Source organism: Fodinicola acaciae, from assembly GCF_010993745.1.
GTDB classification, from domain to species: domain Bacteria; phylum Actinomycetota; class Actinomycetes; order Mycobacteriales; family HKI-0501; genus Fodinicola; species Fodinicola acaciae.
In genome coordinates this window covers 2,185,358-2,416,043 of the sequence record NZ_WOTN01000001.1, presented here as the reverse complement: position 1 = coordinate 2,416,043, position 230,686 = coordinate 2,185,358, and the positions used below count along the sequence as shown (strand labels likewise).

206 protein-coding genes, 4 tRNA genes, 1 other RNA gene, 2 pseudogenes and 1 riboswitch (2 of these 214 cut by a window edge) are annotated in these 230,686 nt (G+C 69.1%); of the genes and pseudogenes, 141 read left to right on the top strand and 72 right to left on the bottom strand.

Annotation, left to right across the window (positions count from 1 at the left end):
- The 8 genes in view from GNX95_RS11210 to asnB are tightly spaced (at most 15 nt apart) and all read left to right on the top strand, a layout consistent with a single transcriptional unit that may run on beyond the window.
- Positions 1-90 carry the end of an acyl carrier protein gene (locus GNX95_RS11210; RefSeq protein ID WP_163507022.1) on the top strand. 168 nt of this gene lie to the left of the window's left edge, so only the last 90 of its 258 coding nucleotides appear in the window; its start codon lies beyond the left edge, outside the window; it ends in the stop codon at positions 88-90.
- Between the two features lies 1 nt (position 91).
- Positions 92-553 carry an SRPBCC family protein gene (locus GNX95_RS11205; RefSeq protein WP_163507021.1) on the top strand — a complete coding sequence of 154 codons (462 nt, stop codon included), beginning with the start codon at positions 92-94 and terminating at the stop codon, positions 551-553.
- Positions 550-1,011 (top strand): anthrone oxygenase family protein, encoded by a 462-nt coding sequence (locus tag GNX95_RS11200; RefSeq protein ID WP_163507020.1) that lies wholly within the window; start codon positions 550-552, stop codon positions 1,009-1,011. Before GNX95_RS11205 ends, GNX95_RS11200 begins: the two co-directional genes overlap by 4 nt.
- Before the next feature lie 15 nt (positions 1,012-1,026).
- A complete protein-coding gene (locus tag GNX95_RS11195; RefSeq protein ID WP_163507019.1) occupies positions 1,027-1,764 on the top strand; it encodes an SDR family NAD(P)-dependent oxidoreductase in 738 nt (245 codons plus the stop codon).
- A complete protein-coding gene (locus tag GNX95_RS11190) occupies positions 1,764-2,066 on the top strand; it encodes an antibiotic biosynthesis monooxygenase family protein (protein WP_163507018.1) in 303 nt (100 codons plus the stop codon). The genes GNX95_RS11195 and GNX95_RS11190 overlap by 1 nt, the downstream gene beginning before the upstream one ends.
- Entirely contained in the window at positions 2,063-2,365 is a 303-nt protein-coding gene (locus tag GNX95_RS11185; RefSeq protein WP_187369622.1) for an antibiotic biosynthesis monooxygenase family protein, read from the top strand. The genes GNX95_RS11190 and GNX95_RS11185 overlap by 4 nt, the downstream gene beginning before the upstream one ends.
- Positions 2,362-2,532, top strand: a complete 171-nt coding sequence (locus tag GNX95_RS11180) for a hypothetical protein (protein ID WP_163507017.1) — start codon at positions 2,362-2,364, stop codon at positions 2,530-2,532. Before GNX95_RS11185 ends, GNX95_RS11180 begins: the two co-directional genes overlap by 4 nt.
- Positions 2,495-4,351 (top strand): asparagine synthase (glutamine-hydrolyzing), encoded by a 1,857-nt coding sequence (gene asnB, locus GNX95_RS11175; RefSeq protein WP_163507016.1) that lies wholly within the window; start codon positions 2,495-2,497, stop codon positions 4,349-4,351. The genes GNX95_RS11180 and asnB overlap by 38 nt, the downstream gene beginning before the upstream one ends.
- On the opposite strand, the gene GNX95_RS11170 is transcribed toward asnB, so the two are convergent.
- Positions 4,327-5,547 carry an MFS transporter gene (locus GNX95_RS11170; RefSeq protein WP_163507015.1) on the bottom strand — a complete coding sequence of 407 codons (1,221 nt, stop codon included), beginning with the start codon at positions 5,545-5,547 and terminating at the stop codon, positions 4,327-4,329. The genes asnB and GNX95_RS11170 overlap by 25 nt on opposite strands.
- 100 nt (positions 5,548-5,647) lie before the next feature.
- Between GNX95_RS11170 and GNX95_RS11165 the strand changes: the two genes are divergently transcribed.
- The 3 genes from GNX95_RS11165 to GNX95_RS11155 all read left to right on the top strand — a co-directional run bounded on the left by GNX95_RS11165 (position 5,648) and on the right by GNX95_RS11155 (position 8,027).
- Positions 5,648-6,538 carry a LysR family transcriptional regulator gene (locus GNX95_RS11165; RefSeq protein WP_163507014.1) on the top strand — a complete coding sequence of 297 codons (891 nt, stop codon included), beginning with the start codon at positions 5,648-5,650 and terminating at the stop codon, positions 6,536-6,538.
- A gap of 126 nt (positions 6,539-6,664) precedes the next feature.
- Positions 6,665-7,543: a GNAT family N-acetyltransferase gene (locus GNX95_RS11160; RefSeq protein WP_222853510.1), complete on the top strand. Its 879-nt coding sequence runs from the start codon at positions 6,665-6,667 to the stop codon at positions 7,541-7,543.
- 82 nt (positions 7,544-7,625) lie between these two features.
- Positions 7,626-8,027 (top strand): type 1 periplasmic-binding domain-containing protein, encoded by a 402-nt coding sequence (locus GNX95_RS11155; protein WP_222853509.1) that lies wholly within the window; start codon positions 7,626-7,628, stop codon positions 8,025-8,027.
- On the opposite strand, the gene GNX95_RS11150 is transcribed toward GNX95_RS11155, so the two are convergent.
- Genes GNX95_RS11150 through GNX95_RS11135 form a run of 4 tightly spaced genes read right to left on the bottom strand, consistent with a single transcriptional unit; the run spans position 8,024 to position 11,931 of the window.
- Positions 8,024-9,331, bottom strand: coding sequence for a glycosyltransferase (locus GNX95_RS11150; protein WP_163507012.1), 1,308 nt, complete (start codon positions 9,329-9,331; stop codon positions 8,024-8,026). The two genes, GNX95_RS11155 and GNX95_RS11150, sit on opposite strands and share 4 nt — an antisense overlap.
- 7 nt (positions 9,332-9,338) lie before the next feature.
- Positions 9,339-10,208: an NAD-dependent epimerase/dehydratase family protein gene (locus tag GNX95_RS11145; RefSeq protein ID WP_163507011.1), complete on the bottom strand. Its 870-nt coding sequence runs from the start codon at positions 10,206-10,208 to the stop codon at positions 9,339-9,341.
- On the bottom strand, positions 10,205-10,981 hold the full coding sequence (locus GNX95_RS11140; protein ID WP_163507010.1) for an ABC transporter permease: 777 nt from the start codon (positions 10,979-10,981) through the stop codon (positions 10,205-10,207). Before GNX95_RS11140 ends, GNX95_RS11145 begins: the two co-directional genes overlap by 4 nt.
- A complete protein-coding gene (locus tag GNX95_RS11135; RefSeq protein WP_163507009.1) occupies positions 10,978-11,931 on the bottom strand; it encodes an ABC transporter ATP-binding protein in 954 nt (317 codons plus the stop codon). Before GNX95_RS11135 ends, GNX95_RS11140 begins: the two co-directional genes overlap by 4 nt.
- Before the next feature lie 168 nt (positions 11,932-12,099).
- Between GNX95_RS11135 and GNX95_RS11130 the strand changes: the two genes are divergently transcribed.
- Genes GNX95_RS11130 through GNX95_RS11105 form a run of 6 tightly spaced genes read left to right on the top strand, consistent with a single transcriptional unit; the run spans position 12,100 to position 18,469 of the window.
- Positions 12,100-13,113, top strand: a complete 1,014-nt coding sequence (locus GNX95_RS11130) for a methyltransferase (RefSeq protein ID WP_163507008.1) — start codon at positions 12,100-12,102, stop codon at positions 13,111-13,113.
- A 9-nt stretch (positions 13,114-13,122) separates the two neighbouring features.
- Complete coding sequence (locus GNX95_RS11125) at positions 13,123-13,611, top strand: GtrA family protein (protein ID WP_163507007.1); 489 nt, start codon at positions 13,123-13,125, stop codon at positions 13,609-13,611.
- Positions 13,608-15,467, top strand: a complete 1,860-nt coding sequence (locus GNX95_RS11120; protein WP_163507006.1) for a glycosyltransferase family 39 protein — start codon at positions 13,608-13,610, stop codon at positions 15,465-15,467. The genes GNX95_RS11125 and GNX95_RS11120 overlap by 4 nt, the downstream gene beginning before the upstream one ends.
- Positions 15,468-15,477: 10 nt before the next feature.
- Complete coding sequence (locus tag GNX95_RS11115) at positions 15,478-16,695, top strand: nucleotide sugar dehydrogenase (RefSeq protein WP_163507005.1); 1,218 nt, start codon at positions 15,478-15,480, stop codon at positions 16,693-16,695.
- Complete coding sequence (locus GNX95_RS11110) at positions 16,692-17,444, top strand: glycosyltransferase family 2 protein (protein WP_163507004.1); 753 nt, start codon at positions 16,692-16,694, stop codon at positions 17,442-17,444. Before GNX95_RS11115 ends, GNX95_RS11110 begins: the two co-directional genes overlap by 4 nt.
- Complete coding sequence (locus GNX95_RS11105) at positions 17,441-18,469, top strand: NAD-dependent epimerase/dehydratase family protein (protein ID WP_246281571.1); 1,029 nt, start codon at positions 17,441-17,443, stop codon at positions 18,467-18,469. Before GNX95_RS11110 ends, GNX95_RS11105 begins: the two co-directional genes overlap by 4 nt.
- A 54-nt stretch (positions 18,470-18,523) precedes the next feature.
- On the opposite strand, the gene rffA is transcribed toward GNX95_RS11105, so the two are convergent.
- On the bottom strand, positions 18,524-19,669 hold the full coding sequence (rffA, locus tag GNX95_RS11100; protein ID WP_163507003.1) for a dTDP-4-amino-4,6-dideoxygalactose transaminase: 1,146 nt from the start codon (positions 19,667-19,669) through the stop codon (positions 18,524-18,526).
- On the bottom strand, positions 19,669-20,670 hold the full coding sequence (locus GNX95_RS11095) for an LLM class flavin-dependent oxidoreductase (protein ID WP_163507002.1): 1,002 nt from the start codon (positions 20,668-20,670) through the stop codon (positions 19,669-19,671). The genes rffA and GNX95_RS11095 overlap by 1 nt, the downstream gene beginning before the upstream one ends.
- A gap of 172 nt (positions 20,671-20,842) precedes the next feature.
- Between GNX95_RS11095 and GNX95_RS11090 the strand changes: the two genes are divergently transcribed.
- Genes GNX95_RS11090 through GNX95_RS11060 form a run of 7 tightly spaced genes read left to right on the top strand, consistent with a single transcriptional unit; the run spans position 20,843 to position 29,151 of the window.
- Positions 20,843-22,039, top strand: a complete 1,197-nt coding sequence (locus GNX95_RS11090; RefSeq protein WP_163507001.1) for a cytochrome P450 — start codon at positions 20,843-20,845, stop codon at positions 22,037-22,039.
- A 23-nt stretch (positions 22,040-22,062) separates the two neighbouring features.
- Positions 22,063-23,136: a glucose-1-phosphate thymidylyltransferase gene (locus GNX95_RS11085; protein WP_163507000.1), complete on the top strand. Its 1,074-nt coding sequence runs from the start codon at positions 22,063-22,065 to the stop codon at positions 23,134-23,136.
- Positions 23,133-24,125, top strand: coding sequence for a dTDP-glucose 4,6-dehydratase (rfbB, locus tag GNX95_RS11080; RefSeq protein ID WP_163506999.1), 993 nt, complete (start codon positions 23,133-23,135; stop codon positions 24,123-24,125). The genes GNX95_RS11085 and rfbB overlap by 4 nt, the downstream gene beginning before the upstream one ends.
- A 2-nt stretch (positions 24,126-24,127) precedes the next feature.
- Complete coding sequence (accA, locus tag GNX95_RS11075) at positions 24,128-25,813, top strand: acetyl-CoA carboxylase carboxyl transferase subunit alpha (protein WP_163506998.1); 1,686 nt, start codon at positions 24,128-24,130, stop codon at positions 25,811-25,813.
- Positions 25,810-26,268: an acetyl-CoA carboxylase biotin carboxyl carrier protein gene (locus GNX95_RS11070; RefSeq protein WP_163506997.1), complete on the top strand. Its 459-nt coding sequence runs from the start codon at positions 25,810-25,812 to the stop codon at positions 26,266-26,268. The genes accA and GNX95_RS11070 overlap by 4 nt, the downstream gene beginning before the upstream one ends.
- A 17-nt stretch (positions 26,269-26,285) precedes the next feature.
- Positions 26,286-27,638, top strand: coding sequence for an acetyl-CoA carboxylase biotin carboxylase subunit (locus GNX95_RS11065; protein ID WP_163506996.1), 1,353 nt, complete (start codon positions 26,286-26,288; stop codon positions 27,636-27,638).
- On the top strand, positions 27,619-29,151 hold the full coding sequence (locus GNX95_RS11060) for a peptide MFS transporter (protein ID WP_163506995.1): 1,533 nt from the start codon (positions 27,619-27,621) through the stop codon (positions 29,149-29,151). Before GNX95_RS11065 ends, GNX95_RS11060 begins: the two co-directional genes overlap by 20 nt.
- On the opposite strand, the gene GNX95_RS11055 is transcribed toward GNX95_RS11060, so the two are convergent.
- Both GNX95_RS11055 and GNX95_RS11050 read right to left on the bottom strand, forming a co-directional pair.
- On the bottom strand, positions 29,105-29,917 hold the full coding sequence (locus tag GNX95_RS11055; RefSeq protein ID WP_163506994.1) for an FkbM family methyltransferase: 813 nt from the start codon (positions 29,915-29,917) through the stop codon (positions 29,105-29,107). The two genes, GNX95_RS11060 and GNX95_RS11055, sit on opposite strands and share 47 nt — an antisense overlap.
- A 265-nt stretch (positions 29,918-30,182) precedes the next feature.
- Complete coding sequence (locus tag GNX95_RS11050; protein ID WP_163506993.1) at positions 30,183-32,351, bottom strand: transglycosylase domain-containing protein; 2,169 nt, start codon at positions 32,349-32,351, stop codon at positions 30,183-30,185.
- Positions 32,352-32,863: 512 nt separating this feature from the next.
- Here GNX95_RS11050 and GNX95_RS11045 point away from each other — a divergent pair.
- From GNX95_RS11045 to GNX95_RS11030, 4 genes are all read left to right on the top strand, one after another.
- Positions 32,864-36,016, top strand: coding sequence for an AfsR/SARP family transcriptional regulator (locus GNX95_RS11045; RefSeq protein WP_163506992.1), 3,153 nt, complete (start codon positions 32,864-32,866; stop codon positions 36,014-36,016).
- 38 nt (positions 36,017-36,054) lie between these two features.
- Positions 36,055-36,966, top strand: a complete 912-nt coding sequence (locus tag GNX95_RS11040; RefSeq protein ID WP_163506991.1) for a Nif3-like dinuclear metal center hexameric protein — start codon at positions 36,055-36,057, stop codon at positions 36,964-36,966.
- Positions 36,967-36,980: 14 nt separating this feature from the next.
- Positions 36,981-37,718 (top strand): zinc ribbon domain-containing protein, encoded by a 738-nt coding sequence (locus GNX95_RS11035; RefSeq protein ID WP_163506990.1) that lies wholly within the window; start codon positions 36,981-36,983, stop codon positions 37,716-37,718.
- A gap of 523 nt (positions 37,719-38,241) precedes the next feature.
- Positions 38,242-38,775, top strand: a complete 534-nt coding sequence (locus tag GNX95_RS11030; RefSeq protein WP_163506989.1) for a GNAT family N-acetyltransferase — start codon at positions 38,242-38,244, stop codon at positions 38,773-38,775.
- A 16-nt stretch (positions 38,776-38,791) separates the two neighbouring features.
- Here the strand turns inward: GNX95_RS11030 and GNX95_RS11025 are convergent, their stop codons facing one another.
- The gene (locus GNX95_RS11025; protein WP_246281570.1) at positions 38,792-40,069 is read right to left on the bottom strand and encodes an SLC13 family permease; all 1,278 of its coding nucleotides are present in this window, start codon (positions 40,067-40,069) and stop codon (positions 38,792-38,794) included.
- A 136-nt stretch (positions 40,070-40,205) separates the two neighbouring features.
- Between GNX95_RS11025 and GNX95_RS11020 the strand changes: the two genes are divergently transcribed.
- From GNX95_RS11020 to GNX95_RS44255, 4 genes are all read left to right on the top strand, one after another.
- Complete coding sequence (locus GNX95_RS11020; protein ID WP_222853508.1) at positions 40,206-40,460, top strand: DUF3311 domain-containing protein; 255 nt, start codon at positions 40,206-40,208, stop codon at positions 40,458-40,460.
- Position 40,461: 1 nt separating this feature from the next.
- On the top strand, positions 40,462-42,102 hold the full coding sequence (gene mctP, locus GNX95_RS11015; RefSeq protein ID WP_163506988.1) for a monocarboxylate uptake permease MctP: 1,641 nt from the start codon (positions 40,462-40,464) through the stop codon (positions 42,100-42,102).
- 73 nt (positions 42,103-42,175) lie between these two features.
- An RNA gene (rnpB, locus tag GNX95_RS11010) (RNase P RNA component class A) lies at positions 42,176-42,621 on the top strand.
- Positions 42,622-42,836: 215 nt separating this feature from the next.
- Complete coding sequence (locus GNX95_RS44255; protein ID WP_163507988.1) at positions 42,837-43,103, top strand: S1 RNA-binding domain-containing protein; 267 nt, start codon at positions 42,837-42,839, stop codon at positions 43,101-43,103.
- Between the two features lie 58 nt (positions 43,104-43,161).
- Here GNX95_RS44255 and GNX95_RS11000 read toward each other — a convergent pair whose 3' ends face one another.
- Entirely contained in the window at positions 43,162-45,801 is a 2,640-nt protein-coding gene (locus tag GNX95_RS11000) for a GH92 family glycosyl hydrolase (RefSeq protein ID WP_163506987.1), read from the bottom strand.
- A gap of 237 nt (positions 45,802-46,038) precedes the next feature.
- On the opposite strand from GNX95_RS11000, the gene GNX95_RS10995 reads away from it, so the two are divergent.
- Positions 46,039-47,766, top strand: a complete 1,728-nt coding sequence (locus GNX95_RS10995) for an HNH endonuclease signature motif containing protein (RefSeq protein ID WP_163506986.1) — start codon at positions 46,039-46,041, stop codon at positions 47,764-47,766.
- 175 nt (positions 47,767-47,941) lie between these two features.
- On the opposite strand, the gene GNX95_RS10990 is transcribed toward GNX95_RS10995, so the two are convergent.
- The 3 genes and pseudogenes from GNX95_RS10990 to GNX95_RS10980 all read right to left on the bottom strand — a co-directional run bounded on the left by GNX95_RS10990 (position 47,942) and on the right by GNX95_RS10980 (position 51,853).
- Positions 47,942-48,643: a hypothetical protein gene (locus GNX95_RS10990; protein WP_163506985.1), complete on the bottom strand. Its 702-nt coding sequence runs from the start codon at positions 48,641-48,643 to the stop codon at positions 47,942-47,944.
- A gap of 302 nt (positions 48,644-48,945) precedes the next feature.
- Positions 48,946-49,920, bottom strand: a pseudogene (locus GNX95_RS44250) (P1 family peptidase); the annotation flags it as partial.
- A gap of 379 nt (positions 49,921-50,299) precedes the next feature.
- A complete protein-coding gene (locus GNX95_RS10980; protein WP_163506983.1) occupies positions 50,300-51,853 on the bottom strand; it encodes an FAD-dependent monooxygenase in 1,554 nt (517 codons plus the stop codon).
- Positions 51,854-51,962: 109 nt separating this feature from the next.
- On the opposite strand from GNX95_RS10980, the gene GNX95_RS10975 reads away from it, so the two are divergent.
- The 4 genes from GNX95_RS10975 (at position 51,963) to fgd (ending at position 56,867) form a co-directional block, all read left to right on the top strand.
- The gene (locus GNX95_RS10975) at positions 51,963-52,541 is read left to right on the top strand and encodes a TetR/AcrR family transcriptional regulator (protein WP_163506982.1); all 579 of its coding nucleotides are present in this window, start codon (positions 51,963-51,965) and stop codon (positions 52,539-52,541) included.
- Between the two features lie 4 nt (positions 52,542-52,545).
- Positions 52,546-53,346 (top strand): helical backbone metal receptor, encoded by an 801-nt coding sequence (locus GNX95_RS10970; protein WP_163506981.1) that lies wholly within the window; start codon positions 52,546-52,548, stop codon positions 53,344-53,346.
- 10 nt (positions 53,347-53,356) lie between these two features.
- The gene (locus GNX95_RS10965) at positions 53,357-55,771 is read left to right on the top strand and encodes a xanthine dehydrogenase family protein molybdopterin-binding subunit (protein WP_163506980.1); all 2,415 of its coding nucleotides are present in this window, start codon (positions 53,357-53,359) and stop codon (positions 55,769-55,771) included.
- A gap of 91 nt (positions 55,772-55,862) precedes the next feature.
- Positions 55,863-56,867: a glucose-6-phosphate dehydrogenase (coenzyme-F420) gene (gene fgd / locus GNX95_RS10960; protein WP_163506979.1), complete on the top strand. Its 1,005-nt coding sequence runs from the start codon at positions 55,863-55,865 to the stop codon at positions 56,865-56,867.
- A 51-nt stretch (positions 56,868-56,918) separates the two neighbouring features.
- On the opposite strand, the gene panB is transcribed toward fgd, so the two are convergent.
- From panB to GNX95_RS10945, 3 genes are all read right to left on the bottom strand, one after another.
- Positions 56,919-57,773: a 3-methyl-2-oxobutanoate hydroxymethyltransferase gene (gene panB / locus GNX95_RS10955; RefSeq protein ID WP_163506978.1), complete on the bottom strand. Its 855-nt coding sequence runs from the start codon at positions 57,771-57,773 to the stop codon at positions 56,919-56,921.
- A 130-nt stretch (positions 57,774-57,903) separates the two neighbouring features.
- Entirely contained in the window at positions 57,904-59,160 is a 1,257-nt protein-coding gene (locus tag GNX95_RS10950; RefSeq protein ID WP_246281569.1) for an MFS transporter, read from the bottom strand.
- Positions 59,161-59,389: 229 nt separating this feature from the next.
- Positions 59,390-61,156, bottom strand: a complete 1,767-nt coding sequence (locus GNX95_RS10945) for an NAD+ synthase (RefSeq protein WP_163506976.1) — start codon at positions 61,154-61,156, stop codon at positions 59,390-59,392.
- A 237-nt stretch (positions 61,157-61,393) separates the two neighbouring features.
- On the opposite strand from GNX95_RS10945, the gene GNX95_RS10940 reads away from it, so the two are divergent.
- From GNX95_RS10940 to GNX95_RS10930, 3 genes are all read left to right on the top strand, one after another.
- Positions 61,394-62,746 carry a glutamine synthetase family protein gene (locus GNX95_RS10940; protein ID WP_163507987.1) on the top strand — a complete coding sequence of 451 codons (1,353 nt, stop codon included), beginning with the start codon at positions 61,394-61,396 and terminating at the stop codon, positions 62,744-62,746.
- 101 nt (positions 62,747-62,847) lie between these two features.
- Positions 62,848-63,624, top strand: coding sequence for a type 1 glutamine amidotransferase (locus tag GNX95_RS10935; protein ID WP_163506975.1), 777 nt, complete (start codon positions 62,848-62,850; stop codon positions 63,622-63,624).
- Between the two features lie 9 nt (positions 63,625-63,633).
- Positions 63,634-66,657: a bifunctional [glutamine synthetase] adenylyltransferase/[glutamine synthetase]-adenylyl-L-tyrosine phosphorylase gene (locus GNX95_RS10930; protein ID WP_163506974.1), complete on the top strand. Its 3,024-nt coding sequence runs from the start codon at positions 63,634-63,636 to the stop codon at positions 66,655-66,657.
- Between the two features lie 44 nt (positions 66,658-66,701).
- Here GNX95_RS10930 and GNX95_RS10925 read toward each other — a convergent pair whose 3' ends face one another.
- From GNX95_RS10925 to GNX95_RS10890, 8 genes are all read right to left on the bottom strand, one after another.
- Positions 66,702-67,916, bottom strand: coding sequence for an NAD(P)/FAD-dependent oxidoreductase (locus tag GNX95_RS10925; protein WP_163506973.1), 1,215 nt, complete (start codon positions 67,914-67,916; stop codon positions 66,702-66,704).
- A 3-nt stretch (positions 67,917-67,919) separates the two neighbouring features.
- Positions 67,920-70,385 carry a GcvT family protein gene (locus GNX95_RS10920; protein ID WP_163506972.1) on the bottom strand — a complete coding sequence of 822 codons (2,466 nt, stop codon included), beginning with the start codon at positions 70,383-70,385 and terminating at the stop codon, positions 67,920-67,922.
- Between the two features lie 22 nt (positions 70,386-70,407).
- Complete coding sequence (locus GNX95_RS10915) at positions 70,408-71,928, bottom strand: amino acid permease (protein ID WP_163506971.1); 1,521 nt, start codon at positions 71,926-71,928, stop codon at positions 70,408-70,410.
- A gap of 16 nt (positions 71,929-71,944) precedes the next feature.
- Positions 71,945-72,919, bottom strand: coding sequence for a choline kinase family protein (locus GNX95_RS10910; RefSeq protein WP_163506970.1), 975 nt, complete (start codon positions 72,917-72,919; stop codon positions 71,945-71,947).
- A 188-nt stretch (positions 72,920-73,107) separates the two neighbouring features.
- A tRNA-Val gene (locus GNX95_RS10905) sits at positions 73,108-73,182 on the bottom strand.
- An 11-nt stretch (positions 73,183-73,193) separates the two neighbouring features.
- Positions 73,194-73,264, bottom strand: a tRNA-Cys gene (locus GNX95_RS10900).
- A gap of 29 nt (positions 73,265-73,293) precedes the next feature.
- Positions 73,294-73,366, bottom strand: a tRNA-Gly gene (locus GNX95_RS10895).
- A gap of 286 nt (positions 73,367-73,652) precedes the next feature.
- Entirely contained in the window at positions 73,653-74,021 is a 369-nt protein-coding gene (locus GNX95_RS10890; protein WP_246281568.1) for an SsgA family sporulation/cell division regulator, read from the bottom strand.
- Between the two features lie 299 nt (positions 74,022-74,320).
- On the opposite strand from GNX95_RS10890, the gene GNX95_RS10885 reads away from it, so the two are divergent.
- A tRNA-Val gene (locus GNX95_RS10885) sits at positions 74,321-74,395 on the top strand.
- Positions 74,396-74,507: 112 nt separating this feature from the next.
- Here GNX95_RS10885 and GNX95_RS10880 read toward each other — a convergent pair.
- A complete protein-coding gene (locus GNX95_RS10880; protein ID WP_343034816.1) occupies positions 74,508-75,377 on the bottom strand; it encodes a helix-turn-helix domain-containing protein in 870 nt (289 codons plus the stop codon).
- 79 nt (positions 75,378-75,456) lie between these two features.
- Here GNX95_RS10880 and GNX95_RS10875 point away from each other — a divergent pair.
- The 3 genes and pseudogenes from GNX95_RS10875 to GNX95_RS10865 form a co-directional block, all read left to right on the top strand.
- Positions 75,457-75,903: pseudogene (locus tag GNX95_RS10875) on the top strand (cyclase family protein); the annotation flags it as partial.
- Positions 75,900-77,558, top strand: coding sequence for a class I adenylate-forming enzyme family protein (locus GNX95_RS10870; protein ID WP_163506967.1), 1,659 nt, complete (start codon positions 75,900-75,902; stop codon positions 77,556-77,558). The pseudogene GNX95_RS10875 and the gene GNX95_RS10870, both read left to right, overlap by 4 nt.
- A gap of 195 nt (positions 77,559-77,753) precedes the next feature.
- Entirely contained in the window at positions 77,754-79,907 is a 2,154-nt protein-coding gene (locus tag GNX95_RS10865; RefSeq protein WP_163506966.1) for a S9 family peptidase, read from the top strand.
- A 3-nt stretch (positions 79,908-79,910) separates the two neighbouring features.
- On the opposite strand, the gene GNX95_RS10860 is transcribed toward GNX95_RS10865, so the two are convergent.
- A complete protein-coding gene (locus GNX95_RS10860) occupies positions 79,911-80,588 on the bottom strand; it encodes a GntR family transcriptional regulator (protein WP_163506965.1) in 678 nt (225 codons plus the stop codon).
- A 50-nt stretch (positions 80,589-80,638) separates the two neighbouring features.
- On the opposite strand from GNX95_RS10860, the gene GNX95_RS10855 reads away from it, so the two are divergent.
- The gene (locus GNX95_RS10855; RefSeq protein ID WP_163506964.1) at positions 80,639-81,070 is read left to right on the top strand and encodes a VOC family protein; all 432 of its coding nucleotides are present in this window, start codon (positions 80,639-80,641) and stop codon (positions 81,068-81,070) included.
- Here GNX95_RS10855 and GNX95_RS10850 read toward each other — a convergent pair.
- Entirely contained in the window at positions 81,067-81,669 is a 603-nt protein-coding gene (locus tag GNX95_RS10850; protein ID WP_222853505.1) for a TetR/AcrR family transcriptional regulator, read from the bottom strand. The genes GNX95_RS10855 and GNX95_RS10850 overlap by 4 nt on opposite strands.
- A 75-nt stretch (positions 81,670-81,744) precedes the next feature.
- On the opposite strand from GNX95_RS10850, the gene GNX95_RS10845 reads away from it, so the two are divergent.
- The 3 genes from GNX95_RS10845 to GNX95_RS10835 all read left to right on the top strand — a co-directional run bounded on the left by GNX95_RS10845 (position 81,745) and on the right by GNX95_RS10835 (position 83,876).
- A complete protein-coding gene (locus tag GNX95_RS10845) occupies positions 81,745-82,203 on the top strand; it encodes an SRPBCC family protein (RefSeq protein ID WP_163506962.1) in 459 nt (152 codons plus the stop codon).
- A gap of 129 nt (positions 82,204-82,332) precedes the next feature.
- Positions 82,333-83,049, top strand: a complete 717-nt coding sequence (locus tag GNX95_RS10840) for a VIT1/CCC1 transporter family protein (RefSeq protein WP_163506961.1) — start codon at positions 82,333-82,335, stop codon at positions 83,047-83,049.
- A gap of 182 nt (positions 83,050-83,231) precedes the next feature.
- Positions 83,232-83,876: a TetR/AcrR family transcriptional regulator gene (locus GNX95_RS10835; protein WP_163506960.1), complete on the top strand. Its 645-nt coding sequence runs from the start codon at positions 83,232-83,234 to the stop codon at positions 83,874-83,876.
- A gap of 1 nt (position 83,877) precedes the next feature.
- On the opposite strand, the gene GNX95_RS10830 is transcribed toward GNX95_RS10835, so the two are convergent.
- Genes GNX95_RS10830 through GNX95_RS10790 form a run of 9 tightly spaced genes read right to left on the bottom strand, consistent with a single transcriptional unit; the run spans position 83,878 to position 92,633 of the window.
- Positions 83,878-84,489, bottom strand: coding sequence for a VirB8/TrbF family protein (locus GNX95_RS10830; protein WP_163506959.1), 612 nt, complete (start codon positions 84,487-84,489; stop codon positions 83,878-83,880).
- Positions 84,490-84,501: 12 nt separating this feature from the next.
- Positions 84,502-85,731, bottom strand: a complete 1,230-nt coding sequence (locus tag GNX95_RS10825) for an MlaD family protein (RefSeq protein ID WP_163506958.1) — start codon at positions 85,729-85,731, stop codon at positions 84,502-84,504.
- The gene (locus tag GNX95_RS10820; RefSeq protein ID WP_163506957.1) at positions 85,728-86,774 is read right to left on the bottom strand and encodes an MCE family protein; all 1,047 of its coding nucleotides are present in this window, start codon (positions 86,772-86,774) and stop codon (positions 85,728-85,730) included. The genes GNX95_RS10825 and GNX95_RS10820 overlap by 4 nt, the downstream gene beginning before the upstream one ends.
- Entirely contained in the window at positions 86,771-87,841 is a 1,071-nt protein-coding gene (locus GNX95_RS10815) for an MCE family protein (RefSeq protein ID WP_163506956.1), read from the bottom strand. Before GNX95_RS10815 ends, GNX95_RS10820 begins: the two co-directional genes overlap by 4 nt.
- Positions 87,838-88,830 (bottom strand): MCE family protein, encoded by a 993-nt coding sequence (locus GNX95_RS10810; protein ID WP_163506955.1) that lies wholly within the window; start codon positions 88,828-88,830, stop codon positions 87,838-87,840. Before GNX95_RS10810 ends, GNX95_RS10815 begins: the two co-directional genes overlap by 4 nt.
- Positions 88,827-89,843: an MCE family protein gene (locus GNX95_RS10805; protein ID WP_163506954.1), complete on the bottom strand. Its 1,017-nt coding sequence runs from the start codon at positions 89,841-89,843 to the stop codon at positions 88,827-88,829. Before GNX95_RS10805 ends, GNX95_RS10810 begins: the two co-directional genes overlap by 4 nt.
- The gene (locus tag GNX95_RS10800; protein WP_163506953.1) at positions 89,840-91,060 is read right to left on the bottom strand and encodes an MCE family protein; all 1,221 of its coding nucleotides are present in this window, start codon (positions 91,058-91,060) and stop codon (positions 89,840-89,842) included. The genes GNX95_RS10805 and GNX95_RS10800 overlap by 4 nt, the downstream gene beginning before the upstream one ends.
- Positions 91,057-91,914: an MlaE family ABC transporter permease gene (locus tag GNX95_RS10795; protein ID WP_163506952.1), complete on the bottom strand. Its 858-nt coding sequence runs from the start codon at positions 91,912-91,914 to the stop codon at positions 91,057-91,059. Before GNX95_RS10795 ends, GNX95_RS10800 begins: the two co-directional genes overlap by 4 nt.
- Positions 91,914-92,633: an MlaE family ABC transporter permease gene (locus GNX95_RS10790; RefSeq protein ID WP_163507986.1), complete on the bottom strand. Its 720-nt coding sequence runs from the start codon at positions 92,631-92,633 to the stop codon at positions 91,914-91,916. Before GNX95_RS10790 ends, GNX95_RS10795 begins: the two co-directional genes overlap by 1 nt.
- Positions 92,634-92,953: 320 nt before the next feature.
- Between GNX95_RS10790 and GNX95_RS10785 the strand changes: the two genes are divergently transcribed.
- The 4 genes from GNX95_RS10785 (at position 92,954) to GNX95_RS10770 (ending at position 97,561) form a co-directional block, all read left to right on the top strand.
- Positions 92,954-93,841: a metal-dependent hydrolase gene (locus GNX95_RS10785; protein WP_246281567.1), complete on the top strand. Its 888-nt coding sequence runs from the start codon at positions 92,954-92,956 to the stop codon at positions 93,839-93,841.
- Positions 93,842-93,904: 63 nt separating this feature from the next.
- Positions 93,905-94,939: a PDR/VanB family oxidoreductase gene (locus tag GNX95_RS10780; protein WP_163506950.1), complete on the top strand. Its 1,035-nt coding sequence runs from the start codon at positions 93,905-93,907 to the stop codon at positions 94,937-94,939.
- Positions 94,940-94,949: 10 nt separating this feature from the next.
- On the top strand, positions 94,950-95,804 hold the full coding sequence (locus GNX95_RS10775; protein WP_163506949.1) for a M24 family metallopeptidase: 855 nt from the start codon (positions 94,950-94,952) through the stop codon (positions 95,802-95,804).
- Positions 95,801-97,561 (top strand): SDR family oxidoreductase, encoded by a 1,761-nt coding sequence (locus GNX95_RS10770; protein WP_163506948.1) that lies wholly within the window; start codon positions 95,801-95,803, stop codon positions 97,559-97,561. The genes GNX95_RS10775 and GNX95_RS10770 overlap by 4 nt, the downstream gene beginning before the upstream one ends.
- A 3-nt stretch (positions 97,562-97,564) precedes the next feature.
- On the opposite strand, the gene GNX95_RS10765 is transcribed toward GNX95_RS10770, so the two are convergent.
- The 4 genes from GNX95_RS10765 to GNX95_RS10750 are packed head-to-tail and all read right to left on the bottom strand — an operon-like array spanning position 97,565 to position 101,289.
- Positions 97,565-98,419 carry a dimethylarginine dimethylaminohydrolase family protein gene (locus GNX95_RS10765; RefSeq protein WP_163506947.1) on the bottom strand — a complete coding sequence of 285 codons (855 nt, stop codon included), beginning with the start codon at positions 98,417-98,419 and terminating at the stop codon, positions 97,565-97,567.
- 4 nt (positions 98,420-98,423) lie between these two features.
- A complete protein-coding gene (locus tag GNX95_RS10760; RefSeq protein WP_163506946.1) occupies positions 98,424-98,933 on the bottom strand; it encodes a GNAT family N-acetyltransferase in 510 nt (169 codons plus the stop codon).
- A gap of 47 nt (positions 98,934-98,980) precedes the next feature.
- Positions 98,981-99,907, bottom strand: coding sequence for a universal stress protein (locus tag GNX95_RS10755; RefSeq protein WP_163506945.1), 927 nt, complete (start codon positions 99,905-99,907; stop codon positions 98,981-98,983).
- Entirely contained in the window at positions 99,904-101,289 is a 1,386-nt protein-coding gene (locus GNX95_RS10750) for an amino acid permease (protein WP_163507985.1), read from the bottom strand. The genes GNX95_RS10755 and GNX95_RS10750 overlap by 4 nt, the downstream gene beginning before the upstream one ends.
- Positions 101,290-101,510: 221 nt before the next feature.
- Here GNX95_RS10750 and GNX95_RS10745 point away from each other — a divergent pair, with 221 nt between their 5' ends.
- The 3 genes from GNX95_RS10745 (at position 101,511) to thrS (ending at position 105,076) form a co-directional block, all read left to right on the top strand.
- Entirely contained in the window at positions 101,511-102,641 is a 1,131-nt protein-coding gene (locus tag GNX95_RS10745; RefSeq protein ID WP_163506944.1) for a Gfo/Idh/MocA family protein, read from the top strand.
- Positions 102,634-102,993, top strand: coding sequence for a cupin domain-containing protein (locus tag GNX95_RS10740; RefSeq protein ID WP_163506943.1), 360 nt, complete (start codon positions 102,634-102,636; stop codon positions 102,991-102,993). Before GNX95_RS10745 ends, GNX95_RS10740 begins: the two co-directional genes overlap by 8 nt.
- Positions 102,994-103,090: 97 nt before the next feature.
- Positions 103,091-105,076, top strand: a complete 1,986-nt coding sequence (gene thrS, locus GNX95_RS10735; protein ID WP_222853654.1) for a threonine--tRNA ligase — start codon at positions 103,091-103,093, stop codon at positions 105,074-105,076.
- 97 nt (positions 105,077-105,173) lie between these two features.
- Here thrS and GNX95_RS10730 read toward each other — a convergent pair whose 3' ends face one another.
- Positions 105,174-106,406, bottom strand: coding sequence for a hypothetical protein (locus GNX95_RS10730; RefSeq protein WP_163506942.1), 1,233 nt, complete (start codon positions 106,404-106,406; stop codon positions 105,174-105,176).
- A gap of 42 nt (positions 106,407-106,448) precedes the next feature.
- A complete protein-coding gene (locus GNX95_RS10725; protein WP_163506941.1) occupies positions 106,449-107,525 on the bottom strand; it encodes a helix-turn-helix domain-containing protein in 1,077 nt (358 codons plus the stop codon).
- Between the two features lie 288 nt (positions 107,526-107,813).
- On the opposite strand from GNX95_RS10725, the gene GNX95_RS10720 reads away from it, so the two are divergent.
- The 4 genes from GNX95_RS10720 to GNX95_RS10705 all read left to right on the top strand — a co-directional run bounded on the left by GNX95_RS10720 (position 107,814) and on the right by GNX95_RS10705 (position 112,647).
- The gene (locus GNX95_RS10720; protein ID WP_163506940.1) at positions 107,814-108,074 is read left to right on the top strand and encodes a hypothetical protein; all 261 of its coding nucleotides are present in this window, start codon (positions 107,814-107,816) and stop codon (positions 108,072-108,074) included.
- A 123-nt stretch (positions 108,075-108,197) separates the two neighbouring features.
- The gene (locus tag GNX95_RS10715; protein WP_163506939.1) at positions 108,198-108,665 is read left to right on the top strand and encodes a GNAT family N-acetyltransferase; all 468 of its coding nucleotides are present in this window, start codon (positions 108,198-108,200) and stop codon (positions 108,663-108,665) included.
- 87 nt (positions 108,666-108,752) lie between these two features.
- Positions 108,753-109,292 carry an HIT family protein gene (locus tag GNX95_RS10710; RefSeq protein ID WP_163506938.1) on the top strand — a complete coding sequence of 180 codons (540 nt, stop codon included), beginning with the start codon at positions 108,753-108,755 and terminating at the stop codon, positions 109,290-109,292.
- Positions 109,293-109,308: 16 nt separating this feature from the next.
- The gene (locus tag GNX95_RS10705; RefSeq protein ID WP_163506937.1) at positions 109,309-112,647 is read left to right on the top strand and encodes a hypothetical protein; all 3,339 of its coding nucleotides are present in this window, start codon (positions 109,309-109,311) and stop codon (positions 112,645-112,647) included.
- 3 nt (positions 112,648-112,650) lie between these two features.
- Here the strand turns inward: GNX95_RS10705 and GNX95_RS10700 are convergent, their stop codons facing one another.
- From GNX95_RS10700 to GNX95_RS10690, 3 genes are all read right to left on the bottom strand, one after another.
- On the bottom strand, positions 112,651-113,508 hold the full coding sequence (locus GNX95_RS10700) for a polysaccharide deacetylase family protein (RefSeq protein WP_222853503.1): 858 nt from the start codon (positions 113,506-113,508) through the stop codon (positions 112,651-112,653).
- A gap of 87 nt (positions 113,509-113,595) precedes the next feature.
- Positions 113,596-115,119 (bottom strand): CehA/McbA family metallohydrolase, encoded by a 1,524-nt coding sequence (locus GNX95_RS10695; protein ID WP_163506936.1) that lies wholly within the window; start codon positions 115,117-115,119, stop codon positions 113,596-113,598.
- A gap of 187 nt (positions 115,120-115,306) precedes the next feature.
- Positions 115,307-117,460, bottom strand: a complete 2,154-nt coding sequence (locus GNX95_RS10690) for an elongation factor G-like protein EF-G2 (protein ID WP_246281566.1) — start codon at positions 117,458-117,460, stop codon at positions 115,307-115,309.
- Between the two features lie 263 nt (positions 117,461-117,723).
- Between GNX95_RS10690 and pgsA the strand changes: the two genes are divergently transcribed.
- The 7 genes from pgsA to GNX95_RS10655 are packed head-to-tail and all read left to right on the top strand — an operon-like array spanning position 117,724 to position 123,379.
- Positions 117,724-118,320, top strand: a complete 597-nt coding sequence (gene pgsA / locus GNX95_RS10685) for a phosphatidylinositol phosphate synthase (protein WP_163506934.1) — start codon at positions 117,724-117,726, stop codon at positions 118,318-118,320.
- Positions 118,317-119,252, top strand: a complete 936-nt coding sequence (locus GNX95_RS10680) for a phosphatidylinositol mannoside acyltransferase (protein ID WP_163506933.1) — start codon at positions 118,317-118,319, stop codon at positions 119,250-119,252. Before pgsA ends, GNX95_RS10680 begins: the two co-directional genes overlap by 4 nt.
- Positions 119,253-119,256: 4 nt before the next feature.
- Positions 119,257-120,453: a glycosyltransferase family 4 protein gene (locus GNX95_RS10675; RefSeq protein ID WP_163506932.1), complete on the top strand. Its 1,197-nt coding sequence runs from the start codon at positions 119,257-119,259 to the stop codon at positions 120,451-120,453.
- Complete coding sequence (locus GNX95_RS10670; RefSeq protein ID WP_187369619.1) at positions 120,453-121,031, top strand: hypothetical protein; 579 nt, start codon at positions 120,453-120,455, stop codon at positions 121,029-121,031. The genes GNX95_RS10675 and GNX95_RS10670 overlap by 1 nt, the downstream gene beginning before the upstream one ends.
- Positions 121,032-121,087: 56 nt before the next feature.
- On the top strand, positions 121,088-122,011 hold the full coding sequence (gene pdxS / locus GNX95_RS10665) for a pyridoxal 5'-phosphate synthase lyase subunit PdxS (protein ID WP_163506931.1): 924 nt from the start codon (positions 121,088-121,090) through the stop codon (positions 122,009-122,011).
- The gene (pdxT, locus tag GNX95_RS10660; RefSeq protein ID WP_222853502.1) at positions 122,008-122,616 is read left to right on the top strand and encodes a pyridoxal 5'-phosphate synthase glutaminase subunit PdxT; all 609 of its coding nucleotides are present in this window, start codon (positions 122,008-122,010) and stop codon (positions 122,614-122,616) included. The genes pdxS and pdxT overlap by 4 nt, the downstream gene beginning before the upstream one ends.
- A gap of 13 nt (positions 122,617-122,629) precedes the next feature.
- Entirely contained in the window at positions 122,630-123,379 is a 750-nt protein-coding gene (locus GNX95_RS10655) for a YebC/PmpR family DNA-binding transcriptional regulator (protein ID WP_163506930.1), read from the top strand.
- A gap of 172 nt (positions 123,380-123,551) precedes the next feature.
- On the opposite strand, the gene GNX95_RS10650 is transcribed toward GNX95_RS10655, so the two are convergent.
- Together GNX95_RS10650 and GNX95_RS10645 are read right to left on the bottom strand one after the other, a co-directional pair.
- Positions 123,552-125,138: a N,N-dimethylformamidase beta subunit family domain-containing protein gene (locus GNX95_RS10650; RefSeq protein ID WP_163506929.1), complete on the bottom strand. Its 1,587-nt coding sequence runs from the start codon at positions 125,136-125,138 to the stop codon at positions 123,552-123,554.
- 10 nt (positions 125,139-125,148) lie between these two features.
- Entirely contained in the window at positions 125,149-126,453 is a 1,305-nt protein-coding gene (locus GNX95_RS10645) for an MFS transporter (protein WP_163506928.1), read from the bottom strand.
- Positions 126,454-126,629: 176 nt separating this feature from the next.
- On the opposite strand from GNX95_RS10645, the gene GNX95_RS10640 reads away from it, so the two are divergent.
- Positions 126,630-126,941 carry a hypothetical protein gene (locus tag GNX95_RS10640; RefSeq protein WP_163506927.1) on the top strand — a complete coding sequence of 104 codons (312 nt, stop codon included), beginning with the start codon at positions 126,630-126,632 and terminating at the stop codon, positions 126,939-126,941.
- Positions 126,942-126,966: 25 nt separating this feature from the next.
- Positions 126,967-128,940 carry a S9 family peptidase gene (locus GNX95_RS10635; RefSeq protein WP_163506926.1) on the top strand — a complete coding sequence of 658 codons (1,974 nt, stop codon included), beginning with the start codon at positions 126,967-126,969 and terminating at the stop codon, positions 128,938-128,940.
- Here the strand turns inward: GNX95_RS10635 and GNX95_RS10630 are convergent.
- Positions 128,927-130,261, bottom strand: coding sequence for an MFS transporter (locus tag GNX95_RS10630; RefSeq protein WP_163506925.1), 1,335 nt, complete (start codon positions 130,259-130,261; stop codon positions 128,927-128,929). The genes GNX95_RS10635 and GNX95_RS10630 overlap by 14 nt on opposite strands.
- Positions 130,262-130,499: 238 nt before the next feature.
- Between GNX95_RS10630 and ruvC the strand changes: the two genes are divergently transcribed.
- From ruvC to GNX95_RS10590, 8 genes are all read left to right on the top strand, one after another.
- Positions 130,500-131,024: a crossover junction endodeoxyribonuclease RuvC gene (ruvC, locus tag GNX95_RS10625; protein WP_163506924.1), complete on the top strand. Its 525-nt coding sequence runs from the start codon at positions 130,500-130,502 to the stop codon at positions 131,022-131,024.
- Positions 131,021-131,629 carry a Holliday junction branch migration protein RuvA gene (ruvA, locus tag GNX95_RS10620; protein ID WP_163506923.1) on the top strand — a complete coding sequence of 203 codons (609 nt, stop codon included), beginning with the start codon at positions 131,021-131,023 and terminating at the stop codon, positions 131,627-131,629. Before ruvC ends, ruvA begins: the two co-directional genes overlap by 4 nt.
- 115 nt (positions 131,630-131,744) lie before the next feature.
- Entirely contained in the window at positions 131,745-132,767 is a 1,023-nt protein-coding gene (ruvB, locus tag GNX95_RS10615; RefSeq protein ID WP_163507981.1) for a Holliday junction branch migration DNA helicase RuvB, read from the top strand.
- A 144-nt stretch (positions 132,768-132,911) separates the two neighbouring features.
- Positions 132,912-133,385 carry a preprotein translocase subunit YajC gene (yajC, locus tag GNX95_RS10610; RefSeq protein WP_281356891.1) on the top strand — a complete coding sequence of 158 codons (474 nt, stop codon included), beginning with the start codon at positions 132,912-132,914 and terminating at the stop codon, positions 133,383-133,385.
- Positions 133,386-133,476: 91 nt separating this feature from the next.
- Positions 133,477-135,447 carry a protein translocase subunit SecD gene (gene secD, locus GNX95_RS10605; RefSeq protein ID WP_222853500.1) on the top strand — a complete coding sequence of 657 codons (1,971 nt, stop codon included), beginning with the start codon at positions 133,477-133,479 and terminating at the stop codon, positions 135,445-135,447.
- Position 135,448: 1 nt separating this feature from the next.
- Entirely contained in the window at positions 135,449-136,672 is a 1,224-nt protein-coding gene (secF, locus tag GNX95_RS10600) for a protein translocase subunit SecF (protein WP_163506922.1), read from the top strand.
- Complete coding sequence (locus GNX95_RS10595; RefSeq protein ID WP_163506921.1) at positions 136,669-137,235, top strand: adenine phosphoribosyltransferase; 567 nt, start codon at positions 136,669-136,671, stop codon at positions 137,233-137,235. Before secF ends, GNX95_RS10595 begins: the two co-directional genes overlap by 4 nt.
- Positions 137,236-137,423: 188 nt before the next feature.
- Entirely contained in the window at positions 137,424-139,790 is a 2,367-nt protein-coding gene (locus GNX95_RS10590; protein WP_163506920.1) for a RelA/SpoT family protein, read from the top strand.
- A 73-nt stretch (positions 139,791-139,863) separates the two neighbouring features.
- On the opposite strand, the gene GNX95_RS10585 is transcribed toward GNX95_RS10590, so the two are convergent.
- Entirely contained in the window at positions 139,864-140,316 is a 453-nt protein-coding gene (locus GNX95_RS10585; RefSeq protein ID WP_163506919.1) for a hypothetical protein, read from the bottom strand.
- Positions 140,317-140,570: 254 nt separating this feature from the next.
- Entirely contained in the window at positions 140,571-141,407 is an 837-nt protein-coding gene (locus GNX95_RS10580; protein ID WP_163506918.1) for a peptidylprolyl isomerase, read from the bottom strand.
- Between the two features lie 91 nt (positions 141,408-141,498).
- Here GNX95_RS10580 and GNX95_RS10575 point away from each other — a divergent pair, with 91 nt between their 5' ends.
- The 22 genes from GNX95_RS10575 to GNX95_RS10470 all read left to right on the top strand — a co-directional run bounded on the left by GNX95_RS10575 (position 141,499) and on the right by GNX95_RS10470 (position 167,001).
- The gene (locus GNX95_RS10575) at positions 141,499-142,194 is read left to right on the top strand and encodes an MBL fold metallo-hydrolase (protein ID WP_163506917.1); all 696 of its coding nucleotides are present in this window, start codon (positions 141,499-141,501) and stop codon (positions 142,192-142,194) included.
- Between the two features lie 52 nt (positions 142,195-142,246).
- Positions 142,247-143,578 (top strand): histidine--tRNA ligase, encoded by a 1,332-nt coding sequence (gene hisS, locus GNX95_RS10570; RefSeq protein WP_163506916.1) that lies wholly within the window; start codon positions 142,247-142,249, stop codon positions 143,576-143,578.
- Between the two features lie 372 nt (positions 143,579-143,950).
- On the top strand, positions 143,951-144,469 hold the full coding sequence (locus tag GNX95_RS10565) for an RNA polymerase sigma factor (protein ID WP_222853499.1): 519 nt from the start codon (positions 143,951-143,953) through the stop codon (positions 144,467-144,469).
- Positions 144,469-145,746 carry a sialidase family protein gene (locus GNX95_RS10560; protein WP_246281639.1) on the top strand — a complete coding sequence of 426 codons (1,278 nt, stop codon included), beginning with the start codon at positions 144,469-144,471 and terminating at the stop codon, positions 145,744-145,746. The genes GNX95_RS10565 and GNX95_RS10560 overlap by 1 nt, the downstream gene beginning before the upstream one ends.
- 77 nt (positions 145,747-145,823) lie before the next feature.
- Positions 145,824-146,375 carry an RNA polymerase sigma factor gene (locus GNX95_RS10555; protein ID WP_222853498.1) on the top strand — a complete coding sequence of 184 codons (552 nt, stop codon included), beginning with the start codon at positions 145,824-145,826 and terminating at the stop codon, positions 146,373-146,375.
- Entirely contained in the window at positions 146,372-147,676 is a 1,305-nt protein-coding gene (locus GNX95_RS10550) for a sialidase family protein (RefSeq protein ID WP_163506914.1), read from the top strand. The genes GNX95_RS10555 and GNX95_RS10550 overlap by 4 nt, the downstream gene beginning before the upstream one ends.
- A 112-nt stretch (positions 147,677-147,788) precedes the next feature.
- Positions 147,789-148,394: an RNA polymerase sigma factor gene (locus GNX95_RS10545; protein ID WP_163506913.1), complete on the top strand. Its 606-nt coding sequence runs from the start codon at positions 147,789-147,791 to the stop codon at positions 148,392-148,394.
- Positions 148,391-149,686, top strand: coding sequence for a WD40/YVTN/BNR-like repeat-containing protein (locus tag GNX95_RS10540; RefSeq protein WP_163506912.1), 1,296 nt, complete (start codon positions 148,391-148,393; stop codon positions 149,684-149,686). Before GNX95_RS10545 ends, GNX95_RS10540 begins: the two co-directional genes overlap by 4 nt.
- A 73-nt stretch (positions 149,687-149,759) precedes the next feature.
- Complete coding sequence (locus GNX95_RS10535; protein ID WP_163506911.1) at positions 149,760-150,299, top strand: RNA polymerase sigma factor; 540 nt, start codon at positions 149,760-149,762, stop codon at positions 150,297-150,299.
- Entirely contained in the window at positions 150,296-151,633 is a 1,338-nt protein-coding gene (locus GNX95_RS10530) for a sialidase family protein (RefSeq protein ID WP_163506910.1), read from the top strand. Before GNX95_RS10535 ends, GNX95_RS10530 begins: the two co-directional genes overlap by 4 nt.
- 148 nt (positions 151,634-151,781) lie before the next feature.
- Positions 151,782-153,539 (top strand): aspartate--tRNA ligase, encoded by a 1,758-nt coding sequence (aspS, locus tag GNX95_RS10525; RefSeq protein WP_163506909.1) that lies wholly within the window; start codon positions 151,782-151,784, stop codon positions 153,537-153,539.
- Between the two features lie 104 nt (positions 153,540-153,643).
- Positions 153,644-154,627, top strand: coding sequence for an iron-siderophore ABC transporter substrate-binding protein (locus GNX95_RS10520; RefSeq protein WP_163506908.1), 984 nt, complete (start codon positions 153,644-153,646; stop codon positions 154,625-154,627).
- Positions 154,628-154,748: 121 nt separating this feature from the next.
- The gene (locus GNX95_RS10515; protein ID WP_163506907.1) at positions 154,749-156,662 is read left to right on the top strand and encodes an N-acetylmuramoyl-L-alanine amidase; all 1,914 of its coding nucleotides are present in this window, start codon (positions 154,749-154,751) and stop codon (positions 156,660-156,662) included.
- 44 nt (positions 156,663-156,706) lie between these two features.
- Positions 156,707-158,038, top strand: coding sequence for a replication-associated recombination protein A (locus tag GNX95_RS10510; protein WP_246281565.1), 1,332 nt, complete (start codon positions 156,707-156,709; stop codon positions 158,036-158,038).
- 705 nt (positions 158,039-158,743) lie between these two features.
- Positions 158,744-160,306, top strand: coding sequence for a hypothetical protein (locus tag GNX95_RS10505; protein WP_163506906.1), 1,563 nt, complete (start codon positions 158,744-158,746; stop codon positions 160,304-160,306).
- A 69-nt stretch (positions 160,307-160,375) separates the two neighbouring features.
- On the top strand, positions 160,376-160,828 hold the full coding sequence (locus GNX95_RS10500) for a DUF948 domain-containing protein (protein WP_222853497.1): 453 nt from the start codon (positions 160,376-160,378) through the stop codon (positions 160,826-160,828).
- Between the two features lie 34 nt (positions 160,829-160,862).
- The gene (locus GNX95_RS10495; RefSeq protein ID WP_187369618.1) at positions 160,863-161,189 is read left to right on the top strand and encodes a hypothetical protein; all 327 of its coding nucleotides are present in this window, start codon (positions 160,863-160,865) and stop codon (positions 161,187-161,189) included.
- Positions 161,189-163,861 (top strand): alanine--tRNA ligase, encoded by a 2,673-nt coding sequence (gene alaS, locus GNX95_RS10490; RefSeq protein WP_163506905.1) that lies wholly within the window; start codon positions 161,189-161,191, stop codon positions 163,859-163,861. Before GNX95_RS10495 ends, alaS begins: the two co-directional genes overlap by 1 nt.
- A 2-nt stretch (positions 163,862-163,863) precedes the next feature.
- The gene (gene ruvX, locus GNX95_RS10485) at positions 163,864-164,376 is read left to right on the top strand and encodes a Holliday junction resolvase RuvX (RefSeq protein ID WP_163506904.1); all 513 of its coding nucleotides are present in this window, start codon (positions 163,864-163,866) and stop codon (positions 164,374-164,376) included.
- The gene (mltG, locus tag GNX95_RS10480; RefSeq protein ID WP_163506903.1) at positions 164,369-165,550 is read left to right on the top strand and encodes an endolytic transglycosylase MltG; all 1,182 of its coding nucleotides are present in this window, start codon (positions 164,369-164,371) and stop codon (positions 165,548-165,550) included. Before ruvX ends, mltG begins: the two co-directional genes overlap by 8 nt.
- A complete protein-coding gene (locus GNX95_RS10475) occupies positions 165,550-166,353 on the top strand; it encodes a shikimate dehydrogenase (protein WP_163506902.1) in 804 nt (267 codons plus the stop codon). Before mltG ends, GNX95_RS10475 begins: the two co-directional genes overlap by 1 nt.
- Before the next feature lie 9 nt (positions 166,354-166,362).
- Complete coding sequence (locus GNX95_RS10470) at positions 166,363-167,001, top strand: prepilin peptidase (protein WP_163506901.1); 639 nt, start codon at positions 166,363-166,365, stop codon at positions 166,999-167,001.
- Here GNX95_RS10470 and GNX95_RS10465 read toward each other — a convergent pair.
- From GNX95_RS10465 to GNX95_RS10440, 6 genes are all read right to left on the bottom strand, one after another.
- Entirely contained in the window at positions 166,962-167,675 is a 714-nt protein-coding gene (locus tag GNX95_RS10465; RefSeq protein ID WP_163506900.1) for a DUF2306 domain-containing protein, read from the bottom strand. The two genes, GNX95_RS10470 and GNX95_RS10465, sit on opposite strands and share 40 nt — an antisense overlap.
- Before the next feature lie 106 nt (positions 167,676-167,781).
- Entirely contained in the window at positions 167,782-169,095 is a 1,314-nt protein-coding gene (locus GNX95_RS10460) for an MFS transporter (protein ID WP_163506899.1), read from the bottom strand.
- A gap of 172 nt (positions 169,096-169,267) precedes the next feature.
- Positions 169,268-170,602, bottom strand: a complete 1,335-nt coding sequence (locus tag GNX95_RS10455) for a type I glutamate--ammonia ligase (RefSeq protein WP_163506898.1) — start codon at positions 170,600-170,602, stop codon at positions 169,268-169,270.
- A complete protein-coding gene (locus GNX95_RS10450) occupies positions 170,599-171,759 on the bottom strand; it encodes a M20 metallopeptidase family protein (protein ID WP_163506897.1) in 1,161 nt (386 codons plus the stop codon). The genes GNX95_RS10455 and GNX95_RS10450 overlap by 4 nt, the downstream gene beginning before the upstream one ends.
- Positions 171,756-172,880 (bottom strand): amidohydrolase family protein, encoded by a 1,125-nt coding sequence (locus tag GNX95_RS10445; RefSeq protein ID WP_222853496.1) that lies wholly within the window; start codon positions 172,878-172,880, stop codon positions 171,756-171,758. Before GNX95_RS10445 ends, GNX95_RS10450 begins: the two co-directional genes overlap by 4 nt.
- A gap of 671 nt (positions 172,881-173,551) precedes the next feature.
- Positions 173,552-174,391 (bottom strand): phosphoribosylaminoimidazolesuccinocarboxamide synthase, encoded by an 840-nt coding sequence (locus GNX95_RS10440; protein WP_163506896.1) that lies wholly within the window; start codon positions 174,389-174,391, stop codon positions 173,552-173,554.
- Between the two features lie 59 nt (positions 174,392-174,450).
- On the opposite strand from GNX95_RS10440, the gene aroC reads away from it, so the two are divergent.
- From aroC to GNX95_RS10420, 4 genes are read left to right on the top strand one after another with little or no spacing between them, the layout of a single operon-like run.
- On the top strand, positions 174,451-175,629 hold the full coding sequence (gene aroC / locus GNX95_RS10435; protein WP_163506895.1) for a chorismate synthase: 1,179 nt from the start codon (positions 174,451-174,453) through the stop codon (positions 175,627-175,629).
- Entirely contained in the window at positions 175,629-177,185 is a 1,557-nt protein-coding gene (aroB, locus tag GNX95_RS10430) for a 3-dehydroquinate synthase (protein ID WP_163506894.1), read from the top strand. The genes aroC and aroB overlap by 1 nt, the downstream gene beginning before the upstream one ends.
- 22 nt (positions 177,186-177,207) lie before the next feature.
- The gene (locus tag GNX95_RS10425; protein WP_187369617.1) at positions 177,208-178,095 is read left to right on the top strand and encodes a proline iminopeptidase-family hydrolase; all 888 of its coding nucleotides are present in this window, start codon (positions 177,208-177,210) and stop codon (positions 178,093-178,095) included.
- Complete coding sequence (locus tag GNX95_RS10420) at positions 178,095-179,477, top strand: APC family permease (RefSeq protein ID WP_163506893.1); 1,383 nt, start codon at positions 178,095-178,097, stop codon at positions 179,475-179,477. Before GNX95_RS10425 ends, GNX95_RS10420 begins: the two co-directional genes overlap by 1 nt.
- A gap of 57 nt (positions 179,478-179,534) precedes the next feature.
- Here the strand turns inward: GNX95_RS10420 and GNX95_RS10415 are convergent, their stop codons facing one another.
- Positions 179,535-180,062, bottom strand: coding sequence for a hypothetical protein (locus GNX95_RS10415; protein ID WP_163506892.1), 528 nt, complete (start codon positions 180,060-180,062; stop codon positions 179,535-179,537).
- A gap of 223 nt (positions 180,063-180,285) precedes the next feature.
- On the opposite strand from GNX95_RS10415, the gene GNX95_RS10410 reads away from it, so the two are divergent.
- From GNX95_RS10410 to GNX95_RS10400, 3 genes are read left to right on the top strand one after another with little or no spacing between them, the layout of a single operon-like run.
- The gene (locus tag GNX95_RS10410) at positions 180,286-180,855 is read left to right on the top strand and encodes a serine hydrolase domain-containing protein (RefSeq protein WP_281356916.1); all 570 of its coding nucleotides are present in this window, start codon (positions 180,286-180,288) and stop codon (positions 180,853-180,855) included.
- A complete protein-coding gene (locus GNX95_RS10405; RefSeq protein ID WP_163506890.1) occupies positions 180,843-181,274 on the top strand; it encodes a serine hydrolase domain-containing protein in 432 nt (143 codons plus the stop codon). The genes GNX95_RS10410 and GNX95_RS10405 overlap by 13 nt, the downstream gene beginning before the upstream one ends.
- Entirely contained in the window at positions 181,267-181,950 is a 684-nt protein-coding gene (locus GNX95_RS10400; RefSeq protein WP_222853495.1) for an MFS transporter, read from the top strand. The genes GNX95_RS10405 and GNX95_RS10400 overlap by 8 nt, the downstream gene beginning before the upstream one ends.
- A gap of 9 nt (positions 181,951-181,959) precedes the next feature.
- On the opposite strand, the gene glnA is transcribed toward GNX95_RS10400, so the two are convergent.
- The gene (gene glnA / locus GNX95_RS10395) at positions 181,960-183,384 is read right to left on the bottom strand and encodes a type I glutamate--ammonia ligase (RefSeq protein WP_163506889.1); all 1,425 of its coding nucleotides are present in this window, start codon (positions 183,382-183,384) and stop codon (positions 181,960-181,962) included.
- 145 nt (positions 183,385-183,529) lie between these two features.
- Between glnA and GNX95_RS10390 the strand changes: the two genes are divergently transcribed.
- On the top strand, positions 183,530-183,952 hold the full coding sequence (locus GNX95_RS10390) for an RDD family protein (protein ID WP_163506888.1): 423 nt from the start codon (positions 183,530-183,532) through the stop codon (positions 183,950-183,952).
- A gap of 4 nt (positions 183,953-183,956) precedes the next feature.
- Here GNX95_RS10390 and GNX95_RS10385 read toward each other — a convergent pair whose 3' ends face one another.
- The 4 genes from GNX95_RS10385 to GNX95_RS10370 all read right to left on the bottom strand — a co-directional run bounded on the left by GNX95_RS10385 (position 183,957) and on the right by GNX95_RS10370 (position 186,523).
- Positions 183,957-184,673 carry a DUF4191 domain-containing protein gene (locus tag GNX95_RS10385; protein ID WP_163506887.1) on the bottom strand — a complete coding sequence of 239 codons (717 nt, stop codon included), beginning with the start codon at positions 184,671-184,673 and terminating at the stop codon, positions 183,957-183,959.
- A gap of 50 nt (positions 184,674-184,723) precedes the next feature.
- Entirely contained in the window at positions 184,724-185,497 is a 774-nt protein-coding gene (locus GNX95_RS10380; protein ID WP_163506886.1) for a lysophospholipid acyltransferase family protein, read from the bottom strand.
- A 9-nt stretch (positions 185,498-185,506) separates the two neighbouring features.
- Positions 185,507-185,695, bottom strand: coding sequence for a hypothetical protein (locus tag GNX95_RS10375; RefSeq protein ID WP_163506885.1), 189 nt, complete (start codon positions 185,693-185,695; stop codon positions 185,507-185,509).
- Positions 185,696-185,833: 138 nt separating this feature from the next.
- Entirely contained in the window at positions 185,834-186,523 is a 690-nt protein-coding gene (locus GNX95_RS10370) for a TetR/AcrR family transcriptional regulator (RefSeq protein WP_163506884.1), read from the bottom strand.
- Between the two features lie 71 nt (positions 186,524-186,594).
- Between GNX95_RS10370 and GNX95_RS10365 the strand changes: the two genes are divergently transcribed.
- Entirely contained in the window at positions 186,595-188,058 is a 1,464-nt protein-coding gene (locus GNX95_RS10365) for an FAD-dependent monooxygenase (RefSeq protein ID WP_163506883.1), read from the top strand.
- Positions 188,059-188,700: 642 nt separating this feature from the next.
- Here the strand turns inward: GNX95_RS10365 and GNX95_RS10360 are convergent.
- Positions 188,701-189,330 (bottom strand): LysE family translocator, encoded by a 630-nt coding sequence (locus GNX95_RS10360; RefSeq protein ID WP_163506882.1) that lies wholly within the window; start codon positions 189,328-189,330, stop codon positions 188,701-188,703.
- A gap of 64 nt (positions 189,331-189,394) precedes the next feature.
- Between GNX95_RS10360 and GNX95_RS10355 the strand changes: the two genes are divergently transcribed.
- Positions 189,395-190,069: a TetR/AcrR family transcriptional regulator gene (locus GNX95_RS10355; RefSeq protein ID WP_163506881.1), complete on the top strand. Its 675-nt coding sequence runs from the start codon at positions 189,395-189,397 to the stop codon at positions 190,067-190,069.
- Here GNX95_RS10355 and GNX95_RS10350 read toward each other — a convergent pair.
- Positions 190,026-190,568, bottom strand: a complete 543-nt coding sequence (locus GNX95_RS10350; RefSeq protein ID WP_163506880.1) for a hypothetical protein — start codon at positions 190,566-190,568, stop codon at positions 190,026-190,028. The genes GNX95_RS10355 and GNX95_RS10350 overlap by 44 nt on opposite strands.
- A 156-nt stretch (positions 190,569-190,724) precedes the next feature.
- Here GNX95_RS10350 and GNX95_RS10345 point away from each other — a divergent pair, with 156 nt between their 5' ends.
- From GNX95_RS10345 to GNX95_RS10300, 10 genes are all read left to right on the top strand, one after another.
- Positions 190,725-191,192, top strand: coding sequence for a GbsR/MarR family transcriptional regulator (locus GNX95_RS10345; RefSeq protein ID WP_246281564.1), 468 nt, complete (start codon positions 190,725-190,727; stop codon positions 191,190-191,192).
- Positions 191,193-191,969 carry an alpha/beta fold hydrolase gene (locus GNX95_RS10340; protein ID WP_163506878.1) on the top strand — a complete coding sequence of 259 codons (777 nt, stop codon included), beginning with the start codon at positions 191,193-191,195 and terminating at the stop codon, positions 191,967-191,969.
- Positions 191,970-192,103: 134 nt separating this feature from the next.
- Positions 192,104-192,248, top strand: a riboswitch (FMN riboswitch).
- A gap of 82 nt (positions 192,249-192,330) precedes the next feature.
- The gene (locus tag GNX95_RS10335; protein WP_163506877.1) at positions 192,331-192,921 is read left to right on the top strand and encodes a riboflavin synthase; all 591 of its coding nucleotides are present in this window, start codon (positions 192,331-192,333) and stop codon (positions 192,919-192,921) included.
- A complete protein-coding gene (locus GNX95_RS10330; RefSeq protein WP_163506876.1) occupies positions 192,918-194,144 on the top strand; it encodes a bifunctional 3,4-dihydroxy-2-butanone-4-phosphate synthase/GTP cyclohydrolase II in 1,227 nt (408 codons plus the stop codon). The genes GNX95_RS10335 and GNX95_RS10330 overlap by 4 nt, the downstream gene beginning before the upstream one ends.
- On the top strand, positions 194,141-194,638 hold the full coding sequence (gene ribH, locus GNX95_RS10325) for a 6,7-dimethyl-8-ribityllumazine synthase (RefSeq protein ID WP_163506875.1): 498 nt from the start codon (positions 194,141-194,143) through the stop codon (positions 194,636-194,638). The genes GNX95_RS10330 and ribH overlap by 4 nt, the downstream gene beginning before the upstream one ends.
- 103 nt (positions 194,639-194,741) lie before the next feature.
- Positions 194,742-195,245 (top strand): toxin-antitoxin system HicB family antitoxin, encoded by a 504-nt coding sequence (locus GNX95_RS10320; RefSeq protein ID WP_163506874.1) that lies wholly within the window; start codon positions 194,742-194,744, stop codon positions 195,243-195,245.
- Between the two features lie 27 nt (positions 195,246-195,272).
- Positions 195,273-196,112 carry a DUF4097 family beta strand repeat-containing protein gene (locus GNX95_RS10315; protein ID WP_163506873.1) on the top strand — a complete coding sequence of 280 codons (840 nt, stop codon included), beginning with the start codon at positions 195,273-195,275 and terminating at the stop codon, positions 196,110-196,112.
- The gene (locus GNX95_RS10310) at positions 196,112-196,942 is read left to right on the top strand and encodes an ABC transporter permease (RefSeq protein WP_163507971.1); all 831 of its coding nucleotides are present in this window, start codon (positions 196,112-196,114) and stop codon (positions 196,940-196,942) included. The genes GNX95_RS10315 and GNX95_RS10310 overlap by 1 nt, the downstream gene beginning before the upstream one ends.
- 15 nt (positions 196,943-196,957) lie before the next feature.
- A complete protein-coding gene (locus GNX95_RS10305; RefSeq protein WP_163506872.1) occupies positions 196,958-198,124 on the top strand; it encodes a cytochrome P450 in 1,167 nt (388 codons plus the stop codon).
- 104 nt (positions 198,125-198,228) lie between these two features.
- Complete coding sequence (locus GNX95_RS10300) at positions 198,229-198,489, top strand: hypothetical protein (RefSeq protein WP_163506871.1); 261 nt, start codon at positions 198,229-198,231, stop codon at positions 198,487-198,489.
- Here the strand turns inward: GNX95_RS10300 and GNX95_RS10295 are convergent.
- A complete protein-coding gene (locus tag GNX95_RS10295; RefSeq protein WP_163506870.1) occupies positions 198,471-199,205 on the bottom strand; it encodes a hypothetical protein in 735 nt (244 codons plus the stop codon). The genes GNX95_RS10300 and GNX95_RS10295 overlap by 19 nt on opposite strands.
- Positions 199,206-199,214: 9 nt before the next feature.
- Positions 199,215-199,442 carry a hypothetical protein gene (locus tag GNX95_RS10290; protein WP_163506869.1) on the bottom strand — a complete coding sequence of 76 codons (228 nt, stop codon included), beginning with the start codon at positions 199,440-199,442 and terminating at the stop codon, positions 199,215-199,217.
- Between the two features lie 120 nt (positions 199,443-199,562).
- Between GNX95_RS10290 and GNX95_RS10285 the strand changes: the two genes are divergently transcribed.
- Positions 199,563-199,826, top strand: a complete 264-nt coding sequence (locus tag GNX95_RS10285) for a phosphoribosyl-ATP diphosphatase (protein ID WP_163506868.1) — start codon at positions 199,563-199,565, stop codon at positions 199,824-199,826.
- A 7-nt stretch (positions 199,827-199,833) separates the two neighbouring features.
- Positions 199,834-200,703: an ATP phosphoribosyltransferase gene (gene hisG / locus GNX95_RS10280; protein WP_163506867.1), complete on the top strand. Its 870-nt coding sequence runs from the start codon at positions 199,834-199,836 to the stop codon at positions 200,701-200,703.
- Between the two features lie 77 nt (positions 200,704-200,780).
- Here hisG and GNX95_RS10275 read toward each other — a convergent pair whose 3' ends face one another.
- Entirely contained in the window at positions 200,781-201,683 is a 903-nt protein-coding gene (locus tag GNX95_RS10275) for a phytanoyl-CoA dioxygenase family protein (RefSeq protein ID WP_163506866.1), read from the bottom strand.
- Positions 201,684-201,776: 93 nt separating this feature from the next.
- A complete protein-coding gene (locus GNX95_RS10270) occupies positions 201,777-202,709 on the bottom strand; it encodes a hypothetical protein (protein WP_163506865.1) in 933 nt (310 codons plus the stop codon).
- Between the two features lie 65 nt (positions 202,710-202,774).
- Here GNX95_RS10270 and GNX95_RS10265 point away from each other — a divergent pair, with 65 nt between their 5' ends.
- The 10 genes from GNX95_RS10265 to GNX95_RS10220 all read left to right on the top strand — a co-directional run bounded on the left by GNX95_RS10265 (position 202,775) and on the right by GNX95_RS10220 (position 211,436).
- A complete protein-coding gene (locus tag GNX95_RS10265; RefSeq protein ID WP_163506864.1) occupies positions 202,775-203,566 on the top strand; it encodes a class I SAM-dependent methyltransferase in 792 nt (263 codons plus the stop codon).
- A 31-nt stretch (positions 203,567-203,597) separates the two neighbouring features.
- Positions 203,598-203,906, top strand: a complete 309-nt coding sequence (locus GNX95_RS10260; RefSeq protein WP_163506863.1) for a hypothetical protein — start codon at positions 203,598-203,600, stop codon at positions 203,904-203,906.
- Positions 203,907-204,120: 214 nt separating this feature from the next.
- Positions 204,121-207,213: an AAA family ATPase gene (locus tag GNX95_RS10255; protein ID WP_163506862.1), complete on the top strand. Its 3,093-nt coding sequence runs from the start codon at positions 204,121-204,123 to the stop codon at positions 207,211-207,213.
- Between the two features lie 7 nt (positions 207,214-207,220).
- Positions 207,221-207,556: a hypothetical protein gene (locus tag GNX95_RS10250; RefSeq protein WP_163506861.1), complete on the top strand. Its 336-nt coding sequence runs from the start codon at positions 207,221-207,223 to the stop codon at positions 207,554-207,556.
- A 21-nt stretch (positions 207,557-207,577) separates the two neighbouring features.
- Positions 207,578-208,045 (top strand): PH domain-containing protein, encoded by a 468-nt coding sequence (locus GNX95_RS10245; protein ID WP_163506860.1) that lies wholly within the window; start codon positions 207,578-207,580, stop codon positions 208,043-208,045.
- A gap of 299 nt (positions 208,046-208,344) precedes the next feature.
- Positions 208,345-208,854, top strand: a complete 510-nt coding sequence (infC, locus tag GNX95_RS10240) for a translation initiation factor IF-3 (RefSeq protein WP_163506859.1) — start codon at positions 208,345-208,347, stop codon at positions 208,852-208,854.
- 74 nt (positions 208,855-208,928) lie between these two features.
- The gene (gene rpmI, locus GNX95_RS10235; protein WP_163507970.1) at positions 208,929-209,123 is read left to right on the top strand and encodes a 50S ribosomal protein L35; all 195 of its coding nucleotides are present in this window, start codon (positions 208,929-208,931) and stop codon (positions 209,121-209,123) included.
- A 78-nt stretch (positions 209,124-209,201) separates the two neighbouring features.
- Positions 209,202-209,582, top strand: coding sequence for a 50S ribosomal protein L20 (gene rplT / locus GNX95_RS10230; RefSeq protein ID WP_163506858.1), 381 nt, complete (start codon positions 209,202-209,204; stop codon positions 209,580-209,582).
- A gap of 16 nt (positions 209,583-209,598) precedes the next feature.
- Positions 209,599-210,384 carry a TrmH family RNA methyltransferase gene (locus tag GNX95_RS10225; RefSeq protein ID WP_163506857.1) on the top strand — a complete coding sequence of 262 codons (786 nt, stop codon included), beginning with the start codon at positions 209,599-209,601 and terminating at the stop codon, positions 210,382-210,384.
- Between the two features lie 185 nt (positions 210,385-210,569).
- The gene (locus tag GNX95_RS10220) at positions 210,570-211,436 is read left to right on the top strand and encodes a CPBP family intramembrane glutamic endopeptidase (protein WP_163506856.1); all 867 of its coding nucleotides are present in this window, start codon (positions 210,570-210,572) and stop codon (positions 211,434-211,436) included.
- Positions 211,437-211,759: 323 nt separating this feature from the next.
- On the opposite strand, the gene dacB is transcribed toward GNX95_RS10220, so the two are convergent.
- A complete protein-coding gene (dacB, locus tag GNX95_RS10215) occupies positions 211,760-213,337 on the bottom strand; it encodes a D-alanyl-D-alanine carboxypeptidase/D-alanyl-D-alanine endopeptidase (protein WP_163506855.1) in 1,578 nt (525 codons plus the stop codon).
- A gap of 152 nt (positions 213,338-213,489) precedes the next feature.
- The gene (locus tag GNX95_RS10210) at positions 213,490-214,974 is read right to left on the bottom strand and encodes a serine hydrolase (RefSeq protein ID WP_163506854.1); all 1,485 of its coding nucleotides are present in this window, start codon (positions 214,972-214,974) and stop codon (positions 213,490-213,492) included.
- Positions 214,975-215,303: 329 nt separating this feature from the next.
- On the opposite strand from GNX95_RS10210, the gene pheS reads away from it, so the two are divergent.
- Together pheS and pheT are read left to right on the top strand one after the other, a co-directional pair.
- Entirely contained in the window at positions 215,304-216,371 is a 1,068-nt protein-coding gene (pheS, locus tag GNX95_RS10205; RefSeq protein ID WP_163506853.1) for a phenylalanine--tRNA ligase subunit alpha, read from the top strand.
- Positions 216,372-216,375: 4 nt separating this feature from the next.
- The gene (gene pheT, locus GNX95_RS10200; protein WP_163506852.1) at positions 216,376-218,856 is read left to right on the top strand and encodes a phenylalanine--tRNA ligase subunit beta; all 2,481 of its coding nucleotides are present in this window, start codon (positions 216,376-216,378) and stop codon (positions 218,854-218,856) included.
- A gap of 363 nt (positions 218,857-219,219) precedes the next feature.
- On the opposite strand, the gene GNX95_RS10195 is transcribed toward pheT, so the two are convergent.
- Positions 219,220-219,996 (bottom strand): class I SAM-dependent DNA methyltransferase, encoded by a 777-nt coding sequence (locus GNX95_RS10195; RefSeq protein ID WP_163506851.1) that lies wholly within the window; start codon positions 219,994-219,996, stop codon positions 219,220-219,222.
- Between the two features lie 304 nt (positions 219,997-220,300).
- Between GNX95_RS10195 and GNX95_RS10190 the strand changes: the two genes are divergently transcribed.
- From GNX95_RS10190 to argH, 9 genes are all read left to right on the top strand, one after another.
- Complete coding sequence (locus GNX95_RS10190; protein ID WP_163506850.1) at positions 220,301-221,533, top strand: Nramp family divalent metal transporter; 1,233 nt, start codon at positions 220,301-220,303, stop codon at positions 221,531-221,533.
- Between the two features lie 538 nt (positions 221,534-222,071).
- Positions 222,072-223,646: an AfsR/SARP family transcriptional regulator gene (locus GNX95_RS10185; protein ID WP_163506849.1), complete on the top strand. Its 1,575-nt coding sequence runs from the start codon at positions 222,072-222,074 to the stop codon at positions 223,644-223,646.
- A gap of 258 nt (positions 223,647-223,904) precedes the next feature.
- A complete protein-coding gene (gene argC / locus GNX95_RS10180) occupies positions 223,905-224,918 on the top strand; it encodes an N-acetyl-gamma-glutamyl-phosphate reductase (RefSeq protein ID WP_163506848.1) in 1,014 nt (337 codons plus the stop codon).
- Positions 224,915-226,066, top strand: a complete 1,152-nt coding sequence (gene argJ, locus GNX95_RS10175) for a bifunctional glutamate N-acetyltransferase/amino-acid acetyltransferase ArgJ (RefSeq protein ID WP_163506847.1) — start codon at positions 224,915-224,917, stop codon at positions 226,064-226,066. Before argC ends, argJ begins: the two co-directional genes overlap by 4 nt.
- Positions 226,063-226,956: an acetylglutamate kinase gene (gene argB, locus GNX95_RS10170; RefSeq protein WP_163506846.1), complete on the top strand. Its 894-nt coding sequence runs from the start codon at positions 226,063-226,065 to the stop codon at positions 226,954-226,956. Before argJ ends, argB begins: the two co-directional genes overlap by 4 nt.
- Positions 226,953-228,119: an acetylornithine transaminase gene (locus GNX95_RS10165; protein ID WP_163506845.1), complete on the top strand. Its 1,167-nt coding sequence runs from the start codon at positions 226,953-226,955 to the stop codon at positions 228,117-228,119. The genes argB and GNX95_RS10165 overlap by 4 nt, the downstream gene beginning before the upstream one ends.
- Positions 228,116-229,039 carry an ornithine carbamoyltransferase gene (gene argF, locus GNX95_RS10160; protein WP_163506844.1) on the top strand — a complete coding sequence of 308 codons (924 nt, stop codon included), beginning with the start codon at positions 228,116-228,118 and terminating at the stop codon, positions 229,037-229,039. The genes GNX95_RS10165 and argF overlap by 4 nt, the downstream gene beginning before the upstream one ends.
- The gene (locus GNX95_RS10155; protein ID WP_163506843.1) at positions 229,036-229,533 is read left to right on the top strand and encodes an arginine repressor; all 498 of its coding nucleotides are present in this window, start codon (positions 229,036-229,038) and stop codon (positions 229,531-229,533) included. The genes argF and GNX95_RS10155 overlap by 4 nt, the downstream gene beginning before the upstream one ends.
- Positions 229,534-229,541: 8 nt before the next feature.
- Positions 229,542-230,686 carry the 5' portion of an argininosuccinate lyase gene (gene argH / locus GNX95_RS10150; RefSeq protein WP_163506842.1) on the top strand. Its footprint extends 310 nt past the window's final position, so 1,145 of the gene's 1,455 nt are visible here — the first part of the coding sequence; its start codon is at positions 229,542-229,544; the stop codon falls past the right edge of the window.

Sequence of the window (230,686 nt, the reverse complement as noted above, 5' to 3'; positions counted from 1 at the left end):
GGTGTGCCGGTGTCCGACACCGTCGCCAACGGGCTGAAGACCCCGCGCATGGTGCTGGATTTTGTCAACGACCGGACGGCGGTGCGTTGACATGACGACGAAACCGGGCCACACCGAGGCATCGGTCGTCATCAACGCGCCGATGGATCTGGTCTGGGACATGACGAACGACGTGGCGTCATGGCCCGACCTGTTCACCGAGTACGCGGCCGCCGAGGTGCTGGAGCAGGACGAGAACACCGTTCGCTTCCGGTTGACGATGCATCCGGATCCACAGGGAAACACGTGGAGCTGGGTCTCCGAGCGGGTCGTGGACCGGCAGGCGCGTACGGTTGTCGCGCGGCGGATCGAAAAAGGCTGGTTTGAGGAAATGGACATCCGCTGGACCTACCACGACGTGGACGGCGGCGTACGGATGGACTGGGTCCAGGACTTCCGGATGCGGCCGGACTCGCCGGTCAGCCTGGCACAGATGACCCAGCGGATCAGCACCAACTCGCCGGTGCAGATGGCCGCCATCAAAGAGAAAATCGAGAAGGCCGCGGTGGGATGACGGGGATCGCGCTGCCGGTCGCGCTGCTGGCGATCGGACTGTCGGCCGGCGTACTGGTCGGCACGAGCATCGGCGTCGTGCCGTTCTACAAGACGCTGCCGGCCGACGAGTACGTGCGTGCGCATGCCTTCGCGGCTGGGCGCTATGACCCCTTCCAACCGGCCTGCCTGGTGGTGACGGTGATCGCCGACGTGCTCGTCGCGGTCGCCGCGCCGACCGTCGGCGGTCGGGTGCTGGCCGGAGTTTCGGCTCTGCTGGCCGCATCCGTGGTCACCGTGTCGGTGACGCGCAACGTACCGGTCAACCGGTGGCTGCGCTCGCTCGACCCCGACCGCCTGCCGGCCGACTTCGCCGAGCGCGACCCGCGCCGCTACTGGACGAAATGGAACCAGGTGCGTACGGCGCTGGCGGTGTTGGCATTGCTGGGAAACGTCGTGACCACCGGCGTACTTCTCTGACGAAAGGCGGAGCTGATGGACCTGAGACTGGACGGCAAGAACGCGCTCGTGACCGGCGGTACGCGTGGCATCGGCCGCGCGGTGAGCCTGGAGCTGGCACGCGCCGGCTGCAACGTCGTCGCCTGTTATCGCGGCAACCAGGAGGCGGCGGCGCGGCTGGAAACGGATCTCGCCGAGACGCCCGGAAAACACAGCGTCATCCAGGCCGACGTGGCCGATCCGGCGGCGGTCGAGCGGCTGGTCGACGAGTGCCGCGGCCGGCTCGGCTCGCTGGACGTGCTCGTCCACAACGCCGGCTCCATCAGCCACGTGCCGGTCGGCAAGCTCGGCCTCGACCAGTGGCGCGCGGTCGTCGACAGCAACCTGACCGCCTTTTACCTGCTGGTCAACAAATCTCTCGACCTGTTTGGTGAATGCGCGTCGGTGGTCGGCGTCGGATCGAAGGTGGCGCTGGTCGGCGTGCCGCTGCGTTCGCATTACACCGCCGCGAAAGCCGGCATGATCGGCCTGACCCGGTCGCTGTGCAAGGAGTTGGGGCCCAGAGGCGTACGCGTCAACCTGGTGGCGCCGGGGATCATCGACACCGACCAGGCCGCCGGACTTTCCCCGCAGATGCGGGAGAAATACCGCTCGATGACCGCGGTCGGCCGGCTCGGCGAGGCCGGCGACGTGGCCGGCGCGGTGCTGTTCCTGGCCAGCGACCTGTCCCGGTTCGTGACCGGCGAGACGATCAACGTCGACGGAGGCATGTGATGAGTTTTCGGGTGATGCTGCGGATGCGGATCAAGCCGGGGATGGGGCCCGAATTCGAGAAGACCTGGCATTCGGTCGGTGACACCGTTTCCGGCCATCCGGCCAACCGCGGCCAGTGGCTTTTACGCAGTGGCGACGAGGAAAACCTCTACTACATCATGAGCGACTGGGTGACCGAGGCGGAGTTCCGTACGTTCGAACGCAGTCCGCAGCACCTGGAGCACCGGCAGAAACTGCATCCGTATCGCGAGCAGGGCTCGATGGCCACGATGCACGTCGTCTTCGACATGGCCGCGCGATGATCGGACGCGTACGCGTGATCGTCTACTACACCACCGGCGATCGCGAGATCGTGCTCGACGCGTACGAGCGGGTCAACAAGGAGCTGGCCGGCACCGCCGGGTTGCTCGGTGCGGAGCTGCTGGAGTCCACATTGGACAGTGGCAGCTTCGCGGTGCTGAGCGAGTGGACCGATCTGCCGTCCTTCCAGGCATGGGAGGAGGGGACCCGGCACAAAAACCAGACGTCCCAGCTGCGGCCGTACGAGGATGCCACGCGCGGCCGGCCCTACGGCATCTATCAGGTGGTCGGTGAGCTGTGACCGCCGGCCGGCTGGTGGCGACGGTCGGCCGGTGGGTCTTCCGCGGCCTGCAGGATCTTGGCCGCTGCCACCTGCTGGCCGACTGGACCGTCTTCGTGGAAGAACCGGTGGAGCGAAAGGAGAACGCGGATGTCCGGCATAGCGGGCTGGGTGGATTTCGAGCGTGACCTGGGCCGGGACGCGGCCACCGTACGCGCGATGGCGGCGACGCTGGCCGGCCGCGGGCCGGACGCCGAAGAGCTGTGGGTCAGCGGGCGCGCGGTGCTCGGCCACCGGCGGCTGGCGGTCGTCGACCGCGACGGCGGCCGGCAGCCGATGCTGGTCGAGGAGGACGGCAGGCCGCTCGCCGTCGTCGTCTTCAATGGCGAGATCTTCAATGCCGCCGAGCTGCGTGCGCAACTTTCCGCGCACGGCCACACGTTCCGGACGCGCGGCGACACCGAGGTGGTGCTGCGGGCGTATCTGCAATGGGGTGCCGACTGCCCGCGGCGGTTCAACGGCATGTTCGCCTTCGGCATCTGGGACGTACGCAAGGAGGAGCTGCTGCTCGCGCGCGACCACGTCGGTGCGAAGCCGCTGATCTACTGTCCGACGCCGACCGGTGTGCTGTTCGGCTCGGAGCCGAAGGCGATCCTCGCGCATCCGATGGTGCCGGCGGTGGTGGACGTCGACGGCTTCCGCGAGGTGCTGTCGCAGTCCGGTACGCCGGGCAAGGTCGTTTTCCGCGGCCTGCACGAGGTGCGCGCCGGTCATCTCGTACGCGTGCGCCGGCAGGGCCTGACGGTCGCGAAGTTCTGGGGCCTGGAAGCGTACGAGCACAACGACGATCTGAAGACGACGATCGGCACCGTGCGCGAGCTGCTGGAGGACGCGGCCGCGCTCAACCTGATGTCCGAGGTGCCGATCTGCTCGCTGATTTCCGGCGGCCTGGACTCCAGCGGCCTGACCGCGCTGGTCGCGAAGGTGCTGAAGGCGCGCGGCGAGGGGCCGGTGCGTACGTTCACCGTCGACTATCGCGGACTCGCCGAGAACTTCCAGCCCGACGAGGTGCGTACGTCGCTGGACGCGCCGTACGTGGCCGACCTGGTGAAGCACATCGGCGCCGACCACACGACGGTGATGGTGAGCACGGAGGATCTGCTCGACCCGGTGATGCGCGCCGCGACGCTGCGCGCCCGGGACGTGCCGAGTCCGCTCGGTGACATGCAGACCGGCCTCTACCTGCTCTATCGCGAGGCGGCCAACCACTCGCGGGTGGCGCTGACCGGCCAGCTGGCCGACTCGCTCTTCGGCGGCCTGAAGTGGCTGCAGGATCCACAGTTTGCCAACGCCGACACGTTTCCGTGGGTCGCGCTGGCGCAGAAGCGCGCGTGTCCGGACGGCATCGGCAACGGCCTGATCGAGCCGCGGCTGCTGCGCCGCCTGGACATCCCCGCGTACTGCACCGAGCGGTTTCACGAGGCGTTGGCCGAGGTGCCCGGCATTCCCGGCGAGGACCGGCTCAACCGACGGATGCGCGAGATGACCTACATGCAGCTGACCCGCTATCCGGAGACGCTGATCAAGAACGACGAGCGGCTGAGCGGCCAGGTCGGTCTGGAGGCGCGCTTTCCCTACTGCGACCCGCGGCTGCTGACGTACGCCTTCAACACTCCGTGGGACATGCAGGTCTTCGACGGCCGCGAGAAGAGTGTGCTGCGCGCCGCGGTGGCCGACCTGCTGCCGAAGTCGGTGCTGGAGCGGCCGAAGAGCCCCTTCCCGGTCAGCGTCGACCCTGCCTACGCGAAGGTGCTGCGGACCGAGCTGACCGAGCTGCTGGAGGATCCCGGCGCGCCGGCGGCGGCGCTGATCGACCGTCCCGGCGCGCGCGCCGTACTCGACGATCCGGACAGCCTGGCCAACGGCTGGCGCAGCCGCGCCAACGTCGAGATGCTGCTGCAGGTCAACAGCTGGCTGCGCGACTACGGCATCCGGCTGGAGCTCTGAACGCGGACGATCACGGCCATGGCCACCAGCACGACGACCGCCACGATCGCGGCGAACAGCGTCGTGGCGTCGTACAAGGTCATGGTCGTCGTCGCGGTGCCGACGAGCACGACCGGCACGGAGATGCCGACGTACGCCGTGACGGTCAGCGCCGACACGGTCTCCGCGCGACGTTCGGCCGGGCTGTGCTGCGTGACCGTGGCCATCGCCGACCGGAAGCACAGGCCCTGGCCGAGGCCGGCGAGGACCGTACCGGCCGCCAGCAGGACCACCGAGCCGGCCGGCATCGCCGCGCCGATGGCGACCGCACCGAGCACGAGGAGCAGGCAGCCGGCCGGCAGCGCGCGCCGCGGCGGCCACCGCAACGAGCCGAGCTGCGCGACGCTCGACGCGGCGAACATGGCGAAGATCAGCACGCCGACGACCACGTGCGCCGGTTGGTGGAGCAGGCCGGCCAGCAGGCCGGCGCCGGTGGCGGTCAGCAGGCCGAAGACCGCGAACGCGGCGAAGACCGCGACGGCCGCCGGCACGAACACCGCGCGTACGCTGCGCGGCACCGCCGGCAGCTGCGGTCGTACGGCGTTGCCGAGCCGTGGCCGCTCGGCGCCGCGTACGGTCTCCGGCATCCGCCAGGCGAGGACCGCCGCGATCCCGAGGAGCGCGAGATGCACGCCGAAGGGCAGTCGAAGCGGCGCCGGAGCAAGATCCGCGAGAACGCCGGCGAGGAGCGGTCCGCAGCCGAGGCCGAGCATGTTGACCGCGGTCGCGGCCATCGTCGCGAGCCTACGGTGACGGGCCGGCGCCAGCTCGATGATCGACACCGTGGCGGCCGCGGTGATCAGGCCGATCGACAGGCCGGACACCACGCGGCCGGCGAACAGCGCGGGCAGGCCGAGGTCGGTGAGGAAGATCAGGTCGCTCAGCGCCGACACCACGACGGCGGTGACGATGACCGGCCGGCGGCCGAGCAGGTCCGAGGCGCGGCCGAAGGCGAGCAGCCCGGCCAGCACGCCGGCCGCGTAGACGGCGAAGACCAGTGTCGTGACCAGGCTGCCAAACTGCCATTCGCGCTGGTAGAGCGGATACAGCGGGGTCGGCAGCGTGGAGCCGGTCAGCACCGTGCCGAAGACGTACGCCACCGCCACGGCCTGACCTGACGTCGACAACGCGCGAGGTGCGGTGTCCGTACGTGCCATGGCTGCCTCCGTGATCCGTGCCTGCCAGGACAGTCTGCGCGATCTCCACTCATCGGCGCCAACACGTAATTCCTGATGCACTTATCGATACGATCACTGAATGGAGATGCGCCAGCTCAGCCATTTCGTGGCCGTCGCCGAGCTCCGCCACTTCAGCCGCGCCGCTCGCCAGCTGCACCTGACCCAGTCGAGCCTGTCCGCGTCCATCCGCGCGTTGGAGCGTGAGCTCGGTGGCGCGCTGTTCTATCGCAGCACACGCCGCGTCGACCTCAGCGAGGCCGGCCGCGCGTTGCTGCCGGCGGCGCGACGTGCGCTCGCCGCCGCCGAGGAGGGGAAGGACGCGGTCGCCGGTGTGCACGGCCTGCTCCGCGGCCAGCTCACCATCGGCGCCATCCAGACACTCGGCCGGATCGACCTCGGCCGCGTGCTCGTACGCTTTCATCGGCGGCATCCCGGCGTCACGCTCCGGCTGCACCACGCCGGCGTCGCGACGCTCGTCGATGAGACCGTGGCTGGCTCGGTGGACGTCGCCTTCGTCGACCGCCCGCTCGGCGATCGCGGTGACCAGGTCGACGAGCATCCGCTCGGCTCGGAGGTGTTGGTGCTCGCGGTGCCGTCGAATGATCCGCTGGCGGCACTGCGGCAGGTGCGGCTGACCGATCTCGCCGACCGAGAGTTCGTGGAATATCGCGCCGATTCGGCGTTGCGCGCGCGGATCGACGCCATCTGCCGCGACATCGGCCTGCGTCGCCGCGTCTGCTGCGAGACCGACGTGATGACCGACCTGGTCGACCTGGTCGCGACCGGCATGGGGATCTCGCTCATCCCGCAGCACGCCGTACGGTCCGCGGCCGACCGGGTCACCGCCATCCGGACCGACCCGTCGATCCCACGTGAGCTGCTCGCGGTCACCGCCGCCGATCGCCGGCCGACACCGGCCGCGGCCGCGCTGCTGGCGCTGGTCGGTGAGTCCGTAAACGCCTTGCCGTGATCACCGCCGACCGCTACGTTCTCCAGGTCGAGCTGAGGAGGTGTGCGCGGATGACCACGACTGTGCGAGAGCCGGAAACCAGAGTGTCCATTTCGGCTTTCTTCAGGAGACAACTTGACTGTCCCATTGACTGGCCCACGCATCACCTCATGGACCGAGGCTGACCAGGCGCCATCCGGCTATCGGCTGGCCTGGCTCGCGGCCGACTCCGACGACTCTCCATGTGCGGCGTCGGTCCTGCGCGTCTTCACCGACCCCAGCCGCGAGCACCTGGCTGAGCTGGACGTACGCGTCCACCCCGCCAACCGGCGGACCGGCATCGGCTCGGCGCTGCTCGACCGCGCGCTCAGCAGGGGCCGCGAGCTCGGCCGCCGTACGGTCATCGCGGAGGCACGCGACCAGACTCCCGGCGCCAGCTTCCTGGCCGCTCGCGGGTTCCGGCCGGCGCTGACGCTGTTGTACGCACGTCTGGCGCTCGACTCCGTGGATCTCCCGGAGATCCGGGCGCTCGTCGAGCGTCCGCATGACGGCTACGGGCTGCGTGCCTGGACCGGCGCCGTGCCGGCCGAGCTCGAGGAGTCCTTCGCACACGCGCGCCGCGCGATGGACGACATGCCGACCGGCGACATGGACTTCGGCCATGTCAGCTGGGACGTGGAGCGCGTACGCGCCGCGGCCAAGGCGGTCGCCGAGCGCGGTGACGTCCTGCACACGGTGGCCGCGATGGTCGACGGATCCATAGCTGGGTTCACCGAGGTCGTGGTGCCGGGCAGCGGCGAAGGCGACGCGCAGAACTACGGCACCGGCGTATTGCCGGAGCACCGCGGCCACGGCCTCGGCCGGTGGATGAAGGCGGCGTCGATCCTGCGCGTACGCGATCGGCATCCGCGCCTCGCCGGCATGCTCACGGACGTGGCCGAACAGAACACGCCGATGCTGGCGATCGTCGAGGCACTCGGCTATCGGCAGACGCACGTCGAGCGGAAATACCGCCTGGATCTCTGACGACCTCGGTGTCCGATGGCCGCCAGCGTGCGACCGCCGGCGCGGCGACCATCGGACCATGGTCTCTCCGACAGAGTTAATAATGCGGCTGCTCGCGGCGCAGCGGGCGCGCTTGGTGACCGTCGGCCACGGCCGCGACGAACGCTCCACGGCGACGGCCGAGGCGTTCGTCGCGGCCTGGACCGACGCCGGCGGCACGATCGCCGCGGTCGTCGACTGGCCGGAGACCGCCGCGTCGTGGCTGCGCCAGGCACGGCGGTTCGTACGCGACGCGCCGGACGCGTGGGTCGTCGCCAGCGGCCCCACCGGATTCGGCCAGCTGGCGCGCCGGCTGCGCGCCGAGCCCGGCTGGGATCCGGATCGGACGTACGGTTTCGCCGCGCTCGCCAGCCACCAGCTGCTCGACGTGGCCGAGGGTGTCCGCGGAGCCACCGCCACCGGCGAGACCTGGCGGATCCACCGTGGCTGGATCAGCATTCGCTAGACGACCGGCGCCTGGCTCGCGGCCAGCCGTTCCAGTAGGTCGGCCGCCTCGGCCGGCGCATCGTGCCGCGCGAAGTCGGCCCGTACGCGCGAGGCGGCGCGCTGATATGCCGGATCGCCGATCACACGGCGTACGGCGTCACCGATCTGCGCCACCGACGGCGTGCCGGTCTTGAGGTCGATCCCGACGCCGGTGTGAGCGATCCGCGCGCAGATCGCCGGCTTGTCCTCCGTACGTCCACCGCCGACCAGCGGGATGCCGTGCGCGAGCGCGGCCAGGATCCCGCCGATGCCGCCGTTGGTCACCATCACGTCGACATGCGGCAGCAGCAGCGGATACGGGATAGACCGCGCGATCCGTACGTTCGCCGGCAGCGGACCGGTCTCGCAGGCCTCGCCGCCGGTCGCGACGACCAGCAGGTCCTCGTCGGCCAGCGCCTCGATGGTCGGCCGCAGCAGGCTCGACGGGTCCACCGCGACCGTGCCCTGCGTGACGTGGATGACCGGCCGGTCCGCCGCGACCACGTCCTCCCACCACGGCGGCAGCTCGAAGACGCCGGGGTCCGGCGGCAGCAGCGGACCGACGTGGTGCACCTGCGGCGGCAGCTCCGGCCGCGGATAGTCGAAGGCCGGCGTGCCGGTCTGCACCTGCAGAAACGGCGAGATCGTCGCGGCGAAGCCGGTCTCGCCGGCTGGCTGCGGCCCCAGCCCGACGCTGTCCCGAAGCTCGTTCAACGCCTCGGTCAGCGGCGCCATGTGGACGTTGGCGGCCTCCCAGTTCAACCGCCGATAACGCTCCTGCGTCGCCGGATCCTCCGAGTACGGCAGCACACGCGGCGGGTCGGCGAAGACCGACGGCGACACCAGCGGCGGGATCACCGAGGTCGGCAGGCTGGGCAGCGGCGTCACGCCGAGCCGGGCCCACGGCGGTCCGCCGAGCTCGTACAGCAGCCGCGGACCGAGCCCCGCGGTCGACTCGTTCAGCACGACGTCCGCGGCGAAGTCGGACAGGATGTCCTGGTAGTCCATCAGCTGCCCGCGCGCCGGCTCGACGAACAGCCGGGTCAGCGCACCGGCCACGGCCGGCCAGCCGCGGCCCTGCTTCGGCCGCCTGCTGAGGTCCTGGAACCGCGGCGCGTGCCGCATCGGCAGGTACGCCGCGCCGGTCCGCCGGATCCGCTCGGCGAAGTCCGCACCGGTGTGCCAGCGCACGTCGTGCCCGCGCTGGACGAGCGCCGCGGCGATCGGAAGCGCCGGATAGACGTGTCCGGTCTCCGGCATGGTGCTGATCAGGAAGTTGGCCATCTGGTCCTCACCGATTGACTGCCGAGTACGTGTCCAACAGGGCCCGCCAGGTCTGCGCGATGCCGGCCTCCAGCGGCGTACGGGCCCACCAGTCCAGCGCCGACCGGGCCAGTCGCACGTCCAGCCACACCGCCGGCCGGTCCCGGCCGCGCGACGGCAGCCGCTCCACCTCCGGCCGGGTGCCGGTCACCGCGCGTACGACCTCGAACAGGTCCGCGAGCGACACCGGCCGGCCCGACCCGAGGTTGAGCACCGACGGCAGCGGGGCGGCCCGCCGTACGGCAAGCATCGCGTCGACCACGTCGCCGACGAAGACGTGGTCGCGGACGGTCCGCGGGTCACCGAAGAGCCGCACCGGCCGGCCCTCGGCGATCGCCCGCAACCAGTGCGCCACAACGCCAAAGCCGCCGGTGCCGTCCGGCCGCGGCCCGTACACGTTGGCCAGCCGCAGCACCACCGGTCGCAGCTGGCCGGCGCGCGCCAGCAGCTCGTCCTCCATCCGGACCTTCGCGCGGCCGTACGGATCGGCCGGCGCGACCGGCGAGTCCTCTGCGTATGGCGGGGAAGCGGTCGGGTCGTACGCGGTGCCGCCGGAGCTGCCGAGCACGACCGTCGGTCGCCGTCCGGCGGCGGTGAGTCCGTCGAGCAGCCGCACGAAATCGGTGTGGTCGGCGGCCGCTCCGTCCACATTGGACGGTGAGATGGTGGACGCCAGGTAGTAGACCGTACGCGCCGAGATCAGGGCCGGATGTGGCCGGCCGTCGACGATCGCCGGCGACTGCCGGGTGAAGCCGGTGACCGCGACGCCGGAGCGCCGCAACACCGACTGGAGCGCGCCGCCGATCAGGCCACCGGCGCCGATGACGACGACGGTCATAGCGACCGCTGATAGGCGCGAAACGACCGGACCGTGACGGCGGCGCATACCGCGGCGAGTAGGAAGAGCCAGCCGAGCCGGGTGAACACCAGACCCCAGTCGGGAGCCGCCGACAGCGCGCTGCGGCCAGCCTGGACGGCCCAGTCGATCGGGTTGAACCGGGCGACGAACGCGATCCACGGCGCCGCCAGCCGCTGTTCGATGAACGCCGAGCTGAGGAAGACCAGCGGCAGCAGGACAAACTGGATGGTCGCGGTCAGCGTCTGCGGCTTGCGGATGACCAGCGAGAACGCCATCGACAGCGAGCCGACCGCGAGCACCACCAGGGTCGCGGCGGCCAGCATCGCCAGCATGCCGGGCAGGCCACCGGGCAGCCGGGCGCCGGCCAGCGCGGCGAGCAGCAGGACGACCAGCGACTGCGCCATCACCGCGATCGCCTGGTGACAGAGGTGGCCGCCGATCAGCGCGGCGCGCGACACCGGCGAGATCAGGAACCGGTCGAGCACGCCGTGGTCCAGCTCGACCAGCAGGTCGCCGCCGCTCCACGCGCCACGGGTCAGCGCCATCATCACCAGCACGCCGGGAGTGAGGTAGTCCAGGTACGACCGCGTGCCGAAGCCGCCGAGCTCGGTCACCCGGCCGAACAGCTGGCCGAAGATCAGCAGCCAGACCACCGGCTGCACCAGTCCGATGGCAAGGAACAGCGGCTGCCGTACGGTGCCGCGCAGCAGGCGGGTGGTCATGAACCACGACTGGGTGAGCGTGGCGGTCATCGGCTGGCCTCCGAGCGGCTCGCGTGGTGGAGATAGACGTCGTGCAGTGACGGCCGCGCGATCGTCACCGACGCGGCGCGTACGCCGTCGGCGTTCAACGCGGCCAGAACCAGCGGCACGGCCGCGGCGGCGTCGTCGACACGTGCGCGTACGGCGCAACCTTCGACGACGACCTCGCGGATCAGCGCGAGGCCGGACAGCGCGCGGTGTGCGGCCGGCACGGCACGCGGCTCGATCAGGTCCACCCGCACGGCGTCGCCGCGCAGTTCGTCCTTCAGCTGGCTCGGGCTGCCTTCGGCGACGACCTTGCCGTGGTCGAGGATCACCACCCGGTCGGCGAGCCGGTCGGCCTCCTCCAGATAGTGCGTCGTGAGCAGGACGGTCAGCTGGTCGCGCTCGGACAGCGCGGCGATCTGCTGCCAGATCTCCGCGCGGATCTCCGGGTCCAGGCCGGTCGTCGGCTCGTCCAGGAAAAGCACCCGCGGCCGGTGGATCAGGCTCATCGCGATGTCGAGTTTTCGTTTCGTACCACCGGAGTAGGTCTCGGCCAGCCGCCGCGCCGCTGCCGTCAGGTCGACCCGTTCGATCAGCTCGTCGACGCGAGCCGCGAGCGTACGACCGGACAGGCCGTGCAGTCTTCCCTGCAGCGTCAGGTTTTCCCGGCCGGTCGCCGCGCCGTCCACTCCGGACTGTTGGGTGACGCAGCCGATGATCCGCCGTACGGCCTGCGGGTCGCGCGCGACGTCGATGCCGCCGATCGCCGCCGAGCCGCTGTCCGGCCTGGCCAGTGTCGTCAGGATTTTCATCGCGGTGGACTTTCCCGCGCCGTTGGGGCCGAGCACGCTGAACACACTGCCGGCCGGCACGTGGAAACTGATTCCGTCGAGCGCGCGTACTCCGCCGGGATAACCCTTCGCGAGGTCGCGTGCCTCAATAGTGGCTGGACGCAACGGGACATCCTCTCAGGCACCGGACGGGACTCCGGACAGCGTTGCGGAAATCGGTGGAGACACCCTCAAGACGGGCTGGAGAGCCGGTCCTCAAGCGCCGGACCAGTCGCCTGCGAGCGGCCGATCCGACGATGTCGCGGAAGCGTCGGTGCGACCGAGAGGTGTTCGATGACAACCACAATCCCCGGAAAGACCGAGCTGATCCGGCTCGGCCTGGACCACTGCCGCTCCAAGGTCCTGCTGACCGCGGTCGAGCTCGGGATTTTCACGCACCTCGCGGCGGCGCCGGCCACCGAGACCGAGCTGCGCGCCGCGCTCGACCTGCATCCGCGCGCCACTCGCGATTTCCTCGACGCGCTGGTGGCGATGGACCTGCTCGACCGAGAACAGGGTTTCTATCGCAACACAGCGGTTTCCGATGCGTACCTGGACGCGCGCAAGCCTGGATACGTCGGTGGCTTTCTCATCATGCACAACCTGCAGTACGGCAAATGGGCCCGGCTCGCCGAGCTCCTGCAGATCGGCTCGGTCACCGAAGACGTGGAAAACGAACAGAAGATGCACGACGACATGCAGGCCGACCCGAAGCGTATCCGCCGGTTCATGGCCGCGATGGACGGCATCAACCAGCTGGTCGGTCCGGCCCTGGCCGACAAGTACGACTGGCGCGCGCACCGGTCGTTCGCCGACCTCGGCGGCGCGCGCGGCAACCTGTCGGCCGAGCTGGTGAAGGCGCATCCGCACCTGAACGCCACCGTCTTCGACCTGCCGGCGGTGCGCGAGGTTTTCGACGAACACATGGAAAAGCTCGGCATGGCCGGCCGGATCGCCTTCCATCCCGGCGACTTCTTCACCGAGCCGGTGCCCTCGGCGGACGTATTGATCTTCGGTCACGTCCTGCACGACTGGAATCCGGGCCTGCGCAAGGAACTCGTCCGCAAGGCGTACGACGCGCTGCCGTCCGGCGGTGTGCTGCTGGTCTACGACCCCATGATCGACGACGAGCGCCGTACCAACGACCACAGCCTGATCACCAGCCTGCACATGATGCTGATCAGTCCCGGCGGCAGCGAGTACACCGCGGCCGACTGCCGCGCGATGATGGTCGAGGCCGGCTTCACCGAGACCGACACGACCCAGCTGACCGACGTCGACACGCTGGTTATCGGCCGCAAAAAGTGAGCTGACGCCATGACCGGAACACCGGTTGTCCGCGACCGCCAGGAAAATCCGCGTCTGCTGGATCGGCTGCCGGCCGGCATGGCGCGCCAGCTGCCGGCGTTCGTCGTCATCGGCGCGCTGAGCACCGCCGCGCATCTGGCTTTTTACGCGCTGCTGCGTACGTTCCTGCCGCCACTGGTCGCCAACGTGCCGGCCGTGTTGCTGGTGATGGTGGCCAACACGGCGGCCAACCGGCGGCTCGCGTTCGGTTTTCGCGGCTCACGCCGAGCACTGCGCCACCACGTCGAAGGCGGCGTGACCTTCCTGCTCGGGCCGGTCGTCAGCAGCGGCGGGTTGGGGCTGCTGCAGCTCGCCGCTGCGCATGCCGGCCGGATCGCCGAGCTGGTCACCCTGGCGGCCTGCACGGCACTGTCCACCATCCTGCGCTTCGCGTTGTTGCGTGGCTGGGTTTTTCATCCGCGCCGCAACCAAGACCCCTTACGGGAGCACGTCCGATGACCACGCATCTGTCTCCGCCGGCCGCCACCGAGGAACACGTTGAGAACATCGTTCGCAGCGGCAGCGCGCGATGGGCTCGTCCCGCACTGCTCGCGATTCTGGTCCTCGCCGCCGCTCTCTACACCTGGGGTCTGGGCGCGAGCGGCAACGCCTACCAGTACTACTCGGCCGCCGTCCTGTCCGGCACCAAGAGCTGGCACGCGTTCTTCTTCGCGTCGCTGGATCCGGCATCCTTCATCACCGTCGACAAACCGCCGCTGGCGCTCTGGATCGTTGGCCTGACCGCGCGGGTTTTCGGCTTCAACACCTGGACATTGTTGCTGCCGCAGGCAATCGAGGCGGTCGCGGCAGTCGCCGTTCTCTATGTGGCCGTACGCCGTACGGCCGGCGTGCGCGCCGGTCTCGTCGCCGCTCTGGTGTTGACGCTGACACCTATCACGGTCGCCATCAGTCGCGACAACACACCTGACCCGCTGCTCGTGCTGCTGCTCGTGCTGGCCGGCTGGGCAGGTCTGGAGGCGACCCGCTCAGGCAGCGTACGACTGCTGGTGGTGGCCGCTGTCCTGGTCGGTTTTGCCTTCAACACGAAGATGTTGCAGGCCTATCTGGTGGTGCCGGCGCTGGTTCTCACGTACGTCGTCGCGGCGCCGGGACCGACGCTCCGGCGGCTCGGGCACCTGGTCGCCGCCGGCGCGGCGCTGGCGGTCAGCAGCCTGTGGTGGCTGGTGATCGTCGACGCGACGCCGGCCGGCTCCAGGCCCTACATCGGTGGCAGCTCCAACAACACGTTCCTGGACAGCGTGATCGGCGCCAACGGCATCGGCCGGCTCGGGAAGTCCGGCTCCGGTGACGAGTGGATGGGCGACCCCGGCGTCGGCCGGATGGTCAACGACTTCCTCGGCGCGCAGATCTCCTGGCTGATTCCACTGGCGATCGTGGCGTTGGTCGTCGGACTCGTGCTGCGTGGGCGCCGTGCGCGTACGGACTTTCCTCGCGCTGTCCTCATCCTGTGGGGGACCTGGCTGCTGACACACCTCGCCGTGCTGAGCTTCACCAGCGGCGGCCCGCATCCCTATTACACCGCGCCGATGGCGCCGGCACTCGCCGCGCTGGCGGCGACGATCTTCGTACTGCCAAAGGAATCCCGGCGCTGGAGCCTGCCGCTCGCCGTCTGCGCCAGCGGCCTGCTGGCCTTCGTGCTTCTGTCGCGTACGCCAACTTTCGTGCCCTGGTTGGGATGGCTGGTCCTGATCGCGACCATCGTCGCGATCGCCATCCTGCCTGCCGGCCGCTGGACCGGCCCGGCGGTGGCGATCTCGCTGGTCGCCGTACTCGCTGGCCCTACCGCTTTCGCTGTCGTGACACCGTTCCAGCGCATCATCTTCACCAATCCGCTGGCCGGTCCTGCTGACACCTGGAAAGGCGGGCCAGGCGGCAAAGGTGGTTTCGGTGGCGACCCGAACGGACCGTTCCAGGACCTCGACAGCTCGACCGGTGACGCCGCCGGCTATCGGAAGATGCTGGCATATCTGGACAACCGGCGGGGTGAGGCGACCTGGCTCGCCGGCGTACCGAGCTCACAGTATGCGGCACCGATGATTTTGCGCACCGGCAAGCCTTTCATGGCGATGGGCGGCTTCCTCGGCAGCGACCACGCGCTCACCGTCGCGCAGCTGCGGCAGTATGTCCAGCAGGGTCGCGTGCGGTATTTCCTGCTCTATCCGGGAAAAGTGCCGCCGCGGTTCGCCGACCCGGTCATCGCCGGCTGGATCGGCCAGCACTGCGCGCGGATCGACCCGTCCACGTACGGCGCGTCCTTCTCTCCGGACGCACTCGTCCTGCACCACTGCCAGTGAGAGAGCGACAATGACGACTTCCTTGGAAAACCAGACCGGATTCGCACGTGACGTGGTCGTGATCGGCGGCTGCGGTCACGTCGGACTGCCACTGGCGATCGCGCTCGCCGACCGCGGCGCACGCGTCGGGATCTATGACGTCAACGCCGATTCGGTACGCGCGGTCAACGCCGGCCGGATGCCGTTCGACGAGGCCGGCGCGCCCGAAGTGCTGACCAGAGCGCTGGAATCGGGACGGTTGAAGGCATCCGTCGACCCCTCAGTGATCTCGACCGCGGAAAACGTGGTGGTGGTGATCGGTACGCCGGTCGACCGGCACCTCAACCCCGACCAGGCCGCGATCAGCGAGGCGCTGGCCGCCTGCGGCGACCACTTCCGCGACGGCCAGCTGATCGTCCTGCGCAGCACCGTCTATCCCGGTGTCACCGCCAGTGTCGAGAAAATGGTCGCCGGCCTCGGCGTCGAGCTGGACGTGGCCTTCTGCCCGGAGCGGATCGCCGAAGGCCGCGCGATGACCGAGCTTTTCGACCTGCCGCAGATCGTCTCCAGCCGTACGCCCGAAGGCCTCCGCCGCGCCGGAAAGCTTTTCTCGTTGCTGACCGGCAAAGTCGTGGAGATGGCACCGGAGGAAGCGGAGCTGGCCAAGCTCTTCACCAACGTGTGGCGATATGTCAAGTTTGCGACCGCCAACCAGCTCTACATGATGGCCAACGACCGCGGCCTGGACTTCGAGCGGATCCGCGCCGGCCTGACCGCCGACTATCCGCGCGCGGCCGACATGCCTGGCCCGGGTTTCGCGGCGGGGCCGTGCCTTTTCAAGGACACGATGCAGCTCGCGGCCTACAACAACAACAATTTCGCGCTCGGCCACACCGCGATGGCGATCAACGAAGGCCTGCCGCTCTATCTCGTCGACCGGGTCGAGCGGCGCTTCGACCTGTCCGGCCTGACCGTCGGCATCCTCGGCATGGCCTTCAAAGGCGAGTCCGACGACATCCGGTCAAGTTTGTCGTACAAACTCAAGCGAATCCTCAAGTTCAAGGCGGCGCGCGTGCTGTGCACCGACCCGTACGTCACGGTCGACCCGCAGCTGCGGCCGCTGGACGAGGTGGTCGACGCGTCCGACCTGCTTTTCGTGGCCGCACCGCACGAAACCTACCGCGGCCTGACGACCGACAAGCCGGTGGTCGACGTGTGGAACATTCTCGGTGCCGGGGTGCGGGTGTGACCCTCGTGCCGCGACCGCGCGTGTCCGTCGTCATCCCGGCGTACAACGAAGGCAAGGACATCGTTCCGGTGCTCGACCGGCTCTTCGAGGCCGTCACGCTGCCATGCGAGGTGCTGGTCGTCGTCGACCTGCCGGACGACACGACCGTCGATGTGATCGAGGAATACCGCCGAAACCATCCGGGTCTGCGGTGCGTGGTCAACACGTACGGCCGGGGACCGGCGAACGCCATTCGCTTCGGCATCGACGCCGCGGTCGCCCCGGTCACCGTCGTCACGATGGCGGACGGTTGCGACGATCCGCGCCAGATCGACGACCTGACGCGGCTGGTCGAACGCGGTGTCGCGGTGGCCGCGGCGTCTCGCTACATGCCCGGCGGTCAGCAGGTCGGCGGTCCGCGGCTGAAGGCGCTGATCTCCAAGCTCGCCGGACTTTCGCTGTGGATGCTGGCACATCTGGGCACGCGTGATGCGACGAACTCGTACAAGGCATACGCCACCGACTTCGTCCGGTCGGTGGGGATCCACAGCCGCGACGGTTTCGAGATCGGCATCGAGCTGATCGCCAAGGCCAAACGGCTGCGCCGGCCGGTCGCCGAGCTGCCGACCATCTGGCTCGACCGCCAGGCCGGGGTGTCCAACTTCCGGATCGCGCGGTGGATGCCGAAATACTTCCGCTGGTGGCGGTTCGCCTTCGGGCCGCGGCTGACGGTGGCCCAGATCCGCGCTCGTGCGACGAAAGGTCAATGATGCAGAAGGTCCTGGTCAGTGGTTCGGCCGGTTTCATCGGCGGTTACGTCGTCGAGGAGCTGCTGCGACGTGGCTACGAGGTGGTCGGCGTCGACAACTTTTCCAAGTACGGCAAGGTGGTCAAGTCATACGACGACCATCCGCGTTATCGCCTGGTGGAGGGCGACGCGACCGACACCGGCCTGATGACCGAGCTGCTGGCCGACTGCGACCACTTCATCGCCGGTGCCGCGATGATCGGCGGCATCTCGTATTTCCACACATACGCGTACGACCTGCTGGCGACCAACGAGCGGATCATCGCCGCCTCCTGCGACGCCGCGATCGCCGCGCACCGCAACGGAAAACTGTCGAAGGTGACCTACCTGTCGTCCTCGATGGTCTTCGAGAGCACCACCGACTGGCCGTCGTACGAAGGCCAGGAGCGCGAGGTGCCGCCGCCGCTTTCCTCGTACGGCTTCCAAAAACTCGCGGTCGAGTATTTCGCGCGCGCGGCCTGGGATCAGTACGGCCTGCCATACACGATCGTCCGGCCGTTCAACTGCGTGGGCATCGGCGAAAGTCGCGCTCTCGGCGATCAGCAGATCTTGTCCGGCAACGTGACACTGGCGATGAGCCACGTCGTGCCGGACCTGGTGCAGAAGGTCCTCAAAGGCCAGGACCCGTTGCATGTTCTCGGTGATGGCCAACAGATCCGGCATTACACATACGGTGGCGATCTGGCTCGCGGCATCGTCACCGCGATGTCGCATCCGGCCGCCCACAACGAGGATTTCAACCTGTCGACCGCGCAGTCGACCACCGTACGCGAGCTCGCCGAGACGATCTGGTGGAAGGCCAAAGGGCCAGATGTGCCGCTGCGGCTGGTCCACGACAAGCCGTTCGAACACGACGTACAACGCCGGATTCCGGCCACCGAAAAGGCAAAACGGATCCTCGACTTCGAGGCCACCACGTCGTTGGACAGCATGCTCGACGAGGTCATCCCGTGGATCGCGCAGGCGATCGACGCGGGGACCATCTAGGCATGTGATGCATAGGCCCAGCCTCGTTTCCCGGCGAGGCTGGGCTTGCGGCTGTCAGGTCGTGACGACCGCCGGTGCGTACGAGATCGCCGACACCACGACGTGTTCGAGCTCGGCAGCGGTCATGCCGGCGAACAGCGGCAGCCGGACCAACCGGTCGGCGATGTCCTCGGTGACCGGGCATCCGGCCGTACGCGCGTAACGCCGGCCGGCTGGCGCGGAGTGCAAGGGCTGGTAATGGTGCGCGGCGCGGACGCCACGCTCGGCCAGATGCCGGATGAACTCGTCGCGCGCCGGCGCGGTCGGCAACAGGAGATAGTAGAGATGTGCCGGATGCGTACGGTCAGCCGGCACCGTTGGCCGCTGAATGCCGTGTTCGGCGGACCAGTCCGCCAGCGCGTCGTCGTACGTCGACCAGATCCGCAGGCGTTTTCCCTGAATGTCGGGAAAGGCTTCGAGCTGGCCAAGCAGATACGCGGCCAGCACGTCCGACGGCAGGTAGCTCGACCCGAGTTCACGCCAGCAGTACTTGTCCACCTGGCCGCGGAAGAACCGCGCGCGGTCGGTGCCTTTCTCGCGCACGATCTCGGCACGTTCACTGAGCCGCTCGTCGCCGATCGCGAGCGCGCCGCCTTCTCCACATTGGACGTTCTTGGTCACGTGAAAGCTTTGCGTTGCCAGCACGCCGAATGAGCCGAGCGGACGGCCGGCGTACGAGCCGCCGAGGCCATGCGCGTTGTCCTCGACCACGACGAGGCGGTGACGGTTGGCGATCGCCAGGATCGCTGCCATCTCGCAGGCCACACCGGCATAGTGAACGACGACGATCGCGCGCGTCCGGCCCGTGACAGCATTTTCGATCAGGCGCTCATCGAGGTTGAGAGTGTCGGGACGGATGTCCACGAAAACCGGGGTCGCGCCGCGTAACACGAAGGCGTTGGCCGTCGAGGTGAACGTGAAGGACGGCATGATGATCTCGTCGCCGGGGCCGATGTCCAGCAGCAGAGCGGAAAGTTCCAGCGCATGGGTGCAGGATGTGGTCAGCAGGGTCGAGGTCGTGCCGGTGAGGCTGGAGACCAGCGCCGATGCCTTCTTTGTGAACGACCCGTCGCCGCCGGTGGCGCCGCTGGCGATCGCCTGCGCCACGTAGCCGGTCTCGTTGCCGGCGAGGTATGCGCGGTTGAACGGCACCTCGGGCATCACACCACTCCGCTTTGATCGTGCGCTGCCGCGGCGATTTCCAGCGCACGCACGCGATCCGAGCCGTAAGGTGTCAGCGCGAGCGTGGTGACACCGGCCGTGGCGTAGGCCTTCATCTTCGCCGCGATGCGGTCGATCGGACCGACAAGTCCGGTCGCGTCGACGAAATCGAACGGCACCGCCGCGGTGGCTGCCGTCACATCCCCGCTGGCGTACAAATCCTGGACGCGTGTCGCCTCGGCACCCAGTCCCATGCCGACGGCCAGCCGATAGTAGAAGTTTTTCTCGCGGTGGCCAATGCACATGAAACGGGCCGCATGCGGTTTCAACGCCTCAGCGGCTTTTTCCGGATCGTCGTCGACGGACAGGCCGGCGCTGAGGACGATGCCGAACGTCTCGCGCGGCCGACCGCTCGCGTCCCGGCCATTCCAGATCAGCGGCAGGATCTCTTCGATCCGTTCCGGAGAGGAGAAAACGCCGATCCAGCCGTCGGCGATCAGGCCTGTCAGCTCGAGGTTCCTCGGTCCGACCGCTGCGAGGTTGATCGGCATCGCGGCGCCGCCCGGCATCCGGAAGCCGGCACCGGTGCGGCCGGGCAGGGGGATCTGGAAAAGCTCACCGGCATAGCGGATTTCCTCGCCGGCCAAAGCCATCCGGACGATGTCCACGTACTCGCGCGTACGTGCCAGCGGCCGGTGAAACGGCACGCCGTGCCAGACCTCGGCGGTGTGCGAGTTCGAGATTCCCAGCCCCAGCTGGAATCTGCCGCCGGAAAGTGTGTGCAGGGTGGCCGCGGTCATCGCCGTCGCGACCGGCGTACGCACCGGCAGCTGGCAGATCGCCGAGAGCGCGATCCGTTGCGTACGGCCGGAAAGCCAGCCGAGGACGCTGACCGCGTCGGCGCGGAAACCCTCCGGCACCAGGGCCAGTTGGAATCCGAGCCGCTCCGCGTCGACCGCGACGCCGGGATCCAGATGTGTGACGTTGACACCTAGCCGCATCGCAGGCTCCTGTCCACGGTTACCCCACCCGTGGCCGATCCTGGCAAGCACTGCTTGAGAACCGGTCGATGCCAGCTGCCTTGAGTGTGCCACAGGTGGCCTTCAAGCCGGCGCGGTGAGCATCGGCTCATCACTTGTTTTCCATGTGACCTGTTTCCACGTGAGGAGCGCGATGTCGAGCTCGACGGACGCCGCGGGATGTCCTTATCCGTTCCGCCGCCCGGCGCCGCTGGAACAGCCGAAGGAGCTGGCCGGCCTGCGGTCCGAGCCGTTGGTCAAGGTGGTGCTGCCAAGCGGCGACGAGGCGCTGATGGTGACCAGATGGGCCGACGTACGCGCGCTGCTCGCCGATCCACGGGTCAGCCGCAACCTCAACCGACCCGATGCCGCGCGGATCAGCAGGACCAACAAGCTGTTCCAGGACCCGAAAATGGACCCGGACCCGCCGGAGCACACGCGGATCCGCCGGCTGGTCATGAAAGCGTTGACGGCGACGCGCGTGGAGGCGTTACGGCCGCGCGTGCAGCAGATCACCGACGAGCTCGTGGCAGCGCTGAAAAAGCAGCCCCGGCCGGTGGACATCAACGAGTTTCTGGCTTATCCGCTGCCGATCCGCGTGGTGTGTGAGCTGCTCGGCGTGCCGGTCGAGGACCAGGCGAGCTTCCGCGAGTGGACCGGCTCGTTCAAGTCGATCAGCGGATCGTCACAGAAAAACATGGCCGCGCTCGACGCGTACATGCGCGATCTCATCGAGGCCAAGCGGAAAAACCCGGCCGACGACCTGATCAGCGGCATGATCGCTGCACGCGACGAGGACGACGGCCGGCTCAGCGAGTACGAGCTGCACTGGTGGTGCCGGCTGCTCGTACTCGTCGGCTACGAGACGACCGCGGTGCAGATCGCCGCGGCCATCGCGATGATGCTGGCGCATCCGGACCAGTTCGCGCTGGTGCGGGAAAACCCGGCACTGATGAGGAACGCGGTCGAAGAAATCCTGCGCTGGAAGCTGGTCGGCTCGTCGGTGACGATGCTGCGCTTTGTCAAGGAAGACGTGGAAATCGCCGGTGGCATCACCATCCCGGCCGGCACCAGCATCATTCCGGCCGCCGACTCGGCCAACCAGGACGAGTCGGTGTTCGACCGCCCCGAGGTGTTCGACGTGACGCGTACGGACAACACGCACCTGACCTTCAGCGCCGGCATCCATTTCTGCGCCGGCGCCGCGCTCGGCCGCCTCGAGCTGGAGATCGTGCTCGGCACGCTGATGCGTGAGCTGCCGCAGCTGCGGCTGGCCGTCCCGGTCGACCAGATCCGCCGCGACGAGAGTCACCTTCTTGAGTCGTTCCTCGAACTTCCCGTGACCTGGTAACGAAAATCCGAGAGGCAGGACGGATGAAAGCGCTCGTGCTGGCCGGTGGGTCCGGCACTCGGCTGCGGCCGCTCACGCACACGGTTTCCAAGCAGCTGGTGCCGATCGCCAACAAGCCGGTGCTTTTCCACGGCCTGGAGGCGATCGCCGGGGCCGGCATCACCGAGGTCGGCGTCATCATCGGACCGCACGGCCGCGACGTACGCCGCGCGGTCGGTGACGGCTCGCGTTTCGGTCTGCGGGTCACCTACATCCCGCAGGAGGAGCCGCTCGGTCTCGCGCACTGCGTGATGATCGCGCGCGACTTCCTCGCCGACGACCCGTTCGTCATGTATCTCGGCGACAACGTCATCAGCGGCGGGATCGGGCACCTGGTCGGCGAGTTCTGGACGACCCGGCCGGACGCGCTGGTGATGGTCGGCAAGGTCACCAACCCCAGCGAGTACGGCGTGGCCGAGCTCGACGCGGACGGCCGGATCACCCGCCTGGTGGAGAAGCCGGCCGAGCCGCGCAGCGACCTCGCCGTCATCGGCGCATACGTCTTCTCGGCGGCAGTCCACCAGGCGGTGCGCGCCATCAAGCCGAGCTGGCGGCACGAGTGGGAGATCACCGACGCGATCAGCTGGCTGATGGAGACCGGCGGCAGCGTACGCGCACACGTGTTCTCCGGTTACTGGAAGGACACCGGCCGGATCGTGGACCTGCTGGACTGCAACCGCGCGTTGCTCGACCTGACGGAGCCGGCCAACTCCGGCGAGGTCGACGACGAGAGCGAGATCGTTGGTCCGGTGGTCATCGACGCCGGCGCGCGGATCGTACGGTCGCGGGTCGTCGGCCCCGCCATCGTCGGCTGCATGGCGTCCATCGTGGACAGCTCGGTCGGCGCCTATACCTCGATCGGCGCGGAGTGCGACATCGTCGGCACCGACATCGCCGACTCCATCGTGCTGGAGGGATCGACCGTGTCGGGCATCGACGCGGTGCGCCAGTCGGTCATCGGCCGTTACGCGCGCGTCGAGTCCAGCCCTGCGGTCGCGGCGGCGCCGGCGCGCCGGCTCGTACTCGGCGACAACACCGAGGTGGTGATCGAGCGATGAGAGTGCTGGTCACCGGCGGCGCCGGTTTCATCGGCTCGCACTACGTCCGGAGCATGCTTTCGGGCGCGTACCACGGATACGAGGACGCGCAGGTCACCGTCGTCGACAAGCTGACGTACGCCGGCAACACCGGCAACCTGCCGATCGGCGACCCGCGGCTCACCTTTGTGAAAGGCGACGTCTGCGACGTCGGCCTGCTGCGCGAGCTGCTGCCTGGCCACGACGCGGTCGTGCACTTCGCCGCGGAGTCGCACGTCGACCGGTCGCTGGTCAGTCCCGGCGAGTTCGCCGTGACCAACGTGCTCGGCACGCAGAGCGTCGTCGACAGCTGCCAGCTCGCCGGCATCGAGCGGGTCGTCCACGTCTCTACCGACGAGGTCTACGGCTCCATCGACGACGGCTCGTGGGTCGAGGGGACGCCGCTGCATCCGAACTCTCCGTATGCCGCGTCGAAGGCCGCGAGCGACCACTTCGCGTTGGCGTACCACCGGAGCCACAAGTTGCCGGTGATGGTGACGCGCTGCTCCAACAACTACGGGCCGTACCAGTTTCCGGAGAAGGTCATCCCGCTGTTCGTCACCAACCTGCTGCAGGGCCGGAAGGTGCCGCTGTTCGGCGACGGCCAGAACGTACGCGAGTGGCTGCACGTGGACGACCACTGCCGTGGCGTGCAGCTCGTGCTGGACGGAGGCACGCCGGGGGAGATCTACCACATCGGTGGCGGCGTCGAGCTGACCAACGCCGACCTGACGCGGCGGCTGGTCGAGCTGTGCGGCGCCGGTCCGGACAGCATCGAGCGGGTCGCCGACCGTAAGGGCCACGACCGCCGCTACTCGCTGGACGACAGCAAGATTCGCGTGGACCTCGGTTATCAGCCGCTGGTCGACTTCGACACCGGACTCGCCGAGACGGTCCGGTGGTATCGGGACAACCAGGACTGGTGGCAGCCGCGCCGCGAGGACCTCTTCCGCTTCCCGCGGGGGTGGTGAGGATGACCGCCACCGTGCCGGCGCCGGCGGCCGAGTGGGTCCGGTGTCCCGGCTGCCACGACATCGTCTATGGACCGCGGCTCGCGCGTTCGCTGCAGGTCTGTCCGGGCTGCGGCCGGCACGGCCGGCTGACCGCACCGGAGCGCATCGAGCAGCTGCTGGATCCCGGTTGGACCGCGATCGAGGTCCCCGAAGTTTCCGCGGACGCATTGCATTTTGTCGACAGTGTTCCGTATCCGCAGAGGCTGGCGGCTGCTCGCCGGCAGACCGGCTTGCGCGAGGCCGTGCTGTGCGTACGCGGGACCGTGGACGGCCGCCGGGTGGTGGCCGCCGTCATGGACTTCCGTTTTCTCGGTGGCAGCCTCGGCGCCGGCGTCGGCGAGCGGATCACCATCGCCGCCGAGACCGCCGTACGCGAGCGGACGCCGTTCCTGCTGGCGACGGCGTCCGGCGGCGCGCGCATGCAGGAAGGCGCGCTCGCGCTGATGCAGATGGTCAAGACCAGCCAGGCGATGGCGATGCTCGACGAGGCCGGCATCCTGACCGTCGGGATCGTCACGGACCCGACGTACGGCGGGGTCGCAGCGTCGTACGCGACCTTGCCGGACGTGATCCTCGCCGAACCGGCGGCCAGGGTCGGTTTCGCTGGTCCACGGGTGATCGCGCAGACCACCGGACGGACGCTGCCGGAGGGCTTCCAGACCGCCGAGTTCCTGCTCGCGCAAGGTCTCGTCGACGCCGTGGTGCCGCGGCCGGCGCTGCGGCGAGCGATCGCGCGGTTGTTGTCGGCACACGACCCGAAGCCGCGGCCGGCCGCCGCCGACCACTCCGTACGGATCGTCCGGCGTGCCGAGGACCTGCCGGAGCGTGACGGGCTCGCGGCCGTACGGCTGGCGCGGCACGCGGACCGGCCGACGACCGAGGAATACGCGACCTTCATGCTCGAGGAGTTCATGGAGCTCCGCGGCGACCGCGTGAGTGGCGACTGTGCGGCGATCGTCGGCGGCGTCGGGCTGCTCGACGGCCGGCCGGTCGTCCTGGTGGGGCACCAGAAGGGCCGCGACACGCGTGAGCGCGTGCAACGCAACTTCGGGATGCCGTCGCCGTCGGGTTACCGCAAGGCCGGCCGGCTGATGCGGCTGGCGGCAAAGCTCGGCCTGCCGGTGGTCACGCTGATCGACACGCCTGGCGCCGATCCGGGGATCGAGGCGGAGCAACGCGGCCAGGCGTGGGCCATCGCGGAGAACCTGCGGCTGATGTCCGGCCTGCCGGTGCCGGTCGTCGCCGTCGTGACGGGTGAAGGTGGCAGCGGCGGTGCGCTGGCGCTCGGTGTCGCCAACACGGTGCTCGCGCTGTCCAACGCGGTCTATTCGGTGATCAGCCCGGAGGGCTGCGCGGCGATCCTCTGGAAGGACCCCGACATCCCGCGCGAGGAGGCAGTCGCGAAGGCCGCCGACGCGCTGCGGCTGCACGCACGCGAGCTGCTCGCGTACGGGATCGTCGACGGCGTCATCGGCGAGCCTGGCGAAGGCGCACACACGGATCCCGTCCTGACGATGTCGCTGGTGCGTACGGCCGTCGCCGCTGCCGTACGCGAGCTGGCCAGGGTCGACCCGGCCGGTCTGGTCGCCGGCCGGCGGCGACGGTTTCGGTCCTACGGACGTGTGGCGGAAGGAGACGGTCGATGACCACATCGGTGTCCGAGGCAGGCGACCTGCTCGGTGAGCTCTGCCGGCAGGCCGCGCGGCTGCTCGACGGAAGCAACGGTCCGGTGCACACGGTCCGGCTGCGCGCCGGCGACCTCGCCGTGGAGGTCGAGCGGCCAGGGATCCCCGACGGCGTCCGGCCGGTGGTCGTTAACGACGTTCCGGTGGAGCCCGACGACGCGGATCCGGATGGAGCCGAGTCGATCTGCGCGCCGACCGTCGGCACGTTCTATCGCGCGCCGGAGCCGGGCGCCGAGCCGTTCGTCCGGGAAGGCGACCGGGTCGAGGCCGGCCAGCAGGTCGCGATCCTGGAGGCGATGAAGCTGATGAACCCGATCGAGGCCGAGGCCACCGGACGGGTCGTACGGGTCCTGGTGCCGGACGGCGAGTCCGTCGAGTACGGCCAGCCGTTGTTCGTGATCGCGCCGGCCGCCTGACATCCCTGGAGCAGACGATGTTCTCTTCGGTTCTGATCGCCAACCGCGGCGAGATCGCGCTGCGCGTCGCGCGTGCGTGCCGCGAGCTCGGCGTGCGTACGGTCATGGTTCACTCCACCGCCGACCGGGACTCGCCGGCGCTGCGGCTGGCCGACGAGCGGGTCCAGATCGGGCCGCCGCCATCGCGCCGCAGCTACCTGTATCCGCCGGCGATCCTGGAGGCCGCGCTGCGTACCGGTGTCGACGCGATCCATCCCGGCTACGGCTTCCTGTCCGAAGATCCCGACTTCGCCGAGATGTGCGAGGCGCAGGGGTTGGCGTTCATCGGTCCGCCGGCTCAGGTGATGGGCCGGCTGGGGGACAAGGCGCAGGCTCGTGAGGTGGCCGCCGAGGCCGGCCTGCCGGTGTTGCCCGGCAGCCCGCGTGCCGTCGACAACGGCCTGGAGGCCAAGGAGGTCGCCGAGCGGATCGGCTATCCGGTGATCATCAAAGCGGTCGCCGGCGGCGGTGGTCGCGGGATGGCCGTCGTACGCGCCGGACGCGACCTGGCCCGCGCGTACGCGACGACCCGCGCCGCCGCACAGGCGACCTTCGGCGACGGCCGCGTGTACGTCGAGCGTTACCTGGAGAGCGCGCGCCACGTCGAGGTGCAGATCCTCGCGGACCGCCACGGAAACGTCGTGAGTCTCGGCGAGCGCGACTGCTCCGTGCAGCGGCGCCGCCAGAAGCTGATCGAGGAGACACCGGCGACCGGCCTTCCGGCCGGGCTCGCGGAGCGCATCTGCGCGGCGGCCGTACGCGGCGCGCGTGCCTGTGACTACGTCGGTGCCGGCACGTTCGAGTTCCTGGTCGACGACCGCGGCGACTTCTTCTTCATCGAGGTCAACTCGCGGATCCAGGTGGAGCATCCGGTCACCGAGATGGCGACCGGCATCGACATCGTGGCGGAGCAGCTGCGGGTGGCCGCCGGCCATCCGCTGTCGATCCGACAGGAGGACGTACGGCCGCGTGGCGTGGCCATCGAGTGCCGGGTCAACGCCGAGGACCCCGACCGCGACTTCCTGCCGACGGCCGGTCTGGTGCAGCAGTTCGTCCCGCCTGGCGGACCGTTCACGCGTGTCGACACGCACGGCGCGCCGGGGGTGCGGATCACCGCGGACTACGACTCCCTGCTGGCGAAGGTGATCGTCTGGGCTCCAGACCGCGAGCAGGCGATCGGCCGGATGGAGCGCGCACTCGACGAGTTCCAGGTCGGCGGCCACGGGATCCGCACGACCATCGGCTTCCTCCGCGAGGTGCTGGCCAACTCGCTGTTCCGCGACGCCAAGCACAACACGTCGCTGGTGTCCGATGTCCTCGACCTACGGTGACCGCGTCCAGCGCGGACGGTTCGGCTATCCGCGCTGGCTCTCCACGATCCTGCTGGTCGACATCTGGGAGCGGCTCAGCTTCTACGGCATGCAGGCGATCCTGGTGCTGTACGCCGCCGCACCGGCCAGCGCCGGCGGTCTCGGCCTTCCGGCGGGCCAGGCCGCCGCGCTGTTCGGCGTCTACATCGGGTCGGCCTTCGTCCTGTCGCTGCCGGGAAGCTGGATCGGCGACCGCGTGCTCGGCGAACGTCGCGCCGTCCTCTGCGGTGGCGTGATCATCGCCGCCGGACACTTCTGCCTGGCCGTGCCGGGTTCCTTCGGGGCACCCACCTTTTCGTACGCCGGGCTGATCCTCGTCGCGCTCGGCACGGGCCTTTTCAAGCCGAACATCGTCGCGCTGCTCGGCCGCTTCTATGGCGACGACGAGGCCGCGCAGCGCGCGAGCGCGATCTCGATCTTCTACGTCATCGGCCAGATCAGCGCCCTGCTCGCACCGCTGATCACCGGACTGCTCGGCGAAGGCGTCAACTGGCACGCCGGGTTCGCCGCGGCCGGCGTCGGCATGCTGCTCGGCCTGCTGCAGTATCTCGCCGGCCGCCGCCGGTTCGGCCTGGCTGGATCGCGACCCGGACAGCCACTCGCCGCGGACGAACGCGGGCGAGCGGCCCTGGTCGCGGCGGCGGTTGTCGCCGTTCTGGCCGCGCTCGTCGCCGTGGACGTCGCGTCCGGCGCCTTCTCGCCGATGCACGTCGTGATGGCTTTCGGAATCGTCACGCTGATCATGCCGTTCAGCTATTTCGCCGTGCTCTCGCGGCAGCGCGGCTGGACGACCGTACAGCGGACCCGTCTGCGGTCGTTCTTCTGGCTGCTGCTGTCGGTCTCGCTGTTCTGGCTGATGGTCGGCCAGGCCGGCTCACTGCTCACCTTGTTCGCGAAGCACTCCACCGACCGTTCGCTGTTCGGTCTGACGCTGCCGGCGAGCTGGTTCCAGGCGGCGATCCCGGCGTTCATGCTGCTGGTCGCGCCGGTATTCGCCTACCTCTGGGTCCGGCTCGGTCCCCGGTCGAGCACGCCTGGCAAGTTCGCGTTGGGGCTGTTCTTCGCGGGGCTGAGTTTCTCGTTGATGAGCGTGGCCGCCGCGCTGGCCGGCACCGGTGTGTTGGTGTCGCCGCTGTGGCTGATCGCCGTGTTCTTCCTGCAGGCATGCGGCGAGGTGGTGGTCGGACCGGTGGCGATGAGCGCCGCGGCCGAGGTGGCGCCGAAAGCGTACGTGGGACGCGTTATCGGCTTGGTGTGGCTTTTCAGCGCGCTGGGTGCCGGTCTCGGTGCACAGGTCGTACGGCTCGCCGACGTCGTGCCGCACCAGTTCTATTATCTCGGCCAAGGAGCGACAGCGCTGACCGCGGCCGCCGTCCTGGTGGTGTTCGGCGCGCGGCTGCGGTCAGCGTTCGCGCACTCCGCGGCCGTCAGTTCGCACCGGCCGGCGCCGGTTGCCGGTCCAGCGAAACGCTGAACAGGTAGTTGCGTGCGGCGGTGGTCACCCGGCTCGACGGGACCCACCGCCGTCCGTTCCATCCGTACATCCGATAGCCGCGGGTGGCCAGACAGTCGACCACATCCGTGCAGCGTAGGCCGTACTTTCGCAGGTGCCGGTCCTCGACCTCCAGCAACAAATGCGGCAGGTGGCTCTCGATGGTCGCCGCGGCGCCTTCCAGGACCGCCATTTCGGCGCCTTCGACGTCGATTTTCATGAAGTCGACCCGGCTGATGTTCTCCGTCCTGCAGACCTGGTCGACGGTCGTCACCGAAATCGTCACATCGCGGTGCGACGAGAATTCATCATTCGCGCCGGTGTCACTTGCGCCGTGCGAGAGGAATGCACGCCCGCGGATCGGCAGACCCCACCGCGTCGGCACCGTGATGACCTGGCGTCCTGGCTCGCGGCCGACAGCCTCACGGTGCAGCCGGACATTCCGGCCGCCGCCCAGCAACCGTGCCGCGTCCAGCAACCGGGCGGAGCCGGCCAGCGGCTCGAAGCTGTGCACCTGACCGGAGCCGCCAACCAGTTGTGCCAGCGGAAACGTGTACATCCCGTACGCGGCGCCGATATCGAAACACACACCGCCGGACGGAATCAACGCCGGCAGGCCGAGCACCTCCTTCTCGGTGAACGGTGACAGAGCGGCCGACGTTCGCAGTCCGGCCACTATTGCGGCGATACGCTTTCCGGCCGGCACATGGACACCGACCGGCGGCGAGATTGTTTTCGTTGCGGTCATGCCTCTTGGACACGTTGATGCCGCTGTCGCATTGTGTGACGAATCCCACGACCATCCCACGGGCCATCGCATGGCCACATTTCCGTGTGACGCAGGCACATGTGTCGGACTGCAGATCCATCGGTCGCTCCGATTGTCACCGTCCGATGCGATCCTGGATTCCGGGGTCGTTTTTTTCGAGACGCGAATTGGCCCCCGACGTCCAGCCTGCCAGGCGCCTCCGACAGTCTCGGCCGACCTGATCGTGTTTGTCGTACGCGTCGGCTCAGTTTCCGCCGTCCTGCCCGCGACCGTCCGTGGTGCCGTTCGTGGTGCCGTCTGTGGTGCCTGGTCCAGCGGGACCATTGACCGGACCGCCCGATCCGCCGATGAGACTGTCCGGTGGCCTGGTGAAGCCCATTGACGGAAAGCCCTGCACCGCCGCGGCCATCGTCTCGCTGAAGATGTCGTTGGCCACGCGTAGGTCGCCATTGATGGCGCCGGAGTTGGGACGGCTCGGATCGGTGGAAAACGCCGCGCCGGCGAGCTGCGGCACGAAGCCGGCAAACCAGAGCTGCCGGTTCTCCGGCGTCGAGCCGGTCTTGCCGGCCACCGGACGGCCGATCCGTGCGCCGACGCTCTGCGCGGTCGCGCCGCCCGGGCCGGTGCACGAACCGGCCTGCGCGCTCTGTCCGACCGGACAGCGTGCCGCGTCGGTCGCCGCGTCCGCCACCTCCGGCGAGAAGACCTGCGAGCATTTCGGCGCGCCGAGGTCCAGCGTCTTGCCGTCCGGTCCGGTGACCGACTCGATCGGCGTCGGCTCGCAGTGCTTTCCGCGCGCGGCGACGGTGGCGTACGCGTTGGCCATGTAGAGCGGCCAGGTCTGCGAGCCCTGGCCGAACGTCAGCGCATAGCGCGCGCCGGCGCCGGTGTCGCCGCCGGACAGGATCGTCGCCAGGCTGTTGGCCTTGTTACGGCCGGGGAAGAACGAGATGCCGGCCTTGGCGGCCATCTTCGCCACGTTGGTGACCTTGGCCGCGATCTCCAGCTGGACGAAGTACGTGTTCACCGACGCGCCGAAGCCGGACCACATGTTGTGGCGGCCGGCCATCGCCGCCGACGCGTTCTTCACGACGTACGGCTGACCGTTGTCCTCCTTGCCGGGCGTCGCGTACGTGTCGGGGGAGTCGTACGAGGTCGACAGCGGCATCCCCTGTTCGAGGGCGGCCAGCATGGTGAACATCTTGAACGTGGAGCCGGACGGGAAGCCGGTCGCCTTCTGGTTGCCCGGGTCGCCGGTGAGCAACGGGTTCTCGGTGTACTTCCGTTTCGTCTCCGGCCCCGCGTTGGCCGGCGGCGATCCGAACGTACGGTTCACCGCCATCGCCCGGATCTTCCCGGTCCCGGGTTCGACCAACACGATGCCTTGAGCGAGCTTGGCGCCGCGACCGGCCTTGCCGTCGACGCTTTGTTGCGCCGCCGCCTGCATCGCCGGGTTCAGTGACAGCCTGATGACGTAGCCACCGGTTTCCAGCCGGTTCAGGCGTTGCTCGGGATCTGGTCCCAGCGCCGGCTGCTGGCGAGCCCAGATGCGCAGGTAGTCACAGAAGAAGCCCCAGTTGTTCGCCTCGGTGATGGACCGGTTGGGCAGGCACGAGTTGGGCGTTACGGACGGTTTGATGACCGGCGGATGCGCGACCGCGTCGGCTCGCTGGGCCGCCGTCAGATAGCCCTGCTCGTGCATCAACCGCAGGACGTGCTGGCGGCGATCCTCTGCCTTCTGCTTCTCGTCCGGATAGTTGACCGGGTCCTTGACGTACGCGGCGAGCAGCGCCGCCTCAGCGGGCGTCAGCTGCTGAGGGGTCTTCGAGAAGTACCGCTTGGCCGCCGCGGCCACGCCGTACGCCCCGTTACCGAAATAGACGGTGTTGAGGTATTTCCCCATGATGTCGTTCTTGCTGAATTTCTTCTCCAGCGCGAGCGCATAGCGCATCTCCTGCAGCTTGCGCTGTGGCGTGATGGCCGTCGCCTTGTTCTGTTCCGCCTTGGTCGGTGCGGTCAGAAACAGGTCCTGCCGTACGTACTGCTGAGTCAGCGTCGAAGCACCTTGCGCAGACGACGTGACCAGGGTCGACACGAACGCTCGCAGCACGCCGGCCAGGTCGACTCCGTTGTGCTGATAGAAGCGGCTGTCCTCGACCGCGACGACCGCGTGCTGCATCACCGCCGGAATCTGCGACAGCGGCACGATCGTCCGGTTCTGCGCGCCGTAAAGCGACGTGACGGGATGGCCGTCGGCGGTGAGGATCCTGGTGGTCTGTGCCAGCGGAGGTGTCGTCAATTCGGTCGGCAGCGCCTCGAAGTGCTGAGCCTGTGCCTTCGCGGCGAGTCCGCCGACCGCGGCCACCGGAAAGGCGGAGGCCGCGAGTACGGCGCCGGCGAGTAGCGCATACAAGAACAAAGAAAACAAACTGGACACGACACTGTGTTGGCGTACGCGCGGCACCATCGCTCCGTTCGGTCACCGGTTGCTCGGCGGGCTTCCTAGAGAAGACGCGCCTCGGCGATCCTTGGTTGCCACGGCATCTCGTGACCAATTCGACGAACCGGCGCCGGGTGCCGCGGCGGGCCGCGGCGTTGCTGGTCAGCCCAGGCTGACGCCGCGAGCGGAGGTCGCGACAGGACAGGGACACATTCTGGACGTGGGCATGGTCGTTGCTCCTTTCCTTGTCGAGCCGACTACGGACCGGAGCGCGCGCGACACTCTGTGGTATCGCGCTCAGTATGGTCCGGCTCGCCGCCGGCCAGTCGCGTTTTGCCGATCGTTCAACGATTCCGGCCGTTCGGTGGACGGTCGCGCGCCTGTTCGTCTCCGGCGGCGGGGCCGGCCGTCCCTGGACACGGTCGTGCGTGGCGCACCCTTCGATTTCGCGCGTTCCGGTAGCACTTGGGTGCCATCATGACGGAATGCCAGCGGACCGCCTGGACGTACGCCTGCTCGGTCCACTCCAGCTGCGGGTGGACAATCGGCCGCTGCCGGTCGGGTCCGGCAAACGCCGAGCACTGTTCGCCTGTCTGGCGGTGCACGACGGCGAGGTGCTCTCGGTGCCGCGGCTCGCGGCGGCCCTGTGGGACGGCGAGCCGCCGGCGGGGGTACGCAACCAGATCCAGGTGTACGTCTCCGCGTTGCGCCGTGTGTTCGCCGCCGCGGGGTTGCCCGAGGCGACGATCCGGACGGATCCGGCTGGCTATCAGGTCCGGCTGCCTGCCGGCACACGCGACGTCGACAGGTTCGCCGAGTCGGTCGTACGCGCCGAGGGCCTGCTCGGAAGCGGCCAGTCGGCGGCGGCCGCCACCGAGCTGCGCCGCGCGCTGGACTGCTGGCGGGGTCCGGCTCTCGGCGGTGTCGAGGCACCGTTCGTCACCGCCGCGGCTGCGCAGCTGGAGGAACGCCGGATGGCGGCGTTGCGCCTGCGGATCGGCGCGGATCTCGCGCTGGGCCGCCACGCGGAGCTGGTCGGTGAGCTCACCAGGCTGACCGCCGATCATCCGCTGGACGAGGGTCTCGCCGCGCGGCTCATCGTCGCGCTGCATGGCACTGGCCGGGTAGCCGACGCGTTGCATGGCTACCGGACGATCCGGGCCGCCCTGGTCGCCGAGCTGGGGATCGAACCCGGCGAACAACTGCGGGGGTTGGAGCGGGTCGTGCTCGCTGGCGAATCCACCGATGGTTTCGTACGGCGATGGTGTGGTGCGCGGGCGTCGCCACCGGTCCGTCCTGACGCCGGCAAGCCAGACAACCATCCGGCCGTCAGGTCGCCACGCGTGCCTCGGCCGAACCAACTGCCGGCGGACGTCGTACCGTTCGTCGGACGCGAGGACGAGCTGCGAAGCGCGATCGCCGCGATCCGTACGAGCGGCGCCGTCGCCGGGACCGGTCACTCCGCGCCGCCGACCGTGATCCTGGTGGGACCGGCCGGTGCTGGTAAATCGGCGTTCGCGGTCCACCTGGCGCACGAGTTGCGCGGTGAGTTCCCGGACGGCGTCCTCTACGCGGACCTGCGCGGCACCGAGAGCGCGGTGTCCGCGTCGACCGTCCTCGCCGGCTTTCTCCGCGCACTCGGCGTGCCGGCGGCAGCGATTCCCGACGGCGCCGACTGTGGGTCGGAACGATCGCGGCTGGTCCGCTCTGCCCTCGCCGACCGACGCGTACTCGTCGTCCTTGACGACGCGAGTGGCGCCGCGCAGGTTCGACCGTTGCTGCCGGGCACCGGCAGCTGTGCCGTCGTGGTCACGGCACGCGTCGAGATCCCCGACCTCGCTGGTCGACGCATCAAACTGGGGGTCCTGACCGAGTCCGACGCGCTGGCGATGCTCTCCGGGCTGGTCGGCGCTGACCGCGTCGCGGCTGAAGACGACGCGGCACGGACCATCGTCGGTCAGTGCGGCCACCTGCCGCTCGCGGTCCGGATCGCCGGTGCTCGGCTCGCCGCGCGACCGCACTGGGCCTTGCGGCAGCTGTCGGCCGCGCTCGCTGACGAGCGAAGCCGCCTGGACATATTGAAAGCCGGCGACCTGGCCGTACGTGCGAGCGTCGAGCTCACCCTGCGGGGGCTCACCGATCGTGTTCAGGCAGGCTTCGCCGCGCTGGGCCTGCTGCCGCCAGGCAGCTTTCCCGACTGGGTGTTGGCACCGCTGCTGGACACCACCGCGGTGGAGGCGGCTGAGCTGATCGACGCGCTCACGGACGTACATCTCGTCGAGGTCGTACCGACTCCGGGCGGAGGCAATCGGGTTGACCTGCGGTATCGCCTGCACGACCTGATCCGCCTGCTTGCACGGGAACGGGCCGGCCAACTCCAAACTGCGGAGCGCCGTGCCGCGGTCGGCCGCCTCCTGTCTGCGTGCCTGGATCTCGGTCGCACCGCGGACCAGCGGATGGACCTCGGGTTCGTCGAGGTGCCCGCGGACCCGCCGTCGCACTGGCGCCTGCCACCGCCGGTCCGCGAGACGATCCTGTCCGATCCCGCCGCCTGGTTTGCCGCGGACCTCAGCCTGCTCGCGAGCGGCGTCGAGCTCGCCGTCGCTGGCAACCAGCCGGAGCTGGCTGGCGCTCTTGCCGGCGTACTCGCCAACTACTGCGAGGTCAACGCGCTGTACGACGACTGGCGGCGTACGCACGAGAACGCGTTGGCGTCACTGGCGATCGCTGGTCCGGATGGTGGAGATGGGGCCACCAGCCTGGTCGTCGAGATGGCCCTGCTGCGTAACCTCGGCGAGCTGCACACCATCCAGGATCGCTATGTCCGGGCCGTCAGCTACTTCGAGTCGTCGTTGGCGATCGCGATCCGCCTGGACAACCTCGACTACCAGGGTGCGGCGCTGTCCGGGCTGGGCTTCCTCTACCGCATCCTCGGCCGCTATGACGCCGCGTTGCGGTCCTTCGCCGCGGCAAGCGACATCTGCCTGAGTACCGGCAACCGCAGCGGCTTCGTCTACGCGCAGCAGGGCATCGCCACGATCCACCGTGAGCGCGGCGAGCTGGACCGTGCCGAGCGTTGTCTCCGCGCATCGCTGGTGCGCTGCCGCGATCCGGAATATCTGCATGGACTCGCGCAATGCCAGCGTGGCCTCGGCGCGATCCAACTCGCGCGAGGCGCGGTTGCCGAGGCGCTGGAGACGTTGGAGTCCGCGAGCGCGGTCGGGAAGCGCATCGGGCCGGTCGACGAGGCGCACTCACTGCGTTGGCTCGCGGAGGCCCGTACGAGCAACGGCGAGCCGGCGGCCGCGCTGTCCATCCTCGAGCGCTGCCGGCAGGTGTACGACCACACCGGCAACGCCTTCGGTCGGGGCCTGACCTGGCACAGCATCGCGCGGGCCAGGCTGCTCGCCGGGGACGCGGGTGGCGCCGAGTCCGCCGCGCGCAACGCCGTGCAGGTGTGGGAGGCCATCGGCGTTCCGTACGCGCACGCTGCCACGTTGGACGTGCTCGCGGACATCTGTCGCGTCCGCGGCATGCCGGCGGTTGCCGACAAGACGGCTCGCCAGGCGGCCGCCATCCGGTCCGCGCTCGGCCTCGGGACCTCGGAAGTCGACGCGATCGCCTCGTCCCAGCCGTAGCCGCCCGGAGCAGGACCGCCTGGTTAGGCTTCGGGCCCGTGACCACCGTTGCCGATGTCGTAGATCTCCTCCACGCTCTCTATCCACCGGACACCGCGGAGTCCTGGGACGCCGTAGGTCTGGCCGCCGGCGATCCAGCCGCCGAGGTGAGCCGCGTTCTCCTTGCGGTCGACCCAGTCTCGGAGACAGTCGCCGAGGCCGTGGACTGTGGCGCGCAGCTGATGATCACGCACCATCCGCTCCTGTTGCGCGGCGTACACACGGTCGCTGCCTCGACGCTGAAGGGCGGCCTCGTTCACACGCTGATCACCAACGGCGTCGCGTTGCTGACCGCGCACACGAACGCCGACGTTGCTCGACCCGGCGTGTCCGACGCACTGGCGGCTCGGTTCGGCCTTCTGGACACGCGACCGTTGGTCGCCGCGCCGGAGGTCGCGGACGGCGCCGGCCACGGCCGTGTGGGTGAGCTGCCGGGAGCGGTCAGCCTTCGCGAGCTGACGCGGATCGCCGCGGACGTGCTTCCGGTCGGAACCGCTGGGGTACGCGCCGCGGGCGATCCGGACCGGTCGATTCGTACGGTCGCAGTCTGCGGCGGCGCCGGCGACAGTTTCCTGGCGGCCGCGGCGACGGCTGGCGCGGACGCCTACGTCACGGCGGATCTGCGTCACCATCCGGTGTCCGAGCATCTCGGCGACGGCGGACCGGCGTTGCTGGACGTGGGTCACTGGTCCAGTGAACGGCCGTGGCTGGATGACCTCGCGGAGCGACTGCGCACGGCCTTCGGCGTGCGGCCGCGGACCGTTGACGTCGTTGGTGGCCGGATACCTGACGAGACGCCCGGCCTGGCCGCTACGGTGGAGGTCCCCATCGAGGTGATGGTTTCGGACCGGGTCACCGACCCGTGGTCCGTACACGCCGGCCGGCCACCCGCCGTGCCAGTTGACCGATAGGAGCCGCCACCGCCGTGAAGGCCGATCCCGCCGCACAACGCCGCCTGCTCGACCTGCAGGCCATCGACACCGCGCTCGGCCAGTTGGCGCACCGCCGCGGCTCCCTGCCGGAGCTCGCCGAGATCGAGGAAGGATCCAAGCGGCTGACCGAGCTGACCGACTCGGTCGCCGCCGCTCGTGCCGAGGTCCAGGACCTCGACCGGGACGTACGCCGCCTTGAGATGGACGTCGAACAGGTCCGCACTCGCGCCGACCGCGACCAGCAGCGGATGCAGGCCGGCGGGCTGCCGGCCAAGGAGCTCGAACGCCTGCAGCACGAGGTCGAGTCGCTGGCGCGGCGGGCCTCCTCGCTGGAGGACGACGAGCTGGAGTTGATGGAGAAGCGCGAGCAGGCCGAGGCCGTGCTCACCGAGGCTGAGTCGGCACGTGACGAGCTGGCCACGCGGGTCACCGATGCGAGCGGACGACGCGACGCGGCGTACGCGGAGATCGACGCCGAGGTCGAGAAGCGGACGACCGAACGCTCCGGCGTTGTGTCGGACATCCCCGACGACCTGCTGAAGCTCTACGAGCGGATCCGCGGCAACACGGGGATCGGCGCGGCCCTGCTTCGCGCGCGCCGGTGTGAAGGTTGCCGGCTGGAGCTGTCCGGATCGGATCTCGCCGAGATCAAGAAGACCGCACCGGACGAGGTCGTACGCCACGAGGAATGTGGACGGATCCTGGTCCGGACCGAGGCATCTGGTCTGTGAGACGCCGGGCCTCGGCGAGACGGCTGAGGTCCGGACGCTCGCTGACCACAAGTGGTCAGGATCTCGGGAGGCCTTCGTGCGGCGTGTCGGTGATCCTGTCGACAGGCAGTACGACCTGCCGAAATCGCAGTTCGACCGTGCCGGCGGTCACGGGCGGACGCACACCGCGTGGATCACTTCCGGACCGGTCGGTCCTGCGTACGACTCCGCTGGCCCTGCCGGCTGAACGGCATCTGACCTGCGAGATGGCGTCCGCGGCCGGATATCGGTAGCCCCAACCGTGGACACCCTCTCGCCGCGGCTCCGACGCGGTCATCGCGACGCGCGAGCGCACGGCGGATATCCTTCCAGACACGCTCGATGCGCCGACTCAGGTCGCCGCTCAGCCGCCGACGGACGCTCGCGAACGTCTACGACTGGATTCGGCGTGAACGGCTCAGCGAGCGTACCGATGGTCAAACTGCACAGCCAGCACCAAGACCAGCAGTGACACGGTCACTGACACCTCAGCGGCGAGGGTGGTATGACGGCGACTCCGATCCTGCCTAGTGGCGTGCTGCCGGTTGCCACGGCCATCGACCTGGTGCAGGTCAGTCCGGTGGATTCCGGCCAGGTGCGCGCCGTCCAGGACGTGATCGCCGCCTCCGAGGACTTCGCCATGCTCGTCGACGGCTTCCCGCCGCCGCCGGACGAGGCGGAGCAACTGCTGGCGAAGATCCCTCCGGGCAGCCATCCGGAGGACAAGGCCGTCATGCTCGTCCGGCTGGGGAGCGCCAACATCGGCGTCCTCGATGTCGTACGAGACTGGCCGCAACGTCGCACGTGGATGATCGGTCTGCTGGTGCTTGTGCCGGCCGCTCGCGGTCGCGGCGTCGGCGGTCGGGTGGTGGCGACGGTCGATCGTTGGGCCATCGAGTCCGGGGCGAAGAAGCTGCGGGTGGCGGTCGCTCCGGCGAACGTCCGCGGCCTGCGGTTCTGGCGACGACAGGGCTTCAGTCCGGTCGAGGTGAGCCGCTCCGGACCACATCGGCTTGAGCGGCCGGTCATCGGCTTTTAGGCCGCGTGCCGCGCGGTCATTCCGACAGCGGCAGGCCGGCGAGCGCTGCCAGTTGGAGCGAGACCCACAGCGCGATCAGGCCAGCGAGCAAACTCGCCGGCACGGTCGCGGCGCCGAGTCGGAGAAACTCCGCAGTCGACGGCGCCGTGCCGTGTCGACGCAGAACTCGCCGCCATAGCAGCGTGGCGAGCGACCCCACGTACGTCAGGTTCGGCCCGATGTTGACGCCGAGCAGGACGGCGAGCAGGAGTTCCGGTCGCCCGGCGGCCACCGGTACGAGCAGGAGCGTCGCCGGGAGGTTGTTGACCAGGTTCGCCAGGAGCGCGGCGATGCCGGCCGCCACGAGGAGGTCCACGAATCCGTCGCCGCTCGGGAACACGGCTGTCAGCACACCGCCGAGTCCGTGACTACTGACAGCGGCGACGACGATGGCGAGCGCGAACACGAAGAGGCAGAACAACGGGTTGGTCTCGCGGAGGATGCGCCACAGTGTCGGGACGCGACGGGACTCACTACGCATCCATACCTGCCGCACAGCCAGCACGACGGCGCCTATGGCCGCCACCACGGCCGGATCGATGCCGAGCGGACCCGCCACGGCAAACCCCGCCAGGCAAGCGCCAAGCACCGTGAGTGCCACGACCGGCGGCTGCTTCGCGTCGATGACCGTGGTCGCACTCGCCGACGACTTCAAGTCACTGGCGAAGAACAGCCTGATCAGGGTGTACTCGGTGGCGATCACGGCCAGCCACGGGACGGTCATCAGCGCCGCGAAGGCGAGGAAAGACAACCTGCTGTCGTGATACGCGAGCAGGTTCGTCAGGTTCGACACCGGCAGCAGCAGGGAGGCCGAGTTCGCCAGGTGACCGCAGGCGTACACGTGTGGTCTGGCTGGCACACGTAGTCGCGCTGCCGTCGCGACGACGACCGGTGTCAGTAGTACGACCGTCGCGTCCAGGCTGAGGACCGCCGTCGTCGCGCTCGCGACGGCGAAGACCACGACGAGAAGACGCCTGGGGCGAGCAGTCGAGGAGTGCGCCATCCACGCCCCGGCCCAGCTGAAGACGCCTTCCCGGTCGCACAGATGAGCGAGCACCAGGATCGCGGCCAGGAACCCGACGGTCGGGCCGAGGCGTACGACCTCCGACCATGCCTGTCCGGCCGTCACGAGGCCAAAGACCACCGCCAGAACTGCGGCCGGCACGGCCACCGCGGCTTCGGGAACGCGCCGATGACCAGCCGTCGCGCCGGCCAGCGTGAGGCCGAGAAGCAGGATCGCCGCGATCGTTGGCACGTTCAGAACGGTACGTATCGCACTACACAAAGATTCCGTGGCGGACATTGTTGTGAAGTGCTTCGCATCCCCGGCGGTGGGCAGTAGTTTCTCTCCCGCGTCTGTTACGGCGTTCCGCCGAAAAAGGGAGGTCACGGTGCCCGAATTGGAGAAAACGCCGGATCCGGGAGATTCTCCCGGTACGCGCCGTCCGGCCGGGTCCGGCGGTCGCGGGTACTGGAACCTGCTCCTGCTGATCCCGATCCTGCTGCCGCTGTTGTCGCCGCTGTACAACACCAAGGAGCCGCAGCTGTTCGGTCTCCCGTTCTTCTACTGGTTCCTGCTGGCGCTCATCCCGCTGCTGGTCGTGGTGACCGTGGTCGTCTACCTGCTCACGAAGCCGAGGAGCTGATATGCCGCAGCTTTCCGAGCATTACGTCGAACTGGCCATTGTCATCGTGCTGTTCCTGCTGGTGTCCGGGATGGGGTTCGTTGCGGCGCGGTGGCGGCGGGCCGGCGGCCTCGACCACCTCGACGAGTGGGGACTGGGCGGCCGCAGCTTCGGGTCATGGATCACCTGGTTCCTGCTCGGCGGCGACCTCTACACGGCGTACACCTTCGTGGCCGTCCCGGCCCTGCTGTACGCGAGCGGAGCGCTCGGCTTCTACGCGGTGCCGTACACGATCATCGCGTTTCCGCTGGTGATGTTGCCGCTGTGCCGGATGTGGTCGGTCAGCCACGTACACGGTTTCGTGACACCGGCGGACTTCGTGCGTTCACGGTTCGGCTCGCCGACGCTCGCCCTGCTTGTCGCGATCACCGGCATCGTCGCGACCATGCCGTACATCGCACTGCAGCTCGTCGGCATCGAGGCGGTCCTGACCGCGATGGGGATCACCGGTCACCTTCCGCTGATCGTGGCGTTCTTGATTCTCGCGCTCTACACGTACAGCTCAGGCCTGCGCGCACCGGCGCTGATCGCCTTTGTCAAGGACACGCTGATCTACCTGGTGATCGTGGTCGCGGTCATCGTCATCCCGATCAAGCTCGGTGGCTGGGACATGATCTTCGGCGGTGCCGAGAAGGCTCTCGCGGCGATCAACCCGGTCACGCACGCGCCGAAGGGCAGCCTGCTGCTCAATGCCAACAACCAGCTCCAGTTCGTGACGTTGGCGTTCGGGTCGGCTCTGGCTCTGTTCCTCTATCCGCACTCGCTGACCGGCGTACTGGCCGCCAACAGCCGCGCGACGATCAAGCGCAACATGGCCGCACTGCCGGCGTACAGCCTCCTGCTTGCGCTGATCGCGCTCCTCGGCTACATGGCGCTTGCCGCCGGCGTCAAGCCGGTCGTCAACGCCGGCAAGCCGGACGGCAACACGGTCGTGCCGCTGCTGTTCGACAAGGTGTTCCCCGACTGGTTCACCGGCATCGCTTTCGCCGCCGTGGCGATCGGCGCACTGGTGCCAGCGGCCATCATGTCGATCGGCGCCGCCAACCTGTTCACCCGCAACATCTACAAGGAGTATCTGCGCCGCGATGCTTCGCCGAAGGAGGAGGCGCAGGTCAGCAAGCTCGCCTCGCTGATCGTGAAGATCGGCGCGGTCGCGTTCATCCTCTTCCTGAACACCCAGTTCTCCATCGACCTGCAGCTGATCGGCGGCGTGATCATCCTGCAGACGCTGCCGTCGGTGGCCATCGGCGTCTACACGCGGTGGTTCCACCGCTGGGGCCTGATCAGCGGTTGGGTGGCCGGCATGCTGGTCGGCCTGGTCATGCTGTACCAGATCCCCAACCCGGCCAGCGGCAAGGCGCACTTCGGCGGCTCCGCGTACAGCCTGTCCAACCTCGGCCTGGACAGCAAGGTGCAGATCTACGTCGGGTTCGTGGCGGTGATCGTGAACATCGTCGTCGCCGTCATCGCGACCCTCGTGTTCCGCGCGATGAAGGCCCCTGACGGCGAGGATGGCACCAAGCCCCGTGACTACACGGTGGAGGCCGGCGATCCAGGCGTACGCGACGTGCCGGAACTGGTCGAGGGAGCCGCCGCCAAGTAGCTGATCCGCGGCAGTCCGACAAGGACCCCGTTCCAGCAAGGACAAAGCCTGAGCAATACGATCCGGAGGCGGACGAGTTGGCCGGGCGGCCGCGGCGTACGCACCGTCGGTGCGCGCACCGAGGAAGGTCCGGGCTCCGTAGGGCAGGGTGGTTGTTAACGGCAACCCGGGGCGACCCGCGGGACAGTGCCACAGAAAGCAGACCGCCGGTCCGGTGCATTGGCTCCGAGAGGAGTGGGCGTGCCGGACCGGTAAGGGTGAAACGGTGGTGTAAGAGACCACCAGCATCTCGGGTGACCGGGATGGCTCGGTAAACCCCACCCGGAGCAAGGTCAAGAGGGCCGCCGGCGGCAACGGTCGCCGGTAGCCTGCGCAGGCGTTCGAGGACGGCCCGTCCGAGCCTGCGGGTAGACCGCTGGAGCCTGCCGGCGACGGCAGGCCGAGATGGATGGTCGCCGGCCGGAGCGATGCCGTGAGGTGCTCCGGTCACAGAACCCGGCCTACAGGCCAACTCGTCCCACTTCCTTTTCTTTCGGACAGGCGGTCCGTCCATTTGCGAGGCTGGTCGCCGCACCTAGCCTCTGCTACGGTCGTCGGGTGACTGCCGGGTTGGCTGACTGCCGAGAGAGCAAGGGCTATCCGGCTGTGCGTTGATCACCGGACGGGCTCGAGGCCCGCCGCACCTGTGTGAGGACCGCTTCAGGCGGATCTTGCGGAGGAAGGAGGTGATCGCAATGTCCCGCCACACTGTGTCGCTCGAGTCGTGGACCGACTTCGTCTCCAGACACGCCGCTGGAGGTGTACTCGCCGGTCGGGTCAGCGCCGTCGTTCCGTTCGGCGTATTCGTCGAGGTGGCCGACGGGATCGAGGGCTTGCTACCAAGAGGCAATTGGCTGTCGGAGCGGACTGAGCGTGCGATCGGGTCGACTGTATCGGTCCGGATTGACGTTCTGGACCCAGAGAACCGTAGGGTGAGTCTCGTCGAAATGCCGGAGTCGTAAACAGGGCCGGCTGAAGGTGTCCGGAGGCCGCGCCACGGCGGGGCCTCCGGACATCCGCTCAGGCGCCGCTTGGCAGCGTCCACCGCTGTGCGCCGGTGCCGTTGCAATCATAGATCTGCAGGCGCGTCCCGTCGGTGGTGTTGGAGTTGGGGACGTCCAGACAGCGTCCCGAGTTCGGGTTGCGCAGCGATCCGTCCGCCTGTTGCTGCCAGATCTGTGCGTTCGTCCGGTTGCAGTCCCACAGCTGGATCAGCGTGCCGTTGCCCGTCCCGCTGTTGGCGATGTCCAGACACTTGCCGAGCGCACCGATGCTCTGGTCGGACCGGAGCGTCCACTTCTGCGCGTCGGAGTTGTTGCACGTCCACAGCTGGACGGCCGTGCCGTTGGCCGTACCGCTGTTCGACACGTCGACGCATTTACTGCCGAGCCCGACGATGGCGCCGGTCGCGCCGTTTGAGACGACGTAGTCGAAGGACGGTGGAGCATCGGCCGCCGCGGATCCCCATGCGGTGTTCGGGCTGGAGCCGAGAGTGAAGTTCAGACTGCCACCGGCGGCGACGAATGACTCACTCAGCCACGGTTTGGTCGATGCCTGTCCGTTCACGGTCAGCGCCTGGACGTACTTGATGCTGTCCGAGGCGTTCGGCGCGTTGATGGTGATCGTCGCACCATTGCCTCTGTTGATCGTGATCTGGCTGAACAGTGGACTGGCCAAAACGAGCTCGGACCGTCCCGGAGCCTCGGGATACATGCCGATCGAGGCCCAGACGGCCCAGGAGGACAGCTGGCCGAGGTCGTCGTTGCCGACCTCGCCATCCTGAGTCGGCTTGTACAAGGTCGTAACGGCGCGGCGGACGACGTCCTGCGTCCGGTACGGGGCTCCGGCGTACGCGTAGGCCCACGGAGTCTCCGCCGACGGTTCGTTGCCGAGGTAGGCGTTGGCCTTGTCAGGACCCGCGTTGAGCTCGGCGAAGAAGCCGTCCAGACGCGGGACGACCGAGCCATTGCCTCCCATCCCGGCGAACAGGCCCTGGTAGTTGAACGGCACCATCCACGTGTACTGGGCGCCGTTGCCTTCGGTGTACTCGCTGCCGGAACTCGGGTTGAACGATGGCCAGCCGCCGTCGTTGTCGCGAGGTTGGATATAGCCGTCGTGCATCAGGTTGCGCCATCCCTGCGCGCGCTGCAGGTAGGTTTTGGCCACCGAGGTGTTACCGAGCCGCTGCGCGAGTTGGGAGATCGCAAAGTCGCTGCTGTAGTACTCCAGGCTGGTCGCTGCCGATCCCCACACTCCGCCGGTGCCGGTGGGGACGTATCCCTTGGTGTTGTACGGCGCGTATCCAGGACGTTGGTTTCCGTTGGAAGTGCCGGCGACAGCGCGGTTGAGCAGGTCTGTGGCGTTGAAGCCGGTGCCGCCGAACGCGTACATGCTGGCCGCGATAGTTGGCAGCGGGTCGCCGTTCATCACGCCGGTGCCGCCGTTGGCGAGCGTCCAGCGGTCGAGGTAGCCGGCCTGCGCGGCCTGGTCCGTGATCGACTGTCCGATGTCCGACGCGGTCGCTGGGTCGAGGAAGGCGACGAGTTGTGTCTGCGATCGGTAGACGTCCCAGCCGGAGAAGGTGGCGTACTGGGTGTGTCCGGCTGCTGCCGTGTGCACGGTCTTGTCGAATCCGACGTACTGTCCGTTCACGTCGGAGAACGTCTGTGGAAACAACAGCGAGTGGTACAGCGCGGTATACAGGATCGTCGCCTGCGCGGCCGTACCGCCGCTGACCGAGATGCGAGTGAGCTGCGCGTTCCAGTCGGCTCGAGTGCCGTCCCGGACCTGTTCGAAGGTCCGGTTGCCTTGCTCGCTGGAGAGGTTCTGCTGCGCATTCGCGATGCTGACGAACGAGATGCCGACTCGGGCCGTGACAGTACGGCCGGTCGAGGTGTCGAAATGCAGGATCGGTTGCGTCGCCGTAGGTGTGTCGTAGCCCATGATGGTGTGGTCGAACGTCGCCGTGAAGTAGACCCGATAGCGGTTGCCGGCTCCGCAGAATCCTCCGCCGTCCTCATAACCGGTAATCGTGTTGGTCCCGACCGTAAACGCACCCATGGCGTTGTTGAACGCTTTCGCCACATCGATCAGTAACGAGGCAGTGTCGGTGCCGGGGTAGCTGAACCGAGCGATGCCGGCGCGTTTGCTCACGGCCAACTCAGTGCGCAGACCGTTGTCGAAGGTCACGCTGTAGCTGCCGGGAGCCGCGGACTCGTTCGCGTGCGAGAACGTGTACGACGACACGAGGTTTCGGCCGATGATCGGCATGAACGGGATGTTGCCGTAGTCGCCGCAACCCGCGCCGGAGATGTGCGTGAGGCTGAAGCCACGGATGCGGTTGTCGTCGTAGAAGTAGCCGCCGTGCTGGTAGGTGACGGTGTCCGGACTCCACTGGAGCATTCCGAACGGCGCGTCCGCGCCTGGGAAGGTGTTGCCGGCACCGCCACCGTTACCGAAGTCCGTGGCGCCTGGCTTCGTGCCGACGAACGTGTTGACATACTGCGCTGGGTCGTTGACTGCGGTCGCGCCGGCACGAGCCGGTGTGGCGGCAGCTGGTGCCGCGGTCAGCATCAGGCTGGCCGCGAGACTCAGCGAGAAGCTGGCAGCGAGACACAACTTCCGTCTGGTGGATCTGCCGATGTGGGACAGGAACAGCATGCGGTCCTCCACGGGACTGGGCGGGGGAGCGGGCTGAGCAGCCTGGGAACGTTATCAACCGCGATGCCGGTTCGGTACCCACAAATGGGTATTCCGCGGGATGAGACAGCTCTTCGCCTCACGTACAACCGCCGCCAACCGTCTGCAAGCCGCCCGGGGCCTGTCCTCGCGATTCTTGTCGTACCCACTCCGCAACGTGGATGTAAGCCATTCACCGACCTGAGGGGTGGAACCGACATGGCGGACACCGCATCGACCACGCGGGCCAACGAGGCTCCAGGAGAGACAGCGCAGCCTCCAACAGAGACGGAGGAGCAGACCCGCGCCAGCGAGGAGTCTCCGTATGCCGACATGGAGAGTGCTCTGGTCGGTGGGCGGGATGTGCCGCCGTCGGCAGCCGAGCTCGTCGGCCAGTTGAAGACGTCGGTGCTTGCGACGGCCATCACCAGGCGGATGTCGCGCATGACCGCAGATGAGGCGCTGTTCCTTACGATGATCCTGGAGTTCGACCGCCGCAACGGTTGGGCGGCGCAGGGAGTCCTGTCGTGCGCGCACTGGCTTGCGTGGAAGTGTGGCCTGTCGTTGCCGACGGCGAAGGAGCGGCTGCGGGTCGCGCGTACGCTCGAAAACCTGCCGAAGCTGCGCGCCGCATTCGCTCGCGGCGAGGTGTCGTACTCGAAAGTGCGCGCATTGACGCGGATCGGCACGCCGGAGTTGGATGACCGGCTGCTGGCGCTCGCGCTCAGCGGCAACGCGAGCCACGTCGAGCGTGTGGTCCGCGGTTTTCGGAGGGGCAACCGTCCCAGGTCGGCCCGGCGGACGTCGCCGCCGGATGGTCCCTCCGACGAGTCCACGGACGCGCGCCGGTCTGGTCGGGAGAATGACGGCTCGGAGGGCGATGAGCTGCCGGAGGGTTTGCGAGACGTCAATGCGGTCCGCCTGCCAGATGGCAGGATGCGCCTTACCGCGGTCTTGGAGGCCGACGAGATCGAGATTCTTTTCTTGGCGCTTCGTAAGGCGCGGGAGAGTGCCGAAGCTGCTTCGAGCGCTCAGGCTGACGTTCCTGTGGTCGACGAGGCAGCGAGCGGCGACGACGTCAACCCGGAGTCCCGTGTGTCGGAGGTGGCGGATCTGGACGCTGAGCGGTCAGCACGCCGCGCGAGCAGCGAGCCGATCCGGGACGCATGCGGCGCTGTGTCCGGCCCGTACGCGGATGCTCTGTTGCGCCTGGCCGAGTCGTTTCTCGCTCACGGTCCTGCCGCGCGTCCAGGCGATGAGCGCAACACATTGGTGGTGCACGTGGAGAGCGACGTGCTGAGCGGAGCCGAGGAGCCGGATCTGATCGACCGGTGCGGCCTGGAGCCGGGGCCGACGCTGGGCCTGCCGACTATCCGGCGCATCGCCTGTGACTGCACGGTCATCGACGCGGTGACCGGCGAGTCGGAAGTCGACGCCGAGTCTCATGTGACGGTTCCGAGATGGCTGCGTCGTCGCCTGCGTCGTAGAGACGGCGGCTGCCGTTATCCAGGTTGCTCTGATCACCAGTGGGTCGATGCGCACTTCATCGTGCATTGGACCGACGGTGGAGCCCTTGAGCTGGACAATCTCGTTCTCCTCTGCCTGCGGCACCACCGGTACGTGCATGAGTTCGGTTGCCAGGTTCGCGTGCTGGGCAGCGGCGCAGTTGAGGTCACCGATCCCTCTGGTGCTGTCGTGCCGGTCAGTCCTCCGTTGCCGGGTGTGGAAGAGGGTCAAGGTTCGCAGGCGCCGGCCGCCGCATGCGACGGCTCAAGCAGCAACGGGCCTAGCGACGATGCGGTGGTTGCCGCGCCGTCGTGCTATTGGACCGGCGAGGCGCTCGACCTCGACGAGGCGGTTGCCGCGCTCCTGGACGACACCAAGCGTCGGTGGTCCTTTCCGTGGTTTCGCAAGTCCGCCAAGCATTCTCGGAGGAACGCTGGCTGATCGACCGACACCCCGATCCGCTTGGACAACTGAACATGTTGGCCGACGATTCTGCCGACCGTGAATGTCGGCAGGATGACGCAGCTACTGCTGACGTCGTGCAGCTCGGCTGGAGGGCTCCATGTGGCGCCGATCGCTGGTCTGGGCCTCTCGTCCGACAAGCTCGGTCGCCCAACTACGAATTTCGGATGTCGTCGCCTGATCCGGCGGACTTGGAGGGGCTTGAGGAGAAATTTGCAGTCGGAGCAGTCGAAGGCGGACTCGATGGGAGGTTTTCGCGCACGGTGACGACGCCGCCGAGCCAGATGCAGTGCAGGTCGCGAGGAGCAGTCTTCTGGCAGCCAGCGGGTACGTCGCGCCACTCGAAGCCGGCCGGCAAGATCATGAGCGAGCGGTGGCCGATCTGATAGTCGCCGGCGCAGGTCTTGCTACCCGTACAGGTGTAGCTGCCCCTGGCCTCGACCTGAGAACACGGTGTCGCAGGCGTGGCCGTGCCGCACTTGCCTGTCGGCCCTTCGTGGACGTCCGTGCCGTTGAGCCGAACGATCGGCGTCTCTTGCAGGGCCGTCATCGTCTCGCCGTGTGGACCGGACGTGCAGGACATCTTGGCCGCGTAGTCGGTGCGTGTGCTGCTCAGGGTGGTGCCAGTGTAGGCAGCCGTGACCTGGCCGTCGATGTTGCCATTGCAAGTCAGCGGGTCGCTGGCGGCTACGCCATTCGCGCCTACAGCGGTTGCTCGCCAGTCGCCGACGGCGGAGCGACGATCAACACCGCTGAGCGTTGCTCCTGTGGCTGGCTGTGTCGACGCTACGAGCAGAACCAACGCTGATGCGGCGAGGCTGATCCTGAGAGTCAAAAACATCCGCTTTGCTATCACAAGCGCACTATACGTGGTTTGAGGGGTGCTTAGAGGCGGCCTCGATGTGGGGTGATCCGAGCCGCGACGATGATCAATGCGACCAGTACGCCGAGACCAGCGATGCCGACGGTCACCCAAGCGGCGGTTTGACTGGTGGGTGGGCTCGCCGTCGGGTGCGGAGTTGATGCCGATATGCCTGGCGCTGGCGAGTGCGAGCCACTCGGTGCAGCGGATGGAGTCGCCGGCTGGCTCTGGGCGAGTGGGCCGGCCCACCGGCCGTATTGGCCGGCGGCCGTGCCGGCGCACGCCGATGCATATCGGTCGCAATAGGCGACGATCGACCTGGCCGACGTCGCAGCGAGAACGGCGTGTGCGATCGCGCGCGTGAGCGTACGTGCTGCGGCAGCATAGAGCGCATCCAGCTGGTTTGTCGCGGACGGCTGCGACGGCGACAGGCGATCGCCTTCGCCGGTCGACAAGGCGAAGACGGTGTCGCCGTCCACAAGGCTGTGCGCGGGCGTGATGGCCCTGGCAAGTCCGTCCTGTCCGGCGCTAGCGAGCCGTGCGGCGGCCGCTTTGTCCAGGGCCGCGTTGGTGGCGACGACAGCGATTGTCGTGTTGAGGGCCGGCGCGTTGCCGGCGGTCGCTGTCGTGAGGCATTCCCGCGCCGACGGCGTTCGTAGGCCGGCGAACTCTCCTGGCAGACCGGAGCGGACGCCGACGATCGAACAGTCTGAGGGATCTGTCGCCGAACCGGCCGCGTTCACGATCACGATGGCGCCGACAATGTCACCGCCGGGCAGGCGGACACTGGCTGTACCCAGGCCGCCTTTGATGCCGCCGGCCCGTGCTCCGGTTCCGGCGCCGGCGGTGCCGGAGACCACCGGCCCGGCGCCTGCGGCTGAGATCGCTCGTGTGCCGAACTCAGCTGTCGGTCGCGCTTCAAAGGATCCGCCACGGCCAAGATCGAAGATGACCGCCGCTGGCACGATGGGTACGACCTGCGCTGGCGACGGCCCGACACTTACGCCTTGGTGGTGCTGCTCCAGCCAGCTCATTACACCGCCAGCGGCGTCCAGTCCGTATGCGCTGCCGCCGGTCAGCATCACGGCGTTGACCGCCGAGTTGGCATTCAAGGGACTCAGCAGGTCGGTCTCTCGTGTGCCAGGCGCTCCGCCGCGCTGGTCGACGCCGCCGACGGCACCGCGAGCGGCGTGCACCACCGTTGTGCCGGTGAGATAGGCACCATCCGTCCGTTGGTAGGACCCGACGGTGATCCCTGGTACGTCGGTGATGGAGTTGTTGGCGCCGGCCCGCTCGGCCTCGGTGTCGGAGGTCGGATTCGGCCTCGAACCAGGGGCTGAGCTGATGCTGACCGAGGAGCTGGGGCTGGGGGTCGGCGCTGCCGCCAACCTGCCAGGCTCGGACGTGATGCCTGCGATGCCGACTGTGGTCGTTGCGGCGACCCAGACGGCGATCGTCGCTGCCGTGGCGCGGGTGATCCGCTTCGCGGCGACCTGCCTTCGAGTGCGTCCAGGTCGATTGGCCGCTTGCCCCGGCGCCATCGGTCCTCCCGGTGAGATGGACGATCTGCGTGACTGCCGAATCATGCCAAACCGGCGCGGTGCCGCACGGCAGGGTGCTGCGGAGTGTCCCTCGCCCACGGGCCTCGGATCAGCCGACGGTCGCTCGCGACTTCGGTGTGCGGCACCATGCGCGAAGAGCGCGCAGTGCGCCTGTCTCGTCGGATCCCGCCCAGGCGACGTATCCGTCGGGCCGGACCAACACATACCGGGCAGACACGTCGGCGGGCTCTGTCGTCCCGGCGACTGCGATCCGAACGTGGTCGGACCAGACCTCAGTGTGGCCGGCTGTTGCCGTCGAAGACACCAGCAGGACGAACTTGCCGTCGCGGAGTGCCTCGTAGAGGCGCTCGCCGCCATCGGTGGCTGCCAGCGTCACATCGGCGGCGCGGCGTCCGATGAGCGGATGTGAGCCGCGAGGAGCCGGATAGCGTACGGCGATCCCGGACACGCTGAGCCCAGCGCGGAGGTTGACCGCGGAGATGTTGCTGACCAGGGTCCCAGCGAGTGCTCGCGCAGCGCGTTGCCACCAACGGCTGGCCAAAGCCATCCGCAGGATCGCGCCGCTGGACCGCAACACCGCCTGTCCGGCCGGATGCCGCTCGGCCTGGTAGCTGTCGAGGAGGCTGTCCGGAGCGCATCCGTGTACGGCCGCGGCGAGCTTCCAGCTCAGGTTGGCGGCGTCCTGCAGGCCGGTGTTCATGCCTTGTCCACCGGCAGGGGAGTGGACGTGCGCGGCGTCGCCGGCGAGGAAGACCCGTCCAACGCGATAACGCGGCGCCTGGCGCTCGTCGCTGTGAAACCGGGACAGGAATCGTGGGTCGTGCATGCCGAAGTCGGTGCCGAGCGCCTCTCGCGTCATCGCCGCGACCTCACCGAGATCCACGGGCGCGGAGTCAGGCAGCTGGTGCCGTCGGTTCCAGGCCATCACTCGATACCAGCCGTCTCCGAACGGTGCGATGAAGGCGAACCCGTTCTTCGTCCCGTTGGCGGTCAGTACGGCCGGCGGCGTTTGCGTCAGTCGTACGTCCGCGAGCATCACGGACTGCACGGCGGACCGTCCCGGGAACGGGAGGCTCAACGCTTTGCGGACAGTGCTGCGTACGCCGTCGGTGCCGACGAGATAGCTGCCGCGGTATTGCGTCTCGAGCGCGGAGGCGCGGCCCGTCGGCCCATTGGCGTGCCGGCGAACGGTCACGTCGACGCCGGTCTCGTCCTGGTGAAGCGCCACGACCTCGGCGCCGCGCACGATCTGTGCGCCTGCCGCGACCGCGCGGCGCTCCAGCAGGCGCTCGACGTTGTACTGCGGGGTGACCAGGAGATACGGAAAGCGGCTGGGGAGCCGGTCCAAGTGCACGTCGAAACGGCTGAACAGGCGCACGGAGGACAGCTTTGTTCCCATGGCGATCAGCTCGTCAGCGAGACCGCGTGCATCGAGTAGTTCCAGCGAGCGCGCATGGACGGCGAATGCTCGGCTCAGGTTGGACTCGGCGCCGCGTCGCTCCAGAACGGTGGTGCGTACGCCTGCTGTTGCCAGATCGCCGGCCAAGAGCAGGCCCGCCGGACCTGCGCCGACGACGAGAACGTCGGCTTTTTGCTGCTGCGAGCGTGCGCGGGTCGGCTCTGCGGAGGAAGTGATGGCCATGTCCTCTCCTCGGGTCGTCGGGTGCCAACGAGTGTTGGCCAACGTCTGTTGGCAACGGTAGATCTGATTGACGAGCCACGTCAACAGTTGTTGGCCTACACTTGTTGGCATGGACTCGGGTAACAGCGCCGGCCGCCGGTCGGACGGCACGAGGGCGGCCATCCTGGCCGCTGCGCGGCAACGGTTCTCACTGGATGGCTACGAGCGGGCCACGATCCGGGCGATCGCCGCGGACGCCGGGATCGATCCGTCGATGGTGATGCGCTATTACGGCAGCAAGGAGAAGTTGTTCTACCTGGCGGCCGAGTTCGATCTCCGGCTGCCGGATCTGGCCTCCTCGCCGCCTGAGCAGTGGGGAGAGATCCTCGCGCGCCACATGGTCCTCCGGTGGGACGGCGACGAAACGCTGATGGCCCTCCTACGAGCGGCAGTCACCAACGAGGCTGTGGCCGAGAAGGCCCGGACGATCTTCGCTGGCCAGCTGGCGCCGCTGGTCAGGAGCGCGTACGGCGACGATGCCGCGGCCGCCAAGCGCGCCGGACTCGTCGCGACACAGGCGCTTGGCTTTGCGCTTTGCCGCTACATTCTCAGGTTCCCACCGGTGGTGGCGCTGACCGCGGACGAGGTCGCACAGTGGATCGGTCCGACCATCCAGCGCTATCTCCAGCCGACCGTGGAAGAGGAATGACGGGATGACGGCGGCCCTCGATGATCGCGGCGATCGTGTGGAGCTTCCAGCGCCACCGCGTCGTGTCGTGTCGCTCGTACCGTCCTTGACCGAGAGCATCGCGCGGAGCAACCACGACATCCTCATCGGCGCCACGGACTTCTGCGTGCATCCGGCAGGACTGGAGGTGCGGCGGATCGGCGGCAGCAAATATCCGCGCGTTCCCGACATCATCGGCTGCGCGCCGGATCTGGTGCTGGCCAACATGGAGGAGAACCGCAAGGAGGACGTCGACGCGTTGCGGACGGCTGGCATCGCGGTGTGGGTGACCAATCCACGGACTGTGATCGAGGCGATCGACTCGCTGCGCCGGCTGCTGGCGTTTTGTGGTCTCGGCACGCCGGATTGGCTGGCGATCGCAGATCGTTCGTGGATGACGAGTCCCAGGCGCGATAGACCGGTCCCGGTCGTCGTGCCGGTGTGGCGGCGACCGTGGGTCGTGCTCGGCGGCGATACGTTTGCCAGCGATCTTCTGGCTCGTCTGGGATACGTCAATGTGTTCGCCGACGAGCCGCAGCGCTATCCGCGGCCGACGCTAGCCGAGATCCAGACGTGCGGCGCCCGGCTGGTGGTCCTGCCCGACGAACCGTACGCCTTCACGGCGGACGACGGGCCGGAGTGCTTCCCGGATCAGGACTGCGCGCTGGTCGACGGTCGTACGTTGACCTGGTACGGCCCAACGTTGGCGACTGCGGCGGACGTGATCGGCCGGCAGCTGCAGGAGATGTTCCGCAGCAGCGGACCGCCCGGTCGGTCAGCGGACTAGAGTCGAAACCATGCCTGGATCGATTCTTGGAAACGTCGTCACACGCGTCGAGGACCCGGATCTGATCCAGGGCCGCGGCAGCTACGTCGACAACCTCCGCATCCACGGAGTGCTCCATCTGGCCTTCGTGCGGTCGCCGGTGCCGCACGCCACGATCGCGGCTATCGACGTGACCGAAGCGGCGAAAGCGTCTGGAGTCGTCGCGGTCTATACGGCGGCGGATCTGGACATCTCGCCGTTCCATCTCTTCTTCCCGGTGAACGAGGCGTGCAGCCGGCCGCCGCTGGCGGTCGGCAAGGTCCGGTTCGTTGGCGAACCTGTCGCCGTCGTGGTGGCCGAAACGAAGGCGGCGGCGGTCGACGCGACCGAGCTGGTCGACATCGACTACGACCTGCTGCCAGCGGTGATCGACCCCGAGCTCGCATTGGCTCCTGATGCTCCGCTGCAGTTCGACGATCTCGGCACCAACCTCGCTGCGGGAGAGCGGGACGCCGACGAGACCGACGTACTGGCCGACGCGGATGTCGTCGTACGTGCTCGCATCGACAACCAGCGCATGGCGGTCGTGCCAATGGAAGGAAACGCGATCGCGGTCGTCCCAGCCGGACACGCGCTCGCCGACGGGACCGCGCCGGCCGACGGCGACTTCGATCTGACGGTCTACGTATCGACCCAGATGCCGCACGCCTTCCAGGGACTGGTCAGCCGGATCTTCCCGGACCTGGCGCCGGACCGGTTGCGGGTGATCGCGCCGCACGTTGGCGGTGGATTTGGCGGCAAGGCAGGCGTGATCGCCGAGCACAGCGTGGCCATCGCGATCGCGCGCCGGCTGAGCCGTCCGGTCAAGTGGGTCGACACACGCTCGGAGAACCTCGTGTCGATGGCGCACGGTCGCGCGCAAATCCAGTACGTGGAGCTCGGACTCAAACGGGACGGCGCGATCACCGGCCTTCGCTGCCGGATGATCGGCGACGCTGGTGCGTACGGCGGATTCGGCGGCGCGCTCGCGATGCAAACGACGTACGCGATGGCGCAAGGCGTCTACGACATCCCGAAGATCTCGTACGCGGCGGCCGTGGCCCTGACCAACACCACGACGGTCGGCGCGTTCCGCGGCGCCGGCAGGCCAGAGGCCGCGGCCTTCCTGGAACGGCTGATGGACCTGGCCGCGGCCGAACTGGACATCGATCCGGTCGAGCTGCGGCGACGCAACCTCCTGCCGGCCGACAACTTCCCGTACACGACCGTGGTCGGCACGACGTACGACACCGGCGGCTACGAGATCCCGCTGGACGAGCTGCTGCGGGTGGCGGACTACGCGGAGCTGCGTGCCGAGCAGGCCAAGCGGCGCGAACGTGGCGACACCAGGCAGCTGGGAATCGGCGTCGCCGTGTACGTCGAGGTGACCAGCGGCGGAGGCGGTCAGGAGTATGGCTCGGTGACGGTCCACGACGACGGCTCGGCGACCATCTCGGTCGGCACGTCGGCGCACGGACAGGGCCACGCCACGTCCTTCTCGATGATCGTCGCGGACACGCTCGGCATCCCGCTGGAACGGATCAGCTTCGTCCAGTCCGACACCGCGCTCGTGCCGCGCGGTGGTGGCACCGGCGGATCGCGCTCGCTGCAGGTCGGTGGAAGCGCGGTGAACCAGGCCGCCGGAGCTGTCCTCGACCGAGCTCGCGAGCTTGCCGCGACGCTGCTGGAAGCCAACGCGGAGGACATCGAGGTCGTGGCGGCCGACGGCTCCACCGAAGCCGGCCTCGGCGTACGCGGCGTGCCAGGTGCGATGGTCAGCTGGCCCCAGCTCGCGCAGGCGGCAAGCGCCGACGGCGGACCACTGGCGGCGGCGTTGGACTTCAAGCAGGCCGATGGCACCTTCCCGTTCGGCGCGCACCTGGCCGTGGTGGAGGTCGACACGGAGACCGGACACGTGACGCCGGTCCGGCACGTCGCGGTCGACGACTGCGGTCGGATCCTCAACCCGTTGATCGTCCAGGGCCAGCAGCACGGCGGCATCGCGCAAGGCATCGCTCAGGCGCTGTGGGAGCAGTACGCGTACGACGAGGACGGCAATCCGCAGACAGGCACGCTGGTCGACTACACGATCCCGACCGCGGCCGACCTGCCGACCCTGGAGGCGGTGAACACCCAGACTCCGACGAGCCTGAACCCGCTCGGTGCCAAGGGGATCGGCGAGTCACCGACGGTCGGTTCCACGCCAGCGGTGCAGAACGCCGTCGTGGACGCGCTGTCCCACCTCGGAGTGCGGCACATCGACATGCCGTGCACCTCGCAGCGCGTGTGGACGGCGATCCGTGATGCGCGGGCCGGCACTTTGCCGGATCTCTGGCGCGAGCCGCCGGCGATCTTCGCCGAGCTGCCGGTCCGCGAGGGTGGCGCGGTCGGCGGCGAGGCGATCTGAGTCGCCGACCCCCGGGGATGTGCCGGCGCGGATCTGGTGTTATGCCGGAGACGAACTGGCGACACTCGCGCGACAGGAACTAGGAGAGAACGTGGGCCTGAAGGTCGGATACAAGGCGTCGGCGGAGCAGTTCGGTCCGCGCGACCTGGTGGAGTACGCCGTACGGGCCGAGGAGGTGGGCCTGGACAGCGTGGTGGTGTCCGACCACTTCCTGCCGTGGCGTCACGAAGGCGGACACGCGCCGTTCGCGCTTTCCTGGATGGCCGCGGTCGGCGAGCGGACCAATCGTGTACAGATCGGCACCAGCGTGCTGACGCCGACGTTTCGCTACAACCCGGCGGTGATCGCGCAGGCGTTCGCGACGATGGCGCTGCTGTACAACGACCGGGTGATGCTGGGCGTCGGCACCGGTGAGGCGCTGAACGAGATCGCGGTGTCCGGTCGAGACTGGCCGGAGTTCAAGGAAAGGTTCGCGCGGCTGCGGGAGGCCGTACGCCTCATCCGTGAGCTCTGGACCGAGGACGTCGTGAACTTCAAGGGCGACTACTACCAACTGGTCAACGCGCAGATCTATGACCGGCCGGAGAAGCCGGTGCCGATCTACATCGCGGCAGGTGGCCCGGTCGTCGCCAAATACGCGGGTCGCGCCGGCGACGGTGTCATTTGCACGTCCGGTAAAGGGATGGAGCTCTACACCGACAAGCTGATGCCGGCCGTCGCGGAAGGCGCCGCTGCCGCCGAGCGTGACTCCGTGGAGATCGACCGGATGATCGAGATCAAGATCTCCTACGACCGCGACCCCGCTGCCGCGCTGGAGAACACGCGGTTCTGGGCCCCACTGTCGCTGACCGCCGAGCAGAAGCACTCGGTCGACTCGGCGCAGGAGATGGAGCGGCTGGCCGACGAGCTGCCGATCGAGCAGGTCGCCAAGCGATGGATCGTGGCCTCCGATCCGGACGACGCGGTCGCGCAGATCAAGCCGTACGTCGATGCCGGACTGAACCATCTCGTGCTGCACGGCCCCGGCGCCGACCAGGAGCGGTTCCTGACCCAGTTCTCCGAAGACGTGCTGCCGAAGCTGCGCACTCTCCAGTAGGTCGTACGGCTCGGGTCACGTCTCCGCGGGGACGTGACCCGAGCGTCGTGCTCAGTCGAACGAGTGCACGTCGGTCGGGAACGCACCGGACCGTACGTCGTCGGCGTAATGGTTGACCGCGTCGGCGAGGATCGTCCGCAGGTCCGCGTACTGCTTGACGAACCGCGGCATCCGGCCGCCACGCATACCGGCCATGTCCTGCCACACCAGCACCTGCGCGTCGCAGTGCGGGCCGGCGCCGATTCCGACGGTCGGGATCCGCAGCTCGCCGGTGATCCGCTTGGCCACGTCGCTCGGGACCATCTCCAGGACCACCGCGAACGCGCCGGCCTCAGCGAGACAGATGGCGTCGCCGACCAACCGGTCGCCATCGGACCCGCGTCCCTGTACGCGATAGCCGCCGATCGTGTGCTCGTGCTGCGGCGTGAAGCCGATGTGCGCCATGACCGGGATGCCGGCGCCAGTCAGAGCCTCGACCTGTGGAGCGACCCGGCGGCCGCCTTCCAGCTTCACCGCCTGAGCACCGGCCTTCATGAACCGCACGGCGCTGGCCAGCGCCTGCTCCGCCGACGCCTCGAAGGACCCGAACGGCATGTCGGCCACGACGAGAGCCCTGCTGGTGCTCCGTACCACGGCTCGCACCAGCGGCAGCAGTTCGTCCATGGTCACCGGCAGCGTCGTCTCGTAGCCGTAGACGTTGTTGGCCGCGGAGTCGCCGACCAGCAACACCGGGATGCCCGCCTCGTCGAAGATGCCGGCGGTGTACTGGTCGTAGCTGGTGAGCATCGGCCAGCGCTCGCCACGCTCCTTGGCGGAGGTCAGGTCGCGTACGCGTACCCGCCTGCTGGTGATGCCGCCGTACAGGCCGGGCTCGGCCGGCGGGGTCGGGGGTCGGTTCGGTGTCATCGCAGCCTCCTGAGGTGCCTCGAAGCGCGGCCACTGCTGACGTGGACCCTGGTGATCCGACCAGTGGAGCCGCGTCCCCGGGTTGTCACCAGCGTGGCACGACCCGGTCACCGCTGCGCTGAGAAACACCTCACAGCGCCTGGGACTTCTCCCGGATCGCGTTGGTAGCCGGCGCCGGCTGGGCGTTGCCGACAGCCGCCACCGCGATGGCAGCGAGCCCGGCGACCGCGGCGAAGACATAGAAGCCCCATGGATAGGCGATGCCGGCGGTCAGCAGCGCGCCACCGATCAGCGGGCCGCAGATCGCGCCGACCCGGCCGACGCCGGCGGTCCAGCCGAGACCAGTTGCGCGCGCCTTGTCCGGGTAGGCCCGGGTGACGTACGCGTAGACCAGGACCTGCGCGCTGAAGACGAAGGCGCCGGCCAGGAACACCGCGACGTACAGGCCGACAGCCGGGATCCGAACGCTGAGCAGCGCGAGAAACAGCGCGCCGCCGACGAACCAGCCGATCGTGGAACGTCCGATGCCGACACGGTCGGCGACGAAGCCGGCGACCAGCAGACCGGCCACGCCACCGAAGTTGAGGGTCAGCAACAGTCCGAGCGCGGCTCCGAGCGGATAGCCGGCCTGCCGCATGATCTCCGGCAGCCAGGTGTTGAGTCCGTACACCAGGATCAGGCCCATGAACGAGGTGACCCAGAAGGCGATCGTCGGCCACAGCAGGCCACGCGAGAACAGCGTCGCGACCGCCGCCCTGATCGATGGCTTCGCGTCATCGGCGGTGACCGCGGTCGGCGAGTCCGGCAGATAGCGAAGCATCAGCGGTACGAGGACGAGGGCCGGAAGAGCGCCGAAGACGAACAGCGACCTCCATCCGAGGCTGTCGATGAACAGGATGCCGAGCAGCGCGGTGGCCATCGCGCCTACGTGGTAGCCGGTCATGATGACCGTCGTGGCACTGTTTGCGCGCCGAGTGCCGGCGTAGTGCTCGGCCGTGAGCGTGATCGACATCGGCAGACAGCCGCCGAGCCCGATGCCGGCGAGCAGCCGCAGCAGGCCGAAGATCATCACGGACGGCGCGAACGCGCAGAGCAGCGTGAAGAGCGAGAACGTGATGACGGAGAAGATCACCGCGCGGCGCCGGCCGATCCGCTCGGTGACCGTACCGATGACCATCGCGCCGATCGTCATGCCGACCAGACCGAGCGTGGAAATCAATGCACCACTGGCCGGGGTGAGACCCCAGACATGGCCGGCGAGCAGCACCGGCAAGACGCTGCCGAGGACGACAAGGTCAAACCCGTCCAGCAGGATCGCCGTCCAGCAGAGCGGCACGACCCGACCTCGGCGCGCACCTGTCCCGGACGATGACTCGGTGGTGCTCACGGCGCCTCCCAAGATCATGTTCGTATTGCGAACACTCATACGCATGGTGAACGAACCATAGCGACCGTGACCCGCCGATTGAAGAGTTCTGGGAGAAGAAACGTCTGCGCGTACGCATCGCGACGGCGCGTGGATGACACGTGGACAGTCAAGACGTAACGAACAGCCAGGAATCGTCAGGTGGCCCGACACCGCGTGCCGAAACCGGTCGATCAGCTCGCCAGCGGTGTCAGCCGTGCTCGCGCCAGCCGTTGGTGATCGGCAACCGGCGGTCGCGACCGAAGGCCTTGCCGGTGATCTTCGGTCCTGGTGCGGACTGCCGGCGCTTGTACTCGGCGAGGTCGACCATCCGTACGACCCGGTCCACGACGGTCGGGTCGTGACCGGCCGCCAGCAGGTCGCGGCGGGACATGTCGCCGTCGACGTAACCGGCGAGGATCGCGTCGAGTTGCTCGTACGGCGGCAGCGAGTCCTCGTCGACCTGGCCGGGCCGCAGCTCCGCGGACGGCGGTTTGGTGATGGCCGACTCGGGGATCGGCGGGGTCTCGCCACGCCGTTCCGCCTCGGCGTTGCGCCATCGCGCGATCCGCCAGACCGCGGTCTTCAGCACGTCCTTGATGGGGTTGAAGCCGCCGCAGGAGTCGCCGTAGAGCGTCGAATAGCCGACCGCCAGCTCGCTCTTGTTGCCGGTCGTCAGCACCAGGTGTCCGGCCGAGTTGGACAGGCCCATCAGGATGATCGCGCCGCGGATCCGAGCCTGCAGGTTTTCCTCGGCGAGTCCGCTGAATCCGAGCTCGGAGTTGATCGCCTCGACGAAGTTGGCGATCGGTACGACGCGGTAGTCCAGGCCGATCCGCTCGGCGAGGTCGGCCGCGTCGCTCTGCGAATGATCGGAGGAGTATTTGCTCGGCATCGACACGCCGACGACATTGTCGGCGCCGATCGCGTCGGCGGCGATCGCGGCGACCACACTGGAGTCGATGCCGCCAGACAGGCCGAGCACGACCGAGCGGAAGCCGTTCTTGCGGACGTAGTCGCGCAGCCCAAGGACAAGCGCCGACCACACCTCGCCATCCGCGGACAGCCGCTCAGCGATCCGCGCCGGCGCGGGCTCGGTCACGGCCGGCAGGTCCGGTACGTCCAGGCGCAGGCGCTCCACGGTCATTCCGGCCAGCACACCGTCGCGGTCGGAGAACGACGTCCCGACCTCGACGTCGGCGACCAACATCTCCGGCGCGAACTGGGTCGCGCGCGCGAGCACCGTGCCGTCGGCGTCGACCACCACCGAGTCGCCGTCGAATACGAGTTCATCCTGACCGCCCACGATGTTCACGTACGCGAGGGGAGCGCGCGCCTCGCGGGCCCGGCGCTGGCACAGCTCCAGCCGCTCGTCGCTCTTGGTCTGCTCGTACGGCGACGCGTTGATGCTGAGCACGAGGTTGACGCCGGCCTCCGCGGCGGCGGTGACCGGGCCGCCGGTGGCCCACATGTCCTCGCAGATCACGATCGCCACGTCGACTTCGCCATCGGCGAGGCCGAGCCGGACGACCGGCAGCCGGTCACCGGGGTTGAAGTAGCGGTCCTCGTCGAAGACGCCGTAGTTCGGCAGGTAGTGCTTGAAGTAGCGCGTGATGACCTTGCCGCCGTGCAGCAGCGCGGCGGCGTTGCGTGGGCCGCCGCCTGCACCGTCGTCGGGGCCACGGGTCAGCGGGCCGTCCAGGTCGTAGTAACCAGTGACGACGATCAGTGAACCGAGCCCTTCCTGGTCCAGCCGCTCGGCCAACCGCTCCAGCTCGGCCTGGCTGGCCGCCGCGAAGGAGTCGCGGTAGAGCAGGTCCTCGGCCGGATAGCCGGTGAGGGCCATCTCGCCGACCGCGACGATCGCGGCTCCGGCGCCGCGGGCCTCGCGCGCGGCGGCAAGGATGAGGTCGGCGTTGCCGGGGATGTCACCGACGACCGGGTCGATCTGGGCCATGGCCAAACGCAGCGTGAGCATGGCGCCATTGTCGCGTACGACGATCGCCGGAGGCCGCTGGTTGTGGCGCAGGTGACCTGGCTCCGTACGACCATCGCATCCTGGAGCCTCGGACAACCCCCGTAACGAGCCGGAAACACGGCGGCGGCAGACTGCACCCGAGGTGGCGGCAGCCGCTGGGCCGGTCACTGGACCGGTCACTATGGACACGATGCAGTCGTCAAGCAGTCGTCAACACGCGTTGTAGGGGGATAGATGGTGGACCGCCAGCAGGAGTTCGTGCTGCGGACCCTGGAAGAACGTGACATCCGGTTCGTCCGGCTGTGGTTCACCGACATTCTCGGCACGCTCAAGTCCGTGTCGGTGGCGCCGGCCGAGCTGGAAGCCGCGTTCGAGGAGGGCATCGGCTTCGACGGCTCGGCGATCGAGGGCTTCGCGCGCGTACACGAGTCGGACATGGTGGCGATGCCGGATCCGGGGACGTTCCAGGTCTTCCCGTTCGAAGGCGGCCTGCACGGCGAGAGCGCGCGGATGTTCTGCGACATCAAGATGCCGGACGGCTCACCGTCCTGGGCCGACCCTCGGCACGTGCTGCGCCGCGCGTTGGACCGCGCGGCAGAGAAGGGCTTCAGCTTCTACACGCACCCGGAGATCGAGTTCTATCTGATGCACGACATCCCCGAAGATGGCTCGCCGCCGGTCCCGGTGGACAGCGGCGGCTACTTCGACCACACCACCCACTCGTCCGCGCGTGACTTCCGGCGTCAGGCCGTGCTCGCGCTCGAGCGGATCGGCATCTCGGTGGAGTTCAGCCATCACGAGGTGGCACCGGGGCAGCAGGAGATCGACCTGCGGTACGCCGACGCGCTGGCGACCGCAGACAACGTGATGACCTTCCGCCACGTCGTGAAGGAGGTCGCGCTGTCCCAGGGGGTGCACGCGACCTTCATGCCGAAGCCGTTCTCCGACCAACCCGGCTCCGGCATGCACACGCACCTTTCGCTGTTCACCGGCGAGAACAACGCGTTCCACGATCCGGCCGACGGCATGAAGCTGTCGACGGTCGGGCGGCAGTTCATCGCCGGCCTGCTGGTGCACGCGCGCGAGTTCACCGCGGTGACCAACCAGTGGGTCAACTCGTACAAGCGGCTGTTCGGTGCGCCGCTGGACGGCCGGATCACCGAGTCGCCGGCGTACGTGTGCTGGGGTCACCTGAACCGGTCGGCGCTGGTCCGCGTGCCGGCGTACGGCAAAGCCAACTCGGCGCGCGTCGAGGTGCGGTCGATCGACTCCGCGTGCAACCCGTACCTGACCTTCGCCGTCCTGCTGGCGGCCGGTCTGCGCGGCATCGAGAAGGGCTACGAGCTGCCGGCCGGTGCCGAGGACGACGTGTCGGCCCTGACCGAGGCCGAGCGGCGGGCCCTCGGCTTCACCGATCTTCCGCACAACCTGTCGGAGGCCCTGCGGGCTATGGAGACCAGCGAGTTGGTCGCCGAGACGCTCGGTGAGCATGTCTTCGACTTCTTCCTGAAGAACAAGCGCGCCGAGTGGGAGGACTACCGCAGTCAGGTCACGCCGTACGAGCGGCGGCGCTACCTGCCGTCGCTGTAGCCGTCTTGCCGGCACGACCGAGGCCGCCCTCGCGTGAGTTTCTTCAGGGAACTCATCGTGACGGACATCTTCGGATGGTCGGGCGGACGTAGGGTTGGGTCGTGACGACGAGCCCCCTTCTGGTGGTCGAGAACGATCCGACCGATGGGCCGTGCCGGCTCGGTGACTGGCTGACCGGTGCTGGCCTGGAGCTGGATCTGGTGCGTCCGTACGCCGGCGAGCCACTGCCGGCCACGCTCGACGGGCACTCCGGGATGCTGGTGATGGGTGGCGCGCAGGACGCCTTCGCAGTCCCCGACCCGGCGACCAGGACGCAGTGGTTTCCGGAGCTGGCCGGGCTGATCCGGACGGCTCGGCAACACCGCCGGCCGGTGCTCGGCGTGTGTCTCGGCGGCCAGCTGGTCGCGCAGGCCTTCGGCGGCCGGGTGGCGCGCGCGGACAACGGCGGCGACATCGGCCCTCGACTGGTCGGCAAGCGTGATCGCGCGGAGAGCGACCCGCTGTTCGGGCCGATGCCGCTCGCGCCGGACGTGCTGCAGTTCCACGTCGACGAGGTCGTCGCACTTCCACCGGAGTCGCTGTTGCTGGCGGCGTCGCCGCGATGTGCCAACGAGGCGTTCCGGATCGGTGACCGGGTATGGGGATTGCAGTTCCACATCGAGTGCGACGCGGAGATGCTGGCCGCTTGGATCGCCGAGGTCCCCGATCTGGTCGCGGCACACGGATACGACCCGGACGAGCTGCTGGAACGCTTCGTCGCCGTGCTCGACGACGTGGAGGAGGCGTGGCGGCCGTTCGCCGAGCGGTTCGCCTCGGTGGTCCGCGGCGAGCTGCCGTCCGGCCGGCCGGGACTGCCGATCATCGGCGCCGGACACTAGGTCGCGGCCGTGACGCGTCCTCGCGGTGCCGTCCGGCTGACCCGGTACGGCCTGCTGCAGACCGACCGAGCAACCGACCTGCTCACCGGTGACCCGCTGTCGTTCTGGGACATCGACAAGGCGGCGCCGCTCGACGAGACCGCTGCCGGGATTCTCGCCGAGCTCGGTGCGGTCGGCGACCCCGATCTGGCGCTGCTGTCGCTGCACCGGCTGGCGGCCGCGGACCCCCAGGTCGTCTCGGAGTTGCGTGGCGACCGAGGGTTGCGTCGGCGCCTGCTCGGTGTGCTCGGAGCCTCGGCCGCGTTCGGCGACCTGCTCGCGGCGCGGCCGGAGCTGTGGCGAGAGCTGACTGATCCCGGCGCGTACGCGCACCGGCCGGATCACGGTGAGCTTCGCCAAGCGTTGCTCGCGGCTGTCGGTGCGAAGGACGGCGAGTCGATCCGGAACGGCTGCGCGATGGCCGGCGTGACGGGACCAGCCGCAGTGCTCGCGTTGCGCCAGGAATACCAGCGACGACTGCTCTGCCTAGCAGCGCGGGACATCACCGGCGCGTCCGGATTGGACGTTGTGACCGCAGAGCTCGCAGATCTCGCCGACGCTCTCCTTCAGGCGGCGCTAGCCGTCGCGACCGCGACCCTGGCACCTGGCCGGCCGGAGGCCCGCATGGCGGTGATCGCGATGGGGAAGTGCGGCGGACGCGAGCTCAATTACGTCAGTGACGTCGACGTCCTGTTCGTGGCGGAGCCGGTCGATGCCGACACCGACCCCGCCGCGGCTCTGCGGACGGCCACGACACTGGCCAGCAGCATGATGCGGATCTGTCAGCAGGCGGCCTGGCCGGTGGACGCGGCGTTGCGACCGGAAGGCAAGGACGGGCCGCTCGTACGGACGCTCGCCAGTCATCGTGCGTACTACGAGAAGTGGGCTCGCACCTGGGAGTTCCAGGCGCTCATCAAAGCGCGGCCGGCGGCGGGGGATCTCGCGCTGGGGCGCGAGTGGTGGGACATGGTGTCGCCGTTGGTCTGGCGTGCCGCCGATGCTGACGGGGTGGTCGCCGACGTACGCGCGATGCGACGCAAGGTGCTCGACCACCTGCCGCCGGGCGACGCGGCGAAGGAGGTCAAGCTCGGTCCGGGCGGTTTGCGGGACATCGAGTTCGCCGTCCAGCTCCTGCAGCTGGTGCACGGCCGGTCGGATCCGGAGATCCGCAGTGGCAACACGTTGGAGGCTTTGGCCAAGCTGCGCGACGGTGGTTACGTGGGGCTGGCCGACGGTGCCGCGCTCGGGGACGCGTATCGGTTCCTGCGGACCGTGGAGCATCGCCTGCAACTGCAGCGGCTACGGCGTACGCACCGCATCCCGGACGATTCGGACGGAGTCCGCTGGCTGGCGCGGACGCTCGGGATCACCGGTTCGGCGGAGAAGGGGCCGGTCGAAGCGTTCCTGGACCAGTGGGCCCAGGTCGCGCGGCAGGTGCGACGGCTGCACGAGAAGCTGTTCTATCGACCGCTGCTGGAGGCGGTGGCGCGCGTGCCGTCGGAGGCCTACCGGCTCAGTCCGGACGCGGCCCGCAGCCGGCTGGGGGTGCTCGGGTTCGCCGACCCGGCCAGCGCGTTGCGTCATGTCGAGGCGCTGACCAGCGGTGTCAGCCGCACGGCGGCGATCCAGCGGACGCTGTTGCCGGCGATGCTCTACACCTTCGCGGATTCGCCGAATCCCGACGCCGGCCTGCTGGCCTATCGCAAGGTGTCCGAACTGCTCGGCCGTACGCCGTGGTACCTGCGGCTGCTGCGCGACAGCGGTCCGGTGGCGGAGCGTACGGCGCAGTTGCTCGGCGCCAGCCGCTATGTGGCCGACCTGCTGTCCCGCGATCCGGAGGCGCTGCAACTGCTCGCCGACGATGCCGAGCTGGCGCCACGTGGCCTGGACACCTTGCTGACGGCGATGCTCGCGGCGGCGGACCGGTCCACCGAGCCGGTCGCGGCGGTGACCGCCGTACGGACCTTACGGCGGCGCGAGCTTCTGCGGATCGCCTGCGCCGACCTCCTGCAGCTGCTCGACGTACGCGAGGTCGGACAGGCGTTGTCCGATGTGGCCGACGCCGTCCTGGAGGCGACGCTGCGCGCGGCGATCCGTGGCGTGACGACGGAGCGCGGCGCGCCCCCGCCGGTACGCGTGGCGATCGTGGCGCTCGGCCGGCTCGGTGGTCAGGAGATCGGGTACGCGTCGGACGCGGATGTGCTGTTCGTGCACGAGCCGGTCGGAGGTGCAGGCGACGCTGAGGCGGCTGCGGCGGCCATCGCGGTCGCCGAGCGTGTGCAGCGGCTGCTGGCCGCACGGTCGGTGGACCCGCCGCTCACCGTCGACGCGGGACTGCGGCCGGAGGGCCGGCAGGGGCCGCTGTCGCGCAGCCTCGCTTCGTACGAGGCATACTACCGGCGCTGGTCGAGCGTCTGGGAGGCTCAGGCGCTGCTACGTGCGCGAGTCGCCGCCGGAGACCCGGAGATCGGCGAGCGCTTGCTCTGGATCGCCGACGATCTGCGCTATCCGGAGAACGGCCTGGATCCGGCCGGGGTGACCGAGATCCGCCGGCTCAAGGCACGTGTTGATTCCGAGCGCCTGCCGCGTGGCGCGGATCCGGCGCTGCACACGAAGCTCGGCCGGGGTGGTCTCGGCGATGTGGAGTGGACCATCCAGCTCGTACAGATGCAGCACGCGCGGCAGGTGCCGGCGCCCGGCCTGCGCTCGACGAGCACACTCGACGCGCTCGAGGCGGCGGCCGAGGCCGGACTCATCTCCCGCCACTGCGCCGCGGACATGGTGGAGGCGTGGAAACTCGCCAGCCGTGTCCGGAACGCGCTCATGCTGGTCCGCGGACGGCCGTCGGACCAGTTGCCGCGGTACGGCGCGGACCTCGCCGGTGTCGCCTGGGTGATCGAGCGCGAGACGGAGGATCCGCAGGCGTTCGTCGACAGGTATCTGCGGACGGCGAGACATGCGCGCCGCGCCGTCGAGGACATCTTCGGCGCCTGAAGACTTCCCGTGGAGCCTTAATGGACTGCGGTCCGGTCCTTGGATCATGGTGTGACCGCGTAGTAGTTCTCGTAGACCGACCGCGCACGGGTCTGCGCCTGTTCCCAGTCGACGGGCTGTGCCATGAACCGCGCAGGACTCAGCGACCGGACGTACGGCGACGGGTCGGGTCCCATGCTCTCCAGGACGTGCTCTGCCAGTCCGGCGGATCCGGAGACTCCGTGGGCGTTGCAGGCCGCGGCCATCACGAATCCGCGGATCCCCGGCACCGGCCCGACGACGAACCGACCGTCCGGCGCGAAGGCCGGCCAACCACGGAACACCGCTGAGGGTCGCACTCCGTCGGCGCTGGCGACGACGGACGCCAGGTCGCTCGCGAATCTGGCCAGTACGTCCCAGTCGGGATCGACCGGCATAGCATCCGCGCGAACGATCGAACGCGGATCGCGGCTCACCGCGGCGGCCTCCCAACCACCGCACAGCACCGCAGAGCCTTCGGCGCGGACGTACAACCGCAGGTCCGGGATCCGGAGCACCGGCAGGCCGGCGGACCAGCCGGCGACCGGAGTACTCACGAAATACTCGTGGCGCACGGGGACGATCGGCAGTTCCGCGCCGGCCATCGCGGCGATCGCGGCGGCCCACGGTCCGGCCGCGTCGACGACCAGCTCCGTGTGCACGTCGCCGGCGTCCGTCCGGAGGCCATCGATGGCGCCGGCGCGTACGGACAGACCAGTGACGGTCACGCGCGGATGGAACGTCACGCCGAGGTCCCGCGCAGCGCGCGAGTACGCCGTCGTGAGACTGTGCGGCTGGAGGTAGCCGTCGGTCGGACACCACAGAGCGGCCCGTACGGTGCCGGTGTCGATGAGCGGGAACCGGTCGCGCAGCTCTTCCGGCGTGAGAAACGCTGTCTCGAGGCCGGCGGATTCGGCGATCGTGGCCATCCGGCGGAACTCGGCGACCCGCTCGTCGGTCAGCGCGATCCGGATGCTGCCGGTCTGCCGCCAGTCCGGTGGATAGCCGGTCTCGGCCTCGAGCCGCGAGAACAGCCGTACGGAGGCCATCGCCAGCCGCGTGCGCTCGACGGTGGACCGCACCTGGCCGACCAGTCCCGCGGCCTGCGCGGTGGTCGCCTCGGCCACGTCGCGTGCGTCGACGACCTGAACGTCCCGCCAGCCGTCCCGCGCCAGGTGGTACGCGACCGCGCACCCCACTGCACCGGCGCCGATGATCGTCGTCGCGGCGTCCCGGATCATCGGCTAGCTCGCCGGTCGTACGCGCTCGCCGGACGGGTCGAACAACGGCTCCGCGACGACCTCGCCATCGACCGTCTCACCGAAGATCTCCACCGTCACCGGCGTCCCCGGCTTCGCGACGTCGGTCGGCAGGTATGCGTAGGCGATCGACGTGCCGATCGTGTAGCCGAAGCCGCCAGACGTGACCCTGCCGACCACCTCGTCTCCGACGCTGACCGGTTCGTTGCCGAGCGCGATCGCGAGTGGGTCGGCGAGCGTGATGCACCGCAGATGCTCGCTGACGCCTCGTTCGCGAGCCTCCAGCAAGGCCTCGCGGCCGAGGAAACCGCCAGCCTTGTCCAGCTTGACGCAAAAGCCGAGTCCGGCGTCGTACGGCGTACGCGCCGGACCGATGTCGGCACCCCACACGCGATAGCCCTTCTCCAGCCGCAGGCTGTCGATCGCCCGGTATCCGCCGGCGACCAGTCCGTGAGGCTGACCGGCCGTCCACAGTGTCCGCCAGAGCGTGGCGCCGTACTCGCTCGGGCAGTAGAGCTCCCAGCCGAGCTCTCCGACGAACGTCACGCGGAGCGCGCGCACGGGGACGGCACCGACCGAGATCTCGCGCATCGTCATGAACGGAAAGGCAACTTCGCCGAGATCCGCCGGCGTCAGGCTCGCCAGGATCATCCGTGAGGCGGGACCCCACAGCGCGAAGCAGGCCCACTGGCTGGTCACGTCCGCGACGCGCACGGACGGATCCCGTCGCGCGTGCCGGCGGATCCAGTCGCCGTCGTGAGTGCCGAAGGCGGTGCCGGTGACGACCCAGAACTCCTCCGGACCGAGCCGCGTCACCGTGAAGTCGCATTCGATGCCGCCGCGTTGGTTCAGCGCCTGCGTGTACGTGATCCTGCCGACGTCGCGCGCCACGTCGTTGTCGCACAGCCAGCTCATCAGCTTGGCGGCACCCGGTCCGGTCACCTCCAGCTTCGCGAAGGACGACTCGTCGAACAGACCGGCGCGCTCTCTGGTGGCGCGGTGCTCGGCGCCGATGGCTGGCGACCAGTGCTGTCCGGCCCAGCCGCGCGGCCGCCGGCCCTCGTCGCCGGCCGCGGCATTCGACTCGTAATAGTTCACCCGCTCCCAGCCGGCCTTCTCACCGAAGAAGGCGCCGTGGTCGACATGCCACGGATACGCGGGGGAGACCCGCAACGGTCGGCCGGCGCTCCGCTCGTGGTGCGGATAGCGGATGTCGTAGTACGTCTCGTAGTTCTCCAGGACCCGGGCCAGCGTGTACGACGGCGACGCGTAGTGCCGGCCGAACCGGCGGATGTCCATGTGCCACACGTCGTACGACGGCTCGCCGTCCACGATCCACTCGGCCATCACGCGGCCGATGCCGCCGGCACCGGCGATGCCGTGCGCGCAGAATCCTGCCGCCACGAAGAAGCCGCCGACCTCGGTCTCGCCGAGGCAGAACTCGTTGTCGGGAGTGAACGCCTCCGGACCGTTGATGAAGGTGCGTACGCCGACGTCGGCGAGCACCGGCACGCGCTGCTGCGCGTTGTCCATGATCTCCTCGAACCGCGGCCAGTCCTCGGCGAGCAGCCGGCCGTTGAAGTCCGCCGGCACCGCGTCCAGGCCACGCTCGTCCAGCGCGAACGGCTTCGCGTTCCGCTCGTAGCCACCCATGATCAACCCGTCCACCTCCTCGCGGAAGTAGATGAGATGGTCCGGGTCGCGCAGCGTCGGCAGCGGCGTGCCGGTGCGCTCGCGGAAGGCGTCGGTCACCAAATACTGGTGCGACATCGGCACGACCGGGATCCGTACGCCGGCCATCCGCGCGATCTCCGCGGCGAACATGCCACCGCAGTCCACGACGATCTCCGCGGCGATGTCTCCGCGGTCGGTACGGACCGTCCTCACGCGCTGGTCCGCGGTCTCGATCCCGAGAACCCGTGTCCTGGTGAAGACGCGGACACCGCCGGCACGCGCGCCGGCGATCAGCGAGTACGTCAGCTGCGACGGGTCGATGTAGCCGTCGGTCGGCAGATACGCGGCGCCGACGACGCCGGCCGTGTCCATGAGCGGAAACAGGTCCTTGGCCTCGGCGACCGAGATCTCCTCCAGCGGCAGGCCGAACGTCCGGGCCCAGCCCACCTGCCGGCGGATCTCGGCCATCCGCTCGGCGGTCGCCGCCAGCTTGATCCCGCCGCACTCGACGAAGCCGGGCGGATGCACGGTCCGTTGCAGCTCGCGGTAGAGCTCGACGGAGTACATGTTCATCCGGGTCAGCGTCGGGTCGGCGCGCAGCTGCCCGATCAGCCCGGCCGAGTGAAACGTCGATCCGCTGGTCAGCTCATCGCGGTCGAGGACGACGACGTCGCGCTCACCCAGCTTCGCCAGGTGGTACGCGACGCTGGCGCCGCCGACACCGCCGCCGATCACGACGATCCGAGCGGCGGACGGGACGGACTGGTCTTCCGGCACGCGGGAAACCCCTTCTCTGCGGTCAGTCTTCGACGGTCGCCGGCACCGCGCCGGCCGCACGATGGTCGGACAGCACGCCGGACTCGCGGCGACGCTGTACGGCGGCGTAATAGATCGCGCCGACAGCGAGGATCCCGGCGACGAACAGCACGCCACCCCAGGCGAACCAGCCCTCGCCATAGATCTGCGTCCGCGGCCAGACCAGGTTCACCGCCATCACCAGGCCGTACGCGACGGCGAAGACGTTGACGGCGAGGCCGAACCGGCCGAGGTTGAACAACCCGGTGCCGCGGTCTTCCGGCCAGCCGCGCAGCCGCCGGCGCAGCAGCGGAGCGGTGACGAGCAGGTAGGCGATGTAGACCGTGATGATCGCCACGCTGGTGACCAGCGTGAAGACCTGCGCGTTGCCGATGTTGACCAGCAGGATCAGCGCGGCGACCAGACCGACGACGACCGCCGGCGCCACCGGGGACTTGCGATGCGCGGACACGTGCGCCAGCCGCGCCGAGAACGGCAGGTTGTCGTCCCTGGCCATCGAGAACATGATGCGGATGCTGGCCGTGTGGATCGCCAGAGTGCAGACCGAGATCGCGATCGCGACGTCCACGAGCAGCAGCTTGGCGACGAGCGGGCCGAGCGCGGACTCGAGGACGAGCGGCAGGCCGCCTTTCTGGAGCGCGGCGACGTCCAGCGTCGGCGCCGCCATCAGCGCGAACAGCAGCAGCAGCGCACCGGCGATCCCGGCGGCGCCAAGCGCGTTGAGGATCGCTCGCGGTACGCGCCGGCGGGGGTCACGGGTCTCCTCGGCCAGCGACGAGGCGGTGTCGAAGCCGAACATGACGTACGCCGGCATGATCACCGCGACGACGAACGCGGCGCCGTAGCCGAAAATGCCGTAGCCAGGCAGGTCGACGCCAGCGTTCTGCGTGTGCAGCACAACGTCCGGCCCGCGTCGCGCGGCGAACAGCAACAGCACGATGATCGCCACCGCGCCGACCAGCTCGACGAAGACGCCGACGTTGTTGACGATCGAGATGACGCGTACGCCGAGGATGTTGATGACGGTCGTGGCGACCAGCAGGCAGCAGCCGAGGAACACCGCGTTGACGGCGTTGTCGGAGAAGACCTGGAAACCGGACCAGATCGGCGGCAGCACGATCTGCAGCGCGATCGACACCGCGGCGACCGTCACGATGGAGCCGACCAGCATCGCCCACCCTGCGGTCCACGCACCGGCCCGTCCGGCCAACTGCTTGGACCACTGATAGACCGAGCCGGCGATCGGGAAGCGCGCACCGAGCTCGGCGAAGCACAACGCCACCGCGAACTGGCCGGCGAGTACGAACAGCCACGTCCAGAACAGCCCCGGCCCGCCGAAGCCATAGCCGAATCCGAACAGCTGGAACATCCCGGTGAGAATCGAGATGTAGCTGAATCCGGCGGCGAACGAGGAGAAGCTGCCGAGCGTACGCGACAGCCGCTGGTGATAGCCGAAGCCGGCCAGGTCGCTGCTGTCGCGGTCGGCTCTCGGTGTGTCCGGCATGCTCGCCTCCGAGGTGTCAGGTGCCGCCTGCTGCCTGGTCCAGCAGCCGGTCGAACCCGTCGCGGGTGAACTCCTGCCGCGCGCGGTCGTACTTTTCCATCCCCCACGACCAGAAGTCGAAGTCGATGTCGGAGCTGGCGTGCTGGATGGCGGCCCACAGCGTCCAGCCGTACTTGGACATCAGCCCGAGCAACCGTGCTCGCGCCACCCTGTCCGGCCGCGGCCCGCGGTAGTACGCGGTGACCAACGGCTCCAGCTGGTCTGCGTCCAATGTGGACTCGCTCCAGACGTTGCCGATCTCGAAACAGGGATCGTTGTTCCCGCTGTACTCGTAATCGATCAGCCGGATCGTGCCGGCCTCGTCGATCATGTTGCCGGCGAGCAGGTCGTTGTTGCACGGCACCGTCGGCACCGGGTTGGCGGCAAGCGCGGCCCGGATGCGCTCGACCGCCGGCGCGAAGTCGAGGTAGTCGGCGGGGATGGCGAAACCTCGTTCGCGGACGATCGACAGATACCGGGCTTGCACCTGGAACATGTCGAAGTCGTTGACGAACCGCGGCCCGGCGTGCAGTCGCCGGCAGGCCTCGGCGATCGCCTCGACATGGACGCCGCTGCGCACGTCGTCCTCGGTGAGCGTCCGGCCTGGAATGTACGCCACGGCCATGATGCCTTCGCCGGGCAGGAACTCCACGACCGCGGCACCGACGCCCGTGCCCGCGGCGATCTGGCTGTTCGCGTGCTCGGCGATCCGGTCGATGGCCAGCGGCGAGTCGTCCGGGGGAGAGATCCGGACGACCAGATCCGCGTCGTCGGTCGTGACCCGGTAGTTGCGGTTCGTCAGCCCACCGGACAGCAGCGACACGCGCGAACGCCGGCCGCGTACGCACTCCAGCCGGTCGAGCACCTCGCGCAGACTCCAACCGGCCTGGGACACCGGCGTGTCCAGGTCGGCCTCGTCGACGCCGGTCGGCTCGGCGGCGGGAACCGTCATCGGACCTCCACGCGTGCCAATGGATCGCTCGCGGATGTCGGTGGCAAGGGACGCTGGCCCCCGTCGCCGGTGACCTTAGACCGCCGCCGTCGATTTGGTCTAGGCCATAACTCGAACCGGTCGGCCGACGTACGCGCCGAAAGCCGACAAAAGCTCCGATCCCGTCTCGGATCGGAGCCTTTGGTTGCTGGTGGGCGATACTGGGATTGAACCAGTGACCTCTTCCGTGTCAGGGAAGCGCTCTCCCGCTGAGCTAATCGCCCGTGCGAAGCAGAGGTGGAGACGGGATTCGAACCCGTGTAGACGGCTTTGCAGGCCGTTGCCTCGCCTCTCGGCCACTCCACCGCGAGGGTTTCGGCCTCATGTGGTTTCCGAGCGGACGACGGGATTCGAACCCGCGACCCTCACCTTGGCAAGGTGATGCGCTACCAGCTGCGCTACGTCCGCATTGTCCCGGCGCTTGCTCCCGGCGACGAAAAGAACTGTACCGAACGCGCTACGCGCTCGACAAAGGGGGTTCACCTTTCGCGGCCGGCGGCTCCGGTGGTGTCACCGCCGGGTCGGTCGCGCACGACCCCTCAGTGCGGCCCTGACATGCGAGAAGGCGGCCAGGAGGCCCGTCCCGGCGGCGTGGCGAGGTGCTCGGCGTACGGCCAGGACGTGGCGGGCGTCACCCGAAACGAAGCCAGCCGATCACCTGACGGCGATCGGCTGGTGGTGGAGCTCGTTGGGCTCAGGCGCGGAGCAGCTCCGTGACGACCGCGTCCAGGTCGACGTACGCGGCTTCCTCGCCGGCCGGCACCTCCGCGTAGCTGCGTTGCAGGAAGTCGTCCAGCGTCGCGATCGGCACCTCGAACAGCGCGTGGCCGTCGGGGGAGGACAGTGCCAGCGCGACCACCTGACCGTCCTGTCCGGTCCACGGCCACACGCGTACGTCTCCCATCCCGGCCGGCTCGGTCAGACCGGCCAGCAGGAGGTCCCGCGCGAAGGACCACGCGACCGACGGTTCCGGCTCGTCGCTGTCGGCCAGGTCCGCACAGAAAATGACATGAACCGCGTAGGGATCGGACGGTTCATACCGCAGCGTCGCCTGCACCGGCACGCCTGAACCATCCGGAACCACCAGCCGCAAGGCCGTGTCCACCTGGACCGCAACTGGCCGCGTACGCGCCATTTCGGCCGCCTTTCTCCCCCTGGCTGAAAGCCCCGCCGTCGTCGTCTATTGGCATACCACCCTGGCCGAAACGGCAAACATGTAATCCGAATCGGTGGTCTTTTGAGACCGGAACGTCATCCTCGACGCGGAAAACAAACGATTGCGGCGATCTGTGCGACGGTCGGGGTGGCTGGCCCCGGTGAAAATGCCGCAAACCCCGTCGGGTAAGGTTTGTGAAGTCTCCCGGGCGATTAGCTCAGCGGGAGAGCGCTCGCCTCACACGCGAGAGGTCACTGGTTCGATCCCAGTATCGCCCACCAACCGATGGGTTGTCCCTGTCCGCGAAGACCGCGGACAGGGATCTTTTTTTGTTACCCACAATATGCGTCGCGCGGATCGACTTTTTGGTTGACTTGGTGCTATTTGTCGATTTTATCGGGCAGAGTTGGCGGCGGTTGTCATCAGGTCGAGCGCGAAGCGGACATACTGGCTGGCGATCTGCTCCGGCGTGTACGGCCCGCCGGGTCGCCACCAGGTCGGCAGGTGCGGTGCACATCGTGACGATCGCGCGCGCCGCCTCAAGAGGGTGGTCGGTGCGGAAACGGCCGTCGCGTACGGCCTGCTCGACCTCGTGGTCGACCAGCCGCTGCTGAGTGGTCCGCTGGCCGGCGATCCGGCGGCGGTCGCCGGCCCCAGGCTGCGCATCTCGGCGGCACCGACGAAACCGAGCTCGCGACGGTTGGTGTGATAGAGCGCGAGATGCTCGACCGGGTCACGGCCCTCGTCGCGCGCCGCGTACGCGCGAGCCAGCAGCTCGCTCATCGTCCGGTCGAGAATGCTCACCAACATTTGTTGTTTGACTCGTGTAGTAGTGATAGATCCCGGCACCGACAGCCCGGACCGCCGGGCGATGCCGCGGACCGTCGCGCCGTGATAGCCGATCTCCAGAAACTCGTCGAGCGCCGCGTGGAGCACCGGATCGAAGTCCAGTGGACCGTACGTCCGCCAGTCGACCGCAGGCGCCGGCTCGGCGGTCGCCGCGACATCGCAGGTGGCCTGCGCTGGCGCGGTCGAGATGTCCAGGATCTGGCCGACCGTCAGCTCGAGCGCGTCGGCGATCCGGTGCAGCCGCGTCACGCTGAGCCTGGTGTGGCCGTTCTCGATCTGGCTGAGCGTCGCCGGGCTCACGCCGATCCGGCCGGCAAGCGCACGCAGGCTGACTCCGCACGCCGCGCGTGCCGCGCGCACCTGGGCTCCCAGTGCCTCGTCGGCATCCGGAACCGTCGTCGACCCTCGCGTCATGTTTGATAATTCAGTCGAGGAGGTTGTGATGCCTGACGCTCCGTCCATGCGCGAACTGCTCGGTGACGACGCGCCGAGGAAGTACGACGCGCTGGGTCACGCCGGGTACGACGGCCAGCTGTGGAACCGCTACGACGCGCGCAGCACCATCGGTGCGATGGAGAAGGCATCCGTCCTGCCGATCGCGGCGAAAGGCGCCGCCGGCCGCGGCGTACTCACCGACATGGCTCGCCACCGCGGCAAGGAATCCCTGGAAAAGGGCGAAACCTTCGACCACACGGACCTGGAGGCCGCCGCCGAGGCGCAAGGTGTATGGATCGAGCCGCACGACATCCTGGTGGTCCGGACCGGATGGATGCGTTACTGGTACGAGCTCGACGATCCGGACAGCTTCTTCGCCGGCTTCTGCGAGCCGGGCGCGGACGCGTGCGCCGCCGACGATCGGTGGACGTTTTTGTACGTTGCCGCACCGCTGAAAGTCGTGAGTGGCACCGGTGCTCCGGTCAACCCGGTCGCGATCCGATGAGCGCGTACGACCACAAACCCTGGTTGGGTCGCTATGACGCCGGCCAGCCGGCCGAGATCACGCCGGAGTACGCCACAGCCGTGGCGATGTTCGCGGCATCGGTGGCGCGGGACCCGTCGGCGGACGCGATCCGTTATTTCGACGGCAAAATCAGCTATGCGGAGCTGGACGTGCTGACCGACGCGTTCGCGGCGGGCCTGGCCGGCAACGGTTTCGCGGCCGGCGAACGGGTGGCGATTTTCGCGCAGAACGTGCCACAGTTCGTCATCGCGCAGATCGGCACCTGGAAGGCCGGCGGCATCGCCGTGTCGATCAACCCGATGAACAAGGAACGTGAACTGCGCGAGCTGCTGGCCGACAGCGGCGCGACCGTGCTGGTCAGCCTTCAGTCACTTTATCGGGACGTCGCCTCGAAAGTCGTGTCAGGCAGTGCCGTACGGCTGGTGATCACCACCTCCGAGCTGGATCTGCAGTCGCGTGACGACCAGCGGGTTTTCGCCGGGGTGGAACGGATCGACTGTCCTGGCACGACGGATCTGCTGGAGTTTCTGGACAGATACAAGGATGTCGCGCCACCGGCCGTCTCGGTCGGCCCCGACGACGTGGCTTTCCTGACGTACACCTCGGGCACGACCGGTCCGCCGAAAGGCGCGATGACGACGCACCGGAACGTCGTTTTCAACGCACAGTCCTATCGCGACTGGATCGGCATCGGTCGCGATGACGTGGTGCTCGGAATCGCGCCGCTTTTCCACATCACCGGACTGATCGGCCATATCGCGGTGGCGTTGCTGACAAACGCGCCGCTGGTTCTCATGTATCGCCTGGATCCTTCGCTGACGCTCGACACCGTCGAAAGCGAAGGCGCGACATTCACGGTCGGCTCCATCACGGTTTTCATCGCGCTGATGAACGCGCCGAACGCGGACAGGGGCAAGCTCGCCACGCTGACCAAGGTCTATTCGGGCGGAGCGCCGATTCCACCGAGCACCGTGCAGGCCTTTTCCGACGCGTACGGTCACTACATCCACAACATCTACGGTCTGACCGAAACGACGTCGCCGTCGCATGGCGTGCCTTTTCACGCCACTGCGCCGATCGACTCGGCCTCCGGAGCGTTGTCGGTCGGTGTGCCGATCTACAACACCGTCGTACGAATCGTCGACGAGAACGGTGACGACCTGCCGCCTGGCGAGATCGGCGAGCTGGTCACCGCCGGGCCGCAGGTGGTCGTCGGCTACTGGAACAAACCGGAGGAAACCGAGAAGACGCTGCCAGGCGGGATGCTGCACACCGGCGATGTCGGCTACATGGACGCCGACGGCTGGTTCTACATCGTCGACCGTAAGAAGGACCAGATCAACGCCGGCGGCTACAAGATCTGGCCACGCGAGGTCGAGGACGTGTTGTACGAGCATCCGGCGGTGCGCGAGGCCGCGGTCGTCGGCGTGCCGGACGACTACCGCGGCGAGACCGTCAAGGCGTTCGTGTCGCTGAGAGCCGGTGCCGCGGCGACGCCGGAGGAGATCATCGGCTTCGCCAAGGAGCGGATGGCCGCGTACAAGTATCCGCGGCAGCTGGAGATCCTCGACGAGATCCCGAAAACCGTCAGCGGCAAGGTGCTGCGTCGCGAGTTGCGCAGCCGCCGGGACTGAGCCGCCCGGGACTCGGGAGCTGGAGGCGTGCCTTCCAACCCTTGTCGGCCGGCGAAAGAGAGGCCTTCGTGCGGACGGTCGAGGCGTACGAGACAGCGGCCGGCGACTGACGGACGGCCCGATGAGAGGTGTCGCGGCGGACGATCCAACGGGGTGGCCGACACGACCGGGCGCGCGGCGGTAGCGTCCCAGATCATGAACGAACCCACCGCACCGGAGAGGCCGGGGACCACCGTGCCGCCACCAGTGGCCAAGCGCGTCCCTTCGACCCGTACGCACCACGGCGACACCGTGATCGACGAGTACGCGTGGCTGGCCGCCAAGGACGACCCGGACACGCTGGCATACCTGCACGCCGAGAACGCGTACGCGGAGCAGCTGACCGCCGGCCTGGCCGACCTCCGCGAGCGGATCTTCACCGAGATCAAGGACCGTACGCAGGAGACCGACCTGTCGGTGCCGGCGCGCAAGGGCGACTGGTGGTATTACTCTCGTACGGTCGAAGGCCAGCAGTATTCGATCCACTGCCGTGCCGCGGTCACCGGCGACGAGCCTCCGGCCACCGGCGAGGCGGTCGACGGCGAGCAGGTCCTGCTGGACGAGAACGAGCTCGCGGAGGGACACGACTTCCTGTCCGTCGGCACCTTCGACGTGAGCCCGGACGGCCGGTTGCTCGCGTACGCGGTGGACTTCGACGGCAACGAGCGTTTCACGCTGCGGGTGAAGGACCTGGAGACCGGCGAGCTGCTCGGCGACGAGGTCCCGGACACCTTCTACGACACGGCGTGGTCGCTGGACTCCTCGGTGCTGTACTACCTGACCGTCGACGACGCGTGGCGGCCGTACCGGGTCTGGCGGCACCGCATCGGCACGCCGGCGGCCGAGGACACGGTGGTGTACGAGGAAGCCGACGAGCGGTTCTGGGTCGGCATCGGACTGACCCGCAGCGAGCGCTACGTGCTGATAGACCTGCGCAGCAAGATCACCAGCGAGACGCGGCTGCTGGACGCAGGCGACCCCGCCGCCGAGCCGGTCGTGCTGCGCGGTCGCCGGCAAGGCGTCGAGTACTCGGTCGACCACCAGATCGCCGGTGACCGGTTCCTGATCGTGCACAACGACCCGGAATGCGGGGGCGGTCCCAACTTCGCAGTCGCGGCGGCGCCGGCGGACAAGCCCGAGGCCTGGACGCCGCTGGTGGAGCACCGCGAGGACACGCGGCTGCTCGACCTCGACGTTTTCGAAAACCATGTCGTCGTGCATCTGCGTCATGACGCACTGACTGGTCTGCGGGTCTACCCGGTGGAGGTCGACGGCGGCCTGGCCGAGCCGCGGCCGATCACCTTCCCGGAGCCGCTCTACACGGTCGGCGTGGACACCAACCTCGAATACCGCACCGGCACGTTCCGCCTGTCGTACGGCTCGCTGGTCACGCCGCGTACGGTCTACGACTGCGACCTCACGACCGGCGAGCTGACGCTGCGCAAGCAGCAACCGGTGCTCGGCGGCTACGACCCCGAACGCTACGAGCAGTCGCGCGAGTGGGCCACGGCAGACGACGGCACGCGCGTACCGCTGTCGATCGTGCGGCGCAAAGGCGTGCCGCTGGACGGCTCGGCGCCGTGCCTGATCTACGGCTACGGCAGCTACGAGTCGTCCATGGACCCGCGGATGGCGGTGCCGCGGCTGTCGCTGCTGGACCGCGGCTTCGTGTACGCGATCGCGCACATCCGCGGCGGCGGCGAGCTCGGCCGGCACTGGTACGAGGACGGCAAGCTGCTCAAGAAGAAGAACACGTTCACCGACTTCGTGGCGTGTGCGCGGTATCTCGTGGAGCGGGGATGGACGAGTCAGGACCGGCTGGTGGCGTACGGCGGCAGCGCCGGCGGCCTGCTGATGGGGGCCGTCGCCAACCTGGCGCCGGAGGCGTTCGGCGCGATCGTCGCATCGGTGCCGTTCGTCGACGCGCTCAACTCCATCCTCGACCCGTCGCTGCCGCTCACCGTGCTGGAGTGGGAGGAATGGGGCGACCCGCTGCACGACCCCGAGGTCTACGCGTACATGAAGTCGTACTCGCCGTACGAGAACGTCCGCGCCACCGACTATCCGGCGATCTTCGTGGAGACCAGCCTCAACGACACGCGCGTGCTCTACCACGAGCCGGCCAAGTGGGTCGCGAGGCTGCGCGCGGTGAACTCGGAAAACGCCGGCGCCAAGCCGGTCGTCATGCACATCGAGATGGAGGCCGGACACGGCGGCCGGAGCGGCCGCTATGACGCCTGGCGGGAGATCGCGCGGATGTACGCGTGGATCATCGACATCGCCGGAGCGCCGCACGAGCCGCTGGGCTGACGCCTAAGGTGCGGACTCGCTTTCCGTGAGGACGGCGAGTGCGCGCTGGCGGTGCTGTGCGAAGTGGCGCAGCGCCGCCTCGGCGTCGCGCTTTCGCAGCGTGGCCACGAGGTCGCGGTGCTCGGCCGGGATCTGTGCGAGATAGCCGGCCGAGCTGACGCCGACGCGGGTCAGCAGAAACAGCTGGACTTGCGAGCGGATCGCGTTCCACGCGTCCAGCAGGCGCCGGTGGCGCGCCGCCGCGTACACGGCGTCGTGGAAGGCGATGTCGCAGGCGACCATCGCGGCCTCATCCTCGGCTCGTTCCATCAGCTCGACGGTGCGAGCGATCACCGCGATGTCCGCTTTTGACGCGTACGCGACGACACGCTGCACTGCGAGCTGCTCCAGTGCACCGCGGAGACTGTCCAACTCGGCGATGTCCGCGGGGGACAGGGTCGTCACGGTCGCGCCGCGATGCCACGCGGTGCTGACCAGGCCCTCACGCTCCAGCCGGAGCAACGCCTCGCGCACCGGACCGCGGCTGACATCCAGGATGGTTGCCAGGTCGACCTCCCGGAGCGCCGCTCCCGGCGGATAGATCCCGGCGAAGATCGCCTCGCGGATGCGGTCGCCGACCTCGTCGGCCAAGCCTCGCCGGCGTGCCGGTGCCAGTGTGTCGTCCGCCCCGCTCGCGTTCATTGTCTGAATGTTAACATCCAGACATACTCTGCCGACGGAAGGTGTCGTCCATGACCGTCCTCGACTCGCCGATCCCGCGGTTCCACCTGGCCATGCCGGTGGACGACCTGGACGCCGCGCGGCACTTCTACGGCGAGGTGCTCGGCCTGGAGCAGGGTCGGAGCGCGCCGACCTGGATCGACTGGAACCTGCGCGGCCACCAGTTCGTCACGCACCTCGCGGCGAAGCGGACGAGCGGGGTCCACAATCCGGTCGACGGCCACGACGTGCCGGTGCCGCACTTCGGCCTCGTACTGACCGTCCCGGAGTTCCAGGAGCTGGCCGACCGGCTGCGTGCGGCTGGGACGTCGTTCGTCATCGAGCCGTATGTGCGCTTCGAAGGCCAGACCGGTGAGCAGTGGACGATGTTCCTGCTCGACCCGGCTGGCAACGCACTGGAGTTCAAGGCGTTCGCGGACGACTCGCAGGTGTTCGCGGTCTAGAGACGCGCCGTGGCGGCCAGCGCCTCGTACGTGTCGATGAACAGCCCCATCGCCTCGTCGACGGCCTGGTGATCGCCGGTCGCCATCAGGTCGAGCAGCAGGCCGCGTGGCACCGCGACGCCCAGCCGCGCGAACGCGCGTGCCTTCGCCGGCGGCAGTCCACGGCGCGCGGCCCACTGCGTGAGCGGCTCGACCCAGCTCGACACGATCCCGTCCAGCAGCGGCGCCGTCCGCTGGTCGCCCTGCAATGCGCGGCCGTAGATCTCGAACAGCAGCCGGACGTACGGCCAGTTCTCCGGCGCGCTCAGCCGCCGCCAGAACCGCCTGGCCATCTCGCCGACCGCCGCCGGGTCGTCGGTGTCGACGTCGGCGTCGAGCTCGGCGAAGATCCGCCGCTGCCGCTCCTCGACGGCCCTGACCACCTCGATCAGCAGGCCTTCCTTGGAGCCGAAGTGATAGAGCAACATCCGGTGGCTGGTCCCGGTCGCCTTGGCCAGCTGCCGCAGGCTGAGGTCGGCGGAGCCGTGCGTCGCGATGTAGTCGATCGCCCCGCCGAGCAGCCGTTCCTTCGCCGTGGTCGCCTCCGGCGCGTCGGTCACGTCACCCTCCGATCCTCGGCCGGTCGACGTACCATATGGTACATGTACCAGGTGGTACACCATGTGGAGGATACGATGCCCAGCCAGCACATCAGAGCGAGCGCGACCAGCAGCGCGGACCCGGCGACGGTGTTCAGCGTGCTCCGCGACGGCAGCACGTGGCCGACCTTCTCGTCACTCGGCGCGTACGAGCTCATCACGCCCGGATGCGGCGCGCAGACCGGCCAGCCGGACGAGCTCGGCGAGGTGCGGTATTTCCACACCGGCCGCTATCACGTCCGCGAGCAGATCGTCGAGCTGGTCCAGGACCGGCGGCTGAGCTACGTGTTGCTGGAAGGTCTCGCGTTGCGTGACTACCGCGCCGACATCGACCTGGAACCGGCCGGCGGTGGCACGCGGATCAGCTGGCACTCCTCCTTCGACCCCAAGGTCATCGGCACCGGCTGGCTCTATCGCCGGCAGCTCACCGGGACCGTACGGGGGTTGGTCGACGGCCTGGCGCGCCGAGCCGAGGAAGTCGCCGCAAGCCGATGACGGTCAGCGGTCGGCTCTGCGGCCAAGCCACCAACGCTGACCGACCGCTGTCGTGACCGCCTGCGTTACCTGGGTTCTTAGGCTTCGCTGAGTGTGAGGGCCGGCGCGGCGCGGTTTACCGTCGCTGTCATGACTCAGGTGACGCACGCCGGAGAGCCGGACCAACACACTGGTGGCGGCCTGTCCAACCGGCTGAACTGGCTGCGTGCCGGCGTACTCGGCGCCAACGACGGCATCGTCTCGGTGGCCGGCATCGTGCTCGGCGTCGCCGCCGCGACCGCCGACCGCGGCACCATCCTGACCGCGGGAGTCGCCGGCCTGCTCGCCGGCGCACTGTCGATGGCGGCCGGCGAGTACGTCTCGGTGAGTACGCAGCGCGACAGCGAGAAGGCCCTGCTGGCCAAGGAGAAGTGGGAACTGCGCACCATGCCGGACGCGGAGCTGCGCGAGCTGGCCGAGATCTACCAGGAGAAGGGCCTGCCGCCGGCGCTGGCCATGGAGGTCGCCGAGGCGCTGACCAAACACGACGCGCTGCGCGCACACGCGGAGGTCGAGCTGGGGATCGACCCGGACGATCTCACCAACCCGTGGCAGGCGGTCGCCGCGTCGGCCGTCTCGTTTGTGATCGGCGCATTGCTGCCGCTGCTGGTCATCATGCTGCCCTCGCCGATCCGCGCGCCGCTGTGTTTCGGTGCCGTGCTGGTCGCGCTCGCGATCACCGGTGCGATCAGCGCGCGGCTCGGCGGCGCGCGGATCGCGCGCGCGACTGTGCGTACGGTCGCCGGTGGAGCGCTGGCGATGGCCGTCACGTACGGCGTCGGTCATCTGCTCGGCGTCACGTTATGACGAAAATGCCTATCCGAAAATATTGCTGACCAGTTGGTGGCACCCCCGATTTCCACGATGCGCCTCGGGTCGGACACTTTCCGCGAGCGGGTCGTTCGGTGGCCGGCAAATCGGACGAATTCCCTGCTGAGATGTGCTTTGGCCGCCGCCGTACGGTGATGGCGGCGGTAGGATCGTGGCTCATGCTGTCAGTGGACGAAAGGTGCCAGCCGCCGGTCGGTGGCGCGGAAAGTGTCGTGCCGGCGCCGCGCGGCTCGGCCGACGCCGGCCAGGTGCTGGACGCCGCGATGGACACCTTCCTGGATTTCGGTATCAAGCGCGCCACGATGACCGAGATCGCCCGCCGCGCCGGTGTCGGCGTCGCCACGGTTTACCGGCGTTTTCCGCAGAAAGGCGGCTTGGTGCAGGCCACCGTGACCCGTGAGGTGCAGCGGTTCATCGCCGACGTGGACAGCAAGATCGCGCACGCGAGTACGCCGGTCGAGGAAGTGGTGGAGTGTTTCGTCGCGTTCGTCGTCGGCGCGCGCGAACATCCGCTGCTGCGCCGCATTCTGGACACCGAGCCGGAGATCGTGCTGCCGGCATTGACGATTGCCGGTGGACCGGTGATCGCGCTCGGCCGCGAGTACGTGGCGCAGAAAATCCGCCGGCTGCGTGGAAGCCCGATCGCGAACGCCGACGACGTCGACATGGTGGCCGAGATGTTCGCCCGGCTCGCGCAGTCGATGGTGCTCACTCCGGACGGCCGCATTCCGAGCGGCGACGACGAAAAGACCCGCGAGTTCGCGCGCCGGCACATCGCGCCGCTGGTCGTGTCGGCGAAATAGCCTAAATCAGGGCCACGTCGGAAATCAGCCAGCGGCCGGCGGATTTCACCAGCACCATCTGCATCCGGTTGCGGTCGACCCTGGCCTGCGGACTGTTGGTGTTGGTGATCTGCTGGTCGACGAACAACACCACCACGACCCGGTCCGCGGTGCCTTCGCTGACTCCCGCGCGTACGACGGTGCCTTTGGACGTCGCGTGATACTGCTGGATCAGCTTGGTCAGGTTCTGGCTGACTTTCTTGTACTGCTGGGCGAAATCGCCGGTCGAGTTGGCGGTGACCTTGGTGAAGTTGCGGTCCAGCGACCGGTAGTCGTAGGTCGACAGGTCGCCGGCGTACGTGCGTGCCGCCGCCAACGCCGTGGCCTGCGCCTTGGTGGTGTTGGCGCGATCGTAGGTCTGCCAGCCGAAATACGCCGCCACGGCGGCCAGCGCGACGATGAGTGCGACCATGGCGATCGTACGGATTCCGGCGCGTGGCACCAATGCGCGGCCGATCCGGCGGACGGCCGTGCCGACACTGATTTCCGGCGCCACCTCCTCCTGCTCGACCGGCTCGTCCTTCTCCAGTCGCGGTTTGGGTGACGGCCGCGATCGGGTGGCGTTCTGGGACATTGCGCGGACTCCTTACTGGACACCCTGCATGAGCAACGCGGACCACGACTGCGATCCGAAGGCGGCCGCCTGGCCGCCGTTGGAACCGAGGCGGAACCGTTTGCCGTCGGCGTCCGAGGCCTGGCCGGACACCGGGTCGTACGTGCCGGTGCTGCGTCGCTGCGGTGTCGGCGCGTTCTGCGCACCGCGCTGCTGGAGATCCGGCAGGTCCGAATCGCAGAGATAGTTGGGCTGGATGGCGCGCGGCGCGGTCTGCGTCGGCGTACGGCGTGGCGTCGTGTAGTAACAGACGGGTCCTTGTGCGGCCAGCAAAGAGAAATTCGCCGTGTCGCCGTCCACGATGCCGCCGACTTTCGTGAAGGTGTCCGGCAACGAGATCAGCAGCTCGGTCACCGCCGGCGTACGGATGCTGACGATCTGCGCGGTCGTCACCGTGTTTCCAAGCAGCGCGGCGAAAGACTGCTGGTTGTCCCGCAGCAGCGGTACGAGCTGGTTGGCGACACCGGTGCCCTGGTCGAGCAGCGTGCCGATCTGGCCGCTGTGCGCGCGGATCTGGCCGGACAGCCCGCGCAGCGCCGACGCCAGCGCCGGCAGGTCGACGGATCCCGGGTTCGCCGGGTTCAGCAGCATGTTGGTGTTGTTGACCAGCGCCAGAAACCGCGGCTGGTAGGTCTGCAGGCCGCGCAGCACGATCACCAGGTTGTCCAGCAGCTGCCGCAGGGTCGGTCCCATGCCGGCCAGTCCGGTCGAGAGCTCGGTGGTCAGCGTCGCCACGTCTTTGGTGTCGATGCTGTCGGCGAAACGCATCAGGTGCACCAGCAACGTTTCCAACGGCAGCGGCGTCGCCGTGCGGTTTCCCCGGATGACGTCGCCGTCGCTGAGATATGGCGGGTTTCCGTTGGCTGGCTGCAGATCCACGTGCTGGATGTCGATCGGCGTGTCCATGTCGACGACCGCCCTGGCATTGGCCGGGATGCGCTGACCGGCGTCGATGCCGAGCACCACCGACACTCCGGCGTCGTCCTTGTCGAGGCTGACCTCGCGGACGGTTCCGACGCGTACGCCTCGATAGGTCACCAGCGACTGCGTCACCAAGCCGGCGGCGTCGGCCATCCGTACGGTCACCTGGAAGGTGCCGCGCAGTGCGCTCGCACCAAACAGCTGCACACCGACGTACGCCGTGCACAACGCGCCGATCAACGTGAAAACCACGAGCCGGATGGCAGGGGAGCGGCGGTTCATCGCAGGCCTCCGGAAAGCAGTCCGCCGACGCCGCCGGCGCTCGACCGCCCGGTTGGCGCGCTCGGCGCGATCCGGCCACCGCCGGACAGCAGCGCGGCGACCGTGCCGGACACGTCAAGCGTCGCGTCGAGCGTCAGGTAGTCGCCCGGGATCGTCTGTCCGAGCAGCTGTTGGAAGGTGCGCAACGACATCAGCGTCGAGCCGAGCTCGGAGTCGAAACTCGCCAGCGAGCTCAGCACGGGCTGCAGCTGCTTCGCTCTGGCCACGATTCCGCTGCTGGTCCGCGAAAGCACGCCGGTGGTGGTCTTGGCGAGCCGGCTGATGCTGACCAGCAGTGCGGTGAATTCGGTGCGTTGGCCGAGAAGGACGTCCAGCGCCGGCGTGATGTGAGTCAGCGCCGCCTGCAGCGTGGCGCGGTTGCCGGCGCCGGCGGCGGCAAAGGTGTTGAGCGCGGTGATCGTCCGGTTGATGTCGTCCTTGTGCGCGTCGAGCGACCGCAGCAGCGTGTCGAGCTGGCCGAGGAGCGTACGCACCTGCTGCTCGTGACCGGCGAGCGCGCGGTTGGTCTCGGTGACGATCGTGCGCACCTGGTCCAGGCCGCTGCCGGACAGCAGCGCGCCGACGGCGGCCAGCGTGTTTTCCACATCCGGCGCACGCGAGGTGTCGTCGATGCCGATGGTCGCGGTGTCGGCCAGGAAGCCGCGGTCGGCGCGTTCGGGCGGCACGAGCAGCACGTACTCCTCGCCGAGCACCGATGTGAGCTCCAGCCGCGCGGTCGTGCCGACCGGCAGCCGCGTGCCGGAGTCGATGCGCATGCCGACCACCGCCTGGAAGTCGCGGGCGTGCAGGCTGGTCACCCGGCCGACGACCGCCTGCCCGATGCGGACCTGCCCGCCGAGCGGCAGCTGCGCCGCGTCGGTGAACACCGCGGTCAGCGCGTACGACGAGCCGCCGGCCTGGGTCAGCGGCAGGTTCTGGAAGCTGAGGCCGCAGCCGCCCAGGAGCAGTGCGGCGGTCGCCAGGAACGCGGCCAGTCTCCTCATCGGCCGCCTCCGGTGAGCGGGTTGGACAGGCTCGGTGGGAACGGGATCGGGTTGACCACACCTGGCGCGGCACACAGCGGCACCGGCAACCGCTGGCACAGCTGCCGGGTCGCGTCCAACTGCGTCAGCGTCGTGGAGATGTCCAGCCGTACGCGCAGGCGGCCGTCCGGCCCGACCGCCCGGCCGAGGTTGTCCGAGGCCAGCGGCAGGACGTCGAGGATCTCGGCGAGGTCCTGCTGGTGCGCGACCAGCGTGCCGGTCAGCTGGTTGAGCCGGGTGAGGTCTGCGCCGACCGCGCTGCCATGCGTCCTGACCAGCGCCGCGACCTGCGTCAACACGGTCGCCAGCTGGCTCAACGCGGCGCTGATCGTCGCGCGCTCGTCGTTGAGGTCACCCGCGACCGCGGTCACTGTCGTGGTCAGCGTGGTGATGCTCGACCGGTGCACGACCAGCAGCGAGACGAGCTTGTTGAGGCTGGTGATCAGCGCGCCGACATCGTCGCTGTCGTTGGCCAGCACGCCGCTGGCCTGCGCGAGATTCTGTACGGCGGAGCGGAACGGCGTGCCGTTTCCGCGCAGTGCCGTCGCCGCGCTGTGCAACGCCGTGCCGAGCGAGCCGTTCTGGTCCAGTCCGTTGGGTCCGAGGCCGGTCAGCAGGGTGTCCAGCGATCGCACCAGCTCGGCCCATTTGATCGGTGAGTGCGTACGCGCGGCCGGGATGATCGCGCCAGGTTCGAGGCTCGAGCCGCCGCGATAGGCAGGAGTGAACTCCACAGTGTGATCGGCGATCACCGACGGCGTGGTGATCCAGGCTTGCGCGTTTGCCGGGATCTTCAGGTCGCGCGGCAGCCGCATGAAGACGCGTACGACGGCGCCGCGCGGCTCGACCGCGGTCACCTGGCCGACCGGCACGCCGAGGATCGCCACCTTGCTGCCGGCGAAGACGCCGTCGGCGTGCGCGAAGTCGGCCGACACGGTCAGCGCCGGATCCGGCCGGAGAAAGACGTAACCGCCGCCGATCAGGACAGCCAGGCCGGCGATGACGGCGATGATCCGCTGTGACCTCATCGGCAACCCCTGACCAGCGCGGCGACGCACAGCAGGTTGTCGGGCAGCGGTCCGGCCGGACCGGACACGTCGCCCCATGGACCATTCCCGGTGGCGTTGGCCAGATAGCGTACGGTCGGCGCCAGCTGCGTGAGCGTCGCACCGATCGCCTGGTCGTTCTGCGCGAGCAGCGCGGTGATCGAGTGCAGCCGGGTCAGCAGCTGGTCGACCGCCGCTCCGTTGGCTTTCAGAAACTGGCTGACCTGCGCGGTGAGCGCGGCCAGGTCGGCGATCATCGTACGGATCACCTGGCGGCGCTGGCTGAGCATCTGCGCCACCAGCCCGGCGTCACCGAGCAGCGTCACCAGCGTGGCCTGCTGCTGGAGCAGCGAGGTGGTCACGGTCTGCGCGGAGGTCAGCAGCGTGCGGATCTGGCCTTCGCGTTGCGCGACGATCGCCGCGACCGCGGAGACGCCGGTGAGTGTCTTGTTGACGACGCCGTTGTCGGTCGGGGTGACCTCGGTGATGGTCGCCAGCATCCGTTGCAGCGCCGGCAGGTCCAGTTGTGCGGTCGTGCTGGTGGTGTCGCGGCTGAGGTCGTCCAGCGTGTACGGCACGGACGTACGCGCCACCGGGATCGCGCCGGAGTCGCCGTCGCCGGCCGGCACGATCGCCAGGTAGCGCCGGCCGAGCAGCGTCGCGACCTTGATCGACGCGGTCGTACGGTCACCGAGCGGCTGCGCTCGGTCGAGCCGGAAGTGCACCTCGACGTGGTCGCCGGCCAGGTTGACCGCGGTGACCCGGCCGGTCGCGACGCCGGCCACGTACACCTGGTCGCCGGCGGCCAGGCCGCTGGCGTTGCCGAAGTCGGCGGTGTAGTCGCTGGTCCGCAACCAGAACAGCACCTGCGGTCCGGCGACCGCGAGCACACCGATGAGCACCAGCACGAGTCCGCCGACCATGCCGCGGGTCACCGCGGTCGGCGTTTGACCGCGTCCGAAGATCCTCATTGGCACACCGGCGATCTGGCGCCGCTGACCGCGACCGGCAGGGTCGCGCCGGGGCCGTCCTCGGTGCCGACCGAGACACTCAGGTTGCAAATGTAGATGTTCAGCCAGGTGCCATAGTCCAGCGCTTTGCCAACCGTGCCGATCAGCCGCGGCGCGCCTTTGAGCGCGCGGTCGAGCGCGGCGCGATTGGCCGTCACCATGCCGGCCGCGCGGTTGAGCTGACGCAGATCGGTGGTCGCCGGCGCGCGCAGCTGGGTCGCCAGTGTGGACAGCGAGCCGGCCAGTGCGGCGGTGCCGTCGATCGCGGCGGCGATCTGCTGGCGGTCGCCCGCCGCCGCGCTCGCGAGCGATGCGAGGCCGGTCAGCAACGCGCGGAAGTTGGCCTGGTTGCGGGTCATCGTGTCGAGTACGGCGTTGAGGTTGGACAGGATCGCGCCGATGACCTGGTCGCGGCCGGCCAGGTTGGCGGTCACCGCGACCAGCCGGTTGAGCAGGTCGGCGATGGTGCCGGACTGCCCCTGCAGGACCGTGACGATCTCGCCGGCTAGTTGGTTGACCTCCTTCGGGTCGATCGCGTCGAAGAGCGGCTTGAAGCCGTTGAGCAGCGCGGTGAGGTCGAGCGCCGGCCTGGTGCGGGAGACCGGGATCGTGTCGCCGGGACGGAGAACGCCGGCGTTGTGGCCGCTCCCCGGGGTGATTGACAGATAGCGACCGCCGGCCAGGTCGGCGTAGCGGATGATCGCGTGCGCGTCGGCCGGCAGCTGCTGGTCGTCGGTGATCTCGAAGCTGACCTCGGCCCGCGTACGGACCAGCCGGACGGCGTCGACACGGCCGACACGTATGCCGGCGATCAGCACGTCGCTGCCTGGCACCAGTCCCTGCGCGTCGGTGAAGACCGCGCGATAGCCGTTGGCCGGTGCGTTCAGCGGCTGCGACAACGTGTTGACCACCAGGACCGTGGACAGCACGGACGCCAGCAGAAACAACGAGAGCTTGACGAGCGTACGGGTCACGGCGTCACCACCTGCGAGCCGCGCAGGATCGGTCCGGCCAGGATGTCCAGCAGACCGGCCGTGCGGCCCGGCGCCGCCGGGTCGACGATGTCCGGGAAGAGCGCTCCGATGGTGTTCTGCTCCTGGTTGCTGCCGACCGGTCCGGCGGTCCCGCCGGACGGCGGTGCCGGTGGCGGCGCCGCGGCCGGAGGCGGCGCCGAGCCGCAGTTGGGACCGGCTAGTCCGGGATAGCGCGGACAGTCGGCCGCCGAGTACGCCTGCGGCGGCGGAAAGACGATCGGCGCGCGCATCTTCAGGCGGCCGCTGGCGAACACCTGGTTTCCCTTGTCCAGGAAGGAGTGCAGCGAGGTGAGCGTGTCGCTGATCCGGTCCGACCGGCCGGACAGCGCCGCCAGTGTGGGGCCGGTGAGCCGGACCAGCTGGATGAGCCGGCCGGAGTTGTCGCCGAGCAGCCGGTCGGACTCGTCGGCCAGCGACGTGCCGGCGCTGAGCAGCTGGCGCAGGCTCTGCTGCTTCTGGACGATCACCGCGGAGATCGCGACCGCGTCGTCGAGCGCGTGGAACGCGTCCGGTGCGCTTTGGGCCAGCTGCTCGCTGAGCGTGGCCAGAGCGCGCAGGTTGGGGCCGACGGACTGGATGGTCGGCCGCAGCTGGCGGGTCAGGGTGTCCAGCTCGGCGATCGTCGTGCCGAGGTCATCGCCGCGACCGCGTACGGCGTCGGCGACCGCGGTCAGTGCCGCGTCCAGCTGCGCCGGCTGCAGCGCGGTGAGCAGGTCGTAGATCCGGTTGAACGCCTGGTAGAGCTGGATCGTCTCGGCGGACATGTCGGCACGCAGGATCGACCCGTCGCGCAGCTCGCCGTGCGGTCCCGACTGTGGCGTGACGAGGTCGACGTACGCCTGGCCGAAGACCGTACGCGGCAGCAGCCGCACCTGGACGTTGGCGGGGATCGCGTCGACGGCGGCCGGCCGTAGGCGGATCACCAGTTTGGACGTACGCGTGCCGGCCTCGACGGCCAGCAGTGTGCCGACGACGACGCCGTGGTGTTGCACCGACGACAGTGGCGCGATGGATCCGCCGGTCGCCGGTACGGTCGCGGTGACCACGGGATCGCGGTTGAACGCGCCGGTGCTGTTGACGATCAGGGCGACGGTCGCGGCCAGCATCAGCAGGAGTGCCAGGCCGCCGCGGACCGCCAGCGTGCCGCGCCGCGTCATGTGGTGCCTCCGACGCCTGGCAGGGTCGGCCGCAGACCCCAGAACGTGAGCGTCAGGAGCACGTCGACCAGCATGATCATCACGATGCTGACCCGCAGTGCCCGGCCGGCCGCCTTGCCGACGCCGGCCGGCCCACCGGTCGCGGTGTAGCCATAGAAGCAGTGCACCAGCGTCACCACGACCGCCAGGATGAGTGCCTTCGCCAGCGAGTAGAGGACGTCCGTGGGTGTGAGCAGCAGGTGGAAGTAATAGTCGTACGTGCCGGCGGACTGCCCGGACAGGAACACCACCGCGAAGCCGGTCGCCACGTACGAGCCGAACAGGCCGATCAGGTAGAGCGGGATGACCGCGACGAACGCGGCGATCATCCGGGTCGTCACCAGATATGGCAGCGACGGCACGGCCATCGACTCGAGCGCGTCGACCTCCTCGCCGATCCGCATCGCGCCGAGCTGAGCGGTGAATCCGGTGCCGACCTTCGCGGCCAGCGCGATGCTCGCGACGACCGGCGCGATCTCCCGTGTGTTGGCCAGCGCGGCCACCAGGCCGGTGATCGGCGACAGGCCGATCAGGTCGAGCCCCTGGTAACCGCCGAGGCCGACCTGCGTACTCGCGACGAAGGACATGGCGAAGATGACGCCGACGGTGCCGCCGCCGGCCAGCAGCGAGCCGGAGCCGAAGCTGATGTCGGCGACCAGCCTGGCCACGTCCTTGCCATAGCGGCGCAGCGTACGCGGGATGGCGGCGAGTGCACGTACGTAGAAGGTGAACTGCCGGCCGACCATCGCCAGCGCGTCGACAGTCCGCTGGTACGCGCGGACCGCCCAGACGCCGGCGACGTACGGGCCGGCCATCAGTACGCGCCCCGGGCCGGCACGATGAGCGGATAGAGCTCGGTCATCGCGGTGTTGGCGACGAAGACCAGGATGAACGAGAGCACCACCGACTCGTTGACCGCGTCGCCGACGCCTTGCGGTCCGCCTTTGGCGGTGAGGCCCTTGAAGCTCGCGACGATCGCGGCGATGACCGCGAAGGTCGCCGCCTTGATCTCGGCGAGCACGAAGTCCTCCGGACGCGCGTACTGCGTCAGGGTCGCCAGAAAGCTGCCGGCGGTGCCGTGCAGCACCTGGACGTGAAAGATCAGCGTCGCGCCGATGCCGACCGCCATCACCACGCCGTCGAGCAGGACCGTCACGACGACCGCGGCGATCATCCGGGGCAGGACCAGGCGCTCCACCGGAGACACGCCGAGCACCTCCAGCGCGTCGGTCTCCTCGCGGATCTTGCGTGCGCCGAGGTCGGAGCAGATCGCCGAGCCGCCGACGCCGGAGATCATCAGTGCGCAGACCAGCGGTGCCGCCTGGCCGATGATCACGAAGGCGACCACCGCTCCGCTGTAGCGTTCGGCGCCGATCTGGCTGGCGAACGAGCCGACCGTGATGGCCACCGCCACGCCGAGCGGGATCATCACCAGCACCGACGGGATGCTGGTGACCGCGGCCAGGAACCAGGTCTGCTCCAGGCACTCCCGCCAGGCGAACCGGCGCCGGCGTACGACCCGGCCGACGGCCATCGCGGTCTCAACGGCGAACCCGAGCAGCAGCCCCACCTCGGCCGCGGCGCTCGCGACCGGTCCGCGCGCTATCGGCGACTGCCTCAACCGGGCATCGACCACTGGCGACCCCTTGCTCGGTGGGAGGGCTGGCTGTCCTGGGGGTGGTGCGCGTCACACGCTCCGACCCGGACCCTACTCATGAGTCAGGTCGTTGGCGATAGATCCGACGGAATTTCTATCATTGCTATCTACTCCACAGTAAGTTACCGTGCTGAAAGTAGTTCATGCGACACTTGGTAGCAGGTAAGCCGGCCGGGTGACGGATGGAGGCGACCGACGTGACCACCGACGAGGCTCCTGGTAGGTGCGAGCCGGACAACCTGGTCCTGCAGCCACGGGACGTACGTTTCGACTGGTCCGCGCTTCCGATGCACTGGGTCCCCGGTGAGCCGATGGCGACCCACGTGATGAACGTGCTGCATCTGCTGTTGCCGGAAGGCGAGCGCTGGTTCGTACGGCTCTTCCAGGAGGCGCTGCCGCAGATCCGCGACGACACGCTGCGCGAGCAGGTGCTCGGGTTCATCGGCCAGGAGGCGGTGCACGCCGAGGCGCACAGCGAGGTGCTCGACCACCTGCTGGCGCGCGGCCTGGACCCGCGGCCGTTCACCGATCGCGTCGAGTGGATCTTCCGCCGCGTGCTCGGCACCCGCGACGACCTGCCGGAGCGTACGGTACAGCAGTATCTCGTCGAGCGGGTCGCGATCGTCGCGGCGATCGAGCAGTTCACCGCGCACATGGGCGACTGGATGCTCAACGCCTCGGCGCTGGACGAGGCCGGCATCGACCCGACCATGCTCGACCTGCTCCGCTGGCACGCGGCCGAGGAGGTCGAGCATCGCGCCGTCGCGTTCGACCTGGCGCGGCACCTGGACCGGCGGTACGTGCGGCGGCTGCGTGCCATGGCGATCGTCGCGCCGATGATCGGCCTGATGTGGATCCGCGGCACCAGATTCATGATCGCCAACGACCCGGAGCTGCGCGGTCAGCGGCTGCGCTGGCGCGATGTCGGCCGTGCCGCCAAGCGCGGCCTGCTGCCGAAGCGCCGCCAGTTGGCCGCCGCCGCGCTCCGCTATCTGCGTCCCGGCTTCCATCCGAGCCAGGAATATTCGACCAGCCAGGCGGTCGCGTACCTCGCCTCCTCGCCGGCCGCTCAGGCCGCGCACTGACGGCGGCCGGCGATGCCATCCGCGGCCGACCGCCGACTCCACGAGACAGAGATTCCGCGTGTCATGCCGCCGGACCGGATGCTGAGCGTGGTGACCGCGGTCGGCGACCGCTACACCCGCGCTCTCCGGTTCTTCCGCTCCAGCAGGCCGGATCCCGGTGCGGGTCCGGCCGATCTGCGCCTGCGCATCGCCGAACGCCGGGTCGAGGCCGACGAGGTCGTGAGCTTGCGGCTGGTACGTCCGGACGGCGGGCCGCTGCCGGCATGGCAGCCGGGTTGCCATCTGGACGTCACGTTGCCGTCCAGTCGTCGCCGGCAGTACTCGCTGTGTGGCGACCCCGCGGATCGCCGCGCGTACCGGATCGCCGTCCGCCGGCTCTCCACAGGCGGCGGGGGATCGCGGGAGATCCACCGCCTGACAGCCGGCGAGACCGTGACGGTGCGCGGACCGCGCAACGCTTTTCCGTTCGTCGCCGAGGGACCGCTGCTCCTGATCGCCGGCGGCATCGGCATAACGCCGGTCCTGCCGATGGCACGGGAAGGGGCTCGCCGCGGGCTGGACTGGCGACTGGTCTACACGGGCCGGACGCGCGCGTCGATGAGTTTCCTCGGGGAACTCGAGAGGCTGGGAGACCGCGCGTTCATCCGGCCAGACGACGAGTACGGCGTCCCGTCTGTTGACGACCTGCTGGCCGGGGCGGCCGCCGGCGGCAGCGTCTACTGCTGCGGTCCGGCGCCGATGCTGGCGCTCGTACGCGCAGGCTTCCGCGCGACCGGCGCGCGCTCGCTGCACTTCGAACGCTTCTCGCCGCCGCCGGTGGTCGACGGCCGGCCGCTCGACGTGGAACTGCGTCGCAGCGGCGGCGTGCTCCGCGTGCCGGCGGACCGATCGGTGCTCAGCGTCGTACGCGACGCGCGCCCGAACGTCGCGTACTCCTGCCAGCAGGGTTTCTGCGGCACCTGCCGAGCGCGCGTGCTGCCAGGCAGCGACCCGGTCGACCACCGCGACCGCCGGCTGACCGACGCGCAACGCGCCGCCGGCGACATGTTGATCTGCGTGTCGCGTGTGCACGGCGACCGCCTTGTGCTGGACCTGTGAGGGGATGCGCATGACCGCCGTGTTCACGTACACCGACCGCGATCTGGGGGGCTTCCGCGAGGCGCAGCAGCTCGCGTACGCCTGTGCGCAGAAGGTCGCCGACTGGCTGGAGCCCGGCGTCACCGAGCGGCAGGCCGCCGGCAAGCTGCGGCACGAGCTGGTCGCGAGCGGCGTCGACGACTTCTTCCACGTGCCGTTCGCCTGGTTCGGCGACCGTACGGCCTTCCGGCATTTCCGTGGCCCGTTGGACTTCTTCGCCAGCGGCCGCACGCTCCGCGAGGGGATGCCGTTCGTGCTGGACTGCGCGCCGGTCATCGACGGCTACACGGCCGACATCGGCTACGGCGGCCGGATCGGCGACAACCGGATCTGGGACCAGCTCTTCGCCGACCTGCGCGAATACCGCGACCTGATCCTGCGGCGCGTACGCGAACGCGCGACGCTGGACGACATCTATGCCGACGTGGACGCGCTGATCGCCAGGCACGGCTACGACAACCGGCACCGCGTCTATCCGGGCCGGGTCATCGGCCACCAGGTGACGCGGATCAAGGCGGCGGGCCCGCGCGGCCTCACGGTCTTCGGCTTCGGCGTACGGACCCTGCAGACGCTCGGTCGCGAGCTGATCTCCGAGCGGATGCACGGGCGCTCGCCACTGTGGGCCGACGGACGCTCGTCGCGGCACGCGCCGACGCCGGGCCTGTGGGCCGTCGAGCCGCACATCGGCTTTGGCGATGTCGGCATAAAGTTCGAGGAGCTGCTGGTCGTCACCGACGATCCGGACAACCCGGCGTACTGGCTGGACGACGATCTTCCGCACGTACGCGGGTGGAGCGAGCTGACACGACAGGATGGTGCGGCGTGACCGCTGAGCCGACGACGGTCCAGTCCGGCGAGGTCCGGCTGGCGGTGTGGACGACCCCGCAGCGGGCCGGCGATCCGGACGCGCCGACCGTGGTCCTGGTGCACGGCTATCCGGACACGCACATCGTCTGGGACGAGGTCGTGGCCGAGCTGTCCGAGCGCTTCAACGTCGTGACCTACGACGTGCGCGGCGCCGGCGGCTCCGAGCCACCGAAGGACAAGGCCGGCTATCAGCTCGACCGGCTGGCCGCCGACTTCTTCGCCGTCGCCGACGCGGTCAGTCCCGACCGTCCGGTGCACGTGGTCGCCCACGACTGGGGGTCGATCCAGGCCTGGGAAGCGGTCACCGAGCCCGGCGCGCACCGGCGGATCGCCTCGTACACGTCGATCTCCGGTCCCTGCCTCGACCACGTCGGCGAGTGGATCCAGCGCCGGCTCACCAACCCGACGCCGAAGCACCTGCGGCAGCTGGCCGTGCAGCAGCTGCACTCCTGGTACATCGTGGCCTTCCACCTGCCGGTGCTCGCGCCGCTGGCCTGGCGGCTCGGCCTGTCGTCCAGGTGGAGCCGCATTCTTCGTACGGTCGAAGGCGTGCGGCCCAGCGCCGGCCATCCGGCGCCGACGCTGACCAGCGACGCGGTACGCGGCATCTCGCTCTATCGCGCCAACATGCGGCCGCGGTTGAGTGACCCGCGGCCACGGTCGACCGAGGTGCCGGTGCAGGTCATCCATCCGAGCGGCGACCACTACGTGTCCGCGGCGCTCAGCGAGGACCTGGAAATGCACGCGCCACGGCTGTGGCGGCGCAGTCTCGCGGCGCGGCACTGGGCTCCGCTGACGCACGCGCCGGCGGTGGCGCGGATGGTCACCGAGCTCATCGACCACGTCGGCGGCGGTGACGCGTCGCCGGAGCTCGCACGAGCGCGCGTCGGAGCGCCGAAGAAGCGCGCGTTCGACCGCAAGCTGGTCGTCGTCACCGGTGCCGGCAGCGGCATCGGCCGCGCCACCGCGCTCGCCTTCGCGCGGCTGGGCGCCAGGGTCGTCGTGGGCGACATCGACCTGGCGGCGGCGGAGCGTACGGCCACGCTGGCCGCCCTGGTCGGACCACCGGCGCACGCGTACGAGGTGAACGTGGCCGACGAGAAGGCAATGCACGGATGGGCCGCCGACGTGATCGCGACGCACGGCGTGCCGGACGTACTGGTGAACAACGCCGGCATCGGCCACTCCGGCACGTTCCTCAACACCACCACCGAGGAGTGGCAGCGCGTCCTGGACGTCAACCTCTGGGGTGTGATCTACGGCTGCCAGGCCTTCGGCACCGCGATGGCCGAGCGCGGCGAGGGCGGCCACATCGTCAACGTGTCGTCGGCCGCCGCGTATCTGCCGACGAAGCTGCTCACCGCATACGCGACCAGCAAGTCCGCCGTCTTCATGCTGTCGGACTGCCTGCGGGCCGAGATGGCCGACCACGACATCGGCGTCTCGGCGATCTGTCCGGGCATGGTCAACACCAACATCACGCGGACCAGCACGTTCTCGGCCATGCCGGAGGCGGAACAGCAGCGCCAGCGCGCCCGTGTCAGCAAGGCGTACGCGCGGCGCAACTTCGGTCCCGAAGGCGTGGCCAAGGAGATCGTCCGCGCGGTGTGGCACGGCCGTGCGGTCGTGCCTGTCACCGTGGAGGCGAAGGTCGCGCGGCTGCTGTCGCGCGTCTCACCGGCGGTGCTGCGCCGCGCCGCGCGCATCGGCCTCTGACGGTCAGCCGCGCCAGAGCGGTGCGGTGAGACAGGTCGGTCCGCCGTCGCCTTTCACCGACACGTCGGAGCCGTCGTACGTGTGCGTCTGGCAGCCGTGTGTCTCCAGCGCCGCGCGGATCCGCGGGTTGCCGTCGACGAGCACCGCGACGCGCGGCCGTACGGCCAGGACGTTGCATCCCATCGTCAGGTATTCCTCGTCGTCCACCGGCACGATGGTGATGCCGCGCGCGGCGAGCGTCTGCATGAGGCTGACCGGAGCGAGCGGCGGATAGACCACCGCGAGGTCGTCGGCGACCGGCGAGATGAACGACATCAGGTGCAGCACGTGCTCTGGTCCGGTGGCGTGCGGGATGTCCACCGGGACGACCGTGACGTCTTCAGGGGCCAGCAGCTCACGCAGCTGCGTCACGGCCGACTCGCTGGTGCGATAGCTGCGGCCGACCACCAGCGTCCGCTCGTCGAGCCAGATGAAGTCGCCGCCGTCGGCGTACGCGTCACCGGTGAGCCGGCCGATGACCGGCACGCCGGCCTGTTCGAAGGCGGCGCCGAGCAGCTCCGGCTCCGGCTGGCGCACCGGCTTGGTCATCTGGAACAGGACCGCGCCGCGGCCGGTGACCAGCGCGGGATCGCGTGCATACACGGAGTCGACAAGGCCGTCGACTGCGTCGGCGACCACGACCTCGCAGCCAAGTGAGGCCAGCAGCGTGGCGAATGCCTCGTGCTGGTCGATCAGCAGCCGTGGATCGGGCGTACGCCAGTCGGCCGCCGCGAAATTGCCTGTCGTGGACGGCTTGCGGAGGAGCACACGCCGCAGCGGTGCGCTCATCGACCGCACGCCGTAGTGAGTCGAGTCCATGTGGTCAGCCTATGGCGCGCAACGCTCGCAGATCGCGCTCGTACCAGGTGCCGGGCTTGCCACCGAGGTCGGCGGGATCGGCCGGACCGACCGCGACGAAGCCGGCCTTGGCCAGCACCTTCTGCGACGCGATGTTCGCGCTGGAGGTGGCCGCGCGCAGCCTCCGCAGGCCGTGTCGTTCGGCCGCCAGCCGGCACAGGTCCCGGACCGCCGCGGTCGCCACTCCGCGGCCGGCGACCTCCCGCGCGACCCGATAACCGAGATCGGCGGACCCGTCGTCGATGCGATAAAGGTTGAACCGGCCGAGAACCGCGCCATCCTCACCGACGAGCACGTAGAAGGCGCCGGTGCCGCCCTCCTGCTCGGCGAGCATGTCGCCGTGCCAGTCGGCGAACCGTTCGTAGTAGTCGTCGCCGCGGTCGGAGATCGAGGCCGCGAAGTACGCGCGGTTCGCCAGTTCGAAGGCCAGGACCGCTGGACCAAGTTCGGCGTCCAGCCGCTTCAGCTCAGGCACCGCGCAACCGTATCCAGATCGCGTACGCAGGCCACCTGATTTTCCGGTCAGGCCGGCGGCTGGTCGGCGCGGTCGGTCAGGTCGTCGACCGCGCCGCGCGGCAGTACGAGCACCGGCGCTGGGGAGTTGCGGACGATCTTGGAGGCACGCGAGCCGAGGAAGACGCGGGACAGCGGTCCGACCGAGCTGGAGCCGACGGCGAGCAGGTCTCCTGTCGACCAGCCGATGTCGGCGACGGCCTCTCGCCAGTCCGCGCCGAAGCCGACCGCCGTGTCCACCGAACGGGGCACCGCCGGACGGCTGGCGAGCCTTGTCAGCGCCCGGTGATGCAGCTGCTCGATGTGATCGCGCCACTCGCCGACGACAGTGTCCTCGGCGTGCAGACCGACGCCGGCCGAGACGACCGGACCAGGGCGTACGGCGAAGGACGCCAGTCGCAGTGCCGCATTGAGCTCGATGGCGAGCTCCGCTGCGGCGATCGCGAACTGATCGGCGCCGCTGGTCGCGCCATAGCTCGCGGTGATCCGGCGTACGGTCGTGTCCGGCTCGGCGCGGAAGCCGTACGGTGTCAACGCCACCGGCACCGGCGCACTGTGCAGCACCTGGTCGGCTACGCCGCCGAGCGAGACCCGGCCGACCCTGCCGACCGACGTGGAGCCGAGCACCAGCACACGGGCGCGGTGCTTGGCGGCGGTCTCCAGCAGACCGGCCGGCACCGACCTGGCCCGCGTGCTCTCCAGGATGATGTCGAGGTCGGACGGCAGCACCAGGCCGGCCGACTCCAGCGCCTCGCGGTTGGTCTTCTCGACGTACTGCTGGTATTCCTCGTCGACGCGAGCCGGGCCAGGCGGCCACGCCGCCGGCGCCACCGCGCAGACGACGAGGCTGTCGCCGCTGGAGCGTGCCAGCAGCGCGGCCAAATGCAGAGCGGCGGAGGCACGTTGGCCACGGGGGAGACCGACGACGACGGTCATGACGACACCTCGTCGCGCTCGGCCTTCGCCAGCTCGGAATGCCGGATCCCCCAGCTGAAATACCAGACCAGGACGACGGCGGTCCACACGACGAAGGCCAGGATGGTGACCGGCCGCAGGTTGCGGATGATGACCAGGCAGCCGAGCACCGACAGGACCGGCGTGACCGGATAGCCGGGCACCTTGAAGCCGCGTGGCAGGTCTGGCGCGGTGAACCGCAGCACGATCACGCCGATCGAGACCACGATGAACGCGACGAGCGTGCCGATGCTGGTCATCTCGGACAGGAAGTCGATCGGGATCAGGCCGGCCAGCACCGCCACCGCGACGGACACGATGAGCGTGTTCCGGACCGGCGTGACCGTACGGGCGTTGACCCGGCGGAACACCTTCGGCGCGAGACCGTCGCGGCTCATCGCGAACAGGATGCGCGTCTGGCCGTAGAGCGTCACCAGCGTGACGCTGAAGATCGAGATGATCGCGCCGGCCGCCAGTACGGTCCCCGGCCAACTGGCGCCGACGATGTTCTGCAGGATCGCGGCCAGTCCGGCCTCCTGGTCCTTGAACCTCGCGGACGGCTGAGCGGCGACCGCGACGACGGCGACCAGGACGTAGACGGCGGTCACCGCGCCGAGCGCGATCAGGATCGCCAGCGGCATCGTCCGCCGAGGGTTCTTCACCTCCTCGCCGGCCGTCGACACCGCGTCCAGGCCGACGAAGGTGAAGAAGATGACGCCGGACGCGCCGATCACGCCGGCCAGGCCGTACGGCGCGAAGTTGGCCAGGTTGTCGGCTTTCCATCCGGCGATGCCGAGCACCACGAACAGCGCCAGCACGGCGATCTTGATCATCACCATGGTCGCGTTGACCCGCGCGGACTCGCTCGTGCCGCGGATCAGCAGCAGCGCGCACAGCGCCACCAGCACGACCGCCGGCAGGTTGACGATGCCGCCTTCGTTCGGCGCGGAGGCCAGCAGTTCCGGCAGCCGCAGGCCGAACAGGTTGTCCAGCAGTTGGTTCAGATACTGCGACCAGCCGACCGCCACGGCGGCGGTGGACACGCCGTACTCCAGCAGCAGACATGCGGCCACGACCATCGCGGCGAGCTCGCCCATGGTCGCGTACGCGTAGGAGTACGACGAGCCGGAGACCGGCACGGCGCTGGCCAGCTCGGCGTAGCAGACTGCGGTCAGGCCGGCGACGACCGCGGCGATCACGAACGACCAGACCACCGCCGGGCCGGCCATCGGCACGGCCTGCGACAGCACGAAGAAGATGCCGGTGCCGATGACCGCACCGATGCCGATGGTGGAGAGCTGGAACAGTCCGATCGACCGGCTCAGCTGTCCGCCGCCGGTGTCCGCGCCGGTCTCGGCGGCCATCGTGGCGACCGGTTTGCGGCGGACCAGCGCCGCCAGCAGGCGGGACGGAGCGGGTCGAGAATCGGCCACGGATCCTCCTCGACGGCCGGGAATCACGCCAGGGTCGGCCAGCGTACGCCAGCCCCGGACCGGCACGCCGCTGGTCTAGTCAGGATCGCCGGCGGCGCCGGTCGCCGACCTAGGGTGAGACGAGTGACGGACCGGATCCGGCGGGAGAGTGCATGAGCGACGCGGTCACCTACCAGTTCGAGTACGCGGACCGGCTGTCCGCGGTGTTCGTCGGGGCCGGTGGTCACTCCTACCGGAACATCTATCCGAGCCTCCAGTACGTCCCGGTGGACCTGCGTGCCGTGTGCGACCAGCAGGCCGACCGGGCCGGGACGTACGCGCGGATGTTCGGCGCGGCGGCCAGCTACACCGATCACCGCGAGATGCTGGAGCGCGAGCGGCCGACCGTCGCGTTCATCGTCACCGGATACCACGACGACGGCCGCGTGCAGGCGACCGAGATCGCCGCGGACTGCCTGCGTGCCGGCGTACACGTGTGGATGGAGAAGCCGACCGCCGCCTCTGTCGCCGAGGTCGAGATGCTCGCCGACCTCAGCGCGACGACCGGCCGGTATGTGATGACCGGCCTGAAGAAGATCTTCGCTCCGGCGATGGAGAAGCTGCACTCGATCGTGCACAGCCCGGAGTTTGGCCGGCCGACGTCGATCAGCGTGCGCTATCCGCAGGCCCTGCCGGCGCCGGAGCAGCGCCGCGACCTCAACGCGATGCGTGGGTTCCTCGACCACATCTACCATCCGGCCGCGATCCTGCATTATCTGATGGGCCCGGTCGCCGAGATGGGTTTCCAATGGGAACCCATCTCCGGCGCCAGCGTGGCGATGCTGCGGTTCGCCTCCGGCGCGGTCGGCACACTGCACCTGGCGGCCGGCATCGGTCCGGCGAGTCCGCTGGAGCGCGTCGAGGTCATCGGCGACGGCGCCAACGCCGTGCTGGACAACGGTGTGAAGCTCACGTACTACCGGCGCGGCAGCCACGGCGAGTACGGCCGCACGGGCAGCTTCCTCGTCGACGACGCGGCGGCGCCGCTGCACTGGGAGCCGGAGTTCTCGCTCGGCCAGCTGTCCAACAAGAACCTCTTCTATCTCGGCTATGTGCCGGAGCTCCAGCACTTCTGCGACGCCGTACGGGACGGCCGGCCGCCGGAGAAGGGCACGCTGGCGGACTCGCTGGCCATCATGCGGCTCTTCGACGCCTACCGGCGCGTCTCCACGGGAGAGTCCAATTCGTTGCCATTGGATGTCACGCAAGCAGCCAATCGAGCACCTGGAGAGTCCAATGAGTGACGTGGTGCCGGCGCGGCCGGCCGACAACGAGGTCGAGGACCATGACTGGGGGCGGCTGGTCTGGATGGTGTCCGGCCGGCTGGGCAACTCGACCGAGATGACCGTCGGCCGCTGCTACATCCGACCTGGCCGGCAGAATCCGCGTCACCATCACCCCAACTGCGACGAGGTCCTGCACGTGCTGCAGGGCACGATCGAGCACAGTGTCGACGACGATCGCGTACGGATGACAGCCGGCGACACGATCAGCATTCCCCGTGGAGCCGTACACAACGCGCGCAACATCGGCACCGCCGAGGCGATCTTCGTGATCGCGTTCTCGTCGGCGGACCGCCAGGTCGTCCCCGAGTAGGCGAGCGCCAGGGGAATCCCGTGCGGGCGTCGTCGACGGCCTGGATACGATCGGCGTGCAGTTTCACATGCACCGCTACCGAATCTGGGAGATCACCGTGTCCGCATCCGTCAGTCCCGCCGTGTCCGCCACCGTCGTGGTGCCGGCCGGCACGACGGCGGCGGAGGCGGTGGAGAAAGCGGGCCTGCCCACGACCGGCGCGCAGGCGATCGTCGTCGTACGCGACAGCGACGGCAAGCTGCGCGATCTGGAGTGGACGCCGGCCGCCGAGGAGCGCGTCGAGGCGGTGGCCATCGACACCGACGACGGCCGCGCGGTCCTGCGGCACTCGACCGCGCACGTCATGGCGCAGGCCGTGCAGGAGCTGTTCGGCGAGGCACGGCTCGGCATCGGGCCGCCGATCAAGGACGGCTTCTACTACGACTTCGACGTGCCGAAGCCGTTCACCCCGGACGACCTGGCCGCCATCGAGAAGAAGATGGGGGACATCGTCAAGTCCGGCCAGCGCTTCCGCCGCCGCGTCTATCCATCGCTCGACGAAGCCAGGGCCGAGCTGGCGGCCGAGCCGTACAAGCTGGAGCTGGTCGACCTGAAGTCGGAGGTCGACACCGACGAGGTGATGGAGGTCGGTGGCGGCGAGCTGACCGCGTACGACAACCTCGACCGCAAGACCGGCGAGCGGGTCTGGGGTGACCTGTGCCGCGGTCCGCACCTGCCCTCGACCCGGCACATCCCGGCGTTCAAGCTGATGCGCTCGGCCGCCGCGTACTGGCGGGGAAGCGAGAAAAACCCGCAGTTGCAGCGGATCTACGGCACCGCCTGGGAGAGCCGCGACGCGCTGAAGAACTACCTCGCGCTGCTCGCCGAGGCGGAGAAACGCGACCACCGCAAGCTCGGCGCCGAGCTGGACCTGTTCTCCTTTCCTGACGAGATCGGCTCCGGCCTGCCGGTCTTCCACCCGCGCGGCGGCATCGTGCGCCGAGAGCTGGAGAACTACTCGCGCGTACGCCACGAGGACTCCGGCTACGAGTTCGTCAACACGCCGCACATCACCAAGGGCCACCTGTTCGAGACCTCGGGCCACCTGCCGTACTACGCCGACACGATGTTCCCGCCGATGGAGCTGGAAGGCGCCGAGTACTACCTGAAGGCGATGAACTGCCCGATGCACAACCTGGTGTTCCGGTCCCGCGGCCGGTCCTACCGGGAGCTGCCGCTGCGGCTGTTCGAGTTCGGCACGGTCTACCGCTACGAGAAGTCCGGCGTGGTCCACGGTCTCACCCGCGTACGCGGCCTCACCATGGACGACTCGCACATCTACTGCACGCAGGAGCAGATGCCCGGCGAGCTGCGCAGCCTGCTCGCCTTCGTGCTCGACCTGCTGCGCGACTACGGCCTGGACGACTTCTACCTGGAGCTGTCCACCCGTGGCGACGGCCCGAAGTTCCTCGGCTCCGACCAGGAGTGGGAGGAGGCCACCGAGACGCTGCGGCAGGCCGCGCTCGACTCCGGCCTGGAGCTGGTGCCGGACCCCGGCGGTGCGGCGTTCTACGGTCCGAAGATCTCCGTGCAGGCCCGCGACGCGCTCGGCCGCACCTGGCAGATGTCGACCATCCAGCTCGACTTCAACCAGCCGAAACGCTTCGAGCTGGAATACCAGGCCGCCGATGGCACACGTAAGCAGCCGGTGATGATCCACCGCGCGCTCTTCGGCTCCATCGAACGCTTCTTCGGCATCCTGCTGGAGCACTACGCCGGTGCTTTCCCGCCCTGGCTCGCGCCGGTCCAGGTCGTCGGCATCCCGGTGTCCGACGCGCACGTCGACCACCTGGAGAAGGTCGCCGCGCGGCTGCGCGAGAAGCGGATCCGGGTCGAGGTGGACACCTCCGACGACCGCATGCAGAAGAAGATCCGCACGGCGCAGAAGCAGAAGGTGCCGTACATGCTGATCGCCGGCGACGACGACGTCGACAAGGACGCGGTCAGCTTCCGTTATCGCGACGGTACGCAGAAAAACGGCGTGTCCATCGACGAGGCGGTCGCCGAGATCGTCGACGCGGTCGCCACCCGCAAACAGGTCTGAGTGCAGCTCCGGCACACACCCGTTGTGCCGGAGTTTTGGAGCCTGTTGGCAAAATATGGTGCTCGGCTATCGCGTGCCAGGGTTTACCAACAGGCTCTTACGCGCTGACGCCGACCTCGGCGTCCAGCCGCGTTTCCTGGCTCTGCTTGGCATCGAAGGCACGGTCGAAGGCCGGCATCCTCGCCACGCCGGCAATCCTGCCTACGGCCGTCGGCTCACTTTCGGGCAGGACCGGATGCAGGCCGAGGATGCGTGCCGCCTCCGCCGGCGGCGCCGGTGGGAGGCCGTTGAGAAAGTCGGCCCACACGGTGCGATCGCGTTCCAGCGCCTCCAGATACTGGACGCAGATCCGCGGCGTGATCATCCGCAGCCGGTCGCGGGAGGCCCGCAGCGCGCGGCGCATCCGCTCCTTTTGTTGCTCACCACAGGAAATCGCCGGGATGCGCCGGAGGATCGTCGCGATCATCTCCGCGCGCGCCGCCAGGAATCCCTCCCAGTACGGCTCGTCCGCGTCGTGCACCGGCCGGCCGTTGTCCAGCAACGCGAACACGCCTTCGGCCAGGCAGTCGCCGAACTCCTCCGAGCCGGCGCGGGCGGGATCCGCGTACGGGTCGAACGGCGCCTGCTTCACCGACCCCATCGCGGTCACCGGGTTGAGCCGGTCGCTGTCGACCAGGAAGAACCAGTCTTCGTTGTAGATGGTGGGGAAAAACGAGGCGGACCGGCCGGCTGGCACGGCCAGTGCGCCGCCGCCGATGAAGGTCTCCTGCTCCTCGCCGATGGCGCGCCACGCGTGACAGACCACGGAGTTGTCCGGGAAGCCGGTGTTTTTCAGTCCCACGGCGGCGAAACTGTCCAGCAGGCCGGCGGCCGTGCGTACGCTGCGCGGGCTTGGCACGGTGATGTCGTCGTCGAGGAACAGGATTCGCTGCCAGCCGGCCATAGCGGCGACCGCGAGTCCGACGTTGCGCTTGAGGCTGGTGTCGGTGGGCCGCCGCAGCTTCTGGTTGACCGGCAGGGTGGAGGTGGCGAACGCCGGCACGCGCGGCTTGGCGATGTCCAGCGCCATGAAGCCCGGAACGTCGGTCGCATAGCGCACCGCCTGTCGCGCTCTGGCGTTTCGGCTGCAGAGCACGACGAGCGCGCATTCGAGGTTTCTGGCCAGCGCTATCGCATTACGCAGGTTTCTGGTCGGCCGTACGGTCGGAACGACGATCGCGTCGATGCGATCGGAGGGGTCCAGCGCGACCGGTGCCGGTGCGAGCAGGTGCGTGTGCGAACTGTGGTGGCCGATCTGCTCTCGCGAGGCATCGACGTTGACGCCGTTCACTGGACATGGCCTCCAACGGCCTCGGTGGGTCGACTCGGGACGCTAGGCATTCGGCGGCTCCGACCACTTGTGCAGCACCGTACCGGGGGCCGTCCAGTCCGGTGTCAGCGCGATGGCCTCGAAGATGCCGACGCGGAAAAGCAGGCTGTAGGTCCAGGCGGCCGGAAACTCCGACGCGATGTAGGCACCGTTACGGTCACGGAACCGCACGTCGGTCAGCGCTCGCACCGCGCCGTAGGTCCCCTGGCCGTACATGCCGTTGCAGATGGTCACCGTGCGTTTGCGGTTGAACGGGTTGAGGCCTCGCACGAACTGCGCCACGTCCGCTCGCAGTGTCCTGCGTTCGTCGGCGTCGAACTGCGGCGAGAACCGGGTCACGCCATCGTCGGTGCGCACCTCGAAGGCGGCCTCGGCGGTGTCGTCCTCGCGGCGGGCCTGCCTGACCGGCAGCGGCAGCGACCGCAGCAGCTGCCTGGTGACCACGTTCCAGTCGACGCCACCCAGCATGATCAGGTGGGTGGTGTAGTCGTCCTCGCTGAGGTGGTTTGCCAGCTTGAAGCGCACGTTGGCGTTCGGGTTGGTCGCGCGTACGTGGCCGAACAGCTCCACCAGCGAGTCCAGGTCGGCGTAGTCGTAGAGCCGCACGTAGTCGGGGTCCGCCGGATCCGCGTACGGCATCTTGCCGCGGATGTCGTCCGGCAGCTGAGCGCAGACGATGGTCACGTTCTCGCCGTCGGGAAACCGCCACGGACCGCCGCCGATCTGGTTGATCTCGGTCGGCGTGGCCGGCGGCGCCTCGCCGGTGGCCGTGGCGCGCAGCTCGAGCAGCTCGGCTTCCAGCTCGTCGCGCCGGGCCAGCTCCTCGCCGGTCAGGTCGGCGACCGGCACCGGCTGCCACCGGCGCGCGTCGGCGGAGCGTGTGCTGGCGAAGAGCTCCGCGTACGTCTTCAGACGCTCGACCGGCGGTGGGGTGGGGTTGTCGGCGTTCTCCCAGGCGGAGATCAGCGGACCGCTGACCCCCATCACGTTGGCGAGCTGTGCCTGCTTGATGCCGCGGCCGGTGCGGAGTGCTTTCAGGCGCCGGGCCAGCGCCGTGGCGGCAGCAGCGTTGGAGGCCATCCCCCTCCTTCCGCCGCGTTGCGTCCCCTATGTGTACTACAGCTTGCTTCAGTTGACAACTTAAGCTTACGCTCGTGTCGAGCCTGTTCAGCTTAATTCACTGAAGTTGACTGAAGGGCGGGCGGCAGATGAAGTTTCCGGATCGACAGCGATCGCCTCCACTGCCGTGTGGCGAGATCTGACGCCACTGGACCGCGGCGACAAGCCGCGAAAAGGGTACGGCACCCCTGGCTGCCACCAGAGGTGCCGTGAATCCACAAGCCTGCTTCTGCCGAGCGAGGTCTTGCGATGTTGATGTTAGCCCTCCCGTACGCCGTGGTAAATCACCTGGTCATCGCGTCGGACGCCGGTGCGGCGCCGTCGCCGTTGCTGTTCGTCGGCCTGCTGGTGCTGGCCGTCGTCGCGCTGGTCGGCTGGGGCCTGCGCCGGATCCGTCCGGTGTTGGTCCTGGTGGCCGACCTGTTCCGGATGGTGGTGATGACCGCGTTGACGCTGGTCGTGGTCGGTGGTGCGGTCGTGGTCATCCTGGTCACGGCCGTCACGCACTGACGTAAAAAGTAGGAAAACGCGCGATGGTGCGCGTCTTCGAACAAGTAAACTGGCCGCATTACTGGAAACTTCACTGTCAGGCCGGCGAACGCGGACGACCTGTCCGCGCTCGCCGGTGCCGAGGTGAGCCAGCTGAGCCTGCTGCGGGACCGGCTGCGCCGCCGGGAGGCAGGCAACGGCGAGTTGCTGATCGCCGCCGCCGACGGCACGATCCTGGGACACGTCTACATCTGGCTGGAACCGGCCGAGGAACAGGAGATCCGGGACGCGCTTCCCGGCGCGCCGCTGATCATGAACCTGTGGGTACGCGCGGACTGCCGGCGCCGCGGGGTCGGCAGCACGCTGATCCGCGAGGCCGAGCGGTGGCTGGTACGCGAAGGCCACCACCGGGTGGTGCTCGGCGTCGACCCGGACAACCTGGAAGCCGTCGACCTTTACAAGGCACTGCACTACAACCAGTGGTCCGGCGGGTTGATCGACACGTTCCGGATCGAATACCTGGCCGACGGCCGGACCGTCCGGCATCCGGAAAGTTGTGTCGTCTACGTGAAAAACCTCAACGGCGCGGCCAGTCACGCCTGCTGGGGCTAGCCGCCACTACACTGTCCACAGTGGACAGTTCGGCGGACCGCGTACGGTTGGCTGCTCGGGCTCGCACCTCGACCGTAGGATCGGGCCATGGGAACGGGACAGCTGCCGGAGCCGACCGAACAGGCGGGGGTGGGGGAGCCGGACCCGTTCCAGCGGATGTGGACACCGCACCGCCTCGCGTACGTCTCCGGTCCCGGTCGCGGCGACGCGTGTCCGTTCTGCGCGATCCCGGAGCTGTCCGACCAGGACGGCCTGGTGCTGGCGCGCGGCAAGCTGGTGTACGCGGTGCTCAACCTCTATCCGTACAACCCCGGACACCTGATGGCGGTGCCATACCGGCACGTGCCCGACTACACCGACCTGACCGACGAGGAGGTCGCCGAGCTGGCCGGCTTCACGCGGACGGCCATGCGGGTGATCCGGTCGGTGAGCAAGCCGCACGGCTTCAACATCGGCATGAACCAGGGGACCGTCGCCGGCGCCGGGATCGCCGAGCACCTGCACCAGCACGTCGTGCCGCGGTGGGGTGGCGACACCAACTTCATGCCGGTCATCGGCCACACGCGCGTGTTGCCACAGCTGCTGTCCGACACGCGCCAACTGCTCGCCGAGGCCTGGCCGTCCTGACCACGGAGACCTCGCGGTGAGCCGCGCGACGGAGTTGCTCGAGGAGCTCGAGCGGCTGTCCCATCCTGACCGCAGACGTCGGATCGCCGAGGTCGGCGCCGGTCTCGACCGCGCCGAGCTGCCGTCGGTGATCGTCGACCTGCGCGGCCACGGCAGCCGGTACGAGCGGCAGGTCGCGGTCGGCCTGGCGGCCGCGGCCGGTGCGGTCGACCAGCTCGTGTGGGCCGCCCGCGATCCCGATCCGGTGGTCGCCAAGGAGGCGCTGGCGCGAGCGTTGCCGGTCGCCTCGGACGACCAGATCGGCGAGCTGCTGCCGCGGCTGGCCGCCGGACACCGCAAGGCCGTCTATCGCGAGCTGCGGCGCGGCCGTCGTACGGCGCTGGCCGACCACCTGCTGCCGGAGGTGTGCCAGTGGTGGGGTGACGCGGCCGCCGCGACGATCCTGCCGGCCGCCGGACCGGTGACGGTCGCCGAGTGGCTGCCACGTCTCGGACACGCGCTCGGCGGCTGGAGTGCGCTGGCCGGCCGCCATCCGGACGCGGTGCTGGCGTACGCGGAGGCGGAGCTGGAGGGCCTCGACGACACCGGTCGCCGGCGCTGGTGGAGCCGCCGGCACCAACTGGTCGCCGCGTTGGCCGACCACCGGCCGTCCGGCCTGCTGCGGCTGCTGGAGCGGTCGCTGGTCGGCGAGCTGCCGGCGGCTGTCGTGGGACGGCTGCTCAGCGCGAGCGCCGGCCGGACCGTCAACCTGCTGAGCCAACCCGGCCGGCTCGGGACCGCCGGCTGGGGACGATGGCTGACCCGGTCGCAGGCACGCCGGATTGCCGCCCTCGACGACGCGACGGTGATCGAGCTCGGCCGGGTCGTACGGACGATCGACGGCGACCAGGAGCTTTCCGGTCGCGTGCTGGAGCTGCTGGCCGCGGTCGCGCCGCGTCGCCGTCCGGCGATCCTCGACGGCATCGTCGCCGGCACGGAGATCGCCGCCGTACGCCTCTCGGACGGTCTGCTCGACCTGCTGCCGGCGGCTCGCCGGCACGAGGAGACACGCCGGACGCTGCGGCTGCGGCCGGTCAAGGCCGATCCGGACCAGGCCGCGCGGCTCACCGCCTTTCTGCCGCTGCCCGAGGCACGCCGAAAGCTCACGTCGTTGACGGCGGCCGCCGACGCCGACCAGCGCGCGCTCGGCTATTCGCTGCTGATCGCCTGCGCCGGCCGCGGCCGCGACCGGCAGGCGTTCGCCGACCTGCTGACCGGCCTCGACCGGCTGCGCAACGACCAGGACAAGGTGCGCGGAGCCGTCGTCGCGGCGCTGAACGACGTGCCGCTCACCATGTTCACCCAGGCCGCGGCCGACGGCCTGACGACGATCCGTACGGACGCGCTCAACGCCGCCGACCTGTCCGGCCAGACCTGGCACCAGCTGCTCACCCTCGCCATTCGGATTCTGACCGAGCATCCGGACTGCGGGCCGCGGCTGGTGGAGTGGGTCGCGGGCACCGCCACCGGCCGGCGCGCCAGGGCCGGCACCGGTGAGCTGTGGGACCTCGGCGGCCTGCGGCACCGGCTCCGCCCGGGACAGGAGCGGCTGCTCTTCGACGCGGCGCGCGGTCATCTGGTGGCCGCGCTGGACCGCGCCAACGCGGCGCCGCTGATGAACTTCGCCGAAGCGCTCGGCCGCCGCGGCTGGGACATCGAGGAGCTGCCGGAGCTGGTCGAGCTGGTGTTGTCGCTCGACCAGGAAGGCATGGCTCGCCGCGCGGCCAGCTGGCTGCTGACCTCGCCACGGGACCGCGATCACTGGCTGGAGAAGCTGCTCGCCTGGGATCCGTCGGTGGCGACGGTCGCCGGGGTCTTCGACCAGCTGGCGTCGCGACGGACCGACCTGCTCGACAAAGTGCTGTTCGGCGCTCCGGTACGCGGCCTGTTCCGCACCAGCGGGCGGCTGTGGGCTCCGGTGACGCCGTACGCGGCGACACACTGGACGACCACACAGCAGACGGCGTACGCGCGGCTGCTGGCGCGCGCCGACCTCACCGCGGCCGACGACCGCTGGCAGGTCGCGTACACGAGGGTCACCCTGATGGCCGGCGACGAGCCGGAGGCCAGGCAGCTGCTGACCCATCCGGATCCGGCGGTGGCGACGGCGGCGCTCGTCGGCCTCGCCGAGTCGCGCAAGCCGGCGGCCGCGATGCGGGTGATCGTCGACCTCCTGGACGGCGACCGGTCGGTGGTCGCGACGCCGACGATGAGCCGGCTGGCGCGCTGGATGCCGCCGGACTCGCTGGCCACCGTGCTCGCCGAGGTGCTGCAGAGCGCCACCAAGGTGACGGCGCGCAAGGAGGCCGCGCGGCTGGTCGGCCACTATCGCGTGCCGGGTGCGCTGCCGGCGCTGGCGGACGCCTGGGATCGGCGTAACGAGCATCGGGACGTACGGATCGCCATCGCGGCCGCGGCCACGGCGTATCTGGACGACGTGCTCGCCTGGCAGCTGGTGGAGCAGTCGATCGCCGACTCGCCGGACGCTGCGATCCGGCTGCTGCGTACGGATCCGGACCGGCTGCCGGTGCGGCACCGCGGCCGGTTCGCGCGATTGCTGACCGGCTTGGCCCGCCATCCGGACGCCAAGGTCGCAACGGTGGCCTGCGACTGCCTCGACCGCTGGCACGCCGCCGCGCCGGAGGTCGCCGCGGAGCTGGCCGGCATGGTCACCGACCTCGACTGCCCACAGTGGCGCGGCGCCGCGCGGTCGCTGGTCGGCCGAGGACTGGCCGCCGGCAGCGACCGGCTGCTGGCCGGAATGATCGCTGAGCTGACCGCCGCCACCGCGCATGACGCCGACGGGGAGCGCGAACGCGACGCGCCGGCACGGCAGCGGCTGCACCTGCTCGGCAGCCTCGTACGGTCCGCCGCGCCGCTGTGGGCTCGCCGCGGTCAGCCGTTGCGCGCGGCGGCGGAGGACCTGCGAGCCGACGCCGAGTTCGGCTGGCTGGCGGTACGGCTGCTGGTGCTGGACGTACGGTTCGACGACGAGAACTGCGCCGCGCAGCTCGGCGAGATCGCCGACCTGGCCAAGAACCGGCCGCTGCTGGCAGCGCGCGCCGCCGAGGAGGTCGCGTGGATGCTGGGCAGCCAGCCGAGCGCCGTCGACCCGGCCGCGATCCAGCCGGCGCTCGACCGGCTGCCCGGCCGCGGCGACCTGGCCGGCGGCCTCGTCGCCGTGGAGCTCGCGAAGTACGTCGGCGCGCGGCTCGGCTGGCCGGGGCAGGTCGTGTCGTCGCTGCGGTGGCTGCGGCGCCATCCGGAGCAGGACGTCTGCGCCGCGGCCTGGTCGGTCTTCACCGCCGGCGAATAGCGGTCACTGACCCAGCAGGTCGGAGAGCGTGACGAGCTGGTAGCCGCGCTGCCGCAGGCCGGCGATGATCGCCGGCAGCGCCTTGTGTGTCTCCGGCGCGTTGGCCTCGGTGATGTGCATGACGACGATGCCGCCCGGCGCGGCCTTCGACAGCACGTTGCGCTCGATCGACCGTACGTCGTGGTTGAACGGGTCGCCGGCCACGTCGCTGTACTGGATCACCGTGCAGCCGGCCGGCGCGATCGCGCGCAGCGCGGCCTGGTCGTAGCAGCCGCCGGGAAACCGGAAATAGCGCGTCTGCCGGCCGCCGTACGGTTTCAGTACGTCGAACGAGCGCTCGACGTCCGCCGCCATCTGGCTCTCCGGCAGGCTGCCGAGGTCATAGCAGGTCCTGGTGAAGCCGTGGTGCGCGTACGAGTGGCTGGCGATCTCGAAGAGCGGGTCCGCCGCGATCCGCCTGGTCACCGCCGGATAGCGCTGGACCCAGAGGCTCGCCAGGAAGAACGTCGCCGGCGCGTGTGCCCGGTCGAGCTCGTCCAGGACGTGCGTGTTGGCGTACGAGATGCGCGGGTCGCGGTTGAGCTTGCCGAGCATCCGGTCGGTCATGTTGGAGTCGAACGTCAGCGCGATCCGCCGGCCGGTCGCCGGTCCGTGCGAGATGACCGGCGGGATCGTGCCGGCGGCGGTCGCGCCGGGGACCTGTCCGTCGCTCGAAGGCGTCGGACTCGGCACCGCGAGATGTTGCGCCATTGTCGGTGTCGGAGCTGGCGGAGTGGAGCCGCAGCCGGTGACCATCGCGAGCGCGATCACCACCACGGCACCGGCGGACAGCCGGCCGTACGACCCCCGTGTGGACCTCACGAAAGTCGAGCATGACAGCCGCGCTTGGACAAGTTTCGTTGGGTGACGGTGAAGATGGCCGACAAACCGGCACATTCACCGTGAAGCTCAGCTCCGGCCGACGAAGATCGGGTTGGTCATCGCCACCATCGCGTTCGGCTGCGTCGTGTTCGGTCCACCGGACGCGCGTCGCACCTCTGCGCGGACCCAGCGCGTGTAGCGGGGATACGTCGTCCAGGTGAGCGTCGCCGTGCCGGATGCCGGCACCGCCGCGGACGTCTCCGGACCGAGCTGGTCGAGAATCGTGATCGTCGTGCCTGGCGCGCCGCTGACGGTCGCCCTCACCTGCACCGGAGTGCCGGTGTCGGCCGGCAGCCGCTCGCCGATGCCGGCCTTCTGGCCGCCGGCGGACGCGCTGAAGTCGAGGGTGACCGCCGACGACTCGGCCAGCCAGGACCGGCCGGCCTTCAGGCCGCGCAGCAGCGCCCCGCGCTCCAGGCTGTCGGCGAGTACGACGGTGTGCGGCAGGCCGACGATGTGGTCGGGGTTGTGCGCGTCCGAGTCGCCGATCGCCGGGATCCACCGGCCGCCGCGCAGCAGGCCGTCCCAGTGCGTCACCGCGGCCTCGTCGTCCAGCGTCCACGGCCCGTTCCAGACCTCGACCAGGTCGGCCAGCTCGTAGCTGAACTCGTACGTGCAGCCGAAGCAGTTGGCGAACGGATGCGCCGCGGTCACCAGTCCGCCGGCACGGTGCGTCTGCTCGACGAACCGGCGGAAGTCGACCGGGTCGGACGCGCGATAGCGCCAGTCCAGCCAGGTGCCGGCGGGCAGGCCGATGGCCGGCCAGTGCCCGGATCGCGTGGTGACCTCCTCGCCGTTGAGGATCAGCAGGTCGTCGGTCGCGTAGTCGCCCCAGATCAGCTGCGAGCTGTGCGTGTTGTGGTCGGTCGACACGATGAAGTCGAGGCCGGCGGCGCGCGCTGCGGCGACCAGCTGGTCCGGCGTACGGCGGCCGTCGGAGTAGACGGTGTGCAGGTGCGAGTCGCCGCGATACCAGGCCCTGCCGCGCTGCTTGGCCGGAGCGGTCAGCGGTGCGGGATGCGGCGTGAACGGCGTGCCCTGTGGTCCGAAGGTCAGCGTGATGTCGACCTTGTAATCCAGCCCCTGCGGCGCGATCGTGTACGGGCCGAGGATGACGTGCCAGGTGCCCGGTGTGATCGGGCCGGCGATGTAGGCCGGCGTGGCCTGCGAGGCTGTGATGGTGAACCGGTCACGGAAGCCGCCGGACCAGCCGCGGAAGCCGCGCTTGTTGCCGAGCTGGAAGCCCTCCGGGCCGAACATCCCGATGTCGCAGGCGTTGCCGCGCGTGCCGGCCGGCACGGTCGGACGGTCGTACGAGTAGACGACGTCGATCTGGTTGACGCCGCGCGGCACCTGCACCGGCAGGTAGTAGAAGTCGGGGTTGCCCGGCGCGAAGTGTCCGCTGACCGACCGGGTCTGCGTCGTGCCGGGTTGCGCGTCCGGGGCCGGGTCGGCGAAAGCCACCCCAGGCAACATGTTCACCGCCGCACCGGCGGACAGGACCCCACCGGCTCGCAGCAGGTTACGCCGACTCAGCTCTCCAGCAGACATGCATTCCTCCGCACCTGTATGACTGGCTCGCCTCCGGGACAGTAGGACCGGCCAGCGACCAGCGAACCACCAACAGGTGAACTCCGACCTGGAGAAACATGGCCTGAGCAGGCCAATCACCGGATTCCCTGACAACTGCGCACACGCGGAGGCCGCGCCGCGCGTACGCGACGCGGCCTCCGTACGGCTAGCTGTCGGAGCTGGCGAAGCTCGCCGCGAGGTGCTGCGGCACCGGCTCGTACCGGATGAAGGAGCGCGTGAACGCGGCGGTGCCAGAGGTGATCGACCGCAGGTCGACCGCATACCGGAGCAGCTCGGAGGACGGCACCTCGGCGCGGATGACCGTACGCTCGTCCAGCGACGGATCCGGCTCGGTGCCGAGTACGCGACCGCGGCGGCCGGACAGGTCACCCATCACCGCGCCGACGAACTCGTCCGGCACCGTGACCGCGACCTCGTCGACCGGCTCCAGCAGGCTCACCATGCCGGCCGAGGCGGCCTCGCGCAGCGCCAGCGCGCCGGCGGCCTGGAACGCGGCGTCGGAGGAGTCGACGCTGTGCGCCTTGCCGTCGACCAGCGTCACGCGGATGTCCACCACGGTCGAGCCGGCGGTCAGGCCGCGCTCCATCTGCGCGCGTACGCCTTTCTCCACGCTCGGGATGAACTGCCGCGGTACGGCGCCGCCGACCACCTTGTCCACGAACTCGAAGCCGCTGCCGGTCGGCAGCGGCTCGACCTCGATGTCGCAGATGGCGTACTGGCCGTGGCCGCCGGACTGCTTGACGTGCCGGCCGCGTGCCTTGGCCGGTCCGGCGAAGGTCTCGCGCAGCGGCACCCTCACCTGCTCGGTGTCCAGGTCGGCGCCGCCGCTGCGCAGCCGGTCGAGTACGACGTCGGCGTGCGCCTCACCCATGCACCACAGCACCAGCTGGTGGGTCTCGGCGTTGCGCTCGAGCCGGAGCGTGGGGTCGCCGGCCACCAGCTTGGCGAGGTTCTTGGCCAGCGTGTCCTCGTCGCTGCGGGTCTTGGCGATCACCGCGACCGGCAGCAGCGGCTCCGGCATCCGCCAGGGCGTCATCAGCAGCGGATGGTCAGCGTCGGACACCGTGTCGCCCGTCTCCGCGGAGGCGACCTTGGTCAGCGCGCACACGTCTCCGGCGACGCAGTACGGCACCTCGCGCAGCGTCGAGCCGAGCGGCGACTGCAGGTGCGCCACGCGTTCGTCGGCGTCGTGATCCTCGTGCCCGCGGTCGGCCATGCCGTGGCCGGCCACGTGCACCGGGCGGTCCGGCCGCAGCGTGCCGGAGAAGACGCGCACGAGCGACACCCGGCCGACGTACGGGTCGATGCTGGTGCGTACGACCTCGGCGACCAGCGGTCCGTCCGGGTCGGCGGTGAGCTTCGGGCCCGGCTTGCCGTCCAGCGTGGTGACCGCCGGCAGCGGGCGCTCGCCAGGCGTCGGGCAGGCGGCGATGATGCCGTCGAGCAGCTCGGTCAGGCCGGCGCCGGTCATCGCGCTGACCGGGATCACCGGATAGAAGGTGCCTTTGCAGGTGGCCTTCTCCAGGTCCTCGATGAGCACCTTGACGTCGATGTCCTCGCCTTCGAGGTAACGGTCCATCAGGGACTCGTCCTCGCTCTCGGCGATGATGCCCTCGATCAGCTGGTTGCGCGCCTCGGTGATGCGCTCGCGTTGGTCCTCGTCGGGATCGTGGACCTCGGGAGCGACCTGTCCGCCGCAGTGGTCGTACGTCTGCTGGGTGAGCAGTCCGAGCAGGCCGGAGGCCGGTCCGTCACCGAGGTCCACCGGCAGGTAGAGCGGCAGCACGTTGTCGCCGAAGGCGTCGCGGCAGGCCGCGACGGCGGCGTCGAAGTCCGCGCGGGGGTGGTCGAGGCGCGTGATCACCACCGCGCGGGGCATACCCACCGCGGCACACTCGGCCCACAGCCCGGACGTCGTCGCGTCCACTCCGTCCGGCGCGGCGACCACGAAGAGCGCGGCGTCCGCGGCCCGCAGGCCGGCGCGCAGCTCGCCGGTGAAGTCGGCATAGCCGGGGGTGTCGAAGACGTTGATCTTGATGCCCTGGTGCAGCAACGGCGCCACCGCGAGCGCCACCGACCGCTGTTGCTTGATCGCGGCGGGGTCGAAGTCGCACACGGTGGTGCCGTCGACGACCTTGCCTGGCCGGCCGATCGTGCCGGAGGCCGCCAGCAGCGCCTCGGCCAGTGTCGTCTTCCCCGACCCGGAGTGGCCGACCAGCGCGACGTTGCGGACCTTCGACGGGTCGTCGGCGACCACCGCCGCACCCGCCGCGGCACCGGCCCTGCCGGCACTGCTCACCTGCCCTGTCTCTGCTCCTTTACCCGGCATTCGAATCGCCTCCCGATAGCGTTAACCAGCCGTGTGATCGATCCCACACCCGATGGCCGCTCGGGACAACCCCGCAAGCCGTGCCGAATCCACGGATTCCCGCCGCGAAGATCGCCCATCCGCAGGTGAGATCCCGGCGACAGTGGGGCCGCCGTTAGGCTTGGCCGCAAAGTCCAGCCGTCCCGGCCGGGGGCACCGCTGTCGTCCCGCCGGCTCCTCGGATCGGGGTTGCGATGCTCAACGTGTTCGCGCGGGCCCGGGTGTCGGCCGCGCTGGCGCCGGTCGGCCGCGCGCTGGCCCGCGCTCACGTCAGCCCTGACGCTCTGACGCTGGTGGGCCTGCTCGGCGTACTCGTCGGCACGATCGGTTTCGCGGCGCGCGGCCAGGTGCTGGTCGCGGTGATCATCGTGACGCTGTCGGCCTTCACCGACGTGCTCGACGGAGCGGTCGCGCGCGCCAGCGGCACGAGCTCGAAGTGGGGTGCCTTCCTGGACTCGACCGCCGACCGGATCGCCGACGCGGCGATCTTCGGGTCGCTGGCGTTCTGGCTGTTCGGCGCGCATCGCACGATGGGCGCGACCGGCGCGCTCGCGTGTGTCGCCGGCGCGATGATCGTGTCGTACGTGAAGGCCCGTGCCGAAGGGCTCGGCTTCACCTGCGAGGTCGGCATCGCCGAGCGCGGCGAGCGACTCATCGCCATCGGGGTCATCGGCCTGCTGGAGGCATTCGGCGTGCCGTACGCGATGGAGGTCGGCCTCTGGCTGCTCGCGGCCGCCTGCGCGGTGACCGTCGGCCAGCGGATGTACGCCGTCCGGACGCAGGCGCGATGAGCCGGCTCGGGGAGGCGGCCGCGGCCGCCGGCTATCTGACCGGCTGGCGGGTCGTACGCGCGTTGCCGGCGCGGCTGGCCGCACGGATCTTCCAGGCCGCCGCTGACCGGTCGACGCGGCGTGGCGGCAAGGGGGTCCAGCGGCTGCGGTCCAACCTGCGCCGGGTCGTCGGTGCCGAGGTCGGTGAGGCGGAGCTGGACGCGTTGGTACGCGACGGCATGCGGTCGTACGCGCGCTACTGGCTGGAGGCCTTCCGCTTTCCATCGGTCCCGGTGAGCCGGCTACACGCGACGCTGGACATGGCCAACCCGGAGCTGCTGGACGAGCTGCACGCACAAGGCAAAGGTGTGATCGTCGCGCTCACGCACTCCGGCAACTGGGACCACGCCGGCGCCTGGGCCGCCTATCGCGGGATGCCGGTCGTGTCGGTGCAGCAGCGGCTCAAGCCGGAGGTGCTCTATGACCGGTTCGTCGCCTACCGCGCCAGCATTGGCATCGACATCCTGCCGCTGACCGGCGGCGACCGGTCGACCATGGACGTGCTCGCCGAGCGGCTCGCCGGCGGCCAGGTGGTGTGCCTGCTGGCCGACCGCGATCTGTCGGCCAGCTCGGTCGAGGTCGACTTCTTCGGCGGCGTGGCGCGGATGCCGCCCGGCCCGGCGCGGCTCGCGGTGCGGACCGGCGCGCCGCTGATCGTCGCGCAGCTGTGGTACACGCCGACCAGCACCGCCGGCCATCTGGTCGGCCCGATCGTCGCTCCGGAGGGGCTGGACGAGCGTGCCGCGGTGGCGGCGATGACGCAGCGGATGGCCGACGCCTTCGCCGACTCGATCCGCGCGCATCCGGCCGACTGGCACATGCTCCAGCGCGTCTGGCCGGACGAGTCCGGCGACCCGGCGGAAAGCACCGAGACGTCCGCCAAGGCGGGATGACCCGATGCGGGTGGGACTGGTCTGTCCGTACTCTCTCGACGTCCCCGGCGGCGTGCAGAGCCACGTCAGCGGACTCGCCGACGCGCTGATCGCGCGCGGCCACCAGGTCAGCGTGCTGGCGCCGGCGACGGATCTGCACCGGCTGCCCGCGTACGTCGTGCCGGCCGGCCGGTCGGTGCCGGTCCGCTACAACGGCTCGGTCGCGCGGCTGGCACTCAATCCGGTGACCCTCGGCCGCGTACGGCGGTGGCTGCGCGCCGGCGTCGGCGGCCGGCCGTTCGACGTGCTGCACGTCCACGAGCCGTTCGCGCCGAGCCTGTCGTTGCTCGCGTGTCTGGTGGCGCGCGGGCCGATCGTGGCGACGTTTCACACGTCCATGGACCGGTCGCGCGCGCTGGCCGCCGCCCAGGGGTTCCTGCAGCCGGTGCTGGAGAGGATCGCCGGCCGGATCGCCGTCTCGCCGTCGGCTCGGCGCGTGCAGGTCGAGCACCTGGCCGGTGGCGGCGTGGAGATCCCCAACGGGGTCGACGTGGCGGCGCTCGCGGGCGCGTCGCCGCTGCCCGGCTGGCCGGGGCCGGGCGGTGCGCTCGGGTTCCTCGGCCGCTTCGGCGAGCCGCGGAAGGGTTTCGCGGTGCTGGCCGAGGCGTACGCGCGGCTGGCTGAGCGGCGACCGGACCTGCGGCTGTTGGTGGCCGGACCGGGCCGTCCGGAGGACGCGCTGGCGATGTTGCCCAGCGATCGCGGACGCGTCCAGGTCCTGAGCGTGATCTCCGATGCGGAGCGCGCTCGGATGCTGCGCAGCGTGGACGTCTTCGTCGCGCCAAACGTCGGAGCGGAGTCGTTCGGGATCGTGCTGACCGAGGCGATGGCGGCCGGCGCTCCGGTGGTCGCCAGCGACCTCGACGCATTTCGCCGGGTCCTCGCCGATGGCGCGGGAGGTGTTGCCGGACGGCTGTTCCGCGCCGGAGACGCCGGCGATCTCGCGGCCGCACTCGACCGGCTGCTGGACGCTCCGCAGGAGCGTGCCGCACTGGCGCTGCGCGCGTCCGCCGTGGTCGCCGGCTATGACTGGAGTGCTGTGGCGGCGCGGGTGATCGAGGTGTACGAGCTGGTGGCGGCGACGATCGACGAGGTCGCCGCCGGCGCGGTCGTGGACCTGCCGGTCTTCGACAGCTCGGTCGCCACCGGAGCGCCGCCGTGATGGCCGGCTGGCTCGCCGTCGCTGTCGTATTCCTCGTCTTCCTGACGCTCGCCTATCGGGCGTGGACGGCCAGTCGGATGGACCGTCTGCACGATCGTTGTGTCGCCGCGCGCGCGTCGCTGGACGTACAGCTGATCCATCGCGCGGCTGCCGCTGGCGCGCTGGAGCGCGACCATGGTGCGGAGCTCGGATCCTCCGCGGCGCCGCTGAGGGCGGCCGTACGCGCGGTGCAGGGAGCCGCCGGCGAGCCGCCGGCCTCGCTGCTGGACCGCCGCGAGCTGGTGGAGAACGACCTGACCAGGCGGCTGCGCGACCTGCCGTGGCCGGCGGGCGACCCGCGGCTGGAGCCGGTGACGGTGGCGGCCCGGCGCGTACTCGTCGCCCGGCAGATTTACAACGACGCCGTACGCGACTCGCTGGCGCTCCGCCGACGACGGCTGCCGCGCGCACTCGGCCTGTCGGCTCGCCGGCCGGAGCCGCACTACTTCGACGTGGACGACTCACTCCCGGGGTCCGTGCGACCGGCGAGTGACGGCGCCAACACAAGTGTGTGGGGTGACTGTGCTCAGCCGTACTAGTACACTTGTGGCTGACCGTCGGAACATCCCAGCGTCCGCAGAGAGGCCGTGACAGCGTGTCTGACCAGACCCCCACTCCAAGCCAGCAGCCAGCCGAGCGTGAGGTCGGCACCCCGCAGGTCAAACGCGGGATGGCCGAGATGCTGAAGGGTGGCGTGATCATGGACGTCGTCACGCCGGAGCAGGCGAAGATCGCCGAGGACGCCGGCGCGGTGGCCGTGATGGCGCTGGAGCGCGTACCGGCCGACATCCGTGCCGAGGGTGGCGTGAGCCGGATGTCCGACCCGGACATGATCGACGGCATCATCGCGGCCGTCTCCATCCCGGTGATGGCGAAGGCGCGGATCGGCCACTTCGTCGAGGCGCAGGTGCTGCAGAGCCTCGGTGTCGACTACATCGACGAGTCCGAGGTCCTGACCCCGGCCGACTATGCCAACCACATCGACAAATGGGCCTTCACCGTGCCGTTCGTGTGCGGTGCCACCAACCTCGGCGAGGCGCTGCGCCGGATCACCGAGGGCGCCGCGATGATCCGCTCCAAGGGTGAGGCCGGCACCGGCGACGTCTCCAACGCGACGACGCACATGCGGCAGATCCGCGCCGAGATCCGCCGGCTGACCTCGCTGCCGGAGGACGAGCTGTACGTGGCCGCCAAGGAGCTGCAGGCGCCGTATGCGCTGGTCGCCGAGGTGGCGCGCACCGGCAAGCTGCCGGTCGTCATGTTCACCGCGGGCGGCATCGCGACCCCGGCGGACGCGGCGATGATGATGCAGCTCGGCGCCGAGGGCGTGTTCGTCGGCTCCGGCATCTTCAAGTCCGGCAACCCGGCACAGCGGGCCGAGGCGATCGTCAAGGCGACCACGTTCTTCGACGACCCGGACGTGATCGCCAAGGTGTCCCGCGGCCTCGGCGAGGCGATGGTCGGCATCAACGTCGAGCAGCTGCCGGTCGACCACCGGCTGGCCACCCGCGGCTGGTGAGTACGCGACCCGCGGTCGGCATTCTCGCGCTGCAGGGAGACGTACGCGAGCACGCGGCGGCGCTGGCCGAGGCCGGCGCCGACCCGGTGACCGTACGCCGCGCCGGCGAGCTGGACGGTGTCGACGGCCTGCTGATCCCCGGCGGGGAGTCGACCACGATCTCCCGGCTGGCGCGGATTTTCGACCTCACCGAGCCGATCCGCAAGCGGATCGCCGCTGGCATGCCGGCGTACGGTTCCTGCGCCGGGATGATCATGCTGGCCGACACCGTCCTGGACGGTCGTGCCGACCAGGAGAGCTTCGGCGGCGTGGACATGGTCGTACGCCGTAACGCCTTCGGCCGGCAGGTCGACTCGTTCTCCGCGGACGTGCCGGTCGTAGGATTGGGGGAGCAGCCGGTGCACGCCGTCTTCATCCGCGCGCCGTGGGTGGAGTCGGTCGGTCCGGGTGTCCAGGTCCTCGCGCAGGTCAGCGGTGGACCGGCCGACGGTAGGATCGTCGCGGTCCGGCAGGGGTCCCTGCTGGCCACCAGCTTCCATCCGGAGCTGACCGGCGACCGGCGGGTCCACGCCCTGTTCGTGGACATGGTGAGACAGCAGACGTAGACAGGAGGCATCGATGTCCGGCCACTCCAAGTGGGCGACCACGAAGCACAAAAAGGCCGTCATCGACGCCAAGCGCGGCAAGATGTTCGCCAAGCTGATCAAGAACATCGAGGTCGCGGCGCGCACCGGCGGCGGAGACCCGGCCGGCAACCCGACGCTGTATGACGCCATCCAGAAGGCGAAGAAGAGCTCGGTCCCCAACGACAACATCGACCGCGCGGTCAAGCGCGGGTCCGGCCAGGAGGCCGGCGGCGCCGAATACCAGAGCATCACGTATGAGGGCTACGGTCCGTCCGGTGTCGCGGTGATGGTCGAGTGCCTGACCGACAACCGCAACCGTGCCGCGAGCGAGGTGCGGGTCGCGATGACCCGTAACGGCGGCACCATGGCCGACCCCGGTTCGGTGGCATACCTGTTCACCCGCAAAGGCGTGGTGATCGTGCCGGCCAGTGGGCTCACCGAGGACGACGTGCTGATGGCGGTGCTGGACGCCGGCGCCGAGGAAGTCAACGACCTCGGCGAGTCCTTCGAGGTGATCAGCGAGCCGACCGACCTGGTCAAGGTGCGGACGGCACTGCAGGATGCCGGCATCGACTACGACTCGGCCGAGGCGAGCTTCGTGCCGAGCACCAACGTCGAGCTCGACGCGGACACCGCGCCGAAGGTGTTCCGGCTGGTCGAGGCGCTGGAGGACCTCGACGACGTGCAGACCGTCTACGCCAACTTCGACGTGTCCGACGAGGTCATGGCGGCGGTTGGTTAGCCTCCGCCGCCTCACCGTGGCGTGACAATCGGGTCCCGATGCGGAAGGCCACAAAGGCCGCATGTAGCGGTGCAGCTCCGGCCGGTGTCGCCACCGACAAAACCGAGGCGTCACATCGGGCCGCGCAATCGGGCACCGCGCAATAGGGACCCGATTGTCCCGGAGGCGCCGCTCAGCCGAGGAAACGGTCCAGCACGTTGGCGGTGACCGCCCCGACCGCCTCGTCCACCGGCAGCGCGGTCGACCAGGTGATCGAGCCGGCCGAGAACACCTCACCGCCGCCAGGCGTCGCGAAGTGCACGATCTCGGCGCCGCCGTTGTCGACGTTCTGGCCGCGCGCGATGACGGTCGTGCCGTCCGGTGAGTGCGGCGTACGTTTGTCGGTCTCGTGGCCGGACGCGCCGCCGGGACACCGCTCGTGCAGGCTGAACCGGCCGAACACGTCCCCGGTGGCCAGGCCGGTGCCGGCGAAGGCCCAGTGCCGCGCGTCCACCACCTCGTACGGCGCCGAGGTCATCGCGCCGGCCGGCGTGAACACCACGCCGAGCAGCTCCGAGGTCGGCCGGTAGGTGCGGTGCATCCGGCTCTCGTACTTGTCGAAGAACCCCGGTCCCTGCTGCGTCAGATAGTGCAAGGCGGTGCCGTCATTGACAAACTCCACCTCGCAGTCGACGCCGTTGCCGCCGAGGTACATCAGCCGGCCGCCGCGTTCGAAGACCCACGAGTGCACCGCCGCGTACATCTCTCGCGACCAGTACTCCGGATGCGTGTTCAGCACGAGTACGCGATAGGCATCCAGGTCGAGGGTGCCGTCGTGCAGCTGCGCGTCGGCGTAGAGGTCGTACGGATAGCCGTTGCGCTCGAGCCAGCTCAGCAGCCGCCACTCCGCCGAGGCGAGGTGGCACGGCTGGCGGCCGCGCACCGGGTCCTCCGGACGCTCGCCGCGGAGGACCTGGTTGAGAGGCTCGGGTCGCTCGAAGGACAGCGGCGGATAGTCGTCGTCGGGGAAGGCGTTCTCCGCGTACGACGAGTCGCCATAGCGGCGCAACTCCTGGCGCGGCACCAGGACCGGCCGGTCCGGCAGGCCGACCGGGTTGATGTAGTTGCTGCGTCCGCCGAAGTTGTTGTACGCGTTCCAGGTGTTGGTCGACGCGAGCACCGCGATGCGCGCGGTCGGCCGCGCCGGCGCGACGACCCACGGAAAGCTGAAGAACTGGCCGGCCTCGTTCTCCGCGTGGAAGTAGTAGAGGCCGCCGCGCTCCGGCGCTGTGACAAACTGGCGCATCGCCGGGTCGACGTAGCCGCGGCTGTTCCAGTCGACGCCGGTCTGGGTAAAGTCGCCGTCCGGCGTCGTCTGTACGGTCGCGCGCGGCGCGTGCTCGTCGAACCAGCCGACGACGCCGCATTCCTGCACACCGGCGCCGTAGCGGTGCATGCTCAGCCGGTACGCCGCCGGCGAGTGCACGCGAAACTCCGCGGACTCACCGGAGCGCGACCACTTCGGCCAGACGTAGCCGTAGAGCTGGTCGGACGTCAGCCGGAACTGGTGCGGCGCGCCGCCGATGACCGCGTCGACGTGCTTGGCGCCGTAACCGTCGCGCGCCAGAGTGACGCGGTAGGTGCCGGGTGGGCAGTCCACGTCGATCGCGCCGCTGGCGGTGGAGACCGTACGCCAGAACCGCGTCCCGTCGCTGATCTCCACCGCGGCGCCTGGCAGGGCCAGATAGCGCTCGTCGCTGACATAGCCGATGACCGGCACGAAGCTCTCCTCAGTCGATGGTCGCGAGGTCGGCGCGCGAGCGCTCCGGCAGCAGCAGCATCGCCACCGCGCTCAGCACACACGCGATGATCAAGTAGACCGCGACTCCCGGCGCGGTGCCTATGGCCGTCGCGATCAACGGCGCGAATCCGCCGGCGAAAACCGCGGTGAACTGATAGCCGACGCTGATGCCGGTGGTGCGCGCGGAGGTGCTGAACAGCTCGGACAGGATCGTCTGCGACAGCGCGGACATGCCGATCACACAGACCGAGAAGCCGAGCACCATGCCGGCGAAGACGAGCACCGGGTTGCCGGTGTTCCACAGCCAGAAGATCGGGAAGATCAGCACGGCGAGGCCGACGCACGGCACCAGGAACATCGGCCGCCGGCCATACCGGTCGGACAGCCAGCCCCAGGTCGGTGCCAGCACGATCTCGAACGCCGACGCGACCTGTACGGCCGACAGCGCCACGGTCGCCGAGACATGGCGGCCCTGCAGGTAGCTCGGGCCGTACACGGTCAGCACATAGCCGCCGATCGAGTTGGCGAAGCCGAACAGGATGCCGAAGACCCACATCCGCGGCCGGCGCAGCACCTCCAGCAGCGGCGCGCGCGACTTGTCCTTGTTGGCGGTGAAGACCGGCGTCTCGTGTACGCCGCGGCGGATCAGCAGGCCACCGACCAGCAGCACGACGCTCAGCAGGAACGGCACGCGCCAGGCCCAGGTCAGGAAGGCGTCGCCAGGCAGTGCCGACGCGCCGTTCATCAGGCCGGACGACACGAACAGTGCCACGCCGGCGCCCGCCAGCAGCAGCGAGCCGTAGAGGCCGCGCCGCCGCGGTGGTGCGTTTTCGACGGCCAAAGACGCCGCACCGCCGATCTCGCCACCGGTCGAGAATCCCTGCACGAGCCGCAGCACGATCAACAGGATGGGCGCGAGTACGCCGATCTGCGCGTACGTCGGCAGCAGGCCGATCAGCGTCGAGGCGATCCCCATCGTGACGATCGTGAAGATCAGCACCGGCCGGCGGCCGACCCGGTCGGCGATATGACCCAGCACGATGCCGCCGAGCGGGCGCAGGATGAAGCCGACGGCGAAGGTCGCGAACGAGAGCAGTTGCGAGACCACCGGGTCGCCGGACGGGAAGAACAGCTTGGGAAAGACGACCGCCGAGGCCAGGCCGTAGAGGTAGTAGTCGTAATACTCCAGCAACGTTCCGACGGCCGCGGCGAGCACGGCACGGCGGCGCTGGCGCCGGTCGGCGGACGGTGTGGCCTCGGTTGGTGCCTCCTGCGGCACTCCGGAAACGCTCATCGACGACGGTCCTCTCGCCTGCGAGTCCCCGTTACCACGATGCTTCCCCATTTCGAAAACATCTTCGACTTGCTGTAACTCTAGTGGCGTACGGCGGTTTCGATCAATGGGCCGTCTGGACGACTGTGCTGGCGAGGCCGCGGCTGGCGGCGGAGACTGGAGGCGAGGTGAGAGGCATGCCGACGCTTTCGCAGGCCGTGGTCGTCTGTGTCATCGTGCTCGGCGCCGTCGTGGCGATCGGCATCCTTGCGCGCGGTCGCGGCTATCCGGCCGGCGGACAGGTCGTCGTACGCTGCCGTGACGGTCACCTGTTCACCACGATCTGGCTGCCTGGCGTCTCGGTCAAGGCGATCCGACTCGGTCCGGTCCGGCTGCAGTTCTGTCCGGTCGCCGGTCACTGGACCGTGGTGACGCCGGTTCCCGACGACCAACTGACCGACGCCGAGCGGCTGATGGCGTCACGCTTCCGCGACTCCAACCTGCCATAGATTCGAACGTGTGTACGATCACCTCATGGATCCGGTCGACGCGTTGCCAGACCAGCTCGCTCGTACGCGCCTGTTCGCTAGAGGTGTGCCTGAGCGGTTCACCATCGTCGACGACGGCGCCACCGTGCTGTTTCTGCGTGGTCGCGCCGGCGACGACCCGGACACCTGCCTGTGGTCCTTCGATGCCGAGACCGGCGTGGAGCGGCTGCTCGCCGAGCGTGTCGACACGTACGCGACCGACGACACCGGCCGTCTGATCGCGTACGCGACCGGCGGCCGGCTCGCCGTGATCCGCGACGGCGAGCAGCGGCTGTCGCCGGTCGAAGGACCGGTGACCGATCCGCGGCCGGATCCGACCGGCCGGCGCATCGCGTACGTCCGTGACGGCGCGCTGCGAGTGGTCGACGGCGACGACGATCGCGAGCTGGCCGCCTCCGACGGACCTGAGGTGAGCTTTGGCATTGGCGAGCACACCACCGACGCGCGCGGATTCTGGTGGTCGCCCGACGGCAACGCATTGCTGGTCGCGCGGATCGACGCGAGCCGGGTCGAGCGCTGGCATCTGGCCGATCCGGCCGATCCGACGCGACCGCCGCGCGTGCTCCGCTATGCGGCTGTCGGCACGCCAAACGTCGACGCGTCGCTGTGGATCGTCGGTCTCGACGGCTCGCGTGTGGAGGTGCGCTGGGATCGAGCCGCGTACGAATATCTGCCGGCCGCCGGTTGGGACGCGGACGGGCCGTACGCGGTGGTCCAGTCGCGTGACCAGCGGACGGCCCGCTATCTGGCCATCGGGCCAGGTGGCGACACGATCGTGCTCGCGGAGTGGACGGATCCGTGCTGGACGCAGGTCGTCCCGGGGTTGCCGGCGCTGACCGCGACCGGTGCGCTGGTGGCGCACGCGGACATCGGCGACACGCGGCACCTGACGATCGACGGCGACGCTGTCACGCCGCCGGGACTGCAGGTGCGATCGGTGCTCAGCGTCGACGGCGAGCGTGTCCTGTTCACCGCCTCCGACGAACCGACCGAGACACACGTGTGGTCGTACGACGGCAGGCTCGTGCGGCTGACCGACGGCTCCGCGGTGCACACCGGCTGCCGGCGACACGGCACCTCGGTGACGGTCAGCCGCGATCTGACCGCCCCGGGCGGCCGGTTTCTGGTGCGGCGAAAGGAAAGTCCGGATCAGGAGATCCGGTCGTTCGCCGAGCGGCCGGTGCTCGCGCCGCACCGGATCCGGATGGACCTCGGAGACCTCGGCCTGCGCGCCGCGCTGCACCTGCCGTCGTGGCACCGGCCAGGCATGCGGTTGCCGGTGCTACTCGACCCGTACGGTGGCGGCGCGCTGCAGCGGGTCACGGCCGAGCTGACCTGGCGTGTCCTGATCTCGCAATGGTTCGCCGAGCAGGGGTTCGCCGTAGTCGTCGCCGATGGCCGCGGCACGCCGGGACGCGGCCCGGCCTGGGAACGCGCGGTCCACGGCGACCTCTACCGGCTGGTGCTCGAGGACCAGCTGACGGCGTTGCGCGAGGCCGCGCGCCGCCAGCCGGATCTCGACCTGGACCGGGTCGGCATCCGCGGCTGGTCGTTCAGCGGCGGCCTGGCGATCCGCGCCGTGTTGCGGCATCCGGAGGTCTTCAGCGCGGCCGTTGCCGGCGCCGGCGTCACCGACCAGCGGCTCTACAACGCGCACTGGCGCGAGCGGTTCCTCGGCCACCCGGACGAGTTTCCGGAGCGTTACGAGGAATGTTCGCTGATCCGCGAGGCCGCCACGCTGCGCCGGCCGCTGCTGCTGATGCACGGCATGCTCGACGACAACGTGCACGTGGTCAACACGCTCCGCTTCGCCGACGCGCTCTCGCGTGCGGGTCGCGACCACGAGCTGATGCTCATCCCCGGCGCCGGCCATCGTCCGTTCGCGACACCGGCGGCCGGGGCCGTGTTACGTCGTCAGGCCGGTTTTCTCCGCGACCGGCTCGGCATCACACACTCTTAGCTTTCACCGCCGCTGGACGGGCTTTCGCGCCGATCGTCTCCGGCAACAGCAGCGCGGCGCCGAGCGTGCAAAGGGCCATCAGCGCCAGGAAGCCCGAGACCGAGGCCGACGTGCCGGTCGCGGCGAGCAGCGCGGTCATCAGGAACGGCGTGCCGCCGCTGACCAGGATCGAGGCCAACTGGTACGCCATCGACGCGCCGGAATAGCGCACCTCCGGGCTGAACAGCTCGCTCAGATAGGCGGCGAGCGGACCGTAGACCAGGCTGGAGCCGAAGCCGCCGATCGTCACCGCGACCAGGATCATCGCCAGCGACGCGGTGTCCACCAGCCAGAAGAACGGGAAGGCCCACAGCACCAGCAGCACCGCGCCGGCCACGATGAGCGGGCGCCGGCCGATCCGGTCGGAGAAATGGCCGGACAGCAGGATCACGCCGACGTTGATCGCCGAGGAGATCAGGCCAAACAGCAGCAGCCCGTCGCGTTCCAGGTGTAGGACGCGCGTGCCGTAGTCGAGCAGGCCGGAGATGCTGACGTAGAAGATCGAGTTGCACGCGAACAGCAGTCCGGAGCCGAGCAGGATCGGCCGCCAGTGCGTACGGATCACCGTCAGCAGGGGAGAGGCCTCCTTCTTTTCTGTCGTCGCGGCGGCACGTTTTTCCTGCAGTTCCTTGAAAGCCGGCGTGTCCTCGAAGCGCAGCTGGATGAAGGCCAGCACCGGGAAGAGCAGTGCGCTCAGCAGGAACGGCACGCGCCAACCCCACGCCGTGAAGGCCGCCGAGCTCATCGACTCGCTGGCCACCAGGAAGGCGACATTGCCGAGGATCACGCCGATCGGCACCCCCATCTGGCAGAACGAGCCGGCCAGGCCGCGGTTGCGTGCCCTCGCGCTTTCGGTGAGCAGCAACGTGACACCGCCCCACTGGCCGCCGACCGCGATGCCTTGCAGGAACCGCAGAGTGACCAACAGGATCGGCGCCGCCGCGCCGATCGTCGCGGCGGTCGGCAGTACGCCGATCAGGAAGGTCGCCGAGCCGGTGATGGCCAGGCAGGTCACCAGTGCCGGCTTGCGGCCGACCCGGTCGCCGATGTGGCCGAAGACCAGTCCGCCGATCGGCCGCGCGATGAAGCCGGCCCAGAACGTGCTGAAGGCCAGCAGTGTGCCGATCAGCGGTGACGCGTACGGGAAGAACAGCGGACCGAAGACCAGCGCCGCGGCCGTGCCGTAGATGAAGAAGTCGTACCACTCGATCGAGCTGCCGATCAGGCCGGCGGCCATCAACTTGCCGAGCGAGTGGGGACGGGTGGGGGTGGAAGTGGCCATCGCAGTCTCCTTGACCCGGGAGGCGTGCAGGGCATACCGACTAGTCGGTCCGACGACCGTGACAGGCATCACACCGTGCTGTCAAGAAGTGTTTACCTGCACATACGGGCCGAACCCGGCCAATCGCCGCGGCGTCGCCGGCGGATGGCGTGTCGATGACCGGTCCCAAGCCGCCGGCCGGTAGCGTGTCGAACGCGTGTTCGGCGTGATGACGGCGCAGACAACGAGGGGGTCGCTGGTGCGGGTGCTGGGCGTCGACCCGGGGTTGACACGGTGCGGCGTGGGGGTGGTCGACGGCGGTCCCGGCGGCCGCTGCAAGCTGGTCCACGTCGAGGTCGTACGGACCCCGCCGGACGCCGACATCGGCGCGCGGTTGCTCGCGCTCGACCTGGCCTTCACGGCGGCGATCGCGCGATACCAACCCGACGTGGTCGCGGTCGAGCGGGTCTTCAGCCAACACAACGTACGAACCGTGATGGGGACCGCGCAGGCCGGTGCGGTGGCACTGACCGCCGCCGCGCGCGCCGGCGTACGGGTGGCGATGCACACTCCGAGTGAGGTCAAGGCGGCGGTGACCGGCAGCGGCCGCGCGGACAAGGCACAGGTGACGACGATGGTGACCCGACTGCTCAAGCTCTCCGACCGGCCGAAACCGGCCGACGCGGCGGACGCGCTGGCGCTGGCGATCTGCCACTGCTGGCGCAGCCCCATGCAGACCAAGATGCAGACCAAGCTGCAGCAGCGGTTGGCGGTGGGCCGGTGATCACCTCGGTCTCCGGCACGGTCGCGCGGATCGGTGCCGACCGCGCGGTCGTCGAGGTCGGCGGTGTCGGCCTGGAGCTGCACTGCACGCCGCGCGCGCTGGCCGGCCTGCGCACCGGCGGCCAGGGCAAGGTGGCGACCAGCCTGGTCGTACGCGAGGACTCGCTGACGTTGTACGGCTTCACCGACGAGGACGAGCGCGACCTCTTCGAGCTGTTGCAGACCGCCAACGGGGTCGGTCCGGCGCTGGCCAGGACGATCCTGTCGGTGCTCAGCCCCGACGAGGTCCGCCGCGCGATCTCCACCGGGGACGTCGCGACGCTGACGCGCGTGCCACGCGTCGGGCGTAAAGGCGCGGAGAAGCTGATCGTCGAGCTGCGCGACAAGATCGGCGCGATCGTCACGTCGTCGCCCAACGGCACGTCGGCCGCCAGTGCGATGTCCGAAGCGCCGTGGCGTACGCAGGTGCGCGCCGGCCTGATCAGCCTCGGCTTCACCGGCAAGGACATCGACGGCGCGATCGACGCGGTCGCGCCGGCCGACGGCTCCGACCCGGACGTGTCGCAGGCGCTGCGTGGCGCTATCCAGCGGTTGGGTCGTAAGTGACTGAGCCTTTTCGCGAGGTGACGGGTTCGTGAGCATCGAACGGAAGATCCGGAGCGACAGCGATGGATCTTCGGCGGAGGCGCGGAGCGGTTCCGGAGACGAGCAATCCAACGCCGTGGTCTCCAGCTACGCGCAGCCGGCGGAGCGCGAGGTCGAGGCGAGCCTGCGGCCGCGGCAGCTGACCGACTTCATCGGCCAGCCGCGCGTACGCGAGCAGCTCGAGCTGCTGCTGCGGTCGGCGCAGCAGCGTGGCCGTCCGCCGGACCACATCCTGCTGTCCGGTCCGCCGGGTCTCGGCAAGACCTCGCTGGCGATGATCGTGGCCGCCGAGCTGGGCGTGGCGATCCGGATCACCAGCGGTCCGGCCATCGAGCGGTCGGGTGACCTGGCCGCGATCCTGACCGGCCTGGAGGCCGGCGAGGTGCTGTTCATCGACGAGATCCACCGGATCGCCCGGCCGGCCGAGGAGCTGCTCTACTCGGCGATGGAGGACTTCCGTGTCGACGTGGTGGTCGGCAAGGGGCCCGGTGCGACCGCGATCCCGCTGGACGTCGAGCCGTTCACGTTGGTCGGTGCGACCACGAGGTCGGGGTTGCTGACCTCACCGCTGCGCGACCGGTTCGGCTTCGTCGGCCACATGGACTTCTACGATCCGGACGAGCTGGAGATCGTGATCCGGCGCTCCGCCGGCATCCTCGGCGTGGAAGTGCTCGATGACGGTGCCGTCGAGATCGCGAACCGCTCGCGTGGCACGCCACGGATCGCCAACCGTCTGCTGCGCCGCGTCCGCGACTACGCCGAGGTGCGCGCCGCCGGCATGATCGACCGGGCGGTCGCGCGGCGAGCGCTGCGGGTGTACGAGGTGGACGAGCTCGGCCTCGACCGGCTCGACCGCGCCGTACTGAACGCTCTGGTCGGAAACTTCAACGGCGGTCCGGTCGGTTTGTCCACACTTGCGGTAGCTGTCGGTGAGCAGCCGGAGACCGTGGAGGAGGTCGCCGAGCCCTACCTGGTGCGCGCCGGACTGCTCACGCGTACGCCCCGTGGCAGAGTTGCCACTCCGGCCGCCTGGCGCCACCTGGGACGGGTACCCTCGGCAGGTGGCGCAACGCTCGACCTGTTCGGCGACGAGTCATAATGCACAGCCCGCCGGCCGGCGGGCGGACATACGGAATGTGATCGGACCGATCCGCTGCGGACTCGGCCCGGTCCGCACGATTCCGCTCAGCGCGGCTGGCTAGACTTCGCGCGATCAGGGCGGAACACCGACGAAAGGCACCTCGTGGTAATCGCGACCGCGGCTAGCAGCTCCCCACTGAATCAGTTCTTCCCCATCATCATCGTGGTGGCGCTGTTCGCGCTGATGTACTTCTTCATGATCCGTCCGCAGTCCAAGCGCCGCAAAGAGGCGATGGAGATGCAGCGCACGCTCGGCGTCGGCTCGGACGTGGTGACCATCGGCGGCCTGTACGGCACGGTCGTCGAGACCGACGACGAGTCGGTGACGCTGGAGATCGACGAAGGCGTGACCGCTCGTTACACGCGGCAGGCGGTCGCGCGCGTACTGCCGGCGCCGGCCGAGACCGCGCCGGCCGCCGAGAGCGACGCGGACGACACCGACGACGCCGAGGACGAGGCGCCGGCCGCCGAGGCCGAGCAGCGGCCGGCGGCCGACGACGACGAGCGTCCCTCCGACGCGCTGTCGGCCACCGCCGGCGACGGCACGCAGGCCCCGAAGCTGTCCAAAGAAAGCTAGCCGACCGGACCTTTCCCGGTCAGCCGTCGGCCTGCGCGCCAGCAGGTCGACATCCGGCCGGACTCCCCACCGACCGAGGAGACAGACTCACGTGGCACCATCTGGCCAGCTGCGCGTGTGGCGGTATTTCGTCGCGCTGTTCGTCATCGTCGCGGCGCTGTACGGGCTGATGTTCATCCCCGGCAGCGGCAAGCCGCTACCCCGGCTCGGTCTCGACCTGTCCGGCGGGGCCACCGAGACGCTGAGCGCCACGCAGGCCGGCAAGCCGCCGTCCGCGCAGGACCTGGAGGTGGCCCGCGGGATCATCGAGCAGCGGGTCAACGGTCTGGGGGTGGCTGAGGCCGAGGTGGTGACCGAAGGCGACCGCAACATCGTGGTGTCGGTCGCCGCCGGCGCGGACAGCACACAGCTGCAGCAGATCGGTGAGGCCGCGCAGCTGCGGTTCCGCCAGGTGACCAGCTCGGTCGGCGACGTACCGGACGTGGCGGCGAAGCCGTCCACCAGTCCGACGCCGAAGCCGTCCACCTCCTCCTCGTCGAAGGCCGGCACGCCGAGCCCCACGCCGAGCCCGTCGACGGGCTCGTCCAAGAAGCCGGCTGCGGCCACCGGCAAGGCCGTCATCGAGCCGGCCGTCGGCGACGGCAAGGCGCAGGTCAACACGGTCGCCAAGACCGCTCCGACCACGCCGCCGAGCCCGTCGCCGTCGGCGTCGGCTCCGTCGACCGGTGCCACTGGCGGCGGCAACCCCGCGACCGGCACCGTCACGCTCGCTCAGGTGATCCAGAAGCTGGACACGCTCGGCGCCAAGCCGCTGGCCGACGCCAAAGGCACCGGCAAGTACTACGACTGGCTCAAGCAGCAGCTGACCCAGGTCGACTTCTCCGACCCGCAGCAGTCCGGCCAGCTCGCGCAGAGCATGAAGAGCGCGCCGATCCTGGCGCCGTTCAGCCAGCTGACGCCGGCCGAGATCGCCGTACTGCCGGCCGACATGCAGTTCAAGATCCCGCAGATCACCTGCGCCAAGCTGGACAAGCGGCCGCCGGGCTCGGTCGACGCGATCGGCCAGGTCGTCACCGCCTGCGGCCAGGGGATGAAATACCTGCTGGCCAAGGCCGCGGTCGTCGGCACCGACGTGTCCAGCGCCGACTTCGACTACAGCACCGGCGGGTCGACCGGCCAGACGCCTGGCTGGCGGGTCGTCATCAACTTCAAGACCAGCGGCCAGAACAAGTGGACCCAGCTGACCAAGGACGCGCTGCAGAAGCAGGTCGCGATCGTGCTCGACACCGACGTGGTGTCGGCACCGACGATCCAGTCGGTCATCCCCGGCCAGGCCGAGATCACCGGCAGCTTCACCCGTGACGAGGCGCAGGGCCTGGCCAGCAAGCTGAAGTACGGCGCGCTGCCGGTCACCTTCCAGGTGGAGACGATCAACAGCATCACCGCGACACTCGGTGAGGAGCAGCTGGTCGCCGGCCTGATCGCCGGTGGCATCGGCCTCGCGCTGGTCCTGGTGTGGGTGCTGATCTACTACCGCCTGCTCGGCCTGGTCGCCGTCGCCAGCCTGGCGATCTCCGGTGCGATGGTCTACGCGGTGTTGGTGTTGCTCGGCCGGCCGTTCACGCTCGGTTTCACGTTGAGCCTGGCCGGCATAGCCGGCTTCATCGTGGCGATGGGTATCACCGCCGACTCCTTCGTGATCTTCTTCGAATATCTCAAGGACGAGGTCAAGGACGGCAGATCGGCGCGCAGTGCGGTGCCGCGCGCCTGGATCCGGGCCAGGCGGACGATCATCTCCGCCGACATGGTCACCTTCCTGGCCGCCGCGGTGCTCTACTTCCTCGCCTCCGGCGGGGTGAAGGGTTTCGCCTTCACCCTCGGAATGTCCACCATCCTCGACCTTGTCGTGGTATTCCTGTTCACACATCCGCTGGTGGCTCTGATGGCCAGGTCCAGGACGTTCATGTCGCCGCGGATCAGCGGTCTCGGCCGGGTGTCGACGGACCGGACGACCAAGACCACCGGCGGGGCCCGCGCGGCCAGCGCCACCAAGGGAGCCTGAGATGCCATCCTTCGCTCAGCGCGTCTATCGCGGCGAGGCCGGCATCGACTTCGTTGGCCGGCGCCGCACCTGGTATCTGATCAGCCTGGCGATCCTGGTGGTCGCGCTGGCCAGCTTCCTGATCCGCGGCTTCCACTGGGGGATCGAGTTCGAGGGTGGGGTCTCGTTCCAGGTCCCGGCCACCGTCGCCGCCAGCCAGGAGGTCGCCGAGAACGCGGTACGCAACGCGAAGATCTCCGGCGGCGCCATCGAGGTCATCAGCACGCAGACGGTCCGCAGCACGCAGGGTGCCAAGAGCGACTCCTACCTGGTGCGCATCGCGCCGATCAGCGAGACGCAGGCCAACGAGGCGCTGACCTCGATCGCCGCCGAGCTGAAGACCACCACGACGAACATCAGCGAGTCGCGGGTCAGCGCTTCGTGGGGTGGCCAGATCACCCAGTCGGCGCTGATCGCTCTCGCCGTGTTCCTCGCGCTGCTGATCATCTACCTGGCGTTCCGCTACGAATGGAAGATGGCGGTCGGCGCGATCATCGCGCTGGCGCACGACCTGCTGATCACCGCCGGCGTCTACTCGCTGGTCGGCTTCGAGGTCACGCCGAACACGGTGATCGGCCTGCTCACCATCCTCGGTTTCTCGCTGTACGACACGGTGGTGGTGTTCGACCGGGTCGCGGAGAACACGAAGGGGATCCTCGGCGGCAGCCGCTACTCCTACTCCGAGGCGGCCAACCTGGCCGTCAACCAGACCCTGATGCGGTCGATCAACACCTCGATCATCGCGTTGCTGCCGGTCGCCGGCCTGCTGTTCATCGGTGCCGGCCTGCTCGGCGCCGGCACGCTGAAGGACCTGGGTCTGGTGCTGTTCATCGGTATGATCGCCGGCGCCTACTCGTCGATCTTCCTGGCCGCGCCGATCACCGCCGAGCTCAAGGAGCGCGAGCCGCGCTACAAGGCGCTGCACAAGCGGGTCGCCGCTCGGCGCGCCGCCGCGTCCGGCGTGACCAGCCGTACGTCCGAGACAACGGCCACTGGGAAGGCCGCCGCGAAGTCCGGCACCAGCCTGCGCAAGGCCGACGCCGAGCCGGAGGCCGCCGACGACGCGGACGAGCCGGTCGGCGCCGGCGCGTCGAAGGCCTCCGCCGGTGCGTCCAACCGGCCGGTGCAGCGCAAGCGGCCAGGCGGCAAACCGGGTCGGCCGTCGGGAAGCAAGCGGCGCCGGTGACCGACGCCGGCACGGCGACGTCGGGGACCACCGGCATCGCACAGCTGGTCGCCGACCACGTCGTGGACGTGCCGGACTTCCCGCGGCCGGGGATCCTGTTCAAGGACCTCACGCCGCTGTTCGGCGACGGTGCGGCGCTGCGAGCCTGCGCCGACGCCGTCGCGGCGTCGGCCGGTGCCGACTTCGACCTGGTCGCCGGCATTGAGGCGCGTGGCTTCATCGTCGCGGCCGCGGTCGGTTACGCCACCGGCCGCGGCGTCGTGCCGGTGCGCAAGGCCGGCAAGCTGCCGGGTCCGACGACGGCGATCACGTACGAGCTGGAATACGGCACCGCCACTTTGGAAATCCCGCAAAGGTCCGGTGTCGACGGCCGTCGCGTCCTGCTGGTCGACGACGTCTTGGCCACTGGTGGAACGGTGGTCGCGGCCGCCGAGCTGTTGTCGCGCGGCGGCGGCAGCCTGGTCGGCGTGTCGGTCGTGCTGGAGCTCGCGGCGCTGACCGGCCGAAAGCGCATCGCCGCCACGCATAGTAGCCTCCCGGTGCACGCATTGTTATCGGTTTGACTCGAGCGTTCACCCTGGTCAGGTGGCTCGCTGGCGCGACTCGTCGTGGCCGACGAGCCCGTGGTCATACACCGGCGGTGCCGGCGGGATACCATGGTGACCTGCAGTGCCACTTGATCGAAGCAGTTGATCAGCGGGGGACTGATCCGGCTGCCGGGATCGACCGGGTCGTTTGAGGGAGCACAGCCGTGGCCACCGATGCGGTAGGGGACCTGGACCACAGCGCTGCGCTGCTGCGCGGCGACGCGGTCGAGGTCGACACCGCGGAGGACGCGCCGCAGCAGGGCGGCCATACCGGCCGGCGCGTACGGGCCGCACTGGCCAGGTTTGGCAGCAACCAGAGCTCCGCGCCGATCCGGGCCGTGCTGGAGCCGCTGGCCGCGATCCACCGCGCCGCGCATCCGAAGGCCAACGTGCGGTTGTTGCAGCGTGCGTACGACACGGCAGACGAGTTCCACCGCGGCCAGATGCGGCGCAGCGGCGACCCGTACATCACCCATCCGCTCGCGGTCGCCACCATCCTCGCCGAGCTCGGCATGGACACCACCACGCTGGTGGCCGCGTTGCTGCACGACACCGTCGAGGACACCGGCTACACGCTGGAGCAGCTGTCCGCCGACTTCGGCGGCGAGGTCGCGCACCTGGTCGACGGCGTGACCAAGCTGGACAAGGTGAAGTTCGGCGACCGGGACGCCGCCGAGGCCGAGACGATCCGCAAGATGATCGTCGCGATGGCACGTGACCCGCGCGTACTCGTCATCAAGCTCGCCGATCGGCTGCACAACATGCGCACGCTGCGCTTCCTGCCGCGGCACAAGCAGGAGCGCAAGGCCAAGGAGACCCTCGAGGTGCTGGCGCCGCTCGCGCACCGCCTCGGCATGAACACGGTCAAGTGGGAGCTGGAGGACCTCGCGTTCGCCGCGCTCTATCCCAAGCGCTATCAGGAGATCGCGCGGCTGGTCGCGGAGAAGGCGCCGGCCCGTGACGCCGTGCTGGAGTCGGTCACCGAGCGGGTGTCGGCGGAGCTGAAGGCCGCCAAGATCAAGGCGACGGTGACCGGCCGGCCCAAGCACCTCTACTCCGTCTACCAGAAGATGATCGTCCGCGGCCGCGACTTCGCCGACATCTACGACCTGCTCGGCGTGCGGGTGCTGGTCGACAGCCTGCGCGACTGCTACGCGGCGCTCGGCGTGGTGCACGCGACCTGGCAGCCGGTGCCGGGCCGGTTCAAGGACTACATCGCGCGGCCGAAGTTCAACATGTACCAGTCGCTGCACACCACCGTGATCGGTCCGGAAGGCAAGCCGGTCGAGCTGCAGATCCGCACCTGGGCCATGCACCGGACGGCCGAGTACGGCATCGCGGCGCACTGGAAATACAAGGACGCCAAGGGGTCGGAGGTGGCCGGCCCGCCAGCCGACTCCGACGAGCTGACCTGGCTGCGCCAGCTGCTCGACTGGCAGAAGGAGGCCGTCGACCCGGGTGAGTTCCTGGAGTCGCTGCGGTTCGACCTGCGCGGCCAGGAGGTCTACGTCTTCACGCCGAAGGGTGACGTGATCGCGCTGCCGACCGGGTCGACGCCGGTCGACTTCGCCTACAGCGTGCACACCGAGGTCGGCCACCGATGTATCGGCGCGCGGGTCAACGGCAAGCTCGTCCCGCTGGAGAGCCGGCTCGCCAACGGCGACACCGTCGACATCTTCACGTCCAAGAGCGAGCACGCCGGCCCCAGCCAGGACTGGCTGAGCTTCGTCGCCAGTCCGCGTGCGCGTACGAAGATCAAGCAGCACTTCGCCAAGGAGCGCCGCGACGACGCCATCGAGGCCGGCAAGGACGCGATCACCCGCGCGATGCGCAAGCAGGGCCTGCCGCTGCAGCGGGTGATGAGCGGCGACGCGCTGCTCAACGTCGTACGCGACCTGCGGCTGACCGATGTGTCCGCGCTTTACGCGGCGGTGGGCGAAAACCAGGTCTCCGCGCAGTCGGTCGTCCAGCGGCTGATGGCGCTGATGGGGGGCCTGGAAGGCGCCACCGAGGACTTCGCCGAGGCGGCGAGCCCGGTCAAGGAGCGCCGGCGCACCCAGGGTGTCAACGACCCCGGCGTGGTCGTCAAGGGCGCCAGCGACGTGTGGGTCAAGCTGGCCAAGTGCTGCACGCCGGTCCCCGGCGACGACATCCTCGGCTTCGTCACCCGTGGCGGCGGCGTCAGCGTGCACCGCTCCGACTGCACCAACGCCGAGGACCTGCGGTCTCAGCCCGAGCGGCTGATGGAGGTCTCCTGGGCCCCGTCGGCCGGCTCGATGTTCCTGGTGGCGATCCAGGTCGAGGCGCTGGACCGGCATCGGCTGCTCTCCGACGTGACCAGGATGCTGTCCGACGAGAAGGTCAACATCCTGTCCGCCACCGTCACCACCACCCGCGACCGGGTGGCGGTCAGCCGGTTCACCTTCGAGATGGCCGACCCCAAGCACCTCGGCCACCTGATGCGCAACGTACGCAAGGTGGAAGGCGTCTACGACGCCTACCGGATCACCTCCGGCGGCGCGACCGGCTGAGTCTGGCCACCCTGACCCAGCCGGCGATCGGATCGACAGCCGCCATCCGCACGCTATAGGCGGTTGTATGGCGCTAGTCGCTGAGCTGGCGGATTCCCTGGGCGGTCGGCATCAGCTCGTCGGCGCTGAAGCGCGAGATGTCGATGGAGACCGTCGGCGCGATGCCGGCCTGGTCGAGCCACACGATCCGCGACCCGCTGCGAAATCCCGGCTTGCCGTGTACGCGCACCGGCACCGGCCGCCACGGCTCGGCGTCGCCGGCGGTGTACTTCGTCCAGAAAGCGTTCAGCGCGGCCGGGCTGGTGAGCCGCGAGCCGCGCAGGATCGCCACCGACATGTCGACCTTCCAGCCGTGCTCGTCGTCACCCGATTCCCACACCAGGCTGTGAAAAACGACGTTCTCCCACTCGTACGCGAACGCCGACGGCGGACGGGAGATGCCGTGCGGCAGATAGCCGACGGCGTATCCGTCCACCGTGACCGGCGATGCCGTGGCCGGATTTCCCATGGAGGTGGCCAGAAACATGAACGCCAAGATAAACGCGAACAACGTACGCACAACAGCTCCCGGAGTGTCGGAAATGGTCACTCCGCCAGACCGGGAGCCCTCTGTGCCTTCCCCCTCACCGGCCCGGCGGAGCGTACGTCCATGCTGGCCGGAAAATCGTCACCGGCGGCCGGTCGGTCGGCGATCTGTGGACAGAGCTCGACCAGGACCGGCCTGTGGACAAACCTTTCCGTTGGGCTTGGCCCTGCGCACGATGAGCAAATGGACGCGGCTCAGCCGGCCGGGGGCGGGGTGACCTTGACCGAGGTGATGGTGACCTTGGTCTTCGGGGTGGACTGGTCGGAGCCGGTGACACCGCCGGCGGCGATCTTGGTGAGTACGTCCAGCCCCTTGGTGATCTTGCCGAACACCGAGTAGTTCGGTCCGTCGAAGTTGCTGTCCTTGTAGACCAGGAAGAACTGGCTGCCGTTGGTGTTCGGGTCGGAGGCGTTGGCCATCGCGACCGTGCCGGCCGGGTATGGCGGGGTCTTGCCGGTCGGCAGGTTCTCGGTGCCGAACTGGTAGCCGGGGCCGGACTGGCCGGTGCCGGTCGGGTCGCCGCACTGCAGCATGTACGAGCCGCTGGTCAGGATGCGGTGGCACGGCGTGTTGTCGTAGTACTTCTTGTCGGCCAGGAAGGTGAAGCTGTGCGAGGTGCACGGCGCCTTCGCGGTGTCCATGGTGAACTCGACGACGCCCTGGTTGGTCGTGATGGTGACCGTCTGCGTGCCGGTGTGCGGGACGTTGGTGGTGGTCGGTACGCCGACGTTGCGTGCACCCTTGACCGGCTGGCCGGCGTCCTTGGAGTAGACGCAGGAGCCAGGCGGCGGCGAGGCGGAGGCCGAGGCGCTCGCCGACGCGTTGGCGCTGGCGTTGTTGACCGTCGTGCCGCCGAACTTGCTGATCAGGAACCAGCCACCGGCGACCAGCACGACGACCGCGACGATGGCGCCGATGCCGGCCTGCATCTGCCGGCGCTTGCGGGCCGCCGCGGCCCGGCGGGCCATCTGGCGTTCGAGCTTGGCGCGCGCGAGCGCGCGCTGGCGGTCACGGCCGGATTTGCCGGGCACTCGTGGCTCCTTGTCCTGCGGGGCTGTCCCGCCGCTACAGAGGGGTCGTCCGCGCGAGTCTACGATCACCGGCCCCCGCTAAACTCGAGAGGTGCTGCTTCTGTCCTTCCCAGCCGCGGCGTTCGAGACGAACTGCTACGTCGTCGCGCCCGAGGCGGGTGGCCCGTGCCTGATCGTCGACCCCGGCATCGGCGTCGTCGACCAGCTCGGCGAGGTGCTCCGCGAGCACCGGCTGGAGCCACAGGCCGTGCTGCTCACCCACGGCCACGCCGACCACACCTGGTCGGTCACCCCGGTCTGCGACGCGAGCGGCATCCCGGCGTTGATCCACACCGACGACGCATACCGGCTGCGCGACCCGCTCGGCGAGCTCGGCCCGCAGCTGGTGGCGATGCTGGAGCAGCAGTTCGGCCAGTCCGCGACCTGGACCGAGCCGAGCGACGCTCGTACGTTTGCCGACCACGACACGGTTTCCTTCGCGGACCTCACGCTGACCGTCGAGCACGCACCAGGGCACACCGAGGGTTCGGTGTTGTTCCGGTTGCCGCAGGCCGACGGCCCCGAGCTGTGCTTCGCCGGCGACGTGCTGTTCGCCGGCTCGATCGGCCGTACGGACCTGCCGGGCGGTGACCACGCGGCGATGCAGCGCAGCCTGCGCGACCGCGTCTTGCCGCTGGCCGACGACACGGTCGTGCTGCCGGGCCACGGCCCGGCGACGACCATCGGACGCGAGCGCGCGTCCAACCCTTTCCTGGCCGGACTGGTCGCGGGGCATACCGGCGGCTGAGCGCCGCCGACCCAGCGACCACACGTCCGTACACCAGAGCATCAGGAGAACCATGCCCAGCCAGCCCCGTCCACTGTCCGGCTATCCGGAGTGGCTGCCGCCGCAGCGCATCGTCGAGCAGCAGGTCGTCGACACCCTTCGCCGTACGTTCGAGCTGCACGGATTCGTGTCCGTCGAGACGCGCGCCGTCGAGCCGTTGGAGGTCATCCAGCGCAAAGGCGAGATCGACAAGGAGGTCTACGTCGTACGCCGGCTGCACGCCGACTCCGGCGACGATCTCGATCCGGCCAAGACGCTGGCGCTGCACTTCGACATGACCGTGCCGTTCGCGCGGTACGTGCTGGAAAACGCCGGCAAGCTGGAGTTTCCGTTCCGCCGCTACCAGATCCAGAAGGCCTGGCGCGGCGAGCGGCCGCAGGAGGGCCGTTATCGCGAGTTCCTGCAGGCCGACATCGACATCGTCGATCGTGACAACCTGCCGGCGCACTACGACGTGGAGCTGCCGCTGGTCGTCGCCGACGCGGTGGCCGCGCTGCCGTTGCCGCCGCTGCGGATGAACGTCAACAACCGCAAGCTCGCCGAGGGTTTCTATCGGGGCATCGGCATCGAGGAGCCAGCCGAGGTGCTGCAGCGGGTCGACAAGCTCGACAAGGTCGGCCCGGACGTCGTACGCAAGCTGCTCGTCGACGAGCTGTCGCTGACCGACGGGCAGGCCGACGCGTGCCTGTCGCTGGCCGAGATCCGCACGCCTGACCTGTCCTTCGTCGACAGGGTGCGCGCGCTCGGCGTCTCGCACGAGCTGCTGGACACCGGCCTTGAGGAGCTGGCCGCGGTGATCGAGGCCGGTCTGGAGTACGCGCCGGGGTTCCTCACCGCCGACCTGAAGATCGCGCGCGGCCTGGACTACTACACCGGCACGGTCTACGAGACGGTGATGGAGGGGCACGAGGACCTCGGCAGCGTGTGCTCCGGCGGCCGCTACGACTCGCTGGCCACCGACGGGAAGACGACCTACCCGGGCAACGGCCTGTCCATCGGCGTGTCGCGGATCCTCGGCCGGCTGTTCGGCCGCGACCAGCTCACCGCGACGCGGTCGGTGCCGACCTGCGTACTCGTGGCGTTGCCGTCCGAGGACGACCGGCCGGCCTGCCGGCGGATCGCCAACGCGCTGCGGCGCCGCGGCATCGCCACCGAGGTGTCGCCCAGCGCGGCGAAATTCGGCAAGCAGATCCGGTACGCGCAGCGGCGCGGCATCCCGTACGTGTGGTTCCCCGGGGGAACCGACCAGGTCAAGGACATCCGCTCCGGCGACCAGGTCGACGCCGACCCGGCCGGCTGGCAGCCGCCGGACGCCGACCGGTGGCCCGGCATCATCTCGGGTTAGCCGCAGCCAGACGTGACCGTGCGGAGGCGGGCGTCGGGATAGCGGAGATCTACCGCGGCGCGTACTGGCCGCCGACAATCCGGAGAAAGTGGCTGCTCACGGTCGTCATGACCGTGGCACGCGGCCGCTGTCGGCGCCGGCAGATGCTCGTCATTCCGGAGTCTTCCGGCGTCGAACGCGTGGGCCGGCGCCAGGTCCGGGCCTTCCGAGGGCGATCGCGCACACCGCCGACGGCGGAAGGACCTGGCAGGCCTGGACCCGCCCCGGCCGCCGTACGCATGCCGCGTACGGCGGCTTCGTCGTGTCTGGAACCTTCCTCGGTGGTCGCGATGTCAGCGAGTTGACAGAGTGACGAAGGAAGCGGGGTGAGGTGTGGAAGCCGACAAAGGCGAGCTGGACGAGCTCTTCAGGGACACCTACGACCGGATCCTGGTCAGTGCGTTCGCCTTGACCGGCAACATGGCCGAGGCGGAGGACGTGGTCCAGGAGACGTTCATCCGTGCGCTGGTCAACCGGTCCAAGGTGCTGGGCGCGGACAGTCCGGAGGCGTGGCTGCGGCGGGTGACCCGCAACGTCGCCATCAGCCGGTGGCGGCGCGTGCGGCATCGCGCCGAGCTGCTGGTTCGCAGCGGTCTGCGGCCGCCTGACGTACCCGAGCCGACGCCCGATCGGGTGGTGATGCTCGACGCGATCAGGTCGCTGCCGCGCGGCCAGCGCGAGGCGATCGCACTGTTCTACGTCGCCGACCTGTCTGTCGAAGAGATCGCGGACACGCTCGGGGTGTCCGCCGGCACGGTGAAGTCCCGGTTGTCCCGCGGACGCGCGGCGCTGGCCGTGCGGCTCGGTGACCTGCGTCCGTTTCCGACTGCCACGGTAGGTGAGATCGCGTGATGATGTCAGACGAGCTGGTGCGCCTGCGTGAGGACGTGGTCGCCGCCGGCCGGTTCCCGGATCTGGACGACCTCGGCCGGCAGGCGCGCGGCCGGGTACGCCGCCGCCGCGTCGCCGGAGTCGCCGCGGTCGCGGTGCTGGCCGCGCTGGCCATCGCGGCCATACCGCTGCTCACCGGGTCGCATGGCACGAAGGAGCAACCGGCGGCCGGGCCCGACCTGCTGGCCGGCTCGGTGCGTGGATCGATCGCCGGCGGGCCGGTGACCCTGACGAAGGCGATGAAGGCCCAGTCGTACGAGGTCGTCGACCAGCGACAGGTCTATGCCTTGGTCCAGGACGGCAAGCGGTTCGCGGTGGCGCGCACGACTGACAGCGGCGCGACCTGGCACGCGTGGCAGGTGCCGGCCGGCGCCGCCAAGCCTGACTCGACGGGATATGTCCTGACCCCGTTCGTGGCGCTCAGCCGGACGGTGCTGCTGCTTGGTGACTACGTCAGCCGCGATGCCGGCCAGACCTGGTCGAAGGCGGCCGGTCAGCGGGTCGCCGGCAATGTGACCAACTGGCAGGAGAGCAGGCCGTTGACCATCACGGTCGGTGCTCCGGTCGAGGCGTTTGGCAGGGGGCAGGTAATGAACACCTTCTGCGCCGGCGACGGGTCGGTGTGCCATCTGTACGCCGTGGATCTGTCCACGGTGGTCTGGCACCAGCTGGCTCGGCAGCCAGCGATGACCTCGGCCGCCGCAGGCCGCGACGGTGTGCTGTGGGCTGTCCGGCAGGTCGAATTCGGCAAGCCCGGCTGCACCGTCAGCCACAGCACGGACGGTGGCGCGAACTGGTCGACCTACCAGGTGCCGGTCGCGTACGGATGTGTACTGTCGCCGCCAGTGACGGCAGCCGACGGCACGACGTACGCACTGTTGATGCGGTCGAACGGCACGGCCATGACGGGGACCGCGGCGCTGGTGTCCACCGACGGCGGGACGACCTGGACGAAGAAGGCGTTGGGGGCGGACCTGGCGCAGTTGGCGGTGTCCGCGGACGGGACGCTGTGGGGGACGGCCAACTCCGATGCCGGCTTCCTCGTCAGCCGGGACGGCGGCCGGACGTTCAGCTCGGTCCCGGACACCGGATCTCCGGTGGGCTTCCGCACCACCGTCACAGGCGCGTACATCTCGCCGATCGGCGGTGCCGCGTTCCGCAACAACTTCCGGGTGTCCGAGGACGGGGTGCACTGGTCGGTCATCCCTGCGGCGCCGGTCGACAACACGGTGAAATAGCGCCAACGCAACCTTCCGCCACCTCCCGTGGGTCTATGTGTGACCCATCGGCGAGGTGGTGGAAAGGCGGGGAGTTGGTGACGATCCATGCTGTGGGTGAGGCGATGGTCGGCCGGGTGAGCAGAGCCGGCGCCGTCGCGCAGTTGGAGGAGATCTATCGCGCCACGCACGAACGGCTCGTGCTGGCGGCATACACGTTGACTGGTGACCTCGGTGAGGCGCAGGACTGCGTGCAGGAGGCGTTCGTGCGAGCCGTGTCGCGGCCGGCGAAGGTGCTGTCCGCGAGCAGTCCGGAGGCGTGGCTGCGGACGGTGTCGCTGAACATCGCGCGCAGCCGCTTCCGGCGGCGGCACCGGATGGACATCCTGTTGCGGCGGATTCCGCCGCCACCGCAACAGATCCCGGACGCCGGACCGGAGTGGCTGGCCGTGCTGGCGGCCGTACGTCGGCTGCCGGCCGCGCAGGCCGAGGCGATCGCGCTGCACTATCTGGCGGACCTGCCGATCGACGAGATCGCGCGCACTCTCAACGCTCCGGTCGGGACCATCAAGGCCCGGCTCTCCCGCGGCCGCGCGACGCTGGCCGCCATCCTGACCGATGTCGAACTGGACGAGGAGCAGTCGTCGTGAACAGCAGTGACTTCGAGCGTGGTCGGACGGCCGTACGCGAGCGGATCAAGACTCCGGAGTTCTCGTCGATCGTCGGCGAAAGCCGTCGCCGGCGGCAGCGCCACCAGCTCGGTGGTGCGGCGGCGGTCGCGGCGATCGCGCTCGCCGGCGGCGCCGTTGTCGCGACCACGCACGCGTTCGACCACGGCGGTCTGGCGGCTGCGGGGCCGATCGCGGCCCAGCCATGGTCGCTGACAACCCCGTCGTCGATCCTTGACGAGTTTCCGCTCGGCGTGGGCCAGGCGTACGCCGTGCTTGCCGTTTCAGGGGGGGCGAGCGACCCGCAGCGTGCGGCGCTGGCGCACACGACGGACGGCGGACAGTCGTGGAAGGCATGGGAGATTCCGGCGAAGTTCCGGCCGCGGACCTACGTACAAGGCGGGACAATGTCCTTTAAAAACGGCAAACCCTATGTTTATCCAGATACGTCGCAGCCTCCGGTGCACCTCATCGGTGTGACGGTCCTGGATGAGAACACTGTGTTGTCTATGACCGGCCTCACGCGCGACGGTGGCCGCACCTGGCAGGAAGTCCCCGACGCGTTCGGAGATCCGATCGACTCCGCCGAGAACGGATGGGTGGTGGTCAACCGCGGCGACGGTCGACTGGTCGCGATCGATCCGGCGACCGGCGTCCAACACCTGTTGCGTCATCAGCCGGATCTTGAGCTCTACACCCGACCCAACGGCGACAAGCTCGTCGTTCCGGCGAAGGACGGTTCGCTGTGGGTGGTCGGCAGCGCGCGTGGCCGCAATGACAAGGCGGTCGCGGTGAGCCGCGACCGCGGCCGGACCTGGAGCACGCATGTCTTCGCAGGCACCGGCGGTGCCGGCGATCTGTGGGTCGCGACAGTGGACGGCGAGAAGGTGTACGTGATCCGCGGCACGCTGGTTGGCCGTTCCGATCCGGTCATCCGGGCCGAGAGTAGGGACGGCGGCCAGACCTGGAGCACGTTCACGCCGGTCGCCGGACTGCGGATTCCGATGGGCCTGGCTGTCACGCCGGACGGTGCGTTGCTCAGCGCCGACACGAGACTGGCAAAGGACGGCAATCCTGTCGAGTGTCCGGCGGTGATCAGCCGGGACGGTGGCCGGACCTTCGTGGCGAACGACAAGATTGGCCTGGCCAGAGCGCTCGTCCGTACGGTGACCGGCGGTTTGGCCTACACGTCCAGCAGCCAGCCGCATGTCCCGCTCAGTCGGCTGTTCTCCTCCGACGGTAGTACGTTCATCACCGTTCCAAAGCCGCCGAACAGCAAGTAGCGCCTGCTGCGGCCGGCGCCGGAAAATTTTCGGCGCCGGCCGTAACCCGTGCCGGCTGCTCAAACGTCAAGTCTGTGAGAGGGAGGTCCGGCACCCGAACGGGGGTTCAGGCTTGGACGAGCGTGACGGCGCCTCAACCGGCGAGTACGGGGCCGAAGCGGTCGTTGAGCGGCTCTACCGGGAGTGCTCCCGGCAGCTGCTGGTGGCCGCGTACGCGCTGACCGGCGACCTGGCCGAGGCCGAGGACGCGGTGCAGGAGGCGTTCGTCCGCGCCTTCGCGCGTCCCGGCCAGGTCGCCAGGGCCGACAACCCGGTGGCCTGGATGCGGATCGTGACGCTGAACATCGCGCGCAGCCGGTTTCGCCGCAAGCAGCGGCTCAACGTGTTGCTGCGGCGCGTGCCGGCGCCGGACAGCGAGGTGCCGGCGGCCGACCCGGACCGGATCGTGCTGGTCGAGACGGTGCGGCGGCTGCCGCAGGCGCAGCGCGAGGTGATCGCGCTCTTCTATCTCGCGGACTTCTCCCTGGAAGACGTGGCCAGGACGCTCAAGGTCTCGGTCAACGTGGTGAAATCGCGGCTGCACAGGGGACGGCAGGCGCTCGCGAAGCTGATGCGCGAACAGGGGATCGACATCGGGACGGCGGCCGGCACCATGCGGCCACCGGTCGAGCGCGCCGTACCGGAGACACGGTTGTTGGTGGAGGGGGCCGGCAGGTGAGGCGGTTGGACCTGGAGGACGGCTTCGCCGGTGTGCGGGCCGGCGTGGTGGAGCGGGGGGCGCTTCCGGAGCTGCCGGCGGTACGCGCATTGGGCCGCCGGCGGCGACGGCATCGGCACTATGCGATGTCGACGCTGTTTGTGGCCGTGCTGGCCGTGGTGGGGTTGGCCGGTTGGTCGGTGCCGCAGGTGCGGCACTCGCTGGCGGCCGGCCAGCCGCGTGACGTGGCCGCGGCCGTCACGCTCGACCGGACCGTACAGCTGGAGCAGGTCGTCCCGGTCGACCGGCAGATCACCTACGCGCTGGGACGCTCCAACGCCGAGCGGAGCTGGGTGCTCGCGGTGACCAGCAGCGGCGGCGTCGAGTGGACCGGCTACCAGGTGCCGATCGTGGCGTTCTCGGCGGTCACCAGGATGACCGTGCTGACCGCGACGACCGTACGGGTCTCGCAGCTCAACAAGGACACCGACGTGGTCACCAAGGACATGGGCCGGTCGTGGCAGAAGGTCGACTACTCGCTGGCCGATCCGGTGCCGACGCAGCCGCCGGCCTGGGTCGTCGGGCCCGGTGTGCAGACCAAGGGTTTGACCGCGACCGATCCGGCGACCGGAGTCGAGCACGAGTTCGGCGGCCAGCACCTGTCCGTGCAGAACGGCGGATACGACGCGGTGTCGGCCACCGACGGCTCGCTGTGGGGCTTCGGGCCGTACGGCGGCAAGGCCAGCGGCAACCCGGCCACCGTGTGGGTCAGCCGCGACCGCGGTCGCACCTGGCGCGACTTCACACCGCGACCGGACACGCCGATGCGCACCGGAGCGGTCGCCACGTACGACGGCTCGGTCGGCTACGTCGCGGTCGACGCCAGCGACGACCTGGCCGACGGCTCGAAGCTCTACACCACTCACGACTACGGCCAGCACTGGACGTATGTGGCGTCCACCGCGCAGGCGCTGACCGCGTTGGAGTTGCTGGCCGACAACCGTACGCTGATCGGCCTGCTCGGCGATCGCCAGCTGTCAGCCGGCGGGAAGCAGGTCATGGCCGGGACGCTGGTGCGGAGCGAGGACGGTGGCCGTACGTTCCGGCCGGTGGGGCAGGCGGCGTTGGTGCCAGCGGCGCTGAGCGGACTGACCACGACGGTCGGTGGTGGCTACGCGGTCATCCTGTCGGGCGCCGACCCGTCGTCGCCGGAGCGCCCGGCCGCGACGGTCGACCGGCTCAACCCGCAGGCCCTGTTCTCGCCGGACGGCCGGTCCTGGACGGCCGCTCCGGTGCCGCCGGTCGCTCTGTAGAAAGGCGGATGGAACCCGCGCCGGACTCTCGTGCATCGGTGGGATGACGACTCGCCACCACATGGGGGTTTGGATGGTCGAAGCAGAGCCCGCCGTCGAGGCGGTTGAGCGGCTGTATCGCGAGGCCAGTGGCCAGCTGGTGCTCGCCGCGTACGCGCTGACCGGCGACCTGGCCGACGCTCAGGACGCGGTGCAGGAGGCCTTCGTGAAGGCCTTCCAGCGTCCGTCGCGGGTGGCCAACGCCGACAACCCGGTCGCGTGGATGCGCACGGTGACGATCAACATCGCGCGCGGCCGTTATCGCCGGCACCGAAGACTTGGCGTGCTGTTACGCCGGATCCCGCCGGATCCGGCGGTACCCGGGCTCGCGCCGGACCGGGTCGCGGTGCTCACCGCGGTCTCCAAGCTGCCGTCCGGACAGCGCGAGGCGATCGCGCTGCACTATTTCGCCGACATGAGCGTCGAGGAGATCGCCGTCTGCCTCAGGACGCCGGCCGGCACGGTGAAGTCGCGGCTCAGCCGCGGCCGCGAGGCACTGGCCGGCCTGCTCAGCGACGAAAGGCCGAGCGGTTCCGACGATTCGAAGACCGCCTACATCGGGAGGACCGGATGAGCCCGATCAACGACCAGCAGGTCAGGGACATCCGTACGCACGTCATCCACGCGGTGCCGCTGGCGTCAGCCGCCGAACTGCGTGCTCTCGCGCGCCGCCGGAGCGTGCGCGGCCGAGTCGTCGGCGCCGCGGCCGCGGTGAGTGCGGTGCTGCTCCTCGCCGGCGGCCTCTACGGCACGCAGCGGATCGTCAGCCAGCCGGCGTCGCCGGCCGACGGCGGGGTCCTGGCGATGGCGGTGCCGGACGGCCACCGCGCGTACGCGGTGATGAGGTCGAAGCGCGGCGACTACGAGCTGGCGTTGAGCACCGACGCAGGCGCGCACTGGTCCTGGAGGCAGCTGCCTGACCAGCTTCGGCAGGCGGCCGCGAAAGCGTCGCCGCCACCGTCCCGCGAGGACCCGGTCACCGGCGCGGGCCAGGCGCTGTTCCCGCCGATCCAGGTGGTTGGTCCGACCAGCGTCGTGATCGGTTCGATGATCACCACGGACAACGGTGCCAGCTGGAAGACGGCCGGTGCCGGCGGCGCGCCGGTGCCGAAATCGGATCCGCACAACCGCGATCCGATCCTGGCCGTCGGTGCTCCGGTGGCGGTGGCACCGGCCGGATGGCGCCTGCGAGTGCGGATCGGCCAGCCGGATGCCAGGACCGTGGACGCGGTCGACCCGGCCACCGGCGTCGACCATCCGCTGCGTACGCAGCCGGGCAACTCACCGTTCATCGTGAAGACCACGCCGGACGCGTCGATCTGGGCCATCGGAAATCCCTCGCAGGGGGTCACCAGCATCGCGGTCAGCCACGACCGCGGCGCCACCTGGTCGCCGTCGACCGTCGACGACAAGCTCAGCAACGGATACCAGGAGGTCGCGACCAGGGACGGACGGACCGTCTACCTGCTCGGTGGACCGGACGCGCGACGCGAGGACGCCGACGGCAAGCCGACCACCGACGGCGCCGTCGTGCCGCTCGGCATCCGCACCAGCACCGACGGAGGCCGGACCTGGGGTCCGCGCGTGCCGGCGACCGGCGCGTTCGAGATCCAGAACGTGGTCGTGCTGCCGGACGGCAGCCTGGTCGGTACGGCGAGCGGCCTGCGCGGCACCACGGCAGTCGGCGGCGGCTGGGCCGTCGGCCGGTCGACCGACGGCGGACGTACGTTTGCCAGGGTCGCCGACCTGCCGTCGCTGGACGGCCTGGCCGGTTCCGGTGACATCTCCGGCAACAGCCGCGACGGCTACGTGATCGTGGTCCTCGGCAGTTCGACGGTGGCCGAGCCCGGCCGTTATCTGCTGTCCGCGGACGGCCTGCACTGGAGGCGGCTGCCGATGCCGGACTGACGCCGAAACCAGTTCGTGGCGGTGACGGGCCGGTCCGTACCATGGACCGGTCCGTCGCTTTGTGTGTCGAGGGGGAGTCGTGCGTACGCGAGATACCGGTCGGTAGTCGCAACTGACCATCGACCATGCCAAGACAACAGGAGTTCTCGTGATACGTACGCATGAGGCCGGCACGCTGCGCTCGTCGCACGCCGGCCAGACCGTGACGCTGGCCGGCTGGGTCGCGCGCCGCCGCGACCACGGCGGGGTGGCCTTCCTCGACCTGCGGGACGCGTCCGGCGTCGCGCAGGTGGTGGTGCGCGACGAGGAGGTGGCGCACAACCTCCGCAACGAATACTGCATCAAGGTCACCGGCCAGGTTGCCGAGCGGCCGGAAGGCAATGCCAACGACGCTATCCCGACCGGCGCGATCGAGGTCATCGCCGACGAGTTGGAGGTGCTGTCGGAGGCGGCGCCGCTGCCGTTCCAGATCGACGACCACGTCGACGTCGGCGAGGACGTACGGCTGAAATACCGCTATCTCGACCTGCGCCGCACCGCGCCGGGACGCGCGATCCGGCTGCGCAGCGAGGTCAGCCGTACGGCCCGCGAGGTGTTGCACCGGCACGACTTCGTCGAGATCGAGACGCCGACGATGACCCGCTCGACGCCGGAAGGCGCGCGCGACTTCGTGGTGCCGGCACGGCTGCGGCCGGGCTCCTGGTATGCGCTGCCGCAGTCGCCGCAGCTGTTCAAGCAGCTGCTGATGGTCGGTGGCATGGAGCGCTATTACCAGATCGCGCGGTGCTATCGCGACGAGGACTTCCGCGCCGACCGGCAGCCGGAGTTCACCCAGCTGGACATCGAGATGTCCTTCGTGGAGCAGGACGACGTCATCGCGCTCACCGAGGAGCTGCTGGCCGCGCTGTGGCGGCTGATCGGCCACGAGGTGCTGACGCCGATCCCGCGGATCACGTACGCGGACGCCATGAGCCGCTATGGCACCGACAAGCCGGACCTGCGGTTTGGCCTGGAGCTGACCGACATGACGGCGTACTTCGCGCAGACGCCGTTCCGGGTCTTCCAGGCGCCGTACGTCGGTTCCGTGGTGATGGCCGGCGGTGCCTCGCTGCCGCGGCGGCAGTTCGACGCGTGGCAGGAGTGGGCCAAGCAGCGCGGTGCGCGCGGCCTGGCGTACGTGACGTTCCTGGAGGACGGCACGCTCGGCGGTCCGGTCGCCAAGAACCTGTCCGAGTCCGAGCGCGCCGGCCTGGCCGCGGCCACCGGTGCGCAGGTCGGCGACGCGGTCTTCTTCGGCGCCGGCGACCCGTCGTCGGCGCGCGCTCTGCTTGGCGCGGCGCGGGTCGAGATCGGTCACCGCCTCGGCCTGATCGACGAGAGTGCCTGGTCGTTCGTGTGGGTCGTCGACGCGCCGCTGTTCGAGCCGGCCGAGGCCGCGGTCAGCGCCGGCGACGTGGCGGTCGGCAGCGGCAAGTGGACCGCCGTGCACCACGCCTTCACCTCGCCGAAGCCGGAGTGGATCGACTCCTTCGACAAGGACCCCGGCAACGCGCTGGCCTACGCGTACGACATCGTCTGCAACGGCAACGAGATCGGCGGCGGCTCCATCCGTATCCACAACCGCGACGTGCAGAAGCGGGTCTTCGAGATCATGGGTCTGGGTGAGGACGAGGCGCAGGAGAAGTTCGGCTTCCTGCTCGACGCCTTCCAGTACGGCCCGCCGCCGCACGGCGGCATCGCCTTCGGCTGGGACCGGATCACCGCGCTGCTGGCCGGCTCGGACTCGATCCGGGACGTGATCGCGTTTCCGAAGACCGGCGGCGGTTTCGACCCGCTGACCGGTGCTCCGGCGCCGATCACCGCGCAACAGCGCAAGGAAGCCGGCATCGACGCCAAGCCGGAATAGGCCGTACGGTCTTCCGCCTGCTCCTCTCGTGATGCGTGCGGGGGACCTGTCGCCGTCCATCCACGAAAGCTAAGGTGAGGCTTGCCTTAGTGGATGGAGGGATGATGGCGATCGACAGGCGTACGGTGCTGGCCGGCCTCGGTGGCGCGGGACTGCTCGGTCTGACGGCGTGCGGTTCGGGTCAGACCGGCGGTGCCGCGGCGGACGGCGTGCGGATCCGGCACAAGTTCGGCATCACCACGGTCGCCAGAAAGCCGCGGCGCGTCGTCTCGCTCGGCACCACGGACCACGACGTCGCGCTCGAGCTCGGCGTCACGCCGGTGTCGATCGCCAACTTCGTCGGTACGCCGACCGGCGTCGGACCGTGGGCCGAGAGGCAGCTCGGCAGGGCGCGGCCGCAGCTGTACGTCAACGGCACCAGCGACATCAGCCTCGAAGGCGTCGCCAAGCTGCGGCCGGATCTCATCCTGGCGGTGCAGAACGACCTCACCAAGGACCGCTACGACAAGCTCAGCCAGCTCGCGCCGGTGGTCGCCGCGCCGGCCGGCTACATCGACTGGGGTGTGCCGTGGGACAAACAGGCGCGGGCGATCGCGACCGCGCTGTGGCAGCAGTCGCGCGCCGACGGGCTGGTGGCCGGCGTCAACGACCGGTTTTCCCAAGCCAGGAAGGCGAATCTGGCGTTCGCCGGCAAGACCGTGGTCGTTGCGTCGGTCTACAGCGCCGCGGCCGGCACATACAACGCCTACACCCGTCAGGACGGCCGCATGCAGTTCATGGCGGCACTGGGACTGAAGCCGGCGCCGAGGGTCGACGCGCTCGGCACCAGCCGGTTCACCGTGCCGATCAGCCGCGAGAAGGCCGACCTGATGGAGGCCGACCTGGTGGTGATCATCTCTTTCGACGCGACGTCCGCGAAAGCCGTCGACACCGACCAGATTTTCAACGGTCTCAATGTGGCCAGGCGCAAGGCGGTGATCCGGTTGAGCCTGCAGGACGAGGGATTGGCCATGTCCTGCAACGACGTGCTGAGCATTCCGTACGCTTTGGACCGCCTCGTGCCGAAAATGGCGGCCGCGCTCCACTGACGACTGAGGTTGGTAATTCCTTGCCGTCAATCGCCGCCACGAAGTTTTTAATGACCGAAGACTAGAGACAAGTACGGCCGTCACCCGCTAGCGTTCCCTCAGCTCACAGAGGGGAGTCTTCGTGTCGATACGACAGGTTGGGGCCAGCGCCGTCACCGCGCTGCTGGTCGGTGCCGGTCTGGTGGCGGCCTCGCCGGTGACGGCCGCCGCGAACGGCGTGTCGCAGGCCGACTTCGCGACCGCGTCGGCCGCGTCCGGAGTGCCGGAGCCGGTGCTGCTTGCGGTGTCCTATCTGGCGTCGCAATGGGACAGCCACGCCGGCAAGCCGTCGACCGCCGGCGGCTACGGACCGATGCACCTCACCGACATGACAACGCTGCGCGCCGACTACGCGCGTACGCACAAGGGTGACTTCGGCGACGACGCGCGCGGCGACACCAGTCGTCCGGCCACGGCGCCGGCGGCCACCACCAAGGCAGTGCCGACCGCGGCCAAGGACGACACGCTGCCGCGCGCCGCGAGCCTGCTGCACGTGCCGGCGAGCACGTTGCGCACGGACGCACGCCAGAACCTGCTCGGCGGTGCGGCGGTGCTGGCCGCGCAGGCCAGGCAGCTCGGCCACGGCACGCTGCCGTCGTCGGTCGCCGGCTGGTATCCGGCGGTCAAGGCCGTCACCGGCAGCGACTCCTACGCCGCGGACGTCTTCGACGTGATTCGCACCGGCGCCAGTCGTACGACCGCCGAGGGGCAGACCATCACGCTCGCCGCCGATCGCTCCGTCGCGGCGCAGGGCGCGCCCAACCAGCCCGGCACCGACTGCCCGGCCCGGCTCGGCTGCGACTTCCAGCCGGCCGCGTACAAGCTCAACGGCGACGGCACCGACAAGGGCAACTACGGCAACTACGACACCGCCGACCGGCCGCGCACCAACCGGATCAACACGGTCGTCATCCACGACACCGAAGAGACGTACGCGGACTCGATCGCGATCTTCCAGAACCCGCTGAAATTCACCTCCGCGCATTATGTGTTGCGGTCGGCCGACGGTCACGTGACGCAGATGGTGCGTACGAAGGACGTGGCCTGGCAGGCCGGCAACTGGTACGTCAACACGCACTCGGTCGGCATCGAGCACGAGGGCTACGCCGACGCCGGCGGCAGTTGGTACACCGAGGAGCTGTATCGGTCGTCGTCGCGGCTGGTGCGCTATCTGGCGCAGCGCTATGGCATCCCGCTGGACCGCCAGCACATCATCGGCCACGACAATGTGCCGAGCCTGACGCAGCGCGGCGTGGCCGGCATGCACTGGGACCCGGCGGCGTACTGGGACTGGCAGCACTACTTCGACCTGCTCGGCGCGCCGCTGCGCGGCTGGGGCCACGGCCGCTCGTCGGTGGTCATGATCCTGCCGTCGGACCGGCGGACCGAACCGCTGATGTCCTGTCCGGACACCGGTCCGAGCGTACCGATCCCCGGCACCGGCACCTCGACCGTCCAGCTGCACACGGCACCGTCCGACAGCGCGCCGCTGATCTCCGACCCGGCGCTGCATCCGGACGGCAGCCCCGGCACCACCAGGCACTGCGACTGGGGTGACAAGGTCAGCACCGGCCAGATCTACGCGGTGGCCGAGCGCCGCGGCGACTGGACGGCGATCTGGTACGACGGCTTCGAGGGATGGTTCCGGGACAGCCGCCAGGCACCCGCGACCGTGTCCACGCACGCCGTGTTGGTGACGCCGAAACCGGGCCTGGCCTCGATCCCGGTCTACGGCGGCGCCTATCCCGACGCCAGCGAGTATCCGGCCGAGATCCCGCCGAACACCGTGTCGCCGCTGCAGTACAAGCTGCTCGCCGGCCAGAAGTACGCCTTCGGCGGCGTCGGTCCGACCGAGTACTACTACGCCCCGACCATCGACAAGTCGCTGCCGCTGGACCACACCGTCGTACGCGGGAAGACGGTGTTCTACGAGATCCAGCTCGGCCACCGGGTCGGCTATGTGAAGGCCGCGGACGTGCGGTTCACCGTCGGTTAGCGGTGACGCGGGACGGGTTCCACGCCACCACGTAGGCTCGTGGCGTGGAACCCGAAAGCCTGTTCGACTCGGCCGCCGAGGACGCGGCGGCGAAGGTGGCACCGCTGGCCGTACGGATGCGGCCGCGCACTCTCGACGAGCTGATCGGCCAGCGGCACCTGTTGCATCCCGGCTCGCCGTTGCGGCGGTTGGTGGAGGGCGACGCGCCGCTGTCGGTGATCCTGTGGGGTCCGCCCGGCAGCGGCAAGACGACGATCGCGCAGATCGTCTCCGCCGCGACCAGCCGGCGGTTCGCGGCGCTGTCGGCGCTCAACGCCGGCGTCAAGGAGGTGCGCGCGGTCATCGAGAGCGCCAAGCGCGAGCTGGGATTCAACGGCAAGCAGACGGTGCTGTTCATCGACGAGGTGCACCGGTTTTCCAAGACACAGCAGGATTCGCTGCTCGGCGCGGTCGAGGACCGTACGGTCACGCTGATGGCCGCCACCACCGAGAACCCGTCGTTTTCCGTGGTGTCGCCGTTGCTTTCCCGGTCGCTGCTGCTGACATTGCAGGCGCTCACTGACGACGACATCGGTGATGTTCTCGACCGCGCCCTCACCGATCAGCGCGGGCTGAACAACGCGGTGACGATCTCCGCGCAGGCGCGCGATCACCTCGTCCGCCTTGCCGGCGGCGACGCGCGGCGCGCGCTCACGACACTGGAAGCCGCCGCCGGATCGGCTCTGGCGCTGGGAAAAGCCGAGATCGACCTGGAGGTCGCGGAGAAGGCGGTCGACACCGCCGCGGTGAAATACGACCGTGACGGCGACCAGCATTACGACATCGTTTCGGCGTTCATCAAGAGCATGCGCGGGTCGGATGTGGACGCGGCGCTGCACTGGCTGGCACGGATGCTGGTCGCGGGGGAGGACCCGCGGTTCATCGCGCGGCGGCTGATGATCTTCGCCAGCGAGGACATCGGCATGGCCGACCCGACCGCGCTGCAGACGGCGGTCGCGGTTGCGCAGACCGTACAGTTGGTCGGACTGCCGGAGGCACAGCTCAACCTCGCGCACGGCGTCGTACACCTTGCCACCGCACCGAAGTCCAACGCCGTCACCACGGCGATCGGTGCGGCGACCGCGGACGTACGCGCCGGCAAGACAGGCGCCGTGCCGCCGGCCCTCCGCGACGCGCACTACGCCGGCGCCAAGCGGCATGGCCACGGCGAGGGTTATGTCTATCCGCACAACGAATCCGCCGGTGTGGCGCGGCAACAGTACGCGCCGGACGACCTCGTCGGCGTCGATTACTACGAGCCGACGCGCCGCGGCCGCGAGTCCGAGATCGCCGACCGGCTGCCCAAACTCCGCAAGGTCATCCGCGGCGAGGACTAGTGTCCCGAGTCGGGACGCTAGGGCCTGTTTCGAAGTCCCACCGCGGCGATAGCCGAGCCGCTGTCACATCTGTCTCGGGCCGCCTGACGGCACGGCGAAACGGCCCACGTGGCGCTGCCACAGGCCGGGCGGTCCCGCCGCACCGCCAGACGACGTTTGGATCTCTACTCTCATCCACGTGGGACTTCGAAACTGCTAGCCGCGACACGGCAATATGGTCCGGTTCGTCGAGTGCGGTATTTTTTTTGGCCCCATTCGACGCCGAGTGGTGTCAGATACGCCACTCGCGCTGTAATACATGTTTAACAAGACACCAAATATGGACATTTAGCGCTCCACGGCACGTCAATCTCGCCGGCTGCCGTACTTTCAGCGCCGTTGGACGTCCAACGCGGCGAAAATCCCGGCACTCGACGCGAGACAGCCCTCTTGCCACACGTATGTCCGGTTTGAAGCAACAGCGGAACCCCGCGCCCTCCCCCTTGAGGTCGCCCGCCGCGAAGGCGAAGCCACCCCCAACGCAACAATCAGGGAAGCCCCAACTACTCCAAACGCAATGAAACATACCCAGCCACCGAGAATTCACAGACCCTGAGGCGCATTTGACTGACCTGACGAGCGACCGCGAGGTGCTGCCGCCAAGTGACCGACCAGCGAGGCTTGCTGGCAGCGAGCACAGGTGCGTGACGGTGGCACACTGCACGCGTGACGAACCCGACCGTGACCCGTGCGTCGCCGGCTGTCCGGATGGTTGCGCTCGCGATGCTCGCACCGGCCGGCCTGGCGTGGCTGTTGACGCTCGTCCTGCCGTCATTGCTGACGGTGATCACCAGCTTCGAGCGCAACAACGCGCTGAGCCGGCCGAGCTTCGCCGGCCTGACGAACTACGGCCAGCTGCTGCCGGACACGCTGTTGTCGCTCGCCGCGGGAGTGGCCGTGGCGATCGTCCCGGTGATCGTTGTCGCGGTGGTCGCGCCGCTGGCCGCGGCCGGAGCGCAGCGGTCAGGCGCCGGCGGCCAGCGCATCGTACGCATCGCCTTCTGCGTCGGCATCGCCTCCTTCGCACCGGCCGCGTTTTCCGCGTCGCTGCTGGCCACGCTCGGATTTCTCGGTGGCGGACTGCTGGCGATCGTGCTCGTGACCGCGATCGCGAGCGTCGCGGCACTCCTCGGCATCGGCGGCCTGGCGAGCCTGGCCGCGCTGCGTAGCCCCGGACCGCGCGCCGTGCTGCTGGTGGCCGGCTTGGCCGCCATCGCGACGCTCGCGTACGTCCTGCAGAGCTTCACCTTCGGCTATGTCTTCGGCGGCCGGTCGGGTCCGACGACGCCGGCGGCGCTGATTTTCCGTACGAGCGTGGTGTATTACCAGTTCGGCGCGGCAGCCGTGCCGGCGACCGCCCTCGGCGTCGTGCTCGGCCTGCTCGGCATCGGCGCTCTCGCGCTGATCCTGGCCAGCCGGATGCGGATCTCAGTCGGTGAGGCGGCGGCCTCCGGCCGCAAGACAGTCGGTTACATCGCCGTCGCGGCCGCCGTGTTGGTCGTCGTGGTCGCGCAACTGCCGTGGATCATCGCCAGTTTCGGTGGCGGCCATCCGGTGACGAACCCGTTTCTCACTCTGCTGAACACGATCGGTCCGTCGTTCCTGTCGGCTACTGTCCAGGTCGGACTGGCCTTCCTCGGCGGCTTCGGCATCGGCGGGCTGCGGCCGCTCGGCCGCTTCAGCGAGCTGCTGCTGATCCCGTTCGCGCCGTGGTTGTTCGTCACCGCCGCACCGCTCAGTGTCGCCGACTTCCAGATCGCGCACGCCGTCGGCAGCCTCAACACCTGGATCGGCCTGATCTCACCGGTGCTGGTCAACGTGCCGGCGCTGGTCTTCTTCACGCTGCTTTTCGCCGGTCAACGCGCGCGTTCCGGTGGCGACCTGTTCGGTACGGTCATCGTGCCTGCGCTGCCGGCGGCCGCGGCGGTGTGGATGATCAGCTGGCTGGTGGAGTCGGTCGCCACCGTGTGGCCGCTATTGGTCGGCTCCGACCAGAAGGTGTGGACCGGTGCGGTGAACGCGATCGCCGGTGCGCAGCAGTACGTGTCGCGCATCGACCCGGTCAGTCTGTGGCTGGCCGCGCCGCTGGGTGTCCTCGCGCTCGTGGTGCTCGCGGCGCTCCAACTCACGCACCTGCACAGGCTCCAGATCACCCTCGGGGATGCTCCGCAGCCGACCGGACCAAGATCACCCGAGCCGGACACGGCAGTGACCCGGCACGGGCCGTAATCGGCATCACGATAGGGTTTGCACTCTAACCAGCGCAGGTTAGAGGTCGGAGAAAGGGTGTGACGACCCGTGCAGATCACGTTCGGTGAGATCGCCGGACTCATCGCGGCAATCGCCTTCCTGTTGCTCGTCGGCGCGATCGCGGTGCCGTTGCTCAAGCTTGGCCGTACGGTGGACCAGGCCACTCGAGCGCTCACCCAGGTCGCCGACGGCCTGGGCCCCACCCTCGCCAACATCAACACGACGATCGACGGCGTCAATGAGACCCTGGTGGGGGTGAACGGCCAGCTGGTCAAGGTCGACGTGATGACCACGCACGTCCAGCAGGTCACCACCAACGCGGCGGCCATGACGACGTTGTTCGCGTCGACCGTCGGCGGTCCGCTGGTGCGGGTCGCGGCGGTGACGTACGGGGTGCGGCAAGCCATCGCCAGCCGGCGCGACGCAGAATTGCAGAGGGAGGCGACCGCGCGCATCAAGGCCGAGAAGAAGGCCGCGCGGCGCGCGCGTCGCTCGCGATAGCGGTAAAGGCGATATGAGAGAAGGAAACAGGACCATGCGGCGGCTCATCTGGTTGGGGATCGGGATCGCGGTCGGAGCGCTGATCGTGCGCAAGCTGACCAAGACCGCGGAGTCCTACACTCCGCGCGGCCTGGCCGAGGGGGCCCGCGACTCGGTGACCGGCATGCTGGACAGCGTCCGCGACTTCGTCGACGAGGTACGCGACGGCATGTCCGAGCGCGAGGACGAGCTGCTGGCAGCGCTGGCCGGCGAGGTCGACCTGGACGACGTGCTCGGCCAGAACGACGGCACCCAGAACTACCGCGCCCAGAACAACGGCACCCAGAACAACGGCACGCCGAAGAACGGCGGCCGGCGCTGATGCGTACCGCGGAGATCCGCCGCCGCTTCCTGGACCACTTCGTCCAGCGCGGCCACACCGAGGTGCCGTCGGCGAGCCTGATCCTGGACGACCCCAACCTGCTGTTCGTCAACGCCGGCATGGTCCAGTTCAAGCCGTACTTCCTCGGCCAGCAGACCCCGCCCTATACGCGCGCCACCAGCGTGCAGAAGTGCATCCGTACGGGCGACATCGACGAGGTCGGCAAGACCACCCGGCATGGCACCTTCTTCCAGATGAACGGCAACTTCTCGTTCGGCGACTACTTCAAGGAAGGCGCCATCGAGCACGCCTGGGAGCTGATCACCGGCAGCCAGGACGCCGGCGGCCTCGGTTTCGATCCGGACCGGATCTGGGTCACCGTCTATCTGGACGACGACGAGGCCTCCGACCTGTGGAAGAAGATCGCCGGCCTGCCGGAGGAGCGCATCCAGCGGCGCGGCAAGGCGGACAACTTCTGGTCGATGGGGATCCCCGGCCCGTGTGGCCCCTGCTCGGAGATCTACATCGACCGCGGCGCCGAGTACGGCCCGGACGGCGGTCCGGTGGTCGACGAGGACCGGTTCCTGGAGATCTGGAACCTGGTCTTCATGCAGTACGAGCGCGGCGAAGGCAGCGGCAAGGAGGACTACGAGATCCTCGGCGAGCTGCCGGCCAGGAACATCGACACCGGCATGGGCCTGGAGCGCGCCGCGTACCTGCTGCAGGGCGTCGACAACCTGTACGAGATCGACGAGGTCTATCCGGTGCTGCAACGCGCCGCCGAGCTGGCCGGCTGCACGTACGGGAAGGACCACACCAACGACGTGCACCTGCGCGTCATCGCCGACCACGTGCGCTCCGGGCTGATGCTGATCGGTGACGGCGTGAGCCCCGGCAACGAGGGCCGCGGCTATGTGCTGCGCCGGTTGCTGCGCCGGTCCGTACGCGCGATGCGGCTGCTCGGATATGACAAGCCGGCGCTGCCGGAGCTGCTGCCGATCTCCAAGGACCTGATGAAGGCGTCCTATCCGGAGCTGGAGACCGGCTTCGACCGGATCTCGCAGATCGCCTACGGCGAGGAGGACGCGTTCCGCCGGACGCTCGCGGCCGGCACCACGATCCTGGACACCGCCGTGGAGACCACGAAGAAGGCCGGCGGCAAGCAGCTGTCCGGCGGCGACGCGTTCAAGCTGCACGACACGTACGGCTTCCCGATCGACCTCACCCTGGAGATGGCCGAGGAACAGGGCCTCAAGGTCGACGAGGACGGCTTCCGCCGGCTGATGACCGAGCAGCGTGAGCGCGCTCGCGCCGACGCTCGCGCGAAGAAGACCGGTCACGCCGACACCTCGCTGTTGCGCGCGGTGCTCGACCAGCACGGTCCGACCGACTGGCAGGCCTACACCACGCTGGAGACCGAGTCGAAGGTGCTGGCGCTGATCAGCGGCGCCGACGGTGTGCCGGCCGCTGGCCAGGGTGAGATCGTCCAGCTGATCCTGGACCGTACGCCGCTCTACGCCGAGTCGGGCGGCCAGAACGCCGACGCCGGCGTCATCGAGTGGGACGGCGGCTCGGCCGAGGTGCTGGACGTGCAGCGGCCACTGCGCGGACTGGTCGTGCACCAGGTCCGGATCACCGACGGCGAGCTGACGGTCGACGCGGCCGTACGCGCCAAGGTCGACCCGGAGTGGCGGCTCGGCGCCTGCCAGGCGCACTCCGGCACGCATGTCATGCACGCCGCGTTGCGGCAGGTGCTCGGCCCGTCGGCGCTGCAGTCCGGCTCGTACAACCGGCCTGGCTATCTGCGGCTCGACTTCGCCTGGAAGGGCGCGCTGGACCAGCGGTCCCGGCACGACATCGAGGACGTGGCCAACCTGGCCGTACGCCGCGACCTGCCGGTGAGCGCGACGTACATGCCGCTCACCGAGGCCCGGGAGATCGGCGCGATCGCGCTGTTCGGCGAGACGTACAACCCGGAGAAGGTGCGGGTCGTGCAGATCGGTCCGGGCCAGTGGTCGATCGAGCTCTGCGGTGGCACGCACGTGCAGTCCAGCTCGCAGATCGGTCCGCTGGTGCTGACCGGCGAGTCGTCGGTCGGCTCGTCGTCGCGCCGCGTGGAGGCGGTCGTCGGCATCGAGGCCTTCCGTTATCTGGCCAAGGAACGCGACCTGGTCAGCCAGCTCGCCGAGATCCTCAAGTCGCCGCGCGACAACGTCGCCGACCGGGTCGAGTCGATGGTGACCCGGCTGCGCGACGCCGAGAAGGAGCTGGCGCGGATGCGCGCGGCAGCGGTCCTGTCCAGCGCCGGTGAGCTCGCGTCCGGCGCCGAGGATCTCGACGGCGTCGCGTACGTCGCCACCGAGACTCCAGAAGGCACCGGCGGCGGCGACATCCGCAAGCTCGCGCAGGAGATTCGCGGCCGGCTCGACCCGGGCCGTCCCGGCGTGGTGGCGGTGGCCGGTGCGACCGACGGCAAGGCTTCGCTGGTCGTCGCGATCACCAAGGCGGCCAAGGACAGTGGCCTGTCCGCGGCCGACCTGGTCCGCGGCGCGCTCGGTGGCAAGGGCGGCGGCAACGCCGACCTGGCGCAGGGCGGTGGCGTCGCGGCCGACCAGCTGCGGCCGGTTCTGGACAGCCTGCGCCAGCTCGCGGCGGCGCGAGGAGCGACCTGACCGTGCCGGATGGCACCGGCGAGACCGTGCGTCCGCGCAAGCCGCGACGCAAGCCGGCGCGGGATCCCGGGCCGGGCGTACGGATCGCCGTCGACGTCGGCTCCGTGCGGGTCGGCGTGGCGGTCAGTGACCGCGACGGCATCCTGGCCAGTCCGTTGGTGACCCTGCGTCGATCCGGCGACGGTTCCGACCTGGCGCGGCTCGCCGAGCTGGTGGCCGAACGCGGCGCCGTACAGGTGCTGGTGGGGTTGCCTCGCCACCTGTCCGGCGCCGAAGGCACGGCGGCCGAGGCGGCGCGCGCGTACGGCGCCGATCTGGCCAGCCGGGTGGCGCCTGTTCGGGTCGACTTCGTGGATGAGAGGCTGTCGACCGTGTCCGCGACCCGTACGCTGTCTTCTCGTGGTGTTCGGGGTCAGCGACAGCGCGCGGTTGTCGACCAGGCGGCGGCCGTGGTGATTCTGCAGTCGTGGCTGGACGCGCGCGCGAGCCGGCAGGGTGGAGCGGTCGATGAGTGAGGACCTGGTCGGCCTGCCGTTCGGCGACGAGGACGAGCGCGACGCCTACGCCGGCGCCAAGCCGCCGCGCGGACGCCGGCCACGCTCCAAGCACCGCCGGCCGCGCGGCAAAGGCCGCAACGTCGTCACCGCGCTGATCGTGGTCGTCATCCTCGGCGTGCTCGGCGGCGGTCTGTGGTACGGCGGCAGTGTGGTGCGCTCGTACATCTACGGCGAGGACTACGACGGTCCCGGCGACGGCAAGGTGACGATCCAGGTCACCGACGGCCAGACGCTCCGCCAGGTGGGTGCCACGCTGGTCAGCAAAGGCGTGGTGAAGAGCGTACGCGCGTTCACCAACGCGGCCGAGGCGGACAGCCGCTCCAGCAGGCTGCAACCCGGCACGTACCAGCTGAAACTGCACATGAAGGCGACCGACGCGGTCGCGCTGCTGCTCGATCCGTCCAGCCGCCTGCAGCTGACGTTCATCGTGACACCCGGCATGACGGTGAAGCGTGCGTTCCAGAAGATCGCGGAGAACACCAAGATCACCGTCGACCAGCTCAACGACGCGGCCAAGAACCCCGCGGCCATCGGCCTGCCGGACTGGGCCGGCGGCAAGCTCGAGGGCTTCCTGCATCCCGAGACGTACACGCTGGAGCCCGGTGACACGGCGACCACCGCGCTGAAGAAGATGGTCGGCCAGACCATGAAGATCCTCAACGACATCAACTTCGTCGCGAAGTCACAGCAGCTGGGCAAGCAGCCGTACGACGTGCTCAAGATCGCGTCGCTGATCATCGGCGAGGGCATCCCGTCGGACTACGGCAAGATCTCGCAGGTCATCTACAACCGGATCGACCACAACGCGGGTGCGACGTACGGCCTGCTGCAGATGGACTCCACGACGGTCTACGGCCGCCAGTTCCGGTCCAACGCACCGACCGGCAACCCGAGCCAGGCGGAGAAGGAGAACGCCGCAGACCCGTACAGCACGTACAAGCACAAGGGCCTGCCGCCGACGCCGATCGGCAACCCCGACCAGGCGGCGCTGGTCGCGGCGATCAACCCGACACCGGGCCCGTGGTATTTCTTCGTCGTGATCGACAAGCAGGGCAACTCCGCGTTCGCCGCCACCTACGCCGAGCATCAGAACAACATCCGCAAGGCGAAGGCGAACGGAGCGATCCCTTAGTGACCGGCCGGCGGTGTGCGGTGCTGGGGTCGCCAGTGCGGCACTCGCTGTCGCCGGTGTTGCACACGGCGGCGTACGCGGCGCTCGGCCTCGACGGCTGGACGTACGACCGGATCGAGTGCGACGAACCGGGACTGGCGCCACTGCTGGCCGGCTGCGGTCCGGAGTGGGCCGGTTTCTCGGTGACGATGCCGCTCAAACGCGAGGCGCTGCGGCTGTCGTCGTCGCGGTCGGAGCGTGCGGCCGCGGTCGGCGCGGCGAACACGCTGGTGCCGCGCGAGGCTGGCTGGCATGCGGACAACACCGATGTCCTCGGCATTGTCGATGCCGTACGCGAGGCCGCGGCTGAGCGGACCTTCGAGTCGGCGTCGCTGCTGGGGGCCGGCGGCACGGCCCAGGCCGCGCTCGCGGCGTTGCGCGAGCTCGGCTGCGACGAGGTGCGGACCTACGTGCGTGACCCGTCGCGTGCCGCCGATCTGCTGCACACCGCGGAGCGGGTCGGCATCGGCGTCGAGCTGAGCTCGTGGTCGTCGCTCGCCTCCGGTCTCGATGCCGACCTGGTCATCTCGACGGTCCCGAAGGCCGCCGCCGACTCGCTGGCCGACGTGGCCGTACGCGCCGACGTGGTGCTGGACGCGCTCTATGATCCGTGGCCGACGCCTTTTGCCTTGGCGGCGCGGAAGTCCGGCGGTGCCGTGCTTTCCGGCCTGGACCTGTTGCTGCACCAGGCCGTCCACCAGGTCACCTTGATGACCGGCGAGCCGGGTCCGCTGGAGCCGATGCGGTCGGCGCTGCGCAAGTAGGCTGACCACGTGCTCCTGATAGTCCTTTGTGGACTGTGTGGTGTCGCGGCCGGTTACGCCGGTCGCCTGGTCGTCGCGCGTACGACTTCCTCGCCGGAGCGTCTGGTCTGGTGGTTGCCGGAAGTGGTGACCGGCCTGCTGTTCGGTCTTGCCGGCTGGCGGATGGGACTGTCGGCGGAGCTTTTCCTGGTCTGCTTCGTTTCCTGGCTCGCGGTCGTACTGTCCATTGTGGACATCGCCGAGCACCGCCTGCCAAATGTCGTGACGTTGCCGTCGTACGCTGTCGCCGGGCTGTGGCTGGCCGGTGTCGCGTACGTCCGTGCCGACTGGGCGTCGTTGGGTCGCGCGGCGCTGGCGATGCTCGTGGCTCTGGTGGTTTTCGCCTTGTTGTGCGCGATCCGGGGGATGGGTCTGGGGGATGTGAAGCTGGCCGGCGTCCTCGGTCTCGCGCTCGGCTGGTTTGGCTGGCCGACGCTGGTCGCCGGTTTGGTGCTGTGCTTCGTTTACGGCGGCCTGATCAGCGGTGTGCTCATGCTGGTGCGGATCGTCGGGCGCCGTACGCGCATTCCGTTCGGCCCTTTCATGTTCGCCGGTGCGTTGACCGCCTTCTACGCGACCGATGTCCTGGTGCGCTTGGGGATGCCGTAACGGCGTTGGATGTAGGCCTCGGCGACGATGAGGTTGACCACCAGGCCGAGCCAGGCGCTGCCGCTCGCGATGTCGTGCGCGATCGCCACCTCGCTGCCGCGATAGATGTCGGTGTCCGCCATGGAAATCACCGCGAAGGCCACGACCGGCTGCCAGAACCGGGAGAACACCGAGCCGAGCGTGACCGCGTAATTCCGGATCATCCAGCGGCGGTGGTCGGCGAAGCGCCGCTGGCGAGCCGCGCGATAGCCGGCGATTGCCGTGACCAGCCAACAAATGTCGAAGGCGTACAACGCGGCCATGTTCGCCGCACCGAAAACGCTGAGCGCGGCCACCGGGATCGCCAGGATCGTCGATGGAAAGACGCCGACGAAGAAATACGCGCGGCCGGTCCACCGGTGTGTTTTGGGGTGGTTGTTGCGCAGCCACGGCCAAAACTGCAGCAGTCCGGTGATCGTCGCGATCGCCGCCGTGCCGATGTGTGCCACCAGCAGGCAGAAATGCGGGCCGCTGCGCGGCGTGATCCGGCTGTGCTGCATGTCTGGCGGGACGTACGGCTGAAGCATGTAGGCGAGCGTCGCCAGCACCACCACGGCGAGCGGCAACAGCCACCATCCCTGCCGCTTCTTCGGTCGTTTCGCCGGCAACTGGACGGATTCCTGAAGTGCGACCATGCGCAGATGGTGCCCGCCACCGAACCGCTGACGCGTCCCGCGTGCGGGGCCGTTCGGCGTACCCGCTCAGGTATCGCCTCCGTTCCCTCTCAGGAGTGACGGCCGGTCAGGGGTTGGGTGCGTTGGCGGTGCGGACGTGGAGGGGAGAGGCGCCGACGAGCATCCGCAGGCGGAAGGCGTCGCGGTCCGGCTTGACGACCAGCGCGGCGACGACGCCGCCGACCACCATCAGGATGCCGGCGAGGCCGAAGGCCTGCTGATAGCCGACGGCTCGCGATGGTGCCGCGTCGATGATCAGGCCGGTCACGTACGGCGAGAGGATGCTGGCCATCGAGACGCCGGCATACCAGATGCCGAGCACGGCGGCGCGCTGGCGCGGTGGCACGACGTCGGCGATGGCCGCGTTGCTCAACGGAAGTTGCAGGTTTCCGGCCGAAAACGCGAGCGCCACCGCCACCAGGATCGCTGGCACGGCGGACAGTCGCGTCATGACCAGCATCGCGACGCCGGCGACCAGCGGCCCGGCGGCGCCGACCAGGCCGTGCGCGATGCGGCGCGAGAACGCGTGCCGGATCAGCTGCTGCGACAGCGCGCCGGCCACGATGACGAGCACGATCGACGTGCCACTCGGCAGGCCCACCGCCAGGCTCACCGCGGTCGGTGTCAGATGGACGACTTCGTTGAGGAAAAGTGGCAGGAAGGCGAGCGCGGTGGCCAGGTTCCAGTAGACGGTGAAGCCGGCGAACGTGCCGCCGAGGAACGTACCGTTGAGCAGCAGTCGCCAGTATGGCTGGCGCTGCTCGGACGGGCCGTCGTCGCCGGGGTCGGCCGGTCGCGCGTCGGCGTTGTGGCCGCCGGTGCGTCCGATGGCCAGCCACAGCACCGCCCAGATCAGGCCGAGTACGCCGAGGATGCCGAAGGCCGACCGCCAGCCGAGGTGCACGATCGCGAGCTCGAGCACCGGCGCTCCGAAGACGATGCCGGCGGCCGATCCGCAGGCGACGAGCGCGACCGGCAGCGGCCGCGCGCGCGGCGGATACCAGGTGAAAACGGTGTGGTTCATCAGCGACGGCACCGGCCCCTCGCCGACGCCGAGCAGGATCCGGGTGGCGACCAGCACGGTGAAACCGGCCGCCGGCAACAGGATCGGCAGCTGCGCGACGGCCCAGATCACCGCGATCGCGACCAGCAACCGGCTGCTGGACATCCGGTTGCCGGCGAATCCGACGAGTACGGCCGAGACGATGAACAGCAGATAGAAGCTGCTGGCGATGAAACCGTACTGCGCCGCCGACAGTCGTAACTCGGCCATCAGCGGAGCCGCGGCCAGACCGAGGACGCCTTTGTCCGCGAAGTTGATCGCGCCGAACACGAACAACAGGAACAGGACCCAACCGGCTTTCCCACTGGAACGCGGCATTGCTCGACCGTTCCGTCCGGGTGAGCACGCCGTCAAGCGTCCTGTGGTCCGGGTCACATGCCCTGTGTCATATTTGTGAGGACATAGCTAAAAATTCTGTGCGGAAATGACCGCGGCAGGTCAACGAAATTCGGCTGTCGGCTGCCTCGCAGAGCGACCGCGAACAGTAACTTCAGTACACCCAGCGGAATGCGCGAATGCGGTCGGCGACCGGCCGCGCGCCGTAGGTGTCGTGTTCATAGCGGCGTACGGCGATGAACGATCCGAGCAGCTCCGGCGACAGAGTTTCCGAGAAAAACGTGGAAAACTGCAGTTCGTCCAGCGCGGAGCCGAGATCCGTGGGAAGTCTGCGGATTCCGCGCTGCGCGCGCTCGGCGTCGGACAACGCGGCCGGGTCCGCGGTCACCGGCTCTGGCAGCGCTGTCATCGAGGCCATGCCGCGCTCGGCGAGCGCGACGAGTGCGGCGGCGGCCAGATACGGGTTGGCCGAGCCGTCCACGACCTTCACCTCGACGTTGGCCGAGTCCGGCCGCGCTGTTTTGGTGCCCTGCACCAGGCGTACGGCCGACTCGCGGTTTTCCAGCCCCCAGGTGGCCCACGGCGCGGCCCACCGGCTCGGCAGCAGCCGTTCGTAGCTCAGCACGCCGGAGGCAAGCAGGCCGACCGCTTCGGGCAGGCCGGCGACGACGCCACCGACCAGATGCGTGCCCTCGGTGGTCAGTCCGTGCGGTCCCGCGCCGCCACCGAGCAGGTTTTTGCCGTCTTTCCAAGCGGAAAGGTGCACGTGCGCGCCGTTGCCGACGGCGTCCGGCACGGTCAGCGGAGCGTACGACACGGCAAGGCCGTGTTCCTGCGCCACGCGGCGTACGACCAGACGCGTCAGCACATAGCGGTCGACGGCGGCGACCGGTGTGGTGGCCGCAACCGACAGCTCGATCTGGCCAGGCCCGTATTCCGGATGGATCTGGTCGACCGCGATCCCGACCCGGTCCAGTGCCTCAATGATGTCGATGCACAGGTCTTCCAACGAAAACAGCGGGACGCCACCATAGGCGGGGCCGTGGTGTGCGACCGGCGGATCGTCGCCTTCTGCGTCGAAGACGGTGAATTCCAGCTCGAACGCCATCTGGTAGTCGGCGCTCGCCGCCTGGACCACCCGCCGCAGTGCCGACCGTGAACAGCACGACATCGGCTCCAGCTCCTGGGAAAGCTGGTCGGCCGGAGCCCAGCCGATGCCGGTGTCCGGATCGATCACCACGGCGGCGTCCCAGTCCGGAAACAGCCGCATGTCGCCGACCGGCCCGCCATAGCCACCGCCCGAAGTGATGCCGCCGTCGGCCGCCATCACGGCCATCACCGGCGACATGCCGACGCCGTTGGTGGCCAGTGCCTCCAGTCGCGCGGCCGGCACCGCCTTGGTCCGTACGACTCCGGCGTTGCACACGAAAGTCGTGGCCAGCAGGCGCAATCCCTGGTCACGCAACCGCTCGATCACCGCATCGCTCATGACCGGGAGATTAGCCGACAGGCCCCCAAATAGCCGGCCAGCATCGACTTGGCGACCAGGCCGATCGTTTCCTCGACCGGCAGGAACGTCGGCGAGTGCAGGCTCGGCTGCACGTCGAAACCGCCCGTGCGGGTGCCGACGAACATCATCAGCGACGGAAAACGCTCGCAATAGAAGGAAAAGTCGTCGGAGCCGCAGGAGCGCAGGGGATCCGACAGCCGCAGGCCGGCCGTTGCCAGCTCCGGCCAGACCAGCTCGGTCAGCTCCGGATCGTTGTCCAGCACCGGCTCGCCGAGCTCGTCGCTCGCGGCGGCGGTGCAGCCGTACGCGGCAGCCGTCGACGTGGCGATCGACTCGATGAGACCGAGCAACCGCTCGCGCTCGCTTTGGGTGAAGGTCCGCAGGGAGGCACGCAGCACGGCGGTCTCCGGGATGACGTTGGCAGCGTGGCCGCCGTTGATCGCGCCGATGGTGAGCACGGTCGGCGCCAACGGGTCCGTACGCCGCGACACGATCTGTTGCAGCGCAAGCACGATCGCGGCGGCGGCCACGATGGGGTCGCGGGCGTCCTGCGGGTACGCCGCGTGGCCGCCCCGGCCGGTGACGGTGATCGTGACCGTGTCGAAGGACGCGTTCACCGGTCCTGGTGTCGCGGCAACTTCACCGAAACGGACGCGCGGCTGGACGTGTGCGCCGATCATCGCGCGTACGTCGTGCCGGGCCAGCTCGGCGGAGTCGACGACATCCTTGGCGCCAAGCGGAAAGCTCTCCTCGCGCGGCTGCAGCACCGCGAGCAGCGCGTACGGCAGCTCGACTTTTCCAGCCGCACGGGCGAAAGCCGTCAACGCGGCGAGATGTACGTCATGACCGCACGCGTGCATCGCGCCGTTCGTCGAGGCCCACGGCACACTCGTACGCTCCTGGATCGGCAACGCGTCGAGCTCGGCGCGAACGGCGATCGCCGGTCCGGTTGCCGGACCGATGCGGATGATCCGGCCTTCGGCGACGGCCGGCGCGTCCGGCGATCCGATCGCCGCGGCGACGACGGCCGCGGTTGGATGTTCGTCACCGCCGACATGCGGATCCCGATGCAGTTTTCGGCGCAGTTCAACGGCTTGCGGCAGCTCGGCGGTGAGTGCCTCGTCCCAACCGGTCACAGGCCGTAGACCCGTTCGGCGTTGCGATAGGCGATCATTTCCGCATAGCGCAACGCGTCCTTCGCCGAGATCGCGTCATTTTCGAGCCAGTCAGCCAAAACGCGAGCCGTGCCGCGCCGCCACAGCAACGCGCCGCAGGCGTACAGCTCCGGCAGCCCGAAGGCGTCGGAGGAAAACAACAGCTTTCCGAACGGCGTCATCTCCATCGACGCGCGGATGACCGAGAGTGAGCCGGGGCCGGTGTAGTTGACGCCGAGGCCGTTGTCGACGTACACGTGCGGATAGACCTGTGCGAGCGCACCGGCTTCGCGCAGATACGGATAGCAGTGCAGCAGCATGATCGACACGCCGGACTCGCGCGTTGCCCGCAGGAAACCGCTGAGCAGGCTCGGATCTGCGCGGTGCAACACCGCGTCGGCGTCGCCGTGGCCGGTGTGCAGCTGGATCGGTTTGCCGGCGTCGACCGCGGTCCACAGCAGGTGGCGGATCAGCACCGGATGGTCGAGCCGCCGCGGATACGGCCGCAGCCACTCGGCCGCCGCCGTGCTCACCTCGGTGTGTGTCGGACGGCTCGGGTCGAAGTCGAGGCCGATCCGGTAGCCGGCGATGCTCTTCGCGCCGACCGCGTCTTCCAGTGCCGCGTTGATCGCCGCGGCCACCTCGTCGGCGAACAGGCCGGCCGTCACGCCGGTCGCCGCCACCTGCTCGGCGATGCTCTCCAGTCGTACGACCTCGGCGGCCCGCGCGCCGCCGGCCGAGGCCAGCTCCCGCGAGCCGAGGATCTCGTCGGCGCGATAGCCGGTTTCCACCAGATAGGTGGAGATTCCGGTGTTCTTGAGCAGCCGCGCGGTCACCTCGGCGCCGCCGAGCTCACGCCGCCGCGCCAGGTAGTCGTCGGCGCCGGCATGCCGCGGCAGGTCGAGCAGCGGCGCGCACTCGGCCCTGACGGTGATGCCGAACGGACTGTCGAAGGCCGACGTACCAGCCGGCGCCGGCCAGTCGGACTCGGTCGCGAGCAGTTCGAATGCGTCGCGGTCGAGATCCTCGGTGGTCACGCCGTGGCAGTGGTGGTCGATGAGCGGAAGGCCCATGACCTGCTCGATCAGCTCATTCGGGGTCACGCCACCATCTTGCCTGGTGCCCTGTGGCCAAGTTCATACGGCCAACGCATGACGGCGGGATGGTCGCATGGCCACCATGCCTGCGGTGGTCGCGCTGGGGAGGGGTGGTTGAGTTTCTGATCGTTGTCTTGGGTGGGTAGTGGCGCCTTCGCGGCGGGCGACCTCAAGGGGAGGGCTTGTTTGTGACCGGGGTCGGGTGCCGCGGTGGCGGGGGAGAACTGACAAACCGGACCAGGCGTGTGGCTGGTGCCGTGGCGTCCCGGTGAGTGGCGGCAAGGTCCGGTATGTGGATCTAAAGGCGTGTGGAGCGCTAAATGTCTGGCTTGAGAGGTTTGCAGATGGTGTGAATGTCGAGTCACTGGCGCTAGATGCAAGAAACAAGGCTTTCACAGCTCCGCGATCACCGGAGGCTGTGACGGGTGTGACTGCCGAGGCCAGTAGTGCTGTTGTGACTGCTGGGCTGTAACAGATGTCCGTTTTGATGCCTTGTTAAACAAGTATTACGCAACCGAGCCGCCTCACCTGCATTATCAGCCACGTCAGTCACACCAGCACCACCTCGGCCGCCACTCGATGTTCGCGGAGCCTCCCTACGTGCGTCTGGCCTGACGCACGTAAGGGGCCTTGCCGCCATCGCTCAAACGGACGAGGCGGGCACTAAGCGCTACAGGTCAGGTGCGCCAGCGGTTGCCGGTCAGCTGCTCGTACGCGTCGACATACCGCGCGCGCGTCTGCGCGACGATCTCCGGCGGGATCTCCGGACCCGGATAGGTGTGGTCCCAGCCGGTGACCGTGTTGGCCCAGTCGCGGACGAACTGCTTGTCCATCGACTTCTGCCGCTGACCGGGTTGCCACTCGTCGGCCAGCCAGAACCGCGACGAGTCCGGCGTCAGCACCTCGTCGGCGAGCACCAGCCGGCCGTCGCCGTCGATGCCAAACTCGACCTTGGTGTCGGCGATGATGATGCCGCGCTTGAGCGCCAGCTCGGCACCGCGCCGATAGATCTCCAGCGTCAGCTCGCGCAGCTTGGCGCTCGTGTCGGCGCCGTAGACACCAACGACGTCGTCGAAGGTGATGAACTCGTCGTGGCCCTCGTCGGCCTTGGTGGTCGGCGTGAAGATCGGCTCCGGCAGCCGCGAGGCCTCCACCAGCCCCGGACCCAGCCGCAGGCCGGAGACCGTGCCGTCCTTCTCGTACTCCTTCAGCCCCAGTCCGGTCAGGTAGCCGCGCGCGATGCACTCGACCCGCACCATGTCCAGCCGCTCGCAGCGTACGGCCCGGCCGTTCCACTGCGGCGGCACGTCGGTCGCCGAGATCACGTGGTTGGGCACGACGTCGGCGAGCTGGCCGAACCACCACAGCGACAGCTGCGTCAGCAGCTTGCCCTTGTCGGGCACCGGCGTCGGCAGCACCACGTCGTAGACGCTCACCCTGTCGCTCGCCACCAGCAGGAGGTCGCCGTTGTCGTCTTCGTACAGGTCGCGGATCTTGCCGCTGTATAGATGCCGCACAGTGAGATCGTACGGACCACCATGTGAGCAGCCTGAACGCCGGGTGACAGACTTGTGACATGCTTCGATGGCTGACCGCAGGGGAGTCGCACGGTCGCGCGCTGGTCGCGGTGCTGGAGGGCCTCCCGGCCGGCGTGCGGGTGACCACCGCCGACATCCAGACCCAGCTCGCCCGGCGCCGGCTCGGCTATGGCCGCGGCGCCCGGATGGCTTTCGAGAAAGACCAGGTCACGGTCGTCGGCGGGGTACGCCACGGTGTCACCATCGGGTCACCGGTGGCGGTCGAGGTCGGCAACACCGAGTGGCCGAAATGGGAACAGGTGATGGCCAGCGACCCGGTGCCGGCCGAGGTGCTGGACGGCCTGGCGCGCAACGCGCCGCTGACCCAGCCGCGGCCAGGTCACGCCGACCTGGCCGGCCTGCAGAAGTACGGCTTCGACGAGGTGCGGCCGGTGCTCGAGCGGGCCAGCGCGCGCGAGACGGCGGCCCGGGTGGCGCTCGGTACGGTCGCGCAGGCGTTCCTGCGCCAGACCACGGGCATCGAGATCGTCAGCCACGTCGTGCAGATGGGGCCGGTACGCGTGCCGGACACGATCCGGCCAAAGCCGGCCGACCGCGACCGCATCGACGCCGACCCGGTGCGCTGCGCAGATCCGGACACCTCCGCGGCCATCGTCGCCGAGGTCGAGGCGACCAAGAAGGCCGGTGACACGCTTGGCGGAGTCGTCGAGGTGCTGGCCTGGGGGGTGCCGCCGGGCCTGGGCAGCCACGTGCACTGGGACCGCCGGCTCGACTCGCGGCTGGCCGCCGCGATCATGGGGATCCAGGCGGTCAAAGGCGTCGAGATCGGCGACGCGTTCCACCAGGCGTCCGTGCGCGGCTCGGAGGCACACGACGAGATCGTCAACACCGGCGAAGGCGTACGCCGCGTCACCGACCGTGCGGGCGGCACCGAAGGCGGCATCACGACCGGCGAGGTGCTGCGCGTACGCGCCGCGATGAAGCCCATCTCCACCGTCCCGCGGCGGTTGCGCACGGTGGACGTACGCACCGGCGAGGCGGCGCAGGCGATCAACCAGCGCAGCGACGTCACCGCCGTGCCGGCCTGCGCCGTGGTCGCCGAGTCGATGGTCGCGCTGGTTTTGGCTGACGCCGTCACGGAAAAGTTCGGTGGCGACTCGGTGCGCGAGACCAGCCGCAACGTGCAGTCCTATTTGGACACGCTGGCGGTCCGCTGATGGCTCCGAAAGTCGTCCTGGTCGGTCCGATGGGAGCCGGCAAGACCACCATCGGCGAGCTGCTGGCCCGCCGGCTCGGCGTGGGCTTCCGCGACACCGACGCCGATATCGTTGCCAGCGCTGGAAAACCGATCTCCGACATCTTCGTCGACGACGGCGAGGAAGCCTTTCGCAAGATGGAAGCCGAAGCGCTCGCCGCCGCGCTGCGCGACCACGACGGTGTGCTCGCGCTCGGCGGCGGGTCGGTGCTGGCCGAGGCCAACCGCGCCGCGCTGGCCGGTCACCACGTCGTCTATCTCAAGGTTTCCCTCGCCGACGCGGTGAAACGCGTCGGTCTGGGGGCGTCGCGCCCGATGCTGATGGGAAATCCGCGCGCCCGGCTGCGTGCGCTGATGGACGAGCGCGAGCCGCTCTACACCGGGGTGTCGTCGTCCACTGTGGACACCAGTGGCCGGCATCCGGTCGACATCGTGGACGAGATCGCCGGTCCGGCCGAGCCGGACCGGATCGCGGTCGGCGGGGAGCGGCCGTACGAGGTGCTGGTCGGTCGCGGCGTCGCCGGCGAGCTGCCGGCTTTTCTCGGCGGTGCCTCGAAAGTCGCGGTCATCTATGCACCGACGCTGGCCGCCCAGGTCGAGACGCTGAAGCTGCCGGACATCGAGATCACGCCGATCGAGGTGCCGGACGGCGAGGCGGCCAAGACGGTCGAGGTGGCGGCGCGTTGCTGGGACATCCTCGGTGAGAAGGCGTTCACCCGTACGGACGCGGTGATCGGATTCGGCGGCGGAGCGGTCACCGACCTGGCCGGTTTCGTCGGCGCGAGCTGGCTGCGCGGCGTACCGGTGATCCACCTGCCGACGACGCTGCTCGGCATGGTCGACGCGGCCGTCGGCGGAAAAACCGGTGTGAACACAGCCGCTGGCAAGAACCTCGTCGGTGCTTTCTATCCGCCGCGCGCGGTCCTGTGCGATCTCCGTACGCTTTTCACGCTGCCACGCGAAGAACTCGTGCCCGGCATGGCCGAGATCGTCAAGGCCGGCTTCATCGCCGACCCGGTCATCCTCGACCTGATCGAGGCCGACGTGGCCGCCGCGATCGACCCGGCCGGTGACGTACTGCCGCAGCTGGTCCGCCGGTCGATCCAGATGAAGGCCGACGTGGTGTCGGCGGACCTGCGCGAGTCGGGCCTGCGGGAGATCCTGAACTACGGCCACACGCTCGGCCATGCCATTGAGAAGCTGGAAAACTACCGGTGGCGGCACGGTGCCGCGGTCAGTGTCGGACTCGCCTTCGCCGCCGAGCTCGGCCGGGTCACCGGCCGGCTCGACGACCGGACCGCGGACCGGCATGTCCGAGTGCTGCGGTCGTTGGGGCTGCCGACCACGTATCCGGCCGAGGCATGGCCGGACCTGCTGGCCGCCATGCGGGTCGACAAGAAGGCACGCGGCGCGAAGCTGCGGTTCATCGTGCTGGACGGTCTGGCCAGGCCCGGCGTGCTGACCGACCCGCCGCGCGAGCAGTTGAGTGAGGCATTCGCCGCCGTCTGCGAAACGTAGCGATCCGGCGTACGCTCTGCGCGTGTCAGTCGCTGAGGGAATGCTCGAATGGGACAGCTACGCCACCTGGTATCGGGTCACTGGCGATCTGCGGAGCGGCAAACCGCCGCTGGTCGTGCTGCACGGCGGCCCCGGATGCACGCACGACTACGTCCTGCCGCTTGCGGACGTGGCCGACAGCGGACGCGCGGTGGTGCATTACGACCAGATCGGCAATGGAAAGTCGACGCACTTGCCGGAGGCCGGCGCCGGTTTCTGGACGATCGAGCTTTTCCTGCGTGAGCTGGATCATCTGCTGTCCTTCCTGGGGATCGCCGATGGCTATCACCTGCTCGGCCAGTCGTGGGGCGGCATGCTCGGCGCCGAGCACGCCGTACGCCGCCCGGCCGGCCTGACGTCGCTGATCATCGCCAACTCACCGGCCTCCATGCGGTTGTGGCTGGCGGCTGCGAACGGCCTTCGCGAGAAACTTCCCGACGACGTACGGAAAACGCTGTCCGAGCATGAGGCGGCCGGCACGACCGACTCGGCGGCATACCAGGCGGCCACCCGCGTCTTCTATGACAGGCACGTGTGCCGGGTGCCGTGGCCGGACTACGTGGCGCGCACTTTTGCCGCTATCGAAGACGATCCGACCGTCTATCACACGATGAACGGACCGACCGAGTTCCACGTCGTCGGCACGCTCAAGGACTGGTCCATTGTGGACAGACTCGACCAGATCAACCGGCCGACGCTGCTGATCTCCGGCCGACACGACGAGGCCACACCGGCCGCGGTGCAGCCGTACGCGGACCGCATTCCGGACGTACGCTGGACGATCTTCGAGGACTCCAGCCACATGCCGCACGTGGAGGAACGGGAGGCGTACATGGAGCTGGTGCGCGGTTTCCTGGCAGAGCACGACTGATGGCCACCGGCGAGGTCTCCGGCGGCGAGAAGGCCCTGGAGGAGTTTGGCTATCAGCAGGAGCTGAAGCGGTCGCTGCGGCTGCGCGACCTGGTCATCTACGGCCTTGTCTTCATGGTGCCGATCGCGCCGTTCTCCATCTTCGGCGTGGTTTTCAACGCCTCGCAGGGCATGGTGCCGCTGACGTACCTGATCGGCATGGTCGCGATGATCTTCACCGCGCTCAGCTACCGGGAGATGTCGCGAGCCTTTCCGATCGCCGGCTCGGTCTACTCGTACGTGTCGCGCGGTGTCCATCCGATCGTCGGCTTCTTCGCCGGCTGGGCCATCCTGCTCGACTATCTGCTGGTGCCGACGCTGCTCTACATCATCGGCGCCGCGGCGCTGAACCCGTTGATCCCGGCCGTGCCACAGTGGCTGTGGGTCGTGGTTTTCGTCGTTTTCAACACGATCGTCAACTATCTCGGCATCGAGTCGACGGCGCGGCTCAACCGGATCTTCCTGGTCGCCGAGCTGATCGTGCTGGCGATCTTCGTTGTCGTCGGCATTATCGCGATCTCGCGCGGTGTCAACGGCGCGCATTTCTCGCTCCAGCCGTTCTTCCGTCCGGAGGTCGCGACACCGAGCCTGATCTTCGGTGCGCTGTCCGTCGCCGTCCTGAGTTTCCTCGGATTCGACGCGATTTCCACGCTGTCTGAGGAGGTGCGCGGCGACCGCAAGGTGGTCGGCCGGGCCACCGTCGCGTCGCTGATCCTGGTGGCCGTGTTGTTCATCGTGCAGACATACGTGGCAAGTCTGCTCGTACCAACGCTGACGTCCTTTCCGGCCGGCGACAAGACGAACACCGCTTTCTATGACGTGGCGCGGATCGCCGGCGGTGCCTGGCTGATGGTGACGGTCGCGGTGGCCTCCGCGCTCGCGTCAGCGGTCGCCAACTCGATGGCCGCACAGGCCGCCACTTCCCGGCTGTTGTTCAGCATGGCGCGGGACGGCCGGCTGTTCCGCTTTCTGGCCCACGTGAATCCGCGCCGGAAGGTGCCGGAGCGGGCCGTACTCGTGGTTGGCGGGATCTCGCTCGTGTTCGGGTTGGCGGCGGTCAGCCAGGTCGGTCTGGTCTCCCAGCTGGTGAATTTCGGCGCGCTGTTTTCGTTTCTCCTCCTGCATTTCTCCGTCGCGTACTACTACCTGCGCCGGGAGCGGAGCCGAAACTGGTGGCTTCATCTGGCGGTGCCGGCACTCGGCTTCGTGATCATCGCGTACGTGCTGGTCAACGCCGACATCCTGGCCAAGATCGGTGGCCTGGTCTGGCTGTTCGCCGGTGGCGTGGTCGCGCTGGTCCTGGTCCTGCGCGGCCGCACCACCGACCTCAAACTCGACGACTGACGGCCGCACGGCCACCATGCTTGCGTCCAACGCAAGCATGGTGGCCATGCGAACTTCTTACTGCAGGGTCATGGTGATCTTGTCGAGACCGGCGTTGTAGCCGGAGGAAGCGGCGTTCTTGGAGGCGACCAGGACGCTCAGCACGGTCGTGCTGTTGGAGCCCGGAAATACGACTACGTCGGTGAATTCCACCGTCTTGACGGCGGTCGTGGGGGAGTACGCGTCGAAGTAGTTGCCGCCGTGGCCGCCGAACTTCAGCTCAACCACGCCATAGTTCGGGCCGGTGGTGAGCAAGGCCGTGACGTGGTACGCGGCGGCGCTCGGCGACGGCAGGCTGATGGTGTTGGAGATCATTCCCTGGGTCTGGCCGCTGTCGACCTTGACCAGCATCTGCTTGCCGCCGGACCAGATCGATCCACTTTGCACGGTCGCGGTGGCCTGGAACGGGGTCGCGCCGGGGACCAGCGCCTCGCCTTCGGTGCTCGTACTGGTGGCGGCGGCCGCCGGATGTGCCGTGAGCAGGAGCGTGCCGGCGGCGACGGCGACCGCCACGAGTCTTGTTGCCCTGCCAAGGAATCTGCGCATGACGGGGTCCCTTCTTAGCGCTAAACCAGCGGGTCGGCGGGACAGTAACTGGACCGCACCTGATCCGTCAACGGCACGACCAAGAAAGCGCCAAGAAAGCCGCGCGGCATCGGGCAAGACGCGATCCAGGCGGTTGCAGTAAATGCAAAGAATTCATATACTGCAGACATGGCAATGAGCGCACAAGAGCGAGTGCAGGATGTGTTGGCCGATTTGACCGCCTCTGGCGCCGAAATCGGCGTCCAGCGACACGTTGTTTGATTCGGCCTCCGCCGGCAAGGGGATCTCGGCCGCCGCCGTGGCCGTCCTGGTCGACCGAGGCCTCCTCGACTACCAGGCCCCGGTGGCCCGCTACTGGCCGGAGTTTTCCGTTGCCGGCAAGGCGGAAGCGACGGTCGGGCAGGTGATGTCGCATTCGGTCGGGCTGCCGTGGATCGAGCCCGACGTCGATGTCGACGAGCTTCTCGACCAGCGCGCGATGGCGGCGCGGCTGGCCAGCCAACCGCCGGCCTGGCAGCCGGGGACACAGACGGCCTATCACGGTTGGACGTGCGGTGTGCTGGTCGCCGAGATCGTCAGGCGAGCCACCGGACGCGGTGCGGATGCGGTGCTGGCCGAGGAAATCGCGACACCGCTGGGAATCTCCGGTGCGCTCATGTTCGCCGCGCCGGAGACCGTCGTCAAGGCGACGGCCTACGACGGCGGCTGGGCCGCGATGATCGCCTCCCTGCCGGCGGACCTGCCACTTTTCCGTGCCGTGCCGAGGAAAGCGTTGGCGGCATGGCCGACCTGAGCAACGCTCCGGATGCGATGCGAGGCCCGAATCCAGCCATCGCGACGATGACGGCGCGCGCGGCCGCGCGAGTCTACGCGGCGTTGGCCGGCGATGGCGAGATCGACGGTTTTCGCCTGCTGTCCAAGGAAACCATCGACGAGGCGACCGCTGTGCGCACCACCGCCTTCGCCCCTGTGCTGGGCGGCCCAGTGCCGAAGTCATACGGATTCTTCCATGGCCACGATGACTACGAGATGGGATCCAGGGTCGCGTGCTTCGGCATGAACGGCTCCGGCGTCAGCCTGGCATTCGCCGATCGCGACCATCGGTTTTCCTTTGCCTTCACCCACAACCGGCTGACCGCGGGGCCAGGCGACAATGCCGGTCGGATCGTCGGGGTCGTACGCGACGCGCTCGGAGTGCCCGACCGTGGATGACGACCGCATTCCCGCGAACGTGTGGGGACTGACGGCGATTTTGTTGGTTGGCGGCTTCCCGTCGATGGCGACCTCGACCGTCGTCAATGTCGCGCTGGACGCACTCAGCCGGCAGTTCTCGGCACCGCTCGCGACCGTGCAGTGGACCGCCTCCGGCTATCTGCTGGCGATGGCCGCAACCGTGCCGGTCAGTGGCTGGGCGGCTCGGCGGTTTGGGGCGGGCCGGGTCTGGATCGCCGGTATCGGGATTTTCGCTCTCGCGTCGGCGTTTTGTGCGTTGGCCCCGAACATCGAGCTGCTGATCGTGGCGCGGATCCTGCTGGGAATGACCGGCGGGTTGTTGGTGCCGGTCGGCCAGATGATGGTGGCGACGATCGCCGGACCGCGCCGGATGGGCCGGCTGATGGCGGTGGCCAGTGTTCCGCTGGTGCTCGCGCCGGTGCTGGGCAGCACGGTCGGCGGCGCGCGGATCGTCTTCGCCGGACTGGTCGTGATCGTGGTGGGGACGGTGCCGTTGGCGCTCATCGGACCGGCCGACAGCTACTGGCGCGCTGCGCGGTCGTCCTGGTCACCGCCGCCGTACTCGTGCCGGCCGCCGTCCTCGTCCGTGCGGAACGCCGGCACAGAGCCCAAAAAACGGTGGCCCGCCAGCAGGTGCTGGCCGGCCACCGCTTGAGGCGAGGAATCAGACGTCGTAGTAGAGCGCGAACTCGTGTGGGGTCGGGCGGAGGCGGATCGGGTCGACCTCGTTCTCCCGCTTGTAGTCGATCCAGGTCTCGATCACGTCCGGAGTGAACACGTCACCGGCGAGCAGGTATTCGTGGTCGGCTTCCAGGGTGTCGAGCACCTCGGGCAGTGAGCCAGGCACCTGCGCGACCTCGGCCAGCTCCTCCGGCGGCAGCTCGTAGAGGTCCTTGTCGACCGGCGCTGGCGGCTCGATCTTGTTCTTGATGCCGTCCAGGCCCGCCATCATCATCGCCGAGAAGGCCAGATACGGGTTGCAGGACGGGTCCGGTACGCGGAACTCGGCGCGCTTGGCCTTCGGGTTGTTGCCGGTGATCGGGATACGCGTACAGGCCGACCGGTTGCGCTGCGAGTAGACCAGGTTGACCGGCGCCTCGAAGCCCGGCACCAGCCGGCGGTAGGAGTTGACCGTCGGGTTGGTGAAGGCCAGCAGCGACGGCGCGTGCGAGAGCAGGCCGCCGATGTACCAGCGCGCGGTGTCGGACAGGCCGGCGTAGCCGGTCTCGTCGTAGAACAGCGGCGAGCCGTCCTTCCACAGCGACTGGTGCGTGTGCATGCCGGAGCCGTTGTCACCGAAGATCGGCTTCGGCATGAAGGTCACCGACTTGCCGGCCGCGGCCGCGGTGCACTTCACGATGTACTTGTATTTCTGCAAAGTGTCGCCGGCGTTGAGCAGCGTGGAGAACTTGTAGTTGATCTCCGCCTGGCCGGGGGAGCCGACCTCGTGGTGCGCCTTCTCCACCACGATGCCGGCGTTGATCAGGTTGGTCACGATCTCGTCGCGCAGGTCCGCGTAATGGTCGACCGGCGGCACCGGGAAGTAGCCACCCTTGTACGCCGTCTTGTGACCGAGGTTGGCGCCACCCTCCTCGGCGCCGGTACGCCACGCACCCTCGACCGAGTCGATGTAGTAGAAGCCGTGCTGCGGTGCGGTGTCGTAACGGATCGAGTCGAAGATGTAGAACTCCGCCTCGGGACCGAAATAGGCGGTGTCGGCGATGCCGGAGGCGGCCAGGTATTCCTCCGCCTTCTTCGCGATCGTCCGCGGGTCACGCGTGTATGGCTCGCGGGTGAACGGGTCGACGATGAAGAAGTTGAGGATCAGCGTCTTCTGCGCGCGGAACGGGTCGACGAAGGCGGTCGTCGGGTCGGCGACCAGCAGCATGTCGGACTCGTGGATCTGCTGGAAGCCACGGATGGACGAGCCGTCGAAGGCCAGGCCCTCTTCCAGCACGTCGGCGTCGAAGAACCCCACCGGGACGGTGAAGTGCTGCATGATTCCCGGCAGGTCACAGAAACGTACGTCGACGAACTTGACGTCCTCTTTCTGCAGATACTCCAGGAGTTCCTCTTGGCTGGAAAACATCCGTCCTCCGTCGCGGTTCGATGATGAGTCCACGCTACGAACGCGGCGTTGCTCACCCGTATCCCCATTGTTTCGGGGAGGTTACGCCGACGGTGACGCTCACCATGCTCCGGCGCGCGGTCACCGTCTCGCTACGCTGGCAGTTGTGGACAGTCAGCGTAGCGATCAGATGACCGAGCCGCACCGCGGCGCTGACCTGGGTCTGCCGGCGGAGGGCGCCGGTGCGGTGGCCGGCTTCGGTCGTCGGCTGGCCGCGTTGGCGATCGACTGCCTGCTGTCGTTCTTCGCCGCGTTGCTGTTCACCCGGCCGCAGCTGCCCGGAGTGTGGTCGGCGGTCGTCCTGTTCGCGGAGTACACGCTGTTCGTCGGCTTCTTCGGCCAGACGGTCGGCATGCGGCTGCTCGGCATCGCCTGCGTACGGCTGCCCGACGGCGGCCGGCTGGGCCTGTGGCGTGCCGCCGTACGCGCGGCGCTGCTGCAGCTGTTCGTGCCGGCGGTCATCACCGACCGCAACGGCCGCGGCTGGCACGACCGCGCGGTCGAGTCGGTGATGGTGCGGACGAAATAGGGGGTCAGCCGCGCGGCGAGCGCGCGCCCTTGGGCATCCGCGCGCCCTTGGGCATCGGGCCCTTGGGGATCGGGATGTTGGGTCCGGAGATGGCCACCATCCGCTTCTCCAGCGCGGTCACCTGTTTCCCGGTGAGGTTGCGCGGCAGCTTCAGGAAATGTCGCTGCAACTTGTCCAGCGGCACCTGACCTTCCTCGGTGCCGACGACGACGCGATAGATCTCCACGTTGCCGGTGACGCGCGAGACCCGCTTCATCTCCTGGCTGAACATGTTCTTGAGCCGGTTGGGGTTGCCTTCGCCGACCAGGATGACGCCGGGTTTGCCGAGCACCCGGTGGATCATGTCCTGGCTGGCGTTGAACTGCACCGGCGTGTCCGAGGTGATCCAGCCGCCGCGCATCTGCTGCAGCACGCCGAGCGCCGCGCCGGGCTGGCCGGCGATCGAGTCGTACTGCGCCTTGGTGGCGCGCCGAGTGAAGATGATCATCGCGCCGAGCGCGCCGAGCGCGACGCCGATCGGGATCGTCTGACCCCAGTAGCCGATGAACAGGCTGACCACGACGGTCACGACGATCGGCGCGACGAAGATCGCCGCCATCAGCGGCACGAGCAGTTTGTCGCGCTTGCGGGTCATGCTGAAGATCTGCCAGATCAGCACCAACCGCTCGCGGAACTTGGTCAGGCGTTCGCGGAAGGTCGGCTTCTCCGGGTCTCTTGCCATGCGGCCAAGTCTAGTGACAACGCGCGTACGCGGACGCAGCCGGTCGGTGCCTAATCAGCCAGCCGAGCGGCGCGTTTACGGGCTCGTTCGGTCGCCTCTTCCTCGTCGAGCCTGGCGGCGACCTCCGGCGTCGGCGCCGTGCCGCCGAGCCGTGCCGGCAACCACCAGCGGTCGTCCTCATCGCGCGGTTTGTCGGGATAGGCCTCCTGTACGCGATGCAACAACGCGGTCATCCGGCGGCGCAGCTCGTCGTTGACGTCCTCCGGATCGACGCCTTTCGGCACCTCGATCGGCTCGTCGACGGCGACCGTCAGCGGAAACTTGTTACGGCCGAAGTCGCGCTTGCGGCCCTTGGTCCAGATCCGCTGCGAGCCCCAGACGATCGTCGGCAGGATCGGCACCTTCGCCGAGCGCGCCATCCGTACGGTGCCGGACTTGAAGTCCTTGAGCTCGAAGGACTGCGAGATGGTCGCCTCGGGGAAGACGCCGACGATCTCGCCGGCTTTCAACGCGGTCAACGCGGCGCGGAAGGAGGCGGCGCCGGCGTCGCGGTCGACCGGGATGTGTTTCATGCCGCGCATGAGCGGCCCGGAGACGCGGTGGCGGAACACCGACTCCTTGGCCATGAAACGGACGAGCCGTTTCGACGGCAGAGCGGCCAGGCCGGCGAAGGTGAAGTCGAGGTAGCCGACGTGGTTGATCGCCATCACCGCGCCTCCGCTGGTCGGCACGTTGTCGGTGCCCTGGAGGTCGAAACGCAGGCCCCAGATGCGGAAGACCGTACGCCCGAACGCGATCACCGGGGGATAGACGAGCTCTGCCATAGGGCGAGGTTAGATGAGCTTCCTCCGCGCGTCAGCAGGCAGCAGGGTGAGCGCGGTCTCGGCTTCCTGGCGCTGCCGTGCCCGCGCCACGCCTTCGCTCATCGCGATCCACGCATTACGTCGTGCCGTACGTTGGCCGCCGTGCGGCAGCAGCCGACCGAGTGACCACAAGAGGACGTCACCGAGTGCTGATGCCATTGCGACTCCGATCGGCTGGTACGAGACGTGCCACCAAGCTTCGCCGGGGATTGTTGCAGGTCGGTGACCTGGCCGTAACCACTGGTGACGTTTTCTGTGACAGACATCCCTTTTGTCGCGACGGTACGACTCCGCGCCTCAGGCGGAAGTGGCGCTGCCGTTGCCCATTCCGTTGGACGGTCCCGAACCCGCCGCCTTCACGATGCCGGCGATCAACATGTCGAGCCCCGCCTCGAAGTCCTCTTCCGGGTCGCCGGCGCTGATCGCCGGCAGCAGCCGGCTGAAATGCGGCACCTTCGCGTGGTCGAGACCGGTCAGATATGGCTCGAGCTGGTTGGCCTCGGCCTGCGTGCTGTACTCGCGCTCGAAGCCGCCGGTCGCCAGCAGCAGCGAACCGAAGACCAGGCTGTTCATCGCCGACAGCGACTGACGCGCCGTCACCTCGTCCATGCCTGCTTCGAAAAGTGCGGCGACGGCATCGTCCAGCGGCAGCAGCGACGCCGTCGAGAGGGGGTTGGCCTCGTCGCGTACGAGCGCCAGCGGCACCACCGGATGCGCCTTCATGGCGCGGTACATGTTGCGCGCGGTCTCGCGGATCCGCTCCGGCCACGGCTTGGCCGGGTCGGGCCGCTCGATGCTCGCCTGTACGCGCTCGGCGATGCCGTCCAGGATGTCGCTCTTGCTGGAGACGTGGTTGTAGAGCGACATCGCCTCCACGCCGAGCCGTTTCGCCAGCTTGCGCATGGACAGGCCGTCGATGCCCTCCTCGGCGGCCAGCTCCAGGGCGGCGTCGAGCACCTTCTCGCGGTTGAGCTCTCGTCGTGGCACTTGACAAAGCTTACACCGTACGTGTAAAGCTTACACTGTAAGCATACGGTGTAAGTAAAAGGAGTGAGACGATGATCGACGTGATCGTGGTCGGCGGAGGGCCGACGGGATTTTTGTTGGCAGGTGAGCTGAAGGTGGCCGGTGCGGAGCCGCTGGTCCTGGAGGCCGCGACGGACGCGCGCGAGCGGCGGTCGCGCAGTTTCGGCATGCGCGGCGTCAACGGCCGAAGCGTACAGACGCTGGCGTTGCGCGGCTTGGACGCGCCATTGGCCGCGGCTCAGCGGGCGATGTTCGCCTCGATGACTGCCGAGCGCGGGACGGACCCGGCAGACGTGGTGGACTCGCTGCTGAAGATGCTCGGCGAGGGCCGGGCGCGCGGCCATTTCAGTGGGTTGCCGCTGGTGACCGAGCCGAGCGACCTGCCGGTCTTCCTCGTACGGCAGCACAACCTGGAGCAGCTGCTGGCCGACTGGGCGGAGTCGCTCGGCGTGCCGGTCTGGTCCGGCTGCGAGGTCGTGGACGTCGTCGACGAGGGTGAGACCGTCGCCGCTGTGCTGGCCGACGGTCGTACGGTGCGCGGCTCGTATCTGGTGGGCTGCGACGGCGGCCGGAGCGTCGTACGCAAGTGCGCCGGCATCGACTTCGTCGGCACGGACGCGACGATGACCGGTCGTACGGCCGCCGCCACCGTCGCCGATCCGTCCGCCTTGCGGTCGAGCGTACGCAGCCCGGGCGGCTTGGTGAACCTGTCGATGGTGCCAGGCGAGATCGCCACCATCGAGTTCGACGGCGGCCCGGACGACCGGCACGCTCCGCTGACCGCCCTGGAAATGCAGGAAAGCATCCGCCGCGCGTCCGGCGTACCGGATGTCGTCGTGACGAGTTTCGACGGCGGCATCAGGTATTCCGACAACACGCGCCAGGCCACGTCCTATCGCCGCGGCCGGATTTTCCTGGCCGGCGACGCGGCGCACGTCCACTCGCCGATCGGCGGCCAGGGCCTCAACCTCGGCCTGCAGGACGCCGCGAACCTCGGCTGGAAGCTCGGCCTGGTCGTCCGCGGACTGGCTGATTCTTCGTTGCTGGACACATATGACGCCGAGCGGCACCCGGTCGGTGCGTGGGTCCTGCGCAACACGCGCGCTCAGGTCGCGTTGATGCGGCCGGGGCCGCAGGTGGACGCGTTGCGCGAGGTGGTCGCCGAGGTGCTGGCTTTTCCCGACGTACTCGACCATTTCGTGGCGATGGCCAACGGGCTGGAGATCGACTACGCGCCGTCGGATCCGTCGCAGGTCGGTCGGTTCTGGCCGTACGGCCGTCACGCGGGCGGCGTGCTGATCGGCGCCTCCGCGGCCGGTTACGACGACCGGATCGAGGTCACCGCCGGGCCGCTGCCGGACGGGGTGACCGGCCTGCTCGTACGACCGGACGGCTACGTCGCGTGGTCGTCGACCACCGGCGACGACCAGGGTCTGGCGGAGGCGCTGCAGCGCTGGTTTGGCAGGCCCTCAGCAGTTGCCGCCGCTCGGCTGTAGCGCTGTCGCCGCCGCTCGGCGGGCGTCGCGTAAGACGCGTCGCTCGGCGATCGTCGCGTAAACGGTGTCGCTCGGCTGCCGGCAGACGTACGTCGTTTGCCGTGCGGTGCCGCCGAGATGGCGTCGTTCGCCGAGGGCCGCGTAAACGGTGTCGCTCGGCAAGCGCCGCGTAGGAGTCGTCGCTCGGCGAGCGCCGGGCGACATGCGTCGTTGGCCGTTTGGTGCCGGCGAAATGGCGTCGTTCGCCGAGGGCCGCGCAAGCGGCGTCGTTCGGTGAGCGTCGTGTGAAGGCCGGCGTTGGCCGAGTGTCGCGGAATTTGTGGCGCTGGTCGATTGCCGCCTGATGTGCGTCGTTGGCCGTGCGGTGCCGCCGAGATGGCGTCGTTCGCCGAGGGCCGCGTAAACGGTGTCGCTCGGCAAGCGCCGCGTAGGAGTCGTCGCTCGGCGAGCGCCGGGCGACATGCGTCGTTGGCCGTTTGGTGCCGGCGAAATGGCGTCGTTCGCCGAGGGCCGCGCAAGCGGCGTCGTTCGGCGGGCGACGCGTAAAGGCCGGCACTCGGCGCGCCGCGACCCGAGGCAGGCGACGGCCAGCCCCGATGACGCCGGCGCGCGAGCGCTCGCCGGCGTCCGAAGGGCTGTCGGTCAGCCGCGGCTGAGGCCGAGGTCCACCGCGAGAGCACCGAAAACGGCGGCGGAGACACGCTGCAGCCAGCGCCGGAACCGCAGGCTGCCGGCGAGCAGGCCGGACAGCTTGCCGGCCGCCAGTCCGACGCCGGCGTCGATGCCGAGTCCGACCGTGATGAACAGCAGCCCGAGCGCCAGCAGTTGCACCGGTACGGGCCAGGCGCCGTGCGGATCGGTGAACTGCGGCATGAAGGCGAGATAGAAGACGATCACCTTCGGGTTGCTGACGTTGGTGAGCACGGCCATGCCGTACGTGCGGCTCAGCGGCCGCTGCTCCGGCCGCAGCTCAAGCTCCTGTTGCGCGAACGACGATCGCAACGTGCTCATCGCGAGATAGAGCAACACCGCGATGCCGACGACGCGCAGGACGTCCATGGCAGCGGGGAGAGCGATGAACAACGCGCTGAGGCCGGCGGCCGCGGCGAGCGTGTGTACGGCCATGCCGGTCGACATGCCGACGGCGGCGACGACTCCGGCACGTGGTCCGCCGGCGATGCCGTTGGCGACGATGTAGAACATGTCCGGCCCCGGCACCAGGCTGATCAGCGTGATGGCGACGACGAACGGCAACAACAGCTGCAGGTCCAATTAGTGGCTCCCGTCCACGAGGTTGGTGACGTTGTCAGCGTACGTCTGCCGGTACGCTCGGACAGTGCCGCGCGACACGCTGACCAGGGACCAGATCGTGGAGGCGGCGGTCGCCGTGTTGGACGCCGACGGCATCACCGGTCTGAACATGCGCCGGCTCGGCGCGCAGCTGGGCATGGCCGCGACCGCGATGTACTGGCACGTCAGGAGCAAGGACGACCTGGTCGTGCTGGCCGGCGACCACGCCTGGTCGCAGATCGAGCTGCCGGATCTGGCCACCACCGGCTGGCGCGAGGCCACGACGGTGCTCGCACGGGGTGCGTACGAGATGGTCAGCCGGCATTTCTGGCTGGTGCCGGCGATGAGCACGCACCTGGTCTACGGTCCCGGCAAGGCTCGCTATGACGACTGTTGCCTGGCCGCGTACGAGTCGGCCGGATTCACCGTGGCGGAGGCAAACCAGGCCGCCGCCACCGTGCTGATGTTCGTACTCGGAGCCGCGCAGGCCGAAGGAAGCGAGCAGGCGTTGCGCGCGCACGCGCGGCGCGGTGGCGGCGAGGAGGCCTTGCGCATCGCGATCGCGCGAGCCGAGGAGGTCGCGGGACGCTATCCGCGGCTGACCACTCACTCGACGTCGGCGGCCGGGATGGCCAGTCCGTTCGAGTTCGGCCTGGCCACGATCCTGGACGGCCTGGCTAGCCGAAGTGCGCGTTCGCGGCCGGCAGCGCGAGGAGAATGACGACCGCCAGGGTGCCGAGCGTGGTGAGCGCGAACCGTACGAGCACCAGCGGCCGGAGGATGGCCGGATAGGTCCGGCTGGCCGCGTCGACGATCGCGTACGCGTCGATGCCGGAGGCGGTCGTCGACTTCCGGAACACCGCGGCCGTGAAGCGCGCGGCGAAGACCTGGGTCGCGGTCACCAGGCCGCCGGCGACGACCAGCACCGGCGCGAGCACCCAGGTGGCGATCCGGCCGGCCTGGACACCGGCCAGGTTGACCGCCGCGAGCACGCCGATCACCACACCGATGGCCAGTGGCAACAGCATCTCGGTGGTGGTCTCGGCGAACCGTACGCGATGCGCCGCGAGCACACCCGCCGGGTGTCCCTGGCGGACCGCCTCGGCCTCGGCGGCGTGCTGAGCGGCGTCACCGTAACGGTGAGCGATCAGTGCGATGACAACGAAACTCGCCGCCAGCAGCAGCTGGAGCGCGGCGGCGATGGTGACCGGAACAGGCATGCCTATGGGTCCTCTCTTGAACTTAGTTCATGAACCATAAGACCTTTTTGAACAATGTGCAAGCGGTCTGGTGTCGGATTGGCACCAAAATGATGTGCCATGGATGACAGAAATATGTGTCATCTTCGTTGTCCGTGCTACGTTGCCAGGGTGGCCATGGATGACAAGCTCCGTTTCGCCGACCTGATCGGCCGGTTCTACGCACGTGAGTACGCGTTTCCGCCGATGGCCGGACGCCTGATGGGTTTCCTGCTGGTCTGCGATCCGCCTCGCCAGTCCATCGCCGAGTTGAGCGACGCGCTGCGAGCCAGTCGCAGTGCGATCACCGGCGCGGTGAAGATGCTGGAGGAGCGACGGATCGTCAGCCGGTGGCGCGAGGCCGGCGAGCGAGTCGACTCGATCGAGATCGACCCGAGCTGCCTGGTGCGGCCGCGAGGCTTCGACGGTGGCCTCTTCCATGAAATGGCGGCGCTTGCGCGAGAAGGCCTGACGCACCTGGACCACGACGCGCCGACGCAGACCGCGATGCTGCGCGAGGCGGTGGAATTCTACGAGTTTCTGGCCAGAAGGATCCCCGCTCTGGCCGATGAGTGGTGGTCGCAAAGAAAATCACGAGGTGAATAAATGGCTCATATCCGGATTCCGGTTGCTGACACCGCGCTGGACATCAACGACAGTGGCGATGGCCAGCCGGTCCTCTTCCTCAACGGCATGCTGGCACCGCAGACCGACTGGAAGCGCACGCTGCGTGAGCTGGGCGGTCGTTACCGTACGATCACCTTCGACGCGCGCGGCCGCGGAAAATCGGGGCCGTCAAAGGACTATTCGTTTGTCGGTGCGCTCGACGACGTCTCGGCCGTCGTGGCCACCACCGGCATCCGCCGGCCGATCCTGGTCGGCTGGTCGTACGGTGCCACGCTCGCCGTCCGCCATGCGGCGCGGCGTCCCGGCGAGATCGCCGGCCTCGTGCTTGTCGACGGCGGCATGCCTTTCCCGGCTTTCGGCAACGAGGAACAGGCTCGCATCCGCAAGCTGTTCGGCCGGATGGCGCCGATCATGTGGATCCTCCGGCTGATCGGCCGGACCAGCGTGCCGGCCAGGCAGGCCGCCGAGATCAACATCGAGAACTGCGACATCCTCGACCGGATCGCGCCGGATTTCGGCAGCATCGACTGCCCGATCACGTTCGTCCTCGGTACGAAGCGGCACACGGGCAGCACCGACGAGGAGGTGCGCAAGATGCGCGCGTCCGTCGCGCCGTTGGCCGAGAAACACGACCACGTCTCGGTGTTCGCGACGCTGCCGTCGTCGCACACCGAGATCCCGTTCAAGAACGCGGACACGCTCGCCGCCGCGATCGACGAACTTGCGCGAAAAGAGTCCGCACGGGCCACGTCCTGAGGAGTTTGACGTAGAAGCGTCAACAGCCAGGAGGTCGCAGCCCGGTGGACGGACGGCCAGCCGGCCGGTGTGGAGCGGGTCACGTCCGGCGCCGGCGGCGACGGCGCGTGCGACAATCGATCAGGTAAGAAGCAGTACGCGCTCCGGGGTCGGTGTAATTCCGAACCGGCGGTGATGGGCTTGACGGCCCTCAGTCCGCGACCCGTCCGCAGCCAGCGGCCGGTTGACCTGGTGAGAGTCCGGGACCGACGGTGAAAGTCCGGATGGGAGGATGCGCGCGACGCCACAGGCCTGCCTGTGGTGCCGCTTTCTGGCACCTGCCTGATCAACCCCGGTGACCATCGTCTGGCCGGGAGGCAGGATGTTCACTGGAATCGTGGAAGAGCTCGGCTCCGTGGTGAGCTGGAGCGATCTGGGTACGGCCGGGCAGCTGACGCTGCACGGGCCGACCGTCTCGTCGGACGCGAGACACGGCGACTCCATCGCCGTCAACGGCGTCTGCCTGACCGTCATCCGGACCGACGGTGAGCGGTTCACCGTCGACGTGATGGCCGAAACCCTCAAGCGGTCGACCGTCGGCGAGCTGCAGCCCGGCGACCCGGTCAACCTGGAACGGGCCGTACGCGCCAGCGACCGGCTCGGTGGACACATCGTGCAGGGACACGTGGACGACACGGCCACGCTGCTGCGCCGCGAGTCCGACGAGCACTGGGACATCGTACGGTTCCAGCTCGCCGCGGACACCGCGCGCTACCTGGCCGAAAAGGGGTCGGTGGCGGTCGACGGCGTGTCGCTGACCGTCTCCGGCGTCGGCGCCGACTGGTTCGAGGTCAGCCTGATCCCGACCACCCTCGGCCTGACCACGCTCGGCAAGAAAGAGCCGGGCCAGCGGGTCAACATCGAGGTCGACGTGATCGCCAAGTACGTCGAGCGGCTGGTGAGCGCGCGATGACTCCTTTTGACAGCATCGAGGACGCCATCGCCGACATCAAGGCCGGCAAGGCCGTCGTGGTGGTCGACGATGAGGACCGCGAAAACGAGGGCGACATCATTTTCGCGGCCGAGATGGCGACGCCCGAGCTGGTCGGATTCACCGTGCGGTATTCCTCCGGCGTGATCTGCGCGCCGGTCACCGCGGAGGAGGCCGACCGTCTCGAGCTGCCGCCGATGTATCACACCAACCAGGACCGCAAGGGCACCGCCTACACGGTCTCGGTGGACGCGCGCGAAGGCGTCCAGACCGGGATTTCGGCCGCCGACCGCGCACATACGCTGCGGACGCTCGCGGCGGTGCGTACGACCGCCGACGACCTGACCCGGCCGGGTCACGTCTTTCCGTTGCGCGCCAAGGACGGCGGCGTGCTGCGGCGGGCCGGCCACACCGAGGCGTCGGTCGACCTGTGCCGGCTCGCCGGCCTGCGTCCGGCGGCGGCCTGCTGCGAGGTCGTCAAGGACGACGGCTCGATGGCGCGGCTGCCGGACCTGATCGAGTTTTGCCGGGAACACAACCTGCGGCTGATCACCATCGCCGACCTGATCGCCTACCGGCGGCGCTCGGAAAAGCAGGTGGAGCGGGTCGTCGAGACCCGGATCCCCACCAAGTACGGCACTTTCACCGCGTACGGCTATCAGTCCACAGTGGACGAACGCGACCACGTGGCACTGGTCTGCGGCGACATCAGCGACGGCGAGAACGTGCTCGTACGCGTGCATTCGGAATGCCTGACCGGTGACGCTTTTGGCTCCCTGCGGTGTGACTGCGGTCCGCAGCTCGACGCCGCGCTGGCCGCGGTGCAGGCCGCCGGGCGGGGTGTCGTGCTCTACGTCCGCGGCCACGAAGGCCGGGGGATCGGCCTGATCGCGAAGCTTCGCGCGTACGAACTGCAGGACAAGGGCGCCGACACGGTCGACGCCAACACGTTGCTCGGATTGCCGGCGGACGCACGCGACTATGGGATCGGCGCACAGATTCTCGCCGATCTCGGTGTGCGTACGATGCTGCTGCTGACCAACAATCCGGCCAAACGAGCCGGCCTGGAAGGCTATGGACTGTCGGTCGTCGGCCAGGTGCCGCAGCCGACCCACGTACACGCGGAGAACATCCGTTATCTGCGAACGAAACGCGACCGGATGGGGCACGAGATCTTCGACCTGCCGGAAACGGGGGTGCTGTGAGCGGCGAGGGACGGCCGGCGGTCGAGCCGGTGGACGCCACCGGCCTGCGGCTGGGCATCGTGTCGACGCGCTGGAACCACCAGCTGACCGATGTTTTGCTGGAACGAGCGAGAATCGCCGCAGCCGAGTCCGGCGTGACGGACATCGTCGAGGCTCGCGTCGCCGGCTCGATCGAGCTGCCGGTGGTCGCGCAGGCCCTGGCGCGCCAGACCGACGCGGTCGTCGCGCTCGGAGTCGTGATCCGTGGCGGCACGCCACATTTCGAGTACGTGTGCGACGCGGTGACGGCCGGCCTGACGCGGGTGGCGCTGGACGAGAGCACGCCGGTCGGCAACGGCGTACTCACCTGCAACACCGTCGAGCAGGCCGAAGCCCGCAGCGGCCTGCCGGGATCGACCGAGGACAAGGGTTACGAGGCGACCATCGCCGCACTGGACTCCGCCGTGACCCTGCGCCGGCTGTCCGCTCCGGCACACCGCGCCGGCTTCGCCTAGAGAGAGTCGAAAACGCCGCCTGCGTCGTACACGACGTGGGCGGCTTTTCGTGTGTGGCGCCACTGGCTTGCATTGGCGCCAGTGATGGCGCCATAATGGCGTCATGGAGCTCAAGCCGTTCATCGACGCCGTACAACGCGAGTTGGTCGCGAGCGCGGCTGCCGGAGGCGACGACGCGCAGCGGTTGGCGCGGCAGCTTGCCGTGCCGCTGGAGTCGGCGCTCCGGCTCGCGCTGCTCGGTGCGCTCTCGGCCGCCGCCCAGGAGCTGACCGAGGAGCTCGCTCCGACCAGGGTTGACGTGCGACTTCGCGGTTTCGAGCCGGAGCTGGCGGTGACTCGGCAGCGCGCCGACCAGCCGGCGCCCCAGTCGGCTCCACAACCGGCTCCACAACCGGCTCCTCAGACGCCGTACGAGGCCGACGGTCCGACCGCGCGTATCAACTTCCGACCGCCGGGCGAGCTCAAGGCCCGCATCGAGGAGGCCGCGAGTCGCGACGGCCTCTCCGTCAACGCCTGGCTGGTACGTGCCGTTGGCGCCACACTTGGCGCCACAGGTCCGACCAAGGATGGCGCCACCGGTCGCCGTTACACCGGCTGGCTTCGCTAGTCCACTGATCATTTGGAGGCATCTGTCATGCCGACGTTCGACACGCCTGCGCCGATATCGCTGTTCCTGGAGCTGGACGGGATCGCCAGCCGGATCCAGCTCACCGCCACTGACCGCACCGACACGGTCGTCCACGTCGCGCCGTCGCGCGAGTCGCGAAAATCCAACGTACGGCTCGCCGAGCGCGCCGAGATCGACTTCGCCGAGGGCCGGTTGTCCGTGGTGACGCCGAAAAATCCGGATGCGCAGAGCGCGAAGGGCGTCCTCACCGAGCTTTTCGGCAGTGTCGGCTCGATCGACGTGACCGTCGAGCTGCCGGCCGGCTCGTCCGTACGCGGAAACGTCGCCGCGGTCGTGCTGCGGACCGAAGGTCGCCTGGCAGAGTGCCGGTTTGAGGCCTACCACGGCGATTTCGACATCGATCGGGTCGGTGAGCTGCAGTTGAGTACGCTCGCCGGTCAGATCGTCGTCGACGAGGTAGACGGCCCGGCGACCGTACGCAACGACCGTGGTGACACCAAGATCGGCGAGGTGGCCGGCGTCTTGCGCGTCACGGCCAGCAAGGGCGACGTGCACGTCGACCGTGCGGGCGGCGCCGTCGATGTCCGTACGACGCAAGGAAACATCCACGTCGGTGAGGTGTCCGCCGACCGCGTCGACCTGACGACCGCGGTCGGCGGCGTGGACGTCGGCGTACGGCCGGAGACACCGGTGTGGCTGGACGCGAACACGGTGACCGGGACCGTACGACGGTTTCTCGACGCCGTCGACAGTCCGGAGAAAGCCGAGTCGAGTGTGGAAGTGCGAGCGCGTACGCACAACGGCGACATCGTCATCCGCCGGTCCGACACGCCGGTGCCGCGGTGATGAGACGCGCCGTACGCGCCGGCTGCGTGCGCGGCCTGATCGAGCTGCGGCAGTCGTTCACCAGCGCGGCCGACCTCTGGGGCCATTTCTTCTGGCCGGCGCTGATGCTCGTCGCCCTGTTTTTCCTGCAGAAGAAGACGTTCGCGGCCACCACGTGGTCGCTGGGCGCGCTCGGGCTGCCCGGCATGCTGGCGATGAACCTGGCGACCAACGGCTTGCTGACCACCGCGGCTTTGCTCGCGATGGAACGCGAGGACGGCACTTTGCTGCGGAGCAAGGCGATTCCGCACGGCATGTCCGGCTATCTGATCGGCAAGGTCGTTTTCGTCGGTGGTTCGCTGATCGTCGATCTGCTGGTCGTGTTGATTCCCGGCGCGTTCATCGTCGGCGGTGTCAGCGTACGAGCCGAGACACTGCCATGGGTGCTGGCTTTGGGGATGGTGGCGACGATTCCGATCGGTGCGGTGCTCGGTGCGGTCACCGCGAACGCGCGCAATCTCAACCTGTTGCTCCTGCCGATCTTCGGACTGACCGCCGTCTCCGGCATCTTCTATCCGATCACCGCACTTCCCGGCTGGCTGCAGGGAATCGCACAGGTGTTTCCGCTCTACTGGCTGGGTTTGGGCATGCGGTCGGCACTGTTGCCGGCCGGCGCGGCGGCCGTCGAGATCGGACAGTCGTGGCGCCATCTCGAGACCATTGGCGTGTTGGCGGTCTGGAGTGCTCTGGGACTCCTGCTGGCGCCGGGAATGCTGCGGCGGATGGCGCGCCGTGAGTCCGGGTCGAGTGTCGCCGCACGCCGTGACAAAGCAATGCAACGCGTGAACTGACGAAGGAAGAGACCGATGACCTGGGACACTCATCCGGCGCATTTCTGGATGCGCGGCGGCACATTTGGGCAACCGGTGGAATTCCACCAGGACTGGGGGATGTTCGACACGTACGGCTATTGGCACGTGTTCGGCTATCCGGAGGTCCGCCAGGTGCTCACCGACGCGGCGACCTTCACCGGTGACACGGACGGCGTGCTGCCCAAAGAGCTCGCCGACAGGTTTCCGGACGACGCACTGTCCACTTTGGATGGCGAGGAACACCGCAAGATCAGAAAACTCGTGAGCCACGCGTTCACACCGGCGATCGTCGCCGGCCTCGCGCCGCGGATTCGTACGCTGGCCAACGACATCCTGGACGGCGTCGGCGATCGCTTCGACCTGGTCGAGGAGCTGGCGTATCCGTTGCCGGTGACGGTCATCGCCGAGCTGCTCGGCGTGCCAAGTGAGGATCGCGCGTTGTTCCGGCAATGGGCCGACGAGGCGATCGGCGGATCGGACGACAATGACACGCAGAATGACACGCCGAATGACACGCAGAATGACACGCCGTCGATACGCGACTATTTTCTCGGTTACGTCGAGGATCGGCGAAAGCAGCCGCGCGACGACCTGCTGACGCTGCTGCTGCGGGCCGAAGCTGACGGCGACCGGCTGACCGACGACCAGATCGTGAGTTTCGCCAGTCTGGTGCTGCACGCCGGCCACATCACGACGACGAGCCTGATCGGCAACACGGTCTTGTGCCTGGACGCCAATCCGGACGCGGCCGACCGCGTACGCGAGGACCGATCGCTGGTGCCGGCGGTGATCGAGGAATCGTTGCGGTTTCTCAGTCCTCTCGCCGCGACCGATCGCGTCACGAGCGCTGACGCGAACGTCGGTGGCACGACGATCCCGGCGGGTCAGATCATCAAGGTCTGGCTCGGCGCGGCCAACCGCGATCCGCGGCAGTTCGCTGATCCGGACGTGTTCGACCTGACCCGCGATCCCAATCCCCATCTCGCCTTCGGACGCGGCGTCCATTTCTGCCTCGGCGCTCCGCTCGCGCGGCTGGAAGGCGCGATCGTGCTGGACGTACTGCTGGAACGGTTGCCTGAGCTGCGCGTCGAGGCGCCGCCAGAGTTCCTGCCGCATCCGGATTTCGTGAGTCCGCGGTCGATCCGGACATTCCGCGGGTAGCCAGGATCACGCTGGACACACGTCGAGCGCGCCGTTTACGCTGAGGCCGACACGGTCAGCGGCCCGCGGCCCGACCAGAGTTTTCCAAGCACAAGGGGAGAACTATGGCCACCGAGACGATCCGCCGCGGCGCTGCCGAGATCACCTATGGCGCTGACGGGCCACTGCTGCTGGTCCTCGGCCGCTGGCCGCAACACGTCCTGGACGCTCTCGCCGAGCGCGGCTTCCGGGTGATCCGCGTCGAGGACGTCGACGACCCGGCGGTGGTCGACGACGTCTGGGAACTGGCGATGTCGCCACCGGAGCCGGACGTACGGTCGAGCGTGCCGGCCGGCTGGTGGCGCGGCTATGCCGAGGCCGGATAGACGTACTGGCTCCACGCCGGCGTACGCCATGCCGGCAGACCGTCGCCGACGACCAGCGCGCCGACCTCCGGCGCCGGGTCGTCACCGGACAGCAGGCCGGTCAGCGCGCGCTGCGCTCGCCAGGCCTGTGCGTCCACCGCGACGGCCGTACGCCGACCGTCCTGCGCGGCGGCGACGGCGCCTTCGCGCAGCAGGAGCGGACGCCAGCCGTCCGGTCCGAGCCAGGCCGGCACCCGCCAGCCGACCCGGTGCGGCGCGACGCCGGCGACGCGTACGACGTTGCCGACCGCGATCGCGACGCCGTCCGCGCCGCCTTCCAGCGCCTCGGCGGCGACCAGGTCGGTCGCCAGCGCATCCGGGACGCCGGCCAGCTCGAGTGGTTCCGTGCCGTCGCGGCTCACCGTGCCGGCGGTGAAGTCGACGGTCAGCGGAAAACCCTGGTCCTCCAACAGGCCGGCGAGCAGCAGCGTCTCCGGGCTGACCGAGACCGGGCCGGTGGACGTGCCGATCCAGTGCAGCTCGCTGCGCTTGCCGCGCGGAGCCCACCGTACGGCCAGCCGGTGCAGCGAGTCGCGCGCGTCCTCCAGGATGCCGGCGTCGCCGCCGACGATGAGCAGCTCGGCGTCCTCGCGGTCGTCGCACACATGGCTGCGGAAGATCGGTGCCGCGTCCGCGTCGTCGCAGTACGGCAGCCGGACCAGCGGCGTGTCAGGCATCGAGCCGGCTCACCGCCGTTGGTTGGTCGTGCCGGCGGTCACTCCGCTGACCTGCGCGGGACGGTGCACCGTCGGGGTCGCGGCGGAGGCCGGCGCGCTGGAGTTGGCGCCGAGCAGCGCCACCGTGAGGCTGATCAGACCGCCGGCCGCGGCCGCCGTGACCGCGGCCATCCGCCGCCGCTCGCGGCCCGTACGAGCCCGCTCGTCCATCGCGTGATCACTTCGACCGGTCCCCACCGTCATAAGCCTGAGTCTGCGTGAACTACCTGACAATTCCCTGAGAAAGCACTCTTCAGTCAGTGAGAATGGCCGGTGGCCCGTGCGGCCGGAATCGTGACGGCCTGGAAAGATACCGATGTGAAGACTTTTGAGCAGTTGTTCGGCGAGCTGTCGGCTAAGGCCGCGGCCGGCGACCCGGCCTCCGGCACCGTGAAGGCGCTCGACGCCGGCGTCCACGCGATCGGCAAGAAGATCGTCGAGGAGGCCGCCGAGGTGTGGATGGCCGCCGAGTACGAGTCGACCGAGCGCACCGCCGAGGAGATCTCGCAGCTGCTCTATCACCTGCAGGTCGTGATGCTGGCCCGCGGCATCGGCCTGGACGACGTTTACGCCCACCTCTGAGGACCTGATGCAACCCACTCGTACGCTGCGTATCGCCCTGCCGAACAAGGGCTCGCTCGCCGAGCCGGCCGCGACCATGCTCCGGGAGGCCGGCTATCACCAGCGCGGCAGCCAGCGCGAGCTGGCCGCGCTGGACGCGAAGAACCATGTGGAGTTTTTCTACCTGCGGCCGCGCGACATCGCCACGTACGTCGGATCCGGCGAGATCGACCTCGGCATCACCGGCTGGGACCTGCTGCAGGACGCCGGCGTCGAGGCCGAGACGCTGCTCAAGCTCGGCTTCGGCGGCTCCACCTTCCGCTACGCGGCGCGCCCCGGCGCGGTGAAGGAGCTGGCCGACCTCAACGGACTGCGGATCGCCACGTCCTTCCCCGGCCTGGTCGCGGCGCACCTGGCGCGGCACGGTCACGCGGCGACCATCATCCGGCTCGACGGCGCGGTGGAAAGCTCCATCCGGCTCGGTGTGGCCGACGCGATCGCCGATGTCGTGGAGACCGGCAGCACGTTGCGCGCCGCAGGACTGGAGATCGTGCTCGACCCGATCATGGAGTCCGAGGCGGTGCTCGTACGCCGGCCAGGCGACCGCGACGAGTCCGTATGGCCGGCGGTGGAGCTGTTGCTGCGCCGGCTGCAGGGCGTCCTGGTGGCGCGGCAGTACGTGATGCTCGCGTACGACGTGGAGGAGGCGATCCTGGACCGCGCGACCGCCCTGACCCCCGGCATCGAGTCGCCGACGGTGTCCAAGCTGCGGCGCGAAGGCTGGGTCGCCGTGCAGGCGATGATCCTGCGGTCGGAGATGCATCCGATCATGGACGCGCTTTACGAGGTCGGCGCCCGCGCGATCCTCACCACCGACATCCACGCCTGCCGTCTGTAGCTGCGGCACATCGAGTGTGGAAAAGTCCCGCGTCGCGAGGCTGGTTTACCGGGATTTGTCCACACTCACAGCACGACTCAGCGGAGATAGGGTTCGCTGCCGTCCAGCACGCCGCGGCGGCGCAGTTCGGCGCGCAGGGGGATCTCGTCGTCGATCCAGCCGTCCTGCCGGACACCCCAGAAGTTGGCGTGGTCCGGGCCGCTGCCGAGCAACTGCCGTCGTACGGCCGAAAGTCCGAGCTGCCAGTTGGCGTCGGGGTGATAGCGCGGCTCGTCCAGTGGCCGGATCCACCGGTGCGTGTAGCCGACGAAGATGAGTTTTCGCGTGACGTCAGAGGTGTTGAGCGACCGCGAGTGCCACAGCCGGCGGTCGAAGACGAACGCGTCGCCGGCCTCGGCCTGGATTTCCACCGCGCCGGGCGGATTCACGTACGGATCGCTGGTTTTGGCCGGCCGGCCGGCCAGCTGGTTGTCCAGGTGGCTGCCGGGGATGATCTGGGTGGCGCCGCGCCCTTTCTCGGTGAGATCGGAAAGGACGAAGCAGATTTTCAGCGACAGCATGGGTCGCGGCGAGAGGTCGACGTCGGAGTTCTGCCGATAGCCGTCCTGGTGCCAGTTCCACGGCAGCGGACCCGGCTCGACCGGCGGATTGACGTCGATGTGGTTGTGGTGGCTGTAGATGTTCCAGCCGAGCAGGCTCCAGACATAGCGGAATGTCGTTGGATAGTCCAGAAGCTCGGCAAACTCCGGGTTGCGCGAAAAGAAACCGAGCAGGTGCAGCGAACGGTCGCCGCGCAGTCCGCCGGCGCGTTCTTCCTCGGCGTATATGGTGTCGACGGCATTGACCATCCGTCGGTGCGTAGCGGCGTCCAAAGCACCTGGAATCAGCAGCCAACCCTGTTCCTGGAAGCGCCGCCGCTCGGCCTCGCCGATCGGCTCGTACCGGCAGCTGGCATTCAGCACGTCGTCACTGATCGTCATGGATTTGTGGCCTATCGTCGTGAAAATTCCCGTCAGGTCGCGAGCGCTCGTTACTTTGGTCAACGCCTGCGCCGTCCGCTGGGTTGACCGGCGTCAAGAATTCTTTTCCGGCCGCTGGCGGCCAACCAGCAGCGCCGCGAGCCGGGCGTTTCGCTCAGTGAATGCGTGCCATTCGTACGGCGTGGCGGCGATACGCTCGCGTGCGGTGTCTTCGCCGCAGCTGCGCTGCGTCCATTCGACGAGCCGACCGGCACAGATGTCCAAACGCACCAGCACGCCGTCGCGCCAGCCGTACGCGATGGCGTCCGCGCAGCCGTGCACGGTGACTTTCTGTTCGGCGGTGATCCAGCCGAGGCCTTCGATCTCGGCCTGCAGCTGGCCGGCCAGCTCGAAGCTCAGCTCGGCCGCGGCCTTGTCGCGTTTTTCGGTCAGATCCGCGAGAGCCGCCGCCACGGCCCGCGTGTCTCGGTCGAGAAGAGTCCCGACGGCGGCGACCAGACCGTCGCGGTCGGCGATGTCGATGCCGCGTACGCGCGCCATGTCGCGCTCGGCGCCAGTGAGCCGGTCGGTGGCGTACGCGAGCGGAAAAGCCTGTGCAGGGCGGAAACCGCGGCGCGCACCTTCATGCCGCCGAGGTATGGTCCGAAAAGCCGGCCGCGCTCCGGTGTGCGTACGATCCGCAGCGTGCCGGCTTTTTCGTCCAGCCGCAGGAAAAGCGGCACCTCCATGCCGCCGGTGATGCGGTTCCACGGCGCCAGCCGGTGTTCGAGCAGGTTGCGTTCGAGCCAGGCGGCCTCGTGGTCTCCAGTCGCAGGCGAGTGCCTCCACCCGGCCGATTCGGCTGACCATCGCGGACAGGTGCTGGCGGTCGCGCAGGTCGCGCCAGTACGACGCGACGCGGCGGCGCAGGTCGACGGCGCGGCCGACGTAGAGCGTGCGGCCGCGGTCGTCGCGAAACCGGTAGACGCCTGGACCGGCCGGCAGCTGGCGGAGCGCCGCCGGCCTGCCTTTACGGGTCGAGGTCACCTGGGCTGCCTGCCCGTCGCCGCGGTGGACGTTACATTCGGAATCCGATTGCGTCGGGGAGAGCCATGACAGCGTACGTTTTCGACAACAGCCAGACCGTGCCGACCGCCAACCGGTTCGCCGCGCTGGAGCACCGCTATGACCCGGTCACCATCGACCAGCTGACCGAGCTGGGCGTCGACGCCGGCTGGCGGTGCCTGGAGGTCGGTGCCGGCGGCGGCTCGATCGCCAACTGGCTGGCCGAGCACGTCGGTCCGGCCGGATCGGTGCTGGCCACCGACATCGATCCGGCGCTGGTACGCGTCGACCGGCCGAACGTACGGGTCCAGCGGCACGACATCGTCGCCGACGAGCTGCCGGCCGGCCATTTCGACCTGGTGCACGCCCGGCTGGTGCTCCTGCATCTGCGCGACCGCCTGACCGCGCTGGACAACATCGTCCGAGCGCTCAAATCCGGTGGCTGGCTGCTGCTGGACGAGTTCGACTGCTCGTACCTGCCGGTGCTCGCCGCTCCCGACGAGGCCGCCGCCGAGCTGTTCACCAAGGTCAGCGGCGGCGTACACCGGCTGGTCGACGACCGCGGCGGCGACCAGCGTTGGGGCCTGCACGCCTTCGCCGCGATGCGCGCGGCCGGTCTGGTGGACTGCGGCATGCGCGGCTTCTCCGAGTCGTGGATCGGCGGCACGCCGGCGATCGGACTGCACCGCGCCAATGCCGTGCAGGTGCGCGGCGAGCTGGTCGCCAAGGGTTATGCGACGGACGCCGCGATCGAGGCTTTCCTTGTGTTGCTGGACAATCCGGAGCTGGCGGTGGCCTCCTATCCGCTGTTGTCCACCTGGGGCCGCCGGCTCGGATGACGGGCCGGCCGCGGTGCGCCACACTGATGGCATGCCGGCCGAGGAAGACGATGAGGACTGGCCGCCGCTCTACGACGAGAAGGAGTTCGACGAGTTCGTCAACCGGCTGGTGGCCATGGAACAGCCGCGCGCTTTCGCGCTGGTGGCCGAGTTGGGCGTACGCGCGGACGCGCAGGTCATCGGCTGGGGCCTGCAGTTCGCCGAGCACGTCGACGTGGCACTGACAGACGGCCGTACGCGGCTGAGCTTCTCCACCCTCGACCGGGTCGTACGCGTGTTGTCCAGCCGTGGCACCGTCCGTGTCGTCTATCTGCCGGTCGATCCGCTGCCTGACGACTGACGGATCTCGCTGCACTTTAGAGCCTGTTGGTAAACGGTGGTACGCGATAGCCGAGCCCAAACGCCGCCTGCCGGCACCGGACGAAACTCCACCATTGCGCTGCTATTTGGGGCTCCGCCCGGCACCGGCAGAGCGACGTTTGGATCTCGACTCTCACGCACCACCGTTTACCAACAGGCTCTCAGGGAAGCTGACTGACGGCTACCATCCGGGCGTGAAGCCGTTCGTCGGACGCGAGACGGAGCTGCGCGCGCTGCTCGCGGCGGCGGACGAGGCCGCTGCCGGGCAGGCCGGCCTGGTTGTGGTGACCGGCGAGCCCGGGATGGGCAAGACCCGGCTGCTGCGGGAATGTGCCGAAACAGCGGCGAAAACCGGTTTCGTGGTGCACACCGGCCGGTGCTGGGCCGGCGGTGACGCACCGGCGTTGTGGCCGTGGCCGAAGGTGCTCTCCGAGCTCGGACAGCCGGAGTTGGGGGAGGAGCGGGTCCCGCGGTTCGCCCGGTTCATGGCGATCGTCGAGGCGGTACGCGCCGCCAGCGCCGAGTGGCCGCGGCTGCTGATCCTGGACGACCTCCACCTGGCCGATCCGGACGCGATCCTGGTGACCCGGATGCTGGCGGCCGAGGCCGGCGCCTCGCGGCTGCTCGTACTGGTGAGCCGGCGGTCCACCGAGCCGCGGCCAGGCACGCCGTCGGCGGTGGCGCTGGCCGACCTGGCTCGCGAAGGCAGCACGATCGCCCTGACAGGCCTGACGCGTGACGACGTACGCGCATATCTGGCGGCCGTCGGTCAGCACCACGTCGACGCGGTCCGGCTGCGCGCGGCGACCGGTGGAAATCCGTTGTTTCTCAGCGAAGTCGTGGCACATGGCCAGCGTCCGCCGCCGGCGACCGTACGCGAGGTGATCGACGCGCGGCTGCGTCCACTCGCTCGCTCGACCGTCTCCGTACTCGCGCGCGCGGCCGTGCTCGGCGCCGAGAGCACTGTCGAGGAGATCGCCGCGATCAGTGGTGTTTCAGCGCGCGCGGTGATGGCGGTTGTCGCCGATGCGGTCGCCGCCGAGTTGGCCGAGCCAGCCGACGGCCGGCTGCGGTTCGTCCATGACCTCGTGCGCGAGGCGCTGGAGGACAGCCTGCCGGCCGGCGACCGGCTGGAGGCACACGCCAAGGCGGCCGCGATTTTCGCCGTAGGCAACGGTTCCGAGCACGTGACCCGGTGTGCGCACCATGCCGTACGCGCGGCGGCTCGGGGCCGGGTCGACGCTGAGTTCGCCGTGCACGCCTGCCGGCGCGCGGCCGCCGACGCGGTCCGCGCGACCGGATACGAGCGTGCGGCCGCTTGGCTCGCTCAAGCCGTCGACGTGCTCGACCGCGGACATCTGCACGGACCGCGCGCGCCACTGCTCACCGCGTGCGCCGAGGCGCTGCGGTCAGCCGGACAGCTGGCCGCGGCGAGGTCGGCATTCGAGGTCGCCAGCGCGGCGGCGACGGCGGAGGCCGACGCGGTCATGCTCGGTCGATCCGCGTTGGGCCTCGGCGGCGTGTGGATCAACGAGACGGTGACCGCGATCGACGCCGAGCGCATCCTCGCCCTCCAGCGCCGCGCGCTGGCCACGCTGCCGCCGGACGAACACGCTCTTCGCGTGCGCCTGGAGGCACGGATCGCGGCCGTCGACTGCTATGCCGGCGGGCCGGACGAGCCGGTACGGCAGGCGCTCGCGCGCGCACGCGCGCTCGGCGATCCGGACGCGCTCGGCGAGGCGCTGTCGATGCGCCACCACACGCTGATGGGTCCGGCCGGTGCCGAGGAACGGATCGCCGTCGCACGGGAGCTTGTCGAGGTCGCGACGCGCGCCGGCAACGACGTACTCGCACTCTATGGCCGCTGCTGGGCCACGATCGACGCGTTTCTGGTCGCAGATCCGGACGCCGAGCGTGCGTTGGCGGATTTGCGCGTACGCGCGCGGTCGCTCGGCCATCTGGGGATCGGCTATGTCGTCGACATCCTCGACATCATGCTGCTGCTGCGCGACGGCGAAGTCGCCGAGGCGGAGCAGCGCGCGGAAGGCTGCCTCGCCGGTGGTCTGGCCGCCGGCGATCCCGACGCGTACGGCTGGTTCGGCACGCAGATGCTGACGATCCGCTGGCTGCAGGACCGTGCCGGCGAGCTCGGGCCGGTGGCGGCGGAGCTGCACGCTTCCGCGTACGGTCCGGAGAAGGCGTACGCGGCGATGGCGGCGCTGGTGATGGCCGCCGGCGGTGACCTCGACGGCGCTCGGCGCTGCCTGGCGACCTACCAGCCGCGTGGTCCGGACGACGAGCGGCTGTCGTCGACCTGGCTGGGGCTGCAGGTGCTGTCGGCCGAGGCGGCCCGGTTGCTCGACGATCGAGAGTTGGCCGCCGCCACCGCGGCCAGGCTTGAGCCGTACGCACGACTCGCGGCACTCACGTCTTTCGCGGTCGTCTGCCTCGGATCCGTCGAGCGGTCGCTCGGCGTCTGCGCGATGGTCGCCGGGCAGTCGGCGGTCGCCGCGGAGCATTTCGCGGCGGCCGTGGCCGACAACGACAAGCTCGGCAACCGGCCGTTCGCCTGCCTGGCGCGTGGCGAGCTTGCCGATGCGCTCGCCGCGACCGGCGACGAGGAGGCCGCGATCGCGCACTGGCGCGGGGCGGCTGCGGCGGCCGCCGAGATGGGGCTGGCACGGCGAGCGGCCAGTTGGCGTACGCGGGCGGACGCGGCGGCACGACGAGCCGCGGAGGCGACGACCGGCGTTCTCGAGCGCGACGGTCGCGGCTGGTGTTTCCGGATCGGGCCGCGGACCGTCGAGGTCGCGCACTCGCGCGGCATGGCGCATCTGGCTGTCCTGCTCGGACGACCCGGCCGGTCGGTGCCGGCGGGGGACCTGGCCGGCTGGATCGGTGGCGAGTCGTCGCAGGAGGTGCTGGACGCGTCGGCTCGACACGCATACCGCCACCGGCTCGCCGACATCGACGCCGAGCTGGCGGACGCCGAAGCCTGCGCCGACCTCGGCCGCGTCGATCGCGCGAGGGCCGAGCGCCAGGCATTGCTCGGCGAGATCGCGCGGCACACCGGCGTCGGCGGCCGCGCGCGTACGTTCGTCGACAGCAAGGAACGCGCGCGTACGGCCGTACAGAAGGCATTGCGCCGCGCGCTGGAGGCCGTGGCCGCCGGCGACGCGGACCTCGGAGCGCGACTGAAAGCGGCGATCGTCACCGGCGCGGACTGCGTATATGAGCCCGGTCCCGGTCTGCCGCGCCGGTGGATCGTACGGTCGCGTGCGTCATGATCGGACGATGACAGAGCCGGCACTGCGCGCGAGCACCTCGTCGGGGAAGACCTGGGACGACCCGTCCGAGGAGCTGATCCTCCAACTGCTGGACGACATGGACAGCGGCGAGGAGTACTTCGTCATCATCGACCGGCTGGCGACGCCGCAGACCTACGTCCAGGTCGGTTTCGCGCCGACCGGCGAATACCAGGTCGAATACCGCGACGGCGGCCCCGACCGGCACTTCCAGGCGGTGGCCTCGGACAAGCGGCTGGTGCACGACGTGATGACCCGGTGGGCCTTCGACCGGCCCGGCTGGCAGGACCTGCTGCCGTGGCAGCCGCTGTTCCTGAGCAACTGACGGGTGCGGCACACTGGAGCCGTGAGTGAGCAGCGTCCGCCTGTCGTCCAGTCCAAACCGCGCCGGTTGACGCAGGTCTGCTGGTTCGTGGCTCCGTTCATCGTGATCCTGTTCGGACTGCTGTCCTTCGGCCTGTCCGGCCGCACCGAAGGCGGCGGCTACTTCAGCACCGGCGACCAGATCGCGATGGTGGGCCTCGGCATCCTGATGGGGCTGGCGGTGCTCTGGTTCACCAGGCCGCGGGTCTACGCCGACAGCAAGGGCGTACGCATCCGCAACATGGTCGGCTCCTACCAGCTGCCGTGGCAGGTGGTCACGGCCGTACGCTTCGACGACGGCTCGCCGTGGGCCACGCTGGACCTCGCCGACGACGACCAGGTCGCGGTGATGGCGATCCAGCGGCAGGACAAGGAGCGCGCGGTCGCCGCCGTGCGTGGCCTGCGGGCGCTGCTGGCGGCGTCGCGCGACGGTGACGCGGACGGCGATTAGCAGCGGCCGCGACCGGCCTGCTAGTATTCTGCGCTGACCGACCACCCGTGCGAGCGGGTGGCGTCAAGTGGAGCCCCGCTCCCACCCGAGTCGCCGTCGCACCATCAGGCGTCCGGGTCCGGTCCCGGCGACGGACCTCGTCGCCAGCTGTGGCGTTGCCGCAGTCAAAGGCCGGTTCAGCGAGGGCCCCGGGCATAGCCCAGGGCTCTTTTTGTTGTATTCGGGGCCCGCGCAAGCAGTGGCAGTAAGAAAGAAGAAATGGTTCCGTCCAAGGAGGCCCCATCAGCGTCGACCTGCGTGTGAACGACCAGATTCGCGCCAGAGAGGTGCGTCTAGTCGGTCCGGAGGGTGAGCAGATCGGCATCGTGCCGATCGACAAAGCGCTAGCACTGGCATCTGACACCGACCTTGACCTCGTGGAGGTCGCGGCCAACGCGCGGCCGCCGGTCTGCAAGCTCATGGACTATGGCAAGTTCAAGTACGAGAGCGCGCAGAAGGCCCGCGAAGCCCGCCGCAACCAGACCCTCACGGTCATCAAGGAAATGAAGCTTCGGCCCAAGATCGACCCGCACGACTACGACACCAAGAAGGGTCACGTCGAGCGGTTCCTGAAGGCCGGCGACAAGGTCAAGATCACGATCATGTTCCGTGGTCGCGAGCAGAGCCGTCCGGAGCTCGGCTTCCGGCTGTTGCGCAAGCTCGCCGAGGACGTGGAGGAGCTCGGCTACGTCGAGTCTCAGCCCAAGCAGGACGGTCGGAACATGATCATGGTGATGGCCCCGCACCGTGCACTGAAGACCGCGAAATAACGGCTGCCGCACCGCACTCCGCCGGCAACCGCCGGCCGGAGCCGACGGCCGCCGCCATGAAGGACGAGGAGAACATGCCGAAGCAGAAGACGAACAGCAGCGCCAAGAAGCGGGTACGCATCACCGGTTCGGGCAAGCTGCAGCGCGAGCAGACCAACCGCCGGCACCGCCTGGAGGTCAAGACCAGCAAGCGGTCCCGCCGGCTGTCCGCGATCGTCGACATCTCGCCGGCCGACAGCAAGACGATGAAGCGGATGCTCGCCCGCTGACCTTCGCAACGCCAGAACCGAACAGACCGCAGACGTAATCCCGCGCCGGCGCGGGACAGTGATGAGATAGGTGGACAAGTGGCGCGCGTGAAGCGGGCAGTCAATGCCCAGAAGAAACGACGGACCACGCTTGAGGCGGCCAGCGGCTATCGCGGCCAGCGTTCCCGGCTGTACCGCAAGGCCAAGGAGCAGCTGCTCCACTCCGCGACGTACGCCTACCGCGACCGCAAGGCGCGCAAGGGCGACTTCCGGCAGCTGTGGATCACCCGCATCAACGCGGCGGCCCGTGAGAACGGCATGACGTACAACCGCTTCGTGCAGGGCCTGAAGCTGGCCGGTGTCGAGGTCGACCGCAAGGTCCTCGCCGACCTGGCCGTCACCGACGCGCCGGCGTTCGCCGCTCTGGTCAAGGTCGCCAAGGAAGCCGTCGTCGGTCACACCGGCGAGTCGGCCGCCTGATCCGCTCCCTTCCTTCATGCAACCCGGGGATGGCCCGCTCTTCACCGAGCGGACCCCCCGGGTTGTCGCTGCGCGCAAGCTGACGCGGCGCGCGCATCGCGACAAGACCCGGCGGTTTCTCGCCGAAGGACCGCAGGCCGTGTCCGAGGCCGTACGGCTGCCGGACGTCGAGGTCTTCGCGACTCCTGAGGCCGCCGCACGATATGACGACATGCTGCAGGGCGTACGCGTCCACCTGGCCACCGAACAGGCGCTCGCCGGCCTCTCGGAAACCGTGACGCCACAAGGGATCGTCGCGGTCTGCTCGTTCATCGACGTGCCGCTGGCCGGGCTGCGGCCGTCGCTGGTCTCGGTGCTGGTGGAGGCAAACGAGCCCGGCAACGCCGGCACGGTCCTGCGTACGTCCGACGCGGCCGGGGCTGGCGCGGTCGTCCTCACCGACGGCAGCGTCGACGTCTACAACGGCAAGTGCGTACGGGCGTCGGCCGGCAGCCTCTTCCACCTCCCGGTCGTACGCGGCGGCGACGTTACCGAGATCATCGGCACGCTGCGAGCCGCGGGCGTACGCGTGCTGGCAGCGACCGGCGACGGCGAGGCCGACCTGTTCGAGGAGGCCCGTTCCGGCCGGCTGGCCGAGCCGACGGCGTGGCTGTTCGGCAACGAGGCACGCGGTCTGCCGGACACGGTCGCCACCCTCGCCGACGCGCGTGTACGGGTGCCGATTTTCGGTCAGGCGGAAAGCCTCAACCTCGCCGCGGCCGCCGCTGTGTGCCTCTACACAACGGCATCCTCACAGAGGTGACAAACGCTGGCCGGTGTGGGCCGGAAGAATGTGGCTTTGTGGACATCTCGGTGGCCGTCCGGGCACTAATGCGGCGAAACGGCCGTACGCCACTGTGCCGGCTGGCTAGGGTTGGTGGCGATGATCGGCAGCGGGGCAGTTCAGGGTGACGCGCGTGCCTGCGGGCGGCGCCACGGTGGTCGGACATGGTGATGGCAAGTGCCAGGGCCCGGACGGGCCAGCTCGACGCGGTCCGGGTGGCGCGGTCCGGCGTACGCTCCGGAGCCGTCGGCTGGGGCTGGCCGCTCGGCCTGCTGTTCCTGCGGCTCGGCATCATCGCCGTCGGCATGGGGGTCGTCTTCGGTGTCGCGCGGCTGCTGCACAGCCCGCAGGAGCTGCTCTACGCGCTGACCGCGGCGATGCCGCTCACCCTGGTCGCCAACCTGGTGAGCCTGGAGATCCTGATCTGGCGCGGCCACGCCGAGGGTTTCCGGCTGCGCCAGCTGATCGGCTTCCGCGGCGGCTTGGTGCCGGTGCTGAAGGACCTCGGCTGGAGCCTGCTGTGGCTGCTCGGCCTGCAGCTGCTGTTCACCGTCACGCTCGTCGGCGTCACCTATCTGCTGGCCCGGCCGACCGACCTGATCAGCCTGGTCAACGGCGTCAACCGGCTGTTCGTCGACCGGATGGGTCCGCAGGTCGCGCTGAGTTTTCCGCTCTGGTACAGCATTCTGATCGCACTGTTGTTCCCGCTGGCCAACTCGCTGTTCGAGGAGATGCACTATCGCGGCTACGTCCAGCCACGGCTGATCGCGCGATCCCGGCACACCTGGATCGGCATCCCGATCACCGCGGTGGCCTTCGGTGTGCAGTATGGCGCGTACGCGTGGGCCTGGGGGAGTGTGCCGGTCTTCATGGCCGCGTACTTCGTCTGGGGACTGTTCGCCGGCGTCATCTCGCACCTGCACCGGCGGATCCTGCCGCTGTTGATCGCGCATTTCGTCGTGTCGATCCCGGTGGCCGGCCTGCCTCTGACGTACTCCGCATTGAACGCGTTCGCCGCCTATCTGCGCTGAAGATCGCAGGGACTCCCGCGTGCGCCTCGTGCCAATGCCAGGAACTTAATGTCGGTCTCGGTTGGGTCGGTTCCCCACCCCGTGCGTCTGATGCACGGGATGCTCCGTTCACCGCATGCTGCGGCCGTCCTGAGTGTGCGGATGTGGTCGTGGTCCAGGATCTGTGGTGACGGCTGGTCGAGTGTGGTCACATCCCGGTACGACTGGCCCTCAGATGCGGGATTTTTCCGCGCTCGATGCGCGAGACAGGGAAAGCGATCCGGACGACCTCAAGTTCCTGGCATTGGCGCCTGGTGCACGTGGGGAGTCCCTGCGGATTTTCTTTAGCGCCAGCGTTGCCAGGAAGGCTCCAGCTCCTTGTGGCCGGCGGCGTGACGTTGCGGTGCGATCTTCGCGGCCGCTGGTGTGGAGCCGGGGCCGCCGGCGAGCCGGATGGCGATCCGGTTCTGCAGGTCGGTCGGCGTCGGCGTCGCGTATTTGTTCATGATGATCGCGAAAACCAGCGGCGTGCCGTCCGGTGCGGTGGCATAGCCGGACAACGCGGTGGCGCCGGTCAGCGTGCCGGTCTTGGCGTGGACGTTGCCGGCCGCCGGTGTGCCGACCATCCGGGTCTCCAGGGTGCCGCCGACCAGCTGGCCGGGCTTGCCGGCGATCGGCAGCGCGTCGTAGAAGGTGGTGAACCAGCGCCGCTTGCGCACCACCGACAACAGGTCGGCCACCGAGCGTGCCGACGTGTGGTCGTCGAAGGACAGGCCGGAGCCGTCGAAGAGCCGCATCGCCGACGTGTCGATGCCGGACGCGCGTACGTGCGCCTTGACGATCCCCAGACCGGCGCTCCAGCTGCCGACGCCGGTGACCTTCTTGCCGATGGACTTGGCCAGGATGTCGGCGATGCCGTTGTTGCTGAGCTTGAGGAACGGCGTGAGGATCGCGCTGAGCGGCGCGGACTGCCGGGCGGCCAGCGTCGGCGCGCCGGCCGGCAGCGTGCCGTGCGCGGTCGCGCCGGCCACCGTGACGCCGTGTTTGGCAAGCGCGACGCGGAAAACGCTGGCCGCGTAGAGCGCCGGGTCCTCGACCGTACGGAGCTTGACGACGGCCGCGCCGCCGGCCGGGATCGATCCGGTGACGACCACCTTGTTGGCACCGGCCGGCCGGTCGACGGTCAATGTGTTGGCTGAGCCGGCGGCGCCGGTGGTGGCGCGGTTGTCGACGGTCACGTAGCCGGTCGCCGGGCTCAGCGCGACAGCGGCCGGCTGCCCCTGCGTGGTCGGCGTCGTGGTGACCTGTACGGCGCCGGTGTCGTAGACGTCGTCGACCGCAAGCGTCAGCGCCGAGATCTGCGACGCGTACGCGAACGGAGCGTCCGTCGGATCCCAGCGCGGGTTCCACCGCTGGCTGTCGAAGTAGGTGTCGTCGGCGAGCAGCCGGCCGGTGACGGTGCGTACGCCGTTCGCGGCGATTTTCGCTGCCAGCGCGTCATATTCGGCCGCGCGTACGGTCGGGTCGCCGGTGCCCTTGAGCACGAGGTCGCCACGCAGCGTCGAGCCGCCGAGCGGGCCTGTCGCGCCGACCGTTGTCTGGAAGCGGTGGTCGGGGCCGAGCAGGTCCAGCGCGGTGAGAGTGGTGAACAGCTTGGTGTTCGACGCCGGCGTCACGGCCGCGTCGACGGTGTGCGCATAGAGGCTGGTGGCCGTCGCGGCGACGCGTACGTCCACACCGTAGACGGCGTTGGCCAGCCGCGGATCGGCGAGGATCTTGTCCAGGTCGGCCGGCAGCGTCGGATCCTGGTGCGCCACGGCGCGCGGGATCGCCGCGTCCGACGGCGTACTGACCAGCGTGGCGCTCAGCGCCCCGAGCGCCAGGAGGCTCAACAAAGCCCCGGCAGTGCGGCGATACGTCACTGCGAAATCCTCTCTTGCATTCGGATCCATGGACCGTAGCCAGCCGCCGTAGCAGACCACATCTGCCCGTGGGCATATTCCGCACGCACCTGGTAGTGCCGGCAAAACAGAAGCGGCCCCGGTCGGGTTGAACCGGGGCCGCGAACTGTCGGCTACGGGTTGTGGTGGCCGGTGACGATCGTGTCGACCGCTTTGCCGAAGAGGCCGTATTTCTCGGAGTACTGCACGGGGTAGATGCCGGGTGGGTCGGCGGGGCGGTTGGGGTCGATGTAGCGGTTGCCGAGGTTGCAGTGCACCGCGATGATGTAGTGCCGCCTGGTTTTGCCGGGCAGTGAGTCGACGATGCCGGCGTCGTTGCCGGAGGTGTCCACGAAGCCGGTCTTGTGGGCGAAGTTGACCTGGGCGGCTGCCTGGCAGGGGCGTACGTCCTGGCCGTAGACGCGGCCGGCGGCGGTGACGGTGCCGTCGGCGGGGTTGATCCACCGGTCGGAGATCCTCTGCGGGATGCCGGGCGCGGGGTAGGCGCGGCCGCACCAGTTGGTGGTGGACAGGGCTTGGTTGAGCGCCTGTTCGTTGAGTTCCTTGAGGAAGAACGCGCGGGAGGTGGCGCTGAGTGCGTCGCGGGTGACCGGTGTGCCGTCCGGTGCCTTCCACAGGGTGCCCGGTGTGCCGTTGAGGATGAGGAAGAGTTTGGCGGTGTCCAGGGCGCTCATGATGTTGTCGACCCAGCGGCCGCCGTCGACCGGGCGGGTGCCGTTGATCTGCAGCATCGGCAGGCCGATGCCGGCGAAGTAGTCGTTGAGGCCGGTGACGTAGTTGTGCTGGTGGAGCAGCTTGACCATCGCGCAGGCGGACTCGTTGCGTGACACGGTGATCATCTCGTCGAAGAACTGGCGGATCGGCTTGGTGACCTTTCCGCCGCAGGAGCTGGTGGACGGTGCCCCGGTCGGGTCGTAGGCGTACTGGTCGTCCAGGGAGATCTCGCCCTTGTCGACCAGCTGCAGCACGCCGAAGCCGACCATCATCTTGAACACCGACGCCGGATACGGCGACATGAAGTCGATCGGTGCGTTCTCGCGGCCGGGGATCGCGTCCTTGACGCCCTGGCCGTTGTTGTTGTCCCAGGTGTCATCGTCCCAGGCGCGATAGCGGACCTGGTCGGTGGACAGGTTGGCGTCCAGCGGCACGATCTTGCCGGTCGGATACTGCGGGCTCATCACCACATCGGCGGCGGCGATCGGCCGGCCGGCGCTGTCCAGCTCGATGACCGCCGCGTCCAGCTGCGGGTTCTGGTGAATCGGCGCTGGCGTCGCTTGCGCGGTGGCAAGCGTACGCAGCCGCTGCATCACCTGAGCCGGCGACGGCTCCGCACCGTCCTTCTCGGCCTGGGTCTTGCCGACCAGACGCGCCGCGGTCGAGCCGGGCGGGGTGGTGTCCAGGACGTTCTTCCAGTCCTGCTGCGCGACCGCGGCCCGCAACTGCGCGGCCAACCGCGCGTTACGCCAACTCTGGCCGCCGGTGGTCTCGGCCGAGGCGTTGCCGATGCCGGCGACGACCACGCCGGTCGCGACCAGCGCGGCGACCGTCGCGGCGGCGGCGACGCCGTACCACGGCAGTCTGCGCCGATGGGATTTCATCAAGTTTGCCCTCCGTGTGTGTTTATTAGGGTGAAAACTTCGGATCGGACAGCGGTATGGCGAAAATGCTTTCCAACGTTATAACAGGCGATCGACGTCGCCGGCCGCCGAAGGTGCTTATCGGCCGAAAGTCGCGGAACGGTCAGTGGTAGAATCGTTACGTGATGTGTGATCGTCGATTTCCACGGCCCGCCGGGGCCGTTCTCGACGCACGCTCAGCTGCCTGAGCGCAGCGCGCCGGTCTCGCGGGCCGCGGCGCAGCCGCGAGCGACCGACTCCATAGACTCTCCGACAGGCAGAGTCCGCACACCGGAAGCGATCACACAGCGATGTCAGGTGCCAACGATCCGTACGATCCCAAACAGGTCGCCGCGCTCAGCGAGGAAGCGCTGACGACGGCCGTCGAGTCGGCCGAGAAGGCGTTCGCGGCCGCCGCGGACCTCGACGAGCTGACCGCGTTGAAGTCCCCGCATCTCGGCGACCGCTCGCCGGTGCTGCTGGCCCGCCGCGAGATCGGCGCGCTGCCGCCGCAGGCCAAGAAGGACGCCGGCCAGCGGGTCAACCACGCCCGGCAGGCGATCCAGGCCGCCTACGACGGCCGCCGCGAGCAGCTGGCCGCCGAGCGCGAGGCGCGCGTACTGGCCGAGGAGGCTGTCGACGTGACGCTGCCCGGCGGTCGCCGGCCGGTCGGCGCGCGGCATCCGCTGACCACCGTCTCCGAGCTGATCGCCGACACGTTCGTCGCGATGGGATACGAGGTGGCCGAGGGGCCGGAGGCGGAGACCGAGTGGTTCAACTTCGACGGCCTCAACTTCAAGCGCGACCATCCCTCCCGCAGCCTGCAGGACACCCTGTTCCTCGACCCGCCGGAGGACGGCGTCGTCCTGCGTACGCACACCTCGCCCGGCCAGCTGCGCTCGCTGCTCTCTCGCGACCTGCCGGTGTACGTGGTGGTGCCGGGCCGCACGTATCGCGACGACGAATACGACGCCACGCACCTGCCGGTGTTCGCGCAGGTGGAGGGCCTGGCGGTGGACCGCGGCCTGACCATGGCGCACCTGCGCGGCACGCTCGACCGGTTCGCGATGGCGCTGTTCGGCCCGGCCGCCAAAACCCGGCTGCGGCCGCACTTCTTCCCGTTCACCGAGCCGAGTGCCGAGGCTGACCTGTGGTTCCCACAGGCCAAGGGCGGGCCCCGGTGGATCGAATGGGGTGGCTGCGGCATGGTGCATCCCAACGTGCTGCGCGCCGCCGGCATCGACCCGGACGAATACTCCGGTTTCGCGTTCGGCATGGGGATCGACCGGACGATCATGTTCCGGCACGGCATCGCCGACCTGCGCGAGTTCGCCGAAGGCGACCTGCGTTTCACCCGCCACTTCGGACTGGAGGCATAGCACCATGCGGGTCCCGCTTTCGTGGCTGGTCGAGGTCGTGCCGGCGCTCGCCGGCAAGACCGCGGCCGAGGTCGCCGACCTGTTCGACAACCTCGGTGTCGAGGTCGACGAGATCGTCACCACCGGCCCGGCCGACGTGTCCGGCCTGGTGATCGGCGAGGTGCTGGAGTTCGAGGTCCTGGAGGGCCTGAAAAAGCCGATCCGCTGGTGCCAGGTCCGAGTGTCCACAAAGGACAGCGACGATGCGGTGCGCGGCATCATCTGTGGCGCGCAAAACTTCGCCGCCGGCGACCGGGTCGTCGTCGCGCTGCCCGGCTCCGTGCTGCCCGGCGGTTTCGCCATCACCGCGCGGAAAACGTACGGTCACGTGTCCGACGGCATGATCTGCTCGGCGCGCGAGCTGGGCCTGGGCGACGACCACACCGGCATCATGGTGCTGCCGCCGGACACCGAGATCGGCGCCGACGCGGTGGGGTTGCTCGGCCTGCACGACTCGGTGCTGGTCACCGAGCCGACGCCTGACCGTGGCTATCAGCTGTCCGTACGCGGCCTGGCGCGCGAGCTGGCCGCGAAGCTGGACACCGACTTCGCCGACCAGGGAGCCGTCGAGCTGCCGGCCGGCGACGAGCCGGCTTTCCCCGTCGTCATTGACGATCCGACCGGTTGTGACCGGTTCAGCTATCGCGTCCTGCGCGGTTTCGACCCGGCGTCACCGAGTCCACTGTGGATGCGCGCGCGGCTGGCGAAGGCCGGCGTACGGCCGATCTCGCTGGCCGTCGACGTGACCAACTACGTGATGCTGCTGCTCGGTCAGCCGATGCACGCGTACGACCTGGCCAAGCTGGCCGGCCGGATCCTGGTGCGGCGGGCCGCCGACGGCGAGACGCTGACCACGCTGGACGACGTCGAGCGCAAGCTGATCGGCGGCGAGGACCTGCTGATCGTCGACGACGAGCGGATCCAGGGGATCGCCGGCGTGATGGGCGCCGCGCACAGCGAGATCACCGCGGCGACCACCGACGTACTGCTGGAGGCCGCGCACTTCGACCAGCGCACCACCAGCCGGACGATCCGCCGGCACGCGCTGCTGTCCGAGGCCGGCCGGCGGTTCGAACGCGGCGTCGACCCCGAGATGGGTCCGGTGGCGATCGCGCTCGCGACCGAGCTGCTGTCCACGTACGGCGGTGCGCGCGCGGAGGGCGGTGTCGGCATCGTCGGCGCGCCGGAGCCGCCGACGGCCATCGAGCTCGACCCGTCGCGCGTGTCGAAGCTGGTTGGCGTCGACTACTCCAGCGCCACCGTCGCGCGCCGGCTGGAGCAGGTCGGTTGCACGGTCGCCGGTGCGGACCTGCTGACCGTCACGCCACCGACCTGGCGGCCCGACCTGGTCGAGATGGCCGACCTGGCCGAGGAGGTCGCGCGCGTCGACGGCTATGACCGCATCGAGCCGGTGCTGCCGGCCGCGCCGGCCGGTGGCGGCCTGACCCGCCGGCAGCGCCGTCGCCGTGCGGTGTCGCGCGCGCTGGCATACGGCGGATACGTCGAGGTGCCGTCGTTCCCGTTCCAGTCGGCCGACGTGCTCGACGCGCTGCGTGTGCCGGCCGACGACGAGCGGCGCCGGCTCGTACGGATGGCCAACCCGCTCTCGTCGGATCAGGCGTTCCTGCGCTCGAGTCTGCTGCCCGGCCTGCTCGCGACCGTCGTTCGCAACCTCGGCCGAGGGCTCGGCGACGTGCCGGCGTACGAGACCGGCACGGTTTTCGTCGAGCGGACCGACCGGCGGCCGGCACCGGTGCTCGCCGGTGCGCGTAAGCCGACCGACGACGAGATCGCCGCGCAAAACGCGGCCCTGCCGATCCAGCACGAGCACGTGGCGATCGCCGCGACAGGCGCGGCTGAGCCGGCCGGTTGGTGGGGTCGCGGCCGCGAGCTGACCTGGGCCGACGCGATCGACGCCGTACGCCTGGTCGCCGACGCCGCCGACGTGACGATCGAGCTGGCCGCCGCCGAGCAGGCGCCGTGGCATCCCGGCCGCTGTGCGGCGGTGAGGGTCGACGGCGCGGTGGTCGGCTATGCCGGTGAGCTGCATCCGGCGGTGTGCGAGGCGCTGGAGCTGCCGAAGCGAACGGTCGCCGCCGAGCTCGACCTCACACTGGTCCTGGACGCCGGCACGCCGGAGCCGTCGGCGCCGAAGGTCTCCGGCTATCCGCCGGCGACCCAGGACGTGGCGCTCACCGTGCCGGCCGCAACGCCGGCGGCCGCCGTGGCCGCGGCACTGCGAGACGGTGCCGGTGAGCTGCTGGAGGACGTACGGCTCTTCGACGTCTACGCCGGTGAGCAGGTCGGCGCCGGCCGCAAGAGCCTGGCGTACACGCTGCGCTTCCGCGCGCCGGACCGCACGCTGACCGTCGACGAGGCGACGGCGGCGCGACAGTCGGCGGTCGACGAGGCCGTACGCCGGTGTGGAGCCGTCCAGCGCGTCTGACCGTCACAATCGGGACCCGATTGTGCCGACTCGGTTTTGCCGGTGGTGCCGTGGACTCTAGCATAGGGGCGGCAAAACCGAGGCGCTGGCTGTCGGAGCGCTACATGCACCTTTCGCCCAATTGCGCGGTGTCGGGCATGCCGTGGCGTCCTGGTAGATGGCGAGACGGGCCACTATGTGGGACGGACAAGGATCTGTAACGCTAAATGTCTGGCTTGCGTGGTTCATGGGGCGCTAGATGCAAGAAAAACGGCTTTCACTGCCACGTGGCCGCCATGCGCTGTGACTGGTGTGACTCTTGAGGCCGCCAATGCTGTTGTGACTCAGGTGGGTCGACTTGCTCGTCCGCGCTTCCTCGACCATCTAGAGGTCGCTGAGCTTCCGGCCGACGACCGCTACATACCGCAGTGGCGTGCCATCGGTCGACAGCCGGTGCTCGTACGTGTGCGACTCCACGATCTTGAGCGCACCGTCCTGCACGGCGCGCTTGATCAGGCCGGAGAAGCCGGAGGTGTCCCGGTCGGAGAGGAAGTCGTCCTTGATCGTGATGGCGATCCAGCCGCCGTCGGCGACCAGGTCGTACGCGACGCGGAAACAGTCGGTCGGGATGTCACCGAAGCCGAGGGCCGCCACGCAGGTCAGCGCGGTGAACCGGTGGTCGCGCAGCCGGGTCGTCTGCTCGGCGGTCAGGTTGGCCATGTCGGCGACGAGATAGTCACGATAGGTCCCCGGCCGGTCGCGGCGTGCCGCCTCGGCGGCTTCCGGCAGCAGGTCGGCGCCGACCAGGTAGCCGACGCCGATCCGGGTCAGTTCCTCGGCCACCAGGCCGTTGCCGGCGCCGAGGTCGAGCACGCGCAGGTCGGCGGCCGGCGTGCCGTCCTCTCGCAGCCCGCCGGCGAGCAGCGTGGCGATGGTCCGTGGTGAGGTGCAGCGCAGTACGCGATGGAAAAGCTGTTCGTACAGTCCTGGCATCCGATAGATGTCGGCATAGTCGTGAAAACGGAACTCTCGCCATTTTCCATCGACGTCGACCAGGCACCATTCGGCGTCCTGGTCGTAGGAGGTGGACGGCTCTGGTAGTGCGATCCGGAATTGGTTTTTTGGCTCTGTGGCAGGGATCGAGGCATCACTTACCGGCATGGTGCGGTTGCTCCTTCGCTCTCGTGAGGCGAGGTCGTCGAGGAATAGCGCCAAAAACTCGGTAGAGGTGAAAAAAATTCGCGGTCTCGTCACAATAGCAGAGCTGGTTGACTGTCAGCATCTTTAACCGTACGAATATCCGCGTCGCCGAGGCGTCGTTTACCGTGTTTACCAGCGAAGATGGCCGCTCGCAAGATTTTGTTGGTCACATCGGCGCCGGTGACTGGCGAGCGCCATTCCTATGACCGAGGGTCGTCGCCGGCCGGCTCTCGTCAGCGGGGCTCCGGCCGGGTAGAAACGAGTCATGCTGCAGAGGGTCAAGCCGCGGATGGTGCGACTGGTCGCGTCCTCGGCGCTGCTCGGCCCGGCTTTCGTGGCCGCCGTCGCGTACGTCGACCCCGGCAACGTCGCGACCAACGTGTCGGCCGGCGCGCGCTATGGCTATCTGCTCGTCTGGGTGATCGTGGTGGCCAACCTGATGGCCGGCCTGCTGCAGTATCTGTCCGCCAAGCTGGGCCTGGCCACCGGTCGGTCACTGCCGGAGGTGGTACGCGACCGGATGCGCCGGCCGACCCGGCTGGCGTACTGGCTGCAGGCCGAGGTGGTTGCGGCGGCGACCGACCTGGCCGAGGTGATCGGCGGCGCGATCGCGCTCAACCTTCTCTTCGGCCTGCCGATGCTGGTCGGCGGACTGGTCACCGGCGTGGTGTCGCTGGGACTGCTGGCCGTACAGAACCGGCGCGGTCAGCGGCCGTTCGAGCGGCTGATCTCCGGCCTGCTGCTGGTGATCGCGGTCGGCTTCGTGGCCGGCCTGTTCTGGTCGCCGCCGTCGCCGGCCGGCGTCGCCGGCGGCCTGCTGCCGGGCTTCGCCGGCACCGAGAGCGTGCTGCTGGCCGCCGGCATGCTCGGCGCGACCGTGATGCCGCACGCGATCTACCTGCACTCGGCGCTCGCGCGCGACCGGCACGGCATGGTGGCCGGCGACGACCGCAAACGGATGCTGACCGCCACCAGGTACGACGTCGTACTGGCGATGCTGCTGGCCGGCACCGTCAACCTCGCCATGGTCCTGCTCGCCGCCTCCGCGCTGCGCGGCCGGCCTGGCGTCGACACGCTGCAAGGCGCGCACACCGCCATCGGCGACGTGCTCGGCGCGCCAGTCGCACTGCTGTTCGCGATCGGCCTGCTCGCCTCAGGCCTCGCCTCCACCTCGGTCGGTTGTTACGCCGGCGCGGTGATCATGCAGGGCCTGCTCAAACGCCGCATCCCACTGCTCGTACGCCGGGTGATCACCCTGATGCCGGCGGTCGCCATCCTCGCCCTCGGCGTGGATCCAACCTGGGCCCTTATCCTGTCGCAGGTGGTGCTGTCCTTCGGCATCCCGTTCGTCATGATCCCGCTGGTCGCACTCACGGCCCGGCGCAGCATCATGGGAGAGTCGGTAAACGCCCCCGCGACGACGATCATCGCCAGCACCATCGCCGGCGCGGTGATCGTCCTCAACGTAGCCCTGGTCTATCTCACGATCACCGCCTAAGCGCGACAAAATGTCCGTTTTAATGCCTTGTTGGCCAAGTATTACGCAGTCAGCCCGCCTCACCTGCATTGTCAGCCACATGAGCCACACCAGCACCCGTGATCGGCGTCCATACCGACGGGTTGCTTCCAACACGTGACCGCGCAAGCTCGGAAAACCCGACCCCGCACGCAACCGCCGCCCGCACCCCCATGCACACCGATTGGCGTTCCCGCGCCCCCCTCCCTTGAGGTCGCCCTCCGCGCAGGAGCGCCTGCCGCGCAGGCGAAACCCAACCACCCCCTGACGCAACAACCAGAAAGCCCAACCACCCCCTGGCGCGACCAACAAGAGACGCAACCACCTCTCCAACGCCCCGAGGGAAACGCCCAACCACCCTCTCCAACGCAACAGCACACGAAGCACCACCTACCGCCACCCCGACCCAGCTCCCCCGGCACCACGGACAACCACCCACCCGCCCCTCCTCGCAGGTGGCATACGCACCTCCTTGGGACCGGCTGTTACGGTGCCAGCGACCAAGAGGCAGGGAGGTGCGATGCGGTTCCGCGTGCTGGGGCCGCTCGCGGTGTTGCCTGACAAGGGGCCGGAGGTGGCGCTGCGGTCCGGCAACCAGCGGATCGTGCTGTCGGTGTTGTTGAGCGCCCGCGGCCGGCCGGTGTCGGCGGAGCGGCTGATCGCGGCCGTGTGGCCGGCCGGGCCACCGCGTACGGCGGCCAACAGCCTGCAGGTGGCGATCCACCACCTCCGGCAGCTGTTCGGTGACCCGGCGCGGCTGACTCTCGGACCCGGCGGCTACACGCTGCACGTACGGCCGGAGGAGGTCGACGCCGAGGTCTTCGAGCGGCAGGTGGCCGCCGGCCGGCTGCGCGAGGCGTTGGCGCTGTGGCGCGGTCCGGCGTACGACCAGGTCAGCGACGACCCGGGCGTACGCGCGGAGGCGGCGCGGCTGCAGGAGGCCTGGCTGACCGCGGTCGCCGCGCGGATCGACGCCGACCTGGCCGCCGGTCAGGCCGCGGAGCTGGTCGGCGAGCTGCGCCACCTGGTACGCGAGCATCCGGCGCGCGAGCGGTTCGTCGGCCAGCTGATGACGGCGCTCGACCGCAGCGGCCGCCGCGCCGAGGCCATCGAGGCATATCACGACAGTCGCCGCGCGCTCGGGCCAGGCGTCCAGCCTGGCGCCAAGCTGCAGAAGGTGCTGCAGGCGCTGCTCGACGCCGAGCTGGAGGTCGACGGCCTGCCGCCGGCACCGGCCGGTTTCCGCGGCCGCCAGGCCGAGCTCGCCGAGCTGCGCGCGCTCCTGCGTGCCGGTGCGGTGGCGATCTCGGGTCGTTGGGGAGTCGGCAAGAGCGCGCTCGCGATCCGGCTGGCGCACCTCGTACGCGACGACTATCCGGACGGCCAGCTGTACGGCGACCTGCGCGCCGGCGACGACGTGCTCGGCCGGTTTCTGGCCGCCTTCGGCGCCGAGAGTCCGGAGGAGCCCGCTGAGCGCGCCGCGCTGTTTCGCAGCCTGGTCGCCGACCGCCGCGTGCTCGTCGTGCTCGACAACGCGACCACGGAGGCGCAGGTCGAGCCGTTGCTGCCGGGCACGCCGAGCTGCGGCGTGATCGTCACCAGCCGCGTACGGCTGGCCGGCCTGCCGGCGCGGCAGCTCGACCTGGCGCCGCTGCCGGAGCGCGACGCGTTGGCCGTGCTCGCCACCGATCGCCGGGACGCGGCCGCCTTGTCGATCGTGTCGCTGTGCGAGCGACTGCCGGTCGCGTTGCAGGCGGCTCATGACGAGCTGGCCACGCGGTCGGTCGCCGGCCTGGCGGAGGCGCTCGCCGATCCGGCGCGGCGGCTTGGCCTGCTCTCGCCGGCCGGCCGAGGCGTACGGGCGTGTCTGGCCACCGGCTACGACGGCCTGTCGCCACCCGTACGCTCGGCCTTTCGCCGGCTGGCGGTCCTGAAGGACCTCACCGGCGAGACGGCCGCCGCGGCGCTCGGCATCCCCTCCCGCGCCGCCGGCGACATCCTTGACCAGCTCGTCGACGTGCGGCTGCTTGACGTCGAAGCGGGCCGCTATCGCTATTCGGAGTTGGTGCGCCTCTTCGCGCTGGAGGTCAGCTGAGGCGAGGTCGACGGCAGGGGGCAGGTTTTCGCTGCCGTCGACCACACCGATACTCGCCGCCGCTGCCTGGTGGTGGACCTTCGGTGACGAGCCCGGACACATCTTCGCCGGTGCCGCTTACGAGCCGGTTTGTTTTGCGCGACGCCGAATTTTCCAACGTTGAACGCGCGGCGGCGTAAAACCACTGGCGTGGCCGGCGACACGATTGCATGATTATGCGACCTAGTGCATAGTTGTACGGAGGCGAGAGGAGATCCGGTGGGGTTACAGGTGGCGGTCGCGGGCGCCAGCGGATACGCGGGTGGGGAGGTGTTGCGCCTGCTGGCCGGACATCCCGAGCTGGAGGTGACGGCGGCGACGGCGTACGAGCAGGCGGGGAAGCGCCTCGGCGAGGTGCATCCACAGCTGGTCACGCTGGCCGAGCTGGTCCTCCAGGAGACCACGGTGGACGCGCTGGCCGGCGCCGACCTGGTGTTTCTGGCGTTGCCGCACGGACAGTCGGCGGCCTTGGCGGCGAAACTGCCGGAACAGACGGCGATCGTCGATCTCGGCGCGGACTTCCGGCTCACCGACGCGGCCGCGTGGGCCCGCTACTACGGCGGCACATACGCCGGCAGCTGGACGTACGGACTGCCGGAGCTGCCGGGTCAGCGCCAGCTGATCGCCGGCGCGAAACGGGTCGCCAACACCGGATGCTATGCGGTGGCCTCGATTCTGGCGCTCGCGCCGCTGATCGCCGCCGGCATCGCGGAGCCGGACGACGTGGTGATCGTGGCGGCCTCCGGCACGTCCGGTGCCGGCCGGTCGGCCAAGCCGCACCTGCTCGGCAGTGAGGTGATGGGCGACCTGTCGCCGTACAAGATCGGCGCGCACCAGCACGTGGCCGAGATCAAGCAGGCCAGCAAAGCGGCATCGGTGTCGATGACACCGGTGCTCGCGCCGATGCCGCGTGGCATCCTCTCCACCGTGACGGTCAAGCCAACAAAGACGACAAAAGCCCAGGACGTGCGCGAGGTTTTGCAGGCGGCGTACGGCGACGAGCCGTTCGTGCACGTCCTGCCGGAGGGGCAGATGCCGCACACGGCGGCGACTTTCGGCAGCAACTCGGCACATCTGCAGGCTGGCGTCGACATCGACTCGGGACGGCTCATCGTCACGAGCGCGATCGACAACCTCGGCAAGGGCGCCGCCGGCCAGGCCGTACAGAATGCGAACATTGTTCTCGGTCTGGACGAGACGACCGGCCTGCCGATCAACGGAGTGGCACCGTGAGCGTCACGTTTCCGGCCGGGTTCCGCGCCGCCGGCGTCACCGCCGGACTCAAGGACAGCGGCAACAAAGACCTCGCTCTGGTCGTCAACGACGGTCCGCTCGACGTGGCCGCGGCCGTTTTCACCAGTAATCGCTGCAAAGCCAATCCGGTGCTGTGGAGCGAGCAGGCGATCCGCGACGGTCACGCAAAAGCCGTCGTGCTCAATTCCGGCGGCGCCAACTGCTACACCGGCGCCCAGGGTTTCCAGACGACACACGCCACCGCGGAGCTGGTGGGCGAACTCGTCGGCGCCGGCGCGGTCGACGTGATCGTCTGCTCCACCGGCCTGATCGGCGTCAATTTCCATCGCGACAAGCTGCTCGAAGGCGTACGCGTCGCGGCCGACCAACTGTCGCGCGATGGTGGCGCCGACGCCGCCGAGGCGATCATGACGACCGACACGCATTCCAAGCAGTCGCTCGTACGCACCGAAGGCTGGAGTGTCGGCGGCATGGCGAAAGGTGCCGGCATGCTCGCGCCGGCATTGGCCACCATGTTGGTCGTCATCACCACGGATGCCGTCGTGGACACCGAAATCTGCGACGAGGCATTGCGCGCCGCCACCGCGAAAACCTTCGACCGCCTCGATTCCGACGGCTGCCAGTCGACCAACGACACGGTCGTGTTGATGGCGTCAGGCGCCTCCGGCGTGAGCGTCGACGCACACGAGCTGACGGCCGCCGTCACGAATGTTTGCCAGGATCTGGCGATGCAACTTCTCGGCGATGCCGAGGGATCCGCGCACGAGATCACCATCGAGGTCGTCAACGCTGCCTCTGAGGCCGATGCACTGGAGGTCGGCCGCGCCGTCGCTCGCAGCTCGCTGTTCAAATGCGCCATCTACGGCGAGGACCCCAACTGGGGACGCGTACTCGCCGCGGCCGGCACGACCAAGGCGGTTTTCGAGCCACACCAACTGGACGTGGCGATCAACGGGGTCCAGGTGTGCACGGGTGGCGAGCCGGACGAGTCGCCGGAGAAGGTCGTTTTCGACGGCCGCGCGGTGAACGTACGCGTCGACCTGCACGCCGGTGCTGAGTCCGGGACGATCTGGACCAACGACCTCACCGAGGCCTACGTCCACGAGAACTCGGCGTACTCGACGTGACCACGCAGATTCCGGCGCACGCCGTGGAAGCGATCGTCAAGGCGCAGACGCTGATCGAGGCTTTGCCATGGCTGCAACGGTTTTACGGCAAGGTCGTGGTGATCAAGTACGGCGGTCACGTGATGACCGACCGCGCGCTCACCGAGGCCTTCGCCGAGGACCTGATTTTCCTGCGTGCCGCGGGAATCCGGCCGGTCGTCGTGCACGGCGGCGGTCCGCAGATCTCCTCGATGCTGCACCGGCTCGGCATCGACAGCGAGTTCCGCGGCGGTTTGCGAGTGACCACACCGGAAACTCTCGAAGTCGTACGGATGGTGTTGGTCGGCCAGGTCGGTCGCGAGCTGGTCAACACGTTGAACGCGCACGGGCCGTACGCGGTCGGCATGTCGGGCGAGGACGGCCGGCTGCTCACCGCGACGCGCCGGTCGGCGTATGTGAACGGCGAGGCGATCGACGTCGGTCTGGTCGGCGATGTCGAAAGCGTCAACCCGGACGCCGTCACCGACCTCATCGAGGCCGGCCGGATCCCGGTGATTTCCACGGTCGCACCGGATACCGACGGACAGGTGCACAACCTCAACGCCGACACGGCCGCGGGCGCGCTGGCGATCGCGCTCGGCGCGGAGAAGCTGATCGTGCTCACCGATGTCGAGGGCCTGTATGCCAACTGGCCGGACCGCGACTCGCTGATCCGCCGGATCAACGCCGCCGACCTGGAAAAACTGCTGCCCACATTGGACAGTGGCATGGTGCCGAAGATGGAGGCGTGCCTGCGCGCCGTGCAAGGCGGTTGCACCGGCGCGCACGTCATCGACGGCCGGCTGCCGCACTCCGTACTGCTGGAAATCTTCACCCCGGAGGGGATCGGAACGATGGTGGACCCGTCATGAGCATCCTCGATCAGTGGCAATCGTCGATCATGGACACGTACGGTCCGCCACGCGCCGCGCTGGTGCGTGGCGAAGGCGCTGTCGTCACCGACGAAACCGGAAAGTCCTATGTGGACATGTTCGGCGGCATCGCGGTGAACGCGCTCGGCCACGCGCATCCGGCGGTCGTACGCGCGGTCACCGAGCAGGTCTCCACGCTCGCGCACGTCTCGAACTTCTTCGCCACACCACCGGTCGTCGCGCTGGCCGAACGACTCCTCGCGCTGACCGGCCGCTATGGCAGGGCATATTTCGCAAACTCCGGCACCGAGGCGGTCGAGGCGGCGATCAAGCTGTCGCGGCGCACCGGTCGTACGCACCTGGTCGCGACCGATGAGGCGTTCCACGGCCGCACGATGGGGTCGCTGTCGCTGACCGGCCAGCCCGCGAAGACCGAGCCTTTCCAGCCATTGCTGCCAAACGTCACGCACGTGCCGTTCGGTGACGTGGAGGCGCTGAAAGCCGCGGTCACCGAGGAAACCGCGATGGTCATCATCGAGCCGATCCTCGGCGAGGCCGGCGTCATTCCGGCGCCACCCGGATATCTCAGCGCCGCGCGTCAGCTCACCGCCGACAAAGGCGCTTTGCTGGCCATCGACGAGATCCAGACCGGCATCGGCCGGACCGGCGCGTGGTTCGCGTACCAGGCGGAAGGGATCGAGCCGGACGTCGTCACCGTCGCGAAGGCGCTCGGCGGCGGCCTGCCGATCGGCGTCTGCTTGGCTTTCGGCCCTGCCGCTGAGCTTCTGACGCCTGGCATGCACGGCACGACCTTCGGCGGCAACCCGATCTGCTGCGCCGCCGCACTGGCCACATTGGACACGATCGAGTCCGACGGTCTGCTGGACCGGGCGAAAACACTCGGAGAGCGGATCGTCAGCGGCATCGACGCCTTGAAACATCCGAAAATCGCGAAGGTGCGCGGTGCCGGCCTGTTGCTCGGTGTCGTGACAACGGATCCGATCGCCAAGCAAACGCAGGCGTTCCTGCAGGAGGCCGGATATCTGGCCAACGCCACCTCCGCGGAGGTGCTCCGGCTGGCGCCGCCGCTCGTCCTCACCGACGAACAGGCCGACGGTTTCATCGCCGCTTTGCCCGCGGCGCTGGACAGGGCGAGCACGTGACCCGGCATTTCCTGCGCGACGACGACCTCACACCGGCCGAGCAGGCCGAGGTGCTGGAGCTGGCCGCCGCCATGAAAGCCGAGCCGTACGCCCGCCAGCCACTGGCCGGTCCGCGGTCGATTGCCGTGGTTTTCGAGAAACCGTCGACGCGTACGCGGCTGTCCTTCGACGCCGGCATCGCCGAGCTCGGTGGGCATCCGATCGTCGTCGACGCGCGGAATTCGCAGCTGGGACGCGGAGAAACGGTCGCCGACACGGCTCGCGTGCTGTCCGAGTACGTGTCCGCGATCGTCATCCGTACCTTCGGCGACGACCGGATCGCCGAGCTGGCGGCAGCCGCGACCGTGCCGGTGGTCAACGCACTCACCGACGGCTTCCATCCGTGTCAGCTGTTGGCGGACTTGCTGACGGTCAAAGAGAAGTTTGGCCGCACGTCCGGCGTCACGCTCGCTTATCTCGGCGATGCCGGCAACAACATGGCGGCGTCGTATCTGGTCGCCGGCGCCACCGCCGGCATGCACGTACGTGTCGCCGGTCCGGAAGGTTTCGACCCGTCGCCTGAGGTCGTGGCGAAGGCGGAGACGATCGCCAAGGAGACCGGGGGATCGGTCGCCGTGCTGCGGGATCCGCGCGAGGCGGCGGAAAACGCGGACGTGCTGGCGACCGACACCTGGACCTCGATGGGTCAGGAGAACGACGGCGCCGACCGGCACGGTCCGTTTCGACCGTACACAGTGGACAGTGCCGCGGTGGCTCGTGCGGCCGATCACGTGGTTGTTTTGCATTGCCTGCCGGCACACCGCGGCGAGGAGATCACCGACGAGGTGATGGACGGCGAGTACAGCGCGGTGTGGCAGCAGGCCGGCAACCGTAAGCACGCGCAGAAGGCGCTCCTGGCCTGGTTGTTGGAGAACTCATGACATCGGCCCCACCGACGAAAGCCGCGCGCCACGCGCGGATCGCCGAGCTCGTCCGTACGCGTGCGATCAAGTCGCAGGCCGAGCTGGTGAGCCTGCTCGCCGAGATGGGGCTGACCGTCACGCAGGCCACGCTCTCGCGCGACCTGGAGGAGCTCGGCGCGGTGAAGCTGCGTGGCGCCGACGGCGAGCCGTCGGTGTACGTGATGCCGGACGAAGGGGAGGGGCCGCTGCGGCCCTCGGTCGACGCGCCGGCGCGGATGGTCCGCGTGCTGGAGGAGCTGCTGACCTCGGCCGAGGCAAACGGCAACCTGGTGGTGTTGCGAACACCGCCTGGCGCGGCCCAGTACGTGGCATCGGCACTGGACCGCTCCGGGCTTTCCGACATCCTCGGCACCATCGCCGGCGACGACACCATCCTGGTGATCGCTCGCGAGGCCGATGGCGGCGAGAAACTGGCCGAGAAAATGCGCCGCTGGGCTCAGCGCGCCGAATAAGGACCTCAATGGCTTCCACAACCGATACTCACGTAGGGTCGGATGACGTGACGACGCAGCAACCGACCCGACTCTGGGGTGGCCGGTTCGCCGGCGGGCCCGCCGACGCGCTCGCGAAGCTCTCGGTGTCCGTCCAGTTCGACTGGCGGCTCGCGCCGTACGACATCGCCGGCTCACGCGCTCACGCGAAGGTGCTCGCACGAGCCGGCCTGCTGACCTCCGAGGAGCTCGGCTCGATGCTCGCCGCGCTGGACGACCTGGAGGCGGCCTGCCGCTCCGGCGAGTTCAAGCCGACCATCGACGACGAGGACGTACACACGGCGTTGGAGCGCGGCCTGATCGAGCGGCTCGGCGCGCTCGGCGGCAAGCTGCGTGCCGGCCGGTCGCGCAACGACCAGATCGCGACGCAGTTCCGGATGTACTGCCGCGACCACGCACGTGTCGTCGGCCGGTTGCTGGCCGAACTGTCCGAGGCGTTGTGCGACCAGGCCGAGCAACACCTCGGTGCGCCGCTGCCAGGTCGTACGCACCTGCAGCACGCGCAGCCCGTCCTGCTTTCGCATCATCTTCTGGCTCACGTGCAGGCATTCGCACGGGACGCGTCGCGACTGCGCGACTGGGACGCGCGTGTTGCGTACTCGCCCTACGGCTCCGGCGCACTGGCCGGCTCGTCGCTCGGACTCGACCCGGCTTTCGTGGCCAGCGAGCTGGGTTTCGATGGACCGGTGGCCAACTCGATCGACGGCACCGCCTCCCGCGACTTCGCCGCCGAGCTGGCGTTTGTCCTCGCGATGCTCGGTGTGAACCTGTCGCGGCTCGCCGAGGAGATCGTCATCTGGACGACCGCCGAGTTTTTCTACGCTGTGCTGGACGACGCGTACGCGACCGGCTCGTCGATCATGCCGCAGAAGAAAAACCCGGACATCGCCGAGCTCGCGCGCGGCAAAACCGGCCGGTTGGTGGGAAATCTGAGCGGTCTGCTCACCGCACTGAAAGGCCTGCCGCTCGCGTACAACCGTGACTTGCAGGAGGACAAGGAGCCGGTCTTCGACTCACTGGAGACGCTCGAGACGGTGCTGCCCGCGTTCATCGGGATGATCTCGACGATCCGCTTCAACACCGAACGGATGGCCGAAACCGCTCCACTCGGGTT

Coding starts and splice junctions, on each gene's coding strand:
- GNX95_RS11205 (WP_163507021.1), top strand. CDS start 92: ATGACGACGAAACCGGGCCACACCGAGGCATCGGTCGTCATCAACGCG.
- GNX95_RS11200 (WP_163507020.1), top strand. CDS start 550: ATGACGGGGATCGCGCTGCCGGTCGCGCTGCTGGCGATCGGACTGTCG.
- GNX95_RS11195 (WP_163507019.1), top strand. CDS start 1,027: ATGGACCTGAGACTGGACGGCAAGAACGCGCTCGTGACCGGCGGTACG.
- GNX95_RS11190 (WP_163507018.1), top strand. CDS start 1,764: ATGAGTTTTCGGGTGATGCTGCGGATGCGGATCAAGCCGGGGATGGGG.
- GNX95_RS11185 (WP_187369622.1), top strand. CDS start 2,063: ATGATCGGACGCGTACGCGTGATCGTCTACTACACCACCGGCGATCGC.
- asnB (WP_163507016.1), top strand. CDS start 2,495: ATGTCCGGCATAGCGGGCTGGGTGGATTTCGAGCGTGACCTGGGCCGG.
- GNX95_RS11170 (WP_163507015.1), bottom strand. CDS start 5,547: ATGGCACGTACGGACACCGCACCTCGCGCGTTGTCGACGTCAGGTCAG.
- GNX95_RS11165 (WP_163507014.1), top strand. CDS start 5,648: ATGGAGATGCGCCAGCTCAGCCATTTCGTGGCCGTCGCCGAGCTCCGC.
- GNX95_RS11155 (WP_222853509.1), top strand. CDS start 7,626: ATGCGGCTGCTCGCGGCGCAGCGGGCGCGCTTGGTGACCGTCGGCCAC.
- GNX95_RS11150 (WP_163507012.1), bottom strand. CDS start 9,331: ATGGCCAACTTCCTGATCAGCACCATGCCGGAGACCGGACACGTCTAT.
- GNX95_RS11145 (WP_163507011.1), bottom strand. CDS start 10,208: ATGACCGTCGTCGTCATCGGCGCCGGTGGCCTGATCGGCGGCGCGCTC.
- GNX95_RS11140 (WP_163507010.1), bottom strand. CDS start 10,981: ATGACCGCCACGCTCACCCAGTCGTGGTTCATGACCACCCGCCTGCTG.
- GNX95_RS11130 (WP_163507008.1), top strand. CDS start 12,100: ATGACAACCACAATCCCCGGAAAGACCGAGCTGATCCGGCTCGGCCTG.
- GNX95_RS11125 (WP_163507007.1), top strand. CDS start 13,123: ATGACCGGAACACCGGTTGTCCGCGACCGCCAGGAAAATCCGCGTCTG.
- GNX95_RS11120 (WP_163507006.1), top strand. CDS start 13,608: ATGACCACGCATCTGTCTCCGCCGGCCGCCACCGAGGAACACGTTGAG.
- GNX95_RS11115 (WP_163507005.1), top strand. CDS start 15,478: ATGACGACTTCCTTGGAAAACCAGACCGGATTCGCACGTGACGTGGTC.
- GNX95_RS11105 (WP_246281571.1), top strand. CDS start 17,441: ATGATGCAGAAGGTCCTGGTCAGTGGTTCGGCCGGTTTCATCGGCGGT.
- rffA (WP_163507003.1), bottom strand. CDS start 19,669: ATGCCCGAGGTGCCGTTCAACCGCGCATACCTCGCCGGCAACGAGACC.
- GNX95_RS11095 (WP_163507002.1), bottom strand. CDS start 20,670: ATGCGGCTAGGTGTCAACGTCACACATCTGGATCCCGGCGTCGCGGTC.
- GNX95_RS11090 (WP_163507001.1), top strand. CDS start 20,843: ATGTCGAGCTCGACGGACGCCGCGGGATGTCCTTATCCGTTCCGCCGC.
- GNX95_RS11085 (WP_163507000.1), top strand. CDS start 22,063: ATGAAAGCGCTCGTGCTGGCCGGTGGGTCCGGCACTCGGCTGCGGCCG.
- rfbB (WP_163506999.1), top strand. CDS start 23,133: ATGAGAGTGCTGGTCACCGGCGGCGCCGGTTTCATCGGCTCGCACTAC.
- accA (WP_163506998.1), top strand. CDS start 24,128: ATGACCGCCACCGTGCCGGCGCCGGCGGCCGAGTGGGTCCGGTGTCCC.
- GNX95_RS11070 (WP_163506997.1), top strand. CDS start 25,810: ATGACCACATCGGTGTCCGAGGCAGGCGACCTGCTCGGTGAGCTCTGC.
- GNX95_RS11065 (WP_163506996.1), top strand. CDS start 26,286: ATGTTCTCTTCGGTTCTGATCGCCAACCGCGGCGAGATCGCGCTGCGC.
- GNX95_RS11060 (WP_163506995.1), top strand. CDS start 27,619: ATGTCCTCGACCTACGGTGACCGCGTCCAGCGCGGACGGTTCGGCTAT.
- GNX95_RS11055 (WP_163506994.1), bottom strand. CDS start 29,917: ATGACCGCAACGAAAACAATCTCGCCGCCGGTCGGTGTCCATGTGCCG.
- GNX95_RS11045 (WP_163506992.1), top strand. CDS start 32,864: ATGCCAGCGGACCGCCTGGACGTACGCCTGCTCGGTCCACTCCAGCTG.
- GNX95_RS11030 (WP_163506989.1), top strand. CDS start 38,242: ATGACGGCGACTCCGATCCTGCCTAGTGGCGTGCTGCCGGTTGCCACG.
- mctP (WP_163506988.1), top strand. CDS start 40,462: ATGCCGCAGCTTTCCGAGCATTACGTCGAACTGGCCATTGTCATCGTG.
- GNX95_RS44255 (WP_163507988.1), top strand. CDS start 42,837: ATGTCCCGCCACACTGTGTCGCTCGAGTCGTGGACCGACTTCGTCTCC.
- GNX95_RS11000 (WP_163506987.1), bottom strand. CDS start 45,801: ATGCTGTTCCTGTCCCACATCGGCAGATCCACCAGACGGAAGTTGTGT.
- GNX95_RS10995 (WP_163506986.1), top strand. CDS start 46,039: ATGGCGGACACCGCATCGACCACGCGGGCCAACGAGGCTCCAGGAGAG.
- GNX95_RS10980 (WP_163506983.1), bottom strand. CDS start 51,853: ATGGCCATCACTTCCTCCGCAGAGCCGACCCGCGCACGCTCGCAGCAG.
- GNX95_RS10975 (WP_163506982.1), top strand. CDS start 51,963: ATGGACTCGGGTAACAGCGCCGGCCGCCGGTCGGACGGCACGAGGGCG.
- GNX95_RS10970 (WP_163506981.1), top strand. CDS start 52,546: ATGACGGCGGCCCTCGATGATCGCGGCGATCGTGTGGAGCTTCCAGCG.
- GNX95_RS10965 (WP_163506980.1), top strand. CDS start 53,357: ATGCCTGGATCGATTCTTGGAAACGTCGTCACACGCGTCGAGGACCCG.
- panB (WP_163506978.1), bottom strand. CDS start 57,773: ATGACACCGAACCGACCCCCGACCCCGCCGGCCGAGCCCGGCCTGTAC.
- GNX95_RS10945 (WP_163506976.1), bottom strand. CDS start 61,156: ATGCTCACGCTGCGTTTGGCCATGGCCCAGATCGACCCGGTCGTCGGT.
- GNX95_RS10925 (WP_163506973.1), bottom strand. CDS start 67,916: ATGATCCGGGACGCCGCGACGACGATCATCGGCGCCGGTGCAGTGGGG.
- GNX95_RS10915 (WP_163506971.1), bottom strand. CDS start 71,928: ATGCCGGACACACCGAGAGCCGACCGCGACAGCAGCGACCTGGCCGGC.
- GNX95_RS10910 (WP_163506970.1), bottom strand. CDS start 72,919: ATGACGGTTCCCGCCGCCGAGCCGACCGGCGTCGACGAGGCCGACCTG.
- GNX95_RS10880 (WP_343034816.1), bottom strand. CDS start 75,377: ATGACGCGAGGGTCGACGACGGTTCCGGATGCCGACGAGGCACTGGGA.
- GNX95_RS10870 (WP_163506967.1), top strand. CDS start 75,900: ATGAGCGCGTACGACCACAAACCCTGGTTGGGTCGCTATGACGCCGGC.
- GNX95_RS10865 (WP_163506966.1), top strand. CDS start 77,754: ATGAACGAACCCACCGCACCGGAGAGGCCGGGGACCACCGTGCCGCCA.
- GNX95_RS10860 (WP_163506965.1), bottom strand. CDS start 80,588: ATGAACGCGAGCGGGGCGGACGACACACTGGCACCGGCACGCCGGCGA.
- GNX95_RS10855 (WP_163506964.1), top strand. CDS start 80,639: ATGACCGTCCTCGACTCGCCGATCCCGCGGTTCCACCTGGCCATGCCG.
- GNX95_RS10845 (WP_163506962.1), top strand. CDS start 81,745: ATGCCCAGCCAGCACATCAGAGCGAGCGCGACCAGCAGCGCGGACCCG.
- GNX95_RS10840 (WP_163506961.1), top strand. CDS start 82,333: ATGACTCAGGTGACGCACGCCGGAGAGCCGGACCAACACACTGGTGGC.
- GNX95_RS10835 (WP_163506960.1), top strand. CDS start 83,232: ATGCTGTCAGTGGACGAAAGGTGCCAGCCGCCGGTCGGTGGCGCGGAA.
- GNX95_RS10830 (WP_163506959.1), bottom strand. CDS start 84,489: ATGTCCCAGAACGCCACCCGATCGCGGCCGTCACCCAAACCGCGACTG.
- GNX95_RS10825 (WP_163506958.1), bottom strand. CDS start 85,731: ATGAACCGCCGCTCCCCTGCCATCCGGCTCGTGGTTTTCACGTTGATC.
- GNX95_RS10820 (WP_163506957.1), bottom strand. CDS start 86,774: ATGAGGAGACTGGCCGCGTTCCTGGCGACCGCCGCACTGCTCCTGGGC.
- GNX95_RS10815 (WP_163506956.1), bottom strand. CDS start 87,841: ATGAGGTCACAGCGGATCATCGCCGTCATCGCCGGCCTGGCTGTCCTG.
- GNX95_RS10810 (WP_163506955.1), bottom strand. CDS start 88,830: ATGAGGATCTTCGGACGCGGTCAAACGCCGACCGCGGTGACCCGCGGC.
- GNX95_RS10800 (WP_163506953.1), bottom strand. CDS start 91,060: ATGACGCGGCGCGGCACGCTGGCGGTCCGCGGCGGCCTGGCACTCCTG.
- GNX95_RS10795 (WP_163506952.1), bottom strand. CDS start 91,914: ATGGCCGGCCCGTACGTCGCCGGCGTCTGGGCGGTCCGCGCGTACCAG.
- GNX95_RS10790 (WP_163507986.1), bottom strand. CDS start 92,633: ATGGCCGTCGGCCGGGTCGTACGCCGGCGCCGGTTCGCCTGGCGGGAG.
- GNX95_RS10780 (WP_163506950.1), top strand. CDS start 93,905: ATGCCGCCGGACCGGATGCTGAGCGTGGTGACCGCGGTCGGCGACCGC.
- GNX95_RS10775 (WP_163506949.1), top strand. CDS start 94,950: ATGACCGCCGTGTTCACGTACACCGACCGCGATCTGGGGGGCTTCCGC.
- GNX95_RS10765 (WP_163506947.1), bottom strand. CDS start 98,419: ATGGACTCGACTCACTACGGCGTGCGGTCGATGAGCGCACCGCTGCGG.
- GNX95_RS10755 (WP_163506945.1), bottom strand. CDS start 99,907: ATGACCGTCGTCGTCGGTCTCCCCCGTGGCCAACGTGCCTCCGCCGCT.
- GNX95_RS10750 (WP_163507985.1), bottom strand. CDS start 101,289: ATGGCCGCCGAGACCGGCGCGGACACCGGCGGCGGACAGCTGAGCCGG.
- GNX95_RS10745 (WP_163506944.1), top strand. CDS start 101,511: ATGAGCGACGCGGTCACCTACCAGTTCGAGTACGCGGACCGGCTGTCC.
- GNX95_RS10740 (WP_163506943.1), top strand. CDS start 102,634: ATGAGTGACGTGGTGCCGGCGCGGCCGGCCGACAACGAGGTCGAGGAC.
- GNX95_RS10725 (WP_163506941.1), bottom strand. CDS start 107,525: ATGGCCTCCAACGCTGCTGCCGCCACGGCGCTGGCCCGGCGCCTGAAA.
- GNX95_RS10720 (WP_163506940.1), top strand. CDS start 107,814: ATGTTGATGTTAGCCCTCCCGTACGCCGTGGTAAATCACCTGGTCATC.
- GNX95_RS10710 (WP_163506938.1), top strand. CDS start 108,753: ATGGGAACGGGACAGCTGCCGGAGCCGACCGAACAGGCGGGGGTGGGG.
- GNX95_RS10695 (WP_163506936.1), bottom strand. CDS start 115,119: ATGTCTGCTGGAGAGCTGAGTCGGCGTAACCTGCTGCGAGCCGGTGGG.
- pgsA (WP_163506934.1), top strand. CDS start 117,724: ATGCTCAACGTGTTCGCGCGGGCCCGGGTGTCGGCCGCGCTGGCGCCG.
- GNX95_RS10680 (WP_163506933.1), top strand. CDS start 118,317: ATGAGCCGGCTCGGGGAGGCGGCCGCGGCCGCCGGCTATCTGACCGGC.
- GNX95_RS10675 (WP_163506932.1), top strand. CDS start 119,257: ATGCGGGTGGGACTGGTCTGTCCGTACTCTCTCGACGTCCCCGGCGGC.
- GNX95_RS10670 (WP_187369619.1), top strand. CDS start 120,453: ATGGCCGGCTGGCTCGCCGTCGCTGTCGTATTCCTCGTCTTCCTGACG.
- GNX95_RS10655 (WP_163506930.1), top strand. CDS start 122,630: ATGTCCGGCCACTCCAAGTGGGCGACCACGAAGCACAAAAAGGCCGTC.
- GNX95_RS10645 (WP_163506928.1), bottom strand. CDS start 126,453: ATGAGCGTTTCCGGAGTGCCGCAGGAGGCACCAACCGAGGCCACACCG.
- GNX95_RS10640 (WP_163506927.1), top strand. CDS start 126,630: ATGCCGACGCTTTCGCAGGCCGTGGTCGTCTGTGTCATCGTGCTCGGC.
- GNX95_RS10635 (WP_163506926.1), top strand. CDS start 126,967: ATGGATCCGGTCGACGCGTTGCCAGACCAGCTCGCTCGTACGCGCCTG.
- GNX95_RS10630 (WP_163506925.1), bottom strand. CDS start 130,261: ATGGCCACTTCCACCCCCACCCGTCCCCACTCGCTCGGCAAGTTGATG.
- secF (WP_163506922.1), top strand. CDS start 135,449: ATGCCATCCTTCGCTCAGCGCGTCTATCGCGGCGAGGCCGGCATCGAC.
- GNX95_RS10585 (WP_163506919.1), bottom strand. CDS start 140,316: ATGTTTCTGGCCACCTCCATGGGAAATCCGGCCACGGCATCGCCGGTC.
- hisS (WP_163506916.1), top strand. CDS start 142,247: ATGCCCAGCCAGCCCCGTCCACTGTCCGGCTATCCGGAGTGGCTGCCG.
- GNX95_RS10560 (WP_246281639.1), top strand. CDS start 144,469: ATGATGTCAGACGAGCTGGTGCGCCTGCGTGAGGACGTGGTCGCCGCC.
- GNX95_RS10535 (WP_163506911.1), top strand. CDS start 149,760: ATGGTCGAAGCAGAGCCCGCCGTCGAGGCGGTTGAGCGGCTGTATCGC.
- GNX95_RS10530 (WP_163506910.1), top strand. CDS start 150,296: ATGAGCCCGATCAACGACCAGCAGGTCAGGGACATCCGTACGCACGTC.
- GNX95_RS10520 (WP_163506908.1), top strand. CDS start 153,644: ATGGCGATCGACAGGCGTACGGTGCTGGCCGGCCTCGGTGGCGCGGGA.
- GNX95_RS10495 (WP_187369618.1), top strand. CDS start 160,863: ATGCGGCGGCTCATCTGGTTGGGGATCGGGATCGCGGTCGGAGCGCTG.
- alaS (WP_163506905.1), top strand. CDS start 161,189: ATGCGTACCGCGGAGATCCGCCGCCGCTTCCTGGACCACTTCGTCCAG.
- mltG (WP_163506903.1), top strand. CDS start 164,369: ATGAGTGAGGACCTGGTCGGCCTGCCGTTCGGCGACGAGGACGAGCGC.
- GNX95_RS10465 (WP_163506900.1), bottom strand. CDS start 167,675: ATGGTCGCACTTCAGGAATCCGTCCAGTTGCCGGCGAAACGACCGAAG.
- GNX95_RS10460 (WP_163506899.1), bottom strand. CDS start 169,095: ATGCCGCGTTCCAGTGGGAAAGCCGGTTGGGTCCTGTTCCTGTTGTTC.
- GNX95_RS10455 (WP_163506898.1), bottom strand. CDS start 170,602: ATGAGCGATGCGGTGATCGAGCGGTTGCGTGACCAGGGATTGCGCCTG.
- aroC (WP_163506895.1), top strand. CDS start 174,451: ATGCTTCGATGGCTGACCGCAGGGGAGTCGCACGGTCGCGCGCTGGTC.
- aroB (WP_163506894.1), top strand. CDS start 175,629: ATGGCTCCGAAAGTCGTCCTGGTCGGTCCGATGGGAGCCGGCAAGACC.
- GNX95_RS10420 (WP_163506893.1), top strand. CDS start 178,095: ATGGCCACCGGCGAGGTCTCCGGCGGCGAGAAGGCCCTGGAGGAGTTT.
- GNX95_RS10415 (WP_163506892.1), bottom strand. CDS start 180,062: ATGCGCAGATTCCTTGGCAGGGCAACAAGACTCGTGGCGGTCGCCGTC.
- GNX95_RS10405 (WP_163506890.1), top strand. CDS start 180,843: ATGGCCGACCTGAGCAACGCTCCGGATGCGATGCGAGGCCCGAATCCA.
- glnA (WP_163506889.1), bottom strand. CDS start 183,384: ATGTTTTCCAGCCAAGAGGAACTCCTGGAGTATCTGCAGAAAGAGGAC.
- GNX95_RS10385 (WP_163506887.1), bottom strand. CDS start 184,673: ATGGCAAGAGACCCGGAGAAGCCGACCTTCCGCGAACGCCTGACCAAG.
- GNX95_RS10380 (WP_163506886.1), bottom strand. CDS start 185,497: ATGGCAGAGCTCGTCTATCCCCCGGTGATCGCGTTCGGGCGTACGGTC.
- GNX95_RS10375 (WP_163506885.1), bottom strand. CDS start 185,695: ATGGCATCAGCACTCGGTGACGTCCTCTTGTGGTCACTCGGTCGGCTG.
- GNX95_RS10365 (WP_163506883.1), top strand. CDS start 186,595: ATGATCGACGTGATCGTGGTCGGCGGAGGGCCGACGGGATTTTTGTTG.
- GNX95_RS10350 (WP_163506880.1), bottom strand. CDS start 190,568: ATGCCTGTTCCGGTCACCATCGCCGCCGCGCTCCAGCTGCTGCTGGCG.
- GNX95_RS10345 (WP_246281564.1), top strand. CDS start 190,725: ATGGATGACAAGCTCCGTTTCGCCGACCTGATCGGCCGGTTCTACGCA.
- GNX95_RS10340 (WP_163506878.1), top strand. CDS start 191,193: ATGGCTCATATCCGGATTCCGGTTGCTGACACCGCGCTGGACATCAAC.
- GNX95_RS10335 (WP_163506877.1), top strand. CDS start 192,331: ATGTTCACTGGAATCGTGGAAGAGCTCGGCTCCGTGGTGAGCTGGAGC.
- GNX95_RS10330 (WP_163506876.1), top strand. CDS start 192,918: ATGACTCCTTTTGACAGCATCGAGGACGCCATCGCCGACATCAAGGCC.
- GNX95_RS10320 (WP_163506874.1), top strand. CDS start 194,742: ATGGAGCTCAAGCCGTTCATCGACGCCGTACAACGCGAGTTGGTCGCG.
- GNX95_RS10315 (WP_163506873.1), top strand. CDS start 195,273: ATGCCGACGTTCGACACGCCTGCGCCGATATCGCTGTTCCTGGAGCTG.
- GNX95_RS10310 (WP_163507971.1), top strand. CDS start 196,112: ATGAGACGCGCCGTACGCGCCGGCTGCGTGCGCGGCCTGATCGAGCTG.
- GNX95_RS10305 (WP_163506872.1), top strand. CDS start 196,958: ATGACCTGGGACACTCATCCGGCGCATTTCTGGATGCGCGGCGGCACA.
- GNX95_RS10300 (WP_163506871.1), top strand. CDS start 198,229: ATGGCCACCGAGACGATCCGCCGCGGCGCTGCCGAGATCACCTATGGC.
- GNX95_RS10295 (WP_163506870.1), bottom strand. CDS start 199,205: ATGCCTGACACGCCGCTGGTCCGGCTGCCGTACTGCGACGACGCGGAC.
- hisG (WP_163506867.1), top strand. CDS start 199,834: ATGCAACCCACTCGTACGCTGCGTATCGCCCTGCCGAACAAGGGCTCG.
- GNX95_RS10275 (WP_163506866.1), bottom strand. CDS start 201,683: ATGACGATCAGTGACGACGTGCTGAATGCCAGCTGCCGGTACGAGCCG.
- GNX95_RS10265 (WP_163506864.1), top strand. CDS start 202,775: ATGACAGCGTACGTTTTCGACAACAGCCAGACCGTGCCGACCGCCAAC.
- GNX95_RS10260 (WP_163506863.1), top strand. CDS start 203,598: ATGCCGGCCGAGGAAGACGATGAGGACTGGCCGCCGCTCTACGACGAG.
- GNX95_RS10250 (WP_163506861.1), top strand. CDS start 207,221: ATGACAGAGCCGGCACTGCGCGCGAGCACCTCGTCGGGGAAGACCTGG.
- rpmI (WP_163507970.1), top strand. CDS start 208,929: ATGCCGAAGCAGAAGACGAACAGCAGCGCCAAGAAGCGGGTACGCATC.
- GNX95_RS10225 (WP_163506857.1), top strand. CDS start 209,599: ATGCAACCCGGGGATGGCCCGCTCTTCACCGAGCGGACCCCCCGGGTT.
- GNX95_RS10220 (WP_163506856.1), top strand. CDS start 210,570: ATGGTGATGGCAAGTGCCAGGGCCCGGACGGGCCAGCTCGACGCGGTC.
- GNX95_RS10210 (WP_163506854.1), bottom strand. CDS start 214,974: ATGAAATCCCATCGGCGCAGACTGCCGTGGTACGGCGTCGCCGCCGCC.
- pheS (WP_163506853.1), top strand. CDS start 215,304: ATGTCAGGTGCCAACGATCCGTACGATCCCAAACAGGTCGCCGCGCTC.
- pheT (WP_163506852.1), top strand. CDS start 216,376: ATGCGGGTCCCGCTTTCGTGGCTGGTCGAGGTCGTGCCGGCGCTCGCC.
- GNX95_RS10195 (WP_163506851.1), bottom strand. CDS start 219,996: ATGCCGGTAAGTGATGCCTCGATCCCTGCCACAGAGCCAAAAAACCAA.
- GNX95_RS10190 (WP_163506850.1), top strand. CDS start 220,301: ATGCTGCAGAGGGTCAAGCCGCGGATGGTGCGACTGGTCGCGTCCTCG.
- GNX95_RS10185 (WP_163506849.1), top strand. CDS start 222,072: ATGCGGTTCCGCGTGCTGGGGCCGCTCGCGGTGTTGCCTGACAAGGGG.
- GNX95_RS10165 (WP_163506845.1), top strand. CDS start 226,953: ATGAGCATCCTCGATCAGTGGCAATCGTCGATCATGGACACGTACGGT.
- GNX95_RS10155 (WP_163506843.1), top strand. CDS start 229,036: ATGACATCGGCCCCACCGACGAAAGCCGCGCGCCACGCGCGGATCGCC.